Source organism: Comamonas sp. B21-038 (genome assembly GCF_022387135.1).
GTDB lineage: Bacteria > Pseudomonadota > Gammaproteobacteria > Burkholderiales > Burkholderiaceae_C > Comamonas > Comamonas sediminis.
Genome location: NZ_CP092462.1, coordinates 4,446,879 through 4,672,520, shown reverse-complemented (window position 1 = coordinate 4,672,520; position 225,642 = coordinate 4,446,879). Strand labels below are relative to the sequence as shown.

Annotated in this window: 199 protein-coding genes, 1 pseudogene and 1 riboswitch (2 of these 201 running past the window's edge); of the genes and pseudogenes, 94 read left to right on the top strand and 106 right to left on the bottom strand. The window is 65.9% G+C overall.

Annotated elements, in window-relative coordinates:
• Both MJ205_RS21180 and MJ205_RS21175 read left to right on the top strand, forming a co-directional pair.
• Positions 1 to 541: the 3' portion of a hypothetical protein gene (locus tag MJ205_RS21180; RefSeq protein ID WP_239810248.1), read on the top strand. 605 nt of this gene lie to the left of the window's left edge; the window shows 541 of its 1,146 coding nt (coding positions 606-1,146); its start codon lies off the left edge, out of view; the stop codon is at positions 539 to 541.
• Between the two features lie 20 nt (positions 542 to 561).
• A complete protein-coding gene (locus MJ205_RS21175; RefSeq protein ID WP_239810247.1) occupies positions 562 to 1,134 on the top strand; it encodes a phage tail protein in 573 nt (190 codons plus the stop codon).
• Between the two features lie 27 nt (positions 1,135 to 1,161).
• Here the strand turns inward: MJ205_RS21175 and cysC are convergent, their stop codons facing one another.
• From cysC to MJ205_RS21150, 5 genes are all read right to left on the bottom strand, one after another.
• A complete protein-coding gene (gene cysC / locus MJ205_RS21170; RefSeq protein WP_342395171.1) occupies positions 1,162 to 1,788 on the bottom strand; it encodes an adenylyl-sulfate kinase in 627 nt (208 codons plus the stop codon).
• Complete coding sequence (locus tag MJ205_RS21165) at positions 1,785 to 2,303, bottom strand: GNAT family N-acetyltransferase (RefSeq protein ID WP_239810246.1); 519 nt, start codon at positions 2,301 to 2,303, stop codon at positions 1,785 to 1,787. Before MJ205_RS21165 ends, cysC begins: the two co-directional genes overlap by 4 nt.
• On the bottom strand, positions 2,293 to 2,646 hold the full coding sequence (locus MJ205_RS21160) for a DUF6916 family protein (RefSeq protein WP_239810245.1): 354 nt from the start codon (positions 2,644 to 2,646) through the stop codon (positions 2,293 to 2,295). The genes MJ205_RS21165 and MJ205_RS21160 overlap by 11 nt, the downstream gene beginning before the upstream one ends.
• Positions 2,647 to 2,735: 89 nt before the next feature.
• A complete protein-coding gene (locus tag MJ205_RS21155) occupies positions 2,736 to 3,680 on the bottom strand; it encodes a DMT family transporter (protein ID WP_239810244.1) in 945 nt (314 codons plus the stop codon).
• A gap of 78 nt (positions 3,681 to 3,758) precedes the next feature.
• The gene (locus MJ205_RS21150) at positions 3,759 to 4,460 is read right to left on the bottom strand and encodes a helix-turn-helix domain-containing protein (RefSeq protein ID WP_239810243.1); all 702 of its coding nucleotides are present in this window, start codon (positions 4,458 to 4,460) and stop codon (positions 3,759 to 3,761) included.
• Positions 4,461 to 4,620: 160 nt separating this feature from the next.
• On the opposite strand from MJ205_RS21150, the gene MJ205_RS21145 reads away from it, so the two are divergent.
• From MJ205_RS21145 to MJ205_RS21135, 3 genes are all read left to right on the top strand, one after another.
• Positions 4,621 to 5,976 (top strand): AmpG family muropeptide MFS transporter, encoded by a 1,356-nt coding sequence (locus MJ205_RS21145; protein ID WP_239810242.1) that lies wholly within the window; start codon positions 4,621 to 4,623, stop codon positions 5,974 to 5,976.
• 128 nt (positions 5,977 to 6,104) lie between these two features.
• Entirely contained in the window at positions 6,105 to 6,833 is a 729-nt protein-coding gene (locus MJ205_RS21140) for a response regulator transcription factor (RefSeq protein WP_239810241.1), read from the top strand.
• A gap of 28 nt (positions 6,834 to 6,861) precedes the next feature.
• The gene (locus tag MJ205_RS21135; RefSeq protein ID WP_239810240.1) at positions 6,862 to 8,133 is read left to right on the top strand and encodes a sensor histidine kinase; all 1,272 of its coding nucleotides are present in this window, start codon (positions 6,862 to 6,864) and stop codon (positions 8,131 to 8,133) included.
• Positions 8,134 to 8,212: 79 nt separating this feature from the next.
• Here the strand turns inward: MJ205_RS21135 and rbsD are convergent, their stop codons facing one another.
• From rbsD to MJ205_RS21100, 7 genes are all read right to left on the bottom strand, one after another.
• The gene (rbsD, locus tag MJ205_RS21130) at positions 8,213 to 8,614 is read right to left on the bottom strand and encodes a D-ribose pyranase (RefSeq protein WP_239810239.1); all 402 of its coding nucleotides are present in this window, start codon (positions 8,612 to 8,614) and stop codon (positions 8,213 to 8,215) included.
• Positions 8,611 to 9,585 carry a ribokinase gene (gene rbsK / locus MJ205_RS21125; protein ID WP_256460948.1) on the bottom strand — a complete coding sequence of 325 codons (975 nt, stop codon included), beginning with the start codon at positions 9,583 to 9,585 and terminating at the stop codon, positions 8,611 to 8,613. The genes rbsD and rbsK overlap by 4 nt, the downstream gene beginning before the upstream one ends.
• Entirely contained in the window at positions 9,582 to 10,631 is a 1,050-nt protein-coding gene (locus tag MJ205_RS21120; RefSeq protein ID WP_239810238.1) for a LacI family DNA-binding transcriptional regulator, read from the bottom strand. The genes rbsK and MJ205_RS21120 overlap by 4 nt, the downstream gene beginning before the upstream one ends.
• 8 nt (positions 10,632 to 10,639) lie before the next feature.
• Positions 10,640 to 11,668 carry an ABC transporter permease gene (locus MJ205_RS21115; RefSeq protein WP_373449401.1) on the bottom strand — a complete coding sequence of 343 codons (1,029 nt, stop codon included), beginning with the start codon at positions 11,666 to 11,668 and terminating at the stop codon, positions 10,640 to 10,642.
• A 24-nt stretch (positions 11,669 to 11,692) separates the two neighbouring features.
• Entirely contained in the window at positions 11,693 to 13,282 is a 1,590-nt protein-coding gene (locus MJ205_RS21110) for a sugar ABC transporter ATP-binding protein (RefSeq protein ID WP_239810237.1), read from the bottom strand.
• A gap of 14 nt (positions 13,283 to 13,296) precedes the next feature.
• Entirely contained in the window at positions 13,297 to 14,247 is a 951-nt protein-coding gene (locus MJ205_RS21105; protein WP_239810236.1) for a sugar ABC transporter substrate-binding protein, read from the bottom strand.
• A 215-nt stretch (positions 14,248 to 14,462) separates the two neighbouring features.
• Positions 14,463 to 15,728, bottom strand: coding sequence for a YbfB/YjiJ family MFS transporter (locus MJ205_RS21100; protein WP_239810235.1), 1,266 nt, complete (start codon positions 15,726 to 15,728; stop codon positions 14,463 to 14,465).
• A 78-nt stretch (positions 15,729 to 15,806) separates the two neighbouring features.
• Here MJ205_RS21100 and MJ205_RS21095 point away from each other — a divergent pair, with 78 nt between their 5' ends.
• Genes MJ205_RS21095 through pdxY form a run of 3 tightly spaced genes read left to right on the top strand, consistent with a single transcriptional unit; the run spans position 15,807 to position 18,684 of the window.
• Positions 15,807 to 16,691 (top strand): LysR family transcriptional regulator, encoded by an 885-nt coding sequence (locus tag MJ205_RS21095; RefSeq protein WP_342395170.1) that lies wholly within the window; start codon positions 15,807 to 15,809, stop codon positions 16,689 to 16,691.
• Entirely contained in the window at positions 16,688 to 17,740 is a 1,053-nt protein-coding gene (locus MJ205_RS21090) for an NAD(P)H-dependent flavin oxidoreductase (protein ID WP_239810234.1), read from the top strand. Before MJ205_RS21095 ends, MJ205_RS21090 begins: the two co-directional genes overlap by 4 nt.
• Positions 17,741 to 17,787: 47 nt before the next feature.
• Positions 17,788 to 18,684 carry a pyridoxal kinase PdxY gene (gene pdxY / locus MJ205_RS21085; RefSeq protein ID WP_342395169.1) on the top strand — a complete coding sequence of 299 codons (897 nt, stop codon included), beginning with the start codon at positions 17,788 to 17,790 and terminating at the stop codon, positions 18,682 to 18,684.
• A gap of 15 nt (positions 18,685 to 18,699) precedes the next feature.
• Here pdxY and MJ205_RS21080 read toward each other — a convergent pair whose 3' ends face one another.
• The 4 genes from MJ205_RS21080 to MJ205_RS21065 all read right to left on the bottom strand — a co-directional run bounded on the left by MJ205_RS21080 (position 18,700) and on the right by MJ205_RS21065 (position 21,683).
• Positions 18,700 to 19,992 carry an O-antigen ligase family protein gene (locus tag MJ205_RS21080; RefSeq protein WP_239810233.1) on the bottom strand — a complete coding sequence of 431 codons (1,293 nt, stop codon included), beginning with the start codon at positions 19,990 to 19,992 and terminating at the stop codon, positions 18,700 to 18,702.
• Positions 19,989 to 20,801, bottom strand: a complete 813-nt coding sequence (locus tag MJ205_RS21075; protein WP_239810232.1) for a glycosyltransferase family 2 protein — start codon at positions 20,799 to 20,801, stop codon at positions 19,989 to 19,991. Before MJ205_RS21075 ends, MJ205_RS21080 begins: the two co-directional genes overlap by 4 nt.
• The gene (locus MJ205_RS21070; RefSeq protein WP_021028650.1) at positions 20,802 to 21,008 is read right to left on the bottom strand and encodes a zinc-finger domain-containing protein; all 207 of its coding nucleotides are present in this window, start codon (positions 21,006 to 21,008) and stop codon (positions 20,802 to 20,804) included. It lies immediately after the preceding gene.
• 243 nt (positions 21,009 to 21,251) lie between these two features.
• A complete protein-coding gene (locus MJ205_RS21065) occupies positions 21,252 to 21,683 on the bottom strand; it encodes a glycerate kinase (protein ID WP_239810231.1) in 432 nt (143 codons plus the stop codon).
• A 175-nt stretch (positions 21,684 to 21,858) separates the two neighbouring features.
• On the opposite strand from MJ205_RS21065, the gene MJ205_RS21060 reads away from it, so the two are divergent.
• From MJ205_RS21060 to MJ205_RS21045, 4 genes are all read left to right on the top strand, one after another.
• The gene (locus MJ205_RS21060; protein ID WP_239810230.1) at positions 21,859 to 22,551 is read left to right on the top strand and encodes a MarC family protein; all 693 of its coding nucleotides are present in this window, start codon (positions 21,859 to 21,861) and stop codon (positions 22,549 to 22,551) included.
• 169 nt (positions 22,552 to 22,720) lie between these two features.
• Entirely contained in the window at positions 22,721 to 24,199 is a 1,479-nt protein-coding gene (locus tag MJ205_RS21055) for a S1C family serine protease (protein WP_239810229.1), read from the top strand.
• Positions 24,196 to 25,305, top strand: a complete 1,110-nt coding sequence (locus MJ205_RS21050; protein WP_239810228.1) for an FHA domain-containing protein — start codon at positions 24,196 to 24,198, stop codon at positions 25,303 to 25,305. The genes MJ205_RS21055 and MJ205_RS21050 overlap by 4 nt, the downstream gene beginning before the upstream one ends.
• Before the next feature lie 96 nt (positions 25,306 to 25,401).
• Positions 25,402 to 26,406 carry an aldo/keto reductase gene (locus tag MJ205_RS21045; protein ID WP_239810227.1) on the top strand — a complete coding sequence of 335 codons (1,005 nt, stop codon included), beginning with the start codon at positions 25,402 to 25,404 and terminating at the stop codon, positions 26,404 to 26,406.
• A 6-nt stretch (positions 26,407 to 26,412) separates the two neighbouring features.
• Here the strand turns inward: MJ205_RS21045 and radA are convergent, their stop codons facing one another.
• Positions 26,413 to 27,798, bottom strand: a complete 1,386-nt coding sequence (gene radA, locus MJ205_RS21040) for a DNA repair protein RadA (RefSeq protein WP_230773463.1) — start codon at positions 27,796 to 27,798, stop codon at positions 26,413 to 26,415.
• 155 nt (positions 27,799 to 27,953) lie between these two features.
• Here radA and MJ205_RS21035 point away from each other — a divergent pair, with 155 nt between their 5' ends.
• Positions 27,954 to 28,580: a glutathione S-transferase family protein gene (locus tag MJ205_RS21035; protein WP_239810226.1), complete on the top strand. Its 627-nt coding sequence runs from the start codon at positions 27,954 to 27,956 to the stop codon at positions 28,578 to 28,580.
• Positions 28,581 to 28,594: 14 nt separating this feature from the next.
• Here the strand turns inward: MJ205_RS21035 and MJ205_RS21030 are convergent, their stop codons facing one another.
• The 8 genes from MJ205_RS21030 to MJ205_RS20995 all read right to left on the bottom strand — a co-directional run bounded on the left by MJ205_RS21030 (position 28,595) and on the right by MJ205_RS20995 (position 41,110).
• Positions 28,595 to 29,470: a substrate-binding domain-containing protein gene (locus MJ205_RS21030; protein WP_239810225.1), complete on the bottom strand. Its 876-nt coding sequence runs from the start codon at positions 29,468 to 29,470 to the stop codon at positions 28,595 to 28,597.
• Between the two features lie 44 nt (positions 29,471 to 29,514).
• Positions 29,515 to 31,137 (bottom strand): ABC transporter substrate-binding protein, encoded by a 1,623-nt coding sequence (locus MJ205_RS21025; protein WP_409411532.1) that lies wholly within the window; start codon positions 31,135 to 31,137, stop codon positions 29,515 to 29,517.
• 154 nt (positions 31,138 to 31,291) lie between these two features.
• A complete protein-coding gene (locus tag MJ205_RS21020) occupies positions 31,292 to 31,936 on the bottom strand; it encodes a 4'-phosphopantetheinyl transferase family protein (RefSeq protein ID WP_239810224.1) in 645 nt (214 codons plus the stop codon).
• The gene (locus MJ205_RS21015; protein ID WP_239810223.1) at positions 31,924 to 35,991 is read right to left on the bottom strand and encodes a Pls/PosA family non-ribosomal peptide synthetase; all 4,068 of its coding nucleotides are present in this window, start codon (positions 35,989 to 35,991) and stop codon (positions 31,924 to 31,926) included. The genes MJ205_RS21020 and MJ205_RS21015 overlap by 13 nt, the downstream gene beginning before the upstream one ends.
• Before the next feature lie 177 nt (positions 35,992 to 36,168).
• Positions 36,169 to 37,632, bottom strand: coding sequence for an efflux transporter outer membrane subunit (locus MJ205_RS21010; protein ID WP_239810222.1), 1,464 nt, complete (start codon positions 37,630 to 37,632; stop codon positions 36,169 to 36,171).
• Positions 37,629 to 38,825: an HlyD family secretion protein gene (locus MJ205_RS21005; RefSeq protein ID WP_239810221.1), complete on the bottom strand. Its 1,197-nt coding sequence runs from the start codon at positions 38,823 to 38,825 to the stop codon at positions 37,629 to 37,631. The genes MJ205_RS21010 and MJ205_RS21005 overlap by 4 nt, the downstream gene beginning before the upstream one ends.
• Before the next feature lie 39 nt (positions 38,826 to 38,864).
• Entirely contained in the window at positions 38,865 to 40,529 is a 1,665-nt protein-coding gene (locus tag MJ205_RS21000; RefSeq protein ID WP_239810220.1) for an MFS transporter, read from the bottom strand.
• Complete coding sequence (locus MJ205_RS20995) at positions 40,526 to 41,110, bottom strand: TetR/AcrR family transcriptional regulator (protein WP_239810219.1); 585 nt, start codon at positions 41,108 to 41,110, stop codon at positions 40,526 to 40,528. Before MJ205_RS20995 ends, MJ205_RS21000 begins: the two co-directional genes overlap by 4 nt.
• Positions 41,111 to 41,476: 366 nt before the next feature.
• Here MJ205_RS20995 and MJ205_RS20990 point away from each other — a divergent pair, with 366 nt between their 5' ends.
• Positions 41,477 to 41,977: a helix-turn-helix transcriptional regulator gene (locus MJ205_RS20990; RefSeq protein ID WP_239810218.1), complete on the top strand. Its 501-nt coding sequence runs from the start codon at positions 41,477 to 41,479 to the stop codon at positions 41,975 to 41,977.
• On the top strand, positions 41,974 to 43,245 hold the full coding sequence (locus tag MJ205_RS20985) for a type II toxin-antitoxin system HipA family toxin (RefSeq protein WP_239810217.1): 1,272 nt from the start codon (positions 41,974 to 41,976) through the stop codon (positions 43,243 to 43,245). The genes MJ205_RS20990 and MJ205_RS20985 overlap by 4 nt, the downstream gene beginning before the upstream one ends.
• 90 nt (positions 43,246 to 43,335) lie before the next feature.
• Here the strand turns inward: MJ205_RS20985 and alr are convergent, their stop codons facing one another.
• Positions 43,336 to 44,439, bottom strand: a complete 1,104-nt coding sequence (gene alr / locus MJ205_RS20980) for an alanine racemase (protein ID WP_239810216.1) — start codon at positions 44,437 to 44,439, stop codon at positions 43,336 to 43,338.
• A gap of 143 nt (positions 44,440 to 44,582) precedes the next feature.
• Here alr and lplT point away from each other — a divergent pair, with 143 nt between their 5' ends.
• The 3 genes from lplT to MJ205_RS20965 all read left to right on the top strand — a co-directional run bounded on the left by lplT (position 44,583) and on the right by MJ205_RS20965 (position 47,428).
• On the top strand, positions 44,583 to 45,887 hold the full coding sequence (gene lplT / locus MJ205_RS20975; protein ID WP_239810215.1) for a lysophospholipid transporter LplT: 1,305 nt from the start codon (positions 44,583 to 44,585) through the stop codon (positions 45,885 to 45,887).
• Positions 45,888 to 46,026: 139 nt separating this feature from the next.
• A complete protein-coding gene (locus MJ205_RS20970) occupies positions 46,027 to 46,878 on the top strand; it encodes a DMT family transporter (protein ID WP_342395168.1) in 852 nt (283 codons plus the stop codon).
• Between the two features lie 52 nt (positions 46,879 to 46,930).
• The gene (locus MJ205_RS20965) at positions 46,931 to 47,428 is read left to right on the top strand and encodes a glutathione peroxidase (RefSeq protein ID WP_230773494.1); all 498 of its coding nucleotides are present in this window, start codon (positions 46,931 to 46,933) and stop codon (positions 47,426 to 47,428) included.
• Between the two features lie 14 nt (positions 47,429 to 47,442).
• On the opposite strand, the gene MJ205_RS23710 is transcribed toward MJ205_RS20965, so the two are convergent.
• From MJ205_RS23710 to MJ205_RS20935, 7 genes are all read right to left on the bottom strand, one after another.
• Complete coding sequence (locus tag MJ205_RS23710) at positions 47,443 to 47,568, bottom strand: hypothetical protein (RefSeq protein ID WP_256460947.1); 126 nt, start codon at positions 47,566 to 47,568, stop codon at positions 47,443 to 47,445.
• Positions 47,569 to 47,696: 128 nt separating this feature from the next.
• A complete protein-coding gene (locus MJ205_RS20960; RefSeq protein ID WP_312526003.1) occupies positions 47,697 to 48,791 on the bottom strand; it encodes a ProQ/FINO family protein in 1,095 nt (364 codons plus the stop codon).
• Positions 48,792 to 49,031: 240 nt separating this feature from the next.
• Positions 49,032 to 49,811 carry an SDR family oxidoreductase gene (locus MJ205_RS20955; protein ID WP_239810214.1) on the bottom strand — a complete coding sequence of 260 codons (780 nt, stop codon included), beginning with the start codon at positions 49,809 to 49,811 and terminating at the stop codon, positions 49,032 to 49,034.
• A 21-nt stretch (positions 49,812 to 49,832) separates the two neighbouring features.
• Positions 49,833 to 50,867 (bottom strand): 2Fe-2S iron-sulfur cluster-binding protein, encoded by a 1,035-nt coding sequence (locus MJ205_RS20950; RefSeq protein WP_239810213.1) that lies wholly within the window; start codon positions 50,865 to 50,867, stop codon positions 49,833 to 49,835.
• 30 nt (positions 50,868 to 50,897) lie between these two features.
• The gene (locus MJ205_RS20945) at positions 50,898 to 51,374 is read right to left on the bottom strand and encodes a GlcG/HbpS family heme-binding protein (protein ID WP_133857535.1); all 477 of its coding nucleotides are present in this window, start codon (positions 51,372 to 51,374) and stop codon (positions 50,898 to 50,900) included.
• A gap of 24 nt (positions 51,375 to 51,398) precedes the next feature.
• Positions 51,399 to 52,856, bottom strand: coding sequence for an aldehyde dehydrogenase family protein (locus MJ205_RS20940; protein ID WP_239810212.1), 1,458 nt, complete (start codon positions 52,854 to 52,856; stop codon positions 51,399 to 51,401).
• A gap of 91 nt (positions 52,857 to 52,947) precedes the next feature.
• Complete coding sequence (locus MJ205_RS20935) at positions 52,948 to 53,685, bottom strand: TenA family transcriptional regulator (protein WP_230773500.1); 738 nt, start codon at positions 53,683 to 53,685, stop codon at positions 52,948 to 52,950.
• Between the two features lie 299 nt (positions 53,686 to 53,984).
• On the opposite strand from MJ205_RS20935, the gene MJ205_RS20930 reads away from it, so the two are divergent.
• The 5 genes from MJ205_RS20930 to MJ205_RS20910 are packed head-to-tail and all read left to right on the top strand — an operon-like array spanning position 53,985 to position 56,665.
• A complete protein-coding gene (locus MJ205_RS20930) occupies positions 53,985 to 54,341 on the top strand; it encodes a 2Fe-2S iron-sulfur cluster-binding protein (RefSeq protein WP_239810211.1) in 357 nt (118 codons plus the stop codon).
• A gap of 9 nt (positions 54,342 to 54,350) precedes the next feature.
• Positions 54,351 to 54,668, top strand: coding sequence for a ferredoxin (locus MJ205_RS20925; RefSeq protein ID WP_239810210.1), 318 nt, complete (start codon positions 54,351 to 54,353; stop codon positions 54,666 to 54,668).
• 9 nt (positions 54,669 to 54,677) lie between these two features.
• Positions 54,678 to 54,968: a 2Fe-2S iron-sulfur cluster-binding protein gene (locus MJ205_RS20920; RefSeq protein WP_133857530.1), complete on the top strand. Its 291-nt coding sequence runs from the start codon at positions 54,678 to 54,680 to the stop codon at positions 54,966 to 54,968.
• Positions 54,965 to 55,711, top strand: coding sequence for a sulfite exporter TauE/SafE family protein (locus MJ205_RS20915; RefSeq protein WP_239810209.1), 747 nt, complete (start codon positions 54,965 to 54,967; stop codon positions 55,709 to 55,711). The genes MJ205_RS20920 and MJ205_RS20915 overlap by 4 nt, the downstream gene beginning before the upstream one ends.
• 27 nt (positions 55,712 to 55,738) lie before the next feature.
• On the top strand, positions 55,739 to 56,665 hold the full coding sequence (locus MJ205_RS20910) for an ornithine cyclodeaminase family protein (protein WP_239810208.1): 927 nt from the start codon (positions 55,739 to 55,741) through the stop codon (positions 56,663 to 56,665).
• 9 nt (positions 56,666 to 56,674) lie between these two features.
• Here the strand turns inward: MJ205_RS20910 and MJ205_RS20905 are convergent, their stop codons facing one another.
• The gene (locus tag MJ205_RS20905; RefSeq protein WP_239810207.1) at positions 56,675 to 57,328 is read right to left on the bottom strand and encodes a GntR family transcriptional regulator; all 654 of its coding nucleotides are present in this window, start codon (positions 57,326 to 57,328) and stop codon (positions 56,675 to 56,677) included.
• Between the two features lie 138 nt (positions 57,329 to 57,466).
• Positions 57,467 to 57,697, bottom strand: coding sequence for a hypothetical protein (locus MJ205_RS20900; RefSeq protein ID WP_239810206.1), 231 nt, complete (start codon positions 57,695 to 57,697; stop codon positions 57,467 to 57,469).
• A 347-nt stretch (positions 57,698 to 58,044) separates the two neighbouring features.
• Between MJ205_RS20900 and MJ205_RS20895 the strand changes: the two genes are divergently transcribed.
• Entirely contained in the window at positions 58,045 to 59,583 is a 1,539-nt protein-coding gene (locus tag MJ205_RS20895; RefSeq protein ID WP_239810205.1) for a hypothetical protein, read from the top strand.
• Between the two features lies 1 nt (position 59,584).
• Complete coding sequence (locus MJ205_RS20890) at positions 59,585 to 61,066, top strand: gamma-glutamyltransferase family protein (RefSeq protein ID WP_239810204.1); 1,482 nt, start codon at positions 59,585 to 59,587, stop codon at positions 61,064 to 61,066.
• Between the two features lie 6 nt (positions 61,067 to 61,072).
• Here MJ205_RS20890 and glcF read toward each other — a convergent pair whose 3' ends face one another.
• The 4 genes from glcF to MJ205_RS20870 form a co-directional block, all read right to left on the bottom strand.
• Entirely contained in the window at positions 61,073 to 62,338 is a 1,266-nt protein-coding gene (gene glcF / locus MJ205_RS20885) for a glycolate oxidase subunit GlcF (RefSeq protein WP_239810203.1), read from the bottom strand.
• 33 nt (positions 62,339 to 62,371) lie between these two features.
• Complete coding sequence (gene glcE, locus MJ205_RS20880; RefSeq protein WP_239810202.1) at positions 62,372 to 63,523, bottom strand: glycolate oxidase subunit GlcE; 1,152 nt, start codon at positions 63,521 to 63,523, stop codon at positions 62,372 to 62,374.
• A 70-nt stretch (positions 63,524 to 63,593) separates the two neighbouring features.
• A complete protein-coding gene (locus MJ205_RS20875) occupies positions 63,594 to 64,541 on the bottom strand; it encodes an SMP-30/gluconolactonase/LRE family protein (protein WP_239810201.1) in 948 nt (315 codons plus the stop codon).
• Positions 64,542 to 64,614: 73 nt separating this feature from the next.
• On the bottom strand, positions 64,615 to 65,076 hold the full coding sequence (locus MJ205_RS20870; RefSeq protein WP_166656524.1) for an Lrp/AsnC family transcriptional regulator: 462 nt from the start codon (positions 65,074 to 65,076) through the stop codon (positions 64,615 to 64,617).
• Positions 65,077 to 65,176: 100 nt separating this feature from the next.
• Between MJ205_RS20870 and MJ205_RS20865 the strand changes: the two genes are divergently transcribed.
• The gene (locus tag MJ205_RS20865) at positions 65,177 to 67,429 is read left to right on the top strand and encodes an aminotransferase class V-fold PLP-dependent enzyme (RefSeq protein WP_239810200.1); all 2,253 of its coding nucleotides are present in this window, start codon (positions 65,177 to 65,179) and stop codon (positions 67,427 to 67,429) included.
• Positions 67,430 to 67,540: 111 nt separating this feature from the next.
• Here MJ205_RS20865 and MJ205_RS20860 read toward each other — a convergent pair whose 3' ends face one another.
• From MJ205_RS20860 to MJ205_RS20850, 3 genes are all read right to left on the bottom strand, one after another.
• Positions 67,541 to 68,848 carry an ammonium transporter gene (locus MJ205_RS20860; protein WP_239810199.1) on the bottom strand — a complete coding sequence of 436 codons (1,308 nt, stop codon included), beginning with the start codon at positions 68,846 to 68,848 and terminating at the stop codon, positions 67,541 to 67,543.
• A 66-nt stretch (positions 68,849 to 68,914) separates the two neighbouring features.
• Positions 68,915 to 69,253, bottom strand: a complete 339-nt coding sequence (gene glnK, locus MJ205_RS20855) for a P-II family nitrogen regulator (protein WP_027010591.1) — start codon at positions 69,251 to 69,253, stop codon at positions 68,915 to 68,917.
• Between the two features lie 43 nt (positions 69,254 to 69,296).
• Positions 69,297 to 70,028, bottom strand: coding sequence for a TorF family putative porin (locus MJ205_RS20850; RefSeq protein ID WP_239812814.1), 732 nt, complete (start codon positions 70,026 to 70,028; stop codon positions 69,297 to 69,299).
• 327 nt (positions 70,029 to 70,355) lie between these two features.
• On the opposite strand from MJ205_RS20850, the gene MJ205_RS20845 reads away from it, so the two are divergent.
• From MJ205_RS20845 to MJ205_RS20810, 8 genes are all read left to right on the top strand, one after another.
• Positions 70,356 to 71,900 carry a YifB family Mg chelatase-like AAA ATPase gene (locus MJ205_RS20845; protein WP_239810198.1) on the top strand — a complete coding sequence of 515 codons (1,545 nt, stop codon included), beginning with the start codon at positions 70,356 to 70,358 and terminating at the stop codon, positions 71,898 to 71,900.
• A 151-nt stretch (positions 71,901 to 72,051) separates the two neighbouring features.
• Positions 72,052 to 73,278 carry an ABC transporter substrate-binding protein gene (locus MJ205_RS20840; RefSeq protein ID WP_239810197.1) on the top strand — a complete coding sequence of 409 codons (1,227 nt, stop codon included), beginning with the start codon at positions 72,052 to 72,054 and terminating at the stop codon, positions 73,276 to 73,278.
• Positions 73,275 to 74,051 carry an ABC transporter ATP-binding protein gene (locus MJ205_RS20835; RefSeq protein ID WP_239810196.1) on the top strand — a complete coding sequence of 259 codons (777 nt, stop codon included), beginning with the start codon at positions 73,275 to 73,277 and terminating at the stop codon, positions 74,049 to 74,051. Before MJ205_RS20840 ends, MJ205_RS20835 begins: the two co-directional genes overlap by 4 nt.
• Positions 74,048 to 74,770, top strand: a complete 723-nt coding sequence (locus tag MJ205_RS20830; RefSeq protein WP_239810195.1) for an ABC transporter ATP-binding protein — start codon at positions 74,048 to 74,050, stop codon at positions 74,768 to 74,770. The genes MJ205_RS20835 and MJ205_RS20830 overlap by 4 nt, the downstream gene beginning before the upstream one ends.
• Positions 74,770 to 75,633, top strand: a complete 864-nt coding sequence (locus MJ205_RS20825) for a branched-chain amino acid ABC transporter permease (protein WP_239810194.1) — start codon at positions 74,770 to 74,772, stop codon at positions 75,631 to 75,633. The genes MJ205_RS20830 and MJ205_RS20825 overlap by 1 nt, the downstream gene beginning before the upstream one ends.
• On the top strand, positions 75,630 to 76,541 hold the full coding sequence (locus tag MJ205_RS20820) for a branched-chain amino acid ABC transporter permease (protein WP_239810193.1): 912 nt from the start codon (positions 75,630 to 75,632) through the stop codon (positions 76,539 to 76,541). Before MJ205_RS20825 ends, MJ205_RS20820 begins: the two co-directional genes overlap by 4 nt.
• The gene (locus tag MJ205_RS20815) at positions 76,538 to 77,101 is read left to right on the top strand and encodes a carboxymuconolactone decarboxylase family protein (protein WP_239810192.1); all 564 of its coding nucleotides are present in this window, start codon (positions 76,538 to 76,540) and stop codon (positions 77,099 to 77,101) included. Before MJ205_RS20820 ends, MJ205_RS20815 begins: the two co-directional genes overlap by 4 nt.
• 31 nt (positions 77,102 to 77,132) lie before the next feature.
• On the top strand, positions 77,133 to 78,506 hold the full coding sequence (locus MJ205_RS20810) for an LLM class flavin-dependent oxidoreductase (RefSeq protein WP_256460946.1): 1,374 nt from the start codon (positions 77,133 to 77,135) through the stop codon (positions 78,504 to 78,506).
• Positions 78,507 to 78,602: 96 nt separating this feature from the next.
• Here the strand turns inward: MJ205_RS20810 and MJ205_RS20805 are convergent, their stop codons facing one another.
• From MJ205_RS20805 to trpB, 11 genes are all read right to left on the bottom strand, one after another.
• The gene (locus MJ205_RS20805) at positions 78,603 to 79,214 is read right to left on the bottom strand and encodes a peroxidase-related enzyme (protein ID WP_239810191.1); all 612 of its coding nucleotides are present in this window, start codon (positions 79,212 to 79,214) and stop codon (positions 78,603 to 78,605) included.
• The gene (locus MJ205_RS20800) at positions 79,211 to 79,729 is read right to left on the bottom strand and encodes a CMD domain protein (RefSeq protein WP_239810190.1); all 519 of its coding nucleotides are present in this window, start codon (positions 79,727 to 79,729) and stop codon (positions 79,211 to 79,213) included. Before MJ205_RS20800 ends, MJ205_RS20805 begins: the two co-directional genes overlap by 4 nt.
• A gap of 14 nt (positions 79,730 to 79,743) precedes the next feature.
• Positions 79,744 to 81,051 (bottom strand): acyl-CoA thioesterase/bile acid-CoA:amino acid N-acyltransferase family protein, encoded by a 1,308-nt coding sequence (locus tag MJ205_RS20795; protein ID WP_239810189.1) that lies wholly within the window; start codon positions 81,049 to 81,051, stop codon positions 79,744 to 79,746.
• On the bottom strand, positions 81,051 to 82,619 hold the full coding sequence (locus MJ205_RS20790; protein ID WP_239810188.1) for an ABC transporter substrate-binding protein: 1,569 nt from the start codon (positions 82,617 to 82,619) through the stop codon (positions 81,051 to 81,053). The genes MJ205_RS20795 and MJ205_RS20790 overlap by 1 nt, the downstream gene beginning before the upstream one ends.
• 70 nt (positions 82,620 to 82,689) lie before the next feature.
• Complete coding sequence (locus tag MJ205_RS20785; RefSeq protein WP_239812812.1) at positions 82,690 to 83,715, bottom strand: ABC transporter ATP-binding protein; 1,026 nt, start codon at positions 83,713 to 83,715, stop codon at positions 82,690 to 82,692.
• Between the two features lie 5 nt (positions 83,716 to 83,720).
• A complete protein-coding gene (locus MJ205_RS20780) occupies positions 83,721 to 84,749 on the bottom strand; it encodes an ABC transporter ATP-binding protein (protein ID WP_239810187.1) in 1,029 nt (342 codons plus the stop codon).
• A complete protein-coding gene (locus MJ205_RS20775; protein ID WP_239810186.1) occupies positions 84,746 to 85,684 on the bottom strand; it encodes an ABC transporter permease in 939 nt (312 codons plus the stop codon). The genes MJ205_RS20780 and MJ205_RS20775 overlap by 4 nt, the downstream gene beginning before the upstream one ends.
• Positions 85,681 to 86,655 (bottom strand): ABC transporter permease, encoded by a 975-nt coding sequence (locus tag MJ205_RS20770; protein WP_239810185.1) that lies wholly within the window; start codon positions 86,653 to 86,655, stop codon positions 85,681 to 85,683. The genes MJ205_RS20775 and MJ205_RS20770 overlap by 4 nt, the downstream gene beginning before the upstream one ends.
• On the bottom strand, positions 86,652 to 88,139 hold the full coding sequence (locus MJ205_RS20765) for a SidA/IucD/PvdA family monooxygenase (protein WP_239810184.1): 1,488 nt from the start codon (positions 88,137 to 88,139) through the stop codon (positions 86,652 to 86,654). The genes MJ205_RS20770 and MJ205_RS20765 overlap by 4 nt, the downstream gene beginning before the upstream one ends.
• 11 nt (positions 88,140 to 88,150) lie before the next feature.
• Positions 88,151 to 89,152, bottom strand: coding sequence for a LysR family transcriptional regulator (locus tag MJ205_RS20760; protein ID WP_239810183.1), 1,002 nt, complete (start codon positions 89,150 to 89,152; stop codon positions 88,151 to 88,153).
• Positions 89,153 to 89,352: 200 nt separating this feature from the next.
• Entirely contained in the window at positions 89,353 to 90,561 is a 1,209-nt protein-coding gene (gene trpB / locus MJ205_RS20755; protein ID WP_239810182.1) for a tryptophan synthase subunit beta, read from the bottom strand.
• A gap of 90 nt (positions 90,562 to 90,651) precedes the next feature.
• Here trpB and MJ205_RS20750 point away from each other — a divergent pair, with 90 nt between their 5' ends.
• From MJ205_RS20750 to MJ205_RS20740, 3 genes are all read left to right on the top strand, one after another.
• Positions 90,652 to 92,181 (top strand): DUF2868 domain-containing protein, encoded by a 1,530-nt coding sequence (locus tag MJ205_RS20750; protein ID WP_239810181.1) that lies wholly within the window; start codon positions 90,652 to 90,654, stop codon positions 92,179 to 92,181.
• Positions 92,182 to 92,194: 13 nt separating this feature from the next.
• On the top strand, positions 92,195 to 93,799 hold the full coding sequence (locus MJ205_RS20745; RefSeq protein ID WP_239810180.1) for a DUF3482 domain-containing protein: 1,605 nt from the start codon (positions 92,195 to 92,197) through the stop codon (positions 93,797 to 93,799).
• Positions 93,800 to 93,942: 143 nt separating this feature from the next.
• Positions 93,943 to 94,308, top strand: coding sequence for a signal protein (locus tag MJ205_RS20740; RefSeq protein WP_409450144.1), 366 nt, complete (start codon positions 93,943 to 93,945; stop codon positions 94,306 to 94,308).
• Positions 94,309 to 94,357: 49 nt separating this feature from the next.
• On the opposite strand, the gene MJ205_RS20735 is transcribed toward MJ205_RS20740, so the two are convergent.
• Together MJ205_RS20735 and MJ205_RS20730 are read right to left on the bottom strand one after the other, a co-directional pair.
• Positions 94,358 to 96,259, bottom strand: a complete 1,902-nt coding sequence (locus MJ205_RS20735; protein ID WP_239810179.1) for an ABC transporter permease — start codon at positions 96,257 to 96,259, stop codon at positions 94,358 to 94,360.
• Between the two features lie 111 nt (positions 96,260 to 96,370).
• Positions 96,371 to 97,585, bottom strand: coding sequence for an ABC transporter substrate-binding protein (locus tag MJ205_RS20730; RefSeq protein ID WP_239810178.1), 1,215 nt, complete (start codon positions 97,583 to 97,585; stop codon positions 96,371 to 96,373).
• A gap of 297 nt (positions 97,586 to 97,882) precedes the next feature.
• Between MJ205_RS20730 and MJ205_RS20725 the strand changes: the two genes are divergently transcribed.
• From MJ205_RS20725 to MJ205_RS20690, 8 genes are all read left to right on the top strand, one after another.
• Complete coding sequence (locus MJ205_RS20725; RefSeq protein WP_239810177.1) at positions 97,883 to 99,313, top strand: FAD-binding oxidoreductase; 1,431 nt, start codon at positions 97,883 to 97,885, stop codon at positions 99,311 to 99,313.
• Positions 99,314 to 99,363: 50 nt separating this feature from the next.
• Positions 99,364 to 100,440 carry an ABC transporter substrate-binding protein gene (locus MJ205_RS20720; protein WP_239810176.1) on the top strand — a complete coding sequence of 359 codons (1,077 nt, stop codon included), beginning with the start codon at positions 99,364 to 99,366 and terminating at the stop codon, positions 100,438 to 100,440.
• Positions 100,441 to 100,553: 113 nt separating this feature from the next.
• Complete coding sequence (locus MJ205_RS20715) at positions 100,554 to 101,648, top strand: ABC transporter ATP-binding protein (protein ID WP_239810175.1); 1,095 nt, start codon at positions 100,554 to 100,556, stop codon at positions 101,646 to 101,648.
• Complete coding sequence (locus MJ205_RS20710) at positions 101,645 to 103,408, top strand: ABC transporter permease subunit (RefSeq protein WP_239810174.1); 1,764 nt, start codon at positions 101,645 to 101,647, stop codon at positions 103,406 to 103,408. The genes MJ205_RS20715 and MJ205_RS20710 overlap by 4 nt, the downstream gene beginning before the upstream one ends.
• 6 nt (positions 103,409 to 103,414) lie before the next feature.
• Positions 103,415 to 104,329, top strand: a complete 915-nt coding sequence (gene dapA / locus MJ205_RS20705) for a 4-hydroxy-tetrahydrodipicolinate synthase (RefSeq protein WP_239810173.1) — start codon at positions 103,415 to 103,417, stop codon at positions 104,327 to 104,329.
• 13 nt (positions 104,330 to 104,342) lie between these two features.
• Positions 104,343 to 105,479 carry an alpha-hydroxy acid oxidase gene (locus MJ205_RS20700; RefSeq protein WP_239810172.1) on the top strand — a complete coding sequence of 379 codons (1,137 nt, stop codon included), beginning with the start codon at positions 104,343 to 104,345 and terminating at the stop codon, positions 105,477 to 105,479.
• Between the two features lie 29 nt (positions 105,480 to 105,508).
• The gene (locus MJ205_RS20695) at positions 105,509 to 106,333 is read left to right on the top strand and encodes an IclR family transcriptional regulator (protein WP_239810171.1); all 825 of its coding nucleotides are present in this window, start codon (positions 105,509 to 105,511) and stop codon (positions 106,331 to 106,333) included.
• 322 nt (positions 106,334 to 106,655) lie between these two features.
• Complete coding sequence (locus MJ205_RS20690; RefSeq protein ID WP_239810170.1) at positions 106,656 to 107,429, top strand: ferredoxin--NADP reductase; 774 nt, start codon at positions 106,656 to 106,658, stop codon at positions 107,427 to 107,429.
• A gap of 68 nt (positions 107,430 to 107,497) precedes the next feature.
• Here MJ205_RS20690 and MJ205_RS20685 read toward each other — a convergent pair whose 3' ends face one another.
• The gene (locus MJ205_RS20685; protein WP_239810169.1) at positions 107,498 to 108,025 is read right to left on the bottom strand and encodes a flavin reductase family protein; all 528 of its coding nucleotides are present in this window, start codon (positions 108,023 to 108,025) and stop codon (positions 107,498 to 107,500) included.
• Positions 108,026 to 108,180: 155 nt separating this feature from the next.
• On the opposite strand from MJ205_RS20685, the gene MJ205_RS20680 reads away from it, so the two are divergent.
• Positions 108,181 to 108,990 carry an alpha/beta fold hydrolase gene (locus MJ205_RS20680; protein ID WP_239810168.1) on the top strand — a complete coding sequence of 270 codons (810 nt, stop codon included), beginning with the start codon at positions 108,181 to 108,183 and terminating at the stop codon, positions 108,988 to 108,990.
• 241 nt (positions 108,991 to 109,231) lie between these two features.
• On the top strand, positions 109,232 to 110,332 hold the full coding sequence (locus MJ205_RS20675; protein WP_239810167.1) for a branched-chain amino acid aminotransferase: 1,101 nt from the start codon (positions 109,232 to 109,234) through the stop codon (positions 110,330 to 110,332).
• Between the two features lie 69 nt (positions 110,333 to 110,401).
• Here the strand turns inward: MJ205_RS20675 and MJ205_RS20670 are convergent, their stop codons facing one another.
• Positions 110,402 to 111,769, bottom strand: coding sequence for a D-amino acid dehydrogenase (locus MJ205_RS20670; protein WP_256460945.1), 1,368 nt, complete (start codon positions 111,767 to 111,769; stop codon positions 110,402 to 110,404).
• Between the two features lie 54 nt (positions 111,770 to 111,823).
• On the opposite strand from MJ205_RS20670, the gene MJ205_RS20665 reads away from it, so the two are divergent.
• Complete coding sequence (locus MJ205_RS20665; protein ID WP_230773667.1) at positions 111,824 to 112,768, top strand: LysR family transcriptional regulator ArgP; 945 nt, start codon at positions 111,824 to 111,826, stop codon at positions 112,766 to 112,768.
• A gap of 174 nt (positions 112,769 to 112,942) precedes the next feature.
• On the opposite strand, the gene MJ205_RS20660 is transcribed toward MJ205_RS20665, so the two are convergent.
• The 3 genes from MJ205_RS20660 to MJ205_RS20650 form a co-directional block, all read right to left on the bottom strand.
• On the bottom strand, positions 112,943 to 113,365 hold the full coding sequence (locus MJ205_RS20660) for a universal stress protein (RefSeq protein WP_239810165.1): 423 nt from the start codon (positions 113,363 to 113,365) through the stop codon (positions 112,943 to 112,945).
• A 458-nt stretch (positions 113,366 to 113,823) separates the two neighbouring features.
• Positions 113,824 to 114,669, bottom strand: coding sequence for a metallophosphoesterase (locus MJ205_RS20655; RefSeq protein ID WP_239810164.1), 846 nt, complete (start codon positions 114,667 to 114,669; stop codon positions 113,824 to 113,826).
• Positions 114,670 to 114,710: 41 nt separating this feature from the next.
• The gene (locus MJ205_RS20650) at positions 114,711 to 115,688 is read right to left on the bottom strand and encodes a LysR family transcriptional regulator (RefSeq protein WP_239810163.1); all 978 of its coding nucleotides are present in this window, start codon (positions 115,686 to 115,688) and stop codon (positions 114,711 to 114,713) included.
• Positions 115,689 to 115,861: 173 nt separating this feature from the next.
• Between MJ205_RS20650 and MJ205_RS20645 the strand changes: the two genes are divergently transcribed.
• Complete coding sequence (locus tag MJ205_RS20645) at positions 115,862 to 116,272, top strand: hypothetical protein (protein ID WP_239810162.1); 411 nt, start codon at positions 115,862 to 115,864, stop codon at positions 116,270 to 116,272.
• Between the two features lie 382 nt (positions 116,273 to 116,654).
• Here the strand turns inward: MJ205_RS20645 and MJ205_RS20640 are convergent, their stop codons facing one another.
• The 3 genes from MJ205_RS20640 to MJ205_RS20630 all read right to left on the bottom strand — a co-directional run bounded on the left by MJ205_RS20640 (position 116,655) and on the right by MJ205_RS20630 (position 119,797).
• Positions 116,655 to 118,523, bottom strand: coding sequence for a phosphoenolpyruvate carboxykinase (GTP) (locus tag MJ205_RS20640; protein ID WP_239810161.1), 1,869 nt, complete (start codon positions 118,521 to 118,523; stop codon positions 116,655 to 116,657).
• A 398-nt stretch (positions 118,524 to 118,921) separates the two neighbouring features.
• Positions 118,922 to 119,068 carry a hypothetical protein gene (locus tag MJ205_RS20635; RefSeq protein WP_230773683.1) on the bottom strand — a complete coding sequence of 49 codons (147 nt, stop codon included), beginning with the start codon at positions 119,066 to 119,068 and terminating at the stop codon, positions 118,922 to 118,924.
• Between the two features lie 117 nt (positions 119,069 to 119,185).
• Positions 119,186 to 119,797, bottom strand: a complete 612-nt coding sequence (locus MJ205_RS20630; protein ID WP_239810160.1) for a LysE family translocator — start codon at positions 119,795 to 119,797, stop codon at positions 119,186 to 119,188.
• A gap of 109 nt (positions 119,798 to 119,906) precedes the next feature.
• On the opposite strand from MJ205_RS20630, the gene MJ205_RS20625 reads away from it, so the two are divergent.
• Positions 119,907 to 121,427 carry an aminotransferase-like domain-containing protein gene (locus MJ205_RS20625; protein ID WP_239810159.1) on the top strand — a complete coding sequence of 507 codons (1,521 nt, stop codon included), beginning with the start codon at positions 119,907 to 119,909 and terminating at the stop codon, positions 121,425 to 121,427.
• Positions 121,428 to 121,450: 23 nt separating this feature from the next.
• Here MJ205_RS20625 and MJ205_RS20620 read toward each other — a convergent pair whose 3' ends face one another.
• Together MJ205_RS20620 and MJ205_RS20615 are read right to left on the bottom strand one after the other, a co-directional pair.
• Positions 121,451 to 122,650, bottom strand: a complete 1,200-nt coding sequence (locus MJ205_RS20620) for a threonine ammonia-lyase (protein ID WP_239810158.1) — start codon at positions 122,648 to 122,650, stop codon at positions 121,451 to 121,453.
• Between the two features lie 91 nt (positions 122,651 to 122,741).
• Positions 122,742 to 123,407, bottom strand: a complete 666-nt coding sequence (locus MJ205_RS20615) for a TenA family protein (RefSeq protein ID WP_239810157.1) — start codon at positions 123,405 to 123,407, stop codon at positions 122,742 to 122,744.
• Between the two features lie 123 nt (positions 123,408 to 123,530).
• Here MJ205_RS20615 and MJ205_RS20610 point away from each other — a divergent pair, with 123 nt between their 5' ends.
• From MJ205_RS20610 to MJ205_RS20595, 4 genes are all read left to right on the top strand, one after another.
• Complete coding sequence (locus MJ205_RS20610; protein ID WP_230773740.1) at positions 123,531 to 123,896, top strand: RidA family protein; 366 nt, start codon at positions 123,531 to 123,533, stop codon at positions 123,894 to 123,896.
• Between the two features lie 221 nt (positions 123,897 to 124,117).
• On the top strand, positions 124,118 to 125,425 hold the full coding sequence (locus MJ205_RS20605; protein ID WP_239810156.1) for a C4-dicarboxylate transporter DctA: 1,308 nt from the start codon (positions 124,118 to 124,120) through the stop codon (positions 125,423 to 125,425).
• Positions 125,426 to 125,430: 5 nt separating this feature from the next.
• Positions 125,431 to 126,117: a GntR family transcriptional regulator gene (locus MJ205_RS20600; RefSeq protein WP_239810155.1), complete on the top strand. Its 687-nt coding sequence runs from the start codon at positions 125,431 to 125,433 to the stop codon at positions 126,115 to 126,117.
• 14 nt (positions 126,118 to 126,131) lie between these two features.
• Positions 126,132 to 126,743 (top strand): pseudouridine synthase, encoded by a 612-nt coding sequence (locus MJ205_RS20595; RefSeq protein WP_239810154.1) that lies wholly within the window; start codon positions 126,132 to 126,134, stop codon positions 126,741 to 126,743.
• Positions 126,744 to 126,762: 19 nt separating this feature from the next.
• Here MJ205_RS20595 and MJ205_RS20590 read toward each other — a convergent pair whose 3' ends face one another.
• A complete protein-coding gene (locus MJ205_RS20590; protein ID WP_239810153.1) occupies positions 126,763 to 127,929 on the bottom strand; it encodes a hypothetical protein in 1,167 nt (388 codons plus the stop codon).
• A 162-nt stretch (positions 127,930 to 128,091) separates the two neighbouring features.
• Between MJ205_RS20590 and MJ205_RS20585 the strand changes: the two genes are divergently transcribed.
• From MJ205_RS20585 to MJ205_RS20575, 3 genes are all read left to right on the top strand, one after another.
• On the top strand, positions 128,092 to 128,763 hold the full coding sequence (locus MJ205_RS20585; protein WP_394681037.1) for an ankyrin repeat domain-containing protein: 672 nt from the start codon (positions 128,092 to 128,094) through the stop codon (positions 128,761 to 128,763).
• A gap of 324 nt (positions 128,764 to 129,087) precedes the next feature.
• Complete coding sequence (locus MJ205_RS20580) at positions 129,088 to 129,297, top strand: hypothetical protein (protein ID WP_230774304.1); 210 nt, start codon at positions 129,088 to 129,090, stop codon at positions 129,295 to 129,297.
• Positions 129,298 to 129,408: 111 nt separating this feature from the next.
• A complete protein-coding gene (locus MJ205_RS20575) occupies positions 129,409 to 129,759 on the top strand; it encodes an RNA recognition motif domain-containing protein (protein WP_239810152.1) in 351 nt (116 codons plus the stop codon).
• A 109-nt stretch (positions 129,760 to 129,868) separates the two neighbouring features.
• Here MJ205_RS20575 and MJ205_RS20570 read toward each other — a convergent pair whose 3' ends face one another.
• Positions 129,869 to 130,804: a LysR substrate-binding domain-containing protein gene (locus MJ205_RS20570; protein ID WP_239810151.1), complete on the bottom strand. Its 936-nt coding sequence runs from the start codon at positions 130,802 to 130,804 to the stop codon at positions 129,869 to 129,871.
• Between the two features lie 120 nt (positions 130,805 to 130,924).
• Between MJ205_RS20570 and MJ205_RS20565 the strand changes: the two genes are divergently transcribed.
• The 3 genes from MJ205_RS20565 to MJ205_RS20555 all read left to right on the top strand — a co-directional run bounded on the left by MJ205_RS20565 (position 130,925) and on the right by MJ205_RS20555 (position 133,653).
• A complete protein-coding gene (locus MJ205_RS20565; RefSeq protein WP_239810150.1) occupies positions 130,925 to 131,704 on the top strand; it encodes an SDR family oxidoreductase in 780 nt (259 codons plus the stop codon).
• 44 nt (positions 131,705 to 131,748) lie between these two features.
• Positions 131,749 to 132,018 (top strand): hypothetical protein, encoded by a 270-nt coding sequence (locus MJ205_RS20560; protein WP_239810149.1) that lies wholly within the window; start codon positions 131,749 to 131,751, stop codon positions 132,016 to 132,018.
• A 273-nt stretch (positions 132,019 to 132,291) separates the two neighbouring features.
• Positions 132,292 to 133,653, top strand: a complete 1,362-nt coding sequence (locus MJ205_RS20555) for a glycerophosphodiester phosphodiesterase family protein (RefSeq protein ID WP_239810148.1) — start codon at positions 132,292 to 132,294, stop codon at positions 133,651 to 133,653.
• Positions 133,654 to 133,725: 72 nt separating this feature from the next.
• Here MJ205_RS20555 and MJ205_RS20550 read toward each other — a convergent pair whose 3' ends face one another.
• The 3 genes and pseudogenes from MJ205_RS20550 to MJ205_RS20540 all read right to left on the bottom strand — a co-directional run bounded on the left by MJ205_RS20550 (position 133,726) and on the right by MJ205_RS20540 (position 136,056).
• Positions 133,726 to 134,415: an amino acid ABC transporter permease gene (locus tag MJ205_RS20550; RefSeq protein WP_239810147.1), complete on the bottom strand. Its 690-nt coding sequence runs from the start codon at positions 134,413 to 134,415 to the stop codon at positions 133,726 to 133,728.
• Positions 134,412 to 135,179: an amino acid ABC transporter permease gene (locus MJ205_RS20545; RefSeq protein ID WP_239810146.1), complete on the bottom strand. Its 768-nt coding sequence runs from the start codon at positions 135,177 to 135,179 to the stop codon at positions 134,412 to 134,414. The genes MJ205_RS20550 and MJ205_RS20545 overlap by 4 nt, the downstream gene beginning before the upstream one ends.
• A 66-nt stretch (positions 135,180 to 135,245) precedes the next feature.
• Positions 135,246 to 136,056 (bottom strand): annotated as a pseudogene (locus MJ205_RS20540) (ABC transporter substrate-binding protein).
• A gap of 240 nt (positions 136,057 to 136,296) precedes the next feature.
• Here MJ205_RS20540 and MJ205_RS20535 point away from each other — a divergent pair.
• Entirely contained in the window at positions 136,297 to 136,902 is a 606-nt protein-coding gene (locus tag MJ205_RS20535; RefSeq protein ID WP_239810145.1) for a DUF4304 domain-containing protein, read from the top strand.
• Between the two features lie 38 nt (positions 136,903 to 136,940).
• Here the strand turns inward: MJ205_RS20535 and MJ205_RS20530 are convergent, their stop codons facing one another.
• Positions 136,941 to 137,210: a helix-turn-helix domain-containing protein gene (locus MJ205_RS20530; protein ID WP_239810144.1), complete on the bottom strand. Its 270-nt coding sequence runs from the start codon at positions 137,208 to 137,210 to the stop codon at positions 136,941 to 136,943.
• A gap of 118 nt (positions 137,211 to 137,328) precedes the next feature.
• On the bottom strand, positions 137,329 to 140,097 hold the full coding sequence (metH, locus tag MJ205_RS20525) for a methionine synthase (protein ID WP_239810143.1): 2,769 nt from the start codon (positions 140,095 to 140,097) through the stop codon (positions 137,329 to 137,331).
• Positions 140,098 to 140,132: 35 nt separating this feature from the next.
• Positions 140,133 to 140,243: riboswitch (S-adenosyl-L-homocysteine riboswitch) on the bottom strand.
• 225 nt (positions 140,244 to 140,468) lie between these two features.
• Here metH and gltS point away from each other — a divergent pair.
• Entirely contained in the window at positions 140,469 to 141,707 is a 1,239-nt protein-coding gene (gltS, locus tag MJ205_RS20520) for a sodium/glutamate symporter (RefSeq protein ID WP_239810142.1), read from the top strand.
• Positions 141,708 to 141,776: 69 nt separating this feature from the next.
• Here the strand turns inward: gltS and MJ205_RS20515 are convergent, their stop codons facing one another.
• Positions 141,777 to 142,232, bottom strand: coding sequence for a PACE efflux transporter (locus MJ205_RS20515; RefSeq protein ID WP_239810141.1), 456 nt, complete (start codon positions 142,230 to 142,232; stop codon positions 141,777 to 141,779).
• A gap of 68 nt (positions 142,233 to 142,300) precedes the next feature.
• Between MJ205_RS20515 and MJ205_RS20510 the strand changes: the two genes are divergently transcribed.
• The gene (locus tag MJ205_RS20510; RefSeq protein ID WP_239810140.1) at positions 142,301 to 143,242 is read left to right on the top strand and encodes a LysR family transcriptional regulator; all 942 of its coding nucleotides are present in this window, start codon (positions 142,301 to 142,303) and stop codon (positions 143,240 to 143,242) included.
• Here the strand turns inward: MJ205_RS20510 and MJ205_RS20505 are convergent.
• From MJ205_RS20505 to MJ205_RS20480, 6 genes are all read right to left on the bottom strand, one after another.
• Entirely contained in the window at positions 143,239 to 146,625 is a 3,387-nt protein-coding gene (locus MJ205_RS20505; protein ID WP_239810139.1) for a mechanosensitive ion channel domain-containing protein, read from the bottom strand. The genes MJ205_RS20510 and MJ205_RS20505 overlap by 4 nt on opposite strands.
• Before the next feature lie 74 nt (positions 146,626 to 146,699).
• Positions 146,700 to 152,201: a DNA repair ATPase gene (locus MJ205_RS20500; protein WP_239810138.1), complete on the bottom strand. Its 5,502-nt coding sequence runs from the start codon at positions 152,199 to 152,201 to the stop codon at positions 146,700 to 146,702.
• Positions 152,202 to 152,375: 174 nt separating this feature from the next.
• Positions 152,376 to 154,466, bottom strand: a complete 2,091-nt coding sequence (locus tag MJ205_RS20495; protein WP_239810137.1) for a flotillin family protein — start codon at positions 154,464 to 154,466, stop codon at positions 152,376 to 152,378.
• Positions 154,467 to 154,544: 78 nt separating this feature from the next.
• Positions 154,545 to 155,228, bottom strand: coding sequence for a ubiquinone biosynthesis protein UbiH (locus MJ205_RS20490; RefSeq protein WP_239810136.1), 684 nt, complete (start codon positions 155,226 to 155,228; stop codon positions 154,545 to 154,547).
• Between the two features lie 93 nt (positions 155,229 to 155,321).
• On the bottom strand, positions 155,322 to 156,026 hold the full coding sequence (locus MJ205_RS20485; RefSeq protein ID WP_239810135.1) for a PspA/IM30 family protein: 705 nt from the start codon (positions 156,024 to 156,026) through the stop codon (positions 155,322 to 155,324).
• Positions 156,027 to 156,066: 40 nt separating this feature from the next.
• Positions 156,067 to 156,519 (bottom strand): YjfI family protein, encoded by a 453-nt coding sequence (locus tag MJ205_RS20480; protein WP_239810134.1) that lies wholly within the window; start codon positions 156,517 to 156,519, stop codon positions 156,067 to 156,069.
• A gap of 349 nt (positions 156,520 to 156,868) precedes the next feature.
• On the opposite strand from MJ205_RS20480, the gene MJ205_RS20475 reads away from it, so the two are divergent.
• The 9 genes from MJ205_RS20475 to catC all read left to right on the top strand — a co-directional run bounded on the left by MJ205_RS20475 (position 156,869) and on the right by catC (position 166,818).
• The gene (locus MJ205_RS20475; RefSeq protein ID WP_239810133.1) at positions 156,869 to 157,636 is read left to right on the top strand and encodes an enoyl-CoA hydratase; all 768 of its coding nucleotides are present in this window, start codon (positions 156,869 to 156,871) and stop codon (positions 157,634 to 157,636) included.
• Positions 157,637 to 158,271: 635 nt separating this feature from the next.
• Positions 158,272 to 159,633, top strand: coding sequence for a glycosyltransferase family 2 protein (locus tag MJ205_RS20470; protein ID WP_239810132.1), 1,362 nt, complete (start codon positions 158,272 to 158,274; stop codon positions 159,631 to 159,633).
• Entirely contained in the window at positions 159,630 to 160,583 is a 954-nt protein-coding gene (locus tag MJ205_RS20465) for a hypothetical protein (protein ID WP_239810131.1), read from the top strand. The genes MJ205_RS20470 and MJ205_RS20465 overlap by 4 nt, the downstream gene beginning before the upstream one ends.
• The gene (locus tag MJ205_RS20460) at positions 160,580 to 161,563 is read left to right on the top strand and encodes a hypothetical protein (RefSeq protein WP_239810130.1); all 984 of its coding nucleotides are present in this window, start codon (positions 160,580 to 160,582) and stop codon (positions 161,561 to 161,563) included. Before MJ205_RS20465 ends, MJ205_RS20460 begins: the two co-directional genes overlap by 4 nt.
• 9 nt (positions 161,564 to 161,572) lie before the next feature.
• Positions 161,573 to 163,462 (top strand): hypothetical protein, encoded by a 1,890-nt coding sequence (locus MJ205_RS20455; protein ID WP_239810129.1) that lies wholly within the window; start codon positions 161,573 to 161,575, stop codon positions 163,460 to 163,462.
• Positions 163,459 to 164,643: a non-hydrolyzing UDP-N-acetylglucosamine 2-epimerase gene (wecB, locus tag MJ205_RS20450; RefSeq protein WP_239810128.1), complete on the top strand. Its 1,185-nt coding sequence runs from the start codon at positions 163,459 to 163,461 to the stop codon at positions 164,641 to 164,643. The genes MJ205_RS20455 and wecB overlap by 4 nt, the downstream gene beginning before the upstream one ends.
• Before the next feature lie 18 nt (positions 164,644 to 164,661).
• Complete coding sequence (locus MJ205_RS20445) at positions 164,662 to 165,558, top strand: YaiO family outer membrane beta-barrel protein (RefSeq protein ID WP_239810127.1); 897 nt, start codon at positions 164,662 to 164,664, stop codon at positions 165,556 to 165,558.
• Between the two features lie 10 nt (positions 165,559 to 165,568).
• Positions 165,569 to 166,333 (top strand): hypothetical protein, encoded by a 765-nt coding sequence (locus MJ205_RS20440; RefSeq protein ID WP_239810126.1) that lies wholly within the window; start codon positions 165,569 to 165,571, stop codon positions 166,331 to 166,333.
• A 197-nt stretch (positions 166,334 to 166,530) separates the two neighbouring features.
• Positions 166,531 to 166,818 (top strand): muconolactone Delta-isomerase, encoded by a 288-nt coding sequence (gene catC / locus MJ205_RS20435; protein ID WP_239810125.1) that lies wholly within the window; start codon positions 166,531 to 166,533, stop codon positions 166,816 to 166,818.
• Between the two features lie 93 nt (positions 166,819 to 166,911).
• Here the strand turns inward: catC and MJ205_RS20430 are convergent, their stop codons facing one another.
• The gene (locus MJ205_RS20430) at positions 166,912 to 167,694 is read right to left on the bottom strand and encodes a fumarylacetoacetate hydrolase family protein (RefSeq protein WP_239810124.1); all 783 of its coding nucleotides are present in this window, start codon (positions 167,692 to 167,694) and stop codon (positions 166,912 to 166,914) included.
• 209 nt (positions 167,695 to 167,903) lie between these two features.
• On the opposite strand from MJ205_RS20430, the gene MJ205_RS20425 reads away from it, so the two are divergent.
• The 4 genes from MJ205_RS20425 (at position 167,904) to MJ205_RS20410 (ending at position 173,008) form a co-directional block, all read left to right on the top strand.
• Positions 167,904 to 169,208, top strand: coding sequence for a Glu/Leu/Phe/Val family dehydrogenase (locus tag MJ205_RS20425; RefSeq protein WP_239812810.1), 1,305 nt, complete (start codon positions 167,904 to 167,906; stop codon positions 169,206 to 169,208).
• A 188-nt stretch (positions 169,209 to 169,396) separates the two neighbouring features.
• Positions 169,397 to 170,350 carry a Bug family tripartite tricarboxylate transporter substrate binding protein gene (locus MJ205_RS20420; RefSeq protein WP_239810123.1) on the top strand — a complete coding sequence of 318 codons (954 nt, stop codon included), beginning with the start codon at positions 169,397 to 169,399 and terminating at the stop codon, positions 170,348 to 170,350.
• 23 nt (positions 170,351 to 170,373) lie between these two features.
• A complete protein-coding gene (locus tag MJ205_RS20415) occupies positions 170,374 to 171,960 on the top strand; it encodes a class I adenylate-forming enzyme family protein (RefSeq protein ID WP_239810122.1) in 1,587 nt (528 codons plus the stop codon).
• A 43-nt stretch (positions 171,961 to 172,003) separates the two neighbouring features.
• On the top strand, positions 172,004 to 173,008 hold the full coding sequence (locus tag MJ205_RS20410) for a tripartite tricarboxylate transporter substrate binding protein (protein WP_239810121.1): 1,005 nt from the start codon (positions 172,004 to 172,006) through the stop codon (positions 173,006 to 173,008).
• 67 nt (positions 173,009 to 173,075) lie between these two features.
• On the opposite strand, the gene MJ205_RS20405 is transcribed toward MJ205_RS20410, so the two are convergent.
• The 7 genes from MJ205_RS20405 to MJ205_RS20375 form a co-directional block, all read right to left on the bottom strand.
• On the bottom strand, positions 173,076 to 173,951 hold the full coding sequence (locus MJ205_RS20405) for a hypothetical protein (protein ID WP_239810120.1): 876 nt from the start codon (positions 173,949 to 173,951) through the stop codon (positions 173,076 to 173,078).
• 118 nt (positions 173,952 to 174,069) lie between these two features.
• Positions 174,070 to 174,951: an HpcH/HpaI aldolase/citrate lyase family protein gene (locus MJ205_RS20400; protein ID WP_239810119.1), complete on the bottom strand. Its 882-nt coding sequence runs from the start codon at positions 174,949 to 174,951 to the stop codon at positions 174,070 to 174,072.
• 69 nt (positions 174,952 to 175,020) lie between these two features.
• Complete coding sequence (locus tag MJ205_RS20395; RefSeq protein WP_239810118.1) at positions 175,021 to 176,016, bottom strand: tripartite tricarboxylate transporter substrate-binding protein; 996 nt, start codon at positions 176,014 to 176,016, stop codon at positions 175,021 to 175,023.
• A 108-nt stretch (positions 176,017 to 176,124) separates the two neighbouring features.
• The gene (locus MJ205_RS20390) at positions 176,125 to 177,504 is read right to left on the bottom strand and encodes an MmgE/PrpD family protein (protein ID WP_239810117.1); all 1,380 of its coding nucleotides are present in this window, start codon (positions 177,502 to 177,504) and stop codon (positions 176,125 to 176,127) included.
• A 25-nt stretch (positions 177,505 to 177,529) separates the two neighbouring features.
• Positions 177,530 to 178,711, bottom strand: a complete 1,182-nt coding sequence (locus MJ205_RS20385; RefSeq protein WP_239810116.1) for a CaiB/BaiF CoA transferase family protein — start codon at positions 178,709 to 178,711, stop codon at positions 177,530 to 177,532.
• A gap of 40 nt (positions 178,712 to 178,751) precedes the next feature.
• Positions 178,752 to 179,918 carry an acyl-CoA dehydrogenase family protein gene (locus tag MJ205_RS20380; protein WP_116927445.1) on the bottom strand — a complete coding sequence of 389 codons (1,167 nt, stop codon included), beginning with the start codon at positions 179,916 to 179,918 and terminating at the stop codon, positions 178,752 to 178,754.
• Positions 179,919 to 180,006: 88 nt separating this feature from the next.
• The gene (locus tag MJ205_RS20375; protein WP_239810115.1) at positions 180,007 to 180,903 is read right to left on the bottom strand and encodes an FAS1-like dehydratase domain-containing protein; all 897 of its coding nucleotides are present in this window, start codon (positions 180,901 to 180,903) and stop codon (positions 180,007 to 180,009) included.
• A gap of 221 nt (positions 180,904 to 181,124) precedes the next feature.
• On the opposite strand from MJ205_RS20375, the gene MJ205_RS20370 reads away from it, so the two are divergent.
• The 6 genes from MJ205_RS20370 to MJ205_RS20345 all read left to right on the top strand — a co-directional run bounded on the left by MJ205_RS20370 (position 181,125) and on the right by MJ205_RS20345 (position 188,274).
• The gene (locus MJ205_RS20370; protein ID WP_239812809.1) at positions 181,125 to 182,030 is read left to right on the top strand and encodes an SDR family NAD(P)-dependent oxidoreductase; all 906 of its coding nucleotides are present in this window, start codon (positions 181,125 to 181,127) and stop codon (positions 182,028 to 182,030) included.
• A gap of 277 nt (positions 182,031 to 182,307) precedes the next feature.
• Positions 182,308 to 183,201 carry a MaoC/PaaZ C-terminal domain-containing protein gene (locus tag MJ205_RS20365; RefSeq protein WP_239810114.1) on the top strand — a complete coding sequence of 298 codons (894 nt, stop codon included), beginning with the start codon at positions 182,308 to 182,310 and terminating at the stop codon, positions 183,199 to 183,201.
• Entirely contained in the window at positions 183,198 to 184,466 is a 1,269-nt protein-coding gene (locus MJ205_RS20360) for an acetyl-CoA hydrolase/transferase family protein (protein ID WP_446715038.1), read from the top strand. The genes MJ205_RS20365 and MJ205_RS20360 overlap by 4 nt, the downstream gene beginning before the upstream one ends.
• A gap of 25 nt (positions 184,467 to 184,491) precedes the next feature.
• On the top strand, positions 184,492 to 185,688 hold the full coding sequence (locus MJ205_RS20355; RefSeq protein WP_230773848.1) for an acetyl-CoA C-acetyltransferase: 1,197 nt from the start codon (positions 184,492 to 184,494) through the stop codon (positions 185,686 to 185,688).
• A gap of 43 nt (positions 185,689 to 185,731) precedes the next feature.
• Positions 185,732 to 186,721, top strand: coding sequence for a Bug family tripartite tricarboxylate transporter substrate binding protein (locus MJ205_RS20350; protein ID WP_239810113.1), 990 nt, complete (start codon positions 185,732 to 185,734; stop codon positions 186,719 to 186,721).
• A gap of 11 nt (positions 186,722 to 186,732) precedes the next feature.
• The gene (locus tag MJ205_RS20345; RefSeq protein WP_239810112.1) at positions 186,733 to 188,274 is read left to right on the top strand and encodes a class I adenylate-forming enzyme family protein; all 1,542 of its coding nucleotides are present in this window, start codon (positions 186,733 to 186,735) and stop codon (positions 188,272 to 188,274) included.
• On the opposite strand, the gene MJ205_RS20340 is transcribed toward MJ205_RS20345, so the two are convergent.
• From MJ205_RS20340 to MJ205_RS20330, 3 genes are all read right to left on the bottom strand, one after another.
• On the bottom strand, positions 188,261 to 189,082 hold the full coding sequence (locus MJ205_RS20340; RefSeq protein ID WP_239810111.1) for a TlpA disulfide reductase family protein: 822 nt from the start codon (positions 189,080 to 189,082) through the stop codon (positions 188,261 to 188,263). The genes MJ205_RS20345 and MJ205_RS20340 overlap by 14 nt on opposite strands.
• A 133-nt stretch (positions 189,083 to 189,215) precedes the next feature.
• Positions 189,216 to 190,655, bottom strand: a complete 1,440-nt coding sequence (locus tag MJ205_RS20335) for an NAD-dependent succinate-semialdehyde dehydrogenase (protein WP_239810110.1) — start codon at positions 190,653 to 190,655, stop codon at positions 189,216 to 189,218.
• A gap of 81 nt (positions 190,656 to 190,736) precedes the next feature.
• Positions 190,737 to 191,945, bottom strand: coding sequence for an ABC transporter substrate-binding protein (locus tag MJ205_RS20330; protein ID WP_239810109.1), 1,209 nt, complete (start codon positions 191,943 to 191,945; stop codon positions 190,737 to 190,739).
• Between the two features lie 255 nt (positions 191,946 to 192,200).
• Here MJ205_RS20330 and MJ205_RS20325 point away from each other — a divergent pair, with 255 nt between their 5' ends.
• The 4 genes from MJ205_RS20325 to MJ205_RS20310 are packed head-to-tail and all read left to right on the top strand — an operon-like array spanning position 192,201 to position 195,416.
• Positions 192,201 to 192,566 (top strand): Zn-ribbon domain-containing OB-fold protein, encoded by a 366-nt coding sequence (locus MJ205_RS20325; RefSeq protein WP_133856704.1) that lies wholly within the window; start codon positions 192,201 to 192,203, stop codon positions 192,564 to 192,566.
• A 15-nt stretch (positions 192,567 to 192,581) separates the two neighbouring features.
• Positions 192,582 to 193,775 (top strand): thiolase, encoded by a 1,194-nt coding sequence (locus tag MJ205_RS20320; protein WP_239810108.1) that lies wholly within the window; start codon positions 192,582 to 192,584, stop codon positions 193,773 to 193,775.
• A gap of 25 nt (positions 193,776 to 193,800) precedes the next feature.
• The gene (locus MJ205_RS20315) at positions 193,801 to 194,961 is read left to right on the top strand and encodes an acyl-CoA dehydrogenase family protein (RefSeq protein ID WP_239810107.1); all 1,161 of its coding nucleotides are present in this window, start codon (positions 193,801 to 193,803) and stop codon (positions 194,959 to 194,961) included.
• Positions 194,958 to 195,416 (top strand): PaaI family thioesterase, encoded by a 459-nt coding sequence (locus MJ205_RS20310; protein ID WP_239810106.1) that lies wholly within the window; start codon positions 194,958 to 194,960, stop codon positions 195,414 to 195,416. The genes MJ205_RS20315 and MJ205_RS20310 overlap by 4 nt, the downstream gene beginning before the upstream one ends.
• Before the next feature lie 425 nt (positions 195,417 to 195,841).
• Here MJ205_RS20310 and minE read toward each other — a convergent pair whose 3' ends face one another.
• The 6 genes from minE to MJ205_RS20280 form a co-directional block, all read right to left on the bottom strand.
• On the bottom strand, positions 195,842 to 196,099 hold the full coding sequence (gene minE, locus MJ205_RS20305) for a cell division topological specificity factor MinE (protein WP_021027472.1): 258 nt from the start codon (positions 196,097 to 196,099) through the stop codon (positions 195,842 to 195,844).
• A gap of 5 nt (positions 196,100 to 196,104) precedes the next feature.
• Positions 196,105 to 196,917 carry a septum site-determining protein MinD gene (gene minD / locus MJ205_RS20300; protein ID WP_239810105.1) on the bottom strand — a complete coding sequence of 271 codons (813 nt, stop codon included), beginning with the start codon at positions 196,915 to 196,917 and terminating at the stop codon, positions 196,105 to 196,107.
• 67 nt (positions 196,918 to 196,984) lie between these two features.
• Positions 196,985 to 197,716 (bottom strand): septum site-determining protein MinC, encoded by a 732-nt coding sequence (minC, locus tag MJ205_RS20295; protein ID WP_239810104.1) that lies wholly within the window; start codon positions 197,714 to 197,716, stop codon positions 196,985 to 196,987.
• Positions 197,717 to 197,905: 189 nt separating this feature from the next.
• Positions 197,906 to 199,402, bottom strand: a complete 1,497-nt coding sequence (locus MJ205_RS20290) for a hypothetical protein (RefSeq protein WP_239812844.1) — start codon at positions 199,400 to 199,402, stop codon at positions 197,906 to 197,908.
• Positions 199,403 to 199,489: 87 nt separating this feature from the next.
• Entirely contained in the window at positions 199,490 to 200,125 is a 636-nt protein-coding gene (locus MJ205_RS20285) for a hypothetical protein (RefSeq protein ID WP_239810103.1), read from the bottom strand.
• Between the two features lie 23 nt (positions 200,126 to 200,148).
• Entirely contained in the window at positions 200,149 to 201,066 is a 918-nt protein-coding gene (locus tag MJ205_RS20280; RefSeq protein ID WP_239810102.1) for a double zinc ribbon domain-containing protein, read from the bottom strand.
• 277 nt (positions 201,067 to 201,343) lie between these two features.
• Between MJ205_RS20280 and MJ205_RS20275 the strand changes: the two genes are divergently transcribed.
• The 3 genes from MJ205_RS20275 (at position 201,344) to MJ205_RS20265 (ending at position 205,917) form a co-directional block, all read left to right on the top strand.
• Positions 201,344 to 202,636, top strand: a complete 1,293-nt coding sequence (locus MJ205_RS20275) for a solute carrier family 23 protein (protein WP_239810101.1) — start codon at positions 201,344 to 201,346, stop codon at positions 202,634 to 202,636.
• A gap of 230 nt (positions 202,637 to 202,866) precedes the next feature.
• Positions 202,867 to 204,387, top strand: a complete 1,521-nt coding sequence (locus tag MJ205_RS20270; RefSeq protein WP_239810100.1) for an acetyl-CoA hydrolase/transferase family protein — start codon at positions 202,867 to 202,869, stop codon at positions 204,385 to 204,387.
• Between the two features lie 228 nt (positions 204,388 to 204,615).
• Positions 204,616 to 205,917 (top strand): MFS transporter, encoded by a 1,302-nt coding sequence (locus MJ205_RS20265; protein ID WP_239810099.1) that lies wholly within the window; start codon positions 204,616 to 204,618, stop codon positions 205,915 to 205,917.
• A 69-nt stretch (positions 205,918 to 205,986) separates the two neighbouring features.
• On the opposite strand, the gene MJ205_RS20260 is transcribed toward MJ205_RS20265, so the two are convergent.
• On the bottom strand, positions 205,987 to 206,967 hold the full coding sequence (locus MJ205_RS20260) for a YihY/virulence factor BrkB family protein (RefSeq protein WP_239810098.1): 981 nt from the start codon (positions 206,965 to 206,967) through the stop codon (positions 205,987 to 205,989).
• 110 nt (positions 206,968 to 207,077) lie between these two features.
• The gene (locus MJ205_RS20255; protein ID WP_239810097.1) at positions 207,078 to 208,925 is read right to left on the bottom strand and encodes a flavin-containing monooxygenase; all 1,848 of its coding nucleotides are present in this window, start codon (positions 208,923 to 208,925) and stop codon (positions 207,078 to 207,080) included.
• Between the two features lie 281 nt (positions 208,926 to 209,206).
• Here MJ205_RS20255 and MJ205_RS20250 point away from each other — a divergent pair, with 281 nt between their 5' ends.
• Both MJ205_RS20250 and MJ205_RS20245 read left to right on the top strand, forming a co-directional pair.
• Positions 209,207 to 211,171 (top strand): sigma-54-dependent Fis family transcriptional regulator, encoded by a 1,965-nt coding sequence (locus MJ205_RS20250; RefSeq protein WP_239810096.1) that lies wholly within the window; start codon positions 209,207 to 209,209, stop codon positions 211,169 to 211,171.
• Between the two features lie 117 nt (positions 211,172 to 211,288).
• Positions 211,289 to 211,528, top strand: coding sequence for a DUF7661 family protein (locus tag MJ205_RS20245; RefSeq protein WP_239810095.1), 240 nt, complete (start codon positions 211,289 to 211,291; stop codon positions 211,526 to 211,528).
• A 30-nt stretch (positions 211,529 to 211,558) separates the two neighbouring features.
• Here MJ205_RS20245 and MJ205_RS20240 read toward each other — a convergent pair whose 3' ends face one another.
• The 7 genes from MJ205_RS20240 to MJ205_RS20210 form a co-directional block, all read right to left on the bottom strand.
• Positions 211,559 to 212,563: a virulence RhuM family protein gene (locus MJ205_RS20240; RefSeq protein ID WP_239810094.1), complete on the bottom strand. Its 1,005-nt coding sequence runs from the start codon at positions 212,561 to 212,563 to the stop codon at positions 211,559 to 211,561.
• Positions 212,564 to 212,930: 367 nt separating this feature from the next.
• Positions 212,931 to 214,655 carry an acetyl/propionyl/methylcrotonyl-CoA carboxylase subunit alpha gene (locus MJ205_RS20235; RefSeq protein ID WP_133856691.1) on the bottom strand — a complete coding sequence of 575 codons (1,725 nt, stop codon included), beginning with the start codon at positions 214,653 to 214,655 and terminating at the stop codon, positions 212,931 to 212,933.
• Between the two features lie 137 nt (positions 214,656 to 214,792).
• Positions 214,793 to 216,385, bottom strand: a complete 1,593-nt coding sequence (locus MJ205_RS20230; RefSeq protein ID WP_239812807.1) for a 5-oxoprolinase subunit B/C family protein — start codon at positions 216,383 to 216,385, stop codon at positions 214,793 to 214,795.
• Positions 216,386 to 216,399: 14 nt separating this feature from the next.
• The gene (locus MJ205_RS20225; RefSeq protein ID WP_230773897.1) at positions 216,400 to 217,176 is read right to left on the bottom strand and encodes a LamB/YcsF family protein; all 777 of its coding nucleotides are present in this window, start codon (positions 217,174 to 217,176) and stop codon (positions 216,400 to 216,402) included.
• A 22-nt stretch (positions 217,177 to 217,198) separates the two neighbouring features.
• Complete coding sequence (gene pcp, locus MJ205_RS20220) at positions 217,199 to 217,867, bottom strand: pyroglutamyl-peptidase I (protein ID WP_239810093.1); 669 nt, start codon at positions 217,865 to 217,867, stop codon at positions 217,199 to 217,201.
• Positions 217,868 to 217,892: 25 nt separating this feature from the next.
• On the bottom strand, positions 217,893 to 218,849 hold the full coding sequence (locus MJ205_RS20215) for a DUF979 domain-containing protein (protein WP_239810092.1): 957 nt from the start codon (positions 218,847 to 218,849) through the stop codon (positions 217,893 to 217,895).
• Positions 218,846 to 219,580, bottom strand: coding sequence for a DUF969 domain-containing protein (locus MJ205_RS20210; RefSeq protein ID WP_239810091.1), 735 nt, complete (start codon positions 219,578 to 219,580; stop codon positions 218,846 to 218,848). Before MJ205_RS20210 ends, MJ205_RS20215 begins: the two co-directional genes overlap by 4 nt.
• 315 nt (positions 219,581 to 219,895) lie before the next feature.
• On the opposite strand from MJ205_RS20210, the gene MJ205_RS20205 reads away from it, so the two are divergent.
• Together MJ205_RS20205 and MJ205_RS20200 are read left to right on the top strand one after the other, a co-directional pair.
• A complete protein-coding gene (locus MJ205_RS20205; RefSeq protein ID WP_230773904.1) occupies positions 219,896 to 220,570 on the top strand; it encodes a GntR family transcriptional regulator in 675 nt (224 codons plus the stop codon).
• A 324-nt stretch (positions 220,571 to 220,894) separates the two neighbouring features.
• Positions 220,895 to 222,346, top strand: coding sequence for an aldehyde dehydrogenase (locus MJ205_RS20200; protein ID WP_239810090.1), 1,452 nt, complete (start codon positions 220,895 to 220,897; stop codon positions 222,344 to 222,346).
• Positions 222,347 to 222,384: 38 nt separating this feature from the next.
• Here MJ205_RS20200 and MJ205_RS20195 read toward each other — a convergent pair whose 3' ends face one another.
• A complete protein-coding gene (locus MJ205_RS20195) occupies positions 222,385 to 223,449 on the bottom strand; it encodes a homocysteine S-methyltransferase family protein (RefSeq protein WP_239810089.1) in 1,065 nt (354 codons plus the stop codon).
• A 288-nt stretch (positions 223,450 to 223,737) separates the two neighbouring features.
• Here MJ205_RS20195 and recQ point away from each other — a divergent pair, with 288 nt between their 5' ends.
• Positions 223,738 to 225,642, top strand: partial view of a DNA helicase RecQ gene (recQ, locus tag MJ205_RS20190; protein ID WP_239810088.1) — the 5' portion only. Its footprint extends 27 nt past the window's final position; only the first 1,905 of its 1,932 coding nucleotides appear in the window; the start codon lies at positions 223,738 to 223,740; the stop codon falls past the right edge of the window.

Genomic DNA, 225,642 nt, shown 5'->3' with positions numbered 1-225,642 from the left:
GGGTGGACGGGTGCTTGCCCGCCATGTGGGTCAGTTTGGGCCGCAGAGCGAGGAATTTGACGGCTTGCGTACTGCCGTTTTCAGCCACCGGCCTGATGCCGTTGTCGCTTTCTACTCAGGTCCGCAGTTGGCCCGCTTTGCTCACTGGTGGCAGGCGCATGCGCAGTCGCAGGGTGATTGGGGGCTGGCTGGTTTTCCGTGGTTGGGGGATGTACATACCGGGGCCAATGCCGTCACCGCCGGTGCATGGCCCGGCGCTGCTCAAGCCGAACCGCTTTGGAAGCATCGTTTTGAGCTGGCAGCAGTGCCTTGGACTGCTGCCGCGCTGATGGGTGCCGAGGCAGGTTACAGCATTGCGGCCGCGATCGAGAATGTTACTCAGCAACCATCGACTTCTGCATTGCACCAAGCTTGGCAAAAGTCAGTGTTGCGGGGACCGCTCGCTATCCGGCCACACACAGCGATCTCAAGCCGCCGCGTAAACAACCGCCCGAACACCCCACTTATCAGCGGATGGCTTAATGGCTATCTGCAAACCTAACTACCTTAAAGGAATCGACCATGGACCCGTTTATTGGCCAAATCGTCATGTTTGCTGGCAATTTCGCCCCACGAGGCTGGGCATTCTGTCAGGGGCAGATTTTGGCTATCCAACAAAATGTGGCGCTGTTCTCCATTCTAGGGACCACCTATGGTGGCAACGGACAGAGCACTTTTCAACTTCCAAATTTGAGTAGTCGCGTGCCCGTGGGTACCGGTCAGGGTCCAGGGCTCGAGCCTTTTGTCCTGGGACAAGTGGGAGGCACGCACAACACCACGTTGACCAGTTCGAATATGCCCATCCATACCCACCCCGCCACCGTTACCCCCAACGGTAGCATCATGGCCAGCACGTCTGCAGGCACATTGCAGGCACCAATTACGGGCTCTTTACTGGCGCAATCCAACCAGCGGGATTCACAGTACATTGATTCGGCAAGCGCCGGCACAACGGTCCCCTTGGGAGGTAATGCACCTGCTCCAACTGTCACCATAGGGCAGGCAGGCGGATCCATTCCGTTCTCCATCATGCAACCTTATCTAGCCGTGAATTTCATCATTGCGCTGGAAGGCGTCTTCCCATCGCGCAACTGAGCATTGGGCATTTCAGAAGCGGCCCGCTCAGCCGGGCCGCTTCTGTTCCAAGCCCAGCGCATCCAGATACGCCAGTACAGCTCTCAGCGCAGCTTCAGGCGCCAGGTCTTTGCCTTGCAAATGCAGCTCCGGCTGCAGCGGCCGCTCATACGGGCTGTCGATACCGGTAAAGTCGCGCAGCTCGCCGCGCCGGGCGCGCGCATACAAGCCCTTGGGATCGCGCGCCTCGCACACAGCCAGCGGCGTATCGACAAACACCTCGACAAAGGCGTCCGGCGCAAACAAGGCCCGCGCCTGTGCCCGGTCTGCCGCAAACGGCGAGATGGCAGCCACAATCACCACCAGGCCGGCATCGGCCATCAGCCGCGCCACATGGGCCATGCGGCGGATATTCTCTGCCCGCGCCTCGGCGCTGAAACCCAGATCGGCATTGAGCCCCTGGCGCAGGTTGTCGCCATCGAGCGCATAAGTATGGCAGCCGCGCTGGTGCAAGGCCCGCTCCAGCGCATGGGCCAGGCTGGTCTTGCCCGAGGCAGATAACCCGGTGAGCCAGATGCAGCAGGGCGCATGGCCCATCAGCGCGGCGCGCTGGGCCGGCAGCACCGCCTGGCCAGGCGGAAAGATGGCGGCGGCGGGTTCTGGATGGTCTTTCATTCGGCAGGCTCCGTCTTGGTGGGCGCGCGGCGCATGGTCACGTACAGCCCATCGCCTGGCAGTTGCACAAAGCCCAGCCGCAGGTATAAATGGCGCGCGCGGTTATGCGGCTCCACACTCAGCGCCAGCGGCTGCCGCTGGGCATCAGCGCAGTCGCACAGCCACCGCAGCAGCACGCTGCCCAGGCCTTGGCCACGCTGTGCAGCCAGCAGCGAGATATCGACGACCCGTAACTCATCGGGCCCGTCCTCCACAATCAAACGCCCGATCGGCTGGCCATCCTGTTCGACCAGGTAATGCAGCGCATCGGGGTAGTAGCTGCCATAGTGCTGACGCTGAAAATCAAACTGCGACTGGCAGAAGGCATCGATGGCTTCAGGCGGCCAGCCGGTGGCCGCCAGCTCATCCTTGCGCACATCGCGGTAAAGAGCACGCAAAAAATCCGCATCCGACGCCAAAGACTGGCGCAGCTGCAAGCTGCCCAGCTGCAGCGCCGCAGGCAGCTCAGAGGGCATGGCTGAAGTGGGCCTCGTAGTACACGCCTTGCGCATCGGCCCCGGTTGCGGACACCATGATCGCAAAGTCGCCCCAGTCCGCATGGCGTGCGCGGTAGGTCTGGCTGGGCAGCACCGGGGCGGCCGGGCCCTGAAAATTAAGCCGGAATGCGGCCATGCCTGGGGCCGTTCGGCCTTGCGTTTCAAAGGCCGTCACCAGCAGCGGAATCTGGTGCGTATGCCCCGCCGTATCCCCAGCCAGGAACACCAGCGACTGGCCCTGGAGCTGGCTGGCCATCTCCTGCGTCAGCACCCGCGACCATACGGCATCATCCAGTTGGTAAGTGGCTTCGGGCAAGGTCATACAGGGGCAGCAAACGCAGTCCATGGTGGCAAGAGCGCCATTCTATCGCTGGGCCTGCGGGCGGCACCAGCGAATGCGTGACCTGGATTTCAGCCCCGCATCTCCGCCTTCACCACCACCCACAGCCCCAGCAGCACCGCCGCCAAGCCCACCCAGGCCACCCAGGGCTGGTGCTCGCCGACAATCCACACCGCCAGCACAAAGGCCGCCACTGGCTCGATCAGGCTCAGCGCCACACCGGTGGGCCCGGAGATATGGCGCAGGCCCATCGAGAACAGCAAGTGCGCAATGCCCGAGACGACAGCGCCCAGGTAGACGACGACCAGCACGGCAGACAGGCTCCACTGCGGCGCACCCGCATACAGCGCGGCAACAGGCAGCGCCAGCAGCGCAGCACCGCTGAACACATAAAAGTTCACCACCTTGGGCGACATATGGCTGACCAGGCGCTTGTTGACCAGCGCATAGCCGGCATAGGACAGCCCCGCGAGCAGGCACAGCGCCAGCCCAGGCCAGGAGACCTGGCTGCTGCCGCCCTCGCCCATCACCATCGCCACGCCACCGGCCACGCTGACCAAGGTGCCCAGCCACCACAGCGGCGACAGCGGCGCGCGCAGCACCAGCGCCTGCAGCAGGCCCGCCCAGATGGGGCTGCTGCCAATGGCCACGGCCGTGCCCACGCCTACACCGGCCATCTGCAGGCCAGCATAAAAGAACACGCTGTAGCCGCCAATGCCCAGCGATGCCCAGAAGAACGACGACAGCCGCAGCCCCGCCTGGCGGGGCCGCAGCACCAGGCTGCCAGTGCTGCCGCGCCGCGCCCAGAGCAGGCTCAGGCCCAGGAAGGCCGCCGCCACCGCCAGTTGCGCCGCACCCACCCAGAACGGCGACAGCCCCGCCGCCCCTAAGTATTGGGCGGTGCCGCTGGTGCCCCAGAGCACACCGGCAATGGCGACCAGTGCAATGCCCTGGGCGGAGGCGCTGAAGAAAGAAGAAGGTGCAGGGGAAACCATGCCGCTGGATGTCTGTGTCATACCGCTATGGTGCTGCGGCGGGACCCGGGCAAATGTCGAGAAACGCTTGTGCCTGCGCTGCTCCACAGGCCCCATGCATCAGCGCGCCGCGCTCTTGCGCAGGCTGCGGCTGCCCACGCCACGGTCGCGCCGCAGTGCATAGGCCAGCGCGCTGGCGGTGCTGTAGCCGCAGCGCAGTGCCGTGGTCTCCAGCGGCTGGCCGGCGGCCAGCGCTTTGCTGGCCTCGGTCAGGCGCAGGTCGCGCAGCCACTGCTGGGGGGTGCTGCCGGTCAGCTCCAGCCAGCGCACATGGAAGCGCTGCGGGCTCAGGTGCGCGAGGGCCGCCAGTTGGGGGGTGCGCCAGTCGCCGGCCAGATCGGCCCGCACCGCAGCGGTGATGGCCTGCACATCCAGCGCACGGCGCAGCAGCAGCTGAGGCGATTGCTGCACCCAGGCCACATGGGCCTGGGCCACCGTCAAGGCCGAGGCATGGGTGGCCAGCCAGTCACGCGGTGGTGCGGCAAAGCGGCGCATCTGCGTCCAGTCTGCGCCATCGGGCACATCCACCACGGCCAGTGCACTGCCCTTCTGCGCGAGGTAGGCATGGGTGGAGCCGGCCGGTATCACCACGCCGCTGGCGGTATCGACATAGGCCGCCTTGCCATTGACCTCCAGCTCCATGCGGCCAGCCAGTGCGTACAGCAGCTGCACATGGTCATGGCTGTGCGCCTGCTGCTCGCCTTCGTAATGGCGAACAGAGTAGTCAGGAGCCAGCAAGCGGTGGTGAGAGTGGTCGGCCATGGCAGCGGTGCATCAGTGCATAGCGCACAGTGTAGCCAGGCGCTGGCGGTTGCTCCCTGTTGCGCCGCTTGCCCCGCCTGGCCGTGCGGATCAGCGTATATTGGCGCATGGTCCGGGACTGGCCCGGGCCGCCCCGCTTACTGCACAGCTTTCCGTCTGCATGGCCGACACCTCTTCGCCCCTCTCTTCTTCCGCTCCCGCGCCTGCCGCCCGCCGCTCCTGGGCGGACACGTTCCGCGTCTACACCGAGCCGGCCAGCCTGCGCATGCTGGCGCTGGGCTTTTCTGCCGGCCTGCCGCTGCTGCTGGTGCTGGGCACCTTGTCGTTCTGGCTGCGCAAGGCGGGGATTGACCGCAGCACCATCGGCTACCTCAGCTGGGTGGGCCTGGCCTATGCGTTCAAATGGGTCTGGTCGCCACTGGTCGACCGGCTGCCGCTGCCAGGCCTCACGCGCCTGCTGGGGCGCCGGCGCAGCTGGCTGCTGCTGGCCCAGGGCCTGGTGATCGCCGGCCTGCTGGGCATGGCCTGGGCCGATCCGCAACTGCACCTCAACCACGTGGTCTGGTGCGCGCTGGCCGTGGCCTTTGGCTCGGCCACGCAGGATATTGCGCTCGATGCCTACCGCATCGAATCGGCCGACGCCGAGCGCCAGGCGGCACTGGCCGCCACCTACCAGACGGGCTACCGCATCGCGATGATCTGGGCCGGCGCTGGCGTGCTGTGGCTGGTGGCGCTGGGGCTGCAAGAAGGCGCGGGCGACTACCAGCGCCAGGCCTGGAGCTTTGCCTACCTGGTGATGGCCGCGTCGATGCTGGTGGGCGTGGTCACCGTGCTGCTGTCGCCCGAGCCCGTGGCCAAGGCGCTGACCCCTGCCCGCAATGCCGCCCAGTGGCTGCGGGAGGCGCTGGTCGCCCCGTTTGCCGACTTTCTGGGCCGCTACGGTTGGCATGCGGCGCTGATCCTGGCCTTGATCGCGATCTACCGCATCTCCGATGTGGTGATGGGCATCATGGCCAACCCCTTTTATGTCGACATGGGCTACACCGAGGCCGAGGTCGCCTCGGTCAGCAAGATCTTCGGCGTCATCATGACACTGGTCGGCGCCTTCATTGGCGGGGTGATCTCGATGCGCATCGGCGTGATGCGGGTGCTGATGCTGGGCGCGGTGCTGTCGGCCGGCAGCAACCTGCTGTTTGCCTGGCTGGCCACCCGTGGCCATGACCTGGTGGGCCTGATTGCGGTGGTCTCCGCCGACAACCTGGCCGGCGGTATTGCGTCGGCGGCCTTCATCGCCTATCTGTCGAGTCTCACGAACGTCAACTACTCGGCCACCCAATATGCGCTGTTCAGTTCGATGATGATGCTGCTGCCCAAGTGGATTGCCGGCTTCTCGGGCGTCTATGTGGACCATTTCGGCTATGCGCAGTTCTTTGTGTCGACGGCGCTGCTGGGGTTGCCGGTGCTGGTGCTGGTCTGGCTGGCGTCGCGCATCAGGCCTGTGCCCGGCAGGCCCTGACCCGCTTGGCACGACCGATGCGCGGTTTACCAAACTTTACGGCAGGGACAATCCGGCGCGACCCCGGCGTGCCACGATCGCCCCTATAGCAAAATCTGCGGGTCCTCCCGCCCCTAACCATGACTGCCATGCATACCCACCAACTGTTGATGATCGAAGATGACGAGCGTCTGGCCAATATGGTGAGCGAGTATCTGGCCCAGTCGGGGCTGCAGGTCAGCCACATGGCCGATGGCGCCAGCGGCCTCGCAGCGCTGCAGGAGCCGGCCAGCGGCCAGTCGCCCGACCTGGTCATCCTCGATCTGATGCTGCCCGATCTCGACGGCCTGGAGGTCTGCCGCCGCATTCGCACCCTGAACGGCCCCGCCGCCCAGGTGCCCATCCTGATGCTGACCGCCAAGGGCGACCCGATGGACCGCGTCATCGGCCTGGAAGTGGGCGCCGACGACTACCTGCCCAAGCCGTTCGAGCCGCGCGAGCTGCTCGCCCGCATCCGCGCCATTCTGCGCCGCCGGGTCGATGGCGGCAGCGCGGCGGCCCCCGCCAGCCAGGTGCTGCGCTTTGGCAGCCTGGAGATCGACCGCGACGCCCGTTCCGTCACGATCAGCGGCAAGCCCGCCGACCTGACCAGCTACCAGTTTGACCTGCTGGTCACCCTGGCCGAACGCGCCGGCCGCGTGCTCAGCCGCGACCAGATCATGGAAGCCGTGCGGGGCCGCGAGCTCGAAGCCTTTGACCGTTCCATCGACGTGCACATGGGCCGCATCCGCGCCGCCATCGAGGCCGATGCCAAGAACCCGCGCCGCATTCTGACGGTGCGCGGCGTCGGCTACGTGTTCGCCAAACAGCAGGACTGAGGACTGGCTCCAGCGCCCCGCCGCCCGCATGCATCTGTACAAATACTTCGCCGAACGGCTTTATCTGCGTATCTGGCTCACCGTGGTGGGCGGCGTGGCCGTGCTGATCCTGGTGATTGGCTGGGCCTGGCAGGCAGCGGCGGAAAAGAACGCCACACCACTGCAGCCCCCGGCGCGCGAGCTGCTGATCCGCAGTGCCGATGGCTCGTTGCTGCTGCATGGCGAGGCGGTGCGCCAGCCCGGCGACCCCAGCGAACTGGTGCTGTACCTGATCGAGGACGACCAGGGCCGCACCTACGAGATGGAGCTGCAGCGCCGCTCCGGCCGGGGCGAAGGCCACCGCCCGCCGCCGCCCAATCTGGGGCCCTGGTGGTTCTGGGTCAAGCCGCCGTTTGGCTTTTTCTGGATGCTGGGCCTCATTGGGGTCGTCGTCGTCGTGGGCGTGTTCCCCATCATCCGGCGCCTGATGGGCCGGCTCGAGGCACTGCGCAAAGGCGTCAAGCAGTTTGGCGATGGCGACCTGTCGGTGCGCGTCGATGTGCGCGGCAATGACGAGGTCAGCGACCTGGCCGAGCAATTCAATGCCGCAGCCGCCCGCATCGAGGCGCTGGTGCAATCGCACAAATCGCTGCTGGCCAACTCCTCGCATGAGCTGCGCAGCCCGCTGACCCGCATCCGCATGGGCGTGGAGCTGATGGGCGAGAAGCCCTCGCCCACGTTCAAGCAGGAGATCCAGCGCAATATCGCCGAGCTGGACCAGCTGGTTGACGAAATTCTGCTGGCTAGCCGTCTCGGTGCGCGCGAGGCCGATGTGGGCACCGCCGAGATGATCGACATCATCGGTCTGTGCGCCGAAGAGTGCGCACGGGTGGAGGCCGACCTGGAAGTGGCCGACACGCATGGCGATGCGATCGAGGTGCGTGGCATTGCCAAGCTGCTGCGCCGCGCGGTGCGCAACCTGCTGGAAAACGCCCGCCGCTACTCCCAGGGCCCGATCACCTTGTTCCTGGACAAACAGGGCGCGTATGCGGAAATCCGCGTCGCCGACCGGGGGCCCGGCGTGCCGCCCGACCAGCGCGAGCGCATTTTTGAATCCTTCTACCGCATGCCCGGCGCCAGCGAGCGCCATGGCGGTGTGGGCCTGGGCCTGGCCCTCGTGCGCTCGATTGCCGAGCGCCATGAAGGCAGCGTGCATTGCGAAGGGCGTGAGGGCGGCGGCGCCGTCTTTGTGCTGCGCCTGCCGTTGGCACCGCTGGCACGCAGCACGCCTGCGCAAACCCTGCCGCCGGCCAGCGTCTAAGCCAGCTGTGAACGCATTGAAAAAGGGCCTCTTGCTTTGCAGCAGAGGCCCTTGTTGATGGCACGGTGGATGTCAGCGCTTAAAAAGCGACGCCGGAGCGCAGCGCAATATTCGCATAAGGCGTGCATTCGCCAGTGCGCACGACGGCCACGGCCTGACGGCTCAGCGCCTTGAACGCTTCATGCGGCACGCATTGCGGCGCGCTGGGCAGGCCATCGGCCTGGCGCTGCTGGTACCAGGCCGGCAGTTGCGGCCCGTCCAGGCACTCGTTGGCGACGACGGCCGCTTCCACCTGCAGCTCGCTCAGAATGGCCTGCAGCACCTGGTCCAGGCTGGGCACACCGCGCGCCACGGCCAGGTCCACCCGGCGCACGCCAGGGGGCACCGGCAGGCCGGCATCGCCAATGACCAACAGATCGCCATGGCCCATCGCGGCGATGATCTGCGACAACTCGATATTCAACAATGCGGCACGCTTCATACGGGGCTCCAGAGGCTGGCTTCGGTGCGGGTGGCGACCTCGGCATGGAAAGGAATGGAAGGCTGTGCGCCTGCGCGGGTCACGCAGATGCCCGCCGCACGGATGGCCCACTGCGTGGCGTCGTCCAGGCTGGCGCCAGCCGCCAGTTGCACGGTGAGTGCGCCCAGGAAGGTATCGCCAGCGGCCGTGGTGTCCACCGCCTGTACCTGGGGGGCGCGGTGCCAATGGGCGGCGGCTTCTGCGCTGCCCTGGGCCGGCTGGCCGCAGCAAACGGCGCCCTGGCTGCCCAAGGTCACCACCACCTGGCCCACGCCCTTGGCCTGCAGCCAGCGCGCGGCACGGGCGGCGCTTTCGGGGCTGTCCACCGGGCTGCCGCTGAGCTGGGCGGCTTCGCCTTCGTTGACCACCAGCACATCCACCATGGGCCACCAGGCATCGGGCAGCGGCTGCACCGGTGACGGGTTGAGCACAGTCTTGCAGCCCACGGCGCGCGCGCTGCGCAAGGCCTGGTCCACCTCCTGCAAAGGGGTCTCGAACTGCAGCACCACATAGTCGGCATCCTGCAGCAGCGGGCGCAGCACCGGCTCGGTCACCTGCAGCCGCAGGTTGGCACCGGGCACCACCACGATCTGGTTCTGGGCGCTGTCATCGACGCTGATGACGGCCACGCCGGTGGCATCGCGCGCACTGCGCTGCACATGCTGCACATCGATATGGTCGGCCACCAGACCAGCGAGCAATTGGTCGGCATAGGCGTCCTCGCCCACGCAGGACAGCAGGCTGACGGCCGCCCCCTGCCGCGCACAGCTGACGGCCTGGTTGCCACCCTTGCCGCCGGGCACCTGGCTGAGCGACTGGCCCAGCATGGTCTCGCCAGCGCGCGGCATATGCGGCACGCGCAGCACCAGGTCCATGTTCAAACTGCCCAGCACCACGATACGCGGCGCCTGGCTCAAGATAGGCACATTCACACTGTTTCTCCACTCACAATCGGCACGGCAGCCCGGGCCAGCGCCCGGCTGCTCTCGCGGGTGACCAGCGCCGGCACCAGCATCTGCGTGGCAGCGGCGGCCGGGCCGGCGCTGCGGCCGGCCTGGATGCGCTCCAGCAACCAGGCCAACGCCTGCTGGGCCATGGCCCGGGTCGGCTGGGCCACCGTGGTCAGCGCTGGCTGGGTATAGCTGGCCAGCTCGATATCGTCATAGCCCACCACGGCCACATCGCGCGGCACCTGCAGGCCCGCCTCATGCACGGCGCGCAGCGCGCCCATCGCCATCAGGTCGTTGCAGGCAAACACGGCCGTGGGCCGGTTGGCGCCGCCGTCGTGCAGCAGGCGCTGCATGGCCACATAGCCACCGTTGACGGTGAAATCACCATGCACCAGCAGATCGCTGGGCAGGCCCACCAGCTGCAGTGCCTGGCGCCAGCCCTGTACGCGCTGTTCGCTGGACTGCAGATCCTGCGGGCCAGCGACGCAGGCAATGCGCTTGCGGCCCAGGGCCATCAGGTGCTGGGTGGCCAGCATGCCGCCCTGCACATGGTCGGTCTGCACGCAGGGGCGCTCCAGGCCGGCAATGGCCCGGTCGATCAGCACCATCGGCAGCGCCGTCTGCACCAGGTGCTGGGACATCAGCGCATCATCGCTGGTGGAGGCCACGATCAGGCCATCGACCCGCTTTTGCGACAGCACATCCAGGTAGACCTGCTGGCGCCCGGCATCGTTGTCGGTATTGCACAGCAGCAGCGCATAGCCGGCCGCAAAGCAGGCGTCTTCGACCGCGCGTACCAGCTCGGCAAAATAGGGATTGGAGTTGTCCGGCACCAGCATGCCGATGGTGTGCGTGGCCTGGGTCTTGAGGCTGCGCGCCACGGCGCTGGGCACATAGCCCAGGGTCTGCACGGCTTCCAGCACACGCTCCTGCGTGGCCGGCAGCACCGAACGCGTCTTGTTCAGCACATGCGAGACCGTGGTGACGGACACGCCCGCCAGGCGCGCCACGTCCTTGATGCTGCTCATCACCACCGTCAGGCCCGGCGTGCGGCACGGCGCTGGCGCACCGTGTCGATGATCACGGCCACGACGATCACCGCGCCGGTGATGATGCGCTTGGCCGGCTCGCTGGCGCCGATCTGGGCCAGGCCCGCTTCCAGCACCGCGATGATCAGCACACCAAAGAAGGTGGCGATCACCGAGCCGCGCCCGCCCATCAGGCTGGTGCCACCGATCACGACGGCGGCAATCACTTGCAGCTCCATGCCGCTGCCGGCATTGGGGTCAGCGGCCTCTAGGCGGGCCGACTGCATCAGGCCTGCCAGGCCGGCGAGCAGGCCGGTCAGTGCAAACACCAGGATGCGGATGGGGCGCGGATCGATACCGGCCAGGCGCATGGCCTCTTCATTGGTGCCGATGCCGACCACATAGCGGCCGAACACGGTGCGGGTCAGCACAATCTGGCCCAGCGCCACCACCACGATGGCGATGACAAAAGCCGCCGAGACGCCCGCGGCAATGGGCGCCGCCAGGCCCGAGATCGCATCGCCCACATACTGGGTGCGCGAGTCGGTAACCAGGTAGGCCGCGCCACGCAGCGCTTCGAGCATGCCCAGCGACACAATGAAGGTGGGCAGGCGCCAGACCACCGAGATGGAGCCCAGCACCGCGCCGCACAGCAGGCCGCAGAGCAGGCCCAGCGCACCCGCAGCCCAGGGGTTGAGGCCCCAGACCAGTATCGCCTGGGCCGCCACTGCCGCCGACAGCGCCAGCACCGAACCCACCGACAGGTCAATGCCCGCCAGGATCAGCACAAAGGTCATGCCGACGGCCATCACCGCCAGCGCGGGGATCTCGTTGGCGATGGTGACAAAGGTCTCGGTGCTCCAGAAATACTCGCTGAGGAAACTGAACAGCGCGACCATCGCGGCGAGCACCAGAAACAGGCCCACATAGGTGCCCCAGGCCTGCATGCGGCCCGAAGACGCCTGCGAGGCGGCGCTGGCAGCCGCTGCAGCCGACGGCGTAGGCGCGCTGGCGCGCGCGGAAAGGGGGGTTGTCATGGCTTGGTCCTCTTGCCTGCTCTTTTATTCGGGGGTTGCAGCCTGTGCTGCGGCGTGGGCCGATGGGGCTTCATCCACATTGCCAAAAGCGGCGGCCAGCAACTGCTGATCGCTCCACTGGCCGCGCTCGAACACGGCCACCAGCTCGCCATCGTGCATCACGCCAATGCGGTCACACATGGCCATCAGCTCCCGCAGGTCGCTGGAGACCATCAGCACGGCCTTGCCGTCATCGCACATGCGGTCGATCTCGTGGTAGATGTCGGCGCGCGCGCCCACATCGACGCCGCGTGTAGGCTCATCGAGCAGCAGCACATCGCAGGGCTGGTGCAGCCAGCGGGCAAACACCACTTTTTGCTGGTTGCCACCGCTCAGCGTGGAGACGGCCTGCTCGGCGCTGCGCGAGCGGATGCGCAGACGCTCGACAAAATGGCGGGCCACTTCGCTCTCCTGCGCGCGCTGCAGCCAGCCGCCGCGTGCAATCTTGTGCATGCCCGCCAAGGTGGTGTTGGCGCGGATCGACTGGGACAGCAGCAGGCCTTGCGACTTGCGGTCTTCGGTCACCAGGCCGATACCGGCCCGGATCGCCTGCACGGGGCTGTTCCAGTTGGGCGCCACCGTCTGCGTGGGCGCGGGGCTGCCAGCGGCATGCAGGCTGATTTCGCCGTGCTCGGCGCGGTCTGCGCCAAACAGCAGGCGCACCAGCTCGGTACGGCCCGAGCCGACCAGGCCCGCCAGGCCCATGATCTCGCCCGCATAGAGCGACAGACTGACGCCGCGCACCTGCGCGCCGCGTTGCAGATTTTTGGCAGACAGGCGCAGTGCACCACGCGCGCGGCGCGGCCGGCCTTCGTTGTCCTGCACCGCATGGCCGACCATGCGCTCGACCAGCTCATGCTCCTGCACGCCCTGCATGGGCCGCACATCGACCAGGCGGCCATCGCGCAGCACGGCCACCTTGTCGGCGATGCGCTGCAGCTCTTCGAGCCGGTGCGACACATAGACCAGTGCCACACCGCGCTCCTTGAGCAGTGCAATCTGTGTGAACAGGTGCTCGGTTTCCTTGAGCGTGAGCATCGCGGTGGGCTCATCGAGCACCAGCACCCGCGTGCCCTCCTGCAGGTTGCGGGCGATCTCCACCATCTGCTGCTGGCCAATGCCCAGCTGCGAGACGGGGGTGTCCGGATCGATATGCTCCATGCCGATCTTGGCCAGCTGGGTGCGGGCCAGCGCCCGCATCGCCGCATGGTTCAGCCAGCCGAGCCTGTGGGGGAGCTGGCCGAGCAGCAGGTTCTCGGCCACCGTCAAGGTAGCCACCAGGCCCAGCTCCTGCATCACCATGCGCACGCCCAGGCGCTCGGCTTCGCGCCGCGACGCGGGGGCAAAGGGCTTGCCATCGAGCTGCATCTGCCCCTGCGATGGATCCACCAACCCGCACAGAATCTTGGACAAGGTGCTCTTGCCCGCGCCGTTTTCACCGGTCAGCGCCATCACTTCGCCCGCCTGCAGATCCAGGCTCACGCCCTCCAGCACCAGGGTGCCGGAGTAGGCCTTGCCGATCTGCTGCAAACGCACGCGTGGCGTGCCGGCGCCTTGCGCCTCAGTCGTAGCCATGGGGTGCGCCGTGATTACTTGCTGTCCTTGGTCACCAAGGCCACATCGGTCTTGACTTCAGCGGGCAGCTCGTTCTGCTTTTTCTTCTCGGCCAGCGCCTTGAGGGCGATCTCGATGCCGAACACAGCCTGCTTGGCAGCGTACTGGTCGGCGGTGGCCAGCACGCGGCCGTCCTTCAGCATGGGCTTGATGGCGGCGATATTGTCATAGCCCACGACCTGCACCTTGCCGGTGCGGCCGGCGGCCTTCACCGCTGCGACCACGCCCAGCGCCATGCTGTCGTTGCCTGCCATGATCGCCTTCAGATCAGGGTGCTCGCGCAGCATGCCGGCGGCCACCGTGTTGCCCTTGTCGATTTCCCACTGGCCCGACTGCAGGCTGACCACATTGGCGCCAGCGGCCTTCATCGCATCCTGGAAGCCCAGGGTGCGCTGCTGGGCGTTGAAGGTGGTCGAGACGCCTTCGACGATGCCCACCTTGTCACCGGCCTGCAGCTGCTTGCCCAGGAAATCGCCCACCAGCTTGGCGCCGGCACGGTTGTCCGGACCCACGAAAGGCACGTTCAGGTCCTTGCTCTTGAGCGCGTCGGCATCGAGCTTGTTGTCGATGTTGACGATCAGCACGCCCTTGTCTGCTGCATTTTTCAGCACCGACACCAGGGCCTTGGAGTCGGCCGGGGCGATCACGATGGCCTGCACGCGCTGGGCCACCATCTGCTCGACCATCTTGATCTGCGCGGCCGTGTCGGTCTCGTCCTTGATGCCATTGGCCACCAAGGTGTACTGGGCGGCATTGGCCTTCTGGTGCGCCTTGGCGCCGTCTTCCATCGTGCGGAAGAACTCGTTGGCCAGCGATTTCATCACCAGCGCCACCTTGGGCTTGTCAGCCGCAACGGCTTGGTGGGAAAAACCAGCCACGGTGGCCAAAGCCAGCGCAGCAGTCAGGGTACGGCGGGTAAAGCGCATGAGATAAGTCTCCGAAGGATTGTTGTGCATCGCGCGGTGCCATCCACAGCAGTAGCCGCGAGATGCCGCATGTTTGCATGGGCGCAAACGTTTGCGCCCCGGAGTTTACCCGAAGGTCAAACAAGATTTCACGAGTGGGTCATGCCGGGCAAATGCTTCGGCGGCACCCGCTTGGGCAACCCGCTACGGCTGCCTGCAGGCGGCCTTTCAGCGGCTCAGCCCTGGTGCGGATGGCGCCAGACCATGGCCGCCAGAATCACGATCCCCAACACCAGTGCAGCGCCTGCGGCCGCCAGGCCATAGGCAAAGCCCTGCTGGGTGCTGGCGCTGTGGGCCAGCATCCAGGCGACCATCGGCGGGCCTACGATCTGGCCCAAGCCGTAGGCCGCCGTCAGCAGACCCGGAAAGCTGCTGAGCGCGCTCGGCCAGATGCGGCGCGCCTCTTGCAGCGCAAAAAAGGTCAGTGCCGTAAACGGCAGGCCCAGCAGCAGGCTGCCCAGCGAAAAGCCCAGCGGCGTCGGCCACAGCGCACTGATGGCAATGGACACCGCCTGGATGCCGTAGCCGGCCATCAGCAGACGGCGCCGGTCCCAGCGGGTAGGCAAATGGGTCGAGAGATAGGCGCCCAGTGCCACGCCGCCACCGAACATGGGCCAGAACAGGTCGGGCCAGACCGAATCGGCGGGCAGCGCGCCGCGCGCAATCACCGGCAGGTAGGTGGCGGTGACGATATAGCCCAGGCCGGCCAGACTGTAGGCCAGGGTCAGCAGCAGCCGGTCGACCGGGCCCTCGGGTGCGGCTGCCACAGCGGCGCCGGTCTGCGTATGGGCAGGCGGTGGCGCCAGCGGGCCGCGCACCACCGTCATCACCATCAGCCAGAAGACCAGCGCCAGCAGCGCAAACGCCAGCCAGGCGCTGACGGCATGCCAGCCGGCTGCCACCATGGCGCTGGTGGCCAGGCCGGTCAGCGCAATGCCGATGCCCGGGCCGCAAAACAGCAGGCCGCCCATCTGCGGCCGCCCCAGATGCGCCAGCTGCGACATGCACCACAGGGTGATATTGAGGAACACCACGGCGCTGGCCACGCCCGAGACAAAGCGCAGGCTGGCCCAGGCGCCGGGCCAGTTCAGTGCCATCGCCGCCGTCAGCACGGCGGTGATGAACAGCCACCAGTGCACCATGCGCGAGGGGTGCAGCCGCTGCATCAGGCCCTGGGCTACCCAGGGCAGCACCATGCACAGCAGCGAGCCGACAAAGTAGCCCAGGTAGTTGCTCATCGCCAGCCAGCTGCCCTGCGCCAGGTCAATGCTGCCGTCATGCAGCATCATCGGCATCAACGGGGTGAACGCGAAGCGCCCCACGCCCATGGCCGAAGCCAGCGCCACCATGCCGGCCACGGCCACCAGCCATGGGCGCTGGTTCCAGGGCAGCGCAGCGCTGGACGAGGAAGGGGAAACCGAAGAGCTGACCGAGGGTGGCATGGTGCGGACCTGTCGTTTATGTATCTTTTTTGGAGATGCCATGTTAAATTAACATCTTCAAAAAAGATAGATACAAACGTGTTGGATCTCGCCACCCTTGCCATCTTTCAGCAGGTCATTGCCAGCGGCAGCATCACCCGTGCTGCGCAGCAGCTGGGCCGCGCCCAGTCCAATATCACCACCCGCATCCAGCAGCTGGAGGAGTCGCTGGGCGTTGCGCTTTTTGTACGCGAAGCCCGGCGCATGGTGCTGACACCCGAGGGACAGCAGCTGCAGCGCTATGCCGACCAGTTGCTGACCCTGGCCGAAGAGGCCACGCAGAGCCTGCGCGGCAAGCACCCCAGCGGCCGGCTGCGCCTGGGCTCGATGGAGAGCACGGCCGCCGCGCGCCTGCCGCTGCCACTGGCCACGTTCCACCGCACGCACCCGCAGGTGCAGCTGGAGCTGACCACGGCCGCGTCGCTGCAGCTGATGGAGCAGGTGCTGGACCACCAGCTCGATGCCGCCCTGGTGGCCTGGCCGCCGCCGGATGTGGATGCGCCGCTGCCGCTGGACCTGGTGCCGCTCTACGAAGAATCGCTGCAGCTGCTGCGCCCCGCCCAGACCCTGGAGGGAGAGCTGCCCCGCACCCTGGCCGGTTTCAGCGATGGCTGCACCTACCGCCGCATTGGCGAGCAATGGATGGCGCAGGCCCACGGCCCGGTTCCCACGCGGGTGTTGCAGTTGTCGTCCTACCACGCGATCATCGCAGCCGTGGCCGCAGGCAGTGCGGTGGCCGTCGTGCCACAGACCGTGCTCGACTTGCAACGCCACCCGCTGCCTGTGCACAGCCAGCCGCTGGGCAGCTGCACCACGATGTTTGTCACCCGCCAGGGCTATGCCACGCCGGCGGTGCAGCAATTGCTGGCGGTCCTGCAGACGGCCGCACCCACCTCTTTAACAGCAGCGATGGAGACCGTATGACCCGCGATGTAATGCAAGAACTGGACCTGCAGCTGCCTGTGGTGCAAGGCCCGATGACCGGCTCGGACAGCCCGGCGCTGGCCGCTGCCGTCAGTGCGGGCGGCGGCCTGGGCTCGCTGGGCTGCGGCATGCGCTCGCCCCAGGCGATGGCCGAGGCCGCTGCCGCAGTGCGCGCGCAGACCGGCCGGCCCTTTGCGATGAACCTGTTTGTGCAGGCCACCCCCGCACCCGATGCTGCCACCGTGCAGCAGGCCCTGCAGCGCCTGGCCCCGCTGTATGCCCGTTTTGGCGCGGAGCCGGCCGTACCCAGCCAGTGGTGCGAAGATTTTACGCAGCAGCTCGATGCACTGGCCGCCTGCCGCCCGGCAGTGGCCAGCTTTACCTTCGGCATCCTCAACGCCGCCCAGGTGCAACGCCTGCAGGCGGCCGGCAGCCAGGTCTGGGGCACGGCCACCACGGTGGCCGAGGCACTCGCCTGGCAGGCGGTGGGGGCCGATGCGGTCATCGCCAGCGGCAGCGAGGCCGGTGGCCACCGAGGCACCTTCCTGGCGGACTATGCCTCGTCAATGGTCTCCACCTTGCCGCTGGTGCGCGACTGCGTGCGGCAGCTGCAGGTACCGGTGATTGCGGCCGGCGGCATCATGGATGGCGCCGGCATCGCCGCCGCACAGGCGCTGGGAGCGCAGGCGGTGCAGATGGGCACGGCCTTTCTGGTCTGCCCCGAATCGGCCATCAACGCGGCCTACCGCGCTGCGCTGGCCGCTGCCCAGGCCACCGACACCGTCACCACCCGCACGATCTCGGGCCGCCCTGCGCGCGGCATCCGCAATGCGATGATCGATGCGCTCGAAGCCGATGAGGCCGCCATTCCGCCCTACCCGGTGCAAAACGCGCTGACCGGCGCACTGCGCAAGCTCGCCGGTGCGGCGGGCGATGCGCAGTACCTGTCGCTGTGGGCCGGCCAGGGCGTGGCCCAGGCCAGAGCCCTGCCCGCCGCCCAACTATTGCACCAGCTCAAGCAAGAGTGGCAGGCAGCGGGCGCACAATAGCAGCCAATGCCCGGCAGCCTGGTCCGGGCCAGCAAAGACTGCCTGCCGTGAACACTGTTGCACCCTCTGCCCCTGCGCAAGCCTCCCGCCCCGTCATCCTGTCCATCCAATCGCATGTGGCCTGGGGCTATGTCGGCAACTCGGCGGCGGTGTTTGCGCTGCAGCGCCTGGGCTTTGATGTGCTGCAGGTGCATACGGTCCTGTTCAGCAACCATACGGGCTACGGGCAGTTCCGGGGCCAGATCCTGAGCGCCGAACATATCCGCGACATCCTCGCGGGCCTGCGCGAGCGCGGCGCGCTGCAGAAAGTGGGCGCCGTGCTCTCGGGCTACCTGGGCAACGCCGATACCGGCGCCGCCATTCTCGATGCCGTCAATGACATCCGCCAGGCCAATCCGCAGCTGCGCTACCTCTGCGACCCGGTGATGGGCGATGTGGGCCGGGGGCTCTTCGTCAACCCGGCGATCCCCGATTTTCTGCGCGACCAGGCCATCCCGTTCGCCAACATCATCACGCCCAACCAGTTCGAGTTCGAGCTGCTGAGCGGCACCAAGCTGGCCAGCACCGAAGAGGCTGTAGCCGTCGCGCGCCAGATGCGTGGGCGCGGGCCGGACACCATCGTCATCACCAGCCTGGCCACGCCCGACATCGCCGCCGGCCAGCTGGGCACACTGGCCGTCAATGGGCAAGGCGCCTGGCTGGTGACCACGCCGCGTATCGACCTGCACCCCTTGCCCAATGGCATGGGCGATGTGTTTGCTGCCACCTTGCTGGGCCGGCTGGTGGATGGCCGCGCGTTGCCAGAGGCGCTGGAGCTGGCCACCGCTACCTTGTATTCGCTGGTCCAGGGCACGCAGGCGGGCTCCCGTGATCTGCCGCTGGTGGCAGCGCAGGCCCAGCTGATCGAGCCGGCAGCGCGCTTTGCGGCCCGCCAGGTGGCCTGAGGCAACCCAAGTCGCTTATGGTTTCTGCTGCAAAGCCAGCAGTGCGCGCTCACGTCCGATCAGCGCACCCAGCAGCAGCACCAGCAGATAGACGTAGAACAGATGCCCGCTGTTGTGGGCAAAAAAGACCTGGGTCAGGCCAAAGCCGATGTAGCACATCGGAACCAGAATGCCGAGCATGCGCAGGTAGAGGATCTGGCGGTCCATGGGCGTGCCCGGGCATTGCGCCATGCGCTTGCGGGTGGGCCAGAAGATCAGCAGCGGCACGGCATAAAAGGCCAGCAGCAAGGCCACTCCCACCAGGCCGCGCTTGGCAAACATGTCGAGCAGCTCGTTGTGCGCATGGTCATACGGCAGCACCGAGGCGCTGGCCTCGCCCGCTTCCACGCGGCGGGCTTTCTCTGCGATATAGCCTTGTAGGCCCCAGCCGGTCAGCGGCCTGTCCAGCCCCATGTGCCAGGCCAGGTGCCAGTGGGCCAGCCGCTGGCCGACCGAGGTTTCGGCCGCATGGCGGTCCTGCACCTCGTAGCTCTGCACCTCGTGCACGGCAGTGTGGTAGCGCTGGGCCATTTCATCGCCCTTGAGCAAGACCAGCCCGCCAATGCCCAGCACGGCCGCCAGCAGGCCCAGCCCCACCGGTTTGCGCAGGCCGCAGCGCCACAGCAGCGCCGCGCCTATCAGCAGAATAAAGGGCAGCACGATCCAGCTGCCGCGCGTATCCGACAGGATGACGGCCAGCAGGCCGAACAGGCTGCAGACCAGACCCAGCGCGCGCTGCCAGGCCGCCAATGAGCGCCATAGCAGCAGCACCCCAAAGCAGCAGGCCAGCGCCAGCACCAGCGCAATGCCGCTGAACTGGATCGCATTGGTAAAGCCGTTGGCACGGTGGGCATCGGTCCAGCCCGTCTGGTAGACGGCGACCAGGCCCGCGCCCAGGGCACCCGCCAGCATGCCCCAGCCCAGCGGGCGCACCCGGGGCGCAAAGGTCTGCAAAAAACCCAGGCCGGTGATGGCCAGTGCGTATTTGACGAACTGGTCGCTGCGCGAGCGCACATGCCAGTCATCGAAGCTCATGGTCCACATGACGGCCATGACGGCGAGCATCAGCGCCCAGGCCAGCGCGCGGCGGTCCCAGCTGCGGCCCCACCATTGGCGCACAAAAACCAGGCTGGCCAGCGCCAGCACTGCAGCGCCAAAGGAGTAGCCAGAGGGCAAGGTCAGTGCCACACCGGGCACCAGAAACGCCGCCAGCTGGCTGGCGCGTGCTGCGGCCGAGGGTGCAGCGGACGGCGCCGCAGCAGGGCTCATCGGCGCACGTCTCCGCTCAGGTAAGGGCGGTCATAGGCCAGTGCCACATAGCGGAAGAAGCTCTCCAGTGCGACGAACACGCAATACAGGAAGCCCGCGCCCCCGCACAGAAAGCCGAAATGAAAGAAGTAAAGACGCACAAACATCGCCACCGACGAGGCCATACCGCGCAGAATGCCGCCACGCACGCCTTCTTCGGCCCGCTTGGCGGCCCCCAGCATCGCGTACTGGGTGAGCTTTTCCAGGCTGGAATGCACGGTGCTGCGCGAATGGTGCAGCAGCGGTGTGCGCATCAGGTGGCGCGTCACATTGGCGCGGCTCAGTTGCGCCTCTTCATGCACCACGCCGGTGTACTCGCGCAGCAGGCCACGCCAGAACAGGCGCTCGACCTTGGCGGTGGAGCGCAGGTATTTCAGTTCCTTGCCAAAAGCGACCATGCGCCAGCGCACCATCCAGATGGCTTCCTCTCCCGACTGGACGATGGCCTCCAGCTCCTCGCGGAACGCGGGAGAGATGGTCTCATCGGCATCGAGGAAGAACACATAGTCCCCCTTGGCGTGGGCGAGCAGCCGGTTGCGCTGCAACGCAAAGCCCTGCCAGTCTTCGTAGCGAAACACCTGGGCACCAAGGCTACAGGCAATGGCGGTGGTACGGTCCACACTGCCACTGTCCACCACCACAACCTGGTCGGCAAACGAGGCACTGCGCAAGCAGGCCTCGATATTGTCTTCTTCGTTGAGCGTGAGGATGCCAATGGTCAGCGTCAGCCTGCGCGAAGCTGCAGCGCCGCCCAATGGGGAATCAGTCACTCAATGGCCACCGTGGAAGGTTTCGCCCGCCTTGAGCCGGTACACGGTACCGCAGTACGGGCATTTGGCCTCACCGCTGTGGCCGACATCCAGAAAAACGCGGGGATGGCCGCTCCACAATTTCATGTCTGCCTTGGGATTGGGGCAAAACACGCCACCTTGGGCGTTCAGGTCTTTGGCCAGCAACTCAACAACTGCCTGCGTCATGGTTTTCAACTTTCCTGCGCCGGCCCCGCACCCCTGTCGCGGACCGGCTTTCGATGATTCTGTAGGCACGGGCAATGGTGGGGACCAGCCCCAACGGGCTCCCGTGCTGGGCAGTGATTTTACGTGGACGGCGCCCGACTTGGCAGAAGATGCACATTGCGCACCTCAGATTTGACCGCCAAACCCGCCTAAAAGGGTGCCGCAGACGGGCGGCAGGTCGCCGTTGTTACAAGTGGGGCCGGCTCAAGGCTGCGGATGGGCGGGTGCAGCAGCGGCTTCGGCTGCATCAGCCGGGCGCTGCAGGGTCCATTTCTGCAGGCGCCCGTGCACAAACTCGCAGGTCACCGATGAGTCCGTGTTGTCGCGCCACACAAACACCTCGGGCTGCTCCAGGTCCTTGGACTGGCGCAGGCCCAAAGAGCGCGTCATGGCCACCACATGGACCAGCGGCACATTGGGTTTGAGCTTGGCATTGAGCATCACCGCACTGGCGACATAGCCCAAAGGCCGCTCGGAGGCCCGCTTCATGATGGTCATCAGACGGGTGAAGTGCAGCATCAGCCACAGCACGATGCCGCCGCTGACGGCCAGCACGCCCATCCATTTGTAATTTTGGTAAGCAGCCCCCAGCAGCACCAGCAAGCCGATGGGGATCAGTATGTTTCTCCAGTTCATCGCGCTATTGTCCACTGCCTCCGGAGTTGCCGTTGTCGCCAGGGGCCAATTGGGCCGTCCCCCGCCCTGCGTTGCGCACATACGCTGTAACGATATTGGCCGGTTGCCCACTGGTTGGACTTCGCTTAGAGTGGCACCATCGGGCTATGGATTAACTATCAAAAGGCATTTAACGATGAATTTTGACACTTATCTGAGCGCGTCCCACCAGAGCTTCTGGCTGCTGGTGGTTACCGTCGTGCCTGCGCTGAGCCCGATCGGCATTTCGGTCTTCTTTCTGGCCTTGACCGAAGGCGCCAGCAAGGAATTGCGGCAAAGCATGGCCACCCGCATCGCCCTGCAGACCAGCGTGCTGATGGTCTTTTTCATGCTCTTTGGCGCCATCATCCTGAACCTGTTTTCCCTGTCCATCGACGTGGTGCGGCTGGGCGGTGGCCTGTTGCTGGCGGTGATCGGCTGGAACATGATCAACGCCAAGCCCAATGAGGAGTTGCAAGAAAAGCCCACCCAGTCCTTGTCGCCGGAATCCGCCCGTCTGCTCACCTTCTACCCACTGACCTTCCCGCTGTCATTTGGTCCGGGCACGCTGGCAGCGACCATCACGGTCAGCGTGGCAGTTCTGGACAGCGAGTCCAACGCCGTCGTCGCTGCCAACCTGCTCGGTGCCGTCGCCGGATGCCTGGTTGCAGGCAGCACGGTACTCATCTGCTACCGCTATGCAGACCGGATACTCAAACCGCTGGGCAAGAGCGGCGTCATGGTCTTCCTGAACTTCTCGGCCTTCATCCTCATGTGCCTGGGCATCCAGGTGGCCTGGGGCGGGCTGCGCAACCTGCTCACCGAGGTGCTGCGCCGTGGCGTTGCCTGAGACCTACGAACACTTGCACAGATACCGGATCCCTTCACACAACAGCGCTTTAATTTTGATAGCATTTGAGCTTGCCCGGTATCCAGCCCTGGCCGTCAGCCCCTGAGTCCAACGCCCTGCCATGCCTGCGAGCGAGCCCGCCGGCCTGCAGGGCGCGAACCCCAACACCATGACCCATTGCACATCTTCCCCTTTGTGGCGCAACGGCCTGGCGCTTGCGCTGGCTGCCCTGCTGGCAGCGCCCGCCATGGCCCAGGCGCCGCTGGTACAGACGGCCAACCCGCTCGCGGCGGAGGCTGCCGTGCCGGCGCCCACGGCGCCACCCCTGTCACCATCAGCGCCAGCAACGCCGGGAACGCCTGCTGCTGCCAGCCAACCCGCAGCGGCGGCCGAGGCCCCGCCCCCCTCCCCCGACGCGCAGCAGGCCTATATGGCTGCGCGCGACAAGCTGGTGCAGATCCGCACCCTGCGCCGCCAGACCAATACGCAAAGCAGCACCGGTTCGGGCTTTTTTGTCTCCGAGGATGGGTTGCTGATCACCAACTACCACGTGGTCAGCCAGCTCGCGCTGGAGCCCGAACGCCACCGCGCGGTGCTGGTCTCGGTCAGCGGCCAGGAGGCGCCGGTGCAGTTGCTCGCGATCGATGTGCTGCATGACCTGGCCTTGCTGCGCGTCACCCCGCCGCCAGCCAGCGAAGCGGCCCCAGCGCCCCGCTACAGTGCGCTGCCACTGCGCCCCAGCAGCCGGCCGCTGAGCGGCGGCGAGCGTATCTTCTCGCTGGGCAACCCGCTGGACGTGGGCTTTGCGATCACCGAGGGCACCTACAACGGTCTGGTGCAGCGCAGCTTCTACCCGCGCATCTTCTTTGGCGGCACCCTGAACCCGGGCATGAGCGGTGGCCCGGCCATCGACACCCAGGGCCGGGTGGTCGGTGTCAACGTGGCCAAGCAGCTGGGCGCAGAGCAACTGAGCTTTCTGGTGCCGGTGGAGTTTGTCGAGCAGCTGCTCGCGCAGGGCCGCGAGGCTGCCCCGGTCAAGGGCGCCATGCATGCCGAAGTCACACGCCAGCTGATGGCCCACCAGAAGGACCTGGTCGACCGGGTGCTGAGCGGCAGCAGCCGCAGCGAGCGCTATGGCCCCTACCGCGTGCCCGTGCCATCCGAAACCCTGGCCCGCTGCTGGGGCGACGGCCGTGAGCGGCGCAGCGAATCCTTGTTCGATTTTGAGCGCAGCCAATGCCGCATCGACAGCGAAGTCTTCACCGGTGACGGCGATGTCGGCGGCCTGGGCATGCGCTACGAGGCCTACGACGCCCCGCGCCTGAGCCCCTGGCAGTTTGCCCATACCTATGGCAGCAGCTTTGCCAATGAACCGATGCGCAAGCGCGGCAACCGCGTGCGCACCGGCTATGAATGCCGCGAGGATTTTGTCGCGGGTGACGCCAAGCTGCCGCTGCGCGCCGTCGTCTGCATGGCCGCCTACCGCAAGTTCAGTGGCCTGTATGACCTGACCGTGCTGGCCGTCTCGGTGGACCAGCCGCGCCAAGGCGTGCTTGGCCGCCTCAACGTCAGTGCCGTGAGTTTTGACAATGCCCAGCGCCTGGCCCGCCAGTACCTGCAAGGCTTCTCCAGCGAGGCCGCCCAATGAGCCAGCACGATTACCCTGAATTGACCGATATCGCTCCCGAACACGAAAACACCAGCACCCAGGCGCCTGCCGCTGCGCAAGCGCCTGAAGGCGCGGTACTGGAGCTGGTCGAACGCGGCCACCGCCTCGCGATGGCCTTGCCGGTGTTTGCCTGGCCCTGCACCATCGGCCGCGCCGCCACCAATGACCTGGTGCTGACCGACCCCAGTATCGGCCCCAGCCATGTGCGCCTGCACCGCAACGAAGCGGGCCACCCGGATGCGGGCCCCCCTAATGCGGGCCAATACGAAGTCGAGGTGCTCGACAGCACCAACGGCGTCTGGCATGGCAGGCGCCACTACGGCGCTGGCGAGCGCTTTGTCTGGCAGCCCGGCCAGCGGCTCACCCTGGGCCGGGGCGTGCAGCTGAACCTGCGCAGCACCGCCCAGCCCTTGCCCGCCACCCAGCGCTGGCGCCCGTTCTCGCGCGCCCAGGGCCTGCTGACGGCCATGGCTCTGGTGCTGCTCGTGCTGCTGTCGGCCTGGACCACCTGGCTGGGCGCCACCGAAACCGGTGCGCTGGCCCGCCAGCTGCCCGCCATCCTGCTGTGGATGCTGGGCGGCCTGCTGGTCTGGACCCTGGGCTGGTCGATGATGGGCAAGCTGTTCACCGGGGTGACCGGTTTCTGGCGCCATGTCTGCATTGCCTCGGTCGGCATGGTTGCCATGGCCTTGCTCGATGTGCTGCTGTCGGTGACGGGCTTTGCCATGTCCTGGCCGCTGCTCAGCCGCTTTGCCAGCCTCGCGTCCTTCACGTTGATGGCCGTGGTCATCTGGTTCCACCTGCGTGCAGCCACCTTGGTGTCGGCCCGTACCTTGGCGCTGGCTGTTGGCGGCTTGCTGGTGCTGGGCATCGGCGCCAAGCTGGGCCTGCAGTGGCAGACGCAAAAGCGCCTGGGTGACAACCTCTACATGTCCACCATGCTGCCGCCTGAATGGCGCTTGGCCCCTACCACCTCGGTGGACCAGTTCATGCAGGGCACCGACAGCATGCGCGAGCAGCTGCAAAACCGCAGCCAGCTGGAAAAGGACGACGACGAGGAAGGCGACGACAGCGGTCTCGATTGAGCCGCGATGCGTGGGGCAAGCCGCTGCCCCATGACTGACAAACCGGCGGCGGCCCGCTAGCATCGAGGGACTCGACCTGATTCCCGAAGGACCAAGATGCAGTACCGCCAGCTGGGCGCCAGCCCCCTCCAAGTCTCCGCCCTCTGCCTGGGCACGATGATGTTCGCCGACCAGACCGACCTCCAGGAGGCGGCTGCCATCGTCGCCGATGCGCGCGCCCAGGGCGTCAACTTCATCGACACCGCCGACATCTACAGCAAGGGCGAGTCCGAGCGCATGGTGGGCCAGCTGCTGCAGGGCCAGCGCGATGACTGGGTGCTGGCCACCAAGCTCGGCAACCCCATGGGCAGCCAGCCCAACCAAGGCTACTACTCACGCGCCTGGATGCTGCGCGAGGTCGAGGCCAGCCTGCGCCGCCTGCAGACCGACCGCATCGACATTCTCTACCTGCACCGCGACCGCGCCGGCCTGCAGCTGCACGAGCCGCTGTATGCGCTCAAGCACCTGATCGACAGCGGCAAGATTCTGTACTGGGGCCTGTCCAATTTTCGCGGCTGGCGCATTGTCGAGGCCGTCTACACGGCCCGCGAGATCGGCCTGCCGCCGCCCGTCGTCTGCCAGCCCTATTACAACCTGCTCAACCGCATGCCCGAGACCGACATTCTGCCCGCCTGCGCGCAGTTCGGCATCGGCGTCGTGCCCTTCAGCCCGATTGCGCGGGGCGTGCTCAGCGGCAAGTACCAGCCAGGCATGGAGCCGCCCAAGGACAGCCGCGCCGGCCGCCAGGATGCCCGCATTCTGCAGACCGAGTTCCGCCCTGAATCCCTCGTGATCGCCCAGCAGGTGCAGCAGCACGCCGAGCGCCAAGGCATCAGCGCTGCGCAGTTTGCCACCGCCTGGGTGCTGGCCCACAACGCCATCAGCGCGGTCATCGCGGGCCCGCGCACCTTGAAGCAATGGCAGGACTACCAGCCCGCGCTGAAATACCAGATCACCGTGGAAGACGAGCGCCTGGTCAACGGCCTGGTCAGCCCCGGCCATCCATCAACGCCCGGGTACAACGATCCGGCGCATCTGTGGCCGCAGGGGCGCTTGGTTTAAGCCAGCTCAGTCCAACCCACGCACCAGCGAGATCGCCTCATCCACCCGGTCCACCGCGTGGATGGTGATGCCCTCGATCGGCTTTTTGGGTGCATTGGCCTTGGGGACGACGGCGACGGTAAAGCCCAGCTTGGCAGCTTCCTTCAGGCGCTCCTGCCCGCGCGGGGCCGGGCGCACTTCACCGGCCAGGCCCACTTCGCCAAACGTGATGAAGCCCTTGGGCAGCGCCTTGCCGCGCAGGCTGCTGGTGATGGACAGCATGACGGCCAGGTCGGCCGCAGGCTCGCCAATGCGCACGCCGCCCACGGCGTTGACGAAGACGTCCTGGTCCGCGCAGGCCACGCCGGCATGGCGGTTGAGCACGGCCAGCAGCATGGCCAGGCGGTCGCGGTCCAGGCCCACCGACAGGCGGCGCGGGCTGGGGCCGCCGCTGTCGACCAGCGCCTGGATCTCGACCAGCAGCGGGCGGGAGCCTTCCAGGGTCACCAGCACGCAGCTGCCGGGCACCGGCTCGCTGTGCTGGCTCAAAAAGATGGCGCTGGGGTTGCTCACCCCCTTGAGGCCTTTTTCGGTCATCGCGAACACGCCGATCTCGTTGACGGCACCAAAGCGGTTCTTGATGGCGCGCACCAAGCGGAAACTGCTGTGCGTATCGCCCTCAAAGTACAGGACGGTATCGACCATGTGCTCCAGCACGCGCGGGCCGGCCAGTGCGCCTTCCTTGGTCACATGGCCCACCAGCACCACCGCAATGCCGGTGCTCTTGGCCATGCGGGTCAGGTGCGCCGCGCATTCGCGCACCTGGGCCACCGAGCCGGGGGCCGAGCTGAGCTGGTCCGAGTACATGGTCTGGATCGAATCGATGATGACGATGGCCGGCTGCGTGCTCTCGCAGGTGGCCAGGATCTTCTCCAGCTGGATTTCGCTCAGCACATCGACCTGGCTGTTGTCCAGCCCCAGTCTGCGTGAGCGCAGCGCCACCTGGGCACCGCTCTCTTCACCGGTCACATAGAGTGCTGGCAGGCCCTGGCGCTGCAGCGCATCGACCGCCTGCAGCAGCAAGGTCGACTTGCCAATGCCCGGGTCGCCACCAATCAGCACCACACCGCCTTCGACAATACCGCCGCCCAGCACCCGGTCCAGCTCGGCAATGCCGCTGGGGGTGCGGGCGACTTCGGTGGCTTCGATGGCCGCCAGCGGCGTGACGGCCTGGGCCTGGCCGGCATAGCCGGTGCGGCCGGTCTGGCTCAGGCGGTTCTTGCCGCCCCCCGCCGATTCGGTGGCGCTCTCCACCAAGGTGTTCCAGGCATTGCAGGAGGGGCACTTGCCCAACCAGCGCGGGCTGGTGCCGCCGCATTCGCTGCAGATGTAAACGGATTTCTCTTTGGCCATGGCGAGGATGTTTCGGTACAGACACCCATGGTAACGGCGAGCGCAGCGCGGCGCCGGCAAATCGTTTAGCATCCCCAGGCGATACGGCATACGCCATGCACCGGCGTACAGCCCCTGCCCCATCACCCCATCCAGCACCGCATCCAAGGAGACCCATGAGCCAAGACCTGACCCTGTACTACGCCCCCGGCACCTGCGCCCAGGCCGTGCTGATTGCCTTGCACGAGGCGGGCGCCGCCTTCCAGGCCCAGCGCCTGAACATGGCCGAAGGCGCGCAGCGCACACCCGCCTACCTGGCCATCAATCCCAAGGGCCGCGTTCCCGCGCTGGTCACCCCGCAAGGCGTGCTGACCGAGACGGCTGCACTGCTGCTGTATGTGGCACAAACCCACCCTGACAAACAACTGGCGCCGCTGAGCGACCCGTTCCAACTCGCCCGTCTGCAGGAGTTCAACAGCTACCTGGCCTCGACCGTGCACATCAGCCATGCCCACCGCCCACGCGCAGCACGCTGGGCCGATGACGAAGCCGCACAAAAGGCCATGCAGGCCAAGGTGCCGCACAACATGCGCGATGCCTTTGCACTGATCGAGCGGCACTACCTGGGCGACAAGACCTGGGTGATGGGCGAGCAGTACACGGTGGCCGATGGCTACCTGTTCACGATGGCCGGCTGGCTCAAGAGCGACAGCGTCGATATCAACGAGTTCCCGCGCGTGGCCGCGCACTACGCCCGCGTGGCGGCACGGCCTGCGGTGCAGGCGGCGCTGGCGCAGGCCTAAAGCTCGCTCACATCCTAGGGCTGGTATTCGGCCGGATCGAGGTGCTCGACCGGCGGCAGTGGCGGCTGCGACACGCCCGCCACCGGCTCCCAGCCTGAGCCATTCCAGTCATGCATGGCCGCTTCGCGCTGGTAAAAGCGGGCCAGCAACTGGGCACCGGCGGTACTGCAGGCCTGGCCGGCAATGCCGGCGCTGTACACCGCCTCATACGCAAGCGGGTGCGGTATCTTGCCAACCACCTGCACCTCGGCGGAGCGGGGCAGTTCGCTGCGCAGCAGCAGGCCCAGCTCCGCATCTCCCCGGGCCACCAGCTGCGCCACCTGGGGGCCAAACACCTTGATGCTCTTGGGCAGAACCTTGGCGCTCAGATCCAGTTCGCGAAACAGCTTTTGCTCGATAAAGTCGCTGCCATCGGCCGAGGGGTAGGCGATGCTGCGGGCCGCCTCCAGCATCTGCTTGGCATCTTCGGTGTCCTTGAGCACCGGCAGCGGACGGCCGGCCTGCACGATGGCGATCAGCGGCGAGCGCACCACATCGTAGAGACGCCCCGGGCGCACCAGGCCATGCGCCTGCAACAGCTGCAACACAGGGCGCGGCGCCAGCACCAGATCGACACAGCGCGCCTGCTGCAGGTACGGGGTCAGCTCCTGCACCACCACATGCGGCGCGCCATAGCCGGGCTCGGCACGGATCTGCGTAGGGATCATCAGCTGGCCGGCCAGTGCCCGGTGCACGGGTACAAAGCCTTCGGTCATCAGCAGCTGCACCGGCAGGCTGGCCTGGGCCAGGCTGGGTTCGGCCTCCTGCTGCGGCGGCTCGGAGGCACAGCCCGCCAGCACCGCAGCGGCACAGCTGAGCAAGAAGGAGCGGCGAAGAGGCATCAGGCGCATGCCGGCATTATCAGACAGCCGCGCCAACCCTCACCACCGGCCCCTTAATTCACCACATTCAACAGGCGCCAGTCGATGTAGTTGTCCGCGCGGGTAGGGATGCTGACCTTCTTGCTGGCCGCCCAGGGGGTGATCAGGTTGAACAGCGGGATATGCGAGATGGCCTTGTGCTCGTTGAGCAGCACCTTCTCGATCAGCTGGTTGCGCAGCTTCAGATCGGTCTCGGTCTTGACGCGCTCGATCATCGCATCCTGCTGCGGGTCGGAGAAGCGGCCCAGGTTGAAGTTGCCATCGCCGCTGCCGCCCGGCGAGCGCAACAGCGCCTGCAGGCTGTAGTAGGCATCAAAGGTGGGCACCGACCAGCCCAGCAGGTACACGCTGGCTTCGTAGCGCTGGATCATCGGGAAGTAGGTGGCAAACGGGTAGGTGCGCAGCTTGGCCTTGATGCCCACCTTGGCCCACTGGGCGCTGATGGCCTGGCAAAGCTGCTCATCACTGGGGTAACGGCCTGCAGGGCAGGAGAACTCGAACTCAAACCCATCCGGGTAGCCCGCCTGGGCCAGCAGCTTCTTCGCGCCCTCGGCATCGAAGGCGAGGCGCTTGTCGGCCTGCTTGGTCCAGCCATTCACATGGTGGGCAATCAAGGTGCCGGTGGGTTGGGCCAGGCCGCGCATCACCACGCGCTGGATGGTGCCCATGTCGATGGACTGGTACAGCGCCTGGCGCACGCGCACATCCTTGAACGGGTTCTTGCCCTTGACGCTGGACTGCGGAAGTTCGTCGCGGAACTGGTCCATCCCCAGGAACAGGGTGCGGTCAGCCGCGGACTCCAGCACCTGCAGGTTGGGCGCCTGCTTGATGCGCTGCAGGTCATTCATGCTCGGGTCGATGATGAAGTCCACCTCGCCCGACAGCAGCGCAGCCGTGCGCGTGGCGTCCGACTTGATCGGCGTGTACACCGCCTGCGTGATGTTGCTCGGGTACTGGGTCTTGCCCCACCACTGCGGGTTGCGCTTGAGCACCAGGCGCGAATCCTGCGACCAGCTGTCGAGCACATAGGGGCCGGTGCCCAGCGCATGGCGGTGGGCATAGTTCTCGTCCTTGGCCTTGATGTCCTTGGGCACTTCGGACTGGTGCTGCACTGCCCAGGCCTTGCTCATGATGCGCAACTCGGTCAGCTGGTTGACCAGCACTGGGTTGGGCACCTCCGAGAAGATATCCAAGGTGCCGGCATTGACCACCTCGATGCGGTCGATGCCCTGGGTGTAGACCACAAAGCCGGAACTCTTGGCCTTGGCCCGCTCCAGCGAGAACTTGACGTCATCGGCCGTCAGCGGCGAGCCATCGCTGAAGGTCACGCCTTCGCGCAAAGTGATGCGCAGCTGCTTGGGGTTGATGCGCTCCCACTTGGTGGCCAGCGAAGGCTCGGGCTTCTGGGTCTGGCTGTTGTACTCGACCAGGGCCTCGTACACCGCGCGGTGCACCGAGTTGTTGACGCCGACATTCTGCGCATGGATATCCCAGGACGACAGATCGGCCGAGCGGGTCCAGCGGAAGTTCGAAGCCTGGGCAGAAAATGCCATGCTGGCCACCGCGCCAGCGATGGCCAGGGTGCAGACGCTGCGCGCCCAGCCGTTGCGGCCTTGCAGATGAGTGGTAGGTTGCATCACAGACTCCTTCATTCCATGCAAAAAATCAAAACGCCGCACTATCGCAGTGCAGCCCGGCCCCGCCAACGATTTATTCGTTGTATCGATATGGGCCTGGCGCTGTGCAGTTTCTGCTAGCGGCGGGCGGGCAGGCCAGTGTAACGGCCCTGCTTCAACCGGATGCGGCCTGGGCCGGCGCACGCCAGGCCACGGCCACGGGCCCTGCATCTGTCTGTAGTTCAGTCACCACCATGCCGGTGCGCCATCCCACCGGCCGGTCATCCGCCTCGGTCAATGCCAGCCCGGCGCATTTGAGCTGGGCTTCCAGCCGCGCCCATTGCCGGGCAAAGCCGCGCTGCCAGTCCATGCGCTGCAAGCCGGTCAGCGCAGCGGCTGCGTCAGGCTCCAGGTACAGCGCAGCCACCGCTGGCCAGCCAGCGGCATCGATATCCGTGGAGGCACTACCGGGCAGGCCTTGCACATCAATGCCGACGCAGCCCTCTTGCGTGCAAGCCCATACCGCCATCGCATCGGCATAGCTGATGGACAGCTGCCACCCCGCCAGCGTCTGCCCGTTGCGCAGCAGCTGCGGCGCCTGCCCCGCCCGGCGCTGCACAGCCAGTTGCGCCGGTGCACAGCCCAGCTGAGGCGCCAAGGCCTCGCCAACCGCCCGGTACACGGCCTCGCGCATCGCCTCGCGCGGCAGCACACCCGATGCAGCAGCGGCCATCTTCACCGCCTGGGCCCGCACCCGGCCCTGCAGCGCTGGCGGCAAGGCCAGCGGCTGCGGGGTCCCCGTGAGCGCTAGGCCCGCCATGGCGCGGCCGGTGCGCCCTGCCAGCGGCTGCCGGCCGGCAGGCGTTCGCCCTTCATCACCAGGGTCATCGGGCCCAGCTGCACGCCATCTCCCACCTCGGCGCTGTAGAGCACCGTGCAGCGTGCGCCCACCGTCACCCGCTCGCCAATGACCACGTCGTCCACCTTCATCACCCGGTCTTCGAACAAATGGGTTTGCGGGCAGGACAGCGCATTGAGCTCGCTGTGCGCGCCGATGGTCACGCAGTCGTGTTCGGTGATGTCGGTGGTGTCCAGGTAGGCGCTGCTGGCAATCTTGCTGCCCAGCAGGTTCATCGCCAGATTGAGCCAGGGGGTGCCGCGCAGGTAGCGCAGAAAATTGGGCACCGCAATGCCTTCGTACATGCTGGTGGTGGCCTCGGACAGCCAGACAAAGGGCGTCCACATCGGCGCGGCCTTTTTGCGGTAGCGCCCCACCAGCAGCCACTTGAACAGCGCCACCGCCCAGAAAGCGACCAGACCGAACACCATGCCGGCAACCGCCAGGTCCAGCACCACCGCACCCCAGCGGCCCGCTGCTGCCAGCGGCATCGCGTCGAGCACGATCGCATAACCGGCCGCAATCACCAGCGCATGGGGCGCGCCAATGCGGAAGGCTTCGACCAGGCCCCGGCCCAGCACGCGGCGGCGGGACGGCGCAAAGGTCAGGTGGGCGGGGTAGCCCTGCACCACTTCGCGCGCGGGCAGGTTGATGGCCGGCGAGCCGATCCAGGTCTGGCCCGCCTGCATGTCGGCATTGCGCGGCACGGCCGACATCACGCCGATCAGCACCCCTTCGGGGATGGTCGAGCCATCGGGCACATAGGCGCCATTGCCGATGAAGCTGCGGCGCGACACCACCGTGGGCTGCACCGTCATATAGCCGCCATCGATGCGCTCATCGCCCAGCATCACCGCATCGGCCACAAAGCATTCGTCGCCCAGGGTCAGCATATCGGGCACCACGCCCAGCGCAGTCGACAGCTCGGTGCGCTTGCCCACCTTGGCGCCGAGCATGCGGTACCAGCTGGCCGAGAACACCGTGGCATAGATGCCGTGCAAGGTGGCCAGGCTGCCTTCCTGGATCTGGTTGGTGAGCCACTTGCCCAGATAACGGCCACTGTGCACCGACCAGGTGCCCGGCTGCAGCCGGGGCAGGAACAGGTAGCGGACCAAGGCCGCCACCAGCATCGTGCAAAGCACCAGCACCAGGCTGGCGGGCAGCGCCAGCACAAAGAACTTGAAGAAGCGCAGGATGAAGGCGCCCAGCGCATCGACGGTACCGTCCTCGAGCAAAGGCCGCACCGAGATCGCGTCCACATCCAGCCAGTCGATCAGCAGGAAGGCCGGGAACACCGGCATGAAGAACAGGGTGGCGATGCTCAGACCACCCACCGCATAGACCAGCATTTCCCAGACGCGCCAGGCGGCGCTGGGGCGCACGCGCTCAGGCATGCAGCTGGTATCGAAGTCCGACACCGGCTGGGCGGGCGAGCCCGTCCAGACGCTGCGCGCGGGCTGCTGCTGGCCATCGCTGAGGCTGGACTGCCCTTCGAGGTGGGCCCAATCGCCCAGGCGGGTGTTGCCCTCCAGCACCACATAGGAGCCAATGCAGGCCTCGGCGCCGATATCGATGCGGCCCAGCAGCAGCCAGCCGCCCTCGACCCGGGCGTTTTCCAGACTCACCACATTGCCTACGCTGGCACCAGCGCCAATGCGCAGCAGATCGGGGGCGCGCACCGTCATCGAGCCCAGCACCACGTCCTTGCCCACGTTGGCACCCAGGGCCCGCAGCCACAGCGGGAACAGCGAGGAGCCCGAGATCATGCCTACCGGCACGGCCTCGACCAAGCGGTCCGCCAGCCACCAGCGGAAGTAGGTCAGCCCCCACAGCGGGTAGCGCCCCGGCTTGAGCCGGCCGGCAATCAGCCACTTGCCGGCCCAGGCCACGGCAAACTCCAGCACCGTGGCCAGCGCAAAGGCCAGTACCGATACCGCAATGGCCACAGCCACCGAGTCGTTCTCGTCACCGGTGAAGAAGTGGTAGGTGAAGAACGGCGCCAGCCACTGTGCCATCTTGACCAGCACCAGAAACGGGATGGCCAGCGCCTGCGCGGCGCCACAGCGCCAGCGGCGCAGCGCCGAATGCTCGCGAAAGGCACGGGGCGCTGCCGCCGGTGCATCGTCCGCCACCATGCCGGCCTGCAGCGCCTCGGCAATCGCGCCCACGCGGCGCTGCTGGTAGATGGTGCTGACGGTGGCCTGTGCAAAGCGCGCATCGGCGCGCAGCATCGACGTCAGCCGCGCGGCAAACAGCGAGTGGCCGCCCAGGTCGCTGAAGAAATCCAGCGAGCGGCGAATGGGTTGGCCCGGGAAGAGCTTCGCCAGCGCGGCAAACAGCACTTCCTCGGCCGGGGTCTCGGCGGTATCCGAGTCACCGCTGTCCACGGCGGCACTCAGCGCAGCCGCGCGCAGCGCCTTGCGGTCGATCTTGCCTGAGGTCAGGCGCGGCATCAGCGCCAGCGCCTCAAAACGGGCCGGCACCATATAGGGCGGCAGGCGCTCGGCCAGCGCGCTGCGCAGCGCTGCATGGCTGGGAGGCGCGTCCAGCGGCACATAAAAGGCCACCAGCTGGTCGATGCCATCGTCCTTGCGCAGCAGCACCGCCGTGGTACCCACACCGTGCTGCTGGGCCAACACCGCCTCGATCTCGCCCAGCTCCACGCGGAAGCCACGGATCTTCACCTGGTCATCGGCCCGGCCCAGGCACTGCATCTGGCCTTTTTCATCGATGCGCGCCAGGTCGCCGGTGCGGTAGAGGCGCGTGTCATGCGGCCCCGCCGGCCAGGGGTTGTCCAAAAACTTCTCGCCCGTCAGCTCCGGCCGGCCCAGGTAGCCCGCAGCCACGCCAGGGCCGGTAATGCACAGCTCGCCCACCTCTCCGGCCGGCAAGCCCACCAACTGGGGCGCCGTGCCTGCGGGAAAGCTGTCCGCGTCGATCACCTGCACCACCACCATGCTGTAGTTGGGCAGCGGCGTGCCGATGGTCACGGGCTCACCCGCCTTCAGCTCGGCCAGGCTGGCCGATACGGTGGCCTCGGTCGGCCCATAGGTGTTGAACAGCTGGCGGGGCGCACCGGTGCTGGAGCGGGCCCAGCGGTCGACCAGCGCCTCGGGGCACATCTCGCCACCCAGGTTGATGATGCGCAGGCTGGGCACATCCTGGGCAAACAGCGCCAGCAACGTGGGCACGGCATGCAGCACGGTCACCTGCTGGTCCAGCAAGGCCTGGGGCAGCGCCTCGGGGTCGCCGGCGATCTCGCGCGGCGCAATCCACAAGGTGGCGCCCACCAGGTAGCTGATCCAGATCTCCTCGAACGACATGTCAAAGGCTACCGAGAAGCCCTGGTAGACCTTGTCGCCCAGGCGCACGCCCAGGCGTGCATTCTCGCTGCGCAGAAAGTGGCAGATGCTGCCCTGGTTGATGGCGATGCCCTTGGGCTTGCCGGTCGAACCGCTGGTGTAGATCACATAGGCCGGATCGCCGGGCTGGGCATGGCTGCGCCGCCGCGCCGTGGTGCCAGCGGGCAGATCGGCCAGCAGGTCCACATCGGTCCATAGCGGGCACAGCACCTGGGCATCGCGCAGGCCCTGCTGGGGCGTGGCCGCTGCCAGCAGCAGTGCCTTGGCGCCTGCGTCTTCCAGGCAGGTTGCTATGCGCTCGGGGGGTGTTTCGCTGTCAAAGGGCAGCCAGGCAGCGCCTGTTTTGGCAATCGCCAGCTGCAGGCTGAGCAGCGCAATGCCACGTGGCAGCCACAGGCCCACCATGTCACCCGGGCCAATGCCGGCCTCGATCAACCGGTGCGCCGCGCGGCTGGCATCGGCATCGAGCTGGGCATAGGTCAGCTGCCGCGCACCGGCGATCAGTGCGACCTGCTCCGGGTGGGCATAGGCAGTGGCCTCAAATACATCAGCCAGCACCTCATGGCGCAACAGATCAGGGCGCTCGGGCCCCCGCAATACAACAGTCTCAGACATGGCAGCAATACCCGGCAGCTGCAGAAGGCGCACATGCACCGCCTTGCTGCACAAAACGCCCCAGAACGGGGCATTCGCGCATTATGCGGCGGCGCCAGCGCCCGCTGCGGCTGGATCCCCCTGCCACCCCCGGTCTGACGGCTGTGCGCAACGCTTTGTGCCGGGATTAAGGCCCGTCTAATCTGCGGCCGGCTGCGCAGCGGCTGCGGGCAACACGGCATCGGCCGACCAGCCCCCGCCCAGCGCGCGGTACAGCGCTATCTGGTTGTCCAGCCGGCTCTGGCGCAGGTTGACCAGTTCGGTCTCGGCCTGGAACAGGTTGCGCTGGGCGTCGATCTGCTCGAGGTAGGACGCATAGCCCGCCTCATAGCGGTCCTTGGCATAGCCCAGGGTCTGGGCCAGCACGGCGCGGCGGCGCTCGGCTGCCTGCTCCTGCTCGGCCAGGCGCTGCACGCCGACCAGCGCGTTTTCCACGTCGCCCAACGCCGACAGTACCGCAGCCCGGTACGCATAGGCGGCCTGGTCACGCTGGGCCGTGGCGGTGCCGTACTGCGCATCGAGCCGGCCGCCATCCAACAGCGGTGCCAGCACGCTGGCGCCCAGGCTCCAGACATTGATGGGGTTGTACTGCAGCGCATTGACAAACAGCCGCCCCGCACTGGCGCTGAGGTTGAGCTGGGGCAGGTAGGCGGCCCGGCTGGCACGCAGGCTGGCATCACTGGCGGCCAGGTTCAGCTCGGCCTGCACCAGATCGGGCCGGCGGCGCAACAGCGCCGATGGCAGCGCCGCAGGCACCACCGGCATCTGCAGACGGGCAAAGCCCTGGCCGTCGGCCGCCTTGGTATCGCGCACGGCGGGCACATCGCCGGCCAGCAGTTGCAGCGCGTTGTACTGGCGCGCAATGGCCAGCTCCAGCGGCGGGATCTGGCCCTGCACCGCCTCGTACTCGGCCTGGGCCTGCGTCACCTGCAGGCGCGAGATATAGCCCACCGATTCCTGGTCCCGGGCCAGCTGCAGCGCGGTGCTGCGGGTCTGCAAGGTCTGGCGCGTCTGGGCCAGTTGTGCTTCGCGGCCCAGCAGATCGACATAGGCCTGGGCCGTGGTGGCCGCCACCGTCAGCGCCACTGCATCCCGGTCGGCCTGGCTGGCACGGTACTGCAGATCGGCTGCGGCACTGCGGTCGCCCAGGCGCCCCCACAGATCGGGCTCCCAGCTGGCCTGCAGCTGGGGCTGAACGGAGCGGCTGGTGGTGATGCCCGAGGCCGTCAACGTATGGGTGGCGGCCACATTGGCGCCCAGCGACAGGTTGGGTTGCAGTGCGGCAGCGGCCGCCGCGAGCTGGGCGCGCGCAGCCGCCACCCGGGTGCCCGCCACCTGCAGGTTGGCATTGCGCGCCAGCGCGGCCTGCACATAGTGGTTGAGCTGCTCATCGCCAAAGGCCTGCCACCAGGCAGCGGGCACGGCTGCCTCAGGCCCGCTGGTGGCAGCGGCCTCGGTCTGCGCCCAGGCGGCGGGCACGGTCACGGCGGCATCGGCAGGCGCCTGGCGCAGCGCCGGTGCGCAACCGGCCAGCAGCAGGGTCAGGCTCAGGGTGGTCAGCGTGGTCCAGGCCGAACCGCGCACTGGCGGAGTGCGGGTCATGGCCGGTCTCCCTGGGCGGCGGCCTTGGCGGCGCGCGTGTCCACCTGCACTTCGACCGACATGCCGGGGCGCAGGCGGGCAGCGAGCGGCTGGTCCGGGTCAATCGCAATGCGGATCGGCAGGCGCTGCACGATCTTGATGAAGTTGCCCGAGGCATTGTCGGCCTTGATGACGCTGAATTCCGAGCCGGTCGCCGGTGCCATCTGCTCGATATGGCCGTTCAGCCGTGCGCCTTCCAGCGCATCGACGTAAAAGCTGGCGGCCTGGCCCTGCTGCATGTGGGCAATCTGGGTTTCCTTGAAGTTGGCTACCACCCACAGCTGCTCGGGCACCAGGAACAGCAGCTGCGTGCCAGCGGCCACATACTGGCCCAGGCGCACCGAGGCCTCGCTGATCTGGCCATCGCGCGGCGCACGCACCACCGTGTTGTCCAGGTCGATCCTGGCCAGGCCCAGCTGGGCTTCGGCGGCCTTCACCTGGGCTTCCAGGCTGGCCCGTGCCACCTGGGTGGATTTGATGCTTTGCTCGCCAATGCGGATGTCGGCCTGCGCCTTTTGCACATTGGCCTTGGCCAACTGGCTGGTGGCGCGCGACTGGTCACGCTCGCGCAGCGACACCGAGCCGCGCGCGGCCAGGTCCTCGACCCGCTGCAGATCGGCCGCCGCACGGCGGGCTTCGGCATCCACCGCCGACAGGCTGGCCTGGCGTGCGCCCAGGTTGGCGCGGTTTTGCGCCTGGGTCTGGTCCGAGTTGGCCAGCTGCGCGCGGGCATTGTCGAGCTGCGCCTGGGCCTGGGCCACTTTTTCGGCATAGATGCGGTCGTCGATGCGCAGCAGCACATCGCCGCGTTTGACGTGCGCATAGTCCTGCACATTCACCTCGGTCACATAACCGCTGACCTGGGGCGCCAGCACGGTGATCTGGCCGCGCACATAGGCGTTGTCGGTGCGCATCATGTCGGAGGCAAAGGGCGGCAGCTTCCAGGCCCAGAGCACCAGCAGCACGCCGGCCAAGGCGACGACCGCCATCGTCAGCACCGCGCGGCGGCTGGGCCGGATCAGCTTGGCCGTTGGCGATGCCGCAGGCGCAGCGGCGGGCACGGGCGCCGCAGGCGCTGGCGTGGCTTGAGGGGCTGCCGGCTCCGCTGCGGGAGCGGGGGCAGCGTTGGGGGTGGGTTTTTCAGTATCAGACATTATTGTTGCTTTGTAGATAGGGATCGAAAAGGGGTGGGATCAGACGGGGGCCGGCAGCTCGCCTCGGCGCCGCGCCAGCCAGGCCAGGGTGCGCTGGCGCAGCACGCGGTAGAACGCCCAGGCCAGGAAGGCCAGCGCCATCGCCCCAATGACGCGGAACACATCGTTGAAGGCACGCACCGCCGCTTCGCGCCGGATCACCTGCACCAGCTGGGCCTGGCTTTGGGCGCCGCGCTGCACCGGGTCGGTGATCGTGCGGCCCAGGGACTGCGATTGCTGGGCCAGGCGCTGCGCGACCAGCGGGTTGGTCACCGGCATCTCGGCCGCAATCGCCTGGGTATAGAGCTGGGCACGCTGCTGCTGGATACTGCCCAGCAGCGCCGGGCCGAGCAGGCCGCCCAGGCTTTGGGTCACCGAGAACAGCACGACAAAGGTGACCATGTGGTCCAGCCCCTTGCCCAGCGCGCGCTGGATGCCGATCATCATCACCGGCCCCATGAACAGCGCCGCCGAAAACGCGATCAGGAACTGGCTGAAGAAGAAGTCATGCGGGCGGCTCAGGCTGGTGGAGTGCAGGTCCAGCCATCCGCCCACGCCGATCAGCAGGATCGAGGTCAGGATCTGCGGCAGGATGGCCTGCGCGCTGAAAGTAGCCGCCCCGACGATCACGCCCAGCAGCATGCCGACAAAGATCACGCCGTACAGTGCCTGCAGCTGCTCGGGCACCACGCCCATCGCGCGCAGCAGACCCACCACGCCATAGTTCTGCTCGGAGATCATGAAACGCATCATGATGGCCCCGGCCATGAAGGTCAGCGTCGTGGGGTGCATCAGCCAGCGCAGCTGGATCAGCGGCGTGCGCCGGCTGTACTCCAGCAGCGCGGCGAGCGCAAACAGCACCACGGAGGCGATCAGCGCATAGGCCAGCCATGGGGCATTGAACCACCAGGCATTGACGCCCTGGGCCAGCACCGCACACAGCAGGCCCACCGCAGGCGCGACCAGCAGAAAGGTCACAAAGTCCAGCGGCTCGAACACATGGATCTGCAAGCCCCGTGGCAGCTTGAGCACCACCACGGCGGCAAAGGCCATCAGCGCCAGGCCCGCCTCGAACGCATACAGATGGGGCCAGGGGTTGACGTTGACCAGCGAGGGCGACAGCACCCAGGCCAGCGGCACGGCGATCGAGGACATGTTCATGCCCAGGATGAAGGCCGAGGGCACCTTGGACGCCGGAAAACCCTGCATCACATACATGACGGCCAGCGAGGTGGTGGTGGCCCCGGCAAAACCGGCCACCGCCCGCACGACGATGGACATCGTGTAGCCCTCGACAAACACATGCAGCAGCGCCAGGAGCGCATAGATGCCCAGGCCCCATTCGGCAAACACCCGCAGGCCCAGCTGCTGGCGGCTTTTGAAGACCAGCAGGTTGGCCGTCACATTGACCATCACATAGGCCGCAGGCAGCCAGGCGGCCTCCACGGCGGTCAGGCCCAGCTGGCCCTGGATCGAAGTCAGATTGGCGGTGACCAGGCCATTGCCCAGACCGCCGACCAGGCCGACAAACAGGCCCACCATGATGTAGGCAATGCGCCGGGGCAGCGTGTGCTGCAGCCGCGCGGGCGAGCCCGGCAGCACGGGGCGCTCATGCGTCTCCCAATCCGGGGGTTGCTCGACATAGCGAAAGGCAGGCGCGTTCATACCATCTCCCGGGCATCCACGCGCAGGCCCTCGGTGATCAGCTGCCAGGCGCGGTCGCTCAGCTGCAGGCGCTCAGCCGGTGTGCGGCCCCGCCGCGCCGCACTGAACATGCCCACGATCAGCAGCAAATCGGCGCCTTGCAGATCCTCCCGGCAGCGCCCTGCCGCCTTGGCCTGCAGCAACAACGGTGTCACCAGCGCCAACAGGCGCGCACGCAGATCGACGACCAAGGGGTCATCGAGCGGTAGCGAACGCCAGTAATCGGTCAGCGGCACGGTCAGCACCGAGTCATGCGCCCACAGGCGCAGAAACTCGAACAGCGCATCGGCATCGCCGGTAGCGCTCAAGGCCTGGGCCTTGGCGGCCAGCCGATCCAGAATATGGATCAGCAAGGCCCGCAGCAGCTCGGACCGGTCCGCAAAATTGCGGTACAGCGTCGTGCGGCTCACCCCCGCCCGCTCGGCCACCACATCCAAGGCCACCGTCACCCCCTGCTCGGTAAACACATGCAGAGCCGCATCGAGCAACTGGCTGCGATGGGCCAGCGCATCACTGCGGGGTTGGCGTTCTTTGGAGGTCATGGTGTGGGGCAAAAGCATTAAACGTACAAAACTGTACGCTAATTGCGCGCGGCCTGCACAAACCCTGGTGACGCTAGGGTAAACCCGTGGGTTAATGGCTGCCAATTTTTTGGGCAACTTACTAGTGACTTTCGAGAGAACAGCCTGCGAGATGAGCCACCAGAGGTCACGCGGCCCACTTGAGAAAAAGCGTGAGGCATGACACATTCTTCTCAAGTTATTTATAGATGAATGAAATATGCGTGAATCACGACATCTATGGTGCATAACACCTTTAGCAAGCAGAGGTTGGTCGGATTTCAGCGACGTGTAAGTCGAAATAATTCATAGATTTGCTTTTCTCTCGCAAAAGACTAATATCTATGAATGCCTCGCCAAAACACACCGCCCTCTCACTACCCGCAAGCCGTTCTGCAGCAGATCGAAAAGCTGGCGCAGAACATTGCGATCGCCCGTAAGCGGCGGGGAGAGTCGCAGGCGCAATGGGCCAAGCGCCTGGGCATTTCGCAGCCCACGATGGCGCGGATCGAGCGGGGTGATCCGTCGGTGGCAATGGCCTCCTATGTGATGTGCATGTGGCTGATCAATCCAAGGGGCGATTTGGCCGCGCTGATTGCGCCCCAAAACGACCATGCGGCGCTGGAGCGGGAGGTCGCCAAGGCAAAAGCTCAGCGCAAACCCAAAGCGCCCCAGCCAGACAGTGCTGCGCCGCCAACGGCCAACGCGGATAGTGCCGTGTACCCCAGCCAGGAATCCGACCTTGCCTCCATCATTCCTGGCCTGTTGAACGAAGCACGCCAGGAATGGACAAGTGCAGCCCCAGGGCTTGCCGCGCTCATGGCCAAGAAGCCTCCCCAAAAGCCATGACCACCGCCGCCATCCCCGCCGTCTCTGCACGCACCTATGTGCCGCAAGACCAGCTCTATGTCTGGGCCATGGTCAACCCAGCAGCGCCCACCTTGGCGGGCACGGTCAGCCTTTCGCAGTTGGTGGCGGATTGCGCCACATTCAGCTATGCGCCAGATTGGTGGAACTTTGCACTCAGCCAGGACCTGCCCTTGGTACAAGGCCAGCTCTTCAGCAATGATGAAAAGCATACAGCGCCCGGCGCCATTGACGATGCCCGGCCTGACCGCTGGGGCGAGCGCATCATCCGCCACATCGACCGGCCTGCACGCCTGTCAATTCTGGAGATGCTGCTCTTTGCCGGTGACGACCGCTTTGGCGCGCTGGGCATCTCCACCTCGGCCGAGCGTTACCTGCCGCGCTACATCGGGCCCTATCCGCGGTTGAACGACTTGGCGCAACTCGCTGCCGCCGTAGAAGACGTGCAGACCCAGGCCCCGATCACCCCTGAGATACAGCGGCTGATCCAGCCCGGCGTCACCTTGGGCGGCGCCCGGCCCAAGGCCTTGCTGCAGACCGACAATGGCCCTTGCGTCATCAAGTTCAGCGAGTTGGATGATGCCGTGGATACCCCGCTGATTGAACACGCGACGATGAGGCTGGCCGCACAAGCCGGCATGCACACCGCCAACACGGCGGTGCTGCCTCTGCCACCACGCTATGGCAAAGCACGGCACGCACTCACCGTCGAACGTTTTGACCGCATCGGCCCCTTCCGGGTGCACTGCCAGTCTGCCCATACCGCCCTGCGCGCTGCGGGGCTGGAGATGGGCTACAGCGCCTTGGCAAGCATCCTGCTGCGCCTGGGCCATCCCGAGCGACAAGCCGCCATGCGCGAGGAGTTGTTCAAGCGCATGGTTTTCAACATCCTCATGGACAACACCGACGACCATGAGCGCAACCACTGCATCAGCCTCAATCTGGCGGATGGATATTACGACCTCAGCCCCGCCTACGACGTGGTGCCGAGCCTGCAAAACCTGGGCTACCAAGCCCTCAGCGTGGGAACCATGGGCGCCGAATCCACCTTGGAGAATGCCCTCACCCAGATCAACGAGTACGGCCTTAAAAGGCCGCGCGCGATTGCGCTGGTACAACAGGTCGCTGCAGCCGTTGACCAATGGTCTGCGCATTTCCAGACGCAGGGTGTCAGCGCTGTGGACATGGAGCAGCTCGCAGCCAGCATCGACCGCGACGCGCTCCGGCTGCAAAGGCAGGCATTTCTTTAAAACCTGCGGGGCTGGCTGAAACCTTCAGAAGCGATGGCGCAGCGCCCTCCCATCCCAGCCCTTGGAAGATCTGCCTATATTTAGGGCAGCTCAGTGCCCATCCACCACCACCGGCACCCGGGGCGCCACCGCGCACATCAGCTCATAGCCCACGGTGCCGGCGGCCTGGGCCACTTCGTCGATGGAGAGCACCGTGCCATTGGCGGCGCGGCCCCAGAGGGTGACCTCGCTGCCCCAGCCGGCTTGGGGGATGTCCGTGAGATCAACGGTGACCATGTCCATGCTGACCCGGCCGATCAGGCGCGAGCGCTGGCCGTCGACCAGCACGGGGGTGCCGTTGCCGCAGTGGCGGGGGTAGCCGTCGGCATAGCCGCAGGCAACGACACCGATGCGCATGGGCTTGTCGGCGGTAAAGGCCGAGCCATAGCCGACGGTGTCGCCGGGCTGCAGTTCCTGCACGCCGATGACCTTGGCCGACAAGGTCATCGTGGGCTGCAGGCCCCAGTCGTCAGCGGTTTGCAGCGGGTAATCGGGCGCGCTGCCATAGAGCAGGATGCCGCCGCGCACCCAGTCGCCACGCTCGCTCGCCGACATATCGGGATGGCGCAGCAGCGCGGCGCTGTTGCAGATGCTGCGCTCGCCGGGCAGGTCCACAGTGGTCTGGGTGAACAGCGCCAGTGCCGCGCCAATGCCCTTGGCGGTATCGGCATCGCTGAAATGGGTGATGAAGGAGATCTCATCCACCTGGGGCAGCGCATTGAGGCGCGCCCAGGCCGAGCGGTAGCGCTCGGCGGTGAAGCCCAGGCGGTTCATGCCGGAGTTCATCTTCAGGAACACGCGGTGGGGCTGCTGGGTCTTGTGCGCCGCCAGCCAGTCGATCTGCTGGTCGCAGTGCACCGTGTGCCAGAGGTTCAGGCGCGAGCACAGCTCCAGGTCACGCGCATCGAAGACGCCTTCGAGCAGCAGGATGGGGCCGCGCCAGCCCAGATCACGGATGCGCTGCGCCTCGGACGGCTCCAGCAGCGCAAAGCCATCGGCGGCGCGCATGCCATCAAACACCTGCTCGATACCATGCCCGTAAGCGTTTGCTTTCACGACACACCACAGCTTGGCGTCTTGCGCCGCTTGACGCGCGCGTGCCAGGTTATGTTGCAAGGCAGCGGTATGAATGGTGGCTAGAATGGGGCGCGGCATGGCGAATACTCACAACAAGATGATGAAAAACCCCTAGTATTCTGGCACCGTGCTTTCGCCCCTGCGTGCTATAACCTCGACTCCCTACACGCAGCTTACAAATTTCTCGCGCCATTAGCATCCCTTATTAGCATCCCCAACGAATGAAGCGCGGTTTCTACACCATCATGTCGGCGCAGTTTTTCAGCTCGCTGGCCGACAACGCCCTGTTTGTCGTTGCCGTCGATCTGCTGATCAACGCAGGGGCCGCCGAGTGGCAGCGTGCCGCCCTGGTGCCCATGTTCGCGCTGTTCTACGTGATCCTGGCACCGTTTGTAGGCGCTTTTGCCGATGCCTACCCCAAGGGGCAGGTGATGTTCATCAGCAATGCCATCAAGGTCGTCGGCTGCCTGCTGATGCTGTTTGGCCACCACCCGCTGCTCGCCTATGCGGTCGTCGGCCTGGGCGCAGCGGCCTACTCCCCGGCCAAATACGGCATCCTCACCGAGCTGCTGCCCGCCAGCCAGCTGGTGCGGGCCAATGGCTGGATCGAGGGGCTGACCATTACCTCGATCATCCTGGGTGTGCTGCTGGGTGGCCAGCTGGTGGGCCCCCAGGTCTCGGGCTGGCTGCTGTCTTTTGATCTGCCGCTGATCGACACCCCCATCGACACCCCGTCCGAGGCGGCGATCTGCGTGATCGGGCTGCTGTATGCCGGCGCTGCCTGGTTCAACACGCGCATCCCGCGCACGAATACCCAGCTGGTGCCGCTGCGCCAGGACATGAGCCGCAGCATGTTCTCCAACGTGATGGACCTGCTGCCCGACTTCTGGCGCTGCAACAGCCGCCTCTGGCGCGACAAGCTCGGCCAGATCTCGCTGTCGACCACCACCTTGTTCTGGGGCGTATCGGGCAACCTGCGCTATATCGTGCTGGCCTGGAGCGCGGTGGCGCTGGGCTACAGCACCACCAAGGCCTCGGCCCTCGTCGGCGTGGTGGCGATTGGCACGGCAGTCGGCGCCATTCTGGCCTCGATGCGCATGAAGCTCGACGGCGCCACGCGGGTGATCCCGCTGGGCATTGCGATGGGCCTCCTGGTGGTGTGCATGAACTTTATCCACAGCATCTGGCTGGCGGTGCCTTTCCTGGTCGTGCTGGGGGGCCTGGGCGGCTTCCTGGTGGTGCCGATGAATGCCTTGCTGCAGCACCGGGGCCACAACCTGATGGGCTCGGGCCGCTCGATTGCCGTGCAGAACTTCAACGAGCAGGCCTGCATCCTGGGCCTGGGTGTCGTCTACAGCATGTTCACCCGCTTTGGCATGTCGGCCTACGGCGCCATCACCTGCTTTGGCCTGCTGGTGGCCGGCATCATGTGGTGCATCCTGCTGTGGCACCGGCATAATTGCAAACAGCATCCGCAGGAAGTCCAACGGCTGCTGGACATTGCCCGCCACGACCACCACCACTGACGGCACAAGGCGGTGGGCCCAGCGCCAGGCCACCCGGCCCTTCTGCACCACCCAAAAATTAGAAAGCTGACAGCGCCTGGGCACCCCAGGCGCGGTTTCCCCTCGCCCCATGCTCACCGCGCTGCCCTTTTTAGCCCTGATGACCAACGCCCTGATCTGGGGCACGATCTGGTGGCCGTTCCGCCAGCTGCAGGCCCTGGGGGTGCACCCAGTGCTGGGCACGGCCCTGGTCTACCTGATCCTGTTTTGCGGGCTGCTGCTGGTCAAGCCGGCGGCGGCGGCCATTGCCCGGCGCCACCCGCTGCTGCTGCTGCTGGCCTTCACCTCGGGCAGCACCAATGTGCTGTTCAACTGGGCTGCCACCACCGGCGATGTGGTGCGCGTGGTGCTGCTGTTCTATCTGATGCCCGCCTGGTCGGTGCTGCTGGCCTGGTACTTTCTGGGTGAAAAGCCCAACAAGTATTCGATACTGCGCCTGGTGCTGGCTTTCAGCGGCGTGCTGATCGTGATGATTCCGGCCGGCGCCACATGGCAGAGCCTGACGGCCAACCTCTCGCTGCCCGATGCGCTGGCGATTGTCGGCGGCTTCACCTTTGCCGGCACCAATGTGGTGTTGCGCAGCCAGTACCGCGTGCCGGGGGAGGCGCGCATGCTGGCCATGTTCTTTGGCGGCCTGGTCGCCGCCGGTGCCATGTCGGTGCTGGGCATCTCCCTGGGCCGCATGCCGGCCATGCCCGATATCGCCTGGAGCTGGCCGCTGATGGTGCTGGTCGTCGCCGTGCTGATCATGCTGAGCAACTGGACCTTGCAGTACGGTGCCTCGCGCCTGGCCGCCACCACGGCTGCAGTGGTGATGCTGTCCGAGGTGGTGTTTGCCAGCGCGTCCAATGTGCTGATCGAGGGCACGGTGCTCTCGGGCCGCCTGCTGCTGGGCGGCGCGCTGGTGCTGTCGGCCTCGCTGATCGCGGCGCTGGAGTCGCGACTGCCCTGAGTGGCGCTGAAGGCGGCTCACTGAAGGCAGGTTAGCGACTAAGATAGCCACCATGCCCGCAACCCCGCACACGATCCAGGACTTTGTTCTCCACGATGCCAGCGCGCAGCCGCTGCCGCTGTCGCGCTATGCCGGCCAGGTGGTGCTGGTGGTCAACACGGCCACGGCCTGCGGTTTCACGCCGCAGCTCAAGGGGCTGGAGGCCTTGCAGCAGCAGTATGGCGCCCAGGGCCTGCAGGTGCTGGGGGTGCCGTGCAACCAGTTTGGCGCGCAGGCATCGGGCAGCAATGCCGAGATTGCACAGTTTTGTGAGCTGAACTACCAGACCAGCTTTCCCAGCCTGGCCAAGGTGGAAGTGAACGGCCCGCACACCGACCCCTTGTTTGCCTGGCTCAAGGCGCAGGCGCCGGGCATCCTGGGTGGGCGGATTCTGTGGAACTTCACCAAGTTTCTGGTGGCGCGTGATGGCCGCACGGTGCAGCGCTTTGCACCGATGACCAAACCCGCCAAGCTGGCAGCGGCTATCGAAAAGGCCTTGGCTGCTTCTTAATTACCAAACGGCGCTCAGTCCATCAGCGCCGTCTCCAGCCCGGCGGCAATGCTGGCCAGGCCCGCAATCACACAGACCGCACCCCAGAACTTGCGCAGCCAGCGGCGCTTGGTGGTGCTTGTGGTGGTATTGGGCTTCATGGCGGTCTCCTTGCCAGGTCTCAGACGGTCAGTGTAAGCAGCGGCTGATCGGCGATCAAGCCAGGGCATAAAAAAAGCTGTCCACGCTCCTGGAGCGCGGGCAGCTTTTTGCTGGGCGGATGCCGGGTTTATTCAGCAGCAGCGCTGTCGTCGGCCTTGGCAGCGGCCGGCTCGGCCACCTCGTCCTCGTCCGCCGCTTCGGGGGCCGCAGGGGCCGCTGCAGGGCGTGCAGCAATCGCCTTGGTCTGGGCGGCGCGGTGCAGGTGGCGCTCGACCGCAGCCGGGTGCATGCCGTACATGTCGGCAAACTCGGCCACGCTCTTGCCGCTGGCAGCATGGGCGGTCGCCAGCGCCTCGGCCTTGGCGTCGAACTCGGCCACTTCCTGCATGGCAGCAGCGAGCATCGCCTGGGTTGCTTCATCCTTGACCTGGACCTTGGCCAGGAAGTCGTCGCGGCTCAGGTCCGATGCAATATAGGCCATGCCGATGCGGCGGCGCAGCTTGAGCTGCAGGTCTTCGCCGTCGCGCGGCTTGCGGCGGCGGAAGGACTCCACCAGCGCATGGAACACGTGCTCAGGCGCCATCGCCTCGACCACCTGGCCCTGCAGGTCATGGCGGGGCTGGCCCATTGCCACGGCGTTCAGGTAGCGGGTCGAACGGGTATGCAGGCCCAGGGCCACCTTCAGCTCGCTCTTCTCGAACGCGTCGGGGTGGGCGGCCATCAGGTCCTGGAACACACCGCGCTTGAGCGGCAGCGGCTGGTCACCAAACAGCGCCGGGTACAGACCTGCGAGCTTTTCCACCACCGGGTGGCGAGGGCGGGGAGGCGCCTTGGGCGCAGCGGGGGCTGCCTGGCCACCGTCACGGCGCGGGCCACGGCCACCAGCACCCTGGCCTTCGCGGCGTGCGCCATTGCCGGGCTTGTTGCTGCGGCGGGGGGCCTGGCCGCTGCGAGCGGGGCGCTCGCTGCGCGCCTGGCGCTGCACGGGTGCGGCATCTGCCTCGACCGGTGCAGGCGCAGCTGCCACTTCCAGCGCATGGCCCTTGGTGGCCGCACGCAGCGCATCGGCCATCGCCGAGTTCAGCACCGGCGCTGCGCCTGCAGGGCGCTCGCGGCGCTCCTGCTTGGGCTGGCGACGCGTATCACCGCCCGCTGCGGGCGCTGCCGCAGCTGGTGCCGGTGCGGAAGCATCAGAAGAGGTGGGGAGGGTCGGTTCGGTCATAAACAGAGGCTGGCACAGAAAAAAGTGCAGACCCGCCAAGAGCAGCTGCACCGGTAAAAAGCAAAACGCCCTGGATTACCCAAGGCAAGGCTGCAAGTATAACGAATCAAGCCCATCACCAAGTAAGCAGCTGCACACCGCAGCAGGGCTTTAACGGCGGGAGCGGCCAGGGTGCAGGGCGGCGTGGCGCGGCCACGCCAAGGCCTGCGGTAACGGCATCGCCGCTGGCACTGCCCATCGTCAATAGGTCCCCGGGTACTCGCCGCCGTCGATCAACCAGCTCTGCCCGGTCACATAGCCGGTGTGCCGCGATGCCAGGTAGGCGATCAGCGCGCCCACCTCCTCGGGCCGGCCAAAGCGGCCTGCCGGATTGGCGGCCTCGCGGCTCTGGCGCACCTGGGCGGGCGAGCGGCCGCTTTGCTGGGCGAGCTTGTCGATGTGGCGGGTCTGCGCATCGGTGTCGAACGCGCCGGGCAGCACATTGTTGATGGTGACGTTGTGGCGCACCGTCTGGCGCGCCAGCCCCGCCACAAAGCCGACCAGGCCCGAGCGCGCGCCGTTGGACAGCCCCAGCTCGGCATGCGCGGCCTTGACGCTGCGCGAAACGATATTGATGATGCGCCCGTAGCCGCGCTGCTGCATGCCATCGACCACGCGGCGCATCATGTCGATGGGGCCGACCATCATCATGTCCAGCGCCTCGTGCCAGGTCTCGTCGCTCCAGTCGCGGAAGTCGCCCGGCGGGTAGCCGTCGGAGTTGTTGACCAGAATGTCCGGCTGCGGGCAGGCGGCCAGCGCAGCTTCGCGTCCGGCCTTCCTCGTGATGTCGGCCACCACATAGCGCACGGGGCGGCCACACTCGGCCGACAAGGCCTGCGCCGCAGCCTGCAAGCTGCTTTCGGTGCGCGCGGCGATCACTACCTCCACCCCTTCGAGCGCCAGCTGGCGCGCCGCTGCATAGCCCATGCCCTTGCTGCCGCCCCAGACCAGCGCGGCCTTGCCCGTCAATCCCAGATCCATGGTGTTGTTCCTTAGCTCGGCTTAGTTTTGCTCACTGAGTTCGGCCACGGCGGCCGCTTCGTTCTGGAAGATGAAGCTGTCGCTGTAGATCTTGTCCAGCGCCGCCCCCGACAGGGCCATCAGCGCCTTGGCATCGGCAATCATATGGGGCGAGCCACACAGATAGATCGCATGCTCGGACAGGTCCTCGAAGTCCTCGGCAATGGCGTCCTGCACATAGCCGCGCCGGCCGGTCCAGCGATCGGACGGGCGCGAGAGCACCGGCACAAAAGTGAATTCATACAACTGCCCGGCCCAGGCCGCAATCTCATCGAGCAGGTACAGATCCGCCTCGCTGCGCATGCCCCAGTAGAAATGGATCGGCGGGCAATCCGCATCGCCCAGCAGCGATTCCAGGATCGCCTTGATCGGCGCAAAGCCGGTGCCGGTGGCGGCAAACACCATCGGCTGGTAGTCCTGCGCGCGGTAGTAAAAGCTGCCATGGGGCAGTTCCACCTCCAGCGTATCACCGACCGCCATCGTCGCCAGCAGGCCATCGGTAAAGCGCCCGCCGGCAATCTTGCGGATCTGCAGGCTGATGCGCCGGCCCTGCGGCGGCGTGGCCATCGAGAAGCTGCGGTGCTCGCCGCCGGGCAGGCAGATGTTCAGGTACTGGCCCGGCACATAGCGCAGGCCGTGGTCCTCGGGCAGATCCAGCGCCAGGTGGTAGATATCGGGCGTGTGCATGCGCAGCTCGGCCACGGTAGCCTGCACCCGGGTGGGTGCGGAGCTGTCCGGCCCCGCCGCGATGCTGATCACCAGATCGGACTGCGCCCGCGCCTGGCAGGCCAGCGCATAGCCCTGGGCATGTTCCTCGTCGCTCATGGCCAGCGGCAGCTCGCCATCGGCATAGGCAAACGCGCCCGCTTCCACCTTCATGCGGCAGGTGCCGCAGCCGCCAAAGGTACATTCATGGGGCAGCGGCACGCCCTGGCGCGTGGCGGCATCGAGCACCGACTCATCGGCACCCACGTCAAACGATTGCTGCGTCTGCAGCCACTGTACGCGGTAGTTCATCGCAGACCTCAGCTCGGTTGTCCCTGGCGCTTATTTCTTGATGTCGGCCTGCACCAGCACATCGGCTGCGGCGCCCAGGTGGTCTTTCAAGGCTTGCAAGGCGGCCACACCACAGGCGGTGTCCTGCTCGCCATTGCCGCCCGACAGGCCCACGCCGCCAATCACCTCGCCATTGACGACGATGGGGTAGCCGCCGACGAAGACCGCAAACTTGCCTTCGAAGCTCCACTGGATGCCAAAGGCCTCGTTGCCCGGCAGCGCCGGTCCATTGGGCAAGGTATTGAACAAGTGCGTGGAGCGCTTGTGCCCTGCAGCCGTGAAGGCCTTGTTCCAGGCGATCTGCGGGCCGGTGACACGGGCGCCATCCATGCGTTCGAGCACCAGCGGAAAGCCGCCCTCGTCGGTGATGCAGACCGTCTCGGTCACGCCGATTTCCTTGGCTTTGGCCAGCGCGGCCAGGGACATCACACGGGCTTCCGCCAGTTCCAGTTTCAGTGCGCTTTTCATCGTGTTTCCTCTTGCTGTCAGGGGTCAGATACCGCGGTAGACGGTCTTGATCTGGGTAAAGAATTCCAGGCCGGCGCGGCCCGATTCGCGGAAGGTGGAGGTGCTGGAGTTCTTCAGCCCGCCAAAGGGGGCGTTGACCAGGTTGCCGGTGGTCGTGCGGTTGATCTTGACGGTGCCCGCCTGGATCTCGTTGGTGAACACATGCATGTAGCGCGGGTTCATCGTGACGATGCTGGCCGACAGCCCGTACTGCGAGTCGTTGGCCTGGCGCAGCGCGTCGTCAAAATCGGCCACCTCGATGATCGCCAGTACCGGGCCGAAGATCTCTTCCTGCGCAATGCGCATGCCGTTCTTCACATCGGTGAACACCGCTGGCGACAGGTAGTAGCCATGGTCGAATTCGCCACCGGTCAGCCGCTCGCCGCCGCACAGCCAGCGCGCCTCGCTCTTGCCGATGTCGATATAGCGCTGCACGGTCTGCAGCTGCTTTTCGGTGGCCAGCGGGCCCAGGTCCATACCCGGGGCCATGCCGTTGCCGATCTTGAGCTGGGCCACGCGCGTCAGCAGCTTGTCGGTAAAGGCCGCCTTCACGCTGGGCACCACCAGGATGCGGCTGGTGCCGGTGCAGGCCTGGCCGGTCAGCGAGAAACCGCCCTTGATCGCCAGGTCCACCGCCAGGTTGAGGTCGGCGTCCTCCATCACGATCAGCGGGTTCTTGCCGCCCAGCTCCATCTGCAGCCGGGTCGAGAGGTGCACGGTGCGGTGGATCTGGGTGCCGGCCGTCGTCGAGCCGGTGAACGAAATCGCGCGGATGGCCTGCGAATTGGTGATCACCGGTCCCACCTCGCCCGCGCGGCCGGTGACGCAGTTGACCACGCCTGCGGGCACGCCCGCCTTCTCCAGCGCCTCGACCAGATGCAGCCCCGACAGCGGCGCATCCGACGAGGGCTTGAACACCACCGTGTTGCCGGTGATCAGCGCAGGCGCCAGCTTGCGCGCCGGGATGGAGGCGGGAAAGTTCCAGGGCGAGATCACCGTCACCACGCCCAGCGGCTCGCGGTGGCTGAACACATGCAGGTTGGCATCGTCCTGCGGGTAGGTCTCGCCGCCCAAGGTCTGGCCTTCGGTGGCATAGAAACGAAAGGTTTGCGCGCTGCGCAGAAACTCGTCGCGCGCCTGGCTCAGCTGCTTGCCCTCCTCACGGGTCAGCTCCTGCGCAAACTGCTCCACGTTCTGCTCCAGATAACTGGCCGCGTCGTTGAGGATCTTGGCGCGCTTGCCAATGGGCAGCTTGCGCCAGCCATCAAAGGCTTTTTGCGCCGCCTGCACGGCCGCCTCGGCATCGGCCGGGCCTGACGCCTGAAAACGCCCCACCACATCACGGGTATCGGCGGGGTTGAGGTTGTCAAAGGTGCTGCCGAGCAGGCAAGGCACCCAGGCGCCGTCGATATAGTTCAGAAACGTTTGCACGGTGTCAGCCATGGTGGAGAGGGTCTTGGAGAGGTGGAGGTCAGTCACAGCGGCGGCCGCCAGCGGCCCGCCGCTGCGCGGGGCAAGTGGGGGTCGGCAACGCTCAGGCAGCCAGCAGCTCTTCCTGCGAGATCTGCAGGTCCTTGGCGACGTAGTCGTGGTAGAGCGCCGTCGTGTAGAGCAGGCGCATCTGGGCACCGATCTCGCAGATGCGCAGGCACTTGGCTTGCAGCTCGGGCGTGTTGGCATGCTCCAGCACGATCTGGTAGCCGCGCTCGCCATGGATTTCGTCAGAGACGATGTGCAGGTCAAAGAACTCGACCTCTTCATCGGTAAAGCCGTACTTGTCACGCAGGGTGGGTGTCTGCTTGCGGTAGATCGATGGCACCTGCGACTCCAGGCCCACGACCAGACCGGCCACCGCGACCACCGGGTCTTCGCGCATCGCAATCGAATAGCACCAGGCCTGCAGGCCACGCGTGGTGGGCGACATGTTGTTGGGGTCCACCACGCGCTCACGCGTCGTGCCGCAGGCCTCGGCAAAGCGGATCAGCAGATCGGTATGGCGGTCGCCACCAATCTCTTCCTCATACATATTGGCCAGCAGGAAGTCCTTGGCCTCCGTCATATGGTCCGGCGTGCGGGCATACAGATAGGCCAGGTAATCGGCAAACGGGCCCACATAGTGGTAGTGGTTCTCGGCCCAGCGCGCCAGGTGCTCACGGCTCAGGCGGCCGGTTGCCCAGGCCACGCTGAAAGGGGCCTTGTTGGCGCTTTTGCCCTTGATCGCATTCTCAAGCGCAGCGCGGAATTCGTCGCGGTTCATCAGTGTTTGGGTCATGGCGGGTTCCTCTGAAATGTTGGGGTGTCGCCAAGTCAAACCGATCCAAGCGACGGAGTTAGAATACTGTATACAGAAAACATGGTCAATGTTTTCGCATCCAACTCGCCCTAGTGCTTACCCCTATCGCTGGTGAATTTCAAAGTCTTCGATCGTCACCTAACAGTCACAAGCCATTGATATTCATTCATCCGCAAGTGCCAGAGCCCAGCCAAAATTCCCCCTGCATCACGTTATCCCTAATACATTCACAACATCCATTTGTATACAGTATACGCAATTGCAATGCGGAGGATGCCATGCCCCAGATCACCTTTCACAAGAACGGCCAGACCTTCCACGGCGAGGTCAAGAGCGGCGCCAACCTGGTCGTGCGCGCGGGGATCAAGCAGTTCCCCTTCCCCCACCTGGCCTACCAATGCGGCATGGGCAAGTGCGCAACCTGCGCCTGCAAGGTGCTGGCCGGGGCCGAGCACCTGCCGGCGCCGAACTGGAAGGAAAAGAAGCAGCTGGGCGCCCACCTGGACGAGGGCTTTCGCCTGGTCTGCCAGCTCTGGCCGGAGCACGACCTAGAGCTGGCGCAAGTGCCGCTGCCGGCCGCCCCTGCCAGCAATACCCACCCCGCAGGCACAGCGCCCGCCACCCCTGCTGCCTGAGGAATGCCCATGTTTGTGATCTTGACCAGCAAGCCCGGCCAGTACCGCACACAAGCCAATGCCGACATTGCGCTGTGCGAAGCCTGGGATTACCACTTCTGCGGCCGCCTGCTGGCCCGCTTTGCGGTGGGCGAGTTGCTGCGCGAAACCAAGGTGCAGGTGATCGAGGATGGCCCCGGCGGCACCACCAACCTGGTGCCTTCCAAGTTTCTGGAGCGCTTTGACTCGCTGGAGCAAGCCCGCCAGGAGCTGCAGCACCTGTGCCAGTTCGGCGCGCTCGATGCCACGCTGACCACAGCCCCCCTCACCTCTGTGCCCGCCGCCTGATTGCCCCGTATGCCCACCATCACCTTTGTCAGCAACGACAACAAGACCGTCGAAGCCCCGGAAAACAGCAACCTGCTGCGCGTATCGCTGCGCGAGAAAGGCGGCATCCCCTTCAAATGCGGCGGTGGCCTGTGCGGCACCTGCAAATGCCGCATTGAAGAAGGCCTGGCCCACACCGATGCGATCAAGGCCAAGGAGCGCAAGCATTTCAGCGATGAAGAGTTTGCGCAGGGGCACCGCCTGGCCTGCCAGACCTTTGTCAACGGCGACATCAAGGTCAGCTGGGTGCCCCGGCCATGAGCGCATGGACGGCGATGGCCGAGCACCTCTCCTGGGGCCGCTACCTGGCCATGGGGCTGATGGTGCTCGCCGGTGCCGCCATGCAGGGCGTCGGCGGCCTGGGCTATGCGATGTTCTGCGCGCCGCTGGCGGCGATCTTCTTCCCCGAGCTGGTGCCCGGCCCGCTGCTGGCCGTGGGTGCGCCGCTGGCCCTGCTGGCTTACCTGCGTGAGCGCGATGCCCTCAACCGCCAGGTCGCTGCCGCCACCTTGGTGGGCCGGGTCATCGGCACCTTTGCGGCCGCCGGGCTGCTGGTGCTGTTCAGCGCCCATGCGCTGTCGGTTCTGTTTGCGGTGCTGATCCTGGCCGCCGTCAGCCTCAGCACCCTGGGCTGGCGCGTGCAGCCCAGCACCACCAACCTGTCGATTGCCGGTGTGGCCAGCGGCATCATGGGCACCATCACCGCCGCGGGCGGCCCGCCGTTTGCGATTGCGATGCAGCACCTGGCGCCGGCGACGATGCGCTCCACGCTGGGCGTGGTCTTTTTTGCCGGCACCATCGTCTCGCTCACAGCGCTTGCCTGGGTGGGGCGCATGGGCAGCGGCCAATGGCTGCTCAGCCTGGTGCTGCTGCCCTGGATGCTGGGCGGCTTTCTGGTCTCCAACCGCCTGGCCCGCCATGTCTCCAAGGCCACCATCCGCCGCTGGCTGCTGGGCACTGCCGCCGTCAGCGCCTGCATCATCCTGCTGCGCGTCTGGCTCTGATTCTCACCCTCACCCACCCTACACACCATGCTGCACATCACCGATGCCATGGTGGACACCCTGGTGTCCACCGACCAAGCCCTGCAGGCCATGCACCGCGCCTTTGCCGCCTTTGGCGCGGGCGAAGCAGCGATGCAGGCGCGCGAGCGCACCGATGCCGGGGGCGTCAAGCTCTCCACGCTGGGAGCCGTCATCCCCGCGCAAGGGGTGACTGGCGCCAAGGTCTACACCACCATTGCCGGCCAGTTCAACTTTGTCATCCTGCTGTTCTCGACCGAGACCGGCGCGCCGCTGGCCACCCTCGATGCCAATGCGATCACGCGCCTGCGCACCGCCGCGACCACGGTGCTGGTGGCCCAGCATCTGGCGCCTGCCAATGCGCGCCATCTGTTCCTGTGCGGCGCCGGCGTGCAAGGCCTCGCCCATGCGCAGCAGATGGTGCAGCACTTCGGGCTGCAGCGCATCGATGTGTTCGACCCCTATGCGCCCAGCGGCCTGGAGGCACGTTTGGCGCAGCTGACCGGTCTGCCCGAAGCGCAGATCCGCCGCGTGGCGCACACCCAGGGCGTCGGCGAGGCCGACATCATCGTCACCGCCTCGCGCGCCAAGGAGCCGCTGTTCAACGGGGAACATGTCGCCCCCCATGCACTGGTCGCTGCGATTGGCTCCAGCCTGCCCCACACCCGCGAGCTCGACGATGCCTTGCTGGCGCGTGCGCAGCTGATTGCCGTGGAATGGAAAAAACAGGCGACCAGCGAAGCGGGCGACCTGGTGCTGGCGGACCCGGGCTTGTCGCTGGCGGGCAAGCTGGTGGAGCTGGGCGATATCGTCAGCGGCCGCTATGCCGTCAGCGCGCAGCCGGCCATCCGGCTGTACAAGGCCGTGGGCGTGGGTTTGGAAGATATTGCGCTGGCGGGTGTGGCTTACCAGAACTACCTGGCCAGCCAATCGTAAACGCGGAACTCAGGGCTCGATGCCGGCCGCGTTGTAGATATGGCGCGCGGCCAGCAGGCCGGCCAGTTCCGGATCGCCCTTGATCACCGCGCGCAGGATGGCGGCATGCTCTTCCCAGTTCTGGGGCGCACGCGCCTGGCTGCGGGGCGCAAACAGCACTTCGGTGCGGTCACGCAGGGACAGCATCACCTCTTGCAGCACGGAGTTGGCGGCGATCTTGCCCAGCGCCAGGTGGAACTTCTGGTTCAGCACGGCCAGCACATCGGCATCGCCCGAATGGGCGTTCTTGGTGCCCTCGGCCAGCAAGGCCTCCAGCGCGGCAATCTGCTCGGGGTCATGGCGCTTGGCGGCCAGGCGCGCATTGAGCGCCTCCAGGGTGGCGCGCACCTCGACCAGCTCGCGCAGCAGGTCGCCATGGAACTTGGCCACCGAGGCACCACGCCGGGGCTCGATGATCACCAGGCCACTGGCAGCCAGCTGGCGCAGGGCCTCGCGCACAGGCATGCGCGAGACCGAAAACTCCTCGGACAGACGCTCCTCCACCAGCCGCTCCCCCGAGGCGAGTTCGCCAGACATGATCTTCTCGCGCAAGGCCTCCACCAGCTGCTGGGTCAGCGGCGAGTGGTTCAGTGCAGGTTTTTTGTCTCCGTTGGCAATGGGCATGAAAGTCGGTCCGTTCGGTACGTTGCAAGCCCCGGGTTGCGGCATCGGCTGCCATGCTCCCCCAGGGTCGCACCCAGTTTACATGCCCGGCAAGGGTTTGCAGCGCCTTCGCCGTGCCTTGTATACAGAAATCGGCGTTCAGCGCTGGGTGCGGCGGATCTCCGCCAGCGAGCGCGTGTCCTGCATCGCCTGCGCCCAGAGACGGCCCGGCTCCAGCTCAGCGAGGCGCTTGGCCTGCCAGCGCACAAAGGCATTTTCGATGGCCGAGAGCCAGCCCAGTGACGCGGGCAACAAGGCCTGGCGGGGCTCGCGCAGGTTCAGCAGATCGGTTTGCTGGGCAGCAATGGCTTGGGAAGCAGTGTTCTTCATCGGATAGCTCCTGGATGACCTAGTAATTACCCTAGTGTATCCAGTGTACAAATCCATGTCCTTGATCTGGGTTCATAACCATGCGCTATCCAAGCCTTTGATACGGCTTGCAAATACAGGCAAAAACAGCATTCCCCCAGCGCTGTGAACCTTGTTCATCCAAAGCCATCACCTCGAATTCCTTCAGAGGATTTTTCTTTTTTGTATACGAAAACTAACTTATTGGCTATTTAACCCGGGTTTATCGCATGCTGCGACGCAATATTTCTGGTATTCCCTGATGATTTTTTGATTCATTGTATTTAGTATACAAATTGGCTGTATCAACATACCAAGGAGTAGCCACGATGGATCCGTCAGTCTCTATAGGCCCCGCGCACTGGGCCTACCTCGCCGGGGTGCTGGTCATCATCTTGACCATGGCCTTCCGTGCCAATGTGGTGGTGCCATCGATACTGGCCACCGTCGTCGTGGCCCTCGCCTGGAGCGGCAGCTTCATCACCGGCATTGGAAGCATATTCAGTGCCAGCATGGTGGCCGCCAAGGAGTTGTTCAACATCTTTCTGATCATTGCGCTGATGACGGCCTTGCTCAATGCGCTCAAGGACCTGGGCTCGGACATCCGCATGGTCAAGCCCTTTCGCGCGGTGATGAAAAACGGCCACATGGCCTATTTCATCCTGGCGCTGGTCACCTACCTGATCTCGCTGTTCTTCTGGCCCACGCCTGCGGTGCCACTGGTGGCGGCCGTGCTGCTGCCGGCAGCGATTGCAGCGGGCCTGCCGCCCATCGCAGGAGCGATGGCCATCGCGATTGCCGGTCAGGGCATGGCGCTGTCGTCGGACTATGTGATTGGCGTGGCACCAGGCATCAGCGCCAAGGCCGCCGGCGGCATCAGCGCTGTGGCGGTGGCGGACAAGGCACTGCTGCTGTCCTGGGTGGTCGGCATGATTGCGCTGTTCCTGTCGTACTTCAAGGTGCGCAAGCTCATCGTGCCCAGTGACAACGCGCTGCTGGAGCGCTGGGAACTCAACCCCGCCGGCATCAGCGCGCAGATCGAGGGCGCTGGCGCCTTTGACAAGGCCGAGATTGCCAAGGGCACGGCCCACGAAAACGACCTGGGCACCAACTCCGAGCTGGAAGCCGAGTTGCGCAAGACCCAACCGCTGGCCTCGGCCTCCAGGCTGTTTGCCGTGGTCACGCCATTGGCCTTTCTGGTGGTGATTCTGGTGATGGTGGCGCCCAAGTTCACCACCAGCGTGCCCGAGCTCAAGGGCGGCGACGCGGCCATGCTGATCGGCGGCGTGGCTGCGCTGCTGATGATCTGGGCCACTACGGCAGCGCGCGGCTTTCGCAAGATGCTCGACGGCGCGGCGGACCACATCACCGATGGCTTCGTCTTCGCGTTCAAGGCCATGGGCGCGGTGCTGCCAATTGCCGGCTTCTTCTTCATCGGCTCGCATGAGACCGCCGGTCCCATCCTGGGCATTGCCGCCGGCCAGCCGGTGCCCGATCTGCTGTTCGAGCTGGTCAAGGCCAGCCAGCACCTGATTCCCGACAGCCAGCTGCTGGTGTCCTTTGGTGTGCTGCTGATGGGCATGATCACCGGCATTGACGGTTCGGGCTTTGCCGGCCTGCCGCTGACCGGCACCTTGTCCGGCGCGCTGGGCCCGGCCTCCGGCATGGATGTGTCGGCACTGGCTGCGCTGGGCCAGATGGGCGCGGTATGGACCGGCGGTGGCACCCTGATTGCGTGGTCCTCGCTGATCGCGGTGGCAGGCTTTGCGCGGGTGAATGTGCTGGAGCTGGCCCGCGCGCTGCTGATTCCGGTGGTGCTGGGCCTGCTGGCGGCCGTTTTCACCGCCGTCGCACTCTGGGGTGGTTGAGATGGTGCCGCAGCACCGCCAGGACGAGCCAGGCGCAGCAGGCGTACTGGGCCGGGGCGCGATGGTGGCCACCGGCCACCCGCTGGCTGCGGCGGCCGCGCAGGCCCAGCTGCAGCAAGGCGGCTCGGCCGTCGATGCCGCGATTGCTGCCGATGCGGTGCTGGGCGTCGTCGAGCCGATGGCCACCGGTGTGGGCGGCGACCTGCTGGCAATGCTGGTGCCGCCCGGCCAGGCACCGCTGGCCTACAACGGCACCGGGCGTGCGCCGCAGGCTTTGACAGCCGATCTGGTCGAGGCCCTGCCCCAACGCCGCATCCCCGAGCGCCATCCGCTGTCGGTCACCACGCCCGGCGTGGTGCAAGGCTGGTGGGATCTGCACCAGCGCTTTGGCCAACGCCCGTGGGCGCAGCTGTTCGATGCGGCCGTGCAGGCCGCCAGCCAGGGCTTTGCGGTGGCCCCGGTCGCTGCACGTGAATGGGCGCTGTTCCAACCGGTGATAGCCCGCGATGCCGCCAGCGCCGCGCTGTACCGCGCCGATGCGCCGCCCCGTGCGGGCGAGCACTTTGACAACCCCGCTCTGGGCCGCCTGCTGCAGGCCGTAGCTGCGCAGGGGCCGCAGGCCTTCTATGCCGGCGCCATTCCCGCTGCCTGCGCCGCTGCGGTGCAGGCAGCCGGCGGCGTGTTGGCCGCTGCAGATTTCAGCGCCCACCAGGGCAACTTCTGCACGCCGGTGAGCACCTCGTTTCGCGGCGCCACCATCTACGAATGCCCGCCCAATACCCATGGCGTGGCCGTGCTCCATGCACTGGCCGCCATGCAGGACCAGGCCATCGATATGGCCAGCGCGGCCACCCAGGTCGCGCTGGTGCAGGCAATGGAGGCAGCGATGGCCCATGCCCAGCAGACCGTGGCCGACCCGGCCGGCAATACCGTCTGCACCACCGTGGTGGATGGCGACGGCCTGGCCATCAGCCTGATGAGCAGCGTGTTCAAGCGCTTTGGCTCGGGCATTGGTGTGGCCGAGGGCGGCTTTGTGCTGCAGAACCGGGGCCATGGTTTTTCGCAGCCCGGCCATATCAACGGACCGGCGCCGGGCAAACGCCCCTACCACACGGTAGTGCCGGGCGCTGCCACGCGCGATGGCCAATTCCTCGGCGTGTTTGGCGTGGTGGGCGGCGCGATGCAACCCCAAGGCCAGGTGCAGCTGCTGTGCCGCATGCTGGCCGGCGGCGAGGCGCCGCAGCCCGCCATGAACCAGCCGCGCTGGCGCCTGGAAGGCGGCCGCGTGCTGGCGGTGGAGGCAGGCATGCCGCCTGCGATTACCGCTGCGCTGCGGGCCCAGGGCTACCGCGAGCCGAGCGGCGAAGGTGAGCTGGGCGGGCGCAGCGACTTTGGTGGCGCGCAGTGCATCTGGCGCCTGGCCGATGGCCAGCTCTGCGGCGCATCCGACCACCGCAAGGACGGCCTGGCGCTGGCCGTCTGAGCCGCTTCAGCGCGGGGCCTTGGCAGGCGCCAGCGCGTCGTCGATCACCTCGATCCAGTGGCGCACCGGCACATCGGTGCCCGACTGCAGATGCGAGATGCAGCCGATATTGGCCGACAGGATCGCGGCGGGTGGCGCATCGCTGCAGGCCTGGTTCAGGGTGCCGATCTTGCGGTCGCGCAGCTGGTGCGCAATCTCGGGCTGCAGCAGCGAATAGGTGCCGGCCGAGCCGCAGCACAGGTGCGATTCCACGCGCGAGACGCGGATGTCAAAACCCAGGCGGCGCAGGCTGGTCTCCACCCCGCCGCGCAGCTTCTGGCCATGCTGCAAGGTGCAGGGCGGGTGGTAGGCCAATGGGGCCTCGGGCAGGTTCAGCTGGCCCTGCAGGCGCTGCTCCAGCTCGGGCAGCATGTCGGGCAGCAGCTCGCACAAGTCACGCGCCAGCGCAGCAATCGCAGCGGCCCGTGCGGCATAGGCCGGGTCATGGCGCAGCAGATGGCCGTAGTCCTTCACCATCACGCCGCAACCCGAGGCCGTGGTCACAATGGCCTCGACCTGCTGGCTCTCGACATGCGGCCACCAGGCATCGATATTGGCGCGCGCCTGGGCCAGCGCGCCCTGCGGGTCGCTCAGGTGCTGCTGCACTGCGCCGCAGCAGGCGGCGGCTGGCGTCACCAAGGTCTGGATGCCCACGGCATCGAGCACCCGCGCAGCGGCCGCATTGATATTGGGCAGCATCACCGGCTGCACGCAGCCGGCCAGCATCAGCACCTTGCGCGCATGGCTGCGTGTGGGCCACTTGCCGGCACGCGGTACGCGCGCCAGCTTGGCCTTGAGCGCTGCCGGCAGCACCGGGCGGGCCAGCCGCCCCAGCGCCAGCGCCGGTCCAAAGGCCTTGGACACCATGCCCTTGCGCAGCGCCCAGCGCTGCAGGCGCTCGGCCGCCGGGCGCTCCACCTTCTGGTCGACCATGTGGCGGCCAATGTCGAGCAGCTTGCCGTACTGCACGCCGCTGGGGCAGGTCGATTCGCAGTTGCGGCAGGTCAGGCAGCGGTCCAGGTGGGTCTGGGTCTTGCGGGTGGGCTCCTGCCCTTCGAGCACCTGCTTGATCAGGTAGATGCGGCCGCGCGGGCCGTCGAGCTCATCGCCCAGCAGCTGGTAGGTGGGGCAGGTGGCGGTGCAAAAGCCGCAATGCACGCACTTGCGCAGAATGGCCTCGGCCTCCTGGCCTTCGGGGGTGTCTTTGAATTCGGGGGCTAATTGGGTTTGCATGGTGCAGGGGTGCCTCGATTAGCTGAGCTCAGCTTAGCTCAACGCCCAGTCGCCCAGGCGGCCGGGATTGAAGATGCCATGGGGGTCGAACGCCTGCTTGAGCCGCTGCTGCACCTGGCGCAGCGCGGGCGAGGCGGGCGTGAAACCAAAATCATCGGATGCGGCCAGGCCCACCTGGGGGCCGGGCCGGAAACACACGGCGCTGCCGCCCACACTGGCGGCCAGCGCCTGCAAGGCCTGGGCATGCTGCATGGGGGCCTGTACCCAGCGCAGTGCGCCGCCCCATTCCATCAGCGGCTGCAGGCCTGCTTCGGTGCAGGGCAGCACCGGCGTGGTGGCCGGCAGCGACAGGCGCCACAGCGCATGGCTCGGGTCCATAGCGCTGAACCAGGGCAGTTGCTGCTCGCGGCAGGCCAGCCAGGCGGCATCTGCCTGGCCGTGGTCCAGCATCGTGCCACCCATGCCATCCAGGGCCGACTGCACCGCCGCGACCGCACCGCGCAGCCGCACCAGCAGATGGCCTTGCTCGCCCTCGCCGGATTGCTGCCACAGGCTGGCATTGATGGGCAGCGGCTTGGCGCGCCAGGCCGAGAGTTTGTCCAGCGCCTGCTGCGCTGTGCATTCGTAGTACAGGGTGGCCTGCGCGCGCTGCATCGGCAGCACCTTGAGGCTGATGTCGGTCAGCAGGCCCAGGGTGCCCCAGGCACCGGCCATCAGGCGCGACACGTCATAGCCCGCGACGTTCTTCATCACCTGGCCGCCAAAGCGCAGCAGCTCGCCCTGGCCATTGATCAGCTCCAGGCCCAGGATGTAGTCGCGCACGGCGCCGACTGCTGCCCGCGAGGGGCCGGACAGGCCCGCCGCCACCATGCCGCCGACCGTGGCGCCGGGGCCAAAATGCGGCGGGTCAAAAGCCAGGCACTGGCCGCATTCGGCCAAGCTCTGCTCCAGCGCCGCCAGCGGCGTGCCGGACCGCACGGTCACGACCAGCTCACTGGGCTCGTAGCTGATGATGCCGCTATAGCTGCGAGTATCGAACACCTCGCCGCCCAGGCGTGCACCATAAAAATCCTTGCTGCCACCGCCCCGGATGCGCAGCGGCGTCTTGTGGGCATGGGCGGATCGAACGCGCTCCTGCCAGTCGAGCACGGTGGGGGGAAGAGAGGCAGCCACAGCTTGGTCCATGGCGCCATGGTAGCGACAGTTGCGCCCGGCGTACGGCGCTCAAGTTAGATGGGGGACTTTGCGCAGGTTCTCAGAACCCATGCCCGATTTCCCGCCAAGGCTGGGTCGGCAGGCCGGCTACGCCGACGCGCATCGCGAACACGCAGCCTGACAGCGGCAGCTGGGCCAGCTCGTCGCGGCTGCGGCCGTGGCGGGCGGAGGTGACGTACAGGGTGCGGCCATCGCTGCCGCCAAAGCAGGGCATCGTGGGGCACAGCGCCGGGGTGTAGTGGTTGGCGAGGATGCGGCCCTGCGGGGATATCTGCAGCACGCGTCCGCCCTCATACATCGCGCACCAGTAGTTGCCTTCGACGTCGACAGCGGCGCCATCGGGCCGGCCGCCGTAGCCGGGCTCGCCCGGTGTCCAGCCCTCGGGCTTGCTGTCAAAACGGATGAAGACCTCGCCCTCGCCTTGCGGATAGCCGCTCACGTCGCAGGCAAATTTCTTGATCGTGTGGCTGGGGGTATCGGCCCAGTACATCGTGCGGCGGTCGGGCGACCAGGCCAGGCCATTGGCGTTGGAGACGCCATCGAGCACCTTGCGCACCGTCGTGGTGCCTGTCAGGCCATCGATGCAGTAGAGCGCTGCTACCGGCTCGCGCGGGCCGCTGGCCGGCTCGTGGATGGTGCCCACCCAGAAGCGGCCCTGGGCATCACAGCGGCCATCGTTGCCGCGCTCGGTGGCGGGGTCGATCGGCAGGCGCGCGATGTCGTGCAAGGTACCGCCCCAGTGGGTGGCGCGGCAGATGCGGTCGCGCAGCACGACGATCCAGCCGTCCAGCGCGCCGCCGCTGCGGGCCGGTGCCATGCAGCCGGGCTCGGCAGGCATGTCCCAGCGGTCCATATAGCCCGATCCGGGCATCGTGCGCCACAGCTGCTTGCCAGCCACATCAACGCCATAGAGAACACCACCGCTGGCTTGCCAGAAAGGAGACTCCCCCAACGCAAAGGGCTGGCTGACCACGGTATGCCAGATCATGGCGTTCCTTTGATAAAAAATTGCATGGAAAACCCTAAGCATTATCTGTGCCACCGGCTTGCCGCAAGACGGGCTATGGAATATAGGACAGCGGCAACGCGGTGGTGAACTTCAGCTCCTCCATCGCAAAGCTGGACGACACATCCAGCAACTGGGTATCGGCAATCAGGCGCTTGTAGACCTTGTCGTAGGCGGCGATATCGGGCACCACCACGCGCAGCAGGTAGTCCACCTCACCGCTCATGCGGTAGAACTCCACCACCTCGGCAATAGCGGCCACCGCAGCGCGAAAGCGCTCAAACCATTCCTGGCTGTGCGTGCTGGTGCGCACCGCGACAAACACAGTCACGCCCACATTGACCTTGTCGCGGTCCACCAGTGCCACCTGGCGCTTGATGACCCCGGCCTCCTTGAGCCGCTGGATACGGCGCCAGCAGGGCGTGGCCGACAGCCCGACCTGGGCCGCCAGTTCGGCGACCTGGGTCTCCGCATCGGCCTGCAGCAACTCCAGCAGTTTGCGGTCAATGGAATCCAGTTTCATTTTTTAAGAGGTTTTTAGAATAAGAATCTAATATTGTCCAATACCTGGCGAATTTTGCGGCTGTATTCCCTGGCCCGGCCTCGACAATGTGGGCATGGAAATCTACCTCGACGCCAACGCCACCACCCCTGTCCTTCCCCAGGCCCGCGCCGCCGCCCTGGCGGTCATGGCCAATGCCTATGGCAACCCCAGCAGCATCCATGGCAGCGGCCTCAAGGCCCGTGCGGTGCTCGACGAGGCGCGCGCTGCCGCACGCCAGGTGCTGGAGGTGCCCAGCGGCCAGCTGCTGTTCACCAGCGGCGCGACCGAGGGCATCCAGACGGCCGTGCTGTCCGCGCTGAGCGCGCTGCGCCAGCGCCGTGAGGCAGGCGACAGCAGCCCCATGCAGCTGCTCTACGGCGCGACCGAACACAAGGCCGTGCCCGAGGCCCTCAAGCACTGGAATGCCGTGCTCGGCCTGCACCTGCCTGTCACCGCCATCCCCGTGGGCATCGATGGCCGCCATGACCTGGCCTGGCTGCGCACGCAGGCCCCCTCGGCCGGCTTGGTGTGCACGATGGCCGCGAACAACGAAACCGGCGTGGTCAGCGACCTCGATGGCATTGCCGATGCGCTGCGCGGCAGCCCGGCGCTGTGGCTGGTCGATGGCGTGCAGGCGCTGGGCAAGCTGGCGCTCCAACCGGTGGAGCGCGGCATCGACTACGCACCGTTTTCCGGCCACAAGCTCTATGCGCCCAAGGGCGTAGGCATGCTCTATGTGCGCGAGGGCGCGCCCTTTACCCCGCTGCTGGCCGGCGGTGGCCAGGAAGGCGCGCTGCGCGCCGGTACCGAAAACATGGCTGGCATTGCCGCGCTCGGCGCGGTGCTGCGCGCGCTGCAGGACGGCAGCAGCTTTGCCAACGCCGCCACGATGGCCGCCCACCGCAGCCAGCTGGAAGCGGCGCTGCGCGATGCCTTTGCCGGTCTGGTGTTCAACGCCCCGCCCGCGCTGTGCCTGCCCACCACGTTGAACTTCTCCGTGCCGGGCCTCAGCGCCAAGCTGCTGCTCGATCTGTTTGATGCCGCCGGCCTGCGGGTCAGCGGCGGCTCCGCCTGCAGCGCCAGCAAGGCTCAGCCCAGCTATGTGCTCGAAGCCATGGGCCTGCCCGCCTGGCAGACGGCCGCTGCGGTGCGCATGTCCTTTGGCGCTGCCGATTCGGCCGTGATGATCGCCGAGGCCTGCCAGCGCATCCGCGCCTGCGGCGCCGCACTGCGCGCCAACTGCCTGGTGGAAGCGCCTGAAGACACCGCCCACGGTGCTGCCCCGCTGCTGACGCGCTTTGTCGTCGATGGCGCCTGCTGCTACCTGCTGGCCGATGCCGCCAGCCAGCGCTGCGTGGTGGTCGATCCGCTGCCCGAGCTGGTTGGGCGCCTGGCGCAATGGCTGCGCTGCCGGGGCTTCACCCTGGCCGCCGTGCTGGACACCCACAGCCATGGCGACCATGCCTCATCGGCGGCCGAGCTGCGCGCGGCCGTGCCCGCTGCGCTGCAGGCCGCTGGCGCGGTGGCTGCGCTGGGCTGGCCCCAAGGCGCCACGCAGATCGACCTGGGCGCCTACCGCCTGAGCCGGCTGGCGCTGCCCGGCCACACGGCCGACTCCACCGCCTATCTGCTGCATGAAGGCGCGCAGCTGCAGTTGGCGCTGGTCGGCGATACCGTGCTGCCTGGCGCGCTGGGCCGCAGCGATTTTGCGCAGAGCGCGCCGCTCGCCTATGCGGACAGCCTGCGCCTGCTGGCGGAGACCGTGGGCCCGCAGACCCTGCTGCTGCCCGGCCATGACTACGACCACCGCTTTGCCTGCACCCTGGCCGTCGAGGCTGCTGCCCAGCCGCTGCTGGCTGGCGTGCTGCAGGGCCAGCTGGATGCCGCCGCCTTTGCCGCTGCCAAGGCTGCACTGGAGCAGGACCTGGCCCCCACCGCCTACCAAACGATGGCCTGCGGCGCCCGCGTGGAGGCGGCCACGCCCGCCGCATGTGTGGAACTGCCCGCGGCCCGTGCGCAGGCACTGCAGCAGGCCGGCAGCGCCGCGCTGCTGGTGGATGTGCGCGAGCCCTATGAGCAGCAACTGGGCCAGGCGCCGGGCATGGACGAGGGCGCCAGCAGCCAGGCTGTGCCGCTGTCAGGCCTGCTCAATGCACTGCCGCAGTGGCTGGCCTTGCCGGCCGATACCCCCGTGGTGTTTTACTGCCGCAGCGGCAACCGAAGTGCCCAGGCGGCCCATGCATTGCGCCGGCTGGGCCACCACCAGGCCTTCAGCGTGGCCGGTGGCCTGGCGCTGTGGCCAGAGCGTGCCCCGGCATCGGTCTAAGCCGTGTTTCAGGAGCAAATCGTAGACAGGTTCTGAGCGCCAGCGCGGCGCACAAAAAAAGGCCGGCCGGGTTGTACACCCGTCCGGCCTCCCAAGGAGTATCCGCAAGAATCAACGTCCGTAGGCCGCTTCGCCGTGGGAGGTGATGTCCAGGCCTTCACGTTCGGCCTCTTCCGTCACCCGCAGGCCACCGGTCAGCAGACCTGCCACCTTGTACGAGATCCACGCGGCCACCGCAGACCACACGATGGTGATCAGCACGCCCTTGGTCTGCACCCAGATCTGGTGGGCCATGTTGTAGCCTTCCGGCTCGACACCACCCAGGCTGGAGGCGCAGAACACACCGGTCAGGATGGCACCCAGGATACCGCCCACGCCGTGCACACCGAAGACGTCGCAGGTGTCATCGACCTTGAGCAGGCGCTTGAGACCGGACACACCCCACAGGCACAGAGCGCCAGCGAGCAGACCCATCACGATGGCACCCATGGGGCCGACAAAACCGGCTGCCGGGGTGATGACCACCAGGCCACCGACGGCACCCGAAGCGGCACCCAGCATCGAAGGCTTGCCCTTGTGCAGGGTTTCGCAGACCAACCAGCTCACGCAAGCTGCGCCGGTGGCCACGATGGTATTGATGAAGGCCAGACCGGCAATACCGTTGGCAGCACCTGCCGAGCCGGCGTTGAAGCCGAACCAGCCCACCCACAGCAGCGATGCGCCCACCATGGTCAGAGTCAGGTTGTGGGGCGCCAGCGCTTCGCGGCCAAAGCCCAGGCGCTTGCCCAGCACATAGGAGCCCACCAGACCGGCCACACCGGCGTTGATGTGCACGACGGTGCCGCCGGCAAAGTCCAGCGCGCCATCCTTGCCCAGCAGACCACCGCCCCAGACCATGTGGGCAATCGGCAGGTAGCTCAACGTGAACCACAGCACCGCAAAGATCATCACGGCAGCAAACTTGATGCGCTCGGCAAAGGCACCAACGATCAGCGCCACGGTGATGGCGGCGAACGTGGCCTGGAACGAGACGAACACATACTCAGGCACAGTGGCCATCGCACCCGAGAGCGTATCCGGGGTGATGCCCATCAGGAACACCTTGCCGAAGTCGCCAAAGAAGTTGCCTTCGCCGGAGAAGGTCAGCGAGTAGCCGTAGATGGTCCACAGCACGGTGATCAGCGAAAAGATCGTGAACACCTGGGCCAGCACCGACAGCATGTTCTTGCTGCGCACCAGACCGCCGTAGAACAGCGCCAGACCCGGGATGACCATCAGGATCACCAGCATGGTCGAGGTCATGATCCAGGCGGTATCGCCCGCGCTCAGAACGGGAGCTGCCGCATCAGCCGCAGCCGCGTTGCCCGCAGTGGCCAGTGCCACCGCCGCCAGCCCTGCCAAGGAAAGTAGTCGTCTCATGTTGTTCACACCTTCAAGATAAATTGGCTTGTAGCGCGCGCCTTGCCAGCGCGGAGCGCTGCTTTTTTAGATTGCGTTCGGGCCGGTTTCGCCGGTACGGATACGCACCACCTGCTCCAGCGGGGAGACAAAGATCTTGCCGTCGCCGATCTTGCCGGTGCGCGCGGCGTTCTCGATGGCCTCGATCACCCGGTCCACCAGGTCCTCGGCCACCGCGATCTCCAGCTTCACCTTGGGCAGGAAATCCACCACGTACTCGGCGCCTCGGTACAGCTCGGTATGGCCCTTCTGACGCCCAAAGCCCTTGACCTCGCTCACCGTGATGCCTTGCACCCCAATATCGGACAGCGCCTCACGCACTTCATCGAGCTTGAAGGGCTTGATCACCGCCACTACCAGTTTCATGTTCATAGGTTCTCCTGTCGTCACTTATTGCAGCGGCGCTGCATCAAAAAGCCTTGGTCAGCGACACGATCGCACGACCCTTGTTCACAAAGCCGAAGGCGCCTGTCTTGTTGGCACCCACCCAGGCGGCACTCAGCGAGAAACCGTCACCCAGGTCATAGGCACCGCCCACGCTGTAGTCCAGGTAGTTGGGCACGCCCAGGTCCTTGATGTCGCTGGAAAAGCGGGTGTAGCCCACGGCCAGCTTCAACGTGGTTTTGGGCGCCACTTCCTGCGCAAACGCCACATTCAGGTAGCCGGTGTTGCGGCCCTTGTACGTACTGTCGTACTTGGTGCCGGCCCAGCCAAAGTAATCCTTCGATACGGTGTGCGAGTACTTCACGGTCACCGGGCCGTAGGTGCCCGAGCCGTACAGTTCGGTGGTGTTGCCCAGCGTGTTGCCGGGATAGACATAGGTCAGCAGACCCAGGTCCCAATCCACATCGGCGGCCTTGAACTTGTAGCCACCGTAGAAATCCATCTCCACCTTGTTGTTGTCGAGCCAGTCGACGGTGGAGTTCCAGTTACCCACATAAAAGCCGCTGTCGCCAAAGGCGTAGTCGACCCCTCCCTGGAGTGCAGGCTTGACCCACTTGGCACTAGAGGACTTCTGGTCCTGACCGCGGAACTTGTAGTTCGTGGTCACGCTCACGTTGGCGGTCAGCTGCGCGCTCGCCACCACCGGCAGCGCCAGGAACGCTGCACCCGCCACCACCATCCAGCCTCTGTTGCTCATCGCCATTGCCACACTCCTTGTTGATGAATTCGACCCATCCGTTGGTGGCAAGCACAATGCACAGAGCGTGCCAAACCTGGCACCACCCCGCGCGTTGTGCGCACCAGACAAGCGCCGCCCGCTATGTTTTTTTGCAAATGCTTACGTTCTCAGCCGCCACCGGGCTGTGCGGGGCAAACGGCGCAGGCTGGGTGCCAGCGGCGCTGCCGCTGCGGGCTGGCGCCCCTTGTCCCGAAAACCGACTTTTGCGATGCTGGCTGCAGCCGTGCCTCCAAGAGGTGCTTCACAATGCACCAAAACGGTGCACAACCACAAGGAAGCCAGCCCATGAGTCTCGCCGTGGTGCACAGCCGGGCCCTAGTCGGGCTTACCGGCCACTCCGTCAGCGTCGAAGTCCATCTGGCCAATGGCCTGCCCAGCTTCACCTTGGTCGGCCTGGCCGATCTGGAAGTGAAAGAGGCCCGCGAGCGCGTGCGCTCGGCGCTGCAGAACAGCGGACTGGAGTTCCCGCACAACAAGCGCATCACCGTCAACCTGGCCCCGGCCGACCTGCCCAAGGAATCGGGCCGCTATGACCTGGCCATCGCGGTCGGCATTCTGGCGGCCAGCGGCGCCATCGATGCAGACCGGCTCCAGCACTACGAGTTTGCCGGCGAGCTGTCGCTGTCCGGCGCACTGCGGCCCGTGCGCGGGGCGCTGGCCGCGAGCATGGATCTGCACCAGCGCGGCCAGCATGTGCGCCAGGTGCTGCCCCCGGGCAGTGCAGAAGATGCGGCGCTGGTGCCCGATGCCGAGGTCTACCGCGCCAGCCACCTGATGGACGTGGTGCAGCACTTTGCGCCGCAGGCCGCCAGCGCCGAGCCCGATGCAGCCCCCAGCCAGTGGCAGCGCATGCCCGCCCAGAACCGGCCGCCCGAGGCGCCCGGCGCCGACATGGCCGACGTCAAAGGCCAGACCGCCAGCAAGCGGGTGCTGGAGATCGCCGCCTGCGGCGGCCACAACCTGCTGATGCTGGGCGCACCGGGCGCTGGCAAATCGATGCTGGCCCAGCGCTTTGCCGGCCTGCTGCCTGCGCTGAGCGTGGCCGAGGCCCTGGAGAACGCCGCCGTGCACAGCCTGGTCGGCGCCTTTGATGCCCGCAGCTGGGGCCAGCGCACCACGATGGCGCCCCACCACACCGCCAGCGCCGTGGCCCTGGTGGGCGGCGGCAGCCCGCCCCGGCCCGGTGCGATATCGCTGGCCCATTGCGGCGTGCTGTTCCTCGATGAGCTACCGGAGTTCCCCCGCAGCGCGCTCGAAGCACTGCGCGAGCCGCTGGAGACCGGCCAGATCAGCATTGCCCGCGCCGCGCAGCAGGCCACCTTTCCCGCCCGATTTCAGCTGATCGCCGCGATGAACCCCTGCCCCTGCGGCTTTCGGGGCTCGCGCCAGCGCGCCTGCCGCTGCTCACCCGACCAGGTCAGCCGCTACCAGGCCCGCATCAGCGGCCCCTTGCTCGACCGCATCGACCTGCACCTGGAAGTCAGCCCCCTGCCCGCCGACGAACTGCTGACCGCCCCGGCCGGCGAATCGACCGCCGCCATCCGCGAGCGGGTGACTGCGGCCCGCGCCCGCTCACTGCGGCGCCAGGGCATGCTCAACCAGCAGCTGCAAGGCCAGGCGCTCGATGCCCACTGCCAGGCCGAGCCCGCCGCCCTGCAGCTGCTGCAAACCGCCGCAGCCCAGCTGGCCTGGTCCGCTCGCGGCATCCACCGCAGCCTGCGCGTGGCCCGCTCGATCGCCGACCTGGCGCAGTCGGAGACCATCAGCCCGGCCCATGTGGCCGAAGCGGTGCAGTACCGGCGGGCGCTGCTGGGCACCAACGGCATGTAGCCAGCGCTGCTGCGTGCCGGGCCTTATGCAGAAAACGCGTTTGCTAAGTCAGAAAAATTAGTTCCTCCCGCAACGCTGCCTTCGCACAATCCCCCCTTTTGCGCCGCGCAGCCCTGCTGCGGCCGGCGGGTTTTTGAAAGCGGATATGGGTGTGAGCAAATTGGGCCAGTGGCGAGTCTTGGGCGTGGCGGTGGCCTCGCTGTGTGTGGTGGCCGGTGCCAGTGCTGCAGGTGCAGCCAGCGCCCCCAGTGGCGCTCCCATCCGTATCGGCTTGCTGGCGCCGCTGACCGGATCGGGCGGTGCCTATGGCAAGGAAGAGGAAACGGCGGCCAAGGCCGCCGCTGCCCATATCAATGCCCATGGCGGTGTGCTGGGCCGGCCGTTGGAGATCGTCGTCGCCGATGACGAGACCACGCCGACGGCCGGTGTCTCGGCCGCGCGCAAGCTGATCGATGTGGACGGCGTGGTGGCCATCACCGGCGTGTGGAGCAGCGCCGTGGCGCTGGCCGTGCGCCCGGTCGCGCTGGAGAAGAGCGTGGCCTTGCTGCCGGTGGGTTCGGCCGATGAGCTGACCGAAGGTGACAACAAGGGCCTGGTCTGGCGCTTCCAGACCAATGGCAAGAACTGGGGCCAGGCCTTTGCCAATGTGGCCTACAAGGATGGCGCCAGGACGGCCTCCATCCTGGTGCTGCAGACGCCCTTCACGCTCAGCACCGTCAAGCCCTTTGCCGACCGCTTTACGCAGCAGGGCGGCAAGGTGCTCGACACCCTCTACTTCAACCCCAACCAGCCCTCGTACCGGGCCGAGGTGGAGAAGATCTTCAGCAAGAAGCCCGATGCGGTCTTCCTGCCCAGCTATATCCCCGAGTTCAGCGCCATCGTGCGCGAGATTTACCGCAGCGGCTACGAAAGCAAGCTCTACACCTTCAGCCATGCGGCCGACAGCGGCGGCAAGTTTGTGCAGAACGTGGGCAAGGCCGCCGCAGAGGGCGTGAACCACGTGCAGGCCACGCCGGTGGGCAACAACGCCAGCTACCAGCTCTACCTGAAGCAGACCCAGCAGCCCGAAGGCACCATCGTCGCGTTTGGCGCCAATGTGTTCGACGAGATCAATGTGCTGGCGCTGGCGATCGAAAAGGCCAAGAGTGCCAAGGCAGCCGACTTCAGCAAGGAAATCGCCAACGTGGTCAACACCAAGGGCCCCGATGTGCACGACCCCGTGCAGGGCCTGCAACTGATCCGCGCAGGCAAGCCTTTCCGCTACTCCGGCGCGACGGCGGACTTCCGCTTTGCGCCCAATGGCGACCAGGTGGACCTGGACTATGGCCACTACCGCGTGCTCAATGGCGTGAGCAAGCTGGTGGGCACCACCAAATGAGCCTGCAGACAGACGATCTGCTCACGGTTCAGGATGTTCATGTAGGTTTTGGCGAATTCACCGCCCTCGACGGTGCCCACCTGCGCATTGCGCGCGGGGGCATCACCGGCATGGTGGGGCCCAATGGCGCGGGCAAGTCCACGTTGTTCAATGTGCTGGGCGGCCAGCAGGCGCACCAGGGCGGCCGGGTGCTGTTCGACGGGCAGGACATCACGCACTGGTCCGTGCACCGCCGCGCCCAGGCCGGGCTTACCCGTACCTTTCAGATCTCGCGCGAGATGGGCGCGCTCACCGTGCTGGAGAACCTGCTGCTCGCCGCCCCCCGGCAGCCCGGAGAAAAGCTCTGGCATGCGCTGCTGAACACCGCTGCTGCGCGCCAGCATGAAGCCCAGGCGATGGCGCAGGCCCAGGCCTTGCTGGAGCGCGTGGGCCTGTGGCGCCTGGCGCATGAGCGGGCCGACAGCCTCTCGGGCGGCCAGAAGAAACTGCTGGAGCTCTGCCGCGCGCTGATGCTCAAGCCCCGGCTGGTGCTGCTCGATGAGCCGGCAGCCGGTGTCAACCCGGTGCTGGTCGGCGAGATTGCGGACTTTATCCGCAGCCTGCAGGCCGAGGGCATGAGCTTTGCCATCGTGGAACACAACATGGACATGATTGCCGCCCTCTGCGACCCGGTGTATGTGCTGGCGCAGGGCAAGGTGCTGACCCAGGGCAGCTTTGCGCAGGTCTCTGCCGATGCGCAGGTGGTCGAAGCCTACCTCGGAGGTGTGGCATGAGCGCCGAGCTCCGTCTGGACAACATCGTGGCCGGCTACGGCGCGCGCGCCGTGCTGCATGGCGTGAGCCTGGATGTCGCACCCGGCTCCAGCCTGGTGGTCGTTGGCCCCAACGGCTCGGGCAAATCCACCTTGATGCGCGTGGTCACCGGGCTGATCCGCCCGCAATCGGGCCGCGTGCTCTGGGATGGCCGCGACATCACCGCCATTGATGCACCAGGCCGTGCGCGCCTGGGGCTGGGCTATGTGCCGCAGGAGGCCAATGTGTTCCGCAACCTCTCGGTGCTGGACAACCTCAAGCTCGGCCATGAGTTCATCGCCAGCGGTGGCGCCAAGGCCTTGCGCCAGCGGCTCGATGCGGTGCTGGCGCTGTTTCCCGAGATCGTTCCCAAGCTGAACGTGGCGGCCGGCTTGCTCAGCGGCGGCCAGCGGCAGATGGTGGCCATGGGCGCGGCGCTGATGCCATCGCCCCGGCTGCTGGCGCTCGACGAGCCCTCGGCAGGTCTGTCGCCGTTGAATGCATCGCGCCTGTTTGAGGTGGTGCAGCGCGTGGCGCAAACCGGCGTCACCCTGTTCATGATCGAGCAGAACACCCGCCTGGGTCTGGCCGCTGCGGACCAGGGCCTGGTGCTGGTCGCTGGCCAGGTACGGGCGCGCGCGCCCAGCCAGGAGCTGCTGGCCAACGGCCAACTTCAAAGTCTTTATCTGGGGGCGCACTGATGCTGGCGCAGCTCATCTTCAACGGCCTGGTCTCGGGCCTGCTCATTGCGTTGCCGGCGCTGTCGCTGGCCTTGATTTTCAGCGTGCTGCGCTTTGCCAACTACGCCATTGGTGCGATGGTGACCACCGGCGCCTACCTGGTCTATGCCTTCAACGGCCCGCTGAACTGGCCCTTGCCGCTGGCAGTGGCTGCCGGCATGGCCCTCAGCATTGCGCTGGCGCTGCTGCTCGACAGGCTGGTGTTTGCGCCGCTGCGTGGGCGCTCGGGCGTCACCTTGCTGGTGGCCTCGATCGGCCTGGGCCTGGTGCTGGAGAACCTGGTGCGCCTGGTCGCCGGCAATGCGCCGCGCGGCTTTGGTGTCGAGATCGCCCGGCCCGCGCGTCTGCTCGGTCTGCGCGTCAACCAAGAGCAGCTCATCACCCTGGCCTGCGTGCTGGCAGCGCTGGCGCTGGTGTGTCTGGTGTTCCGCTTCACGCGCCTGGGCCGGGCAATGCAGGCGGTGGCCGACAACCCCGATCTGGCGGATGTGCGCGGGATCTCGCGCAAAAAGGTGACGGCCGCCGTCTGGGCGCTGGCCGCCGCGATGGCGACCTTGTCGGGCGTGCTGATCGGCCTGGATTCGAATGTGGACCCGCAGATGGGTTGGAACTACCTGCTGCCGGTCTTCACCGCCGCCATCCTGGGCGGCATCGGCAGCCCGATGGCGGCAGTAGCCGGCGCGCTGCTGCTGGGGGTGACCGAAGAGCTGGCCACCCTGTTCCTGGCGCCCCACTACCGCACGGTGGTGGCCTTTGTGGTCATGGCCTTGTTGCTGCTGCTGCGGCCGCACGGCCTGTTTGGCGCCAAGTGGGTGCGCAAATGACAAGCTATCTGATTGCAACCCTGGTGCTGGTGGTCATTGCCACCTTGTCGGGCCTGGCGCTGAACCTGCAATGGGGCCTGGGCGGCCTGGTCAATTTTGGCCTGTTCGGCTTTTACATGCTGGGCGCCTATGCCTGCAGCCTGCTGGAGATGCAGGGTGTGCCGCCTCTCACCGCCATGCTGCTGGCGCTGCTGCTGACGGCAGCGGCCAGTGCGCTGGTCAGCCTGATCTCGGTGCGGCTGAGCGAGGACTACCTGGCCATCGTCACGCTGGGCTTTGCCGAATCGCTGCGGCTCTTCATCAGCTACGAGGAGTGGCTGACCCGGGGCACCCTGGGCATCCCCAACATCGTGCGGCCGTTTGCCGACCTGGTGCCCACAGCCTGGCGGGACCTGTTCTTTCTGGGCTTCTGCCTGGTCTGGCTGGCGCTGGTGTTTGTGGTGCTGCAGCGCCTGGCGCGCTCGCCCTTCGGCCGCCTGCTGCGTGCCACGCGCGAGGACGCGGGCGTGGCCGAGGCACTGGGCAAGAACGTGCTCTGGGTGCGGGCGCGCAGCTTTGCGCTGGGCGGCGCCATCCTGGGCATTGCCGGCAGCCTGCACGCGTTCTACTACACCTATATCGACCCGACCCAGTTCACCACCATCCTGACCGCCTATGCCTTCATGGCGGTGATCCTGGGCGGGCGCGGCAGCCATGCCGGCGTGCTGGTTGCCGGCTTCACGGTGATCCTGCTGCTCGAGGGCAGCCGCATGCTGGCCGGCGTCATCCCCTGGCTCGATGGCGCGCAGCTGGCCGCTATCCGCCTGTCGCTGGTCGGCGTGCTGCTGCTGGCGATGCTGATCTTCAAACCCAATGGCTTGCTGCCGGAATACCGGCTGGGCCCCCGCTCTCAAGGAACCTCACCATGACCCGAATCACCCGCAAATCCCGCGACGACCTGCCCGCTGCAGAGCAACCGCTGTGGGACCGCATGCTGGCCGCTGGCGATTTTGCCGACCAGGCCGGCGTCATGGCGCAGCGCCTGCCGATCTTCTCGCAGACCTGGGCGCTGTTGCTGCAGCTGGGCCAGGAGGCGGTGCTGCCCAAGCGCTACACCGAGCTGGCCATCGTCACCGTCTCGCTGCTCAACGAATGCGAGTACTGCATCGACCACCACGGCCCCAAGCTGCAGGTCGAAGGCCTGTCGGCGGACGGCGTGCGAACGCTGCTGGACTACGCCAACCACCCCGAGCTGAACGAGGTGGACCGCCTGGTGGTGGAGTACGCGATCGCGGTGACCCGGAACTGGAGCCAGACGCGCGACGAGATCTTTGTGCGCCTGCACCAGCACTTCAGCGAAGCGCAGATTGTCGAGCTGACCTGGCGCACCGCGCTGTGCGGCGCCTTCAACCGCTTCAACGACATCCTGCAAGTGCAGACCGCGCCCCTGGCCAGCCCGGCAGCCAGCGAAACCGCCGCACAGGCCTGAGCACCGGAAGCACCGTGACGGATCCCATCGCATGAGCAGACAGCCCCGGCGTGAACTGCGCCTCAACACCTTCCAGATGGCTGCGCCCTCCCACAACTGGGCGGGCCTGTGGAAGCACCCGCGCGACAACCAGGCGCAATACCACCAGTTGCGCTACTGGGCGGACATGGCCCGCACCGCAGAGCGGGGCCTGCTCGACGGCATCTTCATTGCCGATGTGTTCGGCATCTACGACGTCTACGCAGGCAGCGCCGATGCGGCCCTGGCGGCCGGTGCCCAGTCCCCGCAGCTGGACCCGACGATGCTCATCTCGGCGATGGCGCTGGTGACCGAGCACATCGGCTTTGGCGTGACATCGAGCCTGAGCAACGACCACCCCTTCTCCTTTGCGCGGCGCTTCAGCACCCTGGACCACCTGACCCATGGCCGCCTGGGCTGGAACATCGTCACCGGCTACCTGGAGAGCGGCGCACGCGGCCTGGGGCGCGACAGCCTGCGCGACCATGACGAGCGCTACGAGGTGGCCGAAGACTTCATGGCCGCGATCTACCAGCTCTGGGAAGGCAGCTGGGAGGCCGGCGCTGCCGTGCGCGACAAGATCAGCGGCGTGTTCAGCCACCCCGAGCGCGTGCATGCGGTAGCGCACGACGGCCCCTACTACCGCGTGCATGGCCGGGCGCTGGCCGAGCCCTCGCCCCAGCGCACACCGTTGCTGTACCAGGCCGGCAGCTCCGCGCGCGGCCAGCAGTTTGCCGGCCGCCATGCCGAGGCCTGCTTTATCAATGGCCCCACACCTGCGGCGGCCGCCAAGTCGGTTAAGGCGCTGCGCGATTCGGCCCGCGACGCCGGCCGCGATCCCTACGATCTGCTCACCCTGCTGGGCGCCACCGTGATTGTTGCGCCCACCAACGCCGAAGCCCAGGACCTGCGCGACGAGTACCGCCGCTACCTGGACAGCGCCGGCCAGCTGGCGCTGGTCTCGGGCTGGACCGGCATGGACCTGTCCCGGCTCGGCCTGGACGATGTGCTGCCCTTCGCGAAAACCAATGCCATCCAGTCCACCGTGGAGCACCTGACCCGCAACACGCCACAGCCGCCCAAGGTGCGCGATCTGCTCGATTTCAGCCCGGTCGGTGCGCGGGCGCCGGTCTTCATCGGCTCGCCGGCCGATGTCGCCGACCAGATGGCCCACTGGGTCGCCGAGAGCGATGTCGATGGCTTCAACCTCGTGCGCACCGTCATGCCCGAGAGCCTGGACGCCATCGTCGACCTGCTGATCCCCGAGCTGCAAAACCGGGGCATGTTCAAGACGCGCTATGCGGAAGGGTCCTTGCGCGAAAAGCTTTTTCCGGCAGGGGGCCAGCTGCTGCCGGCCAGCCACCCGGGGGCTGCTTACCGGCGCTGATGTTCCAGCGGGCGCTTACCTCAACTATCCCAAAAAACAACCCCCATCGCCCGGCAAAGAGCGATGGGGGATGGCATATCAGCGCACTAAGCCGCTTCAGGCTTCCGGCATCAGCGGCTCGCCCAGGTTCAGCATCAGGCGGTTGGCCCAGGCAAAGATGGCGTCCGAATGCAGCAGGTCCAGCACCTCGCCGTCGTTCAGGCCCTCGGCCTTGAGCGCGTCGATGTCGGCGGCATTGATGGCGGCGGGCTGCTCGGTGATCTTGATCGAGAACTGCACGATGGCCTTTTCACGCGCGGTGGTGCCGGCGGTGGCAGGCTGCTCGAACACCTGGGCAATGGTGTCGCTGCGCTTGGCCAGCTGCTCGAAGCGCTGCGCATGCACCGAGGCGCAGTAGACGCAGCCGTTGATGCGCGATACCACCGTGGAGCCCAGCTCGCGCTCGGCACGCGAGAGGCCGCCGGGCGCATACATGATGGCGTTGAAGGCCGTGGAGCGCTCGCGCAGGATCTGCGGCTGGTGCACCAGGAACAGGTAGTAGTCCGAGGTCTTGGCCTTGGGGTGGCTCTCCTCCAGCACGGCCATCTGGTCGGGCGTGGCCTGGTCGAGCTGGACCACATCGAGCCAGGCCTTCCACTCCAGCGATTCGTTGGTGAAGCCGTGGGCGCGGATGACCTGGGCGGGTTGGAATGCGGCGGGCGTGCTCATGCGGTGGCCTCCTCGGATGCTTTCATGGCTTGCAGGCCGGCCACAAGGCGGACCTGGTACGAAAGAAACGCGATCAGCTGCGACAGCGCCACGACGGCTGGCGTGCTGATGCCTGCGGCTGGCAGGGTTTCCAGCGCGGCCTTGTCGCCGTCGATCGGGTTCTCGATCAGGGTGCGGGTAAAGGCCAGCATGGCCGCCAGGCGCGGGTCTTGCGCATCCTGGGGTTGGCCGGTCTCGGCCACGGCGATCAGTGCGGCATCCACCGGCAGCTGCTGCAAGCGTTCGCGGTAGTGGGCAACCAGCTCGGGGGCGGGGGTCAGGCGGCAGGCATAGAGCGCGACCAGCAGGCGCTCGGCCAGGTTGATGCCCGGCAGCGCCGGGTCAAACATGGCCTGGTAGCTGCCCTGGGTGGCAGCCACCACCTTTTCACGCTGGTGGCGGGCCGCGTAGGTGCGGCTGCCCGGTGCCAGACCGACCAGCCGGTCGATCAGGTCATCGCTGGGGGATGTGGACATGCAAGACTCCTTGGTTATGTTTTTGCAGCGCCGGCATGGGCCGCCACCGCACGTGCTAGAAACTGCAGCACGCCCTGCCAGGACGCGGCATCGGCATGGGCGTTGTCGGCCGGGTTGCCGCCGCCGGTGCTGACCTTGCCCGAGACAGGGTGCGCATAGACCAGCTGCGTGGTCGGCACATAGGGGAACAGGATGGCGTGGCCGGCGCGCTCGAAGTCCAGCCACTGCACATCGTGCGGGTGCTGCACCTCGGCCAGCTTGTCGCGCACCATCTGCGAATACACGCTTGACGGCCAGGAGCCATCGTCGGTGGCCGACAGCAGCATCACCGGGCCCTGGATGCGCTCCACCGGGATGCGCGCACGCGCGACGGCCTCGGCATCGAGCAAGGCTGTGCGCATCGCGCGCTCATGGCGGTGGGGCGATGGGCCTTCGTCAAACGGGGCCCAGCTGGCGGTGCGGTTGTTTTCCCAGATGTGGGTCAGCGGCTGGCCGTCCAGCAGCCAGGTCGGGCCTTCGCGGCCCACCTGCGGGTCGCAGGCGTTCTGGCCGCTGTGCACAAACGCGCTGGGCACATAGCCCACCACGGCCGATACCTGCTGCGCAAAGGTCGCCCCGAGCAGCAGCACCAGCTCACCGCCGCGCGACTGGCCGCTGAGCGCGACAAAGTCATGCGCCGGTTGCACCGTGCGGCGCAGCCATTGCAGGCCTTTTTCAAAATACTCCAACGGGGTGTTGGAGATGTAGGGCGACAGCCCCGGCGCCTTGAAATACGCCAGTGCAAAGGCCGCATAGCCGTGCGATGCATAGAGCGCGGCGCGCGGCTCGTTGATGCCGCCGCCCGAGCCATTGACGATCATCACCGCCGGGTGCGGACCGGGGCCGGCGGGCAGGTACAGGGTGCCGACCAGGCCGTCCTCGCGCACCTCGCGGCGGGTCACGCCGGGCGCAGCGAGCTGCTGGCTGAAGCGGGCCTGCGCCTGCGCAGTGCCAGAACTGGCCTGCAAGGTCGTTACCAGCGCATCGGTCACCGGCTGGTTGAACAGCTCGCGGCTGGAGGATTGCACCGGGCTTTGCGACCAGACCAGGCCCATGCCATCGACCCCGGCATAGCTGCCGGAGACGGGGGCATCGCGGTTCAGATCCACGGTCCCCTGCGCATCGGCGATGAAGCGCGCCTGCGCGCGCCACAGCACACCACTGCGCGGGGTCTCGGCACGGATCTCTACCGCCTCACCGGGCTGGGCGCCTTCGATACGGATGTGGCGTGCCACATCGATCAGCGCGTCCGCCTGGTCAACCGTGATGGACAGCTGGGCCATCAGGGTGCCACCTTGGTCACCATCGATGCGGTGGTGCGGTCGCTGCTGAACGGGGTGACCTTCAGGCCCTTCTTCGCGGCCCAGATATTGCGGTAGTGGAACAGCGGGATGATGCCCACATCATCGGACACCACCTTGGCCGACTGGCGCAGAATGCTCTCGCGCTTGGCCATGTCGAACTCTTCGGTGGATTCGGTCAGCGCCTTGTCCACCGCCGGGTTGCTGTAGTGGCCCCAGTTGGAAGCGCCCAGGCCCTTCTTGGCATCGACCGTGGCCAGCACGTTCACCAGCGCATAGCTGGCCTCGCCGGTGCCATTGCCCCAGGCGAGCATGCTCATCGCATATTCGTTCTTGTTGGCGCGGCCCGAGTACACGGCCCATGGCACCACCTCCACCTGGGTCTTCACGCCAATGCGGGTCCAGAACTGGGCCACCACCTGGGCCGTTTCCGGGCCTTGCGGGTAGCGGTCGTTGGGCACATGCATGGTCAGCTTGAAGCCTTCGGGGAAACCGGCATCGGCCAGCAGCTTCTTGGCCTTGGCGGCATCAAAAGGAATGTTCTTGATGTCGGGGTTGTAGCCATAGGTGTTCTTGGGCATCCACTGGTTGGCCTCGGTGGCCGCGTCCTGCAGGATGCGGTCCACGATGGCGCCCCGGTTGATCGCCAGGTTCAGCGCCTCACGCACGCGCTGGTCCAGCAGCGGGTTCTTGGGCAAAGGCTTGCCGGCGTTGTCGGTGATGAAGGCATTGGGCGCCGGGTTGAAGCTCGGTTGCAGCAGCATCACGCGCAGGCCGTCGTAGGGGTAGACGGTGACGTTGGGCGCGTTCTTCAGCCGCGCCAGGTCGGAGACCGAGACCTTGTCGATCACGTCCACATCGCCTGCCAGCAGCGCGGCGGTGCGCGATGCGGCATTGTTGATGTAGCGGTAGTTGACCTTCTCCCAGATCGGCTTGTCACCCCAGTAGCCATCGTTGCGCTGCATCACCACGCGGTCGCCCGGCGTGTAGGACACCCATTTGTAGGGGCCCGAGCCGACCATGGCCTTGCCCGCGTTGTAGTCTTCGGTGGCCGATTTCTCGCCCACATGCTTGCTGACGATGTGCACCGAAGCCAGGTTCAGCGGCAGATCGGGGTTGGGGATATTGGTCTTGATGATCAGCGTGTGCGGGTCCTTGGCGGTCACCGATTCGACGGTACGCAGGTAGCCGGCAAAGGTGGCCACGCTGCCGGGCACGGCGCGCGCGCGCTGGTAGGAGTAGATGACGTCTTCGGCGCTGAAGGCCTTGCCGTCCTGCCATTTCACATCGGTGCGCAGCTTGAACTCCCAGGTCTTGGCGTCCAGGTTCTTCCAGCTGGCGGCCAGGCCAGGCTGCAGCTTGTTGTAGTTGTTCTGGACCAGCAGGTCCCAGAAGTGCAGGTCCACCGAGCGGTCGCCGGCGTGGTTGTTGAGCTGGGGGTCCATCGACGAGACCGGGTCGGCAAAGCCGATGTTCAAGGTCTGCGCATGGGCAGCCAGGCCAGCGCCCATCAGGGCAGCGGTGAGGGAAGAGACGATGATGCGTTTCATGGCGAACTCCTGGTGAAACTGTGAAAACGGTGCAAAGAATGCGGATAAAAGGCGGCGCTCAGCTGAGCGTTCAGGCGTCGTTCAAATGGCAGGCGCTTTGGTGCTGGATGGCAATGCCCTTGAGCTGGGGCGCCTCCACCGTGCAGCGCGGCATCGCACGCGGACATCGCGGATGGAAGTGGCAGCCGCTGGGAGGGTTCAGCGGGCTGGGGATTTCACCCTGGATGGCCGAGTAGGTCTTGTGGCGGGCGTTCATGTTGGGCACCTCGGCCAGCAAGGCCTGGGTGTAGGGGTGGTTGGGCCGGGCAAACAGCTCTTCGACCGGCGCAGTCTCGATCACGCGGCCCAGGTACATCACCACCACCCGGTCGCAGATGTGCTCGACGACGCCCAGGTCATGGCTGATGAACAGATAGGTCAGGTGCAGCTGCTCGCGCAGGTCCATGAACAGGTTCAGGATCTGCGCCTGGATCGACACATCGAGCGCGGCCACCGCCTCATCGCAGACCAGCATGTGCGGCTGCACCGCCAGTGCGCGGGCAATACCGATGCGCTGGCGCTGGCCGCCGCTGAACTGGTGCGGGTAGCGGCTGCGCAGCGCGGGGTCGAGCCCGGCGCGCTCCATCTGCGCGCAGACATAGTCGTCAAAACCGGCCTGGTCCACCAGGCCATGGATGCGGGCCGCCTCGCCAACGATCTCGTCCACGCGCAGGCGCGGGTTCAAGCTGGCGTACGGGTCCTGGAAGATCATCTGGATGCGCAGGCGCTCAGCATGGCGCTCGGCTGGCGTCAGCGCGGCCAGCGGTTTGCCGGAAAAGCGCACTTCGCCATCGGACGGCGGCAGCAACCCGGCCGCCATGCGGCCCAGGGTGGACTTGCCGCAACCGGATTCGCCCACCAGGCCCACCACCTCACCGGGGCGCACCAGCAGATCGACCTGGTCGACCGCACGGGTCACCGGGTGGGGCTTTTCCAGCCCCAGGCTTTGCAGCAGGCGGCCGCCCAGGCCGGGCTTGTGCTCGCCAAAGCGCTTGCTGACCTGGCGCAGCTCGACGACCGGGGTGACTGCTGCGCTGTCCGCTGGGGTGTTCATCATCTCGTTCATGGGCGGGCCTCCAGGCCTTGCGGCGCGGTGGCACCCAGGTTGCTGGGGGCGCTGGCGGCCAGCGCCGGGTGGAAGCAGCGCACCAGGCGGCCGGGCAGCGGCTCGGTCTGCTCGGGCTGGGCCTGGCAGGCAGCGGTGGCGCGGGCGCAGCGGGCGGCAAAGGCACAGCCCGGCGGCAGCTGCAGCATATTGGGCGTCATTCCGGGAATCTGCTGCAGGCGGCTGCCGCGCCGGTTGTTGGCCGGCAGGCTGCCGATGAGGCCGGCGGTATAAGGGTGCAGCGGGCTGTCCAGCACGGCATCGACGCCGCCTTGCTCGACGATGCGGCCGGCATACATCACGGCCACTTCGTCGGCCAGACCGGCCACCACCGACAGGTCGTGCGTGATCCAGATCAGCGAGGTGCCCTGCTGGCGCGCCAGCTTCTGCACCTCGGACAGGATCTGCGCCTGGATGGTCACATCCAGCGCCGTTGTGGGCTCGTCGGCAATGATCAGATCGGGCCGGTGCAGCATCGCCGTGGCAATGGCCACGCGCTGGCGCATGCCGCCCGACAGCTGGTGCGGGTAGGCCTGCAGGCGCTCGTCGGGGCTGGCAATGCCCATCATCGCCAGGGTCTCGCGGGCACGGTCACGTGCCTGGGCCTTGCTGGCCGAGGTATGGGCGCGCACCGCTTCGATCATCTGCGTGTCCACGCGCAACACGGGGTTGAGCGTCATCATCGGGTCCTGGAAGATCATCGCGATGCGGTTGCCCTGCAGCTGGCGCAGCTCGCGCGGCTTGATCTTGGTGATGTCGCGGCCCTGGAACAGCACCTCACCGCCAGTCACGCGGCCCGGTGCATCGACCAGGCCCATGATGGAAAAACCGGTGACGGACTTGCCCGAGCCGGACTCGCCGACCAGGCCCAGGATGCGGCCGCGCTCCAGGGTGAAGGACACATCGTTGACCGCGCGCAGGGTGCCGGCGCGGGTCGCAAACTCGGTGCGCAGATGGCGCACCTGCAAGGTGGGCACGCTGCTCATCGGGTGTTCCTCGGGTTCAGGACATCGCGCAGGCGGTCGCCCACCAGGTTGATCGCCACGATGGTGACCAAGAGCGCAATGCCGGGGTAAAAACTGATCCAGTACTGGCCCGAGAGCATGAACTGGTAGCCATTGGAGATCAGCAGGCCCAGCGAAGGCTCGGTCACCGGCACGCCCAGGCCCAGAAAGCTCAAGGTGGCCTCCAAGGTGATGGCGCGGGCGATCTGCAGGGTGCCGATCACAATCAGCGGCGGCAGGCAGTTGGGCAGAATGTGGCGCACCATGATGCGCCAGTTGGGGATGTCCAGGCAGCGCGCCGCCTCGACATACTCGCGCCGGCGCTCAACCAGGGCCTGGCCGCGTGCGGTGCGGGCGTAGTAGGCCCATTCCAGGATCACCAGGGTCAGCACCACATTGCCCACGCCCTTGCCCAGGTAGGCCAGGATCATCATCGCCACCAGGATCGAGGGAAAGGACAGGATCAGATCGACCACGCGCATGATGATCGTGTCGGTCTTGCCACCGGCATAGGCGGCCAGCAGGCCCAGCAAGGTGCCCACAACGCCGGCAATCAGCGCCGAGCCCACGCCCACCAGCAGACTGATGCGCAGGCCATAGAGGATTGCGGAGTACAGATCGCGGCCCTGGCCGTCGGTGCCCAGCATGTAGTGGAAGCTGTCCATGCCATTGGCCGAGCCTGGCGGCAGGCGTGCATCGAGCACGTCGAGCTGCTGCAGGTCATAGGGGTTCTGCGGCGTGATCCAGGGCGCCACCAGCGCCGCCAGAATCAGCACCACGGCGACGATGAGGCCGAACAGCGCCAGGCGCGAGGCCATGAAATCCGCCACATGCGCGCGCCAGGGCGAAGGCTGGCGCAGCGCCGCTGCCGGGGCCGTGCCCACGGGGGTGTTCGCAGGGGTGTTGGTGCCGCTCATGCTGCGCCCTCCAGGCGCACGCGGGGGTCGAGCACCTTGTACAAGATATCCACGATCAGATTGAGCGTGACGAACAGGCAGACCACCACCACCAGGTAGGAGACGATGACGGGACGGTCCAGCGCATTGATGCTGTCCAGAATCAGCTTGCCGGCGCCCGGCCAGGAGAAGATGCTCTCGGTCACCACCGCAAAGGCGATGGTCGAGCCCAGCTCCAGGCCCAGCACGGTGACCAGCGGAATCATCGTATTGCGCAGCACATGCAGGCCCACCACGCGCAGCGGCGACAGGCCCTTGGCGCGGGCGAACTTCACATAGTCCAGCGGCAGCACTTCACGCACACCGGCGCGCGTCAAACGGATCACCAGCGAGATCTTGAACAGCGACAGGTTGATCGCCGGCAGCAGCATGTGGCGCAGGCCGTCAGCCGTCAGAAACGACCACTGCGCGCCGAGAAACTCCACGGTCTGGCCGCGTCCGCTCGACGGCAGCATGCCCAGCGAGACGCTGAAGGTCATGATCAGCATCAGGCCGACCCAGAACGTGGGCAGCGAAAAGCCCACGATGCTGCCGGCCATGATGGATTTGGAAAACCAGCTCTCGGGGTAGAGGCCGGCCAGCAGGCCCAGCGGCACGCCCAGTACCACGGCGATGACCAGCGCGGCAATCGCCAGCTCCAGGGTCGCCGGCAGGCGCTGCAAAATCAGCTCGATCGCCGGCACGTTGTAGACAAAGCTCACGCCCAGGTTGCCCTGCAGCGCGCCGCCGACAAAGCCCAGGTACTGGCGCCACAGCGGCTGGTCAAAGCCCAGCTGGGCGATGATGCGCGCACGCTCGACCTGGTCCACGTCCTGGCCGATGAGGATATCGACCGGGTTGCCGATGGCATGCAGGCCGACGAAGACGATCACCGTCATCAAGAGCACCACCACCAGCGCCTGCGCAAGGCGGCGCAACAGCCAGCCGATCATGGTGCGTCCGCCTTGTCCAGCAACGCGGCGGTCTGGCCGGGGGGGTCGGCCGGCGTCCACTCATCGCCAAACACTTCGGGGTCGCTGAAGGCCTGCAGCTTCTCGAAATGCCACTGAACATCTTCGGCATACAGGCGGCTGCTGATGCCCTGGGCCAGGCGCTCGGCGCCCACGCTGATCGCAGGAATATCGCCGGACACGGTGCCATGCGTCAGCGCCGCCGGGTAGGAGAACGCATGGATGCGCTCCAGCCCCGGGCAGGCGCCGGGAATCTTTGGCTGCAGCTCGAAGGCCGGGCCCAGGTCGGGCGAGTCGGACAGCTCCTGGTCGTCCTCGCCCTCGGGGTGGCGGAAGCGGTCGCCCCAGTTGCGCACATGGGCGGCAAAGGGGGCAAATTCGCTGCGCGCATTCCAGTCGATGCGAAAGCCGGTGGAGAACACGACAAAGTCCAGATGGAACACGCCCTTGGAGGTGTGCACGCGGATCTCGTCGCCGGTCCATTCCATGCGCTCGATCGCGCAGCCCAGGTTGAAGCGGGCATTGGCATGGCGCGAGACGCGCAAGGTGCTGCCCCGGGGCGGCGGCACCTGCTGCACATTGATGTAGTGGCGGATCTTCCATTTCCAGTCATCAGGCAGGTGCAGATGGCCATGGGTCAGGCCCGGGCTGCCAGCGCCCTTGCCCTTGTTGACGCGCGGAATATCGCTGCGGCGGATCAGCAGATCGACACTGGCAGCGCCGCTCTCCAGCGCCGTGGCAGCACTGTCCATCGCCGAGGCACCGGCGCCCACCACGCCGATGCGCTTGCCGGCCAGCTGGGCGTAATCGGTGCTGTCCGACGAATGGGCCCAGCGGTCACGCGGCAGGCTGCGCGCCATCTCGGGCACATAGGCGCCGCCCAGGCCGTCGCGGCCGGTGGCCAGCACCACATGCCGCGCCAGCACCTTGCGCGCGCCGTCGGGGGTTTCCAGATCGAGCTGCACCACGCCATCGGCACCGCGCGGGCGCACGGCCAGCACCTTGTGGCCGTTGTGCACCGGCAGCGCCAGCACCTGGCGGTACCAGCGCAGGTAGTCCATCCACTGCAGGCGCGGGATCTTGTCGAGCGCCTCCCAGGCCTCCAGGCCGAACTGCGACTCGAACCAGGCGCGGAAGGTCAGCGCCGGTTTGCCCAGCGCCGGGCCGGTGAGCTGCTTGGGCGAGCGCAGGGTTTCCATGCGCGCCGTCGTCGCCCAGGGGCCTTCAAAGCCGGCGGGCGACTGGTCAAAAATCTGGGCCGGTACGCCCATGAAGCGCAGCGCCGCGCACGCGGCCAGACCCGACATGCCGCCGCCGATGATGGCAACGGGCAGTACCGGTTCGCCCTCGAGCGCGGTTTCGGGCACCCAGTCCTTGGCGGGCAGGTCCAGCCAGGCCAGGTCCTGGCGCACCCGTGCTTCGAGTGCAGCCAGCCCGGCGGGCGGCAATTGGCGGTCGTCGTTCATGCGTGGTTCTCTCAAGGTTCTTGCGCGCCAGCAGCGGGCCGCTGGCCCTCTGGCAGCATTTCTTCCAGCAGCGCGGCATGCTCTCGCGCGTCATGCAGTACAAAGCCGGGCAGCAGCGCCTGCGCCACCTCGGTCAAGGCCTGGCACAGCGCATCCATCGCCGGCGTGCAAGGCGTGGCCTGCTGGCTGACCACGCCAAACAAAAAGGGGATGTCGGTATCGAGCGGGCGCACCACCACGCCTTGCAGCGGCAGGCCCAGCGCCGTCACCGGCTCCAGCACCGAGACACCCAGGCCCGCGCGCACCGCAGCCATCGCGTTCACCGAGGCATTGGTTTCCATGAACTGGGTCTGCCCGGGTTGCGCGCCCGGGCGGGCAGCGGCAAAGGCCTCATCGAGGCGGCCGCGCAAGCGGTAGGGGTTGGCCATGGTGATGATGCGGCGCTCGGCCAGCGCGGCGAGGGGTACCACGTCCAGTGCGGCCAGCGGGTCGCCCTCGGGCAGCACCGCCACGCAGGCAGCGCGGCCAATCCAGTGCACCTGCAGGCCCCGGTGCTCCAGCGGCAGGCTGCTCACGCCCAGCTGGGCGGCACCGGTCAGCACACCCTGGGCCACCTGCTCGGGCGAGGCGCTGCGCAGCTGGATGTGCGAAATACTCTGCGCCATCGCGCCTTCCAGCCGCGCCAGCGCCGCAGGCACCAGGCCCGCGGCCAGCGCCGGCGTGGCCAGCAGGTTCAGCGGGCGTTGGCTGCCGCCTGCAATCTCGCGGGCGCGCTGGCGGATCTGCTGCAGGCTGTGCAGCGCATGGGCCACATCCTCGTACAGCAGAAAGCCTTGCTCATTCGGGGTGATGCGCGGTCCGTTGCGGCTGAACAGCGCATAGCCAATCTCTTGCTCCAGCTCCTGCACCAGGCGGCTGATCGCGGGCTGCGAACGGCCCAGCATGCGGCCGGCGGCCGTCACGCTGCCGGTCGAGATCACGGCCGCGAAGGCCTCAAGCTGGCGAAGTTCCATGGGTATTGAATGCGAAAACCGCATTCTGAGCTATTGAGTATGCAATCTACAAATACTAAATAGACATATCCAAATAGCAGAAGCGTATTTACCCGGGTACCGAGGCGGCGGCAGCCCGCAGGCAGCGCAATGCGGACGCAAAAAAAGGGAGCTTGCGCTCCCTTTGGCTGGCTTTCGGCCTGGGTGGACGCTGTGCCCGCTCAGAGCCCCAGCTTCCTGGCCACGTAATCGGCGTCCTTGTCGCCCCGGCCCGAGAGGTTGACGAGGATGTTCACGCCCTTGTCCAGCTGGGGCGCGATGCGCATGGCCCATGCGACGGCATGGGCGCTTTCCAGCGCCGGGATGATGCCCTCGACCCGCGACAGGGTCATGAAGGCATCGAGGCAGGCCTGGTCGTCCACCGCCTGGTAGTCGACCCGGCCCAGGTCCTTGAGGTAGCTGTGCTGCGGGCCCACACCGGGGTAGTCCAGGCCCGAGGCGATGGAATGCACGGCCGCAGGGCTGCCATCGGCGTTCTCCAGCACATAGCATTTCATGCCATGGATGGCACCGGGCTTGCCCACCGACAAGGTCGCGGCATGCTTGCCCGGCTGGTCCACGCCCTCGCCCGCCGGCTCCACACCGACCAGCTTGACACCGGCTTCGGCCAGGAAGGCGCTGAAGATGCCCATCGCATTGGAGCCGCCGCCCACGCAGGCCGCGACATAGTCGGGCAGCTTGCCATGGCGGGTCTGGAACTGCTCGCGCGCCTCGCGCCCGACGATGGACTGGAAGTCGCGCACCATCTTCGGAAACGGGTGCGGGCCCACCACCGAGCCGATCGCATAGAGGTAGTTCGTCGGGTCCTTGAGGTATTCCTCAAACGCGCTGTCGACGGCCTCCTTCAACGTTGCCTGGCCAAAGGTCACCGGCACCAGCTTGCAGCCCAGGATGCGCATCTTGGTGACGTTGGGGTGCTCCTTCTCGATATCGACCTGGCCCATGTGGATCTCGCAGGGGATGCCCACCAGCGCGCAGGCCGTTGCCAAGGCCACGCCATGCTGGCCGGCGCCGGTCTCGGCGATCACCTTGGTCTTGCCCATGAACTTGGCCAGCAGTGCCTCGCCCAGGCAGTGGTTGATCTTGTGTGCGCCGGTGTGGTTGAGGTCTTCGCGCTTGAGGTGGATCTGCGCGCCGCCCAGCTGCTGCGACAGGCGCCGGGCATGGAAGATGGGGCTGGGGCGGCCCACATAGTCCTGGAACAGGTGCTGGAGCTCATCCTGAAAATCCTGGCGTTGCACGATCTGCTCGTAGGCCTCGGCGATATCGTCCATCGCCTTTTTCAGATGCGGGGGCACCAGCTGGCCGCCGTAGTCACCAAAGAAACCGTTGGCATCGGGCATGTCGGCAAAGTTCATCATTGTTGTCATCTGTGGTGTCTCTGTGAACGCAAAGCTTCGTTGATACCACAGCGTCCCCGGCTACAGCTTGCAGGTTTTCCCGGTGCCACAATAGCTGCCATGAAAGCTGACGCCGTTCGTGACATCGCCCTGGCCCATGCCATCGAAACCTCGCCGCCCCATGAGGCCCTGCCCAGCGCTGCGCGCTGCGAGGCCATCACGCAGGAGGTGCTGCACACTTTGGGCAAGCCCGCCTTGGGTGGCAAGGCCGGCCAGGCCGCCTTTGCCCAGTTTTTGCAGCTGCGCGCCCAGCGCATCATCCAGGCCAGCCAGTTGCCCGCCGATGTGCGCCAGCTCTGGCAGCATGCCCCGGGCCTGGCGCGCTGGACGCCGCTGGCCATCGGCCTGCTGGCGCTGTGCCTGGGCTTTGCGAGCCACCGCATCACCGATCCGCACCGCGTCGATCTGCTGTCGCTGTCGCTGATGGGCATCGTGCTGTGGAACCTGCTGATGTATGCAGTGCTGCTGGTGCGCAGCATGGTGGGCCTGGCGCGGCGCCAGCCCGCCCGGGTGGCGCTCTGGGAACCGGCCCAGCTGCCCGCTGGCGGCCAAGACACACCCACCGCAACCGCAGACGAACACCCCGGCTGGCTGGCACGCCTGCGCGGCAAGGCCATGCCCGCGCTGCGCGGCAGCGGCCTGCGCAAGATGGCGCTGCGCTTTGAGCGCAACTGGTGGCAGGCCAGCGAAGGCGTGCGCAACGCCCAGTGGCTGCAGTGGCTGCACCTGGGTGCGGCGCTGGTGGCAGCCGGCGCACTGGCCTCGCTGTGGCTCACCGGTCTGACCAAGGAATACCAGGTCGGCTGGGAGAGCACCTTCCTGTCGGCCGCGCAGGTGCAGCACTGGCTCAACATCCTGTTTGCCCCCACCCAGTGGCTGCAATGGACAACGCCGTGGAGCCTGGCCGACATCCAGGCGCTGCAAGGCTGGGTGACCAGCAGCATGCCGGCGCAGTACCAATCGGCAGCGGCCCAGGCGCCGCAGCCCGGTGTGCTCAGCGCGCCGGTCACCTATGTGGGCGAGCGCTGGGTCTGGGCCTATACCGCCTTGCTGGGCGCCACCGTGGTGCTACCGCGTTTGCTGCTGGCCCTGTGGCAGGGGCTGCGCGCACGCTGGCGCCGCCAGCACCTGCAGCTGCCGCTGAACCAGGCCTACTTTGCCCGCCTGCAGCGCGACTTTGGCGGCCTGGCCACGCGCCTGGTGCTGCTGCCCTTCAGCATGGATGTGACGCCCGAGCGCCGCGCGGCGATCGGCCACCATGCGATCGGCCTCTATGGCGCCGGCGCCCATGTTGACTGGCTGCCGACCCTGGCCTATGGCGCGGCGCTGCCCGGCATCGATGTGCCCGCAGGCGCGCAGGCCGTGGTGCTGGTCAGCCTGTCGGCCACGCCCGAGGCCGAGGTGCATGGCGAGCTGCTCACCCAGCTGCACAACCGCCACGGCGCCAACGGCCAGCTCTGGCTCTGGGGCAGCGATTTTGCCGCCCGCAATGCCGGCGCCCCCCGCCGCCTGCAGGAGCGCGAAGCGCTGTGGCAGGAGTTTGCCCGCCAGCATGGCATCCATGCCCAGCTGATCACCACCGGCACCTGACGAGACCCGCACGATGACCGAGACCACGAACGACCTCCAGCATTCCGCCGCACTGGCACCCGATGCCGCCGGTGCCGGCGACCAGTCGATTGCCTGGTGCCTGCTGTCGCACACCAACATCGGCAAGACCACCCTGGCCCGCACCCTGGTGGCCGAGGACATTGGCGAAGTGCAGGATGCCGCCCATGTCACCAGCCAATCGCAGCGCTACCTGCTGCAGCGCACCGAGCAAGGCGATGCGCTATGGCTCTGGGACACGCCGGGTTTTGGCGATTCGGTACGGCTCTACAACCGCCTGAAGCAGCAGGGCAACCCGCTGGGCTGGTTTCTGTCGAACGTCTGGGACCGCTGGCGCGACAAGCCCTTCTACATGAGCCAGCGCGCGTTGCAGGCTGCACGCGACCATGCCGATGTGATGCTCTACCTGGTCAATGCCGCCGAAGACCCGGCCGACGCCGGTTACTGGGCCAGCGAGATGCGCATCCTGCAGTGGATGGACAAGCCCGTGCTGGTGCTGCTCAACCAGATTGGCAGCGACACCAGCGCCGCGCAGACCGCCGCCGACCTGCAGCGCTGGCGCACCGCGACGGCCGAGTTTGCCGGCACCGTCCGCTCGGTGCAGGTGCTCGACGCCTTTACCCGCAGCTGGTGGCATGAAAAGCAGGTGATGCAGTCCATCGCGCCGTTGCTGCCCGATGCCAAGCAGCCCGCCTACCAGCGCCTGCTGCAGAGCCGCGCCGCGCGCCAGCAGCAGCGCGAAGCGGCCAGCTTGAAGGCCCTGGCCGAGCAATTGCTGCTGGCAGCCACCGCGCAGGAGACCGTGCAGGCCAGTGACAACAAGCTCTGGCAGCGCGCCTGGAACAAGGTCAGCGGCTCGGTCGCGCAGGCGATCCGGGGCAGCGGTGCTGAGGGCGCCGAACTCAGCCCCGAGCAGACCGCTGCGATGCAGCGGCTGACCCAGGCGCTGCAGCAGGCCGACCTGGCCAGCACCCAGGCGCTGCTGGAGCTGCACCAGCTCGATGGCCAGGCGGCCAGCCAGCTCCAGCAGCAGCTCAAGGACCACCTGAAAACCAGCACACCGCTGGACCCGCAGACGGCCAGCCTCTGGGGTGCGCTGACAGCCGGCGCAGCCACGGGCTTGGGGGCCGACATGGTCGCCGGCGGCATGACCCTGGGCGCCGGTGCGCTGGTAGGCGCGTTGGTAGGCGCCGTCACCTTTGCCGGTGCCGCCTGGAGCGCGAACAAGATGTTCGACCAGCAGGCCCAACGCTTTCACCTGTCCCCCGAGTACCTCAGTGCCTTGACCGGCCAGCTGCTGCTCAAGTACCTGGTGATCTCGCACTTTGGCCGGGGACGCGGGCGCTACACCAGCCCCAGCGCGCCGGCGCAGTGGAGCGAGGCGGTGCAGGCTGCCGTTCAGCACCGCGCCACACAGTGGCAGCAGCAGTGGAAGGCGCTGGGCAGCCTGGCGCCCGACGCCGCCTTGAGCGACGAGGCGCGCGCCGCCCACTTGCAGGCGCTGCAGCTGCAGTTGGGTGAATGCCTGCACGAGGCGCTGGACCGCCTCTACCCCGGCATGGATCGATCAGCAGCCAGTGCTGATACAAATACTCAATAAAAACAACAAATTACAAAATAACCAACGATATAAAACTTCAATTCGCATTGACCCGCTTGTTTTTTGCACACGCCCGCCGCAGCATGGAGATGCCAGGGCCCCGCAGGCCTGGCACCCGACCAACATAAAGACAGGAGAGTTTTATGCGCAACACCTGGAAAGCCTGGATCAGCGGTATCGCGCTGTGCGGCACGGCGGCCGTCTATGCCCAAACACCGGCAGCAGGCACGGCTCCGGCCGCCAAACCGGCACCCGCCGCCAAGGCCGCGCCAGCGGCCCCCGCTGCTGCTGCAGCAGCGCCTGCAGCGGCGGCAGACAAAACCAAGACCAAGACCCCCGCCCCAGGCGGCGGTGCCGGCAAGGTCTGGGCCAATACCAACTCCAAGATCTACCACTGCCAAGGTGACCGCTACTACGGCACCACCAAGCAAGGCGAGTACATGACCCTGGCAGATGCCAAGGCCAAGGGCATCCAGCCCGCCAAGGGCAGCAAGGCCTGCAACAGCTGATCAGGCCCGCTCCAACACACTCCACCCCGCGCAACTTGGCGGGGTTTTTTTAGGCTCCGCGCCGCTGCAGCAGCCACTGCCACCAGCGCTTGCCGTAACCGGCAATGCCCTGCGGGAACAGCAAGACCAGCAACAGAATCACCGCGCCCAGGGTGGCACGCCAGTAGTCGGTGTTACGCGCCACGGCATCGTGCAGCCAGGTAAAGCTGAAGGCGCCCAGAATCGGGCCCACCAAGGTCTGCACACCCCCGAGCAGCACCATGACCAGGCCATCGACCGACTTGGCCACCGACATGGTCTCCGGCGAGATGCTGCCCTTGGAGAACGCGAACAAGGCACCCGCCAGTCCGGCCACCGACGCGGCCAGCACAAAGCCCATCCACTGCACTTTGGCTACCGCAATGCCGATGGCCTCGGCGCGCAGCGGCGCATCGCGGCTGGCGCGCAGCGCATAGCCCAGCGGGGCATACAGCACCCGCCACAGCGCCAGCACGCCGGCGGTGGCCAGCAGCAGGGTCAGCAGGTAGAACCAGCGCTTGTCCTCCAGCCAGGCAGCGGGCCAGACACCGGTCAGGCCATTGCTGCCGCCGGTGACCGAATCCCACTGGAAGGTGGTGGCCCAGATGATCTGCGCAAAGGCCAGGGTCAGCATCGAGAAATACACACCCGTCAGCCGCACCGCAAACCAGCCCGTGAGTACGCCGCCCAAGGCGGCCAGCAGTGGTGCCAGCAACAGCGCCCACAGCATCGGCAGGCCGGCCGCGTTCAGCAGCAGCGCCGCGCCATAGGCGCCCAGGCCAAAGAAGGCCGCATGGCCAAAGGAATGCAGGCCAGCGGGCCCCATCAGAAAATGCAGGCTGGTGGCAAACAGCGCGGCAATGACCAGGTCCACCACCAGCACCAGGGTGTAGGACTGCGCATCCACCGCCCAGGGCAGTGCCAGCAGGGCCAGCAGCACGGCGGCGCCCACGGCCTTCAAAGCGGGCGGCGGCGCACGCAGCGGCTGCTCGCGCAGGCCTTGGCTGCGGCTGGCGGCCTGCGGTTGGCCCAGCAGGCCCCAGGGGCGCAGCACCAGCACCACGGCCATCACCAGAAAATCAGCAACCAGGGTGAGCTGCGGAAACGCGATATCGATGCCGGCGATCTGCACCACGCCGAGCCAGATGCACAGCGCCTTGACGGTGGACACCAGCAGGGCCGCGACAAAGGCACCGGTGAGCGAGCCCATGCCGCCGACGACCACGACGACAAAGGCCGAGCCGATGGTCTGCAGATCGAGCTCCAGGGTCGCCGGCTCGCGCGGCAGTTGCAGCGCGCCGCCCAGCCCGGCCAAGCCGGCGCCAAGCGCAAATACGGCCGTGAACAGCCAGGCCTGGCGCACGCCCAGCGCGCCGACCATTTCGCGGTCCTGCGTGGCGGCGCGCACCAGCATGCCAAAGCGGCTGCGGTGCAGCAGCAGCCAGGTGGCGCCCAGTACCAGCGGGCCGACCGCGATCAGGAACAGGTCATAGCTCGGAAAGGCGCGGCCCAGAATATCGACCGCACCGCCCAGCCCCGGCGCGCGCGGACCCAGCAGCTCATCGGGCCCGCACAGCCAGAGCACCGCATCCTTGATCACCAGCACCAGCGCAAAGGTGGCGAGCAGCTGGAACAGCTCGGGCGCCTTGTAGATGCGGCGCAGCAGCAGCACCTCGACCAGGCCGCCCAGCAGCCCGACGGCGATGGCCGACAGCGGCAGCGACAGCCAGAAACCCCAGCCGCCCCCGAGAGGCGCCATGGCCTCGGCCAGCGCATAGGCCGCATACAGGCCCACCATGTAGAAGGAGCCATGCGCAAAGTTGACGATGCGGCAAACCCCAAAAATCAGCGACAGCCCGGCGGCCACCAGGAACAGCGACGAGGCGCCGGCCAGGCCATTGAGCAGTTGTACCAGCAGACCGGAAAAACTCATGCGGCATCCTGCGCTTGTGGCCATGCCTGGCCGCCATGCCGCTCCCGCCAAACGGGCAGCGCTGCCCGCAGGCTGGCGGCGCGTCCGGGGGCCAGACAGCGTTCCATCACCTTATTGCGGGCGCATCTTGCGCACTTCGTCGTCGCTGGGCAGGTAGTCCTTGCCGTCGCGGTAGACATAGTCCACCAGCTCGCCCTTGCCACCCACATTCTTGAGCTTGCCCACATAGGCGCCCATGGTGGACTGGTGGTCCTGCGCGCGCCAGGTGATCGGGCCAAAGGGCGACACGACCTGCAGGCCTTCAAAGGCCTTGATCAGCGCCTCGGTATCGGTGCTGCCGGCCTTCCTGATGCCCTCGGCCAGCGACTTGATGCCGGCATAGCCGACGACCGAGCCCTGGCGCGGGTAGTCCTTGTACTTCGCCTGGTAGGCGTCAAAAAAGGCCTTGTGCTCGGGGGTCTTCAGGCTGTGCACCGGGTAGCCGGTGACGATCCAGCCATTGGGCGTTTCGGCCTTCAGGGTATCGAGGTACTCGGGCTCGCCGCTCAGCACGCTGACGACATCCCGCCCCTTGAACAGGCCGCGCGTATTGCCTTCGCGCACAAACTTGGTCAGGTCGGTGGCAAACAGCACGTTGAAGATTGCATCGGGCTTGGCATCGGCCAGCGCCTGCACAACGCTGCCGGCATCGACCTTGCCCAGCACCGTGGCCTGCTCGGTGACGAACTCCACATCCGGCTGCGCTGCCTTCATCTTGGCCTTGAACGTGGCGACCGAGGACTGGCCGTATTCGTAGTTGGGGTAGACCAGGGCCCAGCGCTTTTTCTTGAGCTTGAGCGCCTCTTCAACCAGCATCGACACCTGCATGTAGGTGGAAGGGCGCAGGCGGAAGGTGTAGGCATTGCCATTGCTCCAGACCATCTTGTCCGTCAGCGGCTCGGTGGCCAGGTAGAAGAACTTGCGCTGCTTGGCAAAGTCGGTCAGCGCCATGCCGGTGTTCGACAGAAAACCGCCGGCCAGCACATCGACCTTTTCACGCGCAATCAGCTCCTCGGCCACACGCACCGTATCGCCCGGGTTGGCGTTGTCGTCGCGGGTGATCAGCGCGAGCTTCTTGCCATTCACGCCGCCCGCGCGGTTGACCTCGTCCACCGCCAGCTCCATACCCCGCTTGTAGGGCTCCAGAAACGCGGGCTGGTTCTTGTAGCTGTTGATCTCACCGATCTTGATCACACCGGCCGCCTGGGCAGCCGAGGCCCCCAGACCAGCGAGCACCAAGGCGCTGGCAGTGCGCGACAACAGGGGGGTGCGGGCAGAAATACGCATGCAAAAGTCTCCAGGTGAGACCGGCCTCGCAGTGGAGGCAGGCGCTGATATTCAGGCCGCTATTGTGACGGCTTCCGCGCGCTGCCCGCAGCCGGGGCGGCAAAGGGCTGTCTGCACATGGATGCCAACGCAGTTTTGACCGCATGGTGTGACAGGTTTTGCGGCAGGCTGGGCTGCGTATGCCGCGATGTATTAATTGCTATTCGATCACATGTATTCGTATTTCATCTAATACTAATCTTATTAAGAATTAGCCATCATCGAGTCCTCTCCTCCAGACTTTGGACCCGTGGGCATATGGCATTGATTCAGACCTTCATCGCGTTGCTTGGTGATAGCGCAGTTCTCCGCAGCCAGCAGGACCTGGCCGGCCATGTGACCGACTGGCGCGGGCGCTACCAGGGCCAGGCCCAGTGCGTGCTGTTCCCGTCGACGACGGCGCAGGTCGCAGAGGTGGTCAAGCTCTGCCATGCCGCGCAGGTGCCGGTGGTGGCCCAGGGCGGCAATACCAGCCTCTGCGAAGGCGCGATTCCGCGCGCGGACTTGCCCGAGACCGTGGTCATCAACCTGGGCCGCATGCGCCAGGTGCGTGCGGTCGATCCGGCCAACAACTCCATGGTGGTCGATGCGGGCTGCGTGCTGCAGACCGTGCAGGAGACCGCCCGCAGCCATGGCCGGCTCTACCCGGTGAGCCTGGGCGCCGAAGGCTCCTGCCAGATCGGCGGCAACATTGCGACCAATGCCGGCGGCACGGGCGTGCTGCGCTATGGCAATACCCGCGAGAACGTGCTGGGCCTCGAAGTGGTGCTGCCCGATGGCCGCATCTGGGAAGGGCTCTACGGCCTGCGCAAGAACAACACCGGTTTCGATCTCAAGCATTTGTTCATCGGCTCCGAAGGCAGCTTGGGCATCATCACCGGCGCCACGCTGAAGCTGTACCCGCTGCCCACGGCGCGGGCGATGGCCTGGCTGGCAGTGGAGTCGCCCCAGGCAGCCATAGCCATGCTGGCCCGCTTCCAGAGCCGCTGCAGCGCCTCGCTGTCGGCCTTTGAGATGCTCAACGATGTGCAGCTGAACATTGTGCTGAACCATGTGGCCGACCGCCGCGCGCCGCTGAGCCCCAGCTACCCCTGGCATGTGCTGGTGGAGCTGACCGACACCTGCGACGAGGCCTTGCTGGCCGCCGCGCTGGAAGAGACCCTGTCGGCCGCCGCTGAAGAGGGCATGCTGCTGGATGCGGCCATCGCCACCAACGGCAAGCAGCAGGCCGACTGGTGGGAGGTGCGCCACAGCGTTTCCGAAGGCAACAAGAAGGCCGGTATCGGCATCAACACCGACCCGGCCGTGCCGCTGTCGGCCATCCCGGCCTTCATCAGCCAGGCCACGGCTGCCGCGCACCGCATTGTGCCGGGCGCGCCCATCATCATCGTCGCCCACCTGGGCGACGGCAATGTGCACTTCATCCCGCAGATGCAGTTTGCGCAGTGGCAGGCGCTCACGCCCGCCGAGCAGGACCAGCTCTCGCATCGCGTCAAGCAGGCCGTCAACGAAGTGGCCTGCGCGCTGGCAGGCACCTTCAGCGCCGAGCATGGCATCGGCCAGGTGCTGACCGACGAGATGGCGCTTTTCAAGCCCGCCGTCGAGTTGGACTTGATGCATGCCATCAAGCGCGCCATCGATCCGCAGCAGCGCTTCAACCCCGGGCGCCTGCTGCCGCCCGCTCCCTGACCCCCTCCCTCCCTTGACTTCTCCTGCCTCTTCCTTCGAAAGGACACTTTATGACTGAGATCACTACCTCCCGTCGCACCGCACTGAAGGCGGCTGTGGCTGGCGCAGGCCTGATTGCTGCACCTGCCGTACTGCGCTATGCCCGTGCCACGTCCAAGCGTATCGTGGTGCGTGATGACGGCGGTATCTACACCAAGGCCTATGGCGCGGTGTACTACAAGCCATTCACGCAGAAGACCGGCATCGAAGTGGTGGGGGTGCAGGCAACGGCCGAGCCCGTGGCGCAGATCCGCAGCATGGTCGAGACCAAGAACTACACCTGGGACATGGCCAAGATCAGCCAGCCCGCGATCCTGCTGCTGACCGAAGGCGGCAAGGTGCTGCTGGAAAAGCATGGCCTGGAGAACGATCCCTTCGTCAAGACCATCCCGGCCCAGTACATGTCGCCCTACGGCGTGGGCACCAATGTCTACAGCACCGTGTTGGCCTACCGTGAAGAGGCCTTCAAGGGCCGCGCCGCGCCCAAGTCCTGGGCCGATTTCTGGAACGTCAAGGACTTCCCCGGCCGCCGTGGCATCCGCAAGCACCCGTTCGACACGCTGGAGCAGGCCGCGATGGCCTCGGGCGTGCCGGCCGCGCAGCTGTACCCGCTGGACCTGGACCGCGCCTTCAAGGCCCTCGATGCGATCAAGCCCAAGATCGACGTCTGGTGGAACTCCGGTGCCCAGGTCGAGCAGATGCTCAAGTCCGGCGAAGTGGACATGATCGCAACCTGGGTGTCGCGCCCGCAGTCGGCCAATGCCGATGGCGCCAAGATCGGCATCGTCTGGAACCAGAACATCTGGGGCGTGGACAGCTGGTCGATCCTGGCGGGCACGCCCAATGCAGACGCCTGCCGCGAGTTCATCAAGTTCGCGTCCGAGCCCCAGCGCATGGGCTCGCTCAGCCAGTACTTTGCCGCCGGCGTGACCCAGCCCGAGGCCTTCAAGTACATCAAGCCCGAGCTGGCCAAGGACTCGCCCACCTATCCCGACAACATCAAGAACGGCGTGCAGATCGATGCCAAGTACTGGGTGGCCAACCAGGCTGCGGTGATCGAGAAGTTCAACGGCTGGGTGCTGAAGTAAGCACTGCCCGCCACTGATGACGAACCCTGCGGAGCGGCGGCACAACACGCCGGCCTCCGCACAGGCACCCCCAGGTTCATTCGTTGCACCGCGGTGCAATGGAGTCCATTGAAATGAAGAACATAAAACTGTCGATTGCGGGTCTGACCAAGCGCTACGGCTCCTTTGTCGCGCTGCACCCCACCAACCTGGAAGTGCCTGAGGGCGAGTTCCTGACCCTGCTGGGCCCTTCGGGCTCGGGCAAGACCACCTTGCTGAGCATGATCGCCGGCCTGTCCGTGCCCGATGGCGGCCAGCTGCTGATCAACGGCAAGGACGTGACCTATGGCGCGCCCTATGAGCGCGACATCGGCATGGTGTTCCAGAACTATGCGCTGTTCCCGCACATGACGATTGCCGAGAACATCGCCTTTCCGCTGAAGATGCGCAAGCTCGACCGTGCCACCGCGATGAAGCGCGCACTGGAGGCGCTGGAGCTGGTGCACCTGCCCCATGTGGCGCAGCGTTTTCCGAAGGAACTCTCGGGCGGGCAGCAGCACCGCATTGCGCTGGCGCGCTGCCTGGTCTACAAGCCGTCCATCGTGCTGATGGACGAGCCCCTGGGCGCGCTGGACAAGAAGCTGCGCGAGCACATGCAGCTGGAGATCAAGCGCATCCACCGCGAGGCCGGCACCACCATCGTCTATGTGACCCACGACCAGGAAGAGGCGATGACCATGTCGGACCGCATCTGCCTGATGAACGGCGGCCGCATCGAGCAGCTGGGCTCGCCGGCGGACCTCTACTTCCGCCCGCGCACACCGTTTGTGGCCGATTTTCTGGGTGAGAGCAATCTGTTCAAGGGCACCGTGGTGTCCAGCCAGGGTGGCCAGGCCCGCGTGGCTTTGAACGGCACCAACACCGAACTGCTGGCATCGGCCGACCAGCCGCTGACCACCGGCGCCAAGGTCTGCGTGATGGTGCGCCCGCAAAACATGGCGGCCGCTGCAGCCGCCCAGGGCGCCAGCGAACGCTTCAGCGGCCAGCTGCTCGACACGATGATCACCGGCAGCCTCACCAAGCTCTACCTGAAGGCGCCTGCCCTCAGCAGCGAGCCGGTGGTGCTGTCCTTCCCGACCTCCATCGCCAAGCATGACCATGCGCTGGGCAGCACCGTGGACTTTGGCTGGTCCAGCAGCGATGCCGTCGCCGTTCCGGAGCCCGCATGAACAGCGCCGCCACCCCCCGCGCGGCCTGGGTAAGGCCGCTGATGATGGCCGCACCGCTGGTCATGCTGTTTCTGGTGCTGCTGGTCTACCCGGTCGGCCAGTTGCTGCTGCTGAGCATCTACAGCGATGGCAGCTTCAAGTGGAACAACTACAGCCAGCTGTTCAGCTCCTCGGTCTACCTGGACACGATGTGGATCACGTTGAAGATCTCGCTAGTCACGGCGCTGCTGTCCATCATCGGCGGCTACCCGATTGCCTATCTGGTCTCGTCCTTGCAAAAGGACAAGAAGAGCCGCTGGGTGTTCTGGATTCTGCTGTCCTTCTGGACCAGCTTTCTGGTGCGCGCCTTTGCCTGGATCGTGGTGCTGGGCCGCAATGGCCTGGCCAACCAGCTGCTGCTGGCGCTGGGCCTGCAGGATGCGCCCTCCAACATGCTCTACAGCTTTGGCGCCGTGCTGGTGGGCATGGTCCATGCGCTGATGCCGCTGGCCGTGCTGACCATGCTGTCGGTGATGGAGAACATCGACCGCAACCTGCCGCGCGCGGCGCTCACCCTGGGTGCGCGCCCGGGCACCGCGTTCTGGCGCGTGTACTTTCCGCTGTCCATGCCCGGTGTGGCAGCGGGCGCCATCATGGTCTTTGTCACCGCCGTGGGCTTCTTCATCGTGCCCCAGCTGCTGGGTGGCCGCAAGGAAACCATGATCACCCAGCTCATCATCGAGCAGGTGATGCAGGTGATGAACTGGGGCTTTGCCGGCGCCATCTCGGTGCTGCTGCTGATCGTGGTGCTGATCGTGTTTGCGGTCTATGACAAGGTGCTGGGCCTGTCGACGATGACGGGCGCGCAGTCCGACAAGAGCAACCACAGCAGCGGCTTCATGCGCCAGCTGTCCGAGACGGTGCTGGGCCTGCTGGGCAGCATCAGCGACCGCCTGATTGCGCTGGTGCCCCGCTCGCGCAAACGCGATCTGCAGCAAGGCGATTCGTTCGTGCTGCGCGCCAGCGTGGTGGCGCTGCTGGTGTTCCTGAGCGTGCCTGCGCTGCTGATGATCCCGATCTCGTTTGCCGACAAATCGGGCCTGAACTGGCCGCCCCAGGGCTTCACCCTGCAGCACTACCAGGACATGCTGGCCTCGCCGCTGTGGATCAACGCCACGGTGCGCAGCTTTGTCGTGGGCTTTTTTGCCGCGCTGGCGGCGATGGCCGTGGGCACGCCGGTGGCCTTTTTGCTGGTGCGCAGCCAGATGCGCGGCAAGGCCTTGCTGCTGGCCTTTGTGCTGTCGCCGCTGATCATCCCCCGCATGATCATTGCCGTGGGCATGTTCTATTTCTTCTCCAAGGTGGGCCTGGTGGGCACCTCGCTGGGTCTGGTGCTGGGGCATACCGTCATCGCCATCCCCTATGTGGTGATGACCATGATGGCCGTGCTGCGCAACTACGACACGCGCCTGGACATGGCCGCCCAGAGCCTGGGCGCCCGCCCCTGGCAGACCTTGCGCTATGTGACCTTCCCGATCATTGCCGCCGGCCTGACCTCGTCCTTCCTGTTTGCCTTTGCCACCTCGTTTGACGAGCTGACCATCTCGCTGTTTGCCTCCGGTGGCCTGAGCTCCACCCTGCCCAAGCAGTTCTGGGATGAAGTGACCCTGCAGATCTCGCCGGTGATCGCCGCCGTCTCGACCTGCCTGTTCGCCTTCATCGGCATTTTGATCACCTGTGCGGACTGGCTGCGTCGCCGCTCCGCCGCTTCTTTGAATTGATGAACCATGACTACACGTATCACCTCTGAGCAACTCCGCGGCATCTTCCCTGCACTGGCCACGCCGGTGACCGCCGACGGCCAGATCGACATCCAGGCCGTGCGCGCGCTGCTGGACCACCTGCAAGGCAGCGGCATCAGCGGCACCGTGCCGCTGGGCGGCACCGGCGAATACGGCGCGCTGTCGCGCACCGAACGGGCCCGCATGGTGGCCACCGTGCGCGAGCACCAATCCGCTGACCTGCCGGTGCTGGCTGGCGTGCTCGACCCCGGCTACCACGACGCCATCGCCTCGGGCCAGGCGCTGGCCGATGCCGGCGCAGACGCGCTGATGGTGCTGACGCCCTACTACACCACGCCGTCGCAGCAGGGCATTCGCGACTACTTCCTGCGCTATGCGGATGCCTCGCCGCTGCCGGTGGTGATCTACGAGATCCCTTACCGCACCCGCATCTCCATCGCTCCCGAAGTGCTGCATGAGCTCTCGCGCCACGAGAACATCATCGGCATGAAGGCCTGCAACACCGACATGTACCACTTCCTCAAGGTGGTCAAGGGCGTGGATGCCAGCTTTGCCGTGCTGAGCGGTGAGGACACCATCTTCCCCGCGCAGATGCTCTGCGGCGCCCAGGGCGGCATCATCGTGACGGCCAACCTGCTGCCCAAGACGTGGACACGCATGTACGCGCTGCTGACCAGTGGCCAGACCGCAGAGGCACTGGCCCTGCACCAGGAGCTGATCGGCCTGTTGGACCTGGCCTTTGCCGAGACCAACCCGGGCCCGATGAAGTCGGTCTGGGACCTGGTGGGCGTGCAGGCGCCGCACCTGCTGGCCCCGCTGGTCGATTGCAACCCCGAGCTGTCCGCCCGTCTGCGCCAGGTGCTGACGGCCCAGCTGCAGGCTGAGCACGCGCTGGCCTGAGCGAGCACCCGCCATGCTGCCTGCCATCAAAGACTACCGGGAGCTGGCGCGCCGGCGCCTGTCCCGCTTCGCCTTTGACTACCTCGAAGGCGGCGCGGAAGACGGCCGCAGCATGGCGCGCAACCTCGCCTCCTGGGGCGATGTCACCTTCTTGCCGCGCACGATGGTCGATGTCAGCCAGGTGGATACCAGCATCACCCTGTTTGGCCGCCAACAGGCGATGCCGGCCTTTGTCGGGCCCACCGGTCTGAACGGCCTGTACTGGCCCCAGGCCGAGCAGGTGCTGGCCCGCGCCGCGCATGCAGCTGGCCTGCCCTTTGTGATGTCGACGGCCTCCACATCCTTGCTGGAAGATGTGCGCGCCGCCAGCCCGGGCGATCTGTGGCTGCAGCTCTATGTGCAAAAGGACCGCCGCATCGCGCAGAGCATGATGGCCCGCGCGCAGGCAGCGGGCTTCAGCGCACTGATGCTGACGGTGGACACCATGGTGCATGGCAAGCGCGACCACGATGTGCGCAACGGCTTTCGCATGCCCGTGCCCTGGACGCCCCGGCTGCTGGCCGACCTGCTCAGCCACCCGCGCTGGTGCCTGCGCATGCTGCGCCAGGGCGGCTCGCCGCAGCTGGTCAACCTGGCACGCAGCGCCGGGGTCGAGAGCAATATCCAGAAGCAGGCCGCCGCGATGAGCCGCGAGATGGACATGGGCCTGCGCTGGGAAGACCTGGCCTGGGTGCGCCGCCACTGGAAGGGGCCCGTCATCGTCAAGGGCCTGCTCAGCGCCGATGATGCCCGGCGCGCGCTGCAGGCCGGCGCCGACGGCATCGTGGTCAGCAACCACGGCGGGCGGCAGCTGGAGTGCGCACCCGCACCGATGGCGCAATTGCCGCAGATTGCCGACGCGGTTCATGGCAAGATGCATATCTTTGTCGACGGCGGGGTGCGCCGCGGCAGCGACATCGCCAAAGCCCGGGCGCTGGGGGCCGATGCCGTCCTGCTGGGGCGTGCGCCGCTCTACGGACTGGCCGCACGCGGCCCCCAGGGCGTGGCCGAGGTTCTGGAGATACTGCGCACCGAGTTCGAGACGACCCTCAGACTGCTGGGCGCGCCGCAGGCCACAAGCCTGAACGCGACCTTCATGCAAGACCATTAGACAGTGACCCGAGACAGCCGCTTTTTACGATGCCTAAAAACACCCACAGCATTTCCGAGCCCGTAGCAAGCGTTGAACCCTCCGCCCGTGAATCCTCATTGTTCGTGGGCTCCCTGGCCAAGGCCTTTCAGGTGCTGGAAGCCTTTCGCGACACCCACCGCGAGATGTCGCTGGCCGAGATTGCCCGGGCCGCCCAGCTCGACCGCAGCGCCACCCAGCGCATTGTTTTCACATTGGAGAACCTGCGCTACATCCGCCGCCTGCCCGGCTCCAACCAGTACACACTCGCGCCCGAGGTGCTGCGCCTGTCGTACAACTACCTGCGCTCGCAACGCATCGTCGAGCGGGCCTATCCCTACCTGATCGAGATGACCCACACCCTGGGCGAGACCTCGAACCTGCAGGAGATGGATGGCAACGAGGTGGTCTTCATCGCCAAGGTGCCGGGCCGCTACATCTACAACTCGGACTTTGCCGTGGGCTCGCGCCTGCCTGCGGCCTATACCGCATCGGGCCGCGCGATGATGGCCAAGCTGCCGGTGGACGAGCGCCTGCGCCTGATCGGATCGACGCCGCTGGTCAAGATCACCGCCCAGACCATGACCGACCCCGAAGAGCTGCTGCGCCGCATCGAAGACGCCGAGCGCGACGGCTATGCGATCGTGCAGAACCAGACCGTGGTGGGCGATATCTCGGTGGCTGCCGCCATCACCGGCCGGGGCGGCGTGCCCATTGGCGCGATCACCATCTCGGCCCCCTCCACGCGCTGGGGCACGGCCAAGGCCGAGGCCGAGCTGCTGCCCCATGTGCTGCTGGCGGCGACCTCGATTTCCAACATCCTGGATAACTTCTAGGGATGCTCTGCAAAACCCTCGCCAAGCGGGATGGACGCGGATCGGGATGAGACGCAAGGCGTCTTTTGCAGTCAATAGCCGTAGCTATTGGCAAGGAAGACAACGCAGCGGATCGCCCGAGCCCGCGTTCAGAACACGGCAGGGAGTTTTGCAGAGGGTCCCTAGGCCGTGGGTCTCATTGCGATAGACCGAAAATAGGCACTGGTTCACCGAAAAACCCCGTTCACAACGCGCCGATATGTCCATATGACGTTTAAGTTGTATGAATAGTGAACAATAGCGTTTATAGATATACACAAGACTAACTGAGTACTGCACTGCTATGAGCGCCTTTCTCGAAGAACGTGTCCTGTCTGTTCACCACTGGACCGATCGTTTGTTCTCCTTCACGACCACCCGTGATCCCGCGCTGCGTTTCTCCAGCGGCCACTTCACGATGATCGGCCTGAAGGTCGACGGCAAGAACCTGCTGCGCGCCTATTCCATCGCCAGCCCCAACTACGAAGAGCACCTGGAGTTCCTGTCGATCAAGGTCGATGACGGCCCGCTCACCAGCAAGCTCCAGCACATCCAGGTGGGTGACACCATCATCGTCGGCAAGAAGCCTACGGGTACCTTGCTGGTCGACTACCTGCTGCCTGGCAAGAACCTGTACCTGATCGGCACCGGCACCGGCCTGGCGCCGTGGCTGTCGGTGGCGCGCGACCCCGAGACCTATGACCACTTTGAAAAGGTCGTCGTCGTGCACGGCGTGCGCCAGGTCCAGGAACTGGCCTACCAGAAGCTGCTGGAAGAAGAGCTGCCCAACCATGAGTTCCTCGGCGAAATCGTCAAGGACAAGCTGGTGTACTACCCCACGGTGACGCGCGAGCCTTTCCGCAACCAGGGCCGTATCTCCAACCAGATCACCGCCGGCACCTTCCCGCAGAACATCGGCCTGCCCGAACTGAACCCGGACACCGACCGCGTGATGCTCTGCGGCAGCCCCGCGATGCTCGCCGAGCTCAAGGAACTGCTGGAGGCCAGGGGCTTCAAGGAAGGCAATACCTCGACGCCAGGCGACTTTGTGGTGGAACGCGCCTTCGTCGAGAAGTAAGCAGCGCCCCGCCCGCCCAATGAAAAACGACCCTCGGGTCGTTTTTTGTTGCCTGCAGCACGCGTGGCTTAGATCAGCTGCTCGGTGTAGAAATTGCCACCGTGGTAGAGCAGCGGCGGCACGCCCGCCACATGCTGGCAATGCGCCACCTCGCCGACGAGGATCACATGGTCGCCCGCATCATGGTGGGGGCCGTTGCGGCACTCAAAACTGGCAATGGCGCCGGCCAGCAGCGGCACGCCGGTGACGCCCATCTCAAACTCCACGCCCGCCCAGCGGTCAATGCCCTTGCGGCTGAACTGCAAGGCCAACTCCTTATGGTGCGCGCCCATCACATTGATCGCGTAGTGGCTGACGGTCTCGAACACCGGCATCGAGCTGGCCGTCTTCATCAGGCTCCACAGCACCAGCGGCGGCGTGAGCGATGCGGAATTGAAGGAGCTGATCGTCAACCCGACCTTGTTGCCGTCGGGCGCCAGCGCCGTCACCACGGCCACCCCGGTGGCGAACTGGCCCAGCGCATTGCGAAACTCACGTTCGGAAAACGAGGCAGAAGCGGGTGATTGCAGGTGTTCAGGAGGCAGGGAGCGGTTCACGGGGCAGGCAGACGGCAGGGGCAGATGCCATGCCGTCAAAAGCATGGATAAGGGCCATTATCGGCCAGCAGACGAGGCCCCTGCGGGCGTAGGTGCTTGAAAACAAGGCAGACGGGCCGCATCTGCGAGGGAAACACTCGGCGAGAAGCACACCTATGTCCCTGATTCCCAATTTTGCGATGCTTGGCAGCGGCCCGACGGTGCTGATGCTCCACGATGCCGACACCGACCATCTGGGCTTTGCCCCACAGGTGGAGTTGCTCGCCAGCCAGGGCTACCGCGCCATCGCCTGGGACATGCCCGGCTACCACGCCAACCCACCGCCCTATGGCGGCTACAGCCTGAAGGCGCTGGCTGCCACGGCGGACGGCCTGCTCGAAGCGCTGAAGATTGGCCGCGCCCATATCGTCGGCCATGGCATGGGCGCCATGGTGGCCGCCGAGCTGGCTTTGCGCCACCCCACCCGCGTGCGCAGCCTGACCCTGGTGGCCGGCGGCCCGGCACTGGAGGCCGACAGCCAGCAGCACTGGGTGCAGACGCGCCAGCAACTGCTGGCCCAGTGCCAGCAGCAGGCCAGCACCGAGCCGGTGCAGATGCAGCGTTTTGCCGAGCTGCTGGTGCAGCTGCAATCGGGCCAGCAGGCCTTGCCCGAAGGCCTGCAGCTGGCGCGCCATGCGATCACCCAGATCCAGCCGCTGGCCTATGGCCGCATGCTGGAGATGCTGGCCGGCCCCAGCACCCTGGCCGAACGCCTGCCCCACCTCAGCCAGCGCTGCCTGCTGGTGAGCGGCGGCCAGGATGTGTGCATGCCGCCCCAGCGCATGCAGGCGCTGGCAGACCTGCTGCCCCAGGCCCGGCACGAGAGCCTGGAAGGCGTTGGCCACTGGCCCCAGCTGGAGAGCCCGGATGCCTTCGAAGGCCTGCTGCTCGATTTTTTGGCGACCCAGCGTGCGACGGTTCACTAGGAAAAACCCGTAAGCCGGCCGCCTGCGATGGCCGTTTGCCTCTGCAGGTGGTTGACTCGCCATGCTGGCAATGCAGCCTGCTTGGCGCCACTGGGGCAAAAAACTGGCATGCTATGGGGTTTGGCGTGCAGCCCGTCACTTTGTCCTGGAGCCTCTCCAGGCTGGCGGACGGCCACCATGACCGGCAGCGGCTCCCCCACAGAACGCTGCTGTCCCTGTTGCCAACTGAAGGATTAGTCCCGTGTCCCCCTCTTCCCTGAGCTTTGCCGTCACCCCATCGAGCCAGCCACGCAGCGTCCAAGAGCGCGCCAAGATTCTCGACAACCCGGGTTTTGGTCTGCACTTCACCGACCACATGGTCTCGGTGCACTGGGACAAAGAGGGTGGCTGGCGCGATGCGGCCGTGACCCCCTACGGCCCGATTGCGCTGGACCCCGCTGCCGCCGTGCTGCACTACGGCCAGGAAATCTTTGAAGGCATCAAGGCCTACCGCCATGCGGACGGCTCGGTCTGGACCTTCCGCCCCCAAGCCAATGCCGAGCGCCTGCAGCGCTCCGCCCGCCGCCTGGCCCTGCCCGAGCTGCCGGTCGACATCTTTGTGGAATCGCTCAAGCAGATCATCGCCGTGGACAAGGACTGGGTGCCCAGCGGCAACGAAGCCAGCCTGTACCTGCGCCCGTTCATGATCGGTGACGAAGTCTTCCTGGGCGTGCGCAGCGCCCACAAGGCCACCTACTACGTGATCGCCTGCCCCGCAGGCCCCTACTTTGCCAAGGGCGTGGCGCCCGTGGCGATCTGGCTGTCCACCGACTTTGCCCGCGCGGCCAAGGGCGGCACCGGCGCTGCCAAGTGCGGCGGCAACTATGCCGCCTCGCTGCTGCCCCAGCAGCAAGCCCAGGACAACGGCTGCTCGCAGGTGCTGTTCCTCGACCCTGCCGAGGGCAAGTACCTCGAGGAGCTGGGCGGCATGAACGTGTTCCTGGTCTATGGCAAGCAAAACAAGCTGGTCACGCCTGCGCTGTCGGGCAGCATCCTGGAAGGCATCACCCGCGACTCGCTGCTGCAACTGGCACGCGACCGTGGCATGGTGGTCGAAGAGCGCAAGATCGCCGTTGACGAGTGGAAGCAAGGCGTGGCCTCCGGTGAGATCACCGAAGTGTTTGCCTGCGGCACCGCAGCCGTCATCACCCCCATCGGCCAGCTCAAGGGCGAAGGCTTCTCGGTGGGCGACCTGTCGGCACCGGCTGGCGAAGTCACGATGGCGCTGCGCAAGGAGCTGACCGACATCCAGTACGGCCGCGCTCCGGACCGCCACGGCTGGCTGGTGCGTCTGGACGCCTGATCCGTTCTCCCGATAAACGCCAAAAGGGCCGCACCGTGTGCGGCCCTTTTTCATAGAGCGGTAAGCCCGTCAGGCTGCGACAGCAGCCCGGCTCCTGGCTTCGCTTTCAAAGCCGTAGAAACCAAACTGCATGTCCGGCATGCGGCCGCTCACCAGCTCGGCCATGGCCTTGCCGCTGCCGGCACCATGGGTCCAGCCCAGGGTGCCATGACCGGCATTGATCCAGAGCTTGCCGATCTTGGTGCGGCCAATGAACGGGATATTCGTGGGGGTGGCAGGACGCAGGCCGGTCCAGAACTGCGGATTGCCGCCCTGCTCGGGCAGTCGGGTATCGCAGACGCCGGGCATCAGCTCCTCGATGCGGCGCGCCAGCATGTGGCAGCGGGCCTTGGCCAGCGGGCTGTCCAGCGAGCTGTCAAAACCGTTGAGCTCGATGGTGCCGGCCACGCGCAGCTGGTTGCCCAGCCGGCTCATTGCCAGCTTGTTGCCGTCGTCGATGCAGCTGACAAAGGGCGCAGCCTCGGGCTTGAGGATCGGCAAGGTGGCGCTGTAGCCCTTGCCGGGGTAGATGGCGACATTCAGGCCCACGGTACGCAGCAGCGGCGCGGTGTAGCTGCCGCAGGCGACGATGACGGCATCGCCCTGCAAGGTGCGTGGGCGGCTGTCTGCACCCGCTGCGGTGGCGCGCACGGTGACGGAATCGATCGCGCCGCCCGCCACATTCAGCCGCTCGACCCGGTGGTTGTAGAGAAACTGCACACCGCCCTGGGCACAGAGCTGGGCGAGCCTTTGCGTGAACACGCGGGCGTCGCCGCTTTCATCGCTCTCGGTAAAGGTGCCACCCTTGATATGCGCGGCATAGGGCTTGAAGGCGGGCTCGATCTTCAGAAACTCTTCGGTGCTGACCATGCGGCGGTTCACACCGTACTGGCGCATCAGATCGACGGCCATCTGTGCATCCTGCACCGCTTCGTCGCTGGTGAAGAAGTGGGCAATGCCGCGCTCGAGCCGGTTGAACTCGATGCCGGTCTGCGCCACCACGGCCTTCAACGCGCTGTGGCTGTAGGCACCGAGCGCGACGATCTGCTGCACATTGCGGGCAAAGGAGCGGTCATTGCACTCAGCCAGAAACTGGGTGAGCCAGCGCCATTGCTGCGGATCGGCATGGGGGCGCAGCAGCAGCGGTGCCTCCTTGTCGAACATCCACTTGAGCGCCTTGAGCGGGGCATGCTTGTTCGCCCAGGGCTCGCAGTAGCTCACCGAGATCTGCGCGGCATTGGCAAAGCTGGTCTCCAGCGCCGCGTCCGGTTGGCGGTCCACGACGGTGACGTCGTGGCCGAGTTGCAGCAAATGCCAGGCAGTGCTGGTGCCGATGATGCCGGCGCCGAGGATGATGACTTTCATGGCTCTCAGTGTCTGGCATCTTGGCTGTAACATAAAGTGCAATTAAACTTCTTCAGGATTCATCAGTTCTACTAATACTGGAGCCCCATGAGCAACCTGGACCCGGTCGCGCTGGAATGCCTGGCCGCCGTGATTGAAGAAGGCGGTTTCGAGAAGGCCGCTGTGCGACTGAATGTGACGCAATCGGCGGTCTCGCAGCGGCTGCGCGCGCTGGAGGCACAGATCGGCTCGGTGCTGGTGGTGCGCAGCCGTCCGCTGCGCCCGACCGCTGCGGGCCAGTTGCTGCTCAAGCACACCCAGCAGCTGCGGCTGCTGCGCACCGACCTGGAGCAGGAACTGCACAGCCTGCTGCCCCACGCCATGGGCCGCAGCGCGCATGACGAGGCCATCTCGATCGCCATCAATGCCGACAGCATTGCCACCTGGGCGCTGGATGCGCTGCAGGACATCGCGCTGCAGCAGCTGCCGCTGGAGATCATCACCGACGACCAGGACCACACGTTGGAGCTGCTGCGCACCGGGGAGGTGCTGGGCTGTGTCACGACAATGCCCAGAGCCTTGCGCGGCTGCCGCGTGACGGCGCTGGGCGCGATGCATTACATCGCCGTGGCCTCGCCCGCCTTCGCCGAGCAGCATGTGCCGCAGGGCATCAACCGCAGCAACTTCAAGCACCTGCCGTTTCTCAGCTACAACCGCAAAGACGACATGCAGCGCGTGTTTGTTGCCCGCGCGATGGGGCTCAAGACCGTTGGCCTGCACCAGCTCTACGTCCCCAACTCCGAAGCCCAGGTGCGCGCCGTGGCCGCTGGCTGGGGCGTGGGCGTGGTGCCCGAATTGCTCGCCCGTCCCTACCTGGCCGATGGCCGCCTGGTCAATGTGGCCGAGGCCCAGGTGCTGCGCGTTGATCTGTTCTGGCACTGCTGGAACCTGCAGTCGGCCTTGCTCAGCGCGCTGAGCGACGCGATGGTGCACAGCGCCAAGGGCAGCCTGGCGCCGCCCACGGCCGCAGCCCGCGCCACCGTCAAGGCATAAAAAAACTGCCTGCACCCCAAAGGGTGCAAGCAGTTTCCGGATGTACCCCTGTGTTCATTGCACCGGTGGTTCCATCCCTCCCTCATCAGTAAACACGGTCAATGGCGAAGTATCCACGCCCAGTATTGCTACACGGTGAATAGCGCATGACAGCGCCGTCATCTGGCGGCCGGCTTATCGCACCAGCAGTACCGGCAGCTTGCTCTCTGCCAGTACCTGGGTGGCCACCGAGCCCAGCACCAGCTTGGCTAGCGCGCCATGGCCCCGGGTGCCCATGATCAGCAGGTCATAGCCGCCGTTATCGGCCGTCTCCGCAATGGTCTGCGAAATGGGGCCCACAGCGCTCTCTGCCACGGCCTTCACCTGGTGGGCAGCCAGGAACTCCTGCACGGGCACCAGCACCTTTTGCGCTTCTTCCGAGTGGTAATCGTCCACCAGCGCCTTGCCCAGGGCCTTGGCGGCCCGGGGCGGCAGCAGCGGCTGCACCGTGAGTGCCGTGTAATGGTGGTTGGAGGTCAGCCACTCTGCGTGCGCTGCCAGGTAATCCAGCATTTTTTGGGTGTAAGGGCTGCCGTCAACGGCCAACAAAATACGCATGCCTTAACTCCTTCAACAAGGGGTGAGGGACCCAACACCGGTGCCACGACCAACGCTGGACTGTGAGCTGGCAAAACCCGCATACCGGCACCGGCAACGCGCTTTACAGGCTTAAATCATGTGTATCAGCTTATAGATTCATCGTCAAACGCACATTGATGTGCATCAGGCTTGGCGAAAAATTTAAGTGGAAACCCTTGGTTTTGATCGAAGATGCTAAGCACGCACCGGAGAAGAAAAGTCGACCGTAAACGTTTTGCTGCTGAAATGCGCCCAAATAACTGTTTTAGGGACGCGGTATGCAAAATGGAGATCAATACGCGGGATATATGCGCCCGCTCAAGGCATGGCGGCGGCGCAGAGGCTAGTCAGCGCCAAGCACAAACCTTACCGTACCGATGTTGTGGAGCCGCGCGAGAAGTCGTGGCGCGCCGAGCAGGCCCTGAGAACCTGCCGCCTTACACCCGCACCAGGCAATGCGGGTTGAAGGTCTCCTGCTCGCCCTTGCGCGCATAGCCCAGCGGATTGGCCACGACCCGGCATTGCCAGGGGCGGCCATCGCTGTGCTGGCCTTTGGCCAGATAGTCGCTGGGCGCATGCAGGTGGCCGTGGATCCAGAGGTCGGCATAGGGCAGCAGGTCATCCAGCACATTGCAAAAGCCAGCGGTGCCCGGGGTCAGCCCATAGCGCGGATCGGCGCTGCGCAGGCTGGGGGCGAAGTGGGTGATGACGACGGTCTTGCCGTCAAAGGGCTCGGCCAGTGCGGCGCGCAGCCATTGCTGGCAGCGCAGCGCTTCGTCGCGCATCTCGGCGGCCAGAAAGGGCTGGCCGTTGCGCACTGTCTGGGCCTTGGTCAGGTAGAAGTTGGCGGCCTTGAAGGCCTTCTCGCGCTGCTTCATCAGCGCGCCCAGCTCGGTCACGCCGTTGTGCAGCGCAATCGCGTCGTAGTCGGACCAGAGTGTGGTGCCGATGAAGCGCACGCCATCGATCACCAGGGTTTCGCAGTCCAGCATCGTGATGCCCAGCTTGTTGCAGCTGGCGCGCAAGCGTTGCCGGGCCATGTCGAAATCCTGGTTGTCGAACTCATGGTTGCCGGGCACCAGAATCACCGGCTCGGGCCAATGGCCTCCCGCCTGCTGCGGGCTGAATTGGCCCAGGCCAAAATCTGCATCGTCCAGCATCGATCCGCTCTGGTAGGAGCCAATGTCGCCGGCCAGGATCAGCAGCTCGGCGCCGGGCGCGGGCTGGGCGCGGAAATGGGGATGGGTCTCCAGGTGCAGGTCGGACAGGATTTGCAGGTGCATGGTCGCCTAGCCTACCATGGGCTTTGGCGGCTTGCAGCCCGCTACATCGGTAATTCCAGGTCAGGAAAAGCCGCCCGCGCCGAGCGCTCCAGCGCATGCAGCATCCATTCCAGCGCCGAGGGTGGAATATGCCCGCTGCGGCTGCGCCAGAGCGCATCCACATGCACGGCTTCCACGCGCAGCGGCAGCGGTTGGAAGGCCAGCAGATCGGCAATGCCGGTGGCGGGCACAAAGTGGCGCGGCAGCACGGTCAGCAGATCGGTGCGCGCCACGACGCGGGCGGCAGTGAAGTACTGGTTCACCGTCAGCACCACGCGGCGCTTGCGGCCGATCGATGCCAGCGCCTCGTCCAGAAAGCCAAAGGGCTGGCCGGAAAAACTCACCAGCATATGGCGCGCATCGCAGTAGCGCTCCAAAGTCAGCAAGCCCTCACTCAACGGATGGTCCTTGCGCATCACGCAGAGGTATTCGCCGTCATACAGGCGCCGGCTCTCGAAATCCACCAGATCCCCCGATTGGGCGCGGGCCGTCATCTCGGCCAGCACGAAGGGGAAATAGCCCACGGCCAGGTCAGCGGTCTCGGCTTCCAGCTCCTCACGCGGATCACGTGTAGTGAGTGGTTGCACATGGACGGAGACGCCTGGCGCCTCGGTCTCCAGAATATGCATGAGGCTGGGCAGCAAGGTGGCGGCCGTGGCATCGGCCATCGCCACGACAAAGGCCTGGGTGGCGTGGGCCGGGTCAAAGCGCTCGGGAGCAAAGCTGGCCTGCAGCCGCGCCAGCGATTCACGCACCACCGGCCACAGCGCATTGGCCAGCGGCGTGGGCTCCACGCCCTGGCCGCTGCGCACCAGCAGTTCGTCATTCAAGGCTTCGCGCAGGCGCCGCATCGCATTGCTGACTGCGGGTTGGGTGATGGACAGCTTGTCGGCGGCCCGGGTCAGGCTGCGCTCATTCATCACCTCGTCGAATACACGCAACAGGTTCAGATCGAGATGCCGAAATTGATGGGGCAGCATTTTCAATCCTTTGCGGTGCTGAGCGGCCTGCAATACATCACTGGCATGAATGATACAGATTCAAAAGATAAATTTGAGATGGTCTAGGGTAAACCCTATACTTCGTGCATCGCTTCCAAGAAGCATTAATACCAAAGACATCCATCATGACCAACAGTTTTGTACACACTGACATGGCTACCGAGCACACGGGCGTTCTGCGTGTGGAACGTGCTGCTGAACATCTCAAGACCACCTTCGGCACCAAGGGCATCGGCGCTTCCTTGATGCTGGCAGCCCTTGTTGCTGCAGTGCTGGTCGTGGCTACCCGCCTGGTGGACTCCGTCGCTGGCGGCAGCCACTGGATCGCTGGCTGGGCCCTGCTGTGGGCCGTCGCCTTTGTCGCCATCGCCCTGCTGGCTGCCCCTGCCCGCAACCTGAGCAGCAGCCTGCGCGCCGCACGCCGCAGCTGGGACGAAGGCCACCGCCGCGCCATGGAAGACGACAAGACCTGGCAAGTGGCCCTGCAAGACAGCCGCGTGATGGCTGATCTGAACCGCGCCATGAGCGACGCAGCGGTTTCGTTCTACCACAAGAACTACTGATCAACGCCGGGGTTCCTCCAGAGCCCCAGCGCCGGCAGCCACGATCTGCCTTTTCAAGAGCCACGGCATGCCGTGGCTTTTTTGTTGCTGGCGACCGCAGTCCCTCCAAAGCGGATGCGCGGCTTGGCGTGGCAGCACAGCTCTACCCGCGCAAGCCGCAGCACTTGAACAACGGTTGGCAAGCGGTTTACTGCCGAGCAAGCTGCTGGCTGTATGCCACAAACCACAGTTCCAACCTTGCACTGCCACGGAGCCCAGACAGGTCTACCGCAGCTCCGCATCCAAAACAAAACCCCGCATGCCTGAAACATGCGGGGTTTTGCGGTGCGTCGTTGGCTGCGTCACTGGCAGCGGAGCTACCAGCGCGCGGGCGAGCGGCCGGTCAAGCAGCGGTCAGGCGCTTTTCGAGGTCGGCCTTGATATCCAGCAGCGCTTGGGGCAGGCGCTGGGCCAGGTGGTCGAAATGGGCCTGGTGCGACGCCAGCTCTTCGGTCCAGACGGCGGTGTCGATGTTGGTGACGGTCTTGAACTGCTCGGCATTGAAGTCCAGGCCGGTCCAGTTGATCTCGGCGTACTGCGGGGCCACGCCAAAGGCGGTCTGCGTACCCTGCACCTGGCCTTCGAGGCGGTCCAGCATCCACTTGAGCACGCGCATGTTCTCACCGTAGCCGGGCCAGACGAACTTGCCAGCGGCATCCTTGCGGAACCAGTTGGTGGTGTAGATCTTGGGCAGCTGCGCGCCAGCGGCTTCGAGCTTGTCGCCCAGGTTCAGCCAGTGGGCGAAGTAATCGCTCATGTTGTAGCCCATAAAAGGCAGCATCGCGAACGGATCACGGCGCACCACGCCTTGCGCGCCAAACGCGGCAGCGGTGGTTTCGGAGCCCATGGTCGCGGCCATGTAGACGCCTTCCTTCCAGTTGCGTGCTTCGGTCACCAGCGGCACGGTCGTCGAGCGGCGGCCACCAAAGATGAAGGCATCGATCTTCACGCCCTTGGGGTCGTCCCAGGCTTCGTCGAGGGCCGGGTTGTTGGTGGCAGCCACGGTGAAGCGGGCGTTCGGATGGGCGGCCTTGGCACCGGTTTCCTTCGCAATCTGCGGGGTCCAGTCCTTGCCTTGCCAGTCGATCAGGTGGTCCGGCAGCTGGCCGCTGTCCTTTTCCATGCCTTCCCACCACACATCGCCGTCATCGGTCAGCGCGACGTTGGTGAAGATCACGTTCTTGTCCAGGCTGGCCATGCAGTTGGGGTTGGTGTGGTAGTTGGTACCCGGGGCCACGCCAAAGTAGCCCGCTTCGGGGTTGATCGCGCGCAGCGAGCCGTCGGCCTGCGGCTTGATCCAGGCGATGTCGTCACCGATGGTGGTGACTTTCCAGCCTTCAAAGCCGGTGGGCGGCACCAGCATCGAGAAATTGGTCTTGCCGCAGGCGCTGGGGAACGCGGCTGCCACATGGTACTTTTTGCCCTGGGGGTTTTGCACGCCCAGAATCAGCATGTGCTCGGCCAGCCAGCCCTGGTCGCGGCCCATGGTCGAGGCGATGCGCAGCGCAAAGCACTTCTTGCCCAGCAGCGCATTGCCGCCGTAGCCCGAACCGTAGGACCAGATTTCGCGCGTCTCGGGGTAGTGCACGATGTACTTGGTCTTGTTGCAAGGCCAGCTGGTGGTGTCCTTTTCGCCGGCTTGCAGGGGCGCGCCGATGGTGTGCACGCAGGGCACAAAATCGCCATCGCTGCCGATCACGTCATACACGGCACGGCCCATGCGGGTCATGATCTTCATGTTGACTGCGACATAGGCGCTGTCGGACAGCTCGATGCCGACGTGGGCGATCGGCGAGCCCAGCGGGCCCATCGAGAACGGCACCACATACATCGTGCGGCCCTTCATACAACCGTCAAACAGCGGCTGTAGAGTCGAACGCATCTCGGCAGGTTCCATCCAGTTGTTGGTGGGGCCGGCGTCCTCTTTCTTGGCCGAGCAGATGTAGGTGCGGTCTTCGACACGTGCCACGTCCGAGGGATCGGACCAGGCCAGAAAGCTGCCTGGGCGCTTGGCGGGGTTGAGCTTCTTGAAGGTGCCGGCATCGACCAGTTGCTGGCAGAGGCGGTCGTATTCTTCCTGGCTGCCGTCGCACCAGTAGACGGAATCAGGCTTGCACAGTGCGGCCATATCGGCCACCCAGGCGATGAGCTTGGGGTTCTTGACATAGTCGGGCGCCTGAAGGGCCACACCGGCTTGGACGTTTGCGTTCATCGGAAGCTTTCAAAGTTGTAAACGGTTCATCAAAAACCGCTGCGGCCCGCTCCCTGGCCGCAACCCATTTTTGAAAAACCGTCTCCACTGCGTCGGACAGAGCGCCATGCCTGTGCGCAAAAATGCCTACGCTGGACCCGCGATTTTAGCAGTGGGACCCCAAAACGGTGATTTTCGGTCACCAGATCTATGCATTTGATGCATGATTAAATGCACAAGTGTATTGATACCGGTTTCTTTGGCCGCCACCCTGTCGCGCAGGTGGCGCGGGCCTGCAGTGGCCAAGGCGCCCAGGCCGATCGGGGCCGCGCCAGCCATCATCGGCCAGCGGCAGGCGATAAAAAAACCCGCCAGCGGCGGGTTCAGCAACAGGCCCTCGGGCGCGGATCGCGCGGCGCTCAGGCCATGTAGACGGCAATGAAGGCCAGCAGGAACATCATCAGCGCGCCCACCACGGGGAGCACCACGGGCATCAGCGGAACAATGGCTTCCACGGTATCCACCGGGGGGTGTTCGGTATCGGCGTCGGTGTGCGGGCTGGACATGGGCTCTCTCCAATGCAAAGGCTGCCAAAAAAGCTGAGGACCATTGTAGCCAGCAGGCCCCAGACTGCATGCCGGGCAAAAACCCTGAGCCAGCCGGTGTGGCTCGCGCCCCAGCGATCAGCCCTCCAGCACCGGATACAGCGACAGCACCAGCAGTGCCGCCATGCACCAGTTGAAGCGCTGCAGTGCCCGGGGCGTGCGCAGTGCGCGGCCCACCGCACTGCCAAACAAGGTCCAGACGCTGACGCTGGGGTAGTTCACCACTCCCAGCACCAGCGCGGCGAGCAGCAGGTTGGCGGTATAGCCATCGCGCGGGGTATAGGTCGCCACGATGCCGATGGCCATGACCCAGGCCTTGGGGTTGACCCACTGGAACGCAGCGGCCTGCCAAAAGCCAAAGGGCTGCGCACCGGCCTGCCCGGCGCCGGCCTGGCCGGAGCGGGCAATCTTCCAGGCCAGCCACAGCAGGTAAGCGGCACCCAGGTACTTGAGCCAGGTGTAGAGACGCGGCTCACGCTCAAAGGCCACGCCCAGCCCCAGGCCCACCAGCAGCAGCATGGCCACCACCCCCAGGCTGATGCCCAGCATATGCGGCACCGTGCGGCGGTAGCCAAAAGTGGCGCCCGAGGCCGTCAGCATCACATTGTTGGGGCCCGGGGTGACCGAGCTGACAAAGGCGAACAGGGCCAGGGGCAACACAAAAGCGGAGGTTTGGGGCAGAACGGACATGGCAGCGTGCGAACAAGGAAGAAAAGAAAAGCTGTTGCCATGCTACCGCCAGGATGCAGTACAGCACCGGTACACTTTAACTGGCCACTTGCAGAATTGGCCTGCTCTTATGACCCAGACACTTTCGCCGCCCCCCGAGACCGCAGCCGACACCGCTGCGCCCGGCTCACGTGCCCGCCCGCTGGCAGCGGCCGCCTGGGGCTGGCAACCAGTGCGCACCGGCAGCGCCTCCCTGGTCGAGCAGCTGGTGGCGCATTTCAGCGACCGCATCCGCCACCACGGGCTGCGCACGGGCATGCGCCTGCCATCGGTGCGGGCACTGGCCGACCAGGCGGGCGTGAGCCGCGACACGGTAGTGCAGGCCTATGACCGGCTGGCCGCGCAGGGCCTGGTGCAATCGCGCCGGGGCGCGGGCTTTTTTGTCTGTGCCCAGCGCGCGCTGGCCGTAGCGGCCGCTGCCCCTGCGGCCAGCCTGGCCCAGGGTGCTGCGTTTGACACCGCCTACCTGCTGCGCGGCATCTTCCGCGAGGATGCCGATGGCTCCGGCCACACCGGCAGTGCCGGCTGCCTGCCCGCCAGCTGGATGGACGAAGGCCTGATCAGCGGCGCGATGCGCGCCATTCTGAAGCAGGGGGTGCGGGCCGAGCGCAGCCTGCTCGGCTATGGCCTGCCCCAGGGCCTGGCACCACTACGCCGCCAGATCGCATCGACCTTGCAGGCGCAGGAAGTGCCCGCCCACCCCGAGACCCAGCTGATGACGGTGAGCGGCGTCACCCACGGGCTGGACCTGATCGTGCGCTGCTTTCTGCAGCCGGGCGACACCGTGCTGGTCGAGGACCCGGGCTGGTTCCTGATCTTTGGCCGCCTCAACACGATGGGGGTGAATGTGGTGGGCGTGCCGCGCCTGCCTGGCGGCCCCGATGTGCAGGCGCTGCAGGCCCTGGCCGCGCAGCACCAGCCCAAGCTTTTCATCCTGAACACCGCCGTGCACAACCCCACCGGGCTGAGCCTGTCGGCCGGTGTCGCCCATGAGGTGCTGCGCATTGCCGAGCGGCATGATTTCCTGCTGGTCGAGGACGACACCTATTCCGAATACCTGGGCAATATGCCCCTGCGCCTGGCGGCCATGGACCGACTGCAGCGCGTGCTGCTGGTGGGGGGCTATTCCAAAACACTGTCGGGCGGCTTGCGCGTGGGCTATGTGGCGGCGCGACCCGAGTTCATCCACCAGCTGACCGATCTGAAGCTGCTGGGCGGCCTCACCTCCGCGCTGCCCAGCGAGCAGATCGTGCACCGCATCCTGGCCGATGGCAGCTACCGCAAGCATGTGGACCGGCTGCGCGAGCGGGTGGACAAGGCGCGCCACCGCTGCCTGCGCCAGCTCGAAGCGCTGGGCTGCCACGCGGTGCATGAGCCGGTGGCCGGCACCTTTGCGTGGGTGGACTGCGGCATGGACTCGGAACTGCTGGCGCGCCAGGCCAGCGAGCATGGCCTGCTGCTGGCGCCCGGGGTGCTGTTCTCACCGCGCCAGGCGCCGTCAAGCCTGCTGCGCATCTCGGTGGCCATGGCCGAGCAGCCGGCCGCCTGGCAGACCTTGGCCCTGCTGCTGGAACGCCACCGGGGCGCTTGAGGAGGACCGCCGCTACCGCACTGTCAGGCCAGATCGACCTGCATGCCTACGCCGCGCAGCTTGTCCACCACCTCGTCGATATGCGCCTTGCTGCGGGTCTGCAGCACGATGTCGATCTCGGTGTTCTGCGCGGCCAGCTTGGTGAAGGCGCGCTGGTGGTGCACCTCTTCGATGTTGGCCCCCGCCTCGGCCACGATGGCGGTGATGCGCGCGAGCATGCCGGGCACATCGCGCGAGCTGATGCGCAGGCGCGCGAGCCGGCCCGAGCGCACCATGCCGCGCTGGATGATGGAGGCCAGCAGCAGCGGATCGATATTGCCGCCCGACAGCACCAGGCCCACCTTCTGGCCCCGGAAGCGCTCGGGGTAGCGCAGCAGCGCCGCCAGACCCACCGAGCCAGCCCCTTCGACCAGGGTCTTTTCAATCTCCAGCAGCATCAGCACGGCCTGCTCGATATCGCTCTCTTCGACCAGCACCAGGTCATCGACGGTGCGGGCCACGATCTCGCGCGTGATCATGCCGGCCGTGGCCACGGCAATGCCTTCGGCCATCGTCGATACGCCCACCGGCAAATCCAGCTGCTGCACCGCATTGACCATGCTGGGAAAGCGCGAGGTCTGCACGCCCACCACCTGGATGCCGGGCTTGACGGCCTTGGCCGCGGTGGCGATGCCGGCAATCAGGCCGCCACCGCCCACGGCGATGAGCAAGGTGTCCAGATCGGGCTGGTCTTCGAGCATCTCCAGCGCCAAGGTGCCCTGGCCCGCTGCAATGTCGGCATCGTCAAACGGATGCACAAACACCAGCTTCTGGTCCTCGGCCATCGCATAGGCATGGGCGCGGGCCTCTTCCAGGGTGTCGCCATGCAGCACCACCTCGGCACCAAAGCTGCGCGTGCGCTCCACCTTGACACCCGGCGTGAAGCGCGGCATCACGATCACCGCCCGCACACCCAGCTGCTGCGCATGGTAGGCCACGCCCTGGGCATGGTTGCCCGCGCTCATCGCGATGACGCCCCGTGCACGCTGCTCGGCGTCCAGCTGCATCAGCTTGTTGCAGGCACCGCGCTCCTTGAACGCCGCCGTGAACTGCAGGTTCTCGAACTTGAGATAGACCTTGGCGCCCACGATCTGGGACAGCGTGTGGGAGTAGAGGCAGGGCGTGCGCTCGACCTTGCCTTGGATGCGCTGCGCGGCATTGCGGATGTCTTGGATGCTGAGCATGGGATGACTCGCTGAAGGGATGGGGTGCCGCCCGGCCAGGGGCTGGCTGTTGTCATGGAATGTCTCGTCGTCTCGATGGCTGGCGCGGCGTTCAGTCGGCGCTGGGCGGCTGGTAGACATGGTCAAAAAACGCCTGCTCCAGCGCCACTGCGCGGCTGAAATAATCGGCCGCCTCGGCGCGTGCATCGGGGTCGATGCTTTCGCCCATGCGGTCGAGCTCAGCACGCAGCCAGCCCACAAAATCGCGGAAAAAGTCGTTGGCATGCAGGCTGATCCATTCGGCATGCACAAAACGCGGCGGCAGGGTCTGGCCGGGCTGGTCAAAGCCGTCCAGGTACAGGCCTTCGGCCACACAGAGCACGGCCAGGCAGTTGGCGTATTTCTGGCTGCGCGCGGCCTGGCCCATCAGCGCCTGGAACTGCACGGTAGGCAGCGTCAGCGGCGGTGTCTCGCGTTCCTGCGCGGGCACCTGCAGCTCGTCCAAGCTGCGCTGGAAATAGGTGTTCTCGTCGCTGGTGATCATCGCCGCAAACTGCGCCAGCCGCACGCGCGGCGCAAAGCTGTCGGCACTGGCGATGGCTGCGCCCAGCAGCGCCACGAACTGGTTGATGAACTGGTAGTCCTGCACCAGGTAGCGGCGCAGCACCGCATCGTCCAGGCTGCCGGCCCGCATCTCGTCAATGAAGCGGTGGTGGATGCAGGCATCCCAAACGGGCTGGTTCAGCGCTTGGAGCGATTCAGAAAAGCGGTCGGTCATGGTGGGCGGCGGAGGCAGCAACGGCAAAGAGGGCCATTGTGCCGCAACAGCCTTGTGCCTGCGCACCGGCCTTGCGATGCGCTATGATTTTTGCGTATCCCCCTCCGTTACCGAAAGACGAGCATGACCTCTGCCATCGACCGCCGCCACGTCGGCGCACGCCTGTCCGAAACCGCCATCCACAACGGCACCGTCTACCTGGCGGGCCAGATCCCCGAGAACAACCCCGGTGCCGATATCGTCACCCAAACGCAAGAAGTGCTGGGCCATATCGACCGCCTGCTGGGCGAGGCCGGATCGAGCAAGGCCAGCATTCTGCAGTGCCAGATCTACCTGACCGACATCACCGAGATCGGTCAGATGAACAGCGTCTGGGACGCCTGGGTCGCCCCGGGCCATACGCCGCCCCGCGCCACCGTGCAAGCCACCTTGGGCAACCCCGATTACAAGATCGAAGTGGTGGTGGTCGCAGCCGTCGAAAAGGCCTGATCGCCCCGCACGGCCCTGAGCGGGCCGTTGCAGAATGCTGCATTCCTTGCATACAAAGCCTGTCTTGCATCTTGCATGGCAGGCTTTTTGCTTCTGTCTCCGAGGCCGCACAAGTCGGTGAACACTCACGGGTAATCCCTGTTCACCAAATGCTTTGTGCTTGGGTACATTTTTGCATACAAGAAATTTATAACTTGTATACAAACTCAAAAGGAATGCGTATGCGTCGCTTTGTCAGATCGCTGTTCGGGCAGGTGGTGGTGGCTCTCATCATCGGGGTCATCGTCGGCCTGCTGGCGCCGGAATGGGCCGTCAAACTCAAGCCTTTGGGCGATGGTTTCATCAAGCTCATCAAGATGATCATCCCGGTGCTGGTGTTCTGCGTGGTGGTGCATGGCATTGCCGGGGCGGGCGACCTCAAGCGTGTGGGCCGGGTCGGCGTCAAGGCGCTGATCTATTTCGAGGTGCTGACCACCATTGCACTGGTTCTGGGCCTGGTGCTGGCCTTTGTGTTCCAACCTGGTGCAGGCATGAACGTGGACCCGAGCAAGCTCGATGCCTCGGCGATGAGCGCTTACGCCAGCAATGCCGACAAGCTGACCAGCGGCGGCACGGTCGATTTCCTGATGAAGCTGATCCCCACCACCGTGGTGCAGGCCTTTGCCACCGGCGATGTGCTGCAGGTGCTGCTGTTTGCCGTGCTGTTTGGCTGCGGCCTGACGATGCTGGGCGAGCGCGGCGCGCCGGTCAGCCTGTTGATCGACACAATGTCGCATGTGCTGTTCAAGGTGATGGGCATCATCATCAAGCTGGCGCCGCTGGGCGTGCTGGGTGCGATTGCGTTTACCGTCGGCCAGTACGGCGTGGGCTCGCTCAAGCAGCTGGGCATGCTGGTGCTGCTGTTCTATGTCGCGGTCGCCTTCTTCGTGTTTGTCGTGCTGGGTTTTGCGATGCGCGTCTCGGGCTTCAGCCTGATCAAGCTGCTGCGCTACCTGCGCGAAGAGCTGATGGTCGTCTTCGCCACCACCTCGTCCGACAGCGTGCTGCCCCAGATCATGGCCAAGCTGCGCCACCTGGGCATCCGCGACTCCACCGTCGGCCTGGTGATCCCCACCGGCTACTCGTTCAACCTTGACGCGTTCTCGATCTACATCACGTTGGCAGCGGTCTTCATTGCGCAGGCCACCAATACGCCGATCTCGATGACCGATCTGCTGACCATCCTGGCCATTGCGCTGGTGACCTCCAAGGGTGCGCATGGCGTGCCGGGCTCGGCCATTGTGGTGCTGGCCGCCACCTTGCATGCCATCCCCGCGATCCCGGCCATCGGCCTGGTGCTGGTGCTGTCGGTGGACTGGTTCATGGGTATTGCCCGCGCGCTGGGCAACCTGATCGGCAACTGTGTGGCGACCGTGGCGATTGCGTCGTGGGAAGGCGATATCGACCGCGAGCGGGCCCATAAGGTGCTCAATGGCGAGAAGCTGCCGCAAGACACGGCACAATCGGAGCTGTCCACACCCCACGCCTGAGCCTCATGACTGCTGTCAGCCCCACCACCATCGCGGAACGCGTTGTCGAAGCCATCCTCGCACAGAAGCTGTCGCCAGGAGAGCGCCTGGGAGAGCAGGCACTGGCGGACAACTTCTCGGTCAGCCGCACCCTGGTGCGTGAGGCGCTGATGCAGTTGCAGGCGCGCGGCTTTGTGCAGGTGCAGCCGCGCCGGGGCTGGTATGTGGTGCAGCCCAGTGCCGAGGAGGCGCGCGACGCCTTTGCCGCCCGCCGCATCATCGAGGCCGGCATCCTGGAGACGGCAGGCCGACCGATGCAGCAGGTGATCCGCCAGCTGCGCCTGCATATCGACGAGGAGCAGCGCGCGATCCAGGGCGCCGATGCCGCGACGCGCGCCTTCCTGCTGGCCGATTTCCATGTCTGCCTGGCCGAGAACATGGGCCACCGTCTGCTGGCCGATACCCTGCGCGACCTGACCGCCCGCACCACCTTGGCAGCAACGCTCTACCAGTCCGACCACAGCGCCGAGCAGTCCTGCGCCGACCACGCGAGCATTGTCCAAGCGCTGGAGCGCGGCGACGCCGAGCAGGCCCGCGCGCTGATGCTGGCCCACATCGGCAATGTGGAAGAAGCGCTGGAGACCACGCCGCCGCCGCCGGAGACCGCACCCGGCGAGCGCCTGCGGGCCACCCTGAGCCCCGTGCAGCGCTGATGCCCGAGCCACGCATGCGGCCGCGCAAAAGCGGCGGGCCCGTCCAATTCCTCAAAGCTTCCAAGCCCGCCAGTCCGGCCGGTCCGCCACGGCTGTTGGGTTTTCACAAGCCCTATGGCGTCGTCAGCCAGTTCACGCCCGAGGGGCGCTGGCAAGGCCTCAAGGACTTTATCGATGTGCCTGGCGTCTATGTGGCTGGCCGGCTCGATGGCGACAGCGAAGGCCTGCTGCTGCTGACCAATGACGGCCAGCTGCAGGCCCGCATTGCCGACCCGCGCCACAAGATGGCCAAGACCTACTGGGTGCAGGTGGAAGGCATCCCCGATGCAGCGGCCTTGCAGCAGCTGCGCGATGGCGTGGACCTGAAAGACGGCAGGACCCTGCCTGCCCAGGTGCGCATGCTCGACCCGCAGCCGGCGATGTGGCCCCGCCACCCGCCGATCCGCGTGCGCCAGAGCGTGCCCGATTGCTGGATCGAGCTCATCATCCGCGAAGGCCGCAACCGCCAGGTGCGGCGCATGACGGCCGCCGTCGGCCACCCCACCCTGCGCCTGGTGCGCATGGCGATCGGCCCCTATACGCTCGATGGCCTCGAGCCCGGGCAGTGGACGGATCTGGCGCTGTAAAAAGCCGCCGCGCCACGCCTCAATGCGCCAGCATCGGCAGGTCGTTCAAAGCCTCGTCCCCCGTGGGCAAGGCCACGGCCTGCCAGCCGCCGCGCCGGGGCCAGGGCCGGTAGTGCGCCAGCGGCAATAGCTCCACCTGCAGGATCTGCCCCTGCAGCTGCGCGCCCAGCGTTTGCAAGGCCTGGCTGCGCTGCTGCGCGCAGGCCTGCATCTGTGCCCCCTGCGCGCGCCGCGCTGCCGCGCTGAGGGCCGCCATCGCACTGGGGGCCGGCAGGCATTGCGCCGCGGCCAACCAGCGCAGCGCGGCGTGGTCGCCCGCGCCCAGCTGCTGCAGCTGCTGCGCATAGTGCTGCAGCCCCTCCGGATCCAGGCGGCCTGCCAATTGGATATCGAGCACATCGCCCTGCAGCCGGTAGCGCGCCGGCAGGGCGGCCGTCCAGTGGCTGCTGCCGTGGCGGCTGCGCATGCTGGCACGGATGCGGCGGCTGCCCTGCACCAGCAAAGGCTGCACCAGCTCCAGCAAGGCGGCATCGCGCAGGCGCGCCTGCTCGGGGTGGCTGGCGGACGCCAGCTGGATACGGAGCGGCTGGCTGTCATAACCGCGCCATTGCAGGCCCCATGCCTGCAGACCGGCCCGGTCTGGCGCCAGCAGGCCCATGGCCAGCATGGCCGGCACAAAGGCGATCGCCGCCCAGACCCACCATTCGGGCGACATGCGGCGCGCATTCCAGGCCTGGCCCTGGCGCAGCAGCGACCAGCCGGTGCTGAGCTGCCCCAGCAGCCACACGGCCACCAGCACCACAATGGCACCAGCCAGGCCCGTGCCCATCTGCACCATCTCGGCCGGGTGCAGGCTGTCGGGCAGCAGGAACAACACCATCCAGCCGCAGGCCGTGGCCACCAGGGCTGCCAGCATCGCGTAAAACGGTAGCCACACCGGCGTGCGCAAGCGCCCGTCCTCCATCCGCAACGCCGGATCGCGCAGCGCGCGCCGCCCTTCCAGCATCCAGCCGATACGGCCCACCTGTGACAGCAGCACAAACACCAGTCCGCCTGCGGCCACCGCGATCAGCAGCGGCAGCCACAGCCAGAACAGCAGCACCCCGAGCGCCACCATCACCACCCCGCCCAGCACCAGCAGCGCCGCATGGCCGCGCTGCTGCCTGCGCGCATGGCTCCCACCCATTCGTCTCTGCACTCCGTTGCCTCTCATCTCCATTGGCCTCCAATTCTTGTGCAAGAATGGCCTTTCACACCCGTAAATCCTTCAAGACCAGCTATGGTTTTGGGAGTATATGAACTGGAGGGGATGGACTCGGCTGCCATACCCCCGCTGTAAGGAGACCCGATGCGCCCCTTGCTCAGCCTCTGCCTTGGCCTGGCCTTTCAACTGACGCAGCCCGCTGCCCACGCACAGAACATGACCACGCTCGCCCTGCACCAGGCAGCGGCTGCCAACAACAGCAGCCGCATCCAGCAACTGCTGCAAAACGGGGGCGCCAGCGCCATCGATGCGCGCGATGCCCAGGGCCGCACGCCCTTGCTGGTAGCGACCCAGAGCAACCAGGTGGCGGCGGCCAAGGCCTTGATCGACGCCGGTGCCGATGTGAACGCCAAGGACAACATCGAAGACAGCCCCTACCTCTATGCCGGCGCGCGCGGGCACCAGGAGATCTTGCAGATGACCCTGGCCCATGGCGCCGACCTGCGCAGCACCAACCGCTATGGCGGCACCGCACTGATTCCGGCAGCCGAGCGCGGCCACGTAGATACGGTGCGCACCCTCATCCAGGCTGGCGTCGATGTGAACCATGTCAACCGCCTGGGCTGGACGGCGCTGATGGAGGCCATCATCCTGAGCGACGGCGGGCCGCGCCACCAGCAGATCCTGCAATTGCTGATCGATGCCAAGGCCGATGTGAACCTGGCCGACAAGGACGGCGTGACGCCACTGGCCCATGCGCGCCAGCGCGGCTACAGCGCGATGGTGGAGATGCTGACGGCCGCTGGCGCACGCTGATGCAGCCCAGCCCTGCCCTGCCCTGCCCAGTCCGGCGCGGCGCGGCGCGGCGTTGGCGGGACGGTAGTCATGTCTGCGTTATGTAATAAAACAATAAAAACTGGCTTTTTTATAACCGATGCTATATAGTGGATCGCTTGCAGAGGCAGTGCCCATGGGCAAGCCTCTTTCTTGCGCAGCGGCCCCGCACTGCGCAAGCCGCATTCCTGGCGACCTTCGCCTGGTTGGTCTGTAGAGCAGCAGGCAACCGTTTACCTCCCCGCTCACACAGGCGGCCCCAGCCTGTGCCCCTGATTGATCCCCATTTCCAAGACTTTTATTGCCATCGGGAAGTATGTCGTTTCCCCCTCGACCCACCCGGCCCCCAACGGACGCTTCGGCGCGTCCTTCTCCGTTCAGCGATCCGGAGGCAACGGCAGCTATTGCCGCGTGTTCCGCTTCGACAAGACATTCGCCACTGCAGAAGCAGCACGCATCTTTGCCGTGACCCAGGGCTGGCTCCAATCGTCGATGCCCAAGCCTCCCGTCTGTTGATGGCCCGGTAGCAACCACTCCATTTCGCCCCTTTGCGATGCAACGCCGATCCCGGCGCTTGCATTCCACCCCTGCGCTGCGTGGCGCAACCTCTTTGAGAAAGGCTCTGACATGAGCAACAAAATCTATGTGGGCAACCTGCCCTACTCGGTGACCGATTCCAACCTCCACGACAACTTCTCCGAATTCGGCACCGTGAACTCGGCCAAGGTCATGATGGACCGCGAGACCGGCCGCTCCAAGGGCTTTGGCTTTGTCGAAATGGCCTCTGCCGAAGTGGCACAAGCAGCGATCGACGCCCTCAATGGCATGTCGGTGGACGGGCGCCAGATCGTCGTCAACCTGGCCCGCCCGCGTGAAGCATCCCGTACCGCTGGCGGCTATGGTGATGCCGGCTACCGTTCGAGCGGCCGTTCCGACGTGGGTTACGGCAATGGCGGCTACGGCGGTGGCCGCTACTGAGCGCATCACCTCCTGAAGACCCGGCTGCCCTGGCCGCTGCACTTCGGGTGGGATCCGCCCGCTCCCCAGCAAGAGCCTCTCAACGCCCTATCGCGTGAGAGGCTCTTTGTCATGGCGGGTTGGAAGCACCCGCCGTGCCCGGCGCAATCGCCCCGGCCTGCACCAGCAGCTGCGCCATCCAGTCGATGAACACCCGCACCCGGCGTGACAGGTGCGCGCGGTGCAGGTAGAGCACATGCACCGGCAAAGCGGGCGGCGGGTAGGCCTGCAGCACCTCGACCAATTCTCCCGATTGCAGATGGCCCTGCACGTCATAGCGCGGTATCTGGATCAGCCCCAGACCGGCCAGCGCGCAGGCAATATAGCTCTCCACATGGTTGGCCCCCACGGTGCCCGGCAGCGCCATGCTGTGCCCGGCGCCGCCCTCCACCCATTCCCAGGCGGCAGCGCGCCCCGTGGTGGGCGAGTTGTAGCGCACGCTCAGGTGGCCTGCCAGCTCCGCCGGGCTTTGCGGCATGCCATGCCGGGCCAGGTAGGCGGGACTGGCGCAGTTGATCAGCGCCATGCTGCCCAGCGCCTTGGCCACCAGCGAACTGTCCGCCAGCGGGCCCACGCGCAACGCGCAGTCGATGTGCTCCTGCACCAGGTCCACCGCCCGGTCGCTGGAGCCCAGGTCCACCTCCAGCCCCGGGTGCTGCGCCAGCAGAGCGGGCAACGCGGGGGCTACGATCAAGCGTGCCACGCGGCTGGGCACATCGATGCGCAGGCGCCCCGCCACCGCATGCGACTGCGGGCGGAAGCGCTGCTCCAGATCCTGCATGTCGTTGACCAGGCTGCTGGCCCTGTCGACCAGCGCCTGGCCGTCCAAGGTCAGCGCCACCTTGCGCGTGGTGCGGTGGAGCAGGCGCGTGCCCAGCCGGGCTTCCAGCTGCTGCACCGCCAGTGACACGGTGGGCCGGGGCAGCGCCAGCTGGTCGGCCGCCTGGGAGAAGCTGCCGGTGGCCGCCACGCGCAAGAAGATGCGCAACAGGTCAATGCGGTCCATGGCACCTCTGCAGCGCAGCCATTGTTAGTAAATCATGGATAAACATGGAATAATTTCTATATTTATCTTTGATTTATGACCAATTACGCTGAACAGCTTCCCCCATCACAGGAGCTTTTCATGTCCCATCCCAAGCACAGCATCCAAGGCAAGACCGTTCTGATCGCCGGTGGTGCCAAGAACCTCGGGGGCCTGCTGGCCACCGACCTCGTCCACCATGGCGCCCAGGCCGTCGCCATCCACTACAACAGCGCCGCCAGCAAGGCGGATGCCGAAAAGACGCTGGCTGCATTGCACAAGCTCGGCGCCAAGGCGGTGATCCTGCAAGCGGACCTGACCACGGCCGCTGCCGTGGAAAAGCTGTTTGCCGATGCGGTGGCCGCTGTGGGCCGCCCCGACATCGCGATCAACACCGTCGGCAAGGTGCTGAAAAAGCCGATGTCCGAGATCAGCGAGGCCGAGTTCGACGAGATGGATGCGGTCAACAACAAGGCGGCTTTCTTCTTTCTGAAAGAGGCGGGCAAGCAGGTGAACGATGGCGGCAAGATCTGCACCCTGGTCACCTCGCTGCTGGGCGCGTTCACGCCGTTCTATTCGTCCTACGCGGGCACCAAGGCGCCAGTGGAGCACTACACCCGCGCAGCGGCCAAGGAGCTGGGCGCGCGGGGCATCTCGGTCACCGCCGTAGGCCCCGGCCCCATGGACACGCCCTTCTTCTACGGCCAGGAAAGCGCCGATGCCCAGGCCTACCACAAGAGCGCAGCCGCGCTGTCGCCGTTCAGCCAGACGGGCCTGACCGACATCGAAGACGTGGTGCCCTTTGTGCGCCACCTGGTGAGCGATGGCTGGTGGATCACCGGGCAGACGATTCTGATCAACGGCGGCTATACGACAAAATAAGCCCACGGAGGGCCGCGCCCTCCGGCCACTACAAGGAGTTGCCCATGCATATGATTTTGGTCATGCTGACCGGCCTGCTGCTGTTGGCCGTCTTTGCCCTGCTGGGCAAGCTCTGGGGTGCCGATGCGGCCAGCATCATGCTGGCCGCCAAATATTTCATCCCCGTCTGGCTGGCCGTGGCGCTGGTCAATATGTGGGTCGGCGTGCACAAGGCCGGCTATACCGTTGCGCAGGAGGTGCCCATCCTGCTCGTCAACTTTGCCGTGCCTGCGGCGCTGGCGCTGGGCCTGGTCTGGTGGCTGGGCCGCGCCTGACCGGCGATTGGACAGAACACCACAGTTGACGCGCTGCAGCATCGAAAACACTGGGCCCGCCACCGGGCTTGCACTACGCTGGTGCGCTGGAATCGGATGCCCGCGGCAACCGGCGGTGGCTGCCCTACAGAAGCTTTCAACGGCCGACAAGGGGCCCGCAGACCTCGCCTGTTGTGAGCCGTAGACGTGCGCTTTACATTGTCACAGCGCCGTCATACCGTCCCCGCAGCATCCATCCACTTGCTGATTCACCAACCCTGGGGACAACGGACGATGACAACACACCAACCCACATTTCGCCTGGCTGCGCTGGGCTCTGCCCTGTGCGGCGCACTGCTGCTGACCGCCTGTGGCGGCGGCGATGATGATCCCAGCTTCAAGACCCTGGACGGCAAACAGCCCCAGGTGATCGCGCACCGCGGCTACTCCGGCATGTACCCCGAGCAGACCCGCATGGCCTACGAAAAGGCAGCAGACGCCGGCGCCGACATGCTGGAGCTGGACATGCACATGACGCGTGACTGCCAGCTGGTGGCACGCCACAACGCCTGGCTGAGCGACAGCACCAATATCGCCGATGTAGCCAAGACCAACGCTGCCGTGGCAGCGCGCAAGCGCACCACCCCTGGCGTGCTGGTCGATGTGAAGTACCCCGCCATTCCAGCCAACGGCCCCAGCAAGTATCTGACGGACCTGGTCGAGCCCGGCAACCAGAAGTCGGTGCTCAAGGCCCTGATTGTGGATGGCGAAGACCACACCAATGACTGGTCGATCAGCGACTTCACGATGCAGGAGCTGCGCGACTGGATTGCCGGCACCACCTTGGACAACCGCGCCGACCGCCCCACCGAGTGGAACGGCAAGCTGCCGCTGATCAGCGCCCAGGATGTGATCGACATCGCTGCGGCCAAGGGCAAGGCGCTGGGCCGCACCATCCCCGTGTATGCCGAAACCAAGAACCCCTACTGGAACAACCAGCAGGCGATCGCCAATGGTTGCGGCAGCGGCAGCCACCCGTTTGAAGATGCGGTGATGGCGCTGCTCGAGAAGAACAAGCTCAACAGCAAGGACGCGGCCATCTACATCCAGAGCTTTGACCCCGAGAGCCTGAAGTACCTGCGCAAGGCCGGCATGAAGGCCAAGGGCGTGCAGCTGATCGATGGCAATGACTTCGACCTCAAGGACGGCTCGATGGTCTACATCACCACCGATGAATGGACCTTCATCAGTGGCCGCCCCTACAGCTGGACCCTCGCCGGCGATGCCCGCACCTTTGCCGTGATGCAGACCCCTGCTGGCCTGGCCGAGATCAAGACCTATGCCGACGGCATCGGCCCCTGGAAGCCACAGATCCTGGCCCATTCCGTCGTGCCCTACAAGGAAGGTGCAGGCTTGAAGGACGTCAACACCCTCAAGGACACGGGCCTGATCGCCAACGCCCACAAGGCTGGCCTGATCGTGCACAGCTTCACCTTCCGCGACGAAGCGGGCCGCCTGGCTGGCATCTACAAGGGTGACCCGGTGCAAGAGTTCCTGGCCTACTACCGCCTGGGCATCGACGGCGTGTTCACCGACTTCACCCCCACCGGTGTGAAGGCACGCGATGCCTACATCGCCGAGCTGAAGAACCAGTAATCGCGGCACTGCAGCACTGACCCAAAAAGGACGCCTGGCGTCCTTTTTTCATGCCCGCATCAGCGTGCCAACTCAGCGTACCAAATGCGGCTGGCTACGCCGCGCCACCGCCCAGGCCAGCAGGTTGAGCGCCGAGCACATCAGCCAGTAGATGGCGCCCACCAGCAGGAACACCTCGGCCGGGTGCACCATCAGCCGCGCATTGACCTGGGTGGACAGAAAGGACAGCTCGCCCACGCCGACGATATAGGCCAGCGAGCTGTCCTTGATCAGGGTCACCCACTGGTTGACGAACGAGGGCAGCATCACCGCCAGCGCCTGGGGCAGGATCAGGCTGCGCAGCACCTGCCAGCGCGTCATGCCCAGTGCAGCGCCGGCATCCCACTGGCCCGGCGCAATCGCCTGCAGGCCAGCGGCCACGCCATGGGCCAGGTAGGCGCCGCTGACCAGCGACAGCGCACACACCACCGAGAAGCTGCCCGGCACATCGAGCCGGAACAGCACCGGCAGCAAGAAATAAATCCAGAAGATCAGCAGCAGCACCGGGATGGCGCGCAGAAAGCCCAGCACCACCCGCAGGCACTGCAGGGCCCGGCCGTGCCCCATCACCAGTGCAATGCCCAGCGCCAGCCCCAGCAGCGCAGACAGCACGCCGGAGACGGCGCTCAGGATCAGGCTCAGCAGCGCGCCGCCCGGCGGCCCCTCGGGGAAAGTGCCCAGCAGCAGGTAGCGCCAGTCATCACTCAGTGCAGCAAAGTTCATGCGCGCCGCACCTCCACCCGGCCCCAGCGGCGGCGCTGGGCCAGGTGCTGGCTGAGCAGCTCCAGCCCGATGATCAGCACGATGTAGAGCAAGGTGGTGATGCCGTAGACCTGGAAGGACTGGAAGGTCTCGGCCTCCGCCTGGCGTGCCCGGTACGAGAGCTCGGCCAGGCCAATGGCCATGCCCAGCGAGGTGTTCTTGACGATGTTCATGTACTGGCCCATCAGCGGCGACACCACGCGCGCCAGCGCCTGGGGCAGCACGATATGGCGCAGCAATTGCCAGCCATCCATGCCCAGCGAGCGCGCCGCCTGGCTCTGGCTGGCGGGCACGCTGTTGATGCCGGCGCGCACCTCTTCGCCCACGTAGGCGGTGGCATAGAACACCATGCCGATGCAGGCCGAGAGGAATTCCAGCGAAGGCCAGCCCAGGCTGAGCGGACCCAGCGCCAGGCTGTGCGCCTGGTTGAGCCAGGCCATCCACGCGGGCGGCAGCAGGCTGGGCACGCCAAAGTACCAAAAGAACAGCTGCACCAGGAGCGGCGTATTGCGAAACACCGACAGGTAGCCCAGTGCCAGCCAGCGCAGCGGCGCCCAGGCCGCACTGCGCGCGACCGCAAAGGCGATGCCCAGCACCGTGGACACTGCAATCACCAGCAGCGACGCCAGCACCGTGGTGCACCAGCCATCGAGCAGCCAGCGCCAGTACTTGCCCGCCAGCAGATGGGGCCACAGCGGCTCCAGCCAGGACATCAAGAGTTGCATAAATGCCAACGCCAAACGCACGCAGCCGCGTCTTGTCGGACGCGGGGCTGCGCAGCAGCTAGGTGCTTATTGCTTGTCGCCGATCTTGAAGTTGCGCACCAGCGGCGTCGCGCTTTGCGGCCCGAACCAGGTGTCGTAGATCTTGCCGGCCTGGCCGCTGGCCTCCAGCTCCTTCAACGCGGTGTTGACGAAATCGGTCAATGCCGCTTCCCCCTTCGGAATGCCCACGCCAATGTAGTCGCTGGAGATCGTGAACGCCGGCACCTCCCACTTGTCGCGCTCCTTCTTGTCCTTGATGGTGGCCAGCAGGCCGACCAGCTTGGGGCCGTCTTGCGAGATGGCCTGCACATTGCCATTGCGCAGCGCGGTGAACGCAAACGGCGTGTCGTCGTAGGCCACCAGGGTGGCCTGCGGGTGCTTCTCGCGCAGCACGATCTCGTTGGTAGTGCCCTTGTCCACGCCAATGCGCAGCTGGTTCAGCTGATCGGGCGAGGTCAGTGTGCCCTTGGCGGCGATGAACTGGGTGCCCGAGGCAAAGTAGGGAACACTGAAGCCCACCTGCTTGGCACGCTCGTCGGTGATCGTGAAATTGGCCAGCACCAGATCGACCTTGTTCGACAGCAGCAGCGGCACGCGGTTGGCCGGGTTGGTCGGCACCAGTTGCAGCTTGACCCCCAGGCGCTGCGCAAAGGCCTGCGCATAGTCCACATCCAGGCCCACGATCTTCGACAAAACCAAACGGTGGATTGGCATCGAAGGCTGCCACGCGCAGCACCCCTGCCTGCTTGATATCCTGCAGGCGATCCGCCCACACCGCCCCCGATGCCAGTGCTGCGACCGCAGCGGTCGCCACCATCGCCCATGCCTTGTTTTTCATAGCTATGCTTTCTGAGATCGCCTCGCCAGGGCACCATGCCCTTGCCAGCGAAACCTTGACTGAGGACCCAGTGTAGAAATGCATAGCGTCGTCAGGCAACGACGATTTCATTCAATCGATATGTAGATTCCGCATGTAGCGATCGACGACAAAGCAAGCCATCTCGAACCGTTTATAAGCTGGGAAGCGCTGCGGACCCCCGGTCTGCACCATCCACCCGAACACCCACCAGCCACTGCCATGGACCGTAAAACGATTACCAGCGAACTGCGTGCGCAGTTCTTTCCGCTGCTGCAGGCCACCGGCTTTGTGCGCCAAGGCGATTTCGCCCGGCGTGTGCTGGACGGCAGTGTGGTGCACATCGTCGAGATCCAGCACCGCCCGCGCAGCGCAGTGTTCCAGGTCAACCTGGGGGCCCATCTGTTGGCGCTGGGCGATGTGGCCGGCGGCACCCTGCCCGCGCCGCAAACCATGCGCGACCATGACTGCGCCTGGCGCGGCTCGGTCATCGCCGGCTTTCGCAACGCCACAGACGCCGAGTTGGCCTACGGCGCCAGCGCACACGAGGCGGCCGAATCGGTGGCCTTTCTGGTGTCGGAATGGCAGCGGCAGTCCCAGGCCTTTTTTGCGCCTTTCAGCGACTATCCCGCATCCTTTCTGGCCGCCGCCCGGCAGGCTGCGCAGGACCGGGAGAGGCACCCCGCCCACCTGCTCACCTGGGCCCGGGTCGCCGCGCTGCTGGGTGAGGCTGCACTGGCACAGTCCATCGCCCAGGCAGCGCTGCCCCGGGTGCCGGAGCGCGCTACTTCGCTGCGTGCGAATCTGGAGGCTGTTTTGGCGAGTTAAGGGTTGGAAAAGACGCCGAGCAGTTCGTCAACCGCACTTTACCAATCATCCAGTGACCGAAGTTCAGAGCCGGCATAGTCGCTCGGTTCCGGGCGTGACCGCAGTACCAGGTCCACGCCCAGAACGCTCAGTAGTTTCATCAAGCGTTCAGCGCTGACCGCCTGGGGATTGCGTTCCATCGCAGATACCGTCTGCTGGGTCACTCCCATGCGCATGGCCACATCAGCCTGGGTGAGCTTCGCCGCCTTGCGAAAAGCGCTCAGAAATATCGGTAGTTGGCGGCTGGTTTGGACGATGAATTCATCCATGCGTGCTCCCCATTCACAGTAACTCAGGAACAGCTATTGTGAGGCCACAACCCATAGGCTGGTTTCCCAAAATACAAGTCTTGGTTTGTATTTCCTTTTTACAGCCTATGGCTTGTATTTACGCCAAATTAGGCGCCAACGCCCGGCGCAGCACTTCGATGTCCATGCCCCGGCGCTCTGCCATGTCCGCCAGTTGGTCTTCACCGATTTCGCCGACGTTGAAGTACACCGCTTCGGGGTAGCCCAGGTAAAAGCCGCTGACGCTGGAGGCGGGGAACATGGCCAGGCTCTCGGTCAGGTGCATGCCGATATCAGCGGCGTCCAGCGCCTTGAACAGGTCGGTCTTGGCGGTGTGGTCAGGGCAGGCGGGGTAGCCGGGGGCGGGGCGCACGCCCTGGTATTTTTCCTTGATCAGCTCCTCGTTGCTCAGCTGCTCGCCGGCGGCATAGCCCCACAGGTCCTTGCGCACGCGCAGGTGCAGGCATTCGGCAAAGGCTTCGGCCAGGCGGTCGGCCAGGGCCTTGAACATGATGCCGCTGTAGTCGTCCAGCGCGGCTTCAAATTCCTGGTCCTTCTTCTCGGCACCGATGCCGGCGGTGACCGCAAACAGGCCGGCGTAATCGCCAATGCCCGATTCCTTGCTGGCCACAAAGTCGGACAGGCAGCGGCTGGGGCGCATTACGGGCCGGCCATCCGGGCCATCCACCGCCTGCTTTTCGGTTTGCTGGCGCAAGCCGTACCAGGTCAGCAGCTCGGTGCTGCGCGACTCGTCGGTATAGAACACGATGTCGTCACCCACCCGGTTGGCAGGGAACAGGCCCATCACGCCATTGGCCTGCAGCCAGCGGCCTTCGATGATCTTCTTGAGCATGGCCTGGGCATCGGCCAGCACCTTGCGGGCCTCCACACCCACCACCTCGTCATCAAGGATGGCGGGGTACGGGCCGGCCAGGTCCCAGGTCTGGAAGAACGGGCCCCAGTCGATGTACTGGGCGATCTCGGCCAGGTCGAAGTTCTTGAACACGCGGCGGCCCAGCACGCGGGGCGTGACGGGCGGGTGCGCGGCAAAGTCCACCGGGGTGGCATTGGCGCGGGCCTGTGCCAGGGTCCACAGCGGTGTCTTCTTCTTGTTGGCGTGCTGGGTGCGCACCTTGTCGTAGTCGGCCTCGACCTCCTGCAGGTAGCGGTCCTTGTTCTCGCCGAGCAGGCTCTGGGCTACGCTCACGCTGCGCGAGGCATCGGGCACATAGAGCACCGGGCCTTCGTACTTGGGGGCGATCTTCACGGCGGTATGCACGCGCGAGCAGGTGGCGCCGCCAATCAGCAGCGGGATCTTCTTGACGCGGAAATAGTCGTCCTTGTGCATCTCGCCGGCCACGTACTGCATCTCTTCCAGGCTGGGCGTGATCAGGCCCGACAGCCCGATGATGTCGGCGCCCTCGGCCTTGGCCCGGGCCAGGATCTCGTGGCAGGGCACCATCACGCCCATGTTGATGACCTCGAAGTTATTGCACTGCAGCACCACGGTGACGATGTTCTTGCCGATGTCATGCACATCGCCCTTGACGGTGGCGATGACGATCTTGCCCTTGCTTGACACGTCGATGCCTGCTGCTTCCTGCTGGCGCTTTTCCTCTTCGATGTAGGGCACCAGGTGGGCCACGGCCTGCTTCATCACGCGGGCCGACTTGACCACCTGGGGCAGGAACATCTTGCCGGCACCAAACAGGTCACCGACCACGTTCATGCCGTCCATCAGCGGGCCTTCGATCACATGCAGCGGGCGCCCGCCGCCTTGCACGACGATGGCCTGGTAGGCCTCTTCGGTGTCTTCGGTGATGAAGTCGGTGATGCCATGCACCAGCGCATGCGACAGGCGCTCGTTCACGGTCTTCGGGCTCTCGGGCGTGCCACGCCACTCCAGCTTCTTGCTGTCGTCCTTGGCACCGCTCTTGGCGCTGTCAGCCACTTCCACCAGGCGCTCGCCGGCGTCGGGGCGGCGGTTCAGCACCACGTCCTCGACGCGCTCGCGCAGCACCGGCTCCAGGTCGTCATAAACGCCGACCATGCCGGCGTTGACAATGCCCATGTCCATGCCCGCCTGGATCGCGTGGTAGAGGAACACGGTGTGGATCGCCTCACGCACCGGGTCGTTGCCACGGAACGAGAACGACACGTTGGACACGCCGCCGCTCACCTTGGCGCCGGGCAGGTTCTGCTTGATCCAGCGCGTCGCCTCGATGAAGTCCACGCCATAGTTGTTGTGCTCTTCGATGCCGGTGGCCACGGCGAAGATGTTGGGGTCGAAGATGATGTCCTCGGGCGGGAAACCCACCTCATCGACCAGGATGCGGTAGGCGCGCTCGCAGATCTCGATCTTGCGCTCGTAGGTGTCGGCCTGGCCTTTTTCGTCAAAGGCCATGACCACGGCCGCCGCGCCATAGCGCTTGACCAGACGCGCATGCTTCTTGAACTCGTCCACCCCCTCCTTCATCGAGATGGAGTTGACGATGCCCTTGCCCTGGATGCAGCGCAGGCCCGCCTCGATCACCTCCCATTTGGAGCTGTCGACCATGATGGGCACGCGGGCGATATCGGGCTCGGAGGCGATCAGGTTCAGAAAGCGCACCATCGCCGCCTTGCTGTCGAGCATGGCCTCGTCCATGTTCACGTCGATCACCTGGGCGCCGTTTTCCACCTGCTGGCGCGCAACGGCCAGCGCTTCTTCGTACTGCTCGTTCAGGATCAGACGCGCAAAGGCCTTGGAGCCCGTGACGTTGGTGCGCTCACCGACGTTGACAAACAGGCTGTCCTCGCCAACAAACACGGGCTCCAGGCCCGACAGGCGCATGGGAGGAACGGAAACGGGGGCAGCAGACGCAGACATGGGGCTCACCTGTAAAAACCAGAAAACAGAGACAGAACAGGTGAGCGCCGTTGATGCGGGCCATGCGAAATCAGCCCGTCGACCTGCCCCAAGCCTGACAGGCCTGTGGTGGTTACCACCGGCCGGCTGCAGCGCTCCTTGGAACAAGGCCCTGCATTTTAAGCCAGCCCCGGCGCGTAAGCACAGGCGGGGGGACTTGTCCATAGCCATAAACACCACTCACGAACGTTGGTTATAGCCTTATTAAATTAAACGATGCATCAGCTTTCACCCATATTGCAGCACTTTGCTGGCAACCTGCGTGAACGTCTACGCAACGCCGGCTTTCTGTGTTCAACCAGGTCAAGGCCTGCGATTTGAGGAGAATTCCCTTGCATCTGAGTTTCGGTGCTTACTACACGCTGATCTTTGCCGTCCTCGTGCTCTTGCTGGGCAAGCTGCTGACGCGGCACATCCGCTTTCTGCGTGACTTCAACATCCCCGAGCCGGTCTCCGGCGGCCTGGTGGTCGCGGCCATCATCTTTGCGCTGCACCAGGCCACCGGTCTGACGCTGGCCTTTGCCAGCGGCATGCAGACCACCTTCATGCTGGTGTTCTTCTCGTCGATCGGGCTAAGCGCCAACTTTGCCAAGCTCCGTGAGGGCGGCATGGGCCTGGTGGTGTTTCTGGGCGTGATCGTTGCCTTTATCTTTGTGCAAAACGGCGTGGGCGTCGGCCTGGCCACGTTGCTGGGGCTGGACCCGCTGATTGGCCTGGTCGCAGGCTCGATCACCCTGCTGGGCGGCCACGGCACTGCGGGCGCCTGGGGTTCGGTGCTGGAGAACCAATACGGCCTGAGCGGTGCCACCGCGTTGGGCATTGCCTGCGCCACCTTTGGCCTGGTCATTGGCGGCCTGCTCGGCGGCCCGTTGGCCAAGCGCCTGATCACCCGCCACCAGCTGGCCCAGCCACGCAGCCTGGCAGAGGCGCAAACCGGCGCGCAAGGCAGCGCCAGCGAAGGCACGGAGCCTGCCAACTTTGAAACGCCCAATACCGCCCCGCGCCTGATCACGGCCGAGGCGGCCATCGAGACCCTGGCACTGTTTGCCGGTTGCCTGGCCTTTGCCGAGTTCATGACCAGCGCCACCCAGGGCACCAAGCTGCAGCTGCCCACCTTTGTCTGGGCGCTGGGCGGCGGCGTGGTGATCCGCAATGTGCTCGACTATGGTTTTGGCTTCAAGGTGTTTGACCGCGCCATTGATGTGTTCGGCAACGCCGGCCTGTCGATCTACCTGGCCATTGCGCTGCTGTCGCTCAAGCTGTGGGAGCTGGCCGATCTGGCCGGGCCGCTGATGCTCATCCTGGCCGTGCAGACCGTGGCACTGGCGCTGTTTGCCGTCTTCGTCACCTTCCGTACGATGGGCCGCAACTACGATGCGGCCGTGCTGGCCGCCGGCCACTGCGGCTTTGGCATGGGCGCCACGCCCACCGCCGTCGCCAACATGCAGGCCATCACCAGCCAGTACGGCCCGTCGCACAAGGCCTTTCTGATCGTGCCGCTGGTGGGCGCGTTCTTTATCGACATCATCAACGCCTTTGTGCTGCAGCTGATGATTGCCTGGATACGCTGAGGCCGGGGCCATAGACAAGCGGGGCGTCGTGTTACCACGACGCCCCGCTGCGTTTTCAGACCGGGGAGGTCACTGCGCCGATTGCGGCAGGCCAAACAGACGGTCGAATGACCAGTTGAACACAAAGGTGTAGACCAGGAAGAACAGCAGCAGGCCGATGTCCATCACCAGGGCTTCCCAGAGGCTGACGTCGAACCACCAGGCAAACAGCGGCACGAGCATGAAGACGAGGCCCCCTTCCATGCCCAGCGCATGCGCAATGCGGCGGCCCAGGCCGCGCCCGCGGGTGGGCTGGGTGGCTTCCCAGCGCTCGAACAGATGGTTCCAGACGACATTCCACACAATCGCGATGGCCGACGATGCAGCGGCCACCACGCCCGAGTGCGCTGCGCCCTGGCCGGACAAGGCCGACAGGCCTGCCGTGGCGGCCACAATCGCAATCGCTTCGTACAAGGCCACATAGACCACGCGCCGCATCGGCCCCTGCAGGGACCAGGGGCTGTTCTGTATTTTTTGAACTGACATGGGGCGCTATCTTATGTGTCACGAACTGATAACATAAGTCAGAATCTTTCAGAGAAACTGATACATCAATGCGCAGCGCTTTTGCCCCGTTCGACTCCGACACCATCCAGACCTTGCTGGCCGTGCTCGACCATGGCAGCTTTTCGGCCGCCGCCCGGGCGCTGGGCAAGGTGCCCTCGGCCGTCAGCATGCAGATCGCCCAGCTCGAGGCCGAGCTGCAGATGCCGCTGTTTGCCCGCGATGGCCGCGAGCCCCGGCCGCTGCCCGCCGCGCTGGCCCTGGAGCCGCAGGCGCGCTTGTTGGCCGCGCAGCTGCAGCAGCTCAATGCCCATGCGCTGGCGCTGGAGCAAGGGCTGGAATCACGGCTGACCTTGGCGATCGCGCCGGAGTTGCTGTCCGCCCCCTGGGCCGCGCCGCTGGCCGCGCTCGCGCAGGAATACCCGCAGCTGGCCATCGAAGTGCTCACCGCTCCCCAGGCCGATGCGCTGACCATGCTGCACAGCGGCCGTGCGCAGCTGGCGCTGGTGTTTGAGCGGCCCAGCCTCGATGGCCGCGAAGGCTTTCAGGAAGTGGCGACCGAGACCTTGCTGGCTGTCATCGCACCCAGCCACCCGCTGATGCAGTCGCTGCACCAGGGGCCGCTACCGGATGAGCCGGCCCGGCCCCAGCTGCGCGAGCACCACCTGACCAATACCCGGCAGATCATCGTTGCCAGCCGCGACTGGACGCTGGACCCTGAGCGCCTGGTCTATGCCCGCGATGTCTGGCGCACCGACAACCATGTGGCCGCGTTGCAGATGGTCAGCGCCGGCATTGGCTGGGGCTGGCTGCCCCAGCCGCTGGTGGCGCCGCTGCTGCAATCGGGCGCGCTGGTGGCGATGGAGTTTGCCAACCTCAGCAATGGCGCACAGCTCTATGTGGACGTGGTCTGGTCCAAGGAGCACCCGATGGGCCTGGCCGCCAAGCGCTTTGTGGCGCTGGTGCAGGCCGCCGCTTCGCCAACCCCTTAAGTGCCTGGGGCCTGCTGCGGTGCAGCCGGGGCGGGCGGCAGATCGCGCACATGGATGTCCATCTGCGGGAAGGCCACTGCAATGCCGGCCGCCTTCAGGCGGGCATTGATGCTGCGGTTGAGGTCGTTGCGCACCGGCAGGCGGTCGTCCACCGCGCCCACGTAGACGCGCAGCTCGAACTTCTGGCCCTGGCCTTCGAGCGCCATGAACCAGCAGTTGGCCTCGGGCTCGCGCAGCACCTTGGGGTGCTCGGCCGCAATCGCCAACAGCATGCGCTGCACTTCGGCCGGGTCGCTGCCATGGGCCACGGACACATCGATGATCAGACGGGTCACATCGTCGCTCAAGGTCCAGTTGGTCACCTGGCCGGTGATGAAGGTCTTGTTCGGGATGACGATTTCCTGGTTGTCGAAATCGAGCACCGTGGTCGCGCGGGTGCGGATGCGCGTGACGGTGCCGGTGTGCTGGTTGATGGTGATCACATCGCCGACCCGGAAGGGCCGCTCGACCAGCAGGATCAGCCCCGAGACGAAGTTCGCAAAGATCTCCTGCAGACCAAAACCCAGACCCACGGTCAGTGCGGCAGCCATCCACTGCAGCTGGCTCCAGCGCAGCCCCAGCAACGACAGCGCACTCACGGTGCCGGCAATGGTGATGCCGTAGCGCGCAAGGGTCGCCATCGTGTAGCGGTCCGAGCTGCTGACCCGGCGGGTGCTGGAGAACACCACCTCGACCAGGCCCGGCAGGTTGCGCGTCAGGCTGAAGGTCATCAGCAGAATCAGCGCGCCGATCAGCAGATCCATCAGGCTCACCGGTGCGGGGCGGGCGATACCGCTGGCCTCGGTATTGGTGGTGTACCAGAGCACCACACCTTCAAAGCGCAGCAGCGCCGGCAGCACTGGCGACCAGGCATAGACCAGGCTCAGCGCCACCAGCACCCGCTGGAGCAGGCCCAGCAGGCGGTGCGCCTGCGTGCTCACCGTCACCAGCGCCATCTGGCTTTGCTCATCGGTGGCATTGCTGTTGGCGGTGGCGGGGGTGCCTGTGGCGGCATCGGCCACTGCTGCGGCATTGGCCGCCTGGCGCTGCAGCGCAGCCGCACGCAGGCGGTTGAGCGCCAGCCGGCGCTCGCCCAGCAGCAGCCAGCGCCGCAGCAGGCTGACCAGCACCTCCGCTGCCGCCAGGAACACAAAGCTGCTCAGCAGCGCCTGGATCACTTCAGTGGCGGTGTAGACATAGCCCAGCCCGATGCCGGCCAGGGTGACGGCCAGCACCAGCATCACCGCCACGCTCACCACCTGGCTCCAACGCAGCCCCGGGCGTTGCTTGAGCAGGCTTTGGCGCAGGTAGCGGAAGGCCATCCAGGCCAGGCCCAGGGTCAGCACCAGCAGGCACATGCGGCCCCAGGTGCTGATGGCCGTGTCGTCGTGGCTGAAAAATGCCAGGCCGCCCAGCAGATCGATGGGCACGATCAGCCAGGTGGCGCGCAGAACCATCTGGCGCAGCACCTGCACGCGCTCGCGCGGCCAGCCAAAGTGCGCCACCGCGAGGCCGCAGGGGCGGAACAGCACGTTCAGCAAGGTCACGACAAACACAAAGGCGCTCAATTGCTCCAGCGCCTGGCCCAGCGGCTCCAGCGCCACCGGCGCTGCCGCCGATTGCAGCAGGGTGCCCAGCGCGGCGGTCGCAAAACTCCAGGGCAGCGCATACAGCAGGCTCCAGCCCAGCGCCATCAAGGTCAGGCCAAAGTGGTCCTGCGAGAAGTTGTCCACCCGCAGCGCGATGGCCTGCAGCTTCTGCAACGCATAGCGGCGCAGTCCCAGCAGCAGCAGCACGCCGGCGAAGATGCCGGCATAGGTCCAGAGATTGCGCAGCATGCTGTCGCCCAGCACCCGGGCAGTGTTCCACGGCGATGCGCTGGCGCCCTGCTCCAGGCCTGCGCCGTCCGGGCTGCGCAGCACCGAGCGCCACTCGTCCAGCCAGGCACGGCCCATGGCCAGATGGCTGGGGAACCACAGCAACTCCTTGTCCATCACCTGGCGCAGCGCGCTGCCGCTCTTGAGCGTCGACTGCAGCGCGGCATCGGTCTGCTCCAGCACGGCGATGCGCCGCAGCAGCAGCGGCTGGAGCTGGTCGATCAGCGCCGCCTGCTTGGACCACAATGCGGTGCTTTGGGTGCCGCTGCGCGTGGTCATGCCCGTGTCGCCGCCCCCGCCCACGTTGGCCGTGCCATTGAGGTTGAAGCGCCGCTCACTGGCGTTGAACAGCGCCAGCCGCAGCTCGGCCAGCTGCCGCAAGGTGGCCTTGCGCCGCGCCTGGATGGTGTTGGCCGTCGGAAGCGCCACCCGCTGCTTCCACAGCCACTGGCCCACCGATGCACTGCCGCCCAGGCGCAGGCGCGCCTGCGTGTCGCGCAGCGCAGAGGCCAGCTGGCTCTGGCGGTACTCATCGCTGGCCAGGTCCTGGCGCTCCTGCACCAGGCGGTTGTTGTGCGCGAGGATTTGCTCGGCCAGCGCACTGTTTTGCCGTGCCAGTTCCCGCACGGAAGCGGGCGCCTCGGCCGCATCGTGTTCGGCCGCCTGCGTTTGCTGCACCTGCTGCTCCAGCTGCTGGCGCGCGCGCTCAGCAATGCGCTGGTTCAGCCAGGCCACGCGCGGCGTGCGCTCCAGCAACTCGCGGCGCTGGGTCTGCAGCTGTACATCGAGCTGGCGCTGGCGTGTCTCGATCGTCGATTGTTCTTCCTGGCGCAGCGCCAGCTCCTGCCTGGCGCGGCGGTTCTCAGCACTGCGGCGCAGCTGGCGCGCCTGGGTCAGCGCACTCGATTCGCCCGGCTCGGCCGCTAGCGGCGTGGCCGTTTCCTGCACCCGTTGCTGCAACGTGGCCAGGTCCGTGCGGCCATTGCCGGGCTGGGCCACCAGGTTCGCCTGTTCGGCCGCCGATTTCTCGATGCCGGACTTGAGCGCGGCGATCGCCTCGCGCTCGTCGGTCAGCAGCTTCTCCAGCACTTCCTGGCTGGCATTGGCAGGCACGCGCTCTTCCCAGCGGGCCTGAATCTGGCTCAGTTCCAGGTCGCTCAGCGGCGCAGGGGGCGCTGCGGCCGGCGTCTGGACCCGGCTGCGCAGGCGCTCAAGCGATTGCGCAAGCGCATCGGCCTCCTGCTCGGCCGTCGTGGTGGCCTCGCGCTGCGCCTGGATGACGCGCTCCTCGTCGCTGCCGCTGCTGCTGGACGAACTGCTCCCCAAGCCCGCCAGCGACGTCAGTGACTGCGCCGACGCCCCCGGCGCCCACGGCAGCAGGCAGGCGCACAGCACCAGCCACAGGGCCGGCAACCACCAGCGTGGCAGGCCCTGGCGGGCAGAGAAAGAAAGGGGGGAGGCTTGCATCGGCACAGTGTATCGGTATGCGCCCTGCCCCATGGCTAGGACAAAGGCGCTGCTTGCACCTGATAACAAAGCTTTCAAGCCGGCGGGCGCGGGTCCTGCATCCGGTCAAAAGCCTTGTCGATGTCGTCGGCCTGCAAGGTGGGCTGCACCGGCAGGCGGCCGGCGCGCTGCTGGTCGATCTGCTCCTGCAGGCGCGCAGCGACCTGCAGCAGCACCCGGTGCAGGCCCAGCTGCTGGCGCCGGCTCTGGTCCAGGTGCTCGACGACGGGCTGCAAGGACTGCAGCACCAGCTGGCCGAGCTGCTGCACCGCCAGATCCAGCGGCTGTGGGTGGGCCTGGCGGGCCGGCTGTTGCGGCGGTGCACTGTCCAGCACCGCCTGGCGGATGCCATCGAGCGACTGGCGCACCGCCGTTTGCGCCTGGCCCCACTGCGCCAGCATGTGCTGCAGCTCCGCTTGCGCCGCGCTGGCGCCGCTGTGCCGGGCCTGCTGGGCATCGGCCATCGCGCGGGTGGCGGCCACCAGGTCGACCAGCTGGGTCGTCACCCGGGTGGCGGCATCGGCGTTGGCGCCGCCGGCGGCCTGCTGGCGCTGGAACTGGGCCTTGATCTCGGCCCAGCGCGCCTGGCCCTGGGCATCGGCGCTGCCGCGCAGCTCGGCGAGCTTGAGCAGGTTTTCCTCGGCGCCGCCGGTCAGCATCTGCGCCTCGCCCTGGTAATGGTCGCTCAGCATCTGCGCCATCTCGGCATCGTTCATCACCGGGGTGATCTTCTCGGCCAGCTTGTTCATGTTGCGGTAACTGCCCTGCAGCTTGAACGGTGGCTCGGTGCGGTAGTTGTCGTCCTGCGCAGCGCTGTGGATGTACTGCTGGTTCACCTTGAACACCAGCTCGCGCACCTGCAGCATGCGCTGGAGCACGGCCTCCATCTCGCGCAGCTCGGCGGCGGCGTAGTCGTGCGACAGCGCATTGGCCGAGACCTCCTTGCCCTGCACCCGGTCGAGCAGCAGGTACAGGTCCTGCAGGCTGCGCGTGGCCATCGGCGCCAGCACCGCGTTCGAGGTCATGCTGTTTTCGATATAGCTGAGCTTGAAGACCTCGTCCATGCCGCCCAGCACATCACCCAGGTTGTAGATATCGGCGCGGTTGGCCAGCATGTCCGGGATCTTGAAGACCTCCCCCGACTCGGTATAGGGGTTGCCGGACATGACCACGCAAAAGCGTTTGCCGCGCATGTCATGGGTCTTGGTCTGGCCCCGCCACACGCCTTCGATGCGGCGCGTGCCATCGGACAGCGAGATGAACTTCTGCAGAAACTCGGGGTGCGTATGCTGGATGTCGTCGATGTACAGCATCACGTTGTTGGCCATCTCCAGCGCCAGGTTGAGCTTTTCCAGCTCCTTGGCCGCCGTCGCGTCGGGCGCCTGCGCCGGGTCAAGCGAGCGCACCGAATGGCCCAGCGCCGGGCCGTTGATCTTCATGAAGATCAGCCCCAGGCGGTTGGCCACGTACTCCATCAACGTGGTCTTGCCGTAGCCGGGCGGCGAGATCATCATCAGCAGGCCCATCTGGTCGGTGCGCTTGTTCTCCCCCACCACGCCGATCTGCTTGGCCAGGTTGTCGCCGATCACCGGCAGGTAGATCTCGTTGATCAGCCGGTTGCGCACAAAGGACGACAGCGGCCGGGCCTTGAATTCCTCCAGCCGGAAGCGCGCCCGGTAGTCGCCCAGCAGCTGCTGGCGCAGCGCCTGGTAGCGCTCCCACTGCGGCACATAGCGGCGGTAGTGGCGCGCCGCGCGCGTGGTCAGCTCGTCGAGCTGGATGTGCATGCGGCCGCCCTCCACCCGGCCGTGCTGCCCCAGCAGGCCCGGCACTTCGCAGCGCAGATCGGCATGGCTGACCTGGTGCGGCAGCTCGCTTTGGCAGACCAGCCAGGCGGCGGCCTCGCTGCAGTACGGCAGCCAGGCGGCGCGCTCGGCCGGCGGCGCAGCCTCGGCCACCGTCTGCAGCCAGTGCAGCGCGCTGCGCCAGCGCTGGGCCAGCGGTGCGGCGCCGCGCTCACGGCTGGCCTGGCCGGCCTCGCTGCCCGCCCAGTAGCGCTGCAGATCGGCCCAGTGCAGCCCTTCCTTGGGGCCGGCCTTGAGCGCCTGCTGCAAGGCAGCCACCACCGCCTGGCTGGCACCCGAGAAATGGAGGCGCAGCGCCTTGTGCGCCAGCTCGGCCTGCAGGTAATCGGCGGCGGCGCGCAGCAGGTTGTCGGCCTCGCTGTCCCACTCGCTCTCATCGGGCGCAGCGGCTGCCAGCAACGGGCTGGCCGGGTCGGAGCGCAGCAGCGCATCGAGCAGCCCCTGGTCCTGCGCAAAGGCGCGCAGCTGGGCCATGATGTCGGTCTGCAGCGCCAGACGCTCGGCCTCGCTGCCCAGCAGCTGCTGCATCGCCAGGGCCTGCTGCGCGCGCTCCGGCCAGCGCGCAATGCTGCTGGCCAGCTGCGGCTGCTGGATATGGGCCTGCTGGCTCCAGAACAGCAGCGCCAGGCTGCGTGCCTGCGGCGCATGGCGCAGCACACCGGCGCCATCGGCCAGCGGCACCAGCGCCTGCAGGATCAGCGCCGCATCATGGTCGTGGATGCCGCGCTCATAGCCGTCGCGGTAGCGCGGCGCAGAAAACTCCCTAATCGCCTGGGTCAGCGCCTCGGCATCGGGCAAGAGCTGGCGCAGGCGGTCCTCGCTCCAGCCCTCGCGGCCGGCTCGCACGGCCTGCACCACCTCCAGCGCCAGGTACTCCCCCCGGTACATCTGGGCGGATTCAGCAGGTGTTGACGCATCCCAGTAGGCCTGCAGCCCGGCCAACTCGGGGTTGTCCACGGGTTCGAAGTATTCGGTGCCCACCAGGTGCAGGTAGAGCTGGCCATCGCGGGGCAGCAAGGTCAGGTCCAGATCCTGGTTGCCGACCGAGAAGCGGTGGCGGCCCAGGCGGATCAGCTTGCCATCGCCCTCGTACAGATCAGTGCGGTCCTGCAGCGCGCGGAAGGCCTGGTCGCGCAGCGACTTGATGCGGCTGTCGATGTCATCGGCCTTGACGGGGTCCTGCAGCTCTCCGCGCAGGCGCTGGGCCAGCTCCTTGAGCTTGGCGATGAGCGGGTCGCCTGCGAAGAATGCGTGCAGCGCTTCGGGGCTGGCGATCTTCTCGGTGCGCTTGGGCAGGCCCTGCACAATGCGCAGCGCGGCGTCGAGCACGCCCTGCGCGCGGCGCTGGCGCTCGTCCTGCAGGGACTGCTTGCGCGCCTCGAAGGTCTCCAGCACCTCTTCGCGCTTGGCGATGATGTCCGAGAGAAACTGCGCATGCTCGCCAAACTGGCCCTCGATGTCTTCGAGCTGCACCAGCAAGCGCGCCAGCTGCTCGTCGCATTTCTCGGGGGTCTGGGCCAGGTTCAGCCCGCTGACAATGCTCTGCGAGAACAGCGCCAGCTGCGCGGCAAACTGCGCCAGGTTCTCGGCGCTGCCCAGGCCGGACTTGCGCTGCTCGGCCCGGGCCCGCACCTGGTTGAGGCGGGCATAGATGGACGAGATGCGGTCCACCACCGCCGTGCGCTGGGTGGCATCGTCGATCTTGAGGCTGCCCATCAGCTCGGACAGCAGATCGAGCGCGGCCGACATCTGGGCCATCTGCGCCAGCGGCTCGGCCAGCTGCACCACGGTGGTGGCCGCCTGGGCCTGCTGGTCCAGTGCCTGCAGTTGCTCCACATAGGGCTGCATCGCAGCATCGGTGGCAATGAAGCCCGCCGTGCGCTGCGAGACCTCGGCCTGGGCCTCGTCAGCCGTCTGCACCATGGCCTCGATCGCTGCGGCATCGACATAACGCAGCTCGCGCGTGGCCAGCAACTGGCCGCGCAATGCGGCCAGATCGGTCAGCGCGCCTACATAGTCGTCGATGCTGTCGCCATCGGACAGGCGTATCTGCTTGAGCAGCTGCACATGGCGGCTGCTGACCTCACTCATCGCCTTGGCCGAGGCCTGGCGGATACTCTCGACTTTCTCGTACTCGTCCAGCACCGCATCGCCGGTGGCGACGATGCCCAGCAGGTTCTCATGCAGCGCCTGCATGCCCGGGCCGCTGAGCCAGTGGTAGCGCTCGAACAGGCGGCGCGCGGTGTCGATCAGGCGCTCGTAGCGCGGCAGCGATACCTCGGTGGCGGCGATCTCCTTGCGCACGCTGTACAGGTCAGAGATGCCACTGACCAGCTCGGCATTGCCGATGCGGCCCAGCGCGCTGTCCTTTTGCGGCTGGCGCGCGGCATAGTCGTCCGATGCGAAGGGCGTGCGCCACAGCTGCATCGGATGCACGCGCGAAGCCTCATTGCTCTCGGCAGCAAAGATGACGATGCGGCCATCGTCCATGCGCGCATAGCCGTGGCCGATGATCGGCGGCTGCAGCGCACGCTCGATCAGGTTGTACTTGAACAGTGCCATGCGCCCGCTCTCGGGCTCGTAGAACACATAGAGCACGTCCTCGCCATTGGGCGAGCGGATGCTGCGGCGGTAGCGCATGCCCTGCATGTTCTGTTCGAAGGCGCGGTGCTCGCCGTTTTGCAGGTAGTAGCCGCCGGGGAAGATGATGCCGTGGTCCTGCGGCAGCTGGATGCAGGCCGCGCCAATCGCATCGATGCGCAGCACTTGGCGCGACAAGGTGTTGAAGACCAAGTAGCGCCACTGGTCCTCGCGGTAGGGCAGGATCTTGAGCAGGATCAGGCTGCCGACGGCCGCGTATTCAAACACGGCGTCGTCGAGCGACTGGTTCTTCTCCTGCACCGGCTCGCGGTAGATGCCCAGGCCGTCGTTGGTGTTGTTCTCGACCTTGATCGTCAGGTCGCCATCGAGCGTCTCGACAAACACCTTGTCGAGGATGTTGATGTGCGGGTGGCGGCCCTGTACCAGGTGCTCGCGGCCGGCGCGCTGCCATTCGAAATCATGGGGTGCCGGCAGCTCGATGTCACGCTCGCCCCGGTTGTCGATGTAGCGGATCTGCTGGCCATCGGGCGAGACCGACCAGCGGAACACCCGCACATCGCCCAGGCGCTCGCCGATCTGGAAGCTGGCCAGCAGCTTGCCATCGCGCACCGCCAGCTGCATCAGCTTGGTGTGCTTGTAGTAGGCGTAGAGCTCCTGGAAATCCTGGACAAAGCTCTGGATGCCCAGAAAGCTGTCCTTGGTGTCCACCGGTGTGACTTCGTAGCCCTGCTCGCCCTCATGCAGGCGGTAGAGCGCGAACACATCGTCGATGCGTGTCTCCTGCTTGAGGCCCATGAAGACGTTGTAGCCAAACAGCAGATAACCGCCGACCTGGGCGATGTCGCGGCCCAGGCAGTTGTTTTCGGTGCGCACCCGCATGCGGGCGATGACCTCCATCTGGCTGCGGCCAAACTCCTCCAGCCGTGCTTCATTGAGTTCACGCGCCAGCGTCTCCAGCGCCTGGCCCTGGGCATCGAGCCGCTTGGCCAGCACTTCATAGGAGCCGCCACTGGCGACGGCGTCGTCAACGGCAGAGCGGTCTGGGGAGTCGTTGGATGGGGTAGTGGACATGGCTAGAGCGGCAGAGAATGCGGTGGGGCACGGCAGGCCAGCGCGCGGACTGGGGCCTGCGTTGCAAGAGGGCTGGGCGCCCAGAAGGATCGAACCGGCCCAAGGTCAGGCCAGACCAGGCAGGGCGCCTGGCCCGGCATGGTCCAGCCCGGCGCGGCCTGGCCTGGTCAGGGTTCAGGACTCGGCCGCCGAAGGGGGCAGGCTCTTCTTGTCCTGGCCACCGCCCAGCAGGTTGCTCAGCGCATCGCTGGGCAGGCCCTTGCCGCCAATGAACTTCTGCAGCAGCTCCTGCACGATGGGGCTCTTGGCCGAGACACCCTCGACCGCCTTGCCGACCGACAGCGCCTTGGCAAAGTTGTTGAAGAAGTCGCCACCGCCACCGACGATGTCGATATTGGCCTTGGACAGCGCGGCCGACAGCACCTCGGCCTGCTCCTGCGCCACCGTCTTGTTCGCCTCGATGGCGGCGAGCGCCTGCTCGAAGTTCTTCTCCAGCTGCATGCGGAACTCTTCGTGCGAGCGGGCCTGGTCGGACAGCGAGGCCAGCGCGCCGAACTTCTCGGTCAGGCCCTTGGCCTCGGCGAACAGCTTGTCGCGCAGCACATCGGCTTCGGACTGGCCGACATCGCGGGTCACGACAGCCTTGGTGTTGCCCACCTGGGCCTCACCACGGGCCTGCGCCATCAGGCGCTCTTCGAGCACCTTGGCATCGGCCAGGCCCAGCTTCTCGTTGGCATCGGCCTGGGCCTCGATCACGCGCACTTCCGCCAGGCCCTTTTCCTCTTCGCCTCGGGCCTCGGCCATCAGCTTCTCGGCAATGATCTTGGCCTGCACCAGGCCTTCGCGCTCGATCGCAGCGGCCGTCACTTCGCGCACCTTGGCATCAGCCAGGCCGGGCGCTGCGCGCTCGACCTCGATGGCCTCGGCCATCTTCTTCTTGGCTTCGGCCGTCTTGCCGGCGGCCTCCAGCTCGGCCTGGGCCAGGGTGGTCACCTCAACGGCCTTGTGGCGCGACGCGGTTTCATCTGCCTCGGCCTTCTTGACCTGGCGCACCAGGTCCTCTTCGGCCTGGGCCTGGGCGGTCAGCACGGTGACCTGCTTCATGCGCTCGGCTTCGGACACGACGCGCACTTCCTTGATGCGTTCCTCTTCCTGGGCCACGCCCTTTTCGACCACCACACGCTCGCGGATGACGTTGGCGATGTTGGCCTTCTCGACTTCGATGGCCTTTTCCTTCTCGATGCGCTGCAGCTCCACCTCGCGCTGGCGCGAGACCACTTCCAGGTCCTTGGCGCGGGTGACCTTTTCGATCTCGATGACCACCGCACGCTCGCGGTTCTGCTGCGCCACCGCCACTTCACGCTGGCGGTTTTCTTCGCGGATGTCGAGCTGCTCCTGCGTCTGGATGCGGGCCTGCTCGGCCTTGAGGCGCTCCTCTTCCTGCACCTTCTGGGTCTCGGCCTGTTCGCGCGCCTGGATGGTCGCGATCTCGCGCTTCTGGCGCGCTTCGGCATCGGCCTGCTGGCGCTCCAGCGCCAGCATCGCTTCCTTGGTCTCGACGTTCTTCTTGGTCACGGCCAGCTCGGCATTGCGCTCGAGCTCGTTGGTGACGATGTTCTGGTTGGCCGTCAGCTCGGTGATCTTGCGGATACCTTCGGCGTCCAGGATGTTGTTCGGGTCCAGCGAGGCCTTGGAGGTCTGCTCCAGGTAGTCGATGGCCACGTCTTCGAGCACATAGCCGTTGAGATCGTTGCCGATCACATGGATGATCTGGTCGCGGAAATCCTGGCGGTTCTCGAACAGCTTCACAAAGTCGATCTGCTTGCCCACGGTCTTCAAGGCCTCGGAGAACTTGGCATTGAACAACTCGTTGACGGCACCCTTTTCCGAGGCGCGGTCCACGCCGATGGCCTTGGCCACCTTGAGCACGTCGGCAGCGGTCTCGTTGACGCGCAGGTAGAACGCGACGGTGATATCGGCGCGCATGTTGTCGCGGCAGATCAGGCCTTCCTTGCCCCGGCGGTCAATCTCCAAGGTGATCAGCGAGATGCGCATGAACTCCTTCTTGTGGATCACCGGCAGCACCATGCCGCCGGTGAACTTCACCTTGGGCTGCGAGGTGGTGTCGTTGATGATCAAGGCCGTGCCCTGGGGCACCTTGATGTAGAAGGCCTTGACCAGTGCAAACAGGCCCAGGATGACGATGAAGACCGAGCCGATCAGCACCCCGGCAACGATGTACCACTCCATATTTCCCCAATTCATGCGGATCTCCCTATCAATATCAGTCTTTGAAAAATTGCGAATGCGGGCCGCCGCGCTGGCGCGGGCGAGCCGCTCCCATCAAACCGGTGGCAGCAGGCCCGGTATCTCGCTGCCGTCGAACTCAGCCTTGCTGACCACGCGCCAGGCGTTGTGCTCGGGCAAGTGCTCGATCAGCACGATCTCGGTGCCGCGCGGCAGGTCGCACTCTGGCGAGCGCATCTGCACATTGAGCCCGCCGCCGCCGTCATCGACGCTGCCATAGCCTTGCGTGGCGTTGACCACCCCGCTGCGCACAAGGCCCGTGCGGCCCAACAGCACCTGGGGGGTCTCAGGCGGCGCAATGCGCGCCACCAGGCCGCGCAGCGGCCGCAGCACCACCACGGTGGCGGCAAAGCCCAGCACCAGCGCAGCCACTGCCAGCGCGCTGCCGATAAGCAGGTTGAGCAGCGCCCAGCCCTCGGGCATGGGCACCAGGTGGCACAGCACATAGGAGGCCAGCCAGGACAGCAGCAGCAGCACCGTCAGGATCACGGTGGCCGGAATGCCGCCCAGACCCACCTTGAGCAGCAGGCCGGCCAGCGCGCTGACCGAATGCTCCACGCCATGGGCATGGTCGCTGCCGTCAAACAGCAGCCATTGGTCCAGCGAATCGGTCTCCACCAGGCCGACCAGGGCGATCAGCCAGTACAGCAGCATGCACAGCAGCAATGCGCCGAAGATGAAGGTTGGAAAGCCCAGCGCATAGTGCAGAAATGTCGACATGGCAGTCCCTCTTCTAGGTGTGCGGTAGCGGCCGCAGCGCCGGCTCCTCACTTGTTGTGTGTCTGGTCGGGCCAGCCATGGCCCCGGGCGGTATCAACCTTCCTTGGAGCCGGCGCGTTGCGCCTTGAGGCGCTCGAGCACCGACTGCGCATTGCCGGCGGTGGCGGTGATGCCTGCGGCGCGCAGCTTGGCGTCGAGCGCGTCCTCGCTGCTGCTTTGCGCCAGCTCGGCCGCGCTCTCCATGCGGGCGCCGCGCTCGGCCTGCTTTTGCTTGATGCGTTCGAGCGAATCAAGCGCCGTCTGCACCCGCGACTGCGAGCCGGTGTAGCGGCCCGCTACCGTCGCCTGGGCGCGTTGCACGCTCTCGGTGGCCTTGACGGTGTCCGCCTGCTGCTTGAGGCGCTTGATGTTCGACTGCGCCGTCTGGATCGCCGTGCGCAGCTGCTCCACGCTCTGGGTGAAGGCGCCCAGCTGGGCCTCTTCCTCATCGCGCTGGGTTTCGAGCAGCGCCACCTTGCCGGCAACCTCTAGCGCCAGGGCCTCGTCCTGGGTTTCCAGCGCCTTGAGCGCATAGCCTTCGTATTCGGCAATCTTCGCCTGGGTGGTCTGCAGCTTGCCAGCAGACAGCTTTTGCTTGGCCATGATCTCGGCCAGCGCTTCCTTGGAGCTGTTCAGGTCGTTGTCGGCATCGCGGATCTCCTGGTCCAGGATGCGCAGCGCCTGGCTGTCAGTGACGGCTTCACCCGCCTCGTGCGCGGCGCCGCGCAGCGCAGTCACCAGCTTGTTCCATACGGTCATGATGCTCTCCTTGTACTGTGGGGTCGGGGACGGGCTGCGCTCAGACCTGCGCCAAGGTCAGATAGGGGGCCAGCGCCTCGGTGGCCTGGATCACGCTGTCGGCCAGGATCAGTATCTCGGCGAGGATGTCGTCCGTGCTGCTGTTGGCGCGCATCGCGGCAAACATCACATAGCCCTCGCCGCCCCGCGCCAGTGGCTCCAGCGCCATCGTCGTGAACGGGAACAGCTTTTGCAGCCGCAGGATTTGGGCATTGAGGCCCGCGCCATCGCGCACCTGGTTGGCGGGCCACAGAAAGGCCTCGACCACCAGCTGCTCGCCCGACAGCGCCAAATGCACCGGCAGGTCGCCAAAATCGGACAAGGTGACCAGCACGCTGGTCTCGGCCCCTTCCAGTAGCTCAATCTGCAACTTGCCCTCCCGGGCCAGCGCCGATGCACCCAACTCTTCGGCCAGTGCCTGAATGCTGCGGTAGTGGTGCTTGCTGCTTTCCATACTCCCCTCCTGTTGGTGGATGGTCCATGAACCCGGTTGCGCCTGCGGCTGGCGCATCTGCTTTTCGAGCAGATGCAGGACCGCGCTGTACTCTGGAAGTACCCAGACTTCTTTCTTCACCAACCCTTGCTCCCGCAGCCGTTGGCGGTGCAAGCGCTGGTAGTGGGCAGATGTTTTTTGGTCCATGGGGCCACGATAACAGCCATTACATGTGATGTGTACATGTAATAGTTTCAATATGTAAATTCTCTTTTAAAATCATAGCACTGCATGGCTGTTTCATGCGGCTGATTTGCGTTTTGTCTCGATGGGGACCGGCCCGCTGGCGATGCATCTTCACAATGGCTGCATGCTTTTGACCGACCTGCACCATGCCCACGCCAGCCTGCAAGACAACGGCGTGGCGACCCTGACTTTCCGCAACGCCGGCAGCCTCAATATCCTGTCGTCACCAGTACTGGAAGACCTGGCCCAGGCACTCGGTACCTTGGCGCAGGACAGCCGCATCCGCGTGCTGGTGCTGCGCGGCACAGGCGACAAGGCTTTTGTCGCAGGTGCGGATATCAAGGAGATGCGGGCGCTCACGCCCGACAATGCCGCCGCCTTCATCACCCGGCTGCGCCGCGTCTGCGAAGGGGCGCGCCAGTTCCCCACACCGGTGATTGCGCGCCTGCCGGGCTGGACCCTCGGTGGCGGGCTGGAGCTGGCCTGTGCCTGCGATATCCGCATTGCCAGCAACCGCGTGCAATGCGGCATGCCCGAGGTCCAGGTGGGCATCCCCTCGGTGATCCATGCCGCGCTGCTGCCCCGGCTGATTGGCGCAGCCCGCACGCAGTGGCTGCTGCTGACCGGCGACAACATCGATGCCGCGCAGGCACTCCAGTGGGGGCTGCTCGACCAGGTGGTGCCGCCCGCGCGGCTGGACGGCGAGGTGGAACACATGGCCAACAAGCTGGCCAGCTACGGCCCGCAGGCCCTGCGCCAGCAAAAGCGCATGCTGCGTGCCTGGGAGCAGCAATCGATCGACCAGGCGATCGGCGACAGCGTGCAGGAGTTTGCCAACGCCTTCAAGACCGGTGAGCCCCAGGCCTATATGGCCCGCTTCGGACAGCACTGAGCCGTTTCGCAGGCGCGCCAGGCCTAGCCCGGGCGGCCTGGTCACCCGCAGCGCCTGCTGAGCGCCGCGCCGCCGCTGCGCGGCGCACCTCCCCCCCCCCCACCTCCCGCTTCCGACCTCTCTTAGCCAGCGCCACGCGCCCGCCCCCGCGCGGGCGCTGGCCCGTTGCGCGCTGACCCTCCTTCCCCCGCCCGCTTCTGTGGTCCCGGCCCCGCCCGCCTGCATGGGGCGCGCTTGCCTCCATGGCTGCGCATTTTTTCTATCGGTGTGCGCTTCTTGCCACTGCTGAGCGCATCACCCGGTCACAGAATCCGATGCTGCAGCGCATCATCCGCCGTGTCAAATCGTTAAAAAACACTTCCAAATCAAGCATCAATTTGTAACTGAAACAGGACGAAGTTCCGGCAGAGCGTTGATAGTTATCTCCTTTGACGTTAATAAATACTTACTTTTTACTCGGATACTTGTTGAAACACTATTCATACTGTTTTGTCGATTGATATAATCGAATCGCAAGTCGTAAGAATTTTTTTCTATCAATCACCATGCCCAAGCGCTCCGCACCCCTCCTTCAGGCACCTGCCCTCTGCGCAGCGTTTCTGGGCCTTTTTCCTGTTTGGGCCCATGCGCAGCCGTTGAGGCCCTACCAAGCCAGCTGGGCCACCTGGGGCCTGGGTCTGTGCCTGGCAGCGCTGCTGCTGGTGGTATTGCTCGAAGCGCTCTACACCTTCCGCCACTATGCGTTCACGCTCAACCGCCTGTTTGCACGGCAGCGCCCGCTGTATGCCGGCATCGAGCATGCCCATTGGCCGCACATCACGGTATTTATCGCAGCGCACAACGAAGAGGCCGTCATCTCCGGCTGCATCGAGGCATTGCTGGATGTGGACTATCCGCGCGACCGCCTGACCATCATGCCGGTCAATGACCGTTCGACCGATGGCACACGCCAGATCATCGACGGCTATGCCGACCGCCACCCAGGCCGCCTGCAGCTGTTTCACCGCCAGGAAGGCCCGCCCGGCAAGGCCGCTGCACTGGCCGATGCCACGGCGATCGTCCAGGCCCGGGGCCAGTCCGAGCTGATCGTCGTGTTCGATGCCGACTACCTGCCCGGCAAGAAGATCATCAAGCAGCTGGTGGCCCCCTTTCTCGACCCTGAAGTCGGTGCCGTCATGGGCCGCGTGGTGCCGCAGAACGCCGGTGTGAACCTGCTCACCCGCCTGTTGGATCTGGAGCGCTCCGGCGGCTACCAGGTGGACCAGCAGGCCCGCTTCAACCTGGGCGCCGTGGCCCAATACGGCGGCACGGTCGGCGGCATTCGCCTGAGCGCGCTGCAGGACGTGGGCGGCTGGACACCGGAGGTGCTGGCCGAGGACACCGACCTGACCTACCGCCTGCTGCTCAAGGGCTGGCAAACCGCTTACCTGGGCTATGCCGAATGCTATGAAGAAGTCCCTGAGAGCTGGGCCGTGCGTTTTCGCCAGATCAGCCGCTGGGCCAAGGGCCACAACCAGGTCATGACCAAGCTGGGCACCGAGATGCTGACCCGCAAGGGCCTGCGCTGGATGGAGCGGGTCGATGGCGTGGCACTGCTGGGCGTGTTCCTGATGTCCCCCATCCTGCTGGTGGGCTGGATGCTGGCGCTGGTGCTGACCGTGACGGGCTATGGCATCGGTGCGAATGTGAACATTGCGCTGCTGATGCTGCTGATCGCCACCGGTTTTGCCTGCGTCGGCAACTTCGCGGCCTTCTTTGAAGTGGCTGCGGCCGTGCACCTCGATGGCCACCAGCGCCGCCTGCGCCTGCTGCCGCTGCTGCTGACCGGCTTTGTCGTCAGCATGGTGGCGGTCTCGAAGGCCACGATCGACGGGCTGCTGCTCGACAAGCTGTTCAAGCGCCAGTTCAAATGGGACAAGACCGTGCGCTACCGCCAGCCACCCGCTGCGCCAGCCACTGTCCCGGTCACCGCCGCCCTGCCTGAAGCCCGTGTATGACCGCCCCCGCCAACCCCTTGCTGTTTGGCAGCATGTGGCTGATCGCGACCGTCCTGGTCTTCCTTCTGCCGCTGTTGCCGGCGCTGCGAGAGCTGTACTCGCGCAGCGATGCCGATGCGCTGGAGATCGACCCGCTGGACGACGGCCGTACCGACTACGCCGCCCACCGCATGGCCGAGCAGCTCGACCTGCTCGAAGCCATGCCGCGCGTAGCGCAATGGCAACGGGATGACCAGGGGCGCCTGATGGTCCCCCGAGGCCAGAGCCGCCTCATGGCCCGGACCGCACTGCCGGTGGTGATCGGCTTTCGCTCCGAGCTGCGCACCCTCGTCTCGAGCGATATCGTCGAGCTGCAGGCCAACAGCGTCGTGCAGCGCGTGTTGCATGCCAAAAGCATCCACTGCCTGGGGCCGGCGCAGCTGGCGCGCCTGACCAGTGCCGAACGCCATATCGTGCTGTCGCCCGGTGCGCGCTTTCTGCGCCTCGCAGCCGAATGCGTGTTTACCTGGCCGCTCAAGCGTTCGCTGCAGTTTCCGCTGCCCGAGCTGGGCATCGGCATGCCGCTGACGACGCAGCAGCGGCGCCATGAAGGTGACTTGCGCATTCCCGTTGGCACCATCGTGCGGGGCGGCCTGGTGGTCACCGGCAACCTGCTGATGGAGGAGATGTCCGTGGTCATCGGCCACGTCAAGGTGCATGGCAATGCCATCCTCGCCAAGAGTGCCTGCGTGCAAGGTGCCGTGTTCGTCAATGGCGATCTGCAGACCAAGGGCAACAACTATGTCGAAGGTCCGCTGTGCGCGGGCAAACGCCTGCACCTGGGGCCTGACAGCCAGGTCGGCGACAAGGACTGTCCCAGCAGTGTCTCGGCCTGGACCATTGCGCTCAACGCCAGTGTGCGGGTTTATGGCAGTATTGCGGCGGTACGTTCCGGACAGGTGGTGCTATGAAAACACGCAATCTCTGGATCGCCTCTGCCGCGATGGCCTGGCAGCTCGCAGGCGCGGCCCAGCCGGCCGAGCCGCCGGGGCTGGCCGCCTTTGCCACCGGCGATGGCGCCTATTACACGACCGTGGGCGGCCAGGTGGTGGACCCGTATTTCGTCAACAAGGGCTTCACGATCGCGCTGCAGGCGGATGCGCCCCTGCAGGCCGAGCTGCAGCAGTGGCTGGCCTGGCTGTTGCCGCGCCAGCGCCAGGACGGCGGCTTTGACCGCTTTTGCCCTGCAGCGGACAAGGCCTGGCGCAGTTGCATGGGTGCCGATGCCGATGATTCCATGGCCGCCACGACGATCGAGATGCTGCACCTGGCACAGCAGAAAAAATGGCTGCTGCCCAGCCAGCAGGTGGCTGCCGAACAAGCCATCGCGCGCAGCCAGCAGCTGCTCGCACGTCTGCGCAACCCCAAGAACCAGATCTACAGGGCCTTGCTCGACACCGAGCTGTACTACCTGATGGACAACATCGAGGTCTATGAAGCACTGCGGGTGAGCGAAGGCGCGCAGGCCGGCCCCGGATCCAAGCGGCTGGCGGCCGCCATCCACCAGCGCTTTCGCAGCGGCAGCGAATGGAAACCCGCCTTGCCCGAGTACGACCGCCCCCGCTTTTACCCCCATACCCTGGCCAGTGCCTACCTGTGGCAGACCGGCCTGATCTCGCGCGCCGAATCGGACCGCGCCACCGCCCAATGGCTGGCCCAGCACGGCAACGCCTGGCTCTCGCGCAGCGAAGACCACTATGCCTGGGGTCTGGTGGCCTGGAAAATGCGCCAGACCGCCCCGATCCAGGCTGCCTGCTGGCGCGCATCGCTGCGCCCCTTCCCCGCTGCGCTGGGCTGGACCGTGCTGGATGCGATGATCGACCCCTCGCTGGCGCACGCCGGCATCGGTACGCAGTGCCCCTTTGCCCCTGCTGCGGCGGCCAACCGCTGAGGCTGAACCATGAACAAGCTCTTGCGCTGGAAAAAATGGCTGGCTGCCTCCGCGCTCGTGCTGTGCGTGCTCGCCGCCATCGCCTGGCACCAGTCGCGCAGCCTTCGGGCCAGCCAGCATTACGCCACCATCAGCCTGTTGATCCCCGACCGCATGGCCCCCGATGCGCCAGAGGTCGCCATCTGGCGCCAGGCCGCGCGCGAGCGCGGCGTGCTGCTGAGGCCGCTGGCCATCAGCGAATGGATGCGTGGCATCCACTACGGCGCGCCCGCGGCGCAGCAGTCGGTGATCCTGCCCGATACCTTCCATCGCAATATCTCGGACGCCGCTGTGCAGACCCTGATTGACGTCGTGCATGCCGGTGGCCAGGCCATGGTCGTGCAGGATGGCGGCTTGCTCGATGAGCGGGGCTACTACAACAAGGGCAGCTCACGCCTGTCGCAGATGCTGGGCCTGCGCTATGGCGATTACGACACCTTCAAGGACCAGCTGTCGGACTATGAAGAGATCCGTGGGGCGCCAGCGACGATGGAGCTGCTGGGCATACCGCCCGGGCGCTACCTCGATGCCAAGGCCGCCGCCAAGCTCACCGCCATCGACCCGGCCGAGCTGGCGCAGCAGGAACCGGCCTTCCCCAGCTTCATCGCGGGCTACACCAAGGATTCGCAGCGCTTTACCGTGCTGAAAACCGACCGTCCCAGCGGCCTGCAGGTGCTGCTGCAATCGAGCAACGGCGATGTCGTGGCCAGCGTCAACCGCTGGGGCAAGGGCCAGGCGATGTTCATCAACCTGCCGCTGACCTACCTGCTCGAACGCACCGACGGCATCTTTCTGCATGGCTTTCTGGCCTACTTTGCCCACCAGGTGGTGCAGCAGCCCGCGCTGCTCAGCGCGCCGGACGGCAAGGGCGCTCTGGTGCTGAACTGGCACAACGACGACGGCAAGGCCATCGGCTACCTGCACGAGCTGCAGGAGGCCGGCATTTTCGACCACGGCCACCAGTCGATGCATTTCACCGCCGGCCCCGATGTGAACAAGCCGGGCGACGGCCTGGGCATGGACCTGGACTACAACGAAGACGCCCAGCAGATGATCCAGAAGCTGCTCAGCCAGGGCCATACCATCGGCAACCATGGCGGCTGGATCCACAACTATTTCGGCGACGGGGCATCGGACAGCAACAGCGATGACTTCATGCCGCTGCTGGACCTGAACAATGCCGCCGTCACCAAGGCCAACCATGGCCAGCAGCCCAAGGAATACTCGGCCCCCAATGGCAACACACCGCTGTGGACCTACGACTGGATGGCCGAGCATGGCGTGCAGGCCTTCTACACGGTGGCCAACGTCGGCATGCCACCCACGCGGCAGTGGCTGGGCACGCGCCAGATCCACCAGTCCTGGGCCTTCCCGGTGCTGACCTATGGCCAGGTGGCGTCGGCGGAAGAGGCCTCGTTCCAGAAGATGCCGACCGAGGAATTTGGCGCATGGCTGCAGCAGGTGGCGCGTTTCATCGAGCAGACCCGCAGCATCCGCCTGAGCTACTTTCACCCGATTGGCGCGGTCGGCTACCTGCCCGCCGTCAAGGCCTATATCGACAGCATGCAGGCCTGCGTGGACCGCGCGCAGTGCCAGTTCATCTCGATGACGGAGGCCGCCGACTTCCTCAGCCGCCGCGACCAGGTAGAGTGGTCCCTGCAGGCCCAGGGTAATGCCGATGTGCTCAGTGCCCGCCACCCCCAGACCCTGGCCGACATGGCCTGGACACTGCCCAGGAAAAAATATGCTGCCGTGCAAGTACAAGCAGGCCAGGCCCAGGTGCAAGCCACCGACGACGGCTGGCTGGTGCGTGCGCAAGGCGGCCAAGAACTTCGTCTCGAACTGCGCCGCCAACCATGACTTCCTCGCCCCCCTCCTCCCCCTCGTCCGTCGTGGCCATCATGGGCACCCGGCCCGAGATCATCAAGATGGCACCGGTGGTGCTGGCACTGCGCCAGCGCGGCATCCCCACCCATGTGCTGCACACCGGCCAGCACGAAGAGATGGCTTGGCCGCTCTACGCGTTCTTTGGCATCGCGCCCGAGCAGGTGATCCGCCTCAAGCGCGAGGTCGCCAGCTTGCCGGCGCTGTCGAGCGAGCTGATGTCCGCGATCGGCAGCACGCTGGCCAGCCTCCAGCCGGCGGTGGCGCTGGTGCATGGCGACACCAGCAGCGCCGCGATGGGCGCACTGGCGGCCGCCTACCTGCAGATCCCTGTCGGCCATGTGGAAGCCGGGCTGCGCTCGGGCCGCATCGCCGAGCCCTTTCCCGAAGAGATCAACCGCAGCCTGATCGGCCGCGTCAGCCAATGGCACTTTGCGCCCACCGGCCAGGCCCGCGAGAACCTGGAGAAGGAAAACGTGCCGGGCGAGATCTCGGTGGTCGGCAATACCGTCGTGGACGCCGTGCTGCTGGCAGCCCGCCATGTGCGTACGCAGCGCGCTGCCGGCCAGCCGGTGGCCAACCCCGACTACCAGTGGTTCATTGACCGTGGCCTGCGCCAGCTGGTGCTGGTGACTGCGCACCGGCGCGAGAACTGGGGCGAACCGATGGTGGAGATTGCCCAATCGGTGGCCCGCCTGCTCGAGCAGCACCCCGATGCGGCAGTGATCTGGCCGGTGCACCTGAACCCGCTGGTGCAGCAGGTGGTGCGCGGCGCCCATGCGGCCTGCCCTGCCGATGTGCAGCGCCGCTGGCGCCTGACCGCCCCGCTCGATTACGCGCCGATGGTCGAGATCATGGACGCGGCCCAGCTGCTGCTGACCGACTCGGGCGGCATCCAGGAAGAAGGCCTGTCGCTGCACAAGCCGCTGCTGGTGATGCGCGAGGTGACCGAGCGCCCCGAAGTCATCGCCTGCGGCGCCGGCCTGCTGGTGGGCACCGAGGCCGAGCGCATTCTGCAGGCAGCCAGCCATGTGCTGGCCACCGGCCAGCTCCCCGGCCAGCCGCCCACCACCGTCGACAACCCCTTTGGCGATGGCAGCAGCGGCGCACAGATTGCTGCCGCAATTGGCCGCCATCTGCAGCACGCCTCTGTCTGAACACTCCACAAGAACACCATGAACATACGCACCCTCCCCCCTACGCTGGCGCTGAGCGCTGCCTTGCTGGCACCTGCCCTGGCTGTGGCGCAAACCGCCGATGCCACGCCCGCCGCAGCGACGGCCAGCACGCCCGTGGCGCCGCCTGCGGATGCACTGCCCGCTGATGCGCCAGCCGCTGATTTCGAACCCGGCCGCCGTGGCCGCGTCGATGCCGGCATGGGCTTCTCGAGCCTGACCGGGGGCAACAGCAACTGGAACGAGCAGTTCGTGCGTGGCTATGTCGGGCTGCGGCCAGGCACCACGTTGAACTGGGACCTGTCCAGCCAACGCCATTTCGACCAGCGCGGCACCGTGGGCGCGCTGTCGCTGACGCACACCCTCACCCCCTGGTGGTATGTGTCGGTGGGTGCCAGCTCCGGCTCGGCCGACTTCCAGAACAAGTACCGGGGCGACATCGCCATCTACCGCAAGTGGACCGAGAGCCAGCAGTGGGTGACCGGGCTGGCGCTGATGAAGTCGGCCAGCCGCGACGGCATCCACCGCGACACCGGCATCACCGCGTCGGTGGCCTACTACTCGGCCCAGGACTGGGTCGGCGAAGGCGGCGTGGTCTACAACAAGTCCAACCCCGGCTCGGTCGAAGGCTTCCGGGGTTTTGCGGCGCTGACCATGGGCCGTGAAAAGCAGCACTACTTCACCGCCCGCATCGACCACGGCAAGGAGGGCTACCTGCCCACCGGCGCCATCGCCAATGGCGCCGGCAACCAGGTGGGCTTCCAGTCGACCGAGCTGAGTCTGCAGTGGCGCCAGTGGCTGGGCAGGGACTGGGGCTACCTGGTGGGCGGCCAGTTCTACCGCAACCCTTACTACAACCGCAAGGGCATCAGCGCTGCGGTGTTCTTCGACTTCTAGAGGCCAGACCATGTCGTTGCGCATGACCCGCCAGCACCGGGGGCTCAGAAGCTACATCTGGACCTGGCAGCACAGCGCGCAGCTGCTGGTACTGCTGACGGCGTTCTGGCTGGTGCTGTGGTGGGCGGCGCCGCTGCTGATGCACCGCTGGGCCGATGTGCTGGGCTGGGCCTGGCCGCATCTGGGCCTGGGCAGCAGCGATGGGGTCGAGGTCAAAACCACCTCACTGCTGGGTGTGCCCGTGGACGTGGTGCGCACGCAGTTCTATGTGCCGCCGCCCAGCCTGTGGCAGTGGTGGGGCGGCGCGCTGCTGTCGCTGGGGCTGATGGCGCTGTCCTTCGCGCTCTCGCGTGAACGCCTGCCGCTGATCTACGGCTTGCGCATCGTCGCACTGCTGGGCATCGTGGGTCTGCTCTCGTACGAATTTCTGCCCGCGCTGGCCGTCAGCGACGTCAACCGTCTGCTGGCCGACAACATCCTGGACATGGGCCTGGCGATGCTCTGGCTGCTGCCGGCCGTGCATGCGCTGGTGCTGTATATCTTTCCGATCCCGGTGCTGCACAAGGTGGCGGCCACGATGACCGGCATGCTGATGCTGGTCGTCAGCATCCCGCTGCAGGCGGCCTCGCTTGCGTGGCTGGCCCAGCAATGCAGCCTGCTCGTCACCCTGCCCCTGTACATGCTGTTCAGCTTTCTGCCCCAGATTGCGGCACAACTGGGCATCTATGGCCTGTTCATGAGCTTTGCCCCCGCGCCGGAGCCCCGCAGCCCGTAGCGCCTGGCGCGCGAAAAAGTTTCCCAGGCAACAATTAGCCGACGAGACCCTGTTGGCATCCACCTGGGCGGACAATGCGCGCTGGCCCTGCGTTCAGCCCCCGTTGCCGACCTCAGAGGCCACAACTACCGATCGATCACTGGCGCTCGGCAGCCGGCCCCGTAGCAGGCCCGCTCAGCGCCGCCAAGGAGAAAACAATGCTGTACCTGGTTCGCATGGATGTGAACATTCCCCATGACCTGCCCGCAGAGCAGGCCCAAGAGATCAAGGCCCGCGAGAAGGCCTACTCGCAAGACCTGCAGCGCGATGGCCGCTGGAAGCACATCTGGCGCGTGGCGGGCGAGTATGCGAACTACAGCGTGTTCGATGTGGAATCGAACGACGAACTCCATGGCCTGCTGCAGGCACTGCCGCTGTTCCCGTACATGAAGATCTCGGTCACGCCGCTGGCCCAGCACCCGTCGGCCATCGCCCAGAACGGATAGCGAGCGCCGGCATCGGCCGGCCACCCGCTGTGCAACGCACACCCTCGCCCATGGCGAACGGTGTGCGTTTTGCTGTCTGGCGGGGTGTGTGGATTACAGCTGCACCCGCAGCTCGCCAATCCCGTCAAACTGCACCCGCACCGCATCGCCAGCTGTGGCCTGCAACAGGCCGCACCAGCTGCCGGTCGTCACCACGGTGCCGGCGCGCAGGCTGCCAAAGTGTGCGGTCGCATGGCGCAGCCACTGCGGCAGCAGCCAGGCCGGGTCCTGCAGGCCATAGCTGTTCTCAAAAGCCTGGGCGGGCTGCGCACCGATCTGCACCGTGCAGCGCTGCGTGCGGCCATCAACCGGGCGGTACGGCAGCCAGGGCCCCAGCACCAGCGCGCCATGGCAGAGCAAATCGGCAGCCTTGAGGGCGGCGGGCGCCTGCAGCTGCTGCTGCCAGCGCGAATCAACGATCTCGATGCTCAGCGCCATCGCATCGACCAGCTCGGCGGCGCTGGCCTCATCAAGCGCTGCAGCCTGGGCCGCATCGACCGGCCGGCCCAGCCGCAGCGCAATCTCGGCCTCCACGCCGCGCAGAAAGAACGGGGTATTACCAAGATCGGCGCCGCCGCCATGCACCCCTTGCGGAGGCAGCGGCGCATGGCCCAGCGGCTGGCTGCGGCTGGGTCCGCCGGATTTCCAGTACTGCGGCGCCTGGGCGCTGTCACCCCAGCGCAGGGCGCGCTCGCGGTGCACGGCGATGATGTCGGCAGGCGCCAGGCTCGCAGGCCAGGCATCCGCGTCGATGGCAGTGCCAGCGGACGTGGCCGTCTGCAGCGCCCGGGCCAGGGCTGCGGGTTGGAATGGTGCGGCGGTGTCGGCAGAGGGCATGGCGATGGTGTCCGAAAGTGTAAGAAGTCCAATCGGCATAGCGTAACGGACCGCCGTACCCGCCCCTGTCGCCGCAGCACCAAAGCAACATGTAAGCAGCACCCAGCCGAGGTTATGCAAAAAAAGCATTCCATCCCAATCATCCGGCCTTGGACAAAGGCTATAGAGCGGATTTAAGCTGTGCAGACCTTTTCAACCGCATGGATCGTATGACGTCCAACAGCACTCCCGCCGCAACGCAACACGCGCTGCCTTCCTACCTCGACGCCAAGCACCTGGGCCCCTGGGGCAACTACCTGCAACAGGTCGACCGCGTCACGCCTTACCTCGGCTCGCTGGCCCGCTGGGTCGAGACGCTCAAGCGCCCCAAGCGCGCGCTGATTGTGGATGTGCCCATCGAGATGGACAACGGCACGATCGCCCACTTTGAAGGCTACCGCGTGCAGCACAACCTGAGCCGTGGCCCCGGCAAGGGCGGCGTGCGCTTCCACCAGGATGTGACCCTGTCCGAAGTGATGGCCCTGTCGGCCTGGATGTCGATCAAGAATGCCGCCGTGAACGTGCCCTACGGTGGCGCCAAGGGTGGTATCCGCGTCGACCCCAAGACCCTGTCCAAGGGTGAGCTCGAACGCCTGACCCGCCGCTACACCAGCGAAATCGGTCTGTTCATTGGCCCGTCCAAGGACATCCCTGCGCCCGACGTGAACACCAACGGCCAGATCATGGCCTGGATGATGGACACCTACTCGATGAACACCGGCGCCACCTCCACCGGTGTGGTCACTGGCAAGCCCATCGATCTGGGCGGTTCGCTGGGCCGTGTCGAGGCCACCGGCCGCGGCGTGTTCACCGTGGGCGTCGAGGCCGCCAAGCTGTCGGGCCTGGCGTTGCAAGGCGCCAAGGTGGCCGTGCAAGGTTTTGGTAACGTGGGCGGCACGGCAGGCAAGCTGTTTGCCGAAGCCGGTGCCCTCGTCGTGGCGGTGCAAGACCACACCGGCACCATCTTCAATGCCAAGGGCCTCGATGTGCCCGCTGTGCTCGACCATGTCGCCAACACCGGCGGTGTGGGCGGCTTCAAGGGCGCCGACAAGATGGCCAACGAGGACTTCTGGGCTGTCGACTGCGACATCCTGATCCCCGCTGCGCTGGAAGGCCAGATCAATGCCAAGAACGCCGGCAAGATCAAGGCGAAGATGGTGATCGAGGGCGCCAACGGCCCGACCACCACCGAAGCCGATGACATCCTGCATGACAAGGGTGTGCTGGTGCTGCCCGACGTGATCGCCAACGCCGGCGGCGTGACGGTGAGCTACTTCGAATGGGTGCAGGATTTCTCCAGCTTCTTCTGGAGCGAGGACGAGATCAACGCCCGCCTGGTGCGCATCATGCAGGACGCCTTTGCCGCCGTCTGGCAAGTGGCGCAGGAGAACCGGGTCTCGCTGCGTACCGCCACCTTCATCATCGCCTGCCGCCGCATTCTGCACGCACGCGAAGCACGCGGTCTGTACCCATAAAGCCAGCGCGATTCCACGCTTTGTCAGCGGCCCTCGTGGCCGCTTTTTTGCGCCCTGCTTCCGCGCACGCAAAGCATGGCTTTCGCAACGGCGAAGGCCCAATGCGCCCGGGTGCAGGCAAACCCCATCACGCCTGCCAGCGCGACTGCCTATGGTGAACTCCTAACTAAAAATACGGAGACACCACCATGCGCTTTGCGCGCCGCCGCGCCCTTGCGGCCCTGCTGCTTTCCCCGCTGCTGGCCTGGGCGGCCGACTGGCCGGCCCGCCCCATCACCATCGTCGTGCCTGCCGCTGCCGGCGGCACCACCGACATCGCAGCGCGCCTGCTGGCGCAGAAGATGGGCCAGTCGCTCAAGACCAGCGTCATCGTCGAAAACAAAGCCGGCGGCGGCGGTGGCATCGGCACCGCCTATGTGGCGCGTGCCAAGCCCGATGGCTACACCTTGCTGATGGGCAACATCGGCCCGGTGGCGATCAATTTCAGCCTCTACAAGAAGCTGGCCTACGGCCCTCATGACCTGCGCGGCATCACCAATGTGATCTCGGTGCCCAACATCCTGGTCGTGCATGCCAGCTCCCCCATCCAGAACGTGCAGCAGCTCGTGGCACTGGGCAAGCAAAAGCCACTGACCGCTGCGACCTCGGGCGTGGGCCAGTCGCCGCACATGTCCACCGAGCTGTTCCGCCAGCAAAGCGGGCTGGACGTGACCCTGGTGCCCCACAGCGGCGCGGCGCCCGCCGTCACGGCCTTGCTGGGCCAGCAGGTCGATTTCATGATCGACAACCTGCCCAGCTCGATGCCGCACATCCAGTCGGGCAAGTTCCGGGCACTGGCCATCACCAGCCGCGAGCGCTCGGCCCAGCTGCCTGATGTGCCGACGATGCGCGAGGCCAGTGTGCCGATGGATGTGACCGCCTGGTTCGATCTGCTCGCGCCGGCCGGCACGCCCGATGCCATCGTCAACCGCCTGCAGCAGGTGGCCCATGAGGCGCTGCAAGGCGCCGACATCCGCCGCACCTTTGCCGAGCTGGGTGGTGTGCCCGGCGGCGAGACGGCGGCCGAGCACGACGCCTTCATCGCGCAGGAGCGCAAGCGCTGGGCCGAGATCGTCCGCGCCGCCAACCTGTCTCTCGACTGATTCCTTTCGTTTGCATCCCTGGTATGTCTGACACTTCCTCTTTCCAACTCGCCCAGCCCTTTGGCTCCATCCCCGCCCTGGTCCTGGCCCAGGCCCAGGAACGCCCCGACCACACCGCGCTGGTGCTGGGTGACACGCGCCTGAACTACACCCAGCTCGCGCAGGGCATGCGCCAGGTGGCCTGCGCGCTGCAGCAGCAAGGCCTGCAGGCCGGTGATGTGGTGGCCATCTGCGCCAGCACTTCGGTGCCCTATGTGCTGGCCTACCTGGGCGCGCTGCAAGCCGGTGTCGTGGTCGCACCGCTGGCGCCCTCGGCCACCGCCGAGCACCTGAGCGCCATGCTGGACAATGCCGAGGCCAAGCTGCTGCTGCGCGATACCGAGGTCGCCGCCCAGTGGCCGCTGGCCAGCACCGCAGAGCGGGCCTGCATCGCGCTGGACGACGCCGCGCAGGCGGGCACGCCCTGGAGCGACTGGCTGGCCCAGGTGCCCGCCGGCCAGGCGCCCCAGCCGGTGCAGCCCACGCCGCAGTGGCCTTTCAACCTGATCTACTCGTCGGGCACCACCGGCGTGCCCAAGGGCATTGTGCAAAGCTGGGGCATGCGCTGGTCGCATGTGATCCGCGCCGTCACCAACGGCTATGGGCCCGATGCGGTATCGCTGTGCGCGACGCCGCTGTACTCCAACACCACGTTGGTGGCGGTCCTGCCCACGTTGGCCCTGGGCGGCACCCTGGTGATGATGCGCAAGTTCGACGCGGCCCAGTACCTGCAGCTGGCCCAGGCAGAACGCGCCACCCACACGATGCTGGTGCCCGTGCAGTACCAGCGCCTGCTGGACTGCCCGGCCTTTGACCAGACCGATCTGACGCGGCTGCAGAACAAGTTCTGCACCAGTGCGCCGTTCAAGACCGCGCTCAAGGCCGAGGTGCTGCGCCGCTGGCCCGGCCGCCTGATCGAGTACTACGGCATGACCGAAGGGGGCGTGCGCTGCGAGCTGCACTGCCACCAGTTCCCCGACAAGCTGCACACCGTCGGCCGCGCCGGTCCTGACGCCGATCTGCGCTTTATCGACGAAGAGGGCAAGGAGCTGCCCAAAGGCGCGCAGGGCGAGATCGTCGGCCGCTCGGCCGGCATGATGACCGGCTACCACCGCCAGCCCGACAAAACCCGCGAGGCCGAGTGGATCAGCCCCAGCGGCGAGCGCTTTATCCGCAGCGGCGATGTGGGCCAGATGGATGCCGATGGCTTCATCGTGCTGGGCGACCGCAAGAAGGACATGATCATCACCGGCGGCTTCAACGTCTACCCCAGCGACATCGAGGCCGTGCTGCTGCTGCACCCCGAGGTGCGCGAATGCGCGGTGATCGGCGTGCCCTCGGACGCCTGGGGCGAGAGCCCCGTTGCCTATGTGGTGCCCCAGCCCGGCAGCAACCCCCAGCCGGCTGACCTGCAGCAGTGGCTCAACAGCCGCGTGGGCAAGACCCAGCGCGTGGCTGACCTGGTCATCCATGCGCAACTGCCCCGCAGCGAGATCGGCAAGGTGCTCAAGCGCGAGCTGCGCACGCTGTACGCGAGCCAGACCCACCCCACCAGCCCATCAACGGCCTGAGCGCCCCCGGCGCCCATCCACGAACAGGACCAGGAGACATGACATGATCCATCGCCCCCCCTCATCCACCCGGCGCAGGCAGCTAGCCGGCCTGCTCGCGGGCCTGGCCGTTGCCGCAAGCAGCCTGCTGGCCGGCGTGGCCCATGCGGCGCCCTGGCCCAGCAAGCCGATCCAGTTGGTCATCCCCTACCCGCCCGGGGGCAGTGCGGATCTGCTGGGCCGGCCGCTGGCCTTGCAGTTGCAGCAGCAGCTGGGCCAGCCGGTGGTGCTCGAGTACAAGCCCGGCGCAGGCGGCACCCTGGCCTCGCAGTATGTGGCGCGGGCCAAGCCCGACGGCTACACCGTGCTGATGGTGCTGGCCGCGCATGCGATCAACGACAGCCTCTACCCCAAGCTGCCCTACGACACCCGCAAGGACTTTGCACCGGTCTCGCTGGTGGCCAACCTGCCGATGATCGTCGTAGGCAGCAGCAAGCTGCAGGCCAAGAACATTGGCGAGCTGGTCAAGGCCGCGCAGGCCGCCCCGGAAAAGCTCACCTATGGCTCGGCCGGCAATGGCAATACCGGCCACCTCGCCGGCGCGCTGTTTGCCAGCACTGCCGGCGTCAAGATGACCCATGTGCCCTACAAGGGCAGTGCCGGTGTCGTCAACGCGATGCTGGCCAGCGATATCGACCTGACCTTTGACAGCATCTCGACGTCGATCCCGCATGTGCGCAGCGGCAAGCTCCATGCGCTGGCCGTCACCAGCGCCAAGCGCTCGGCGCTGGCGCCCGAGATCCCCACCGTGCAGGAGCAGGGCTTTCCAGGTTTCGACATCAATGGCTGGTATGCGGTGATCGCGCCAGCAGGCACCCCGGCCGACATCACCGGCAAGCTCAGCCGCGAGATTGCGACCGCGCTGCAAAACCCCTCGCTGCAATCGCAGCTGGCCGCCAGCGGCTATGAGCCGGTGGGCTCCACCCCCGAGGCACTGGGTGCCCATATCGACCGCGAGATGGAGCGCTGGGCTACCGTCGTCAAAGCGACCGGCGCCCGCATCGAATAAAAAGCTCCGGCCCCAACAACAATGCCCTGGCAAGCCAGGGCATTTTTCATGGGGTAGTCAGCCTGGATCAGCGGCTTTGGCGCGCGCTGGCCTGGGCTTCCAGTGCGGCGCGCAGTGCATCGTCATTGCTGTTTTGCTCGCTGCCGGTATCCGGTGTCACCTTGCGCAGCAGGCCGGTGATGCGGCCCGAGTTCTGCATCAGACGGTTGGCATAAAGGGCGCCAGTGCCCGAGCCACGGGTGTTGCTCCAGTCACCCTCAGCCTGGTTGACGCTGAAGTTGAACCAGAAGCCCCGCACCGTTTCGCTCGATGTGCCGCTGCGCATCTTCACGCACTGGGTCTTGCCGGCATCGACGCCACGGATGATCTGCTCGCAGGCAAACAGGCCGTCGTAAGACACGGTCATGCCGCTGCCGAAGGACGAGCCGCCGGTGATGCGTGTCAGCTGCATGGTCTCGGTTTCGATGTTGCCGTTGCTGTCGCCATAGACCAGGCTCCACAGACCCAGCAGCGAAGCGGGCGAGTTGTCATAGCCAAACTGGTAGCGCTTGATTTCCTTCTCGCCCTCGCCCGGCAAGGTGATATAGCCCAGGGTGCCGCTGACAAAGCGGATGCGCACATTGCCCGGGCTGCCGCGCTCGACACCGCTGCGGTCGCCACTGCCCAGGAAACGGCCACCCTCGTAGCGGCCCAATCGGGTGGTCAGCTCGCTGTTGTCATCCAGGCGGCCGGTAGCCATATAGAACGTGGGCTGGCCGCTGCTTTCATAGGCATAGACCTGCATCACCAGCACATCGTTTTGCACATCGATGGCAAAACCCCGGCCGGGGCGGCCGTTGACTTCATCGGAGACGATCCAGGTGCCACCCTGCGGCACGTAGGCATGGGCCATCCCGGTAAGGGCCACGGCGGCCCAGGCAATCGCGTGTTTGGGTTTGAACATGTCGCTCTCCTAATGGGGTGCGCCGCTGCTGCGGCGCGGTAGTGGAGCGAGTATATAGACGAGATTGCGCAGAGCTGTGTCAGAAAGTGTCCTGCTCGGCTACCCGAGCAAGCCACTTTTACGCGTCGCTTTGCACGCGCCGCTGGGCCTGCTGGTGGCGCTGCAAGGTTTTGTGGGCCAGTGCAATCACCGGCGCGTCGACCATGCGGCCATCGACCACGCAGACCCCGCCCTGCGCCGCCTCTGCCGCCGCCAGCACCTGCCGGGCGCGCTGCAGCTGCGCACCGGTCGGCGCAAAGGCCGCATTGATGGGCGCCACCTGCATCGGGTGGATGCTGAGCTTGCCGCCAAAGCCGCCGCGCAGCGCCCGCGCCGCATCGGCCTGCACCACGGCGGCATCCTGGGTGTTCACGGTCACGCCATCGATGGGCGCTGGCAGTTGGGCGCGGCGCGCCGCCAGCACCACGGCCAGGCGCACCGGCAGCAGCTCGCTCTCGTCCTCGGCACAGGCCATGCCGGCATCGACCTGAAAATCCAAGTGGCCAAAGGCCAGGCGCAGCACACGCGGCGCGCGCGCTATTGCATCGATGGCATGCAGGCCCGCCACCGATTCGATGATCGGCACCAGCACCCCTTGCGTGCCCAGTGCCGGCAGCAGCAGTGCCATCGCCTCGGCCGTCTCGGCCTTGGGCAGCACCACGCCGGCGCCGCCCTGTGCGACCAGCTGGGCCAGCGCCTGCAGATCGCCGTCAAACCAGGGCGTGCCATGGGCATTGATGCGCACCAGCACGCGGGCGCGCTCGGCCGCCTGCAGCTGGCCAAAGGCGCCCAGCAGGGCGGCGCGGGCCCCTTGCTTGTCCTGCGGCGCCACCGCATCTTCCAGGTCCACGATCACTGCATCGGCCCCACTGGCCAGAGCCTTGGCAATGCGCTCGGGACGGCTGGCCGGTACAAACAGCCAGGAGGTAGCACTGGCCAGCGGATGCGTGTTGAGAGTCATGTCCATCAGTCTTCCGTTTATCAAAAAAGGGGCCCATGGCCCCTGCTCCTGCGCGGGTGAACGCCGGGCTTATTCGGCGGTCACGCCGGCTGCCTTGATCACCGTATTCCAGCGCTTCACTTCCGATTCCAGCAGGGTCTTCAAGCTCTGCGGCGTGGCGCGGTCCGGGGTCACCAGCTCGCTGCTCAGGTCGGCAATGCGCTGCACCACCACAGGGTCCTTCAAGGCCACATTCAGGGCGGCGTTGATCTTGTTGATCACCTCGGCCGGCGTGCCCTTGGGCGCATACATGCCGTGCCAGACCTTGACGTCAAAGCCCTTGAGGCCCTGCTCGTCGAGCGTCGGGATCTGCGGCATGGCGGTCAGGCGCTGGGGCGTGGTCACGCCAAAGACCTTGACCCTGTTGCCGTCCTTGATGACTGGTGCGGTCTGCGTGGTCTGGTCGCACAGCAGATCGACCTGGCCGCCCATCAAATCATTCATCGCCGGGCCGGCGCCCTTGTAGGGCACCGTCGTGAGCTTGACGCCCGCCTGGTACGCAAACAGCATGCCGCACAGCTGCGAGACCGCGCCAATGCCGGCATTGGCCAGCGACACCTTGTCCTGGTTGGCCTTCACATAGGCCATCAGCTCCTGGAAGTTGTTGGCCGGAAAGTCCTTGCGCGACAGCAGGGTCATCGGCACATCGAGCACCTGGCCGATGTACTCGAAATCCTTCAGCGGGTCATAGGGCAGCTTCTTGTAGAGCGATGGCGCCGTAGCCATGCCCATGTGGTGGATCAGGATGGTGTAGCCATCGTTCTTGGCGCGGGCCACGCGCGCCGGTGCAATCGTGCCGCCTGCGCCCACGGTGTTTTCCACCACCACGGTCTGGCCCAGCGATTTGCCCATCGGAATGGCCAGCATGCGCGCCACCACATCGGTCGGGCCACCGGCCGAGTAGGGCACCACCATCACCACCGGTTTGGTGGGCCAGTCCTCTGCCTGGGCGTTGAGGTGCAGGCCCAGGCCGGCACAGGCCAACACGGCGGCAGCGGCTGCCGGGGTCAACAAGCGAAAGCGCATTTTTGTCTCCTGGTCTTGGGAGGGGTACATTGCCCATCCCGGTAGGGGGAGGGGGCCGGGTCGGGCCCCCCGCGTCGCAGCCACCCAGCATCGGCGCTGCTGCTTTCTTTATACGGCCAGCAACAGCTTTTCGACCCTGGTCCATTCCCGTACTTGCCACAGTTTCTGCACCGATTGCTGCATCTGCGCGGCGGGCACCGCACGGCTGAATTCGCCCAGGCGCAGTGCCTTGTCGGTCAGCTCCTCGCGGCTCAGGGTGTTGCCTGGGTCGCCCTTGGGCTCATCCACCCGGCCCTCCAGCACGCGGCCATCGGTGGTGGTCACGGTCACCTTGCCAATCCAGCGCTGCGGGTAGGCGCTGTCCACCTCGGGGTCCAGCACCATGCGCACCTTGTCGCGCAACGCCATCGTGTCCTCGGCGCGGAACTCGTTGTCGAACTCATTGAGGCCAGCAAAGCCGAAGCGCGCGGCCAGCGCCAGCACCGTGCCCATCGAGAACTTGCTCTGGTGCACGGTGCTCGGGTCCACGACGGGGCCCAGCACATCGATCGCCGCCTGGTGCACATGGGTCACCACTTCGGCAATGTCGGACACCTTGAGCTGGTGCGCGCGTACCACCTGCAGCAGCGCATCGGCGGCCGGGTGCGTGTGGCGGCAGGAGGCATGCCATTTGAACGAGGTCTCCGGCGTGGCCCAGCGCGTACCCAGGCCATCGACCAGGCGGGCCGGATCGCTGTCGCTGGACATGCCAGCGGCCATGCCCTGCGCACCGCAGAAGATATCGGCCGCGCCGGTGAAACCATCCTTGGCCAGGTAGGCGGCCATCAGGCCGGCGCCTGCTGCATGCGCGGTGTGCAGCTGCTTGCTGTCGGCAGCGGTGCGCAAAAACTCCCACAGGCCGGCAGACTGCGTGCCGGCCGAGCCAAAGGCATGCAGCATCTGCTGTGCATTGAGGCCCAGCAGATGGCCCACGGCGGCCGCTGCGGCCAAGGTGCCGGCTGTGCCGGTGGTGTGGAAGATCTTGTAGTGCGAGCGGCCCAGAAACTCGCCCACACGGATGCCCACTTCATAGCCGGCGATGCAGGCGGTCAGCAGCTCCTTGCCAGACTTGCCCAGCGCCTGCGCCACGGCCACGGCCGGGGGGAAGACGACGGCCGCCGGGTGGAACACCGAGCCGTTGTGCACATCGTCCTGCTCGGCCACATGCGAAGCGGCGGCATTGGCCATCGCCGCCAGGTAGGGGCTGCTGCTGCGGCCCTCGGGGCCGATCACCTCGGCCGGGCCCTGGGCCGGGCCCTGGCCCAAAGCAAAGCGGGTGATGCTGGCCACCGGGCGGGCATTGTGGCCGGCCACCACCGAGCCAAACCAGTCAACCCAGAGGTCTTCGATTTTCTGCAGCACGGACTCGGGAATGTCGCTGTATTGCAGCTCGGCCGCAAAGCGGGCCAGCTGGGCCGCTGGCGTGGGGGATGTGGTTGCTGTGGTCATGTTCTTTTTTCTCCAACAGAAAGCATCAAAGGCCGGAGGCCTTGCGCACCGCTGCCAGCGCATCGGCCGGCAGCCGCAGCGCGTCGAGGATGGCGGCCGTGTGCTCGCCCACCGCAGGCACCGCGTCCATGCGGTAGTCGTACTGGTTGTTGCGGCCGGGCGGCAGCAGCGCGGGCACTGCGCCCACCGGCGTGTCCACCTGCGCAAAGCGCTGGCGTGCCAGCAGCTGCGGGTGCGCCCACAGGCCCGCCATGTCGTTGACATGGGCGTTGGCAATGCCGGCCTCGTCCAGGCGCTGCACCACATCGCTGGCATTGAGCGAGCCAAAGATGCGCAGGATCTCGGCCTGCAGCTCGGCACGGTTGGCATTGCGCTTGGCATTGCTGTCAAAGCGCGCATCGGTCGCCAGCGCCGGTGCCAGCAGCACCTGGTCGCAGAAGACCTTCCACTCGCGCTCGTTTTGCAGGCCCAGCATCACCGTGCCGCCATCGCCGGCCACAAAGGGGCCATAGGGGTAGATGCTGGCATGCGAGGCGCCGGTGCGCGGTGGCGGCGCAGCGCCTTCAAACGCGTAGTACATCGGGTAGCCCATCCACTCGCCCAGCGCTTCGAGCATGGACACATCGATATGGCTGCCCTCGCCCGTCTTGCCGCGCAGCAGCAGGGCCGAGAGGATATTGGTATAGGCATACATGCCCGCCGCAATATCGGCCACCGAGATGCCCGATTTGCTCGGCGTCTCGGGCGTGCCGGTCACCGACAGAAAGCCCGCCTCGCTCTGGATCAGCAGGTCATAGGCCTTCTTGTCGCGGTAGGGGCCGTTGTCGCCATAGCCGCTGATGTCGCAGACGATCAGGCGCGGAAAGGCGGCGTGCAGGGCCTCGTACGACAGGCCCATGCGCGCCGCAGCGCCCGGCGCCAGGTTCTGCAGCAGCACATCGGCCGTACCCAGCAGCTGCTTGAGCGCCTCCAGGGATGCAGGGTCCTTCAGGTCCAGCGCCAGGCTTTCCTTGTTGCGGTTCAGCCAGGTGAAGTGCGAGGACTGGCCGCGCACGCGGCTGTCATAGCCGCGCGCAAAATCGCCGCTGCCCGGCCGCTCCACCTTGATGACGCGCGCCCCCAGATCGGCCAGCTGGCGTGCGCAAAAAGGCGCGGCCACGGCGTGCTCCAGCGATACGACGGTGATCCCGTCCAATGGTCTGGTCATGAAGTCTCCGGTTGTCTGTTTTTCTCGCTGCGCGGCGCCATCAGAACGAGCGCGGCAGGCCCAGGATGTGCTCGGCCACGTAGGAATAGATCAGGTTCGTCGAGATCGGTGCCACCTGGTACAGGCGCGTCTCGCGGAACTTGCGCTCCACGTCGTATTCGCAGGCAAAGCCAAAGCCGCCGTGGAACTGCAGGCAGGCATTGGCCGCCTCCCAGCTCGCCTTGGCCGCCAGGTACTTGGCCATATTGGCCTGGGCACCCATGGGCTCGTGCTTGTCAAACAGTTCGCAGGCTTTCCAGCGCATCAGGTTGGCCGCTTCCACCTCGATGAAGGCATCGGCAATCGGGAACTGCACGCCCTGGTTCTGGCCAATCGGGCGGCCAAACACTTCGCGGTCGCGCACATAGTTGGTCACGCGGTCCAGGAACCAGTAGCCATCGCCAATGCACTCGGCAGCGATCAGCGTGCGCTCGGCGTTGAGGCCGTCCAGGATGTATTTGAAGCCCTTGCCTTCCTCGCCGATCAGGTTCTCCTCGGGGATCTCCAGGTTCTCGAAGAACAGCTCATTGGTCTCGTGGTTGACCATGTTCAGGATGGGGCGCACGGTCAGGCCCTTTTTCTCGGCCTCGCGCAAGTCGACCATGAAGATCGACATGCCTTCGCTCTTCTTCTTGACCTCGGCCAGCGGCGTGGTGCGCGCCAGCAGGATCATGAAATCGCTGTGCTGGATGCGGCTGATCCAGACCTTCTGACCGTTGATGACGTACTTGTCGCCCTTCTTCACGGCCGTGGTCTTGATCTTGGTGGTGTCGGTGCCGGTGGTGGGCTCGGTCACACCCATCGATTGCAGGCGCCATTCGCCGCTGGCGATCTTGGGCAGGTACTTTTCCTTCTGCGCGGCCGAGCCATGGCGCAGCAAGGTGCCCATGTTGTACATCTGGCCGTGGCAGGCGCCGGAGTTGCCGCCGCAGCGGTTGATCTCTTCCATGATGACCGAGGCCTCGGTCAGGCCCAGGCCCGAGCCGCCGTATTCCTGCGGAATCAGCGCTGCCAGCCAGCCGGCCTTGGTCAGCGCCTCGACAAAGGTCTCGGGGTAGGCACGGGCCTCATCGACCTTGCGGAAATACTCGTCGGGGAACTCGGCGCAGAGCGCGCGGATGGCATCGCGGATTTCGGGGAAGTTGTTGGAGCCGGTATGTTCGATCATGGTTCTGGGTCGGGCGTTGGGGCTGGCGGCGCTGACAGCGCATGCGCCACCCCCCGGGTGTTGGGGAAAGCGTGGTGGTCTGCGGCGCTCAGCGGATCTTGGCGGTGGCCTGCATCGTGAGCCAGCCTTCGTGGTCATGCGCCCAGAGCTTGATGGTCTTGCCATCGTCCTGGGGCTGGCCCAGCACGGTGAACGGATGCAGATCAAAGGTCGGGCGGATGGCCTTGAACGAGAAGTCGGTCAGCACTGCATCGGGTGCATTGCGGCGCAGCAGATCGACCAGCAAGGTCGCAATCAGCGGGCCATGCACGATCAGGCCGGGATAGCCCTCTTCCTGCGTGACATAGCTGCGGTCGTAGTGGATGCGGTGGCCGTTGAAGGTGAGCGCCGAATAGCGGAACAGCATCACCGGGTCGGCGTTGATCTCGCGCTTCCAGGCGGCCTGCGTGTCGGCGGCAGTGGGCGGGGGCACCGGGTCGCCGGGCTGGGCGGCGGCGCGGTAGACGATATCATGCTCCTCGGTCAGCGCCAGGCCGTCTGCATTGCTGTAGCTGTGCTGTACCAGCACAAACAGCAGCTCGCCCGAGCGGCCGACCTTGTGGTCCACCGAGGCGATGCGCGAGACGCGCTCCACGCGCTCGCCAATGCGCAGCGGGTTGTCCGCCTGCCACTGCAGGCGGCCACCGGCCCACATGCGCCGGGGCAGCGGCACCGGCGGCAGAAAGCCGCCACGCGCCGGGTGGCCATCGGGCCCCAGCAGGCTTTGCCGCGCCATCGGCACAAAGTTCATCCAGTGCCACAGCGGCGGCAGGCTGTCACCGTCCTGGGCCGGGAGGTCATCGCGGTCCAAGGTGGCCGACAGACCGGTTACGGCCGTGCGGGCTACCAGGTCCTGCGTGGTCTCGGTCTTGTTGATCCAGCTTTGCAAATGGGCGACCTGCTCGGCAGAGAGCGAGGCGGCAGAAGGTTCAGGGGTGTGCGACATGGTGGCACTGTCGCAGGCTGCGCTCGCCAGCGCAATCGCAGAGATTGGAACCTCTCCTTTGGCAGCGGTGAAGACAGCGGGTTAACGCGCATTAGTGAGCCAGCCGTTTCAGTTTGCCAAAGCCCTGCCTACGCATTTGCGAATTGGCAATGCGCTTCATGGACGGCATGCTGGCGATATTCATCTACACACAGCTCCAAGGAAAAACAGACATGTCCACCATGCTCGAAGGCAAAGTCGTTATCGTCACCGGTTCTGGCGGTGGCATCGGCCGTGATATGGCACTGGCCATGGCCAAGGAAGGCGCCAAGGTCGTCGTCAATGACATCGGCACCTCCACCACCGGTGAAGGTCATGACGACGGCCCCGCGCAAAAGGTCGTCAACGAGATCAAGGCCGCCGGCGGTGAAGCCGTGGCCAATACCGACAGCGTCTCGGACGCCAATGCCGCCGCCAAGATTGTGCAGTGCGCGCTCGACAGCTTTGGCAAGCTCGACGGCATCGTCAACAACGCCGGCATCCTGCGCGACCGCTTCTTCCACAAGATGAGCGTCGATGAGTGGGACGCCGTCATCAAGGTCCACCTCTACGGCAGCTACTACGTGGCACGCGCTGCGGCCAACCACTTCAAGGAGCAGGAAAGCGGCGCCATGGTCCACATGACCAGCACCTCCGGCCTGATCGGCAACTTTGGCCAGGCCAACTACTCGGCCGCCAAGCTGGGCATTGTCGCGCTGTCCAAGAGCATTGCGCTGGACATGGGCAAGTTCCATGTGCGCAGCAACTGCATCTCGCCGTTTGCCTGGAGCCGCATGATCGGCTCCATCCCGACCGACACGCCCGAGCAGCAGGCCCGTGTGGACAAGCTCAAGCAGATGACCCCCAACAAGATTGCGCCACTGGCCGTCTACCTGCTCAGCGAGCAGGCCAGGGATGTGAACGCCCAGGTGTTTGCGGTGCGCAATAACGAGATCTTCCTGATGAGCCAGCCGCGCCCGCTGCGCTCGGTGCACCAGGGCGAAGGCTGGACCCCCGAGGACATTGCCTCGCATGCGATGCCGGCACTGAAATCTTCGTTTGTGCCGATGGAGCGGTCGGGGGAGGTGTTTAGTTGGGATCCGATCTAAGAGCATCCCCCTGAGCCGCTGCGCGGCTTCCCCCTTCTCTCACGCTTCGCGTGGGAAGGGGGACGGCACCCTCCGGGCGGGAGCGGCCCTTCGTCGGTGCCAGTTAGTACGGTAGCGCCAGTTTTTACGCGCAGTGCACAGTGGGCGTCTTGATTCTCGAACAACGAAGCTCGATGGGTGTGCTCTGACCGTTTCAAGGAGGTCCCCCGGTGGCCTCGCAAAACACCCAACAAGCAGTGCACTACGCCGCACCACAACAACCCCAGAGACAACGACCATGACGATCAACTACCAGCAACTCAAGGCCCGGCCGTTTGCGCCGGTGCACCAGGATTATTCGCAGCGCGACACGATGCTGTATGCGCTCAGTCTGGGGGTGGGCAATGATCCGCTCGATACGCGCAATCTGCCGCTGGTCTACGAGGGCATGGCGCAGCCGCTGCAGGCGCTGCCGACAATGAGCTCGGTGCTGGGCTATCCGGGCTTCTGGGCCAAGGAGGCGGACACGGGGATTGACTGGGTCAAGCTGGTGCATGGCGAGCAGCGCACCACCATCCACCAGCCGCTGCCGGTGGGGGCCAAGGTGGTGGGCAAGACCAAGGTCACGCGGGTGATCGACAAGGGCGCGGGCAAGGGCGCGATTGTGGTCAGCGAACGCAGCCTGGAAGGCGAAGACGGCACGCGCTATGCCACCCTGGAGCAGGTCACGTTCTGCCGGGGCGATGGCGGCTACAGCGAAGCGCTGGGCGGCCAGCCCAGCGATGACTCGCTGCCGGCGCTGGCGCCCACGCCCGATACGGCACCGCGCTGGACCTATACCCACACCATCCGCCCCGAGGCCGCCCTGCTCTACCGCCTGATGGGCGACTACAACCCGCTGCATGCCGATCCCCAGGTGGCGCAGGCGGCAGGCTTTGACAAGCCCATCCTGCACGGCCTGGCCACCTACGGCATGGTCTGCCATGCGCTGGTGATGACGGCCTGCAACGGCGATGCCAGCCTGCTGCGCAGCATGCATGCGCGCTTTTCGTCGCCGGTCTTTCCGGGCGAGACCTTGCGCACCGAGGTCTGGCAGGCCGGCGATGCGCTGCAGTTCCGCGCGCTGGTGGTCGAGCGCGGCATTGTCGTGCTCAGCCATGGCAATGCCAGCCTGGCTCCCGCACAGCTATGAGCATGGCCCAAGGCCGGCAGATGGCGCTGGCGGATCTGGATCTGGCGCAGTTCATCCGCGCTGGCGACAGCATCGTCTGGGGCCAGTCGGCCGCCGAGCCGCTGTCGCTGATCCAGGCCTATGTGGCCCAGCGCCAGCGCTTTGCGCGCACCAGCGTCTTTCTGGGCATTGGCGGCGCCAACACCTTGCAGCCCGCGCATGCCGATGCCATCGACATGCGCGGCTACGCCGCCGGTGGCGCGCACCGCGCCCTGGGCATGGCCGGTGTGCTCGATCCAATTCCCTGCCACTACTCGCAGATTCCGCAGCTGATCGCCAGCCGCCGCATTGCCGTCGATGTGGTGTTCGTCCAGGTATCACCGCCCAATGCCGATGGCGACTGCAGCCTGGGCCTGGCCCATGACTATTTGGTCACTGCCATGCGCCATGCGCGCTGCGTGATCGCCGAGGTGAACGCCGATGTGCCCTGGGTCGCGGGCGCCAGCCTGCGCCTGGCCGATGTCGATGCCTGGGTGCAGAGCGACCAGGCTGTGGTCGATGTGCCCGCCGGCAAAATTGGCCCCGCTGAAGAGGCGATTGCGCAGCTGATCGCCAGCCGCGTGGAAGACGGCGCCACCTTGCAGCTGGGCATTGGCAACCTGCCCGATGCGGTGCTGCAGGCGCTGCAAGGCCACCGCGACCTGGGCGTGCACAGCGGCACCATCGGCGACCGCGTGGCCGACCTGGTCGAGGCTGGCGTCATCACCAATGCACGCAAAGGCATCGATGCGGGCACCAGCGTCACCGGCCTGCTGATGGGCAGTGCCCGCACGCGGCGCTGGGCGCATAACAACCCTGCGTTGCGCATTGCCGGCACCGACTACACCCACAACGCCCAGGTGCTGGGCCGGACCCACCGGCTCACCGCGATCAACTCGGCGATCGAGGTGGACCTGACCGGCCAGATCAATGCCGAGGTGGTGGCAGGCCAATACCTGGGCGCCGTCGGTGGCGCGATGGATTTCCTGCGTGCCGCTGCCGCCTGCGATGGCGGCCTGCCGATTGTCGCGCTGCCCGCCACCGCCAGAGGCCAGTCGCGCATCGTCGCGCAGCTGTCCGGCCCGGTCTCCACACCGCGCGCCGATGCCGGCCTGATCGTCACCGAACACGGCATTGCCGACCTGCGCGGCCTGAGCCTGGGCCAGCGCCTGCGCGCGATGCTGGCCATTGCCGCACCTGAACACCGAGACCTGCTGGCGGCCCAAGCGCGCCAGCACCTGAATTGACCCCTATTTTTCTGGAGAGAAAGCCATGCGTAAAGCCGCCATCGTCACCCCTTTGCGAACCCCGGTGGGCACCTACGGAGGCAGCCTGCGCCCCGTCTCGGTCGAGGACCTGGCCGCCACCACCGTGCGTGCCGTGGTCGAGCGCAGCGGCATCGACCCCAGCCGCATCGACGATGTGGTGTTTGCCCAGTCCTATGCCAGCAGCGAAACGCCTTGCGTGGGCCGCTGGGCCGCGCTGCAGGCCGGCCTGCCGGTGGAAGTGCCAGGCATGCAGCTTGACCGCCGCTGCGGTGGCGGCCTGCAGGCCGTGGTTACCGCTTGCATGATGGTGCAAAGCGGCGCCGCCGACGTGGTGATCGCCGGCGGGGTGGAGAGCATGAGCAATATCGAGTACTACACCACCGACATGCGCTGGGGCAAGCGGGCAGGCAGCGTCACCATGTATGACCGCCTGGACCGGGGCCGCGAGCGCTCGCAACCGGTGGAGCGCTTTGGCGTCATCTCCGGCATGATCGAGACCGCCGAGAACCTGGCGCGTGACTACGGCATCAGCCGCGAAGAGGCCGATGCCTTTGCGCTGCGCAGCCACCAGCGCGCTGCCGCCGCCTGGCAGGCCGGCCGCTTTGATGCCGAGGTGGTGCCCGTCAGCGTGCCGCAGAAAAAGGGCGAGGCGACCCTGTTCAGCCGCGACGAAGGCTTCCGCGCCGATGCCACGATGGATTCGCTGGGCAAGCTGCGCGCGTTGATGAAGGGTGGCACCGTCAGCGCCGGCAATGCCAGCCAGCAAAACGATGCCTCGGCCGCCTGCCTGATCGTGGCCGAAGACAAGCTCCAGGAGCTGGGCCTGACGCCGATGGCCAGCCTGGTCGGCTGGGCCGCCGCCGGCTGCGAGCCCTCGCGCATGGGCATTGGCCCGGTGCCGGCCGTCAAGAAGCTGCTGGGCAAGCTGGGCCTGACGATGAACGACATGGACCTGGTCGAGATCAATGAGGCCTTTGCCTGCCAGGTGCTGGCCGTGCTGCAGGGCCTGGAATGGAACGATGCCGAGCGCCTGAATGTGAACGGCTCAGGCATCTCGCTGGGCCACCCGATTGGTGCCACCGGCGTGCGCATTCTGGCCACCTTGCTGCATGAGCTGGAACGCCGCAAGGGCCGCTATGGCCTGGAGACCATGTGCATCGGCGGCGGCCAGGGCATTGCCGCCGTGTTCGAGCGCTACTGAGCGCCCGCCCTCCCCACCGCTTACAAAAACCAGGAGACAAGACATGACCCTCATCCACCGCCGCCGCCTGCTGGCTGCCACGGCCGCCGCCGCCCTCAGCCTCTGCGCCTCTGTCCATGCCCAAGGGGGCCTGGGTTCAGGCGCACCGGTGCGCCTCATCGTCGGCTACTCGGCCGGCGGCCCCGTGGACCAGGGCGCACGCCTGCTGTCCATCGCGCTGTCCAAGGAGCTGGGCAGCACCGTCGTGGTCGACAACAAGACCGGTGCCAACGCCACCCTGGCGGGCAACGAAACCTCGCGTGCCAACCCCGATGGCCTGACCCTGTGGTTTGCCGCCAGCCCCACGATCACCATCAGCCCCAATGTGATGCGCAAGATGCAGTTCGACCCGGCCAAGGACCTGACCCCGATCGCACCGGTACTGAGCTACTACAACGTGCTGGTGGCGAACAACAACGAGCCTTTCAAGACCACGAAGGCGCTGGTGGACTATGCCAAGGCCAACCCGGGCAAGCTCAGCTATGCATCGGCCGGCGTGGGCGGCTCCAACCATCTGGGCACCCTGCTGTTTGCCAAGCGCAGCGGCATCGAGCTGAACCATGTGCCCTACCGGGGCAATGCACCGGCGATGACCGATGTGATGGGCGGCCAGATCAACATGATGATGGACATCATCAGCACGGCGGGCACCTACATCCACAGCAAGAAGGTGACCCCGATTGCCGTGACCTCGCCCCAGCGCAACCCGGCGCTGCCCGATGTGCCGACCTTTGCCGAAAGCGGCATCGACGGCCTCAAGGGCTTTGATGTGGGCGGCTGGTATGCCGTCTACGGTCCCAAGGGCATGGCGCCCGAGCTGCAGATGCGCCTGAACAAGGCCATCAATGCCGCGCTGGCCCAGCCCGAGCTGAAGGCCAAGTACAAGGAGCTGGGCTACGACGAATGGACGGGCAGCCCCCAGACCCTCGTCGAGCGCGCCGCGAAGGAACGCCAGATGTGGTCCACCGTGACCCAGGGCATTGTGGTGGACTGACAGGACCCAAGATGGAATTTCGCATTCACCAGTTTCTGGACCGCTGGCTGCAGGAGGCCCCTGACCGGCCCTTTATCTACCTGCCCGATCGCACCCTGAGCTATGCCGACCTGGGCCGCCTGGTCGATGCGCTGGAGGCGGAGCTGCGCGCGCTACAGGTGCGCAGCGGCGACCGCGTGCTGGTGGTCGCCGAGAACTGCCCCGAGCATGCCGCGCTGCTGCTGGCCTGCAGCCGCGTCGGCGCCTGGGCCTGCGGCGTCAATGCCCGCATGGCGCCCGGCGAGGTGCGCGGCTTTGCAGACAAGGCCGACGCGCGGGTGGTGTACTTCACCGACCGCGTCTCCAAGGCCGCCGCAGCGCATGCCGAGCGCTATGGCACCCGCCCGTCCTGCGTGCCGGGCCTGGCCCACACGGCAGTGCGTGCCGATGCGCGCGCCGAGCCCGAGCCGGATGGCAATCCGGTGGCCGCCATCATCTTCACCTCCGGCACCACCGGCACCCCCAAGGGCGTGCTGATGAGCCAGCGCGGTGTGGCGCACTTTGCCCGGGTCTCGGCCCAGTCGCGCCGGCTGGGGCCTGCTGACAAGGTCTATGCCTTTGTGCCTATGACCCATATCTTCGGTCTGGGCACCGTGCTGCTGGCCTCGCTGTCGGCCGGCGCTGCGCTGGAGATGCGCAGCCAGTTCGAGCCCGCTGATCTGCTGGACGCGCTGGCCCACCATGGCATCACCCAACTGCAAGGCCCACCCACCCTGTTTGCGCGCCTGCTGCAGTACTGCGAGCAGCATGGCATCCGCCAACCGGCGGCACCGCATCTGCGCTACCTCTATACCGGCGCCGGCCCGCTCGATCTGGCGCTGAAGACCAAGGTCGAGGCGCTGTTTGGCCAGACCCTGCACCACGGCTATGCGATGAGCGAATACGCTGGCTCGCTGCACCTGACGCGCATCGACGAAGCCCGCAGCGACACCAGCGCGGGCTACTGCATCGACGGCGCGGAGCTGCAGATCGTCGATCCGCACAGCGGCCGGCCGCTGCCGACCGGCGAGCGGGGCGAGATCTGGGTGCGTGGCACCGGTCTGATGCCCGGCTACTTCCGTGATCCCGAGGCCACCACCGCTGTCTTGCGCGAAGGCGGCTGGTATGCCACCGGCGACCTGGGCGAGCTGCATGCCGATGGCGCGCTGTTCGTCGTCGGCCGCCTCAAGGAGATGATCATCCGCTCGGGCTTCAACGTCTACCCCAGCGAGGTCGAGCATGCGCTGGGCAGCTTCCCCGGTATCCAGCGCGCCGCCGTCGTGGGTCAGAAGGAGGCCGATGGCAATGAGGCCGTGGTCGCCTTTGTGGTGCAGGATGCCCGCCATCCACCCGACCTGGATGCCTTGCAAGCGCATTTGCGCGAGCACCTGGCGCCCTACAAGCGGCCGGCACGCATCATCGCCATCGATGAGCTGCCGGTGAATGCCAATGGCAAGGTGATGAAGCGCGAGCTGCAGGCCCGGCTGGAGGCCGAGCAGGCTGCTGCAGCGCCCGCAAGCGCTACAGCGTCGTAGCCGGCACGATCTTCTGCATGAAGTCGTTCAGGCTGGCTCCCGACAGCTCGCCCACGCGCTGGCCCTGCAGCTGGCCGTTCGCGTCATAAAACAGGGTGGTGGGCAGCGCACGGCTGCCGGCCACCTCGCCCATGCTGTTGCGCGGGTCCAGCAGCACCTGGCCATCGGGCAGGCCAAAGCCGCGTGCGGCCTTGAGCACCACCTCGGGTGCTTCCTGCTGGTTCACCCACAGAAACTGCGCCTGCGGGTAGCGCTTTTGCGCCTCCAGCAGCGCCGGCATCTCGCGCACACAAGGAGTACACCAGCTGGCCCAGAGGTTGATGACCACGGGCTTGCCCTTGAACTGGTCGAGCGCATGGGTTTGGGCATCCAGCGCCACCAGCGACAGCTGCGGCAAGGCCTTGGCGCTGGAGGAGAAGTGATGGACCAGCGCATTGCCGCCCAGCCACAGCACCGCAAACAGCGCCGCCGCGCCTGCCAGCGGCTGAACCACCGCCTTCTTGCGCAGCCACAGCCACCAAACGTAAACAACCGTCACCGCCAGGGCCGCCCAGGGCTCCCAGCCCCCATCGCGCACATTGAACAGCGACAACGGCTGCGCCAGGTACTCATCGGCATAGCGCGCCACAAAGCCCAGCCGCGCCGCGACCAGCGCCAACAGCGGCAGCAGCCAGGCATGCGGCGTGGTGGACAGTCCCCGCTGCCGCGCCCAGCGCGCCAGCAGCACATCGGCCAGCAGCCATGCCAGCATCAAAATGACCAAACCCCAGGGCAGCGAAAACGGCCCGATCTGCAAACTTGCGCTCATCGTTGTATTTATTAAAAACAGAAGGCGCTGGTGTGGAGGCACACCAGCGGCGAATCTGCTGTCTGAATACCTGGCGCGGCGTTTGGTTCCATGGCGCCCCCCGCAGCAGGGGCCAGCCATGGGCCGGTGGGCCTTACTGGTCCTCGCTCACCAGCTTGATATTGCAGTAAGCCTGCAGCCCTTCAATACCGCACTCCGAGCCCCAGCCGCTTTCCTTGACGCCGCCAAAGGGCGCCTCGGCCATGGAGATGTTCAAGGTGTTGATGCCCAGCATGCCGGTCTGCACGCCGTTGGAGAGCTGCTGGCGCACGGCGCTGTCCTGCGTGAAAGCATAGGCGGCCAGGCCGTATTGCAGGCGGTTGGCGCGCTTCAAGGCTTCATCCATGTCGGCGATGGGATTGATCAGCGCGACGGGGCCAAAGGGCTCCTCGTTCATCAGGCCGGCGTCTTCGGGCAGGTTGCTGATGACGGTGGGCTCCCAGAAGAAGCCCTTGCCGGGCATGCGCTTGCCGCCGGTGTGCAGGGTGGCGCCCTTTTCTTGCGCATCGGCGATCAGGCGGGTCAGTGCCTCGATGCGGCGCGGATTGGCCAGCGGGCCCATCTGGCTGCTTTCGTCCAGGCCATTGCCTACCTTGAGCTTCTTGGTGCGCTCGACAAAGGCAGTCACAAAGCGGTCGAACACATCGCGGTGCACATAAAAGCGCGTGGGCGAGATGCAGACCTGGCCGGCGTTGCGGAACTTGCCGGCGACCAGGGCGTCGGCGGCTTTCTCGATGTCTGCATCCTTCCAGACGACGACCGGCGCATGGCCGCCCAGCTCCAGGGTGGCGCGCTTCATGCTCTTGGCGGCATGCGAGGCCAGCATCTTGCCCACGGCGGTGGAGCCGGTGAACGAGAACTTGGCCACTTCGGGCTGGTCGAGCAGGTAGCCCGATACCTCGGCCGGCACGCCGAACACCATGTTCAGCACGCCAGCGGGCAGGCCGGCATCGTGCAGCACGCGCACCAGCTCCTGGGCGGTGGCGGGGGTTTCCTCGGCGGGCTTGAGCACCAGCGTGCAGCCCGCAGCCAGGGCACCAGCAATCTTGCGCGCGGGCGTGATGGCGGGGAAGTTCCAGGGCGCAAACGCGGCGCAGACGCCAACCGGTTCATGGTGCACGGCAATGCGCTGCGTCGGGGTCTTGCCCGGCACCAGGCGGCCATAGTTGCGGCGGCCCTCCTCGGCATACCAGTCGTAGGTGTCGGCAGCGGCCAGCACTTCCAGCCTGGCTTCGCGCACGGGCTTGCCCTGCTCCAGGGTCATGCAACGGGCGATGTGGTCGGCACGCTCGCGGATCAGGCTGGCGGCCTTGCGCAAGATGTCCGAGCGGGCCAGCGGTGAGGTGCGCTTCCAGCCTTCAAACGCGGCGTTGGCGGCCTGCAGGGCGGCCTGCAGATCGGCTGGGCTGGCATGGGGCAGCTGGCCCAGTGTGGACTCGTCCAGCGGGTTGATGACGGGCTCGCTCTTGCGGCCGTCGGCGGACAGCCATTGGCCGTTGATAAACAGCTGCAACTGTGGATAAGCTTGGGACATCGGTGGCTCCTGCAAGGGTTTGGAATGCATAACGCGGTCTTTCTGAAAAGAAGACCGCGTGGCTTGTGGATAAGGCTGTGTTTATTTCTTCACAAAAGCACACTTGCCGTCGGCCATGGGGCGGAACGCCTGGTCACCCGCAATGGTGGCCAGCACCTTGTAATAGTCCCAGGGGCCTTTGGATTCCTCGGGCGACTTGACCTGCACCAGGTAGAGGTCGTGCACCATGCGGCCGTCCTCACGCACATGTCCGTTCTGGCTGAAGAAGTCCTCGATCTTGTTGGACTTGAGGTACTTGGTCACCGCTGGGCCGTCGTCGGTCTGGATGGCAGCCACGGCCTTCAGGTACTGGGTGACGGCCGAGTAGGTGCCGGCGTGCACCATCGACGGCATGGTCTTCTTGCCCATGCGCTCAAAAAAGCGCTGCGAGAAGGCGCGCGTCTCGGGGGTGCGGTCCCAGTAGAAGGCGGTCGCAAAGGTCAGGCCTTGCGCAGTCTTGAGGCCCAGCGAATGCACATCCTGGATGAACATGAACTGGGGCGCCACCGTCTGCTTTTGCATCAGGCCGAACTGCTTGGCCGACTTGATCGCATTGATGGTGTCATTGCCCGCGCTCACCAGGGTGACCACTGAGGCCTTGGACTCCTGCGCCTGCAGCACGAAGGACGAGAAATCGCTGGCATTGAGCGGGAAGTTGGTGCGGCCCACGACCTTGCCGCCGCCCTTGGTGACGATATTGGTCACCGTCTCGGCGCCGGCCTTGCCGAACGCATAGTCCACCGCCATGATGTACCAGTCCTTCTTGCCTTTTTCCAGCATCGCATGGGCCACGCCGCTGGCCATCGCATAGGTGTCGTAGGTGTAATGGATGCCGGTGGGCATGCAGGCCTCGCTGGTCAGCGCGTCCGATGCGCCGCCCGAGGTCAGCACCAGCTTGTTGCGCTCCTTGGCCAGGTTGTAGACGGCCATCGCCACGGCCGAGTTGTTCAGGTCGACCACCACGTCCACGCCGTCGGTATCGAACCAGGTGCGTGCGCGGCTGGCACCGACGTCGGCCTTGCCCTGGTGGTCGGCAAACACCACCTCGATCTTCTTGCCCCCGACCTTGCCGCCAAAGTCCTCCACCGCCATGCGGGCGGCTTCCACCGAGCCGCGCCCTGCGGTGTCGGCATAGGGGCCGGACATATCGCTGAGCACGGCAATCTTGACGACGTCGTCAGAGATGCCCTGCGCTTGCGCGCCCGTGGTGCAGCATGCGGCCATCGCCAAAGCCAGCGCGGTCATTTTCATGGTCTTGTCTCCGGTTTTATAGAAAGCGTTTGACAGACGATGCTAGAGATTTCTGGCCCCCTGGTTTCTGCATTTGCGAAGCAGCACCTTAGGCTGCGCCAAAGCCAAGAAAACCCTGATACCCACAGAGGCGAAAGCAGTGTCACCCAGGTTCGTCAAGCGCGGCCAAACCCCCTCTTCGGCAACCAATAATTGCGTGCAGCAGGCATTAGGCCCATGCTTGACCATCCGCTATCTCCTCAGAAAGACTCCGCAATGACACCCTCGATGTCAAGCCAGTACCAGGCTGCATTGGATACGGGCAGCTTCCAGATTCAGCGCTGCAAGGCCTGCGCCCAGGCCATCTTCTATCCCCGTGAGCTGTGCCCGCATTGCGGCAGCGATGCGCTGGCCTGGGAGCAACCCAGTGGCAAAGGCACGGTTTACTCGACCACGGTGATCCGCCGCAAGGCCGAGGCCGGTGGCGACTACAACGTCGCGCTGGTGGACCTGGCAGAAGGCCCGCGCATGATGAGCCGCGTCGAAGGCATGGCGCCCGCCGATGTGAAGATCGGCATGGCCGTGCAGGCCGAGGTGATCGAGCACAACGGCAAGGGCCTGGTGGTGTTCAAGGCCGCATAACAAGAGGGATAAGACATGGCACAAGTACATACCAGCAGCGGCCTGCGCGCGCTGCGCGGCAAGGCCGCCATCACCGGCGTGGCCACCTATGGCTGCGGCGAAGCCCCCGGCTCGGACGACATGCTGCTGCTCGCACGCGCTGCCCATGCAGCCGTCGCCGATGCGGGCCTGACGATGCAGGACATCGACGGCCTGGCCACCTGCAGCGTCAACGCCACGATGTGGCCGATGCCGGTGATCGAGCACCTGGGCATCAACCCGAACTACATCAACGGCACCATGGTGGGCGGCTCCAGCTTTATCGCCCACCTGCTGCCGTCGATCATGGCGTTGGAGGCCGGCCAGTGCAAGCATGTGCTGGTCTGCTACGGCAGCGCCCAGCGCTCGGCCGCCTTTGGCCGCAAGGAGTCCACCGCTGCGCGCAAGTTCATGGACCCGCAGCCTTTCGAGCACCCCTTCGAGCCCACGATGCCGGTGGCAGCCTATGCGATGGCAGCGGCCCGCCACATGCACCAGTACGGCACCACGCGCGAGCAGCTCGCGGCCGTGGCCGTCTCGGCCCGCCAATGGGCACAGAAGAACCCCGAGGCCTTCATGCGCGACCCGCTGACCATCGAGCAGGTGCTGGGCGCCCGCATGGTGGCCGACCCCTTCACCGTGCGCGATTGCTGCCTGGTGACCGATGGCGGCGGCGCCTTTGTGCTCAGCCGCGTAGACGATGCCCAGCGCGGCCCGAACGCGCCCATCTATGTGCTGGGCAATGCCACGGCCTGCTGGAACCGCCAGATCTCGTCGATGCCCGACCTCACCGTCACCGCTGCGAGCCAGTCGGGTGCGCAGGCCTTTGCGATGGCGGGCCTGACGGCGCAAGACATGGATGTGGTGGAGCTGTATGACGCCTTCACCATCAACACCCTGCTCTTCCTGGAAGACCTGGGCTTTGTCAACAAGGGCGAGGCCGGTGCCTTTGTCGCCAGCGGCGCGATTGCGCCGGGCGGCAGCCTGCCGGTCAACACCAATGGCGGTGGCCTGTCCTGCGTGCACCCGGGCATGTACGGCATTTTTGCGCTGATCGAGGCGGTGCGCCAGCTGCGCGGCCACTGCGGCGAGCGCCAGGTGGCGGGCGCCCAGCTGGCACTGGCCCATGGCAATGGCGGCACCCTGTCGAGCCAGGCCACGGCGATCCTGGGCACGGCGGCAACGCTCTAAAAGCCCTCAAGAGAGAGAATATTCGATGATCCGAGACCAAGAAACCCTGGACGCACTGCTCGACAGCGTGCGCCGCTTTGTGCGCGAGCGCCTGGTGCCCGCCGAGAACGAAGTCGCCGAGACCGACGAGATCCCCGAAGCCATCGTGCAGGAGATGCGCGAGCTGGGCCTGTTCGGCCTGACCATCCCGGAAGCATTCGGCGGCCTGGAGCTGACGATGGAAGAGGAAGTGCATGTGCTGCTGGAGCTGTGCCAGACCTCGCCCGCCTTCCGCTCGGTGATCGGCACCACGGTAGGCATCGGCTCGCAAGGCATCCTGATGGATGGCACCGATGCCCAGAAGGCCGAATGGCTGCCGCGCCTGGCCACCGGCGAGGTGATCGCCTCGTTCGCGCTGACCGAGCCCGAAGCCGGCTCGGACGCCGCATCGTTGCGCACCACCGCCGTCAGGCAGGGCGACCACTACATCGTCAACGGCACCAAGCGCTTCATCACCAATGCGCCCCATGCCGGCATGTTCACGTTGATGGCACGCACCAACCCGGCCGACAAGGGCGCCGGCGGCGTGTCGTCCTTCATCGTGGATGCCAAGAGCCCGGGCATCAGCTTTGGCAAGTACGACAAGAAGATGGGCCAGCGCGGCGCCCACACCTGCGATGTGATCTTTGACAACGTGAAGGTGCCCGCTGCCAACCTGATCGGCCTGCAGGAGGGCCGGGGCTTCAAGACCGCGATGAAGGTGCTGGAAAAAGGCCGCATCCACATTGCCGCCGTGGCCGTGGGTTGCGCCAAACGCATCCTGCGCGATGCGCTGCAGTACGCGCTGGAGCGCAAGCAGTTTGGCCAGGCGATCTGCGACTTCCAGCTGGTGCAGGCGATGCTGGCCGACAGCCAGGCCGAGCTCTACGCCGCCGAGTGCATGACCATCGACGCCGCACGCCGCCGCGATGCGGGCCAGAACGTCTCGACCGAGGCATCGAGTGCCAAGATGTTTGCCACCGAGATGTGCGGCCGCGTGGCCGACCGCGCAGTGCAGATCCTCGGCGGCTCGGGCTATATGGCCGAGTACGGCATTGAGCGCTTCTACCGCGATGTGCGGCTGTTCCGCCTCTACGAGGGCACGACGCAGATCCAGCAGATCATCATTGCGCGCAACATGGTGCGCGAAGCCAAGGCCGCCGCATGAGCACCACCCCGCCCCGCCAGCAGCTGAGCATCGAGGACCTCAACACCCGCGTGCCGTTTCTGCGCCTCATCGGCGCCCGCCAGGATCCGAACTTTGAAGACGGCATCGTGCGCGTGCACCTGCCCGACCTGCGCGAGGAGCTGTGCAACCAGCTGCCCGCCGCGCATGGCGGCATTTTGATGACCCTGCTCGATGTGGCGATGTCGCGCGCCGCCGTGCTCGCCCCCGGCGCACCGTCGAGCACCGCCGTCACGGTAGAGATGTCCTCGCGCTTCGTCTACCCTGGCCGCGGCCCGCTGGTTGCCGAAGGCTGGGTCATCAACCAGGGCCGCTCGCTGTGCACCTGCCAGGCCAACATCTACGACGCCAACCGCCGCATCCTGGCCACCGCCCAAGGCACCTTCAAATACTGGAAAGCCCACGCCTACGACAACACGGCCGAACCCAGTGCATAACTGAGGGGAAAAGCACAGACCTGTGCACAGTTTTGTGGATAAACCAACCACTTATCCACGACCCGCCAGAAATCCACCGACTTACCCCCAACAAAAACGCGACCCGAAGGTCGCGTTTGTTTTTGGAGGAAGCAATGACAAGAACGCTGCAGTAAAACGGCACCCAGATGCCAGGATGGTAATTCCGGTATTCAACAACGAAACCCAGCAGCGCACAGAGCGCCCGAGCCCCCCCACCCCAATGGCGAGATGGGCCCGCAGGCTAGGCGTGGCGCCGCAGACAATACTTCGGTATGGCAAGGCGCCACAACAACGCATGCGGGCCCATATCGCCACCCCAAAACGAAAACTGCCAAAGCCCCAAAAATCACCAGCATTCGCCGCAGCACCCATGCACCACGGACAAGCACCCCAGACCTAGAAACTTACTTGTCTGGCAGCTCAATCTTGACTTCTAGAACTTCAAGATTGTCCTGTCGTTCCAGGTTTACACGGACGTCATCTGGATTGATGGAGACGTACTTGGCAATGACGGCCATCAGCTCCTTTTGCAGGGCCGGCAGATAGTCGGGCTGGTTATTGCTGCGGCCCGTGCGCTCCCGCGCCAAGATAATCTGCAGCCGCTCCTTGGCGACCGACGCGGTCTTCTTCTTTTCACCCAAGAACAGGGACAGCAAGGACATCAGACTTACCTCCCGAAAATACGTTTGAAGAAACCAGGCTTCTGCGCATCGGTAAAGCGCATCGGCTTGTCTTCACCCAAAAAGCGTGCCACCACATCCTTGTAGGCTTCGGACACATCGGTCTGGCTCAGGTTGATCGCAGGCGTGCCCTGGTTGGAGGCCTGCAGCACCGATTCCGACTCGGGAATCACACCGATCAGCGGAATGCGCAGAATGTCCTGGATGTCTTCCAGCGACAGCATCTGGCCGTCCTGCACCCGGTTGGGGTTGTAACGCGTGATCAGCAGGTGTTCCTTGATAGGATCGCCGCCATCGACGGCACGCTTGGTCTTGGAGCTGAGCATGCCCAGGATGCGGTCCGAGTCACGCACGGACGACACCTCGGGGTTGGTGACCACCAGTGCCTCGTCGGCAAAGTGCATCGCCATCAGCGCGCCGCTCTCGATACCGGCGGGCGAGTCGCAGACGATGTAGTCAAAGTCCATCGCCGCCAGGTCCTTGAGGATCTTCTCGACCCCGTCCTGCGTCAGCGCATCCTTGTCGCGCGTTTGCGAGGCGGCCAGAATGTAGAGGTTCTCCAATTGCTTGTCCTTGATCAGCGCCTGGTTGAGGTTGGCCTCTCCCTGGATCACATTGATCAGGTCATAGACCACACGGCGCTCGCAGCCCATGATCAGGTCCAGATTACGCAGGCCGACGTCAAAGTCGATCACCGCAGTCTTGTTGCCGCTCAGCGCCAATCCGGCCGCAAAGCTTGCACTGGTGGTAGTTTTTCCAACTCCGCCCTTGCCGGAAGTTACAACGACGATTTTTGCCATCTTTCGATCCGATCCCTTTACGTCCTCAAATGTCCAAAGCCCTGTCCGGGCTGTCCCTTGGTGCCTGTCACAGCGGTTCAATCAGCAGTTTCTCACCTTCAAGCCGCACCACGGCAGCCTTGCCCGACAGCTCGGCGGGCCAATCCGACTCGACCGTGCGGTAGATGCCCGCAATCGACACGAGCTGCGGCTCGAAACAGGTGCAATAAATACGCGCGCTCTTGTCCCCACGGGCGCCGGCCACGGCCCGGCCCCGCAGCGGACCGTAAACATGGACGTTGCCATCGGCAATCACCTCGGCGCCAAAGCTGACGATGGCGTTGACGATCACATCGCTGCCCGACGCATAGACCTGCTGGCCCGAACGCATGGGTTTGTCGACCCGCAGGGTGGTCTTGGGCGGCAGTTGCACTTCCTTGATCACCTCGACCTCAACCTCGCGCACCTCGGGTTCCGCCGCCTTGCGCGCTGGCGGCGCTTCGGGCGCGGCGATGAGGCCTGCTGCGTAGGCACTGGCCATCTGCGCCTCGCTGCCGCCGCGCACGGCCACTGGCGTGGTGCGGTACTGGCGCAGCAACGCCACGAGCGCCGCAAAGTCGATGTCCTCCCCGCTCTCGCGCAGTTGCGCGAGATCGACCAGCACCGGGTCATGGTCGAAGAACGCGGAGTCGCTGCCAAAACGCTCGGCAAACTCCTGGGCCAATTGCTCCAGGTCGGCCGAACGCAATGCGAACGCAACCACCGGCAACTGGGCGCTTTTCATATCGAAACCGCTGCGCTGGGTTGTTTCACCTGACATGGTTATAAGCCGATCTACTTATTGGACATGAATCGGCAAAGTGTAACCTGCTTGACGTGAACCGCCGCAGCCGGTCTGCCGTTTTGCCCGGATTGACAACACTCTTTTACCAATGAGGCCATGCGGACCGGGGCTTGCAGAGTGCCATGAAAAAGGGCGCTCACGCGCCCTGGGGGATGCCTCAGCCGGTCAGGGCTTGAGCTGGAAGCCGCAATGGCCGCAGAACACATCGTCAGCCGCCACCACCTCAAAGCAACTGCGGCAGCGCAGCAAGGGCTCGGAGGCCACCGGTGCCGCTGGCGCTGCCGTGGGCGGCAAAGCCGATGCGGCCGCACCGCCAACGACTGCTGCAGCGCCCAGGCCGGTGGTGGGCGTTGGCGCCACCGGCGGCTGCACGGGCGCAGGTGGCACCACGGAAGCCGCCGCCACAGGGGCTGGCGCTACCGGAGCAGAGGGTGTGGGGGCTGCGGGTGCTGGGGCTGGCACCGGAGCGGCGACCGATGCCGGTGCGGGAGCCGACGTCACCGGGGGCACCGGAGCCACGGGAGCGACCGGCGCAGGTGCCGGCGCAAAGATGTCATTCAGCGGCGCTACCGGTGCAGCAGGCGTTGCTGGTGCTGCCGGAGCCACGGGCGCAGCCGGGGCACGCGCCGTGCCGCCGTGGTGGCCATGGCCATCCATATGCGCGGCATGGCGCACCTTGTCGGCCGCCTCGCGGGCCATGCCCTGGGCCTGGCGGGCCTTCTCGCGCGCCAGGTCAATGCCGGCCTGCAGGCTCTCTTCGGTACCTTGCTCATCGAGGCCATCGGTGACCATCAGGTAGATGATGTTCACGCCCATGATCATCACCTGCATGGTCAGCGCCATCAGCACGGCAAACAGGATCACGGTCGACAGGGTGCCGGCCAGCATATGGCCGCTGCCGGCCATCGCGCCAAAGGCGGCAGAGTTGCCCATGCCGCCCATCGACGCCATCATGCTCGGGCCGATCACGCCGCTGGCAATCGCCGTCATGTAGGCAAAGCCGGGGATGAAGCCGGTGAACACCACCAAGGTAATGACGGTGATGACGATGTAGAGCGCCAGCAGCATCAGCACCAGCGGCACCAGGCGCGTGCGCACCACTGCCAGCACCAGCGAGACCGCGCGGCGCAGCGAACGGCCGTCCCAGATCGCGGGGGCCAGCAGCGGCGCCGCCACCCAGTACAGCGCGATGAAGAACACCGACGCGGCAATCACCATCACCGGATGGGCAAAGAACAGCAGGATCGGGCCGATGAACGGAATCTTGCAGACGAAATAGACAATGGCCGCCACCAGGCACAGGCCCAGCACCACGGCCAGTACCAGCAGGCCAAACAGGATGAAGCGTGGGACACACAGCAGGCCCGCCCGGATGGCGGCAGCCACGCTGCGCTGCTCCACATCCTTGGCCTTGTCCTGCAGCAGGATGCCGACTGCCGACATGCCAGCCGAGAACACCACCGAGGCGATGACCAGGAACAGCAGCGCCAGCAGCATGCTGCCCGCGCGGGTGGCCAGCATCTGGCCGCCCACCATCACCAGGCCGCCGGCCAGCCAGGTCAGGAACGACAGGCCGAGCACACGCCATTGGGTCAGGCCCTCGGCCGCTCGCATCAGTTGGCCAAAGTCAATGGACTTCAGCATCGATTTGGGAGAAGACATCAGCGATTCCTTCGTCGTGGTTATCGTTGGGTGGGGCCAGCGGCCCCGCAGGGGCGCGCATGGCTGCTACAGGCGCGGGTGGTGGCCTCAATCGATGCGGCTGGGCCAGGGTTTGGCCTGGATCACGAAGTGCTCGATACCCGGTGGCACATTCTTGTCGGCCGATTTCTTGACCTCGACCGGGTTGCCGGCCTCGGTGGGTGCGGTGCCGGAATTGGTATTGACCTTCTTGGCACGCAGATCGCGCGGCGAGACGGTGACAAAGATCGTGGCGCCGCCCCGGTTGTCGGCCATCATCGTGGCGATGTCCTTGATGGCAACCATCGCATCCTTGTGCTCCTGGCGCGACTTGGCGGCCCAGGGCAGATCGAGCGATACCGCATCGAGCACCGGCATGCCGCGCGTCGCAGGCGACTGGCTGGAGCTGAAGACCTGCTCAGTGGTGGTGGTCTTGCTGCCCGAGATGCGCTGCTTGACCGGCAGCGCCGACATCGCCTCGACCGCGCGGACGCGCAGCGCCTCGGCCTGGTCGATCTCGCCCTTGATCTTCTGCTCCCAGGTCACCAGTGCAGGTGGCACGGCAGGCTCACGGCAGCCGGGGGGCGACGCAACCCCGCACTCCACCTGGACCGGCACCGCTGGCGCGGGCGCAGGTGCGGGTTCTGGCGGGGGCGCCACGCAGCCCGCCAGCGCGAGCACCGACACCAGGGCGGACATTTTCATCAACAGCTTCACAATGCTCTCCTTCAATTCAGCAAATCATCCAGGGTTTGGGGGCGCGCCGGCTTGCGCACGGCTGGCCGGGCCGGCGCCGGTGCGGGCGCAGGGGCAGCCGCTTCTTCGTTGGGCACCGCAGCGGCCACGGCATCCTCGGCAGTTGCCGGGGCTACCAGCGATTCATTGGGGGCGAGCGCAGCATTGGTCTCGACCATCGCCGGCGCAGCCGCCTCTACCGGCGCAGCGGCGGCGGCAGGGGCGGAGACGCTGGGCGCCGCCACGCTGCCCGCTGCAGGGCGCCCCTGCTGGCTCTTCCACCACCAGGCACCGCCTGCGGCCACTACCACCAGGCCCAGCAGTGCCAACATAATACGCAGCCCGTGGCCGCTGGAGGGCACCGGGGCTTCGGGCATGGGGTTGCGCACCTGCGCGCCGGCACGCGGGCGCAGGCCGGGGTCCGGGGCGGTGGGAGGGGCACGCCTGGCAGCGGCATCGGTCTGCCACAGCGGCACGTCGGGTTCGCGCAAGGCAGGCGCCGGCACGGCCGCTGCCGAGCTGGCCGCCGCACCACCGATCACCATCGCGGCGCTGGTCTGGATGCGCTCACCGGGCAGCGTGGACGGGGGCTCGGAGCTGTCCTGCACATTGCCAAAGACCAGAATGGCCTTCTCTTCGGCCGGGCTCAGCGGCGTGTCCCAGTCGGGCGCGGTGTCCTGAAACCCGGGGCTTTCCTCAAAGCGGCAGCCGCATTGCTTGCAAAACAATGCCTGCCCTTTGCACAGCGCGCCGCAGTCGGGGCAGGTTGCATAGGCGGCCACCGGCGCTGCCGGCAGGCTGCGGGGGCTGGCCAGCGCCTCGGACAGCGGCTCCGACTGCACCTTGCAGCCGCATTTCCGACAGAATTTGGCGTTGGCTGCCAATGCCTCGCCACATTGCACACAGTTCATCGAAACCCTCTCTCCCTGGACGTACAGGCTGCCGAAAGCAACCTACCGTATTTGTTCTGAATATCATTGTGATTATCTATTGCATTGGCCCATTGGGCCAGTGCCATGGCGCCACACCGTGCAGGATCGCCGTCCCGGCCGCACTGCATGGGTTCCTGGTTAGAGAGTTTCCCTCTCTCTACAAGGATTGGCAAATTCACTATGATGCAGCACCTTTTCTATCGCCCGCCCGCAATTGCGCCCACCGGCGCAGCCCTGCACGCGGCCTGCCCATACCATGTCTGAATCCTTCCTTCCCCGCTGGCGTGAAGTGCGCCCGGGCGCTGACGATGTCGTCGCGCCCGATGAGCGCCTGCCCTGGCCACAAACCTCGATCATGGGGGTGCAGCATGTCATCGCCATGTTTGGCTCGACCATTCTGGCGCCCATTCTGATGGGTTTTGACCCGAATGTCGCCATTTTGATGAGTGGTGTCGGCACTTTGATCTTCTTTTTGATCACCGGCGGCCGGGTGCCCAGTTATCTGGGATCGAGCTTTGCGTTCATCGGCGTGGTGATTGCCGCCACCGGCTATGCCGGCTCCGGGCCCAATGCCAACATCGGCATGGCGCTGGGCGGCATCATTGCCTGCGGCCTGCTCTACACCTTGATCGGCTTCATCGTGCAGGTGGTGGGTACCGGGTGGATCGAGCGCTTCATGCCACCGGTGGTGACGGGCGCGATCGTCGCGGTGATCGGCCTGAACCTCGCCAGCGTTCCCGTCAAGAACATGGCCAGCAACAACTTCGAGAGCTGGATGCAGGCGATGACCTTTGTCTGCGTCGGCATGGTGGCCGTGCTCACCCGGGGCATGGTGCAGCGCCTGCTGATCCTGGTGGGCCTGATGGCAGCGTCCATCATCTACGCCATCCTCACCAATGGCATGGGTCTGGGCAAGCCGGTGGATCTGTCGGGCCTGGCCTCGGCCGCCTGGATCGGCATGCCCAACTTCTCGGCCCCCCAGTTCAGCCCGCAAGCGATGGTGCTGATCGCGCCGATCGTGATCATCCTCGTCGCCGAGAACCTGGGCCACATCAAGGCGGTGACGGCCATGACCGGCCGCAACCTGGACCAGTACATGGGCCGGGCCTTCATCGGTGACGGCGTGGCCACGATGGTCAGCGGCGGCGTGGGCGGCACGGGTGTGACCACCTATGCAGAAAACATCGGCGTGATGGCCGCAACGCGCATCTACTCGACCGCTGTCTTCATGGTGGCCGGCCTCATTGCGCTGCTGCTGGGCTTTTCGCCCAAGTTCGGCGCGCTGATCCAGGCGATTCCGCTGCCCGTCATGGGCGGTGTGTCCATCGTGGTGTTTGGCCTGATTGCGGTGGCCGGCGCCAAGATCTGGGTGGAGAACAAGGTGGATTTCTCGCAGAACAAGAACCTGATCGTCGCCGCCATCACCTTGATCATCGGCACCGGTGACTTCACATTGAAATTCGGCAGCTTTGCGCTGGGCGGCATCGGGACCGCGACCTTCGGCGCCATCATCCTCTACCAACTGCTCAACCGCAGCGACAAGCGCTGAGCGGCACATCTCCCCAAGCCCGGTTGTCCCGGGCTTTTTTCTTGCGCTAAATTGTTGCAGCGCAACAATAAATGGGCATTGCAGTAGCACTTATCCACAATCGGGTATTCCCGGATCCCAAATGGTTTCGCGTGCAACGACTGCTAAGATTTGCCCGCCTCGCCGCCCGGCCATTGCCGCTGGGCTGCATCTGTAGACAATAACGAAAACACCCTCCCGGAGTCTTCCCCATGTCGTTGAATGACCGCGTGCGCTGCAGCGCGCTGCACTCCCGCATCATGTCCGCTGCCGACGCGGCTGCCCTGATCCCCGCTGGCGCCAATGTGGGCATGAGCGGCTTCACCGGCGCCGGCTATCCCAAGGCGCTGCCACAGGCCATCGCCGCCCATGCCAAGTCCGAGCATGCGGCCGGCCGCCCCTACAAGCTCAATGTCTGGACAGGCGCCTCCACCGCCGCCGAATGCGATGGTGTGATGGCCGAGGCCGGGGCCATTGGCCAGCGGCTGCCGTTCAACACCGACCCGATCGCGCGCAAGGCGATCAATGCCGGTGACATCGATTTCATCGACATGCACCTCTCGCATGTGGCCCAGCACGCCTGGTTCGGCTTTCTGGGCCCCATGCATGTGGCCGTGGTCGAAGTGCTGGGCATCACCGCCGATGGCCTGCTGATCCCGTCGACCGCCGTGGGCAACAACAAGACCTGGCTGGAGATTGCGGACAAGGTGATCCTCGAGGTGAACACCAAGCCGCCCGCCAGAATGGAAGGCATGCACGACATCTACTACGGCACGGCGATCCCGCCGCGCCGCGTGCCTATCCGCATGACGCATGCCGACGACCGCATCGGCGAGGGCTACCTGAAGGTGGACCTGGACAAGGTGGTCGCCGTGGTCGAGACCCACAAGGGCGACCGCGACAATGTGTTTGCCGCGCCGGATGCCAACTCCAACACCATTGCCGCCTCGATCATCGACTTTCTCTCGCACGAGATGAAGATGGGCCGCCTGCCCCAGCAGATGCTGCCGATCCAGTCGGGCGTGGGCAATGTGGCCAATGCGGTATTGGCCGGCCTGCTGACCGGCCCCTTCGACAACCTGCTGGGCTTCACCGAAGTGCTGCAGGACGGCATGCTTGACCTGCTGCGCAGCGGCAAGATGGCGCGCGCCTCGGCCACCGCCATCTCGCTGTCGTCTGCCGCCTACCGCGATTTCGAGGAGAACATCGACTTCTACCGCGACCGCATCATCCTGCGCCCGCAGGAGATCTCGAACCACCCCGAGCTGGTACGCCGCCTGGGCGTGATCGCGATGAACTCGATGATCGAGGCCGACATCTACGGCAACATCAACTCCACCCATGTGATGGGCTCGAGCATGATGAACGGGATCGGCGGCAGTGGCGACTTTGCCCGCAACGGCTTTCTGTCCTTCTTCGTCACGCCCTCGGTGGCCAAGAACGGCCACATCTCCTGCATCGTGCCCATGTGCTCGCATGTGGACCACACCGAGCACGACACACAGATCATCGTCACCGAACAAGGCCTGGCCGATCTGCGCGGCCTCTCGCCCAAGCAGCGCGCCAAGGTCATCATCGAGCGCTGCGCGCACCCGGACTTCCGCCCGATGCTGCAGGACTATGTGGACCGTGCGATGCAGCAGTCGGCCGGCCTGCATACGCCGCACATCCTGACCGAGGCGCTGTCCTGGCACCAGCGCTACCTGGATACCGGCTCGATGAAGACCGCCTGATCCACCCACCCGATCACCCGGACGCCCCGCCAGCCTGCGCTGCGCGGGGCGTTTTGCATCTGTCTCCGACGCAATTGCGGCAGCGGGCGCTGCAGCGCACAATAGCGGCGACCCGATGGCAGCCGCCATCGAAAAGCCGCACCAGCTTTTGATACAACTGAACATACAGCTATCAAAAGTGAAGCGCCTCTACCGCACGTCCTACCCATAACAGCATCGGAGACCAACATGGACACCCTGGAACAGCGCACCATCTCCAAGATCAGCTGGCGGCTCCTGCCGCTGCTGATGGTCTGCTACTTCATCGCCTACCTCGACCGCGTCAATATCGGCTTTGCCGGGGCCAGCATGTCCAAGGACCTGGGCTTCTCCGCCGCCGTCTTCGGCAGTGCGGCCGGCATCTTCTTTCTCTCGTACTTTCTCTGTGAAGTGCCGAGCAACCTGGCGCTGGAGAAGTTCGGCGCCCGCAAGTGGATCGCCCGCATCATGTTCAGCTGGGGCGTGCTGTCGGCCGGCCAGGCCTGGGTGGACAGCGCCACCAGCTTCAACGTGGTGCGCTTTCTGCTGGGCATTGCCGAGGCGGGCTTCTTCCCCGGCGTGATCTTCTACATCACCTTGTGGTTCCCGGCCGCCTACCGCGCGCGCATCGTCGGCTGGTTCATGTTCGCCATTCCGATCTCCACGGTGATCGGCGCGCCCATCTCCGGCTTCATCCTCGACATGGACGGCATGGGCGGCATGCATGGCTGGCAATGGCTGTTCATCCTGGAGGCGCTGCCGGCGATCTTCCTGACCTTCGTCGTGCTGTTCTACCTGCCCGATGGCCCGCAGGACGCCAAGTGGCTGACCGACGAAGAACGCGCCTGGCTCGCCAAGACCCTGGCGGCCGAACGCCAGAACCGCGAATCCATCCACAAGATCTCCTGGAAGCAGACCCTGCTCAACCCCAAGGTGATCGCGCTGGGCTTTGTCTACATGGGCATCACCGTGCCGCTCTACGGCCTGGGCTTCTTCCTGCCGCAAATCATCAAGGGCTTTGGCGGCCTGTCCAATGTGCAGGTCGGCTTCATCAACGCCTTCCCCTATCTGGTCGGCGCCATCGCGATGATCTTCTGGACACGCGGCTCCGACCGCATGAAGGAGCGCAAATGGTTTGTGCTGATTCCGCTGGCCTGCATCGTTGCCGGCCTGCTGATCGCTGCCAACACCGCCGCACCGGTGCCCAAGATGGCGGCGGTGACCCTGGCTGCGTTTGGCATCTTCAGCGCGCTGCCCACGTTCTGGACCTTGCCCACCGCCTTCCTGAGCGGCACCGCTGCGGCAGCGGGCATCGCCTGGATCAACTCCATCGGCAACCTGGGTGGCTACATCGGCCCCACGATCTTTGGCACGCTCAAGGACAGGATGGGCAACGATGTCTACGCCGTGATGTTCCTGGCATCGCTGGCCGTTGTCGCGTTTGCGCTGGTGTTCTTCATGCGCCATGACACCCGTGCCGAAGGCTTTGATGTGAAGGCCCCGGCCCACTGAAGAGCGGGGCCACCCTCCCCCTAAAAAACAATGCGCCCTCGGGCGCATTGTTGTTGGTGTGATGGTCTTCTAGATCTGAAAATCCACCGTCGCCGCCTCGCCCGCCGCAGGCCGCAGGCGTGCGCTGTCCGCCCCCGCTGCGCCGCCTCCCTTGCCATGCAGCGCAATATCGGCACCGTTGAGCGAGCGTGCACAACTCGCTGCAAACAGCAGGATCGCGGACGAGAAATAGATCCACATCAGCAGCACCACCAGCGAGCCGGCAGCGCCATAGGCCGATACGACGGCTGCAGTGGACAGATACCAGGCCAGCACCTGCTTGCCGATGGTGAAGAGGAACGCGCCGATCGCAGCGCCGGCAATCAGAAAGCGCAGCCGGGGCTTGGTGCCGGTGCCGATGCGCATCATGCCGACGAACAAGGTCACGGTGATCAGGAAGGACACCGTCTCATTGATGACGCCCAGCAGCATGCCGGGGGCCTCCACATGCAACACGGCGCCGGCCCAGCGCGTGGTCATGCTCAGCATCGTCGTGATGACCAGCGAGATCAGCATCAAGAAGCCCAGCACCAGGATATAGCCCAGGCCCCGCACACGCTGCACCAGCGAATACCACCACGGGGTATCGCTCTTGTCGACCGCCTCGCCATGGTTCCACAGCCGCTCCAGCGAAGTCTGCAGTTCCACGAACACCCCGGTGGCCCCGGACAGCAGCATCACAAAGCCAATGGCCGAGGCAATCAGGCCCTGTGATTTGGTTTGCGCGCTCGACAGCGCGCCGCGCACCACATCGGCCACCTGCGCGCCCATGATGTCCTCGACCTGGTGGATCAGGTTGCTCTCGATGTAGGAGCGGTCCAGCCACCAGCCCAGCACGCCCACCAGGAGCAGCAGCAACGGTGCCAGGCTCAGCATGCCGTAGAAGGACATGGCCGCACTCATGCGCAGACCGTCGGCCGCCAGCCATTGCTGGGCGGCATCGTAGAAAGGGCGGAAGGGGTTGAGCTTGTGCTGCACCCGCTGGGCGAGCGTGGAGTCTTGGTTCACCATCGCCCGATTCTGGCATTGAAGGGCGGCCGGCCGGTGTCAGCCATCGGCCATAGCTGGCCGCCCTGTGCAATGTTGACATTCCGCAGCGGCGCGCTGGCCCTGCGCTGCGCTCAATGCCGGTGGTGCACCTGCTGCAGGCCGTAGACCGGGGTAGGCAGCCCCTCTTGCCGCGCCTTGAGCTGCAGCGCCAAGTACAGCGAATAGTGGCGCGACTGGTGCAGATTGCCCCCGTGGAACCACAGCTGCGGCTGCTGGGTGGGCTTCCACATATTGCGCTGCTCGCCCTCCCAGGGGCCTGGGTCCTTGGTGGTGTCCGATCCCAGGCCCCAGACCTTGCCCACCCTGTCGGCCACCTCCTGGCTGATGAGGTCGGCCACCCAGCCGTTCATCGAGCCATAGCCGGTGGCATAGACCACCAGGTCGGCCGGCAGCTCGGTGCCATCGCTCAGCACTACGGCGTTTTCAGTGAGGTGGCTGATGCCCTTGTTCTTGCCCGCCTGCAACTTGATGCTGCCGTCGATCACCAGGTCGCAGGCCCCCACATCGATGTAGTAGCCCGAGGCGCGGCGCAGGTACTTCATGAACAGGCCCGATCCGTCATCGCCGAAATCGAGCATGAAGCCCGCCGCTTCCAGCTTGCGGTAGAACTCCGCATCGCGCTCGCGGATGCGGTCATACAGCGGCACCTGGAAGTCGGCCATGATGCGGTAGGGCAGTGACGCAAAGACCAGGTCTGCCTTCTTCGTGGTCATGCCGCTGGCCACGGCGCGCTCCGAGTACAGATCGCCCAGGCCAATGTCCATCAGCGAATCGGAGCGCACGATGTGCGTGGACGAGCGCTGCACCATCGTCACATCGGCGCCATGCTCCCAGAGTGCGGCGCAGATGTCATGGGCCGAGTTGTTGGCCCCGATCACCACCACCTTCCTGCCGGCATAGGCCTCGGGCCCCGAATGCTGCGACGAGTGCTGCTGCTCGCCCCGGAAGCGCTCCTGGCCTTCGATGCGGGGGATGTTGGCCTTGCCCGACATGCCGGTGGCAAACACCAGCTGCTTGGGGCGCAATACCATCGTGCGGCCCTCGCGCTCCACCGTCACTTCCCACTCCTGGGCAGCCTCGTCGTAGCGCGCGCCCAGGCATTGGGTGGACGACCAGTAGTTCACCTCCATCACCCGGGTGTACATCTCCAGCCAATCACCAATCTTGTCCTTGGGCGCAAACACCGGCCAGTGTTCGGGGAACGGGATGTAGGGCAGGTGGTCATACCAGACCGGATCGTGCAGGCACAGCGATTTGTAGCGGTTGCGCCATTGGTCCCCCGGGCGCGGCTGCCGGTCGATGACGATGTGCGACACACCCAGCTGGCGCAACCGCGCACCCAGCGCAATACCGCCCTGGCCGCCGCCAATCACCAGCACATAGGGCTGGCGGCTCTCGCCCAGGGTCTCGGCCTCTTCCTGCTGGCGGTCCAGCCAGGTCTTGCGGCCCCGGCGTATGCCATGCTCGGCGCCCATCGGGCGGCGCAGCCCTTGCGCTTCTTCAAAGCCCTTGAGCTCCTGGATGGTGGTCAGCAAGGTCCAGATGCGCCCATCACGGATCCGCAGATGGCCCAGGCCCCGTGCATGGCGCGCATCCACCACCAGCCAGGCGCTCAGCACGCCATCGGCCTCCGTCACCTCTTCGTTCGGGTCCAGCTGCAGCAGCAACGGCGCGGCGGCATCCAGCTGCGCGGCCAGCATGTCGGCCACCTGTGCCGGGCCTTCGCAGGTCTTGAGGTTCCAGGTCAGCAGCACCAGGTCGCGCCAGAAGCAGTCTTGGGCAAACAACTGGCTGGCCGCCGCAAAATCGCGGGCGGCCAGCGCCTGGTTGAGCTGGTCCAGCAGGGCCTGGGCGCGGGCGGCAGGTGCGTCTGCAGCCGTGGGGGTGGCATCCGGGGTGGCAGGGGTAGCGGTTGTCATGGCTTGTCTCCTTTTTTGGGCGGTATCGCAGCGGCTCTGCGGCCGCAGCGTCAGCGTTTTTGCAAGCCCCATGCCAGGCGGCCATGCTGCACTGCAACCTCCTTGGGCCCGTGCGGCGCGCTGCGGGTTTGCCAGCAGCGCGCTGGCGCAGGCACTGCGGCAGCCAATGCAACACCTGTTGCATGCGCCCTTTTGCACTGCAGCATCTGTTGCGGGTAAGCCTGATTGGCAGCGCCAGGGTGCGGGCACAGAATCAGCCCGGTGATTGCAGGAGACCCGCCATGCCCATCCACAGCTATACCGCCCATGTCCAGGAGCTCGAAGCCTTTGGCATGGGCTACCCGCTGCACGGAGAGGCGCGCGACCGGGCTGTGCTGGGCAGCTGGCGCCGCTGCATTGACCAGCACCGGCTCGACCCGAGCCGCACCAGCGAAGCCCATATCGTGCCCGCCGGCCAGCTGCGCGCCCACCGCGAAGAGTCCGAACCGCTGATCCGCATTGCCCGCAGCGGGCTGGAGCGCCTGTACCAGCAGCTCAAGGGCCTGGACTATGTATTGCTGCTGGCCGACCGCCATGGCGTGGCGGTGGATTTTCTCGGCCATGACAGCGATGCCAGCGACCTGCGCAGCGCCGGCCTCTACCTGGGCGCGCAGTGGCGCGAGGATGTCGCCGGCACCTCGGCCGTGGGCACGTGCCTGGCCACCGGCGAGGCGCTGACGGTGCACCAGAGCGACCATTTCGACTTCACCCATACGCGCCTGTCGTGCACCGCCGCGCCCATCTACGATCTGCAAGGCCAGCTCGCTGCGGTGCTGGACCTGTCGCTGCTGCGCTCGCCCGCCGCCCGCGCCAGCCAGCAGATGGCCTTGCATCTGGTCACCGCCGCCGTGCGCCGGGTAGAGCTGGCCAATTTGTTGGCCCAATCGGGCAGCGACTGGGTGCTGCGCCTGGCGCAGTCGCCGGATTTTCTCGATGTCGATGCCGATGCGGCGCTCAGCGTCGATGCGCGCGGCCGCATCCGCGCGATGACCCATGCCGCCAGCCGCATGCTGGCCTCCATCGCCGGGCTGAACTGGCGCCAGCAGCCGCTGCTGACCGGCCAGCCGCTGGGCCGCTTTTTTGACACCGACCTGCAGGCCCTGCCCCAGCTGATGCGCAACCGCCCCGCGCAAGAGCGCATTCTGCGCGCCCGTGATGGCAGCATCTGGTTTGCCCATGCGCTGCCGCCCCAGCCGCGCAGCAGCGCGCAGGCCAGCCCGCGCCCGAGCCTGCCCGCGCCGCTGCAGGCGCTCAACACCGGCGACGCTGCGATGGGCCAGGTGCTGCACAAGGCCGCCCGGCTGGCGCCGCAAGACCTGCCGGTGCTGCTGCAGGGCGAGACCGGCAGCGGCAAGGAGTTTCTGGCCCGCGCGCTGCATGCCGCCAGCGGCCGCAGCGGTGCCTTTGTCGCCATCAACTGCGCTGCCATCCCCGAGGCGCTGCTGGAGAGCGAGCTGTTTGGCTACCTGCCCGGCACCTGGACGGGGGGCGCGCACAAAGGACGCGCCGGTCTGGTCGAGGCCGCGCACCAGGGCAGCCTCTTCCTCGATGAAATCGGCGACATGCCGCTGGCGCTGCAGGCCAAGCTGCTGCGTGTGCTGTCCGAGTCGGAGATCACGCCCTTGGGCGCGCGTGCGCCGCAAAAGGTGGATATCCGGGTCATCTCCGCATCGCACCGGCCGCTGGCCGAGCTGGTGCGCAGTGGCCAGTTCCGCGCCGACCTGCTATACCGCCTGAACGCCGCCGAGCTGCAGCTGCCGGCCTTGCGCGATCGCAGCGACCTGCTGGCCCTGGCCGGGCACATGCTGGCCGCCATCGGCTGCAGCCTGCGCCTGAGCGCGCCCGCACAGGCCGCCCTGCGCGCCCACCGCTGGCCCGGCAATCTGCGCGAGCTGCACAATGCGCTGCGCTATGCCGCCGCGCTGGCCGAGCAGCAAATCGACCTGGAGCACCTGCCCGATGCGCTGCAGCGCAGCCCGGCTGTGGCGCAGGGGCAGGACGCGGTTGGCGAAGCAAGCTTGGCAGGCGCCGCATGCGGCGGCCATGCCCTGCATGCCGCCACGCTGGAACAGGTGCTCGCCCAGTGCCAGGGCAATGTCTCCGAAGCCGCCCGCCTGCTGGGTGTGAACCGCTCGACCATCCACCGCCGCATCCAGCGCCAGCAGCTCAGCCGGGTGTTTGCCAGGCAGGAGGACGAGCGACCTTAAGAGTTCTCGTCGCGTGATGTCGCACCCGGGCGAACGCGGCAAGTACCCCGTCGTGACATGCGCCTGCGCGTCCTCGGTTAGGCTGGTGCCACCACCACCCTATCGCGTTGCTTGCCCATGCCCCGACACCGCTTTAACGTCTTTGGCCGCATCCTCGATCTGGAGCCCTGCCCTAGCGGCTGGCGCTGCTATGCCGTCGGTCAGGATGGCAAACGCGCTCCGGTTCAACTGGCGGTGCCCGCTGATCTGCCTGCCAGCGATCTGGGTCAGTACCTTTACGACATCTACCATGAGCTGGCGGCGGGCAGCCGGGGGGATGTGGTGGAGATTTCTGTTCCAGGTTCCAAAGGGGTCTAGCGCGGTACAGAGGCGGCTGCCTGATGGGCCTCAGTCCTTTTTCTGGCGTTGTTTGAGTTTGCTCGTCAAAGCTTGGAGATCGGCCTCATCCTGCTGGTCGGCCTGAATTGCTTCACGCATTCTGCGGTCTTGGTCGAACTGCTGGTATAGCGCATCGGTGCGCGCTTCCATCTGGTCGTGGCTGATCGTGCCAGCGTGGTTGAGCAAGCGAAAGCCATTGGAGGTAATGATCTGATCGACGTTCTGCTTCCAGAAAGCCATCGGCGTCTCACGCTTGCTCTTGGCCCGAAGTTCAGCGGTTTCCAGGAAGATGACCACCAACCGGTTCAAGGTGTCAACTTCATCTTCGCTCAGGTAGTTCTTGGCCACCACAATGTCTGCTTTGCGGACTTTGTCGCCCTTCCAAGCCAACAGGCCGAAATGCGGATCCGCCGAATCTGCCCGAGCCATGATCAGCTCGGCAGCGGTCTTGTCGGTCACAGCAAAGATCAACAGGTTCTGCACTGTCGCAAAAAACACCTGCGTTGCCTTGTCCGTTTTGTCGTAGTCGCTGGACAGCGCGAAGAGATCTCTCACCTTTTGGTAGAAGCGCTTTTCCGAGGCCCGAATGTCGCGGATACGGGCCAGCATTTCGTCAAAGTAATCTGGGCGACCATCCGGGTTCTTCAGCCGCTCGTCATCCATCACAAAGCCCTTGGTCAGATACTCCTTCAGAATGGTGGACGCCCAGCGGCGAAACTGCACACCGCGTGGCGAGCGCACGCGGTAGCCGACCGCCAGAATGGCTTCGAGGTTATAGAGCTTGGTAAGGTAGTTTTTGCCGTCGGAGGCAGTTACCGAGGATTCCTCGGTAACTGAAGACGCCTCGATTTCCTCGTCAGCAAAGATGTTCTTGAGATGCAGCCCAATATTGTCGGTACTCACGTCAAATAGCTGGGCCATTTCACGCTGTGTGAGCCAGACCGTTTGGCCTTTGGTCCGCAGCTTGATCTGGCTGCGACCGTCTTCTGTAGTGTAGAGAATGAAGTCGCTCATGCTGCCTCCTTCTGGGATGGAAATAGCCGCCAACTACGCATGCAGTCAAGGCTGTCTTCATAGGTCAGCCTGCCCATACAGCTGTATTCGATGTGCTTTTTTTCGACGACCAGACTTGGGATTGCACAAGGCATATCGTGGAAGGAGAAAGATGAAGGCATGGACGCAAATCAATGAAGCGGGCGAATCCGCTAGATTGTGACAGGCCACACCAGTCCGCAAGTTGGCTACTAGCCACGGTTCTGGAACGATACGTTCTGTCCGGGTAACTTTGCATCCTGCGCTGAAACATACGCAGCGCCCTAGCAACAAAAAAGCCGCGCAACCCAAAGGCTGCGCGGCGCTTGGCCACCGTCAAAAAGACGGCTTAGTCGATGCGCGCAATCACAGCGCCAGCGGCCTGGTAGCTGCCCGCTTCCACCTTCAGGCTGATGCGGCCAGCGCGGGGGGCGTTGATCTGCATTTCCATCTTCATGGCTTCCATCACGGCGATCAGCTCACCCTCTTGCACGGTGGCGCCGTCAGCGACCTTCCAGGTCGTGAGGGTGCCGGCGGAGGCGGCCGTGACGGCCTTCTCGTCCACGGCTGCTTCCACAGGCGCTGGGGCAGCGCCAGGGGCCGACAGGCCGGACAGCAGGGAGGCGGGCAGGCCCAGCATCACGCGGCGGCCGTCGAGCTCGATGGCCACGCGTTGCAGGCCAGCGGTGGCGGCAGGCTGGGGACGGGTTTCGGGCTGGGCATCCCACTGGGGCATCAGCTCGGTTTCGATCCAGCGGGTGTGCACACCAAAGTGCTGGCCGTTGATGAAGTCGGCATGCGCCATCACGGCCTCATGGAAAGGCAGCACGGTCGGCACGCCTTCGATCTTGAACTCCTTGAGCGCGCGGCGTGCGCGTTGCACGGCCACTTCGCGGGTTGGTCCCCAGACGATCAGCTTGGCCAGCATCGAATCGAACTGGCCCGCCACCTGCGAGCCCGATTCGACACCGCTGTCGACGCGCACGCCGGGGCCCGATGGAGCCTCGAAGCGGGTCACCAGACCGGGGGCGGGCAGGAAGCCACGGCCCACGTCTTCGGCGTTGATGCGGAACTCAAACGCATGGCCGTGGGGGGCAGGCACCGTGGTATCGGCCAGCACTTCGCCTTCGGCCACGCGGAACTGCAGGCGCACCAGGTCGGTACCGGTGGTCTCTTCGGTCACGGGATGCTCCACCTGCAAGCGGGTGTTGACTTCCAGGAACGAGATCGCGCCGCCCTGGCTCAGCAGGTATTCCACCGTGCCGGCGCCCACATAGCCAGCGGCCTGGCAGATCTCGCGGGCCGATTGGTGGATGCGTTCGCGCTGCGCGTCGGTCAGGAAAGGCGCTGGAGCCTCTTCGACCAGCTTCTGGTTGCGGCGCTGCAAGGAGCAGTCACGCGTGCCCAGCACCCGCACATTGCCGTGCTGGTCGGCCATCACCTGGGCTTCGATGTGGCGCGGCTTGTCCAGAAACTGCTCGACAAAGCACTCGCCACGGCCAAAGGCGGTCACGGCCTCGCGCACCGCCGCGCCATACAGCTCGTCGATGTCCTCGGCCTTCCAGATCACCTTGATGCCACGGCCACCACCGCCGAACGCAGCCTTGACCGCAATCGGCAGGCCATGGTCACGCGCAAAGGCATGCACCTCGGAGACATCCTTGACCGGCTCGGGCGTGCCTGCCACCAGCGGCGCACCCACGCTCAGCGCCAGCTTGCGCGCCTGCACCTTGTCGCCCAATTGCTCGATGGCCGAAGGCGGTGGGCCCACCCAGGTCAGGCCGGCACCGATCACGGCGCGGGCAAAGGCGGCGTTTTCCGACAGAAAACCGTAGCCTGGGTGCACCGCATCTGCGCCGCTCTTTTGCGCCACTGCAATCAGCTTGGCGATGTCCAGATAGGTCTCTGCCGGGCGCTGGCCTTCAAGCGCATAGGCCTCATCGGCCATGCGCACATGCAGCGCGTCGATATCGGCATCGGCATACACCGCCACGCTCTTGAGGCCGTGGTCCGTGCAGGCACGAATAATGCGGACGGCGATCTCGCCACGGTTTGCAATCAATACTTTTTTCATGGCTGAGAAGACTCCAGACAACCAAAACACGACAGAGAAGTGAGATTGCCGCAGCGTGTTTCACGGCCTTTTGCAATCAACACTTCGCTCATAGCTATATCCATTCAAGAACGGGGCGCGCACGCCCTGTTCAACACTCAGCCCACCAGGTCCGCAAAGGGCGCCAGGGGGCGGAATTGCAGCCAGCCACCGACGGGCACTTGCGCGGCCAGGTCCAGGTGGTAGGAGGCAATGCAGGCGATGACCGGGTAACCACCGGTCAAGGGGTGGTCAGCCAGGAACAGCACGGGCTGGCCGCTGGCGGGCACCTGGATGGCGCCCAGGGCCGTGCCCTCGCTGGGCAGCTCCTGGGTTTGGCTGCGCACCAGTGCCTCATCGCCGGCCAGGCGCAAGCCCACGCGGTTGGACTGGGGGGTGACCTGCCAGCGCTGCGCGGCAAACAGGGCCACCGCCTCGGGGGTGAACCAGTCGGTACGCGGGCCCATGACGACATCGAGCACCACCGTCTCACCGGCCTTGGGCAGCGCAGGCGGGTTCAGATCAGGGGCTTGCACCGCAGCGGCATCGCGTGCATCGCCCACGGCCAGGGTCTGGCCGGTGGTCAAGGCGGCAGGGCCGATGCGGGCCAGGGTGTCGGTGCTGGTGCTGCCCAGCACGGGCTCCACCAGCCAGCCGCCGCGCACCGCCACATAGCTGCGCACGCCGCTGTCGGGCTCGCCCAGCTGGATCACATCGCCATCATTCAAGGCAATGGCCGCATTGCGCTCGGCCTGCCAGGCAGCGCCGCTGGCGCTGCGCACGGTCAGGGGGCCGGTGGCGCCAGTAACGGCTACCACGGTGGCCCCCAGGCTTTGCAGTTGCAGGCCTGCGGCGACGGACTCCAGCACCGATTGGCGCGCATCGTTGCCCACCAGGCGGTTGGCACGGCGCATCGCGCCCTGGTCCAGCGCACCGGCGGCCGATACGCCCTGGCCCGCCTGGCCGGCGCGGCCGGCGTCCTGCACCAGGGTCTGCAAGCCGGTGGCACGCACACGCATGCCGGCGCCGGTATGCTCAGCCGCTGCGGGGGCCTGGGCCTGCGCCGCAGATTGCTGCTGGAGCAGCGCCTGGCCAGCCGCGGTGCTGGCATCGACAAAACGCACCAGCATGCCCGGCTGCAGCAAGGCAGGCGGGTTGCGCAGCAGGTCCCACATGGGCACCTCAGTGCGGCCCAGCAGCTGCCAGCCGCCGGGGGTGTCATTGGGGTAGACGGCACTGAAGGTGCCGGCAATCGCCACCGAGCCCGCAGGCACCTTGGTGCGCGGCGTGCTGCGGCGTGGCACGTTCAGGCTCGGGTCGCCACCGGTCAGGTAGGCAAAGCCGGGCGCAAAGCCGCAAAAGGCCACGCTGTAATCGCTACCGCTGTGGCGGCGAATCAGCTCGGGCACATCAATGCCCAGGATCTGCGCCACATCGGCCAGGTCCTCGCCGTCGTAGTGCACGGCAATCTCGACACGCTGGCCAGCGCTGCGGGCCTGGCGGCCCAGGTGCAACGCAGCCATATGGCGCTGCAGGTCGGCAGCACTGGTCTGCCAGCGGTCGAACGAGACCAGGATGGTGCGCGCAGCGGGCACCAGCTCCTGCACGCCAGCGGGCAGCTCGGCCTGCAGTGCGGCCAGCAGGTCCAAGGTGTGTTCCAGGTCCTGCAGCTCCACCAGCATGCTCTGGTCGCTCACCGGCAGAAAGCGCATCGTGCGTTCGTCGCTCATGCGCCCGCCTTGTCCATGAAGGAGCGGATCTGCACGCCTGCGGCCTGCAGGTGCTCGCGCACCGCCTTGGCCATGGCCACCGCGCCGGGGCTGTCGCCATGCACGCAGATGGAATCGGCCTGCACCTCGACCACGGAGCCATCATTGGCCTGCACCGTGCCTTGCTGCACCAGCTGCAGCATGCGCTGGGCCACCATCTCCGGGTCGTGCAGCACAGCGCCTGGCTCGCGGCGCGATACCAAGGTGCCTTGCGGGGTGTAGCCCCGGTCGGCAAAGGCCTCGGCAATCACGGTAAGGCCCGCTTCACGCGCCCATTGCATCAGTGGCGAGCCGGCCAGCACCACCAGTGCCAGCTGGCCGCCCACGGCCTGCATGGCCTCGATCACGGCAGCGGCCTGGCGGCGGTCCTGGGCGATGGTGTTGTACAGCGCGCCATGGGGTTTGACATAGCGCACCGTGGTGCCTGCCGCAGCGGCCAGGCCTTGCAGCGCGCCAATCTGGTAGATCACGTCGCTCACCAGGTCGGCATGGGCCACATCCATGTTGCGGCGGCCAAAACCGACCAGGTCGCGGTAGGCCACATGGGCACCGACCACGACGTTGTTGGCCTTGGCTTTTTTCAAGGTATCGAGAATGCCAGCCGGATCGCCTGCATGAAAACCGCAGGCCACGTTGGCGCTGCTGACGATGGACAGCATGGACGCGTCGTCGCCCATGGTCCATGCACCCAGGCTCTCGCCCAGGTCGCTGTTCAAATCCATGGTGAGGGACATGGTGCTACCTTTCTTATGAATTTCAGTGGAGTTGGCCTGCGCTCAGCTGCAGATCCTGCTGCTCAGGATCATGCCGCAGCACGGCCGCAATCAGCGCTTCAATACCCTTGCACTGCGTCTCCACCGCCATGCTCGGGGCGCCTGGCAGCGCCGCTGCCATCTCGGGCAGGTAGGGCACATGCACAAAGCCGCCGCGCGTTTGCGCCCAGGCGGGCACGGTGTTCAGGCGGTGCATCAGGCCGTAGAAGACATGGTTGCAGACAAAGGTGCCGGCGGTGTTGCTCACCTCGGCGGGCACACCGGCTGCACGCATGGCAGTCACGGCCTGCTTGATGGGCAGGCGCGCAAAATAGGCCGCAGGGCCATCGGGGGTGACGGCCACATCGATGGGCTGCTGGCCGGCGTTGTCGGCAATGCGGGCATCATCGACATTGATGGCCACGCGCTCGATCGACAGGGCCGTGCGGCCGCCGGCCAGGCCCAGCGCAATCACCAGGCTGGGCTGGTGCTGCTGCAGGGCTGCGTCCAGCGCATCCAGCGCCTTGCCAAACACACAGGGCAGCTGCACGCCAGCCACGCGCGCACCGTCAATGGTCTTGCCATCGAGCCTGCGGGCCACTTCCCACGCGGGGTTGAGGGGGGCTTTGTCAAAGGGCTCAAAGCCCAGCACCAGTACGGTTGTGTCAGTCATGCAGAGGTCCTGTGGATGGCGGCGATCAGTGGTTCATCAAAAAGTACAGCAAAAACACGTTGCAGACCAGGATGCCCAGCGCCGTAGGCACCTGCGCCTTGATGACCGCATTGCGGTCCGGCAGCTCCAGCAGCGCCGCCGGCACGATGTTGAAGTTGGCCGCCATTGGTGTCAGCAAGGTGCCGCAGTAGCCCGAGAGCATGCCCACCGCGGCCATGATCGCTGGGTCACCGTGGTACACGTTGATCAGCACGGGCACGCCCACGCCGCCGGTCATCACCGGGAAGGCCGCAAAGCCATTGCCCATGATGACGGTGAACAGCGCCATACCGACCACATAGACCACCACCGCCACAAAGCGCAGGTCCATGTTGATGTAGGTGGTGGTCACATGGGCCACGGCCTTGCCAACGCCCGCATCGGAGAACACCAGACCGAGCATGCCCAGCATCTGCGGCAGCACCATGGCCCAGCCCATCGCATCGACCAGGCGGCGCGATTCGCGCAGCGATTGCACCGGCGATTCGCGGGTCATCTTACAGGCCATGGCCGCACCGATGATGCAGCCCAGTGCCAGGCTCACCAGGGTGGCGTTCTTGGGGTCGATCAGGAAGTTGCCGCCGATCTTGAAGTCCTTGAGCAGCACACTGCCGATCACCGTGACCACCGGGATCGCCAGCGCCGGCACAAACAGCTTGTTCTTCAGGCGCAGTGCGCTTTCCTTGTTCTCGGCATCGCTGCGCACTTGCGGCTTGCCACCGCCCACGCCCTTGACGAGCACGATCAGCGCCAGCACGACCACGCCGGCACCCACCACTTCAGGCGGCATCTTGTCGCCCAGCAGGAACATGACCGCATACAGGCCCCAGAACAGGCCGGTGGTCCAGCGCTTGGGGTTGCTGGCATCGAGCAGGTTGAAGACGGCCACGGCCGCCATGACCAGACCGGCCAGCCAATAGACTTGGGTGATGCTGAAAATCATGCTGCACCTCCTTCACGGGTGGTCGATGCCGGGGCAGGCGCGTTGGCCATTTCCTTGGCGATGTACTGGTCCAGACGGCGCAGGCGGTAGGCATGGATCAGGAACGCGCAGATGGCAGTGGGGATGCCCCACACGGCCACATGGATCGGCTCGACATCAATACCCGCCTCATGCAGGAAGGTGGTCATCAGCACGATCGCGCCAAAGGCCACAAAAATATCTTCGCCGAAGAACAGGCCGACGTTGTCGGTCGCGGCGCTGAAAGCGCGCAGGCGGTTGCGCAGTGCTTCGGGCAGCTTGCCGTAGCGGGTTTCGGTCGCGCCTTCAGCCATGGGGGCCAGCAGCGGACGCACCATCTGGGGGTGGCCTCCCAGGCTGGTCAGGCCGATGGCAGCGGTCAGCTGGCGCGCGCCCAGGTAGACGATCAGCAGGCGGCCGGTGGTCGCCGACTTGATCTGGCCGATCCAGTTTTGCGCATGCTGGCGCAGCCCATGGCGCTCCAGCAGGCCGATCACGGCCAGCGGCAGCACCAGGATGAGCGGCAGATTGCGGGTTTTGACAAAGCCCGTGCCCAGCTCGGCCAGCACTTTCTGGACAGGGAAGCCCGCCAGCGCAGCGGTGACGATCGCCGTCACGACCACCACCACAAAGGGATTGAAGCGCAGGACGAATCCCACAATGATGACGGCCACCCCGAGGAGCGGCCAGAGGTTGACGATTGAGCTGTCCATGACAATACAAGGTTTGTTATAGGCACGGCCCCCAGGGACTGGGCACCGCATAGTTTTTGTTCAACAACCTATCTGTTTCACCAATGGTGAATGACAGTTTGTTGAACAATACAAAAGTTTAGCCAAACAAAATCAGCTTTCTCACCGGGAAAACCCGTACACATCTGCTTTCAAATAGCGATGTAGGCGAAATACCCGTCTTTATGGCGAAGCAAATCGCCACAATGGCCGTTTTAATGGCACAGGGCAATGCGCTGGGCCGGGCGGCAGGCCACCGCTATCATGTGTATCAATCTCTGACTACCTGCGATCGCCATGAATGTTGCACTGCCTACCCTCTCGCTCAATGACCGCGTGGCCGAGCAGATCCGCGAGCGCATCGTGCGTGGGGAATTCCAGCCCGGATCACGCCTGTCCGAAGTAGCACTGAGCGAAAGCCTGGAGATCTCGCGCAACACCTTGCGCGAGGTGTTCCGGCTGCTGACCAAGGAAGGGCTGCTGCGCCATCTGCCCAACCGGGGCGTGTTTGTCGCGATCCCATCGATGGCCTCCATCATGGATATCTACCGCGTGCGCCGCATGATCGAGTGCCAGGCGCTGCAGCAGGCCATACCGCAGCACCCGGCGCGCAAGGAGATGCGCGAAGCCGTCGCTGCGCAGAAGCAGCTGCGCGAGGCCGGCCGCTGGGTGGAGGTGGGCACCGGCAATATGCGGTTCCACAAGGGCGTCGTGGCACTGGCCGACAGCGAGCGGCTCAACACCCTGTTCTCGCACCTGCTGGTGGAGCTGCGCCTGGCGTTTGGCATGCTGGGCGATGCCGAGTTCATGCATGCGCCCTACATCGACCTGAATGCCAACATCCTGGAACGCTTCGAGGCCGGGGACATGGAGCAGGCTGCCAAGCTGATGCATGACTACCTGACCCATTCCGAGCGCGTCCTGCTCAGCGTCTATGCCCGCCGCATGAGCGATGCGGGCATGGTGCTGTGATAGCTGCCTTGTGCAGCCAGACGCTGAGGGCATCAGCGGGCTGACGTTGAAGTCCTGGCGGCCATGGGCAGCTTCTCAGCACTGGATCGCCGTCGTTCTGCGCTGCTCGAACCGCCGATGGCTGCAGCGCACGCCGGCACACCTGCATTGCCTGCGCGTTGCAGCAACTGCGTGTGATCGATAGCATCAACAGCCTTGGCGCCCCACCCCTCCCCTTGGACTGGCAGGCATTCATCAGCCCCTTGCCGGTGCGCAGGGATTGCAAGCCTGGTGGAGGATGTGCGCCTGACAGTGGATGAACGGCAGCGAACAGGAGACCCTGCAATGATTGAACAAAAAATGCTGATTGGTGGCGAGGCTTGCAACGCGGGCAATGCGGCGACGGTGGAGCGCAAGAATCCGCTCGATGGCACCGTCGCATCCCGCGCCCCTGCCGCCACCGTGGCCGATGCCGTGCGGGCCTGCGAGGCCGCAGCAGCGGCCTTCCCGGCCTGGGCACAGCTGGGGCCCGGCGCGCGGCGCGCGCTGCTGATCAAGGCTTCTGACACCCTGCACGCCAAGGGCGATGCCATTGCCGCAGCGATGGCATCCGAGACGGGGGCCTCTGACCAATGGGCTGGCTTCAACGTCCACCTGGCCAGCAATATGCTGCTGGAGGCCGCATCCCTGACCACGCAGATCAGCGGCGAAGTCATCCCCTCCGATGTGCCCGGCAGCCTGGCCATGGCGGTGCGCCAGCCCGCTGGGGTCGTGCTCGGTATCGCGCCCTGGAATGCGCCGGTGATCCTGGCCGTGCGCGCCATCTCCACCGCGCTGGCCTGCGGCAACACGGTCATCCTCAAAGGCTCGGAATGGTGTCCGGCCACACACGGCCTGGTCATGGAGGCGCTGCAGGATGCCGGCTTGCCGCCCGGTGTGGTGAACTTTGTGACCAATGCGCCAGAGGACGCGGCTAGCATCGTCGAGGCCATCGTTGCCCACCCGGCGGTGCGCCGCGTCAGCTTCACCGGCTCTACACGTGTGGGCCGCCTTATTGCGCAAACCTGCGCCCGCCACCTCAAGCCCGCGCTGCTGGAGCTGGGTGGCAAGGCGCCCTTCATCGTGCTGGACGATGCCGACCTGGACGCAGCCGCCCGCGCCGCCAGCTTCAGTTCTTTTGCCAACTCGGGGCAGATCTGCATGTCAACAGAGCGCTTGGTGGTCGACCAGCGCGTGGCCGACGCCTTTGTCGCCAAGCTGGCGGCCAGGGCTGCGGCGCTGCCCTTGGGCGATCCGCGCCAGGGGCCGGTGGTGCTCGGTTCGGTGGTGGGCATGGCGACCGTGGAGCGTTGCAACGCCCTGATCGACGATGCCGTGGCACAAGGCGCCACCATCGTCTGCGGCGGCAAGGCCGACAGCACGCTGATGCCTGCCACCTTGCTGGACGGCGTGACGCCAGCGATGCGCATCTACCACGAAGAGAGTTTTGGCCCGGTCAAGGGCATCGTGCGCGTGAACGGCGAAGACGAGGCCATTGCCTGCGCCAACGACAACGCGTTCGGCCTGTCATCGGCTGTGTTCACCCGCGACACCGCACGCGGCTGGCGCGTGGCGGCCCGCATCGAGGCGGGCATCTGCCACATCAACGGCCCCACCGTGCACGATGAGGCACAAATGCCGTTTGGGGGCGTCAAGGATTCGGGCTACGGCCATTTTGGCGGGCGCCAGGGTATCGATGCCTTCACCGACACCCGCTGGATCACCATGCAAACCACCGAGCGCCAGTACCCGTTCTAAACCCGATGGCCAGAACGGGCCGTAGCTGGCAAGGCGTCTTAGGCTGCAGCGGGGTAAAACAGCTTGCGCGCCGTCGCGCCCTGCACTGCCTGGGCAATCGCGCCAATGTGGTCGGGCGTGGTGCCGCAGCAGCCGCCCACGATGTTGACCAGGCCTTCGTCGGCAAACTCATGCACCAGGCGGCTGGTGATGTCGGGCGTCTCGTCAAAGCCGGTATCGCTCATCGGGTTGGGCAGGCCGGCATTGGGGTAGCAGCTGATGAAGGTGTCCGGCGCGGCCTTGGCCAGCTCTTGCACATAGGGGCGCATCAAGGTGGCACCCAGCGCGCAGTTCAGCCCGATCGACAGCGGGTTGGCATGGCGCACGCTGTGCCAGAAAGCCGTCACCGTCTGGCCCGACAGAATGCGGCCCGAGGCATCGGTGACGGTGCCGCTGATCATGATCGGCAGCACCTCGCCGGTCTGCTCAAAAGCCTCATCGACCGCAAACAGCGCGGCCTTGGCGTTCAGCGTGTCAAAAATCGTCTCGACCAGGATCACATCGGCGCCGCCTTCGATCAAGGCCAAGGTCTGCTCCAGGTAGGCCTGGCGCAGCGCCTCAAACGTCACATTGCGCGCGCCCGGGTCGTTCACATCGGGGCTGATGGAGGCGGTCTTGGGCGTGGGGCCCAAGGCGCCGGCCACATAGCGTTTGTGCTCGGGCGTGCTGTACTTGTCGCAGGCCGCACGCGCCAGCTGGGCGCTCTTGAGGTTCATCTCATAGGCCAGGTCGGCCATGTGGTAGTCCTCCTGGGCAATCGTGGTCGCGCCAAAGGTATTGGTCTCGATCAGATCGGCGCCAGCGGCCAGGTATTTCTCGTGGATGTCGCGGATCACATCGGGGCGGGTGAGCGACAGCAGCTCGTTGTTGCCCTTGACGTCGTAGCCAAAGTCCTTGAAACGCTCGCCCACGCTGCCCGGGCCACTGTAGCCTTCGCCCCGGTACTGGGCCTCGCCCAGCTTGAAGCGTTGGATCATGGTGCCCATCGCGCCGTCGAGGATGACGAGGCGCTTGGCCAGGGTGGCGGGCAGTTCTTGGGCTCGGGTGTAGCGGGGCAGTGACATGGCGGCCATTGTAGGGCGGCGCCCACCGGCGCGTGGCGGCCAGGCGTTATTTGCCATACCGGCGCTGGTTGTATCGCGCCGGGGTGGCCGCCGTGCACCTGCGCCACAAAACAGCCCGTTACCGCCCCACAAACCCCGCGCTGCCGTTGCAGCGCCCCAAAACGCGCACAATAGCGCTTTGCGCCTGCGCCCCGGCTCCGTGTCAGGGCGGCCCTTCTGGCCTGTTGACGATACCCCGCTTGCGCGGCCCTTTCAGGGGGCTGGCACAGCTGCCTTCTCTAGCAATTTGTGACTTCCCTCGCCCACACCGTTTTGCAGGATGCCTTTGGCTATGCGCATTTTCGCGGCTCGCAGCAAGCCATTGTTGACCATGTGATTGGCGGCGGCGATGCGCTGGTGCTGATGCCCACCGGCGGCGGCAAAAGCCTGTGCTACCAGATCCCGGCCATCGTGCGCCAGCAGCAGGGCCACGGCACCACCATCGTCATCTCGCCCCTCATCGCGCTGATGCACGACCAGGTCAGCGCCATGCACGAGATCGGTGTCGAGGCCGCCTTCCTCAACTCCACCCTCGACTACGACCAGACCCGCGATGTGGAGCTGCAGCTGCTGTCGGGCGGCATCACCTTGCTGTATGTGGCGCCCGAGCGGCTCAACACGCCGCGTTTTCTGGGCCTGCTCGATGAGCTGCATGCGATGGGCAAGCTGGCCTTGTTCGCCATCGACGAGGCGCATTGCGTCAGCCAGTGGGGGCACGACTTTCGGCCTGAGTACCGCGAGCTGACCGTGTTGCACCAGCGCTATGCCGGTGTGCCGCGCATTGCGCTCACCGCCACGGCCGATGCGCTGACCCGCGCCGACATCGTCGAGCGCATGCAGCTCGAATCGGCGCGCGTCTTCATCAGCAGCTTTGACCGCGCCAACATCCGCTACACCATCGTCGAGAAAAAAGACGCCACCGCCCAGCTGCTGCGCTTTATCGAGCGCGAACACGATGGCGACGCGGGCGTGGTCTACTGCCTCTCGCGCAAGAAGGTGGAAGAGGTCGCGCAATCGCTGTGCGATGCCGGCATCAACGCCCTGCCCTACCATGCCGGCCTGGGCGCCGAGCTGCGCCAGCAGAACCAGAGCCGCTTTCTGCGCGAAGAAGGCATTGTGATGGTCGCCACCATCGCATTCGGCATGGGCATCAACAAGCCCGATGTGCGCTTTGTCGCCCATGTGGACATGCCCAAGAACATCGAGAGCTACTACCAGGAAACCGGCCGGGGCGGGCGCGACGGCCTGCCCGCCGATGCCTGGATGGCCTATGGCTACCGCGACGTAGTCAGCCAGCGCAGCATGATCGACGAAAGCCCGGCGGGCGACGCCTTCAAGCAGGTGATGCGCGGCAAGCTCGATGCGCTGCTGGGCCTGGCCGAGGCCACCGACTGCCGGCGTGTGCGCCTGCTGGCGTATTTTGACGAGGTCTACGGCCAGGGCGGTGACTACGACTCGGCCCACCCCGAGGCCTCCGTCGCATCCGCCGAGAAGGCGCCACGCTACCGCTGCGGCAACTGCGACAACTGCCTGAGCCCACCCAAGACCTGGGACGGCACCGATGCCGCGCGCAAGCTGCTGTCCACCATCTACCGCGCCCATTCGGCCAGCCAGATCACCTTTGGCGCCAGCCATATCCTCGACATCGTGCGCGGCAAGGAAACCGACAAGGTGCGCCAGTTTGGTCACCAACAGCTGAGCACCTTTGGCCTGTGCCAGGACTACACCGAGCCCCAGCTGCGCGGCGTGTTGCGCCAGCTGCTGGCCATTGGCGCCCTGGCCACCCACAAGGTGCAGACCGAGGCCGGCTACAGCTTCGAGACCCTCACCCTGTGCGACGGCTCACGCGCCGTGCTGCGCGGCGAGCAAACCGTGGAGCTGCGCGAAAGCACTGCCGAGCGCAGCCCCAGCAAGCGCCAGCGCAGCACCAAACCCGCCGTCGCCGCGCAAAACCTGGGCCCCGACGAGCAGGTCCGCTTCATCAACCTCAAGGCCTGGCGCACCGAAGTGGCCAAGGAACACAACGTGCCCGCCTACGTGGTCTTCGCCGACGCGACCTTGGCGGCCATCGCCCAGCGCAACCCGCAGAGCCTGGATGAGCTGCAGGGCGTGAGCGGGATTGGGGTGAAGAAGCTGGAGGCTTATGGGGAGGCG

What these genes read in the sequence shown, in the direction of transcription:
- MJ205_RS20760 (WP_239810183.1), bottom strand. Translation starts at nt 89,152, where the DNA reads ATGGAACTTCGCCAGCTTGAGGCCTTCGCGGCCGTGATCTCGACCGGC.
- cysC (WP_342395171.1), bottom strand. Translation starts at nt 1,788, where the DNA reads ATGAAAGACCATCCAGAACCCGCCGCCGCCATCTTTCCGCCTGGCCAG.
- MJ205_RS20690 (WP_239810170.1), top strand. Translation starts at nt 106,656, where the DNA reads ATGAGCGCCTTTCTCGAAGAACGTGTCCTGTCTGTTCACCACTGGACC.
- MJ205_RS20900 (WP_239810206.1), bottom strand. Translation starts at nt 57,697, where the DNA reads ATGAAGAACACTGCTTCCCAAGCCATTGCTGCCCAGCAAACCGATCTG.
- MJ205_RS20510 (WP_239810140.1), top strand. Translation starts at nt 142,301, where the DNA reads ATGCGCAGCGCTTTTGCCCCGTTCGACTCCGACACCATCCAGACCTTG.
- MJ205_RS20835 (WP_239810196.1), top strand. Translation starts at nt 73,275, where the DNA reads ATGAGCCTGCAGACAGACGATCTGCTCACGGTTCAGGATGTTCATGTA.
- MJ205_RS20440 (WP_239810126.1), top strand. Translation starts at nt 165,569, where the DNA reads ATGTCGTTGCGCATGACCCGCCAGCACCGGGGGCTCAGAAGCTACATC.
- MJ205_RS20995 (WP_239810219.1), bottom strand. Translation starts at nt 41,110, where the DNA reads ATGACCTCCAAAGAACGCCAACCCCGCAGTGATGCGCTGGCCCATCGC.
- MJ205_RS20735 (WP_239810179.1), bottom strand. Translation starts at nt 96,259, where the DNA reads ATGAGTTTTTCCGGTCTGCTGGTACAACTGCTCAATGGCCTGGCCGGC.
- MJ205_RS20405 (WP_239810120.1), bottom strand. Translation starts at nt 173,951, where the DNA reads ATGTTCAAACCCAAACACGCGATTGCCTGGGCCGCCGTGGCCCTTACC.
- MJ205_RS20240 (WP_239810094.1), bottom strand. Translation starts at nt 212,563, where the DNA reads ATGAGCGACTTCATTCTCTACACTACAGAAGACGGTCGCAGCCAGATC.
- MJ205_RS21160 (WP_239810245.1), bottom strand. Translation starts at nt 2,646, where the DNA reads ATGACCTTGCCCGAAGCCACTTACCAACTGGATGATGCCGTATGGTCG.
- MJ205_RS20590 (WP_239810153.1), bottom strand. Translation starts at nt 127,929, where the DNA reads ATGGGTGGGAGCCATGCGCGCAGGCAGCAGCGCGGCCATGCGGCGCTG.
- MJ205_RS21155 (WP_239810244.1), bottom strand. Translation starts at nt 3,680, where the DNA reads ATGACACAGACATCCAGCGGCATGGTTTCCCCTGCACCTTCTTCTTTC.
- wecB (WP_239810128.1), top strand. Translation starts at nt 163,459, where the DNA reads ATGACTTCCTCGCCCCCCTCCTCCCCCTCGTCCGTCGTGGCCATCATG.
- MJ205_RS20585 (WP_394681037.1), top strand. Translation starts at nt 128,092, where the DNA reads ATGCGCCCCTTGCTCAGCCTCTGCCTTGGCCTGGCCTTTCAACTGACG.
- MJ205_RS20235 (WP_133856691.1), bottom strand. Translation starts at nt 214,655, where the DNA reads ATGAAAAAAGTATTGATTGCAAACCGTGGCGAGATCGCCGTCCGCATT.
- MJ205_RS20765 (WP_239810184.1), bottom strand. Translation starts at nt 88,139, where the DNA reads ATGAACGACGACCGCCAATTGCCGCCCGCCGGGCTGGCTGCACTCGAA.
- MJ205_RS20535 (WP_239810145.1), top strand. Translation starts at nt 136,297, where the DNA reads ATGGACCGTAAAACGATTACCAGCGAACTGCGTGCGCAGTTCTTTCCG.
- MJ205_RS20635 (WP_230773683.1), bottom strand. Translation starts at nt 119,068, where the DNA reads ATGTCCAGCCCGCACACCGACGCCGATACCGAACACCCCCCGGTGGAT.
- MJ205_RS20655 (WP_239810164.1), bottom strand. Translation starts at nt 114,669, where the DNA reads ATGCACCTGCAAATCCTGTCCGACCTGCACCTGGAGACCCATCCCCAT.
- MJ205_RS21035 (WP_239810226.1), top strand. Translation starts at nt 27,954, where the DNA reads ATGAGCCAAGACCTGACCCTGTACTACGCCCCCGGCACCTGCGCCCAG.
- alr (WP_239810216.1), bottom strand. Translation starts at nt 44,439, where the DNA reads ATGCCGCGCCCCATTCTAGCCACCATTCATACCGCTGCCTTGCAACAT.
- MJ205_RS20245 (WP_239810095.1), top strand. Translation starts at nt 211,289, where the DNA reads ATGCCCCGACACCGCTTTAACGTCTTTGGCCGCATCCTCGATCTGGAG.
- MJ205_RS20905 (WP_239810207.1), bottom strand. Translation starts at nt 57,328, where the DNA reads ATGCCCATTGCCAACGGAGACAAAAAACCTGCACTGAACCACTCGCCG.
- MJ205_RS20430 (WP_239810124.1), bottom strand. Translation starts at nt 167,694, where the DNA reads ATGCCCTCTGCCGACACCGCCGCACCATTCCAACCCGCAGCCCTGGCC.
- MJ205_RS20335 (WP_239810110.1), bottom strand. Translation starts at nt 190,655, where the DNA reads ATGTCCCAAGCTTATCCACAGTTGCAGCTGTTTATCAACGGCCAATGG.
- MJ205_RS21050 (WP_239810228.1), top strand. Translation starts at nt 24,196, where the DNA reads ATGAGCCAGCACGATTACCCTGAATTGACCGATATCGCTCCCGAACAC.
- dapA (WP_239810173.1), top strand. Translation starts at nt 103,415, where the DNA reads ATGACTACACGTATCACCTCTGAGCAACTCCGCGGCATCTTCCCTGCA.
- MJ205_RS20940 (WP_239810212.1), bottom strand. Translation starts at nt 52,856, where the DNA reads ATGGCTGACACCGTGCAAACGTTTCTGAACTATATCGACGGCGCCTGG.
- MJ205_RS20750 (WP_239810181.1), top strand. Translation starts at nt 90,652, where the DNA reads ATGAAAGCTGACGCCGTTCGTGACATCGCCCTGGCCCATGCCATCGAA.
- MJ205_RS20860 (WP_239810199.1), bottom strand. Translation starts at nt 68,848, where the DNA reads ATGAGACGACTACTTTCCTTGGCAGGGCTGGCGGCGGTGGCACTGGCC.
- MJ205_RS23710 (WP_256460947.1), bottom strand. Translation starts at nt 47,568, where the DNA reads ATGAAGCCCAATACCACCACAAGCACCACCAAGCGCCGCTGGCTGCGC.
- MJ205_RS20530 (WP_239810144.1), bottom strand. Translation starts at nt 137,210, where the DNA reads ATGGATGAATTCATCGTCCAAACCAGCCGCCAACTACCGATATTTCTG.
- MJ205_RS20345 (WP_239810112.1), top strand. Translation starts at nt 186,733, where the DNA reads ATGGAATTTCGCATTCACCAGTTTCTGGACCGCTGGCTGCAGGAGGCC.
- MJ205_RS20610 (WP_230773740.1), top strand. Translation starts at nt 123,531, where the DNA reads ATGACCTCTGCCATCGACCGCCGCCACGTCGGCGCACGCCTGTCCGAA.
- MJ205_RS20965 (WP_230773494.1), top strand. Translation starts at nt 46,931, where the DNA reads ATGCCCGCAACCCCGCACACGATCCAGGACTTTGTTCTCCACGATGCC.
- MJ205_RS20425 (WP_239812810.1), top strand. Translation starts at nt 167,904, where the DNA reads ATGACGTCCAACAGCACTCCCGCCGCAACGCAACACGCGCTGCCTTCC.
- MJ205_RS20740 (WP_409450144.1), top strand. Translation starts at nt 93,943, where the DNA reads ATGCGCAACACCTGGAAAGCCTGGATCAGCGGTATCGCGCTGTGCGGC.
- MJ205_RS20265 (WP_239810099.1), top strand. Translation starts at nt 204,616, where the DNA reads ATGGACACCCTGGAACAGCGCACCATCTCCAAGATCAGCTGGCGGCTC.
- MJ205_RS20230 (WP_239812807.1), bottom strand. Translation starts at nt 216,385, where the DNA reads ATGCGCTTTCTGCCGGTGAGCGACCAGAGCATGCTGGTGGAGCTGCAG.
- MJ205_RS20890 (WP_239810204.1), top strand. Translation starts at nt 59,585, where the DNA reads ATGGTGCCGCAGCACCGCCAGGACGAGCCAGGCGCAGCAGGCGTACTG.
- MJ205_RS20595 (WP_239810154.1), top strand. Translation starts at nt 126,132, where the DNA reads ATGCGGCCGCGCAAAAGCGGCGGGCCCGTCCAATTCCTCAAAGCTTCC.
- MJ205_RS20375 (WP_239810115.1), bottom strand. Translation starts at nt 180,903, where the DNA reads ATGTCGCACACCCCTGAACCTTCTGCCGCCTCGCTCTCTGCCGAGCAG.
- MJ205_RS20215 (WP_239810092.1), bottom strand. Translation starts at nt 218,849, where the DNA reads ATGATTTTCAGCATCACCCAAGTCTATTGGCTGGCCGGTCTGGTCATG.
- MJ205_RS20725 (WP_239810177.1), top strand. Translation starts at nt 97,883, where the DNA reads ATGGCATTGATTCAGACCTTCATCGCGTTGCTTGGTGATAGCGCAGTT.
- MJ205_RS20310 (WP_239810106.1), top strand. Translation starts at nt 194,958, where the DNA reads ATGAGCACCACCCCGCCCCGCCAGCAGCTGAGCATCGAGGACCTCAAC.
- MJ205_RS20460 (WP_239810130.1), top strand. Translation starts at nt 160,580, where the DNA reads ATGAAAACACGCAATCTCTGGATCGCCTCTGCCGCGATGGCCTGGCAG.
- MJ205_RS20955 (WP_239810214.1), bottom strand. Translation starts at nt 49,811, where the DNA reads ATGGATCTGGGATTGACGGGCAAGGCCGCGCTGGTCTGGGGCGGCAGC.
- MJ205_RS20630 (WP_239810160.1), bottom strand. Translation starts at nt 119,797, where the DNA reads ATGTCCGTTCTGCCCCAAACCTCCGCTTTTGTGTTGCCCCTGGCCCTG.
- MJ205_RS20615 (WP_239810157.1), bottom strand. Translation starts at nt 123,407, where the DNA reads ATGACCGACCGCTTTTCTGAATCGCTCCAAGCGCTGAACCAGCCCGTT.
- MJ205_RS20505 (WP_239810139.1), bottom strand. Translation starts at nt 146,625, where the DNA reads ATGCAAGCCTCCCCCCTTTCTTTCTCTGCCCGCCAGGGCCTGCCACGC.
- radA (WP_230773463.1), bottom strand. Translation starts at nt 27,798, where the DNA reads ATGGCCAAAGAGAAATCCGTTTACATCTGCAGCGAATGCGGCGGCACC.
- MJ205_RS20915 (WP_239810209.1), top strand. Translation starts at nt 54,965, where the DNA reads ATGAGCGCATGGACGGCGATGGCCGAGCACCTCTCCTGGGGCCGCTAC.
- MJ205_RS21165 (WP_239810246.1), bottom strand. Translation starts at nt 2,303, where the DNA reads ATGCCCTCTGAGCTGCCTGCGGCGCTGCAGCTGGGCAGCTTGCAGCTG.
- MJ205_RS20490 (WP_239810136.1), bottom strand. Translation starts at nt 155,228, where the DNA reads ATGTCGACATTTCTGCACTATGCGCTGGGCTTTCCAACCTTCATCTTC.
- MJ205_RS21090 (WP_239810234.1), top strand. Translation starts at nt 16,688, where the DNA reads ATGACCCGCGATGTAATGCAAGAACTGGACCTGCAGCTGCCTGTGGTG.
- MJ205_RS20385 (WP_239810116.1), bottom strand. Translation starts at nt 178,711, where the DNA reads ATGACCAGACCATTGGACGGGATCACCGTCGTATCGCTGGAGCACGCC.
- MJ205_RS21020 (WP_239810224.1), bottom strand. Translation starts at nt 31,936, where the DNA reads ATGGCGGGCCTAGCGCTCACGGGGACCCCGCAGCCGCTGGCCTTGCCG.
- MJ205_RS20285 (WP_239810103.1), bottom strand. Translation starts at nt 200,125, where the DNA reads ATGAAAATGTCCGCCCTGGTGTCGGTGCTCGCGCTGGCGGGCTGCGTG.
- MJ205_RS20620 (WP_239810158.1), bottom strand. Translation starts at nt 122,650, where the DNA reads ATGCTCAGCATCCAAGACATCCGCAATGCCGCGCAGCGCATCCAAGGC.
- MJ205_RS20415 (WP_239810122.1), top strand. Translation starts at nt 170,374, where the DNA reads ATGTCTGACACTTCCTCTTTCCAACTCGCCCAGCCCTTTGGCTCCATC.
- MJ205_RS20815 (WP_239810192.1), top strand. Translation starts at nt 76,538, where the DNA reads ATGACCCGAATCACCCGCAAATCCCGCGACGACCTGCCCGCTGCAGAG.
- rbsD (WP_239810239.1), bottom strand. Translation starts at nt 8,614, where the DNA reads ATGAAGCGTGCCGCATTGTTGAATATCGAGTTGTCGCAGATCATCGCC.
- MJ205_RS20560 (WP_239810149.1), top strand. Translation starts at nt 131,749, where the DNA reads ATGCATATGATTTTGGTCATGCTGACCGGCCTGCTGCTGTTGGCCGTC.
- MJ205_RS21065 (WP_239810231.1), bottom strand. Translation starts at nt 21,683, where the DNA reads ATGAACTGGAGAAACATACTGATCCCCATCGGCTTGCTGGTGCTGCTG.
- MJ205_RS20550 (WP_239810147.1), bottom strand. Translation starts at nt 134,415, where the DNA reads ATGAACTTTGCTGCACTGAGTGATGACTGGCGCTACCTGCTGCTGGGC.
- MJ205_RS20340 (WP_239810111.1), bottom strand. Translation starts at nt 189,082, where the DNA reads ATGAGCGCAAGTTTGCAGATCGGGCCGTTTTCGCTGCCCTGGGGTTTG.
- MJ205_RS21070 (WP_021028650.1), bottom strand. Translation starts at nt 21,008, where the DNA reads ATGACGCAGGCAGTTGTTGAGTTGCTGGCCAAAGACCTGAACGCCCAA.
- MJ205_RS20720 (WP_239810176.1), top strand. Translation starts at nt 99,364, where the DNA reads ATGACTGAGATCACTACCTCCCGTCGCACCGCACTGAAGGCGGCTGTG.
- MJ205_RS20455 (WP_239810129.1), top strand. Translation starts at nt 161,573, where the DNA reads ATGAACAAGCTCTTGCGCTGGAAAAAATGGCTGGCTGCCTCCGCGCTC.
- MJ205_RS20970 (WP_342395168.1), top strand. Translation starts at nt 46,027, where the DNA reads ATGACCAACGCCCTGATCTGGGGCACGATCTGGTGGCCGTTCCGCCAG.
- MJ205_RS20920 (WP_133857530.1), top strand. Translation starts at nt 54,678, where the DNA reads ATGCCCACCATCACCTTTGTCAGCAACGACAACAAGACCGTCGAAGCC.
- MJ205_RS20465 (WP_239810131.1), top strand. Translation starts at nt 159,630, where the DNA reads ATGACCGCCCCCGCCAACCCCTTGCTGTTTGGCAGCATGTGGCTGATC.
- MJ205_RS21115 (WP_373449401.1), bottom strand. Translation starts at nt 11,668, where the DNA reads ATGACAACCCCCCTTTCCGCGCGCGCCAGCGCGCCTACGCCGTCGGCT.
- MJ205_RS21045 (WP_239810227.1), top strand. Translation starts at nt 25,402, where the DNA reads ATGCAGTACCGCCAGCTGGGCGCCAGCCCCCTCCAAGTCTCCGCCCTC.
- MJ205_RS20985 (WP_239810217.1), top strand. Translation starts at nt 41,974, where the DNA reads ATGACCACCGCCGCCATCCCCGCCGTCTCTGCACGCACCTATGTGCCG.
- MJ205_RS20990 (WP_239810218.1), top strand. Translation starts at nt 41,477, where the DNA reads ATGCCTCGCCAAAACACACCGCCCTCTCACTACCCGCAAGCCGTTCTG.
- MJ205_RS20570 (WP_239810151.1), bottom strand. Translation starts at nt 130,804, where the DNA reads ATGGACCGCATTGACCTGTTGCGCATCTTCTTGCGCGTGGCGGCCACC.
- MJ205_RS20250 (WP_239810096.1), top strand. Translation starts at nt 209,207, where the DNA reads ATGCCCATCCACAGCTATACCGCCCATGTCCAGGAGCTCGAAGCCTTT.
- MJ205_RS21005 (WP_239810221.1), bottom strand. Translation starts at nt 38,825, where the DNA reads ATGTCTGATACTGAAAAACCCACCCCCAACGCTGCCCCCGCTCCCGCA.
- MJ205_RS20865 (WP_239810200.1), top strand. Translation starts at nt 65,177, where the DNA reads ATGGAAATCTACCTCGACGCCAACGCCACCACCCCTGTCCTTCCCCAG.
- MJ205_RS20825 (WP_239810194.1), top strand. Translation starts at nt 74,770, where the DNA reads ATGCTGGCGCAGCTCATCTTCAACGGCCTGGTCTCGGGCCTGCTCATT.
- MJ205_RS20925 (WP_239810210.1), top strand. Translation starts at nt 54,351, where the DNA reads ATGTTTGTGATCTTGACCAGCAAGCCCGGCCAGTACCGCACACAAGCC.
- MJ205_RS21135 (WP_239810240.1), top strand. Translation starts at nt 6,862, where the DNA reads ATGCATCTGTACAAATACTTCGCCGAACGGCTTTATCTGCGTATCTGG.
- glcE (WP_239810202.1), bottom strand. Translation starts at nt 63,523, where the DNA reads ATGGACCAAGCTGTGGCTGCCTCTCTTCCCCCCACCGTGCTCGACTGG.
- MJ205_RS20270 (WP_239810100.1), top strand. Translation starts at nt 202,867, where the DNA reads ATGTCGTTGAATGACCGCGTGCGCTGCAGCGCGCTGCACTCCCGCATC.
- MJ205_RS21055 (WP_239810229.1), top strand. Translation starts at nt 22,721, where the DNA reads ATGACCCATTGCACATCTTCCCCTTTGTGGCGCAACGGCCTGGCGCTT.
- MJ205_RS20565 (WP_239810150.1), top strand. Translation starts at nt 130,925, where the DNA reads ATGTCCCATCCCAAGCACAGCATCCAAGGCAAGACCGTTCTGATCGCC.
- MJ205_RS20645 (WP_239810162.1), top strand. Translation starts at nt 115,862, where the DNA reads ATGGCTACCGAGCACACGGGCGTTCTGCGTGTGGAACGTGCTGCTGAA.
- MJ205_RS20320 (WP_239810108.1), top strand. Translation starts at nt 192,582, where the DNA reads ATGGCACAAGTACATACCAGCAGCGGCCTGCGCGCGCTGCGCGGCAAG.
- MJ205_RS20830 (WP_239810195.1), top strand. Translation starts at nt 74,048, where the DNA reads ATGAGCGCCGAGCTCCGTCTGGACAACATCGTGGCCGGCTACGGCGCG.
- MJ205_RS20315 (WP_239810107.1), top strand. Translation starts at nt 193,801, where the DNA reads ATGATCCGAGACCAAGAAACCCTGGACGCACTGCTCGACAGCGTGCGC.
- MJ205_RS20950 (WP_239810213.1), bottom strand. Translation starts at nt 50,867, where the DNA reads ATGAACTACCGCGTACAGTGGCTGCAGACGCAGCAATCGTTTGACGTG.
- MJ205_RS21120 (WP_239810238.1), bottom strand. Translation starts at nt 10,631, where the DNA reads ATGAGCAGCATCAAGGACGTGGCGCGCCTGGCGGGCGTGTCCGTCACC.
- minC (WP_239810104.1), bottom strand. Translation starts at nt 197,716, where the DNA reads ATGTCAGGTGAAACAACCCAGCGCAGCGGTTTCGATATGAAAAGCGCC.
- pcp (WP_239810093.1), bottom strand. Translation starts at nt 217,867, where the DNA reads ATGACTGACACAACCGTACTGGTGCTGGGCTTTGAGCCCTTTGACAAA.
- MJ205_RS21110 (WP_239810237.1), bottom strand. Translation starts at nt 13,282, where the DNA reads ATGGCTACGACTGAGGCGCAAGGCGCCGGCACGCCACGCGTGCGTTTG.
- MJ205_RS20395 (WP_239810118.1), bottom strand. Translation starts at nt 176,016, where the DNA reads ATGCGCTTTCGCTTGTTGACCCCGGCAGCCGCTGCCGCCGTGTTGGCC.
- MJ205_RS20650 (WP_239810163.1), bottom strand. Translation starts at nt 115,688, where the DNA reads ATGCTGCCCCATCAATTTCGGCATCTCGATCTGAACCTGTTGCGTGTA.
- MJ205_RS20360 (WP_446715038.1), top strand. Translation starts at nt 183,198, where the DNA reads ATGAGCATGGCCCAAGGCCGGCAGATGGCGCTGGCGGATCTGGATCTG.
- metH (WP_239810143.1), bottom strand. Translation starts at nt 140,097, where the DNA reads ATGTCTGCGTCTGCTGCCCCCGTTTCCGTTCCTCCCATGCGCCTGTCG.
- MJ205_RS20255 (WP_239810097.1), bottom strand. Translation starts at nt 208,925, where the DNA reads ATGACAACCGCTACCCCTGCCACCCCGGATGCCACCCCCACGGCTGCA.
- MJ205_RS20485 (WP_239810135.1), bottom strand. Translation starts at nt 156,026, where the DNA reads ATGACCGTATGGAACAAGCTGGTGACTGCGCTGCGCGGCGCCGCGCAC.
- MJ205_RS20515 (WP_239810141.1), bottom strand. Translation starts at nt 142,232, where the DNA reads ATGTCAGTTCAAAAAATACAGAACAGCCCCTGGTCCCTGCAGGGGCCG.
- MJ205_RS20280 (WP_239810102.1), bottom strand. Translation starts at nt 201,066, where the DNA reads ATGAACTGTGTGCAATGTGGCGAGGCATTGGCAGCCAACGCCAAATTC.
- MJ205_RS21140 (WP_239810241.1), top strand. Translation starts at nt 6,105, where the DNA reads ATGCATACCCACCAACTGTTGATGATCGAAGATGACGAGCGTCTGGCC.
- MJ205_RS21030 (WP_239810225.1), bottom strand. Translation starts at nt 29,470, where the DNA reads ATGCGCCTGATGCCTCTTCGCCGCTCCTTCTTGCTCAGCTGTGCCGCT.
- MJ205_RS20260 (WP_239810098.1), bottom strand. Translation starts at nt 206,967, where the DNA reads ATGGTGAACCAAGACTCCACGCTCGCCCAGCGGGTGCAGCACAAGCTC.
- MJ205_RS21145 (WP_239810242.1), top strand. Translation starts at nt 4,621, where the DNA reads ATGGCCGACACCTCTTCGCCCCTCTCTTCTTCCGCTCCCGCGCCTGCC.
- MJ205_RS20545 (WP_239810146.1), bottom strand. Translation starts at nt 135,179, where the DNA reads ATGCAACTCTTGATGTCCTGGCTGGAGCCGCTGTGGCCCCATCTGCTG.
- MJ205_RS21105 (WP_239810236.1), bottom strand. Translation starts at nt 14,247, where the DNA reads ATGCGCTTTACCCGCCGTACCCTGACTGCTGCGCTGGCTTTGGCCACC.
- glnK (WP_027010591.1), bottom strand. Translation starts at nt 69,253, where the DNA reads ATGAAACTGGTAGTGGCGGTGATCAAGCCCTTCAAGCTCGATGAAGTG.
- MJ205_RS20670 (WP_256460945.1), bottom strand. Translation starts at nt 111,769, where the DNA reads ATGTTACAGCCAAGATGCCAGACACTGAGAGCCATGAAAGTCATCATC.
- catC (WP_239810125.1), top strand. Translation starts at nt 166,531, where the DNA reads ATGCTGTACCTGGTTCGCATGGATGTGAACATTCCCCATGACCTGCCC.
- MJ205_RS20445 (WP_239810127.1), top strand. Translation starts at nt 164,662, where the DNA reads ATGAACATACGCACCCTCCCCCCTACGCTGGCGCTGAGCGCTGCCTTG.
- MJ205_RS20210 (WP_239810091.1), bottom strand. Translation starts at nt 219,580, where the DNA reads ATGGACAGCTCAATCGTCAACCTCTGGCCGCTCCTCGGGGTGGCCGTC.
- MJ205_RS20810 (WP_256460946.1), top strand. Translation starts at nt 77,133, where the DNA reads ATGAGCAGACAGCCCCGGCGTGAACTGCGCCTCAACACCTTCCAGATG.
- MJ205_RS20665 (WP_230773667.1), top strand. Translation starts at nt 111,824, where the DNA reads ATGAGCAACCTGGACCCGGTCGCGCTGGAATGCCTGGCCGCCGTGATT.
- MJ205_RS20715 (WP_239810175.1), top strand. Translation starts at nt 100,554, where the DNA reads ATGAAGAACATAAAACTGTCGATTGCGGGTCTGACCAAGCGCTACGGC.
- MJ205_RS20785 (WP_239812812.1), bottom strand. Translation starts at nt 83,715, where the DNA reads ATGATGAACACCCCAGCGGACAGCGCAGCAGTCACCCCGGTCGTCGAG.
- MJ205_RS20500 (WP_239810138.1), bottom strand. Translation starts at nt 152,201, where the DNA reads ATGTCCACTACCCCATCCAACGACTCCCCAGACCGCTCTGCCGTTGAC.
- MJ205_RS20845 (WP_239810198.1), top strand. Translation starts at nt 70,356, where the DNA reads ATGAGTCTCGCCGTGGTGCACAGCCGGGCCCTAGTCGGGCTTACCGGC.
- MJ205_RS20795 (WP_239810189.1), bottom strand. Translation starts at nt 81,051, where the DNA reads ATGGCCCAGCTGTCCATCACGGTTGACCAGGCGGACGCGCTGATCGAT.
- MJ205_RS21010 (WP_239810222.1), bottom strand. Translation starts at nt 37,632, where the DNA reads ATGACCCGCACTCCGCCAGTGCGCGGTTCGGCCTGGACCACGCTGACC.
- trpB (WP_239810182.1), bottom strand. Translation starts at nt 90,561, where the DNA reads ATGACAACAATGATGAACTTTGCCGACATGCCCGATGCCAACGGTTTC.
- MJ205_RS21015 (WP_239810223.1), bottom strand. Translation starts at nt 35,991, where the DNA reads ATGTCTGAGACTGTTGTATTGCGGGGGCCCGAGCGCCCTGATCTGTTG.
- MJ205_RS20790 (WP_239810188.1), bottom strand. Translation starts at nt 82,619, where the DNA reads ATGAAACGCATCATCGTCTCTTCCCTCACCGCTGCCCTGATGGGCGCT.
- MJ205_RS20710 (WP_239810174.1), top strand. Translation starts at nt 101,645, where the DNA reads ATGAACAGCGCCGCCACCCCCCGCGCGGCCTGGGTAAGGCCGCTGATG.
- MJ205_RS21000 (WP_239810220.1), bottom strand. Translation starts at nt 40,529, where the DNA reads ATGAACGCGCCTGCCTTTCGCTATGTCGAGCAACCCCCGGATTGGGAG.
- minD (WP_239810105.1), bottom strand. Translation starts at nt 196,917, where the DNA reads ATGGCAAAAATCGTCGTTGTAACTTCCGGCAAGGGCGGAGTTGGAAAA.
- MJ205_RS20330 (WP_239810109.1), bottom strand. Translation starts at nt 191,945, where the DNA reads ATGAAAATGACCGCGCTGGCTTTGGCGATGGCCGCATGCTGCACCACG.
- MJ205_RS20400 (WP_239810119.1), bottom strand. Translation starts at nt 174,951, where the DNA reads ATGACTCTCAACACGCATCCGCTGGCCAGTGCTACCTCCTGGCTGTTT.
- lplT (WP_239810215.1), top strand. Translation starts at nt 44,583, where the DNA reads ATGAAGCGCGGTTTCTACACCATCATGTCGGCGCAGTTTTTCAGCTCG.
- MJ205_RS20805 (WP_239810191.1), bottom strand. Translation starts at nt 79,214, where the DNA reads ATGAGCACGCCCGCCGCATTCCAACCCGCCCAGGTCATCCGCGCCCAC.
- MJ205_RS20775 (WP_239810186.1), bottom strand. Translation starts at nt 85,684, where the DNA reads ATGAGCGGCACCAACACCCCTGCGAACACCCCCGTGGGCACGGCCCCG.
- MJ205_RS20770 (WP_239810185.1), bottom strand. Translation starts at nt 86,655, where the DNA reads ATGATCGGCTGGCTGTTGCGCCGCCTTGCGCAGGCGCTGGTGGTGGTG.
- MJ205_RS20290 (WP_239812844.1), bottom strand. Translation starts at nt 199,402, where the DNA reads ATGTCTTCTCCCAAATCGATGCTGAAGTCCATTGACTTTGGCCAACTG.
- MJ205_RS21175 (WP_239810247.1), top strand. Translation starts at nt 562, where the DNA reads ATGGACCCGTTTATTGGCCAAATCGTCATGTTTGCTGGCAATTTCGCC.
- MJ205_RS20875 (WP_239810201.1), bottom strand. Translation starts at nt 64,541, where the DNA reads ATGATCTGGCATACCGTGGTCAGCCAGCCCTTTGCGTTGGGGGAGTCT.
- MJ205_RS20625 (WP_239810159.1), top strand. Translation starts at nt 119,907, where the DNA reads ATGACCCAGACACTTTCGCCGCCCCCCGAGACCGCAGCCGACACCGCT.
- MJ205_RS20930 (WP_239810211.1), top strand. Translation starts at nt 53,985, where the DNA reads ATGCCCCAGATCACCTTTCACAAGAACGGCCAGACCTTCCACGGCGAG.
- MJ205_RS20780 (WP_239810187.1), bottom strand. Translation starts at nt 84,749, where the DNA reads ATGAGCAGCGTGCCCACCTTGCAGGTGCGCCATCTGCGCACCGAGTTT.
- MJ205_RS20205 (WP_230773904.1), top strand. Translation starts at nt 219,896, where the DNA reads ATGAATGTTGCACTGCCTACCCTCTCGCTCAATGACCGCGTGGCCGAG.
- MJ205_RS20365 (WP_239810114.1), top strand. Translation starts at nt 182,308, where the DNA reads ATGACGATCAACTACCAGCAACTCAAGGCCCGGCCGTTTGCGCCGGTG.
- MJ205_RS20895 (WP_239810205.1), top strand. Translation starts at nt 58,045, where the DNA reads ATGGATCCGTCAGTCTCTATAGGCCCCGCGCACTGGGCCTACCTCGCC.
- MJ205_RS21100 (WP_239810235.1), bottom strand. Translation starts at nt 15,728, where the DNA reads ATGCCACCCTCGGTCAGCTCTTCGGTTTCCCCTTCCTCGTCCAGCGCT.
- MJ205_RS20640 (WP_239810161.1), bottom strand. Translation starts at nt 118,523, where the DNA reads ATGAACGCAAACGTCCAAGCCGGTGTGGCCCTTCAGGCGCCCGACTAT.
- MJ205_RS21150 (WP_239810243.1), bottom strand. Translation starts at nt 4,460, where the DNA reads ATGGCCGACCACTCTCACCACCGCTTGCTGGCTCCTGACTACTCTGTT.
- MJ205_RS20605 (WP_239810156.1), top strand. Translation starts at nt 124,118, where the DNA reads ATGCGTCGCTTTGTCAGATCGCTGTTCGGGCAGGTGGTGGTGGCTCTC.
- MJ205_RS20410 (WP_239810121.1), top strand. Translation starts at nt 172,004, where the DNA reads ATGATCCATCGCCCCCCCTCATCCACCCGGCGCAGGCAGCTAGCCGGC.
- MJ205_RS21080 (WP_239810233.1), bottom strand. Translation starts at nt 19,992, where the DNA reads ATGAGCCCTGCTGCGGCGCCGTCCGCTGCACCCTCGGCCGCAGCACGC.
- MJ205_RS20555 (WP_239810148.1), top strand. Translation starts at nt 132,292, where the DNA reads ATGACAACACACCAACCCACATTTCGCCTGGCTGCGCTGGGCTCTGCC.
- MJ205_RS20275 (WP_239810101.1), top strand. Translation starts at nt 201,344, where the DNA reads ATGTCTGAATCCTTCCTTCCCCGCTGGCGTGAAGTGCGCCCGGGCGCT.
- MJ205_RS20390 (WP_239810117.1), bottom strand. Translation starts at nt 177,504, where the DNA reads ATGACCACAGCAACCACATCCCCCACGCCAGCGGCCCAGCTGGCCCGC.
- MJ205_RS20355 (WP_230773848.1), top strand. Translation starts at nt 184,492, where the DNA reads ATGCGTAAAGCCGCCATCGTCACCCCTTTGCGAACCCCGGTGGGCACC.
- MJ205_RS20495 (WP_239810137.1), bottom strand. Translation starts at nt 154,466, where the DNA reads ATGAATTGGGGAAATATGGAGTGGTACATCGTTGCCGGGGTGCTGATC.
- MJ205_RS20475 (WP_239810133.1), top strand. Translation starts at nt 156,869, where the DNA reads ATGCTTTTGACCGACCTGCACCATGCCCACGCCAGCCTGCAAGACAAC.
- MJ205_RS20380 (WP_116927445.1), bottom strand. Translation starts at nt 179,918, where the DNA reads ATGATCGAACATACCGGCTCCAACAACTTCCCCGAAATCCGCGATGCC.
- MJ205_RS20730 (WP_239810178.1), bottom strand. Translation starts at nt 97,585, where the DNA reads ATGCGTATTTCTGCCCGCACCCCCCTGTTGTCGCGCACTGCCAGCGCC.
- MJ205_RS20700 (WP_239810172.1), top strand. Translation starts at nt 104,343, where the DNA reads ATGCTGCCTGCCATCAAAGACTACCGGGAGCTGGCGCGCCGGCGCCTG.
- MJ205_RS20350 (WP_239810113.1), top strand. Translation starts at nt 185,732, where the DNA reads ATGACCCTCATCCACCGCCGCCGCCTGCTGGCTGCCACGGCCGCCGCC.
- MJ205_RS20600 (WP_239810155.1), top strand. Translation starts at nt 125,431, where the DNA reads ATGACTGCTGTCAGCCCCACCACCATCGCGGAACGCGTTGTCGAAGCC.
- MJ205_RS20420 (WP_239810123.1), top strand. Translation starts at nt 169,397, where the DNA reads ATGCGCTTTGCGCGCCGCCGCGCCCTTGCGGCCCTGCTGCTTTCCCCG.
- MJ205_RS20820 (WP_239810193.1), top strand. Translation starts at nt 75,630, where the DNA reads ATGACAAGCTATCTGATTGCAACCCTGGTGCTGGTGGTCATTGCCACC.
- MJ205_RS20370 (WP_239812809.1), top strand. Translation starts at nt 181,125, where the DNA reads ATGCTCGAAGGCAAAGTCGTTATCGTCACCGGTTCTGGCGGTGGCATC.
- MJ205_RS20225 (WP_230773897.1), bottom strand. Translation starts at nt 217,176, where the DNA reads ATGTCCCTCACCATGGATTTGAACAGCGACCTGGGCGAGAGCCTGGGT.
- MJ205_RS20195 (WP_239810089.1), bottom strand. Translation starts at nt 223,449, where the DNA reads ATGTCACTGCCCCGCTACACCCGAGCCCAAGAACTGCCCGCCACCCTG.
- MJ205_RS20200 (WP_239810090.1), top strand. Translation starts at nt 220,895, where the DNA reads ATGATTGAACAAAAAATGCTGATTGGTGGCGAGGCTTGCAACGCGGGC.
- MJ205_RS21025 (WP_409411532.1), bottom strand. Translation starts at nt 31,137, where the DNA reads ATGCAACCTACCACTCATCTGCAAGGCCGCAACGGCTGGGCGCGCAGC.
- MJ205_RS20960 (WP_312526003.1), bottom strand. Translation starts at nt 48,791, where the DNA reads ATGACCGAACCGACCCTCCCCACCTCTTCTGATGCTTCCGCACCGGCA.
- MJ205_RS20695 (WP_239810171.1), top strand. Translation starts at nt 105,509, where the DNA reads ATGCCTAAAAACACCCACAGCATTTCCGAGCCCGTAGCAAGCGTTGAA.
- MJ205_RS21060 (WP_239810230.1), top strand. Translation starts at nt 21,859, where the DNA reads ATGAATTTTGACACTTATCTGAGCGCGTCCCACCAGAGCTTCTGGCTG.
- MJ205_RS20575 (WP_239810152.1), top strand. Translation starts at nt 129,409, where the DNA reads ATGAGCAACAAAATCTATGTGGGCAACCTGCCCTACTCGGTGACCGAT.
- MJ205_RS20800 (WP_239810190.1), bottom strand. Translation starts at nt 79,729, where the DNA reads ATGTCCACATCCCCCAGCGATGACCTGATCGACCGGCTGGTCGGTCTG.
- MJ205_RS20935 (WP_230773500.1), bottom strand. Translation starts at nt 53,685, where the DNA reads ATGACCCAAACACTGATGAACCGCGACGAATTCCGCGCTGCGCTTGAG.
- MJ205_RS20745 (WP_239810180.1), top strand. Translation starts at nt 92,195, where the DNA reads ATGACCGAGACCACGAACGACCTCCAGCATTCCGCCGCACTGGCACCC.
- glcF (WP_239810203.1), bottom strand. Translation starts at nt 62,338, where the DNA reads ATGCAAACCCAATTAGCCCCCGAATTCAAAGACACCCCCGAAGGCCAG.
- MJ205_RS20850 (WP_239812814.1), bottom strand. Translation starts at nt 70,028, where the DNA reads ATGAGCAACAGAGGCTGGATGGTGGTGGCGGGTGCAGCGTTCCTGGCG.
- minE (WP_021027472.1), bottom strand. Translation starts at nt 196,099, where the DNA reads ATGTCCTTGCTGTCCCTGTTCTTGGGTGAAAAGAAGAAGACCGCGTCG.
- MJ205_RS20680 (WP_239810168.1), top strand. Translation starts at nt 108,181, where the DNA reads ATGTCCCTGATTCCCAATTTTGCGATGCTTGGCAGCGGCCCGACGGTG.
- MJ205_RS20945 (WP_133857535.1), bottom strand. Translation starts at nt 51,374, where the DNA reads ATGAAAAGCGCACTGAAACTGGAACTGGCGGAAGCCCGTGTGATGTCC.
- MJ205_RS20910 (WP_239810208.1), top strand. Translation starts at nt 55,739, where the DNA reads ATGCTGCACATCACCGATGCCATGGTGGACACCCTGGTGTCCACCGAC.
- MJ205_RS20480 (WP_239810134.1), bottom strand. Translation starts at nt 156,519, where the DNA reads ATGGAAAGCAGCAAGCACCACTACCGCAGCATTCAGGCACTGGCCGAA.
- MJ205_RS20660 (WP_239810165.1), bottom strand. Translation starts at nt 113,365, where the DNA reads ATGCGTATTTTGTTGGCCGTTGACGGCAGCCCTTACACCCAAAAAATG.
- MJ205_RS20325 (WP_133856704.1), top strand. Translation starts at nt 192,201, where the DNA reads ATGACACCCTCGATGTCAAGCCAGTACCAGGCTGCATTGGATACGGGC.